The following is a 223,799-nucleotide window of genomic DNA, read 5'->3' as shown; positions in this document are numbered from 1 at the left end:
GGTCGACCGGTCGAACGTGGGGCGGACCTTGTACGAATCGGGTCCGAAACGGGGCTTGATGCACGTGCGCGACTTTCTGGCGAGCGCGATCGAGGCGGGCACGATTCGGCCCTGCGACGCGGCCGTCGCCGCGCACCATCTGCTGGCGCTGCTCGAAGCCGAGCTGGTCGAAATCGCGACGCTTGGCTATGAGGTCAAAGCCTCGCGCGCGAAATTGCTGGAGGTTGTGAACCGGGCAATCGATGTTTTCCTCGCGGGCTATGCCGTGGCAGCGCCGCAAGCGAACCGCAAGGGTTCGCAGAACGCGAAATGATGGCGGGCTTCGCGAGCGCAAGCCCGCGTCAGCACGGCGCGACGTGTGGAATCATCGCGGCCTGCCCGTGCAGCACACCGGCTTCGTCGATCAGTTGCCATACGGTCGCGTGCTCGATCCAGAAGCGCTGCCCCGATTTCGTGATGCGGATGCCGCGATAGTCTTTCACGAAGCCTTCGCGTGTCACCGAATCGAGAAATGACTGGCGCTCGCTACGCTCGGGCGCCTGCGCGGAAAGACGCGAAGGCAGCGCCGTGATTTCGTCCCAGTCGTAGCCGAAGATCGCTTGCGCGCGACGATTGCCATACATGAACACGGGGTCCGCCTGCGTGCCGTGCGCAAGCAAGCCGAACGGCGCGTGCTCATAGAGCCAGGCCGCGCCCTCTGCGTCGCTCATGCCTTCGGGTACGAGCGCAACGCCCAACAGGCGGCGATAGCTGTTGGCGAGAAGGCGAAAAAACTCGGTATCCGTGTTCCGTGTCATGCAGACTGGCTCCTTCGAGTCGAGGGGTGGCTTGCGCGTTGCGCAATTCTATCAACCGCGCGTGAGAGTGGGCGCCCAGCCCAGCGGCAAATACACGCCGATGCATACGCAATAAAAACGGCTGCGTCTGCGCGTCAGGCAAGCTGGAATACGGCCGGAACGCCGGGTGTTCTGTTAGCGGGTCAACATCTTGAGTCCGCCAATGGAACCTCACTATCTGAACACCGGCGCGGTGGGCTTCGGCCTCGCTACCGTTTCCCGCAACAACACGGTCCTCGACACGTGGTATCCATTCGCTTCGCTGCGAGCCGATGCCGCGGTATCGGCGACTTCAGCGCTCACCGGCCCGCAGCCTGGCGAATCACTGGGCAAATGGGCCGCGCTGGCGGGTCGACGGGATGAGCGCCGGGGCGTGCGAACGGTCGCGGTGAGAACCACGATCGGCAGTCTCGATGCCCCGCCTGCGGACATCCACGATGTCTATTTGCGCTTGCACCTGATCAGCCGTCGCCTCATTCAGCCGCGACAAGCCAACCTGACCGGCTTCCTCGATCTCATGACCGATGTCGCGTGGACAACGCTCGGACCATGCGAACCAGGCCAGGCGCTCGATATGCTTCGCACATGTCGCGCCGAAGGTGTCCCGTGCGAGGTTCGCGGCACCTTCAAGGTGCCTCGCATGATCGATTACGTCATGCCCGAAGACGTCTGGATTGCCGATGCCGACCGGGTGCTGCTGGGGGCGCACCTGGCTTGCGGCACCACGGTGACCGCGGAAGGCTTCATCGGCGTTAATGCCGGCACGACCGGACCGTGCATGGTGGAAGGCCGCATCAGTCTCGGCGCATTGGTGGGCGAGCTATCCGACGTGGGCGGCGGCGCGTCGATCATGGGGACGACCTCCGGCGGCGGCAAGCATCAGGTGACGATCGGGAAACGTTGCCTGCTGGGCGCGAACGCCGGTGTCGGCATTTCGCTCGGAGACGATTGCGCGGTCGAAGCGGGCTTGTACCTCACGGCGGGAACCCGCATCCGGCTTGCATCGGGTGACGTGGTGAAAGCCATCGACCTCAGCGGCCGGAGCGGCCTCGTGTATCGGCGCAATTCGCAAACCGGTCAGATCGAGGCATTGGAAAGTGCCAGGAGCTGGGTGTCGCTGCATCCGTCGCTGCACCGTCCCTCGCCTCAACCGTATCTCGTCACGTTGGACAGCTAGTTATTTCGCAACCCTGATCATTTCGATTGAAAGACAATCCAGAATCGCGGCGACGCTGGCTTTCCCTGTTGTATTTGCCGTGGCTGGCCCTCATCGCCGTGCCCGCCTGGAACACGATCGATCCCATGTGGGACGGCATGCCGTTCTTCTACTGGTATCCGCTGTTCTGGCTGCTGGGTGGCTGCGTGACAAGCGGCATCGTGTTTCTCGCAAGCGACGTAAATGCCGCGAATCGCGCCGCAAGGGGCGACGGTGCCCCGGCGCCAGACCCGGACTCCGCGGCCGAGTTTCATTTCGAAGCGGTTGAAGGGGAGGCCGGGCTCTAGCTCGCGGCGCTGCACGCGCAAGGTGTTTACAACGGCATATGTATGACGAAAGCAGGCGTAATGCGCGAAAACTCAAGAACAGCAGGCTCGAGCCGTAATAAGGAGGTCGGCGCGTCATGCGCCCCTGCATTTACAGCCATACGACTCCCATGAAACTCAGCCGCAAGATTCCCCTCGCCTTCGCCGCGTCGCTCACCCTCATGTCGGCGGGTGCGTTCTACGGCATCCACACGCTCAACGAGGCTATCGATACTTACCGCACCACCGTGCAGGACGCTGCCGCGAGCGAGCGCATGGTGTCGGCCACGCTCGTCGAGTTCAAGCTGCAGGTGCAGGAGTGGAAAGACACACTCCTGCGCGGCAAGGACCCGCAAAAACTCGATCGTTACTGGAGCGCGTTTCAGAAGCGCGAGCGCACCGTGAACGATCTCGCCGCCGCGCTCGAAACGAAACTGCCCGAAGGCGAAGCGCGCACGCTCGTCGCGCAGTTCGCCGAGGCGCACGAGGCGATGGGCCAGGGGTATCGCAAGGGCTTCGAGGCGTTCAAGGCGGCGGGCGCCGATCCCGTTGCTGGCGATACCGTGGTCGCCGGCGTCGATCGCGCGCCAGCCCAGTTGCTCGACCGCGCCGCGCAGACCATTGCCGCCACCAACGCGCAAGTGGCCACCCAGGCCGCGGTGCAGGCCGCGCACGCCACCATCGTGAGCGCGGTGCTGATGGTGGTCGCGTTCCTGCTCGCGCTGGCGGGCGGCGTGCTGTTCAGCCGCACGGTCACGAGCCCGCTGGGCCGCGCCGTGGACTTTGCGCGCGAGGTCGCCGACGGCGACCTGTCGACCGATCTGCATGCGCATGGCGACGACGAAACCGCGGAGCTGCTCACTGCGCTCGCGAAAATGCAGACGAGCCTCGCCCGTGTGGTGAGCGAGGTCCGCGCCAATGCCGAAGGCGTGGCAACGGCGAGCGCGCAGATCGCCTCGGGCAACCAGAATCTGTCCTCGCGCACCGAAGAGCAGGCGGCGTCGCTCGAAGAAACGGCCGCAAGCATGGAAGAGCTGACGTCGATCGTACGCATGAACGCGCAGAACGCGGAGCACGTCAGCTCGCTTGCGGGGACGGCGGCGCAGACCGCGGCGCGCGGCGGCACGGTGATGCGCGGCGTGGTCGGCACGATGCAGTCCATTGCGGACAGTTCGAGCAAGGTCGGCGAGATCATCGGCTTGATCGACGGCATCGCGTTCCAGACCAACATCCTTGCGCTCAACGCCGCCGTCGAAGCGGCGCGCGCGGGCGAGCAAGGCCGCGGCTTCGCCGTCGTCGCGGGCGAAGTCCGCACGCTCGCGCAGCGCAGCGCGAGCGCGGCGCGCGAGATCAAGGCGCTCATCGAGCAGTCGAAGGAACACGTCGAAAGCGGATCGTCCCAGGTGGCCGACGCCGGCCACATCATCGACGAGATCGTCGAAGCCGTGCAGCGCGTTTCCGGCACCGTGCAGGATATTTCGACGGCGTCGCGCGAGCAGTCGACCGGCATCGAGCAGGTGAACATCGCCGTCACGCAAATGGACGAGGTCACGCAGCAGAACGCGGCGCTCGTGGAGGAGGCATCGGCTGCGACGTATGCGCTGGCCGAGCAGGCGCACGCGCTTCGCGAGACCGTGGCCGCGTTCAGGCTCAGGGAGGGCGCGATCGCCTGACTTCAAGCGGTTGCCGCGCGCGCTGGGGGACATAAGCGCCGCGGCATGTCCGGCATCTTGCGGGCGAGACTGACCGCTGCCGGTCGCGAGCGTAATATACGCGGGACTATAGCGAACGCTACGTTGCCGGCCCGGAGACTCATGCATGGAAATCGCGACCGCCCCCGCCCCGATCGACCCCACCGCCGGGCAAAGGGCCCCGCTCCAGCTCACGGGCAGCCTCGTGCGTCCGCTGTCCCTTTCGCTCGAGGCGCTCCGGCAATATCCGGCCGTGACGGGCCCGGCGTTCGACCTGCGCTGCTACACCACGCAGCGCTTCATCCGGGCGGTCGCGCCCTATCGCGGCGTGCGACTGACGGACCTGCTCGCGCACGCCGAACTGCGCAACGACGTGGACGGCGACTTCAAGCGCATGGTCTTCCTCGCCATCGGCCACGACGGTTACTTCGTGACGTTCTCGTGGCATGAACTGTTCAACACGCCCGTTGGCGAGCAGGTGATCGTCGCGTACGAATGCGGGGACAAAGCGCTCGACGCGCAGCACGGCGCCCCGGTGCTGTTTTCGGGCGCCGATCTCGTACCCGCGCCGCGCCACGTCAAACGTCTCGCGCGTATCGAGGCTCGCGTCCTCGCGCTCTGAGCCGGCTCCCCGGCTGGCCTGTGCAAGGCAGGCTGGCCGTCACTGACTGACACGCCCGGCCGCGGCTCGCCTTGCGGCTATGGCAGCCACCGCCGCCGTGTTCGCGCTCCAATTTTGTGAGGCGATACGCCGCACAAAAACTTCGCTCCCATTGCTTGAAAGCAAATCTTACGAAATGTAAACTTGATGCAAGCTTTGGATTCGGACGCAGTCTTCCCGGGGCTCCCCTCGAACCTCGAGTCAATCCATCGATAATTTAGTCATCATTTACTTCATTGTCAGGGAGAAAACCGTGAACACGTACATCAACCGACTCAACGCCACGTTCGCGATTGCCGGCCTCCTCATGATGGCGCCGTTCATGGCCATGGCCCGCTTGCCAGCGCCAGGCACTACCCCGCACGGCGAATCCCTCGTCAAGAAGCGTACGTCGAACCGCGTCGCCGATGAGGAGCGTCGCGCCAGCGAATCCGGTGGAAGTGAATCCGTTAGCGAGTAATCAACGGTCCTAAGTAAATTTCATCTCACTTCCTTTTTTTGAACGCCATTTGGAACATTCACCATGAAAGCGAAAGTCACGACACTCTTCATTATTGCCGCCCTGCTCGCCACGACAGGCACCGCGTTCGCATCGCAGCCTGAACACCGTCCGGGCAACCCGCCGCCCACGTCGATCGAACGAGCCAACCGTCCGGTGGGTGCGATTCCGCATCGCGACTGGCAGCGCGGCGACCGCCTGCCGCCTGAGTACCGTGACCGGATTTTCGTGGTCGAAAACTGGAACCAGCACGGCCTGAAAGCGCCCCCGCGCGGCTACCATTGGGTCGGCGTAGCCGGCGACTACGTGCTCGTTGCCAGCGCGACCGGTGTGATCTCAACGGTTCTGCCCGCCGCCACCCATTGATCATGCCGTTGTTTTCCCACGCTTTGCCCGCTCTTCGCCGCCACGCGGCCAAGGGCCGGCATCAGATAGCGACCTGAAATCAAGCCGCAACGACGGCAAATAAAGCTAGCTCTCGCAAATACCCGGCACGGCCACTTTCTGGAAGATATGCGGCGACGCGATCACCGAGGAAGGGTAAGCGCCCAGACTCGACCGGAACGCCGGCGCAGAGAACGCCGCCCGAAAATGCGCCGTGGATTCCCAGACCGCGTAATTCAAATAAGCCGCCTGCTCTCCGAGCGCCCGATGGAGTTGCGTTGAAATAAAGCCGGCTTGCTGCGTCATGAACGCAGCGTCTTCCTGCCAGGCCTCGAGAAACTTCGCCTCATCGGCCAGATCCAGTGTGAAAACATTCACGAGCACAACGGGCTCGGCGTCAATGGCAAGTTGGCGTTCGATCGGGAAAGAAGGATCAAGCGGTCGCAATTGCAGCATGGTGCACTCCAGAGTCTAAAAGCATGATGTCAACCGGTCATGGCCAATTTATAGTAAATTGACATGATGATGTCAATTTGAAAATAAGGTGACATATGCATGAACCTGCGAGAACACCGGCCGGCGAACTCCTGTCGGGCATCATGCTCGACCTCTTCCGGCTCAATAGCGGCCTGCTCACCTCGGGCGACCGCCTGGTCGAGGGCCTCGGGCTCACGAGCGCACGCTGGCAAATGCTCGGCGCCATCCGTGCCGCGGAGCGGCCGCAGCCAGTGGCCTGGATCGCCCGCGATCTGGGGGCCAATCGGCAAAACGTGCAACGGATCGTGAACGACCTCGCCAACGACGGTCTGGTCCGCTTCGAGGCCAACCCCCACCATCGCCGCGCGCAGCTTGTCGTTTTGACCGACGAGGGCCGGCAAGCCTTCGAAGCGGCCATGCGTCTTCAGGCCCCCTGGGTCAACCAGCTCTCCAATGGCGTGACCGTCAACGAAATCAAGACCTTGCACCGCGTCATCATGAAATTGCAGGCGAATCTGGACGACATGGCCGGAGCCGACGAGCCGGATTGATCGACCGGCGCTGCTTGCGCATGCAATGTGCTACAGCAGGGCATCGTTACCATCCGCGAGGCGAGGCCCACGCATGTCGACCATTGCCCTCATTGTCGTGACGGTCGCGGTGACGCTCGTCGTCATCCTGGTGATCGCGAACCTCACGAGCGGCGAAAAGAAGATCGAGCACAAGATCAACCGGCTCTACGCGAGCGACAGTCCGCAGTTCATCCGTTCGATGGGGCTGCTGCTCGGGCCGCCCGTCGTGGAAGGCAACCGCTTCGAGGTGCTCGTGAACGGCGACGCAATCTTTCCGTCGATGCTGGCGGGCATCCGCTCGGCGCAGCACACCATCACCTTCGAAACCTTCATTTACTGGTCCGGCGCGATTGGCGAAGAAATCGCCCGCGCGCTGTCCGACAAGGCGCGCGCGGGCGTCGCCGTGCATGTGCTGCTCGACTGGGTGGGTTCGTCGAAGATGGACAAGCGCTATCAACGCATGCTGCGCGAGGCGGGTGCCCAGCTCGTGCTGTATCACAAGCCGCACTGGACGGGTCTTGGCCGCATGAACGACCGCACGCACCGCAAGCTGCTCGTGATCGACGGACGCATCGGCTTTACCGGCGGCGTGGGTATCGCCGACGAATGGACCGGCCACGCGCAGGACGAAAAGCATTGGCGCGACACGCACTTTCGCATCGAAGGCCCGGCGGTCGGACAGATGCAGGCGGTCTTCATGGACAACTGGGTCAAGTCGACGGGCAACGTGCTGCACGGCCCGCAGTACTTTCCCGAGATCGACGCCGCGGGCAACGGCCTCGCGCACATGTTCAGCAGTTCACCCTCGGGCGGCAGCGACGACATGGAGTTGATGTACCTCATGGCGATCACCGCCGCCGCGCACTCCATCCATTTGTCGACGGCGTACTTCGTGCCGGACAAGCTGACGATCAACGCGATCGTCGAGGCGGTGAAGCGCGGCGTGAAGGTGCGCATCATCACGCCCGGCAAGCGCATCGACACCCACACGGTGCGCGAGGCGTCGCGCGCGTGCTGGGGCGACCTGCTCGCGGCGGGCGTGGAGATGTACGAGTATCAGCCGACGATGTTCCATTGCAAGCTGATCGTCGTCGACGAATATCTGGTGTCGGTCGGCTCGACCAACTTCGACAGCCGCTCGTTCAAGCTCAACGACGAGGCCAATCTCAACATCTACGACCGCGATTTCGCGCGCCAGCAGACGGCCATTTTCGATGCCGACGCCGCCCTCGCCAAACGCATCACGCTCGAAGACTGGCGCAGCCGTTCGCTCCAGGAAAAGCTGCTCGAACACGCGGCCGCCCTGCTCGATTCGCAGCTCTGAGGCCTGCCCGAGCGCGGCGATGCCAATCGACAACGAAGCGAAGATCGCCGACAATCGGTGCCCGACGTTGGGCAGTCGACAAAGCAAACAGAAAAAAGGGACCGCAATCCATGCTGCACATCGAGGACCTGGCCGCTCCGCCAGAGGGGTTTCTGCGCGACGAGCCGGAGGGGGCGGAGTTTTACCAGGCCTTTCAGACGGCCCGGCTGGACGATTTCAGCTTCGGTTATTTCGCCGTGTACCGGGACAGCGCGCTCGTTACCGTGGCGCCCTACTTCGTGATGGATTTCCGGCTCAACACGCTGCTGCCCAGCGGCTGGCTGAAGCACAGCCTGAGCTGGATCCGCTTCAAGCTGGCCTGCATCGGGCACCCGACCGTCGATGCCGGCCGCATCCAGGGCGAAGTCTCGCAGGAGACGCTCGCGGCCATCAGCACGGCGCTTGCGAAGAAAGGGAGCCTGCTCGCGTACAAGGGTTTCGCCGAGGACCTGCCGCTGCGCGGCTTCATGGCGGCCAAAGGCCTGCCCGTGCCGGTGCTGTCGATCAGCCCGGACTACTACCAGGCCATGAAGAGCGACCGCAGGAACCTGCTCAAGCGCAAGCTGAAAAAGGCCGCCGCGCTGCGCTATGAAGAATGCGCGGGTCTGCCCGATCACCTCGTCGCCCGAGTGTATGCGCTCTATCTGAACACCTGGCAAAAAGCCGAGTTGAAGTTCGAGAAGCTCACGCCGGAGTATTTCGCCAATACCCGCAGCCTGAGCCATTATCTGCTGTACTTTCTCGACGACGAGCTGATCGGCTTCACCCAGCTGATCGGCAAGGGACGGCACCTCGTCAACCGCTATATCGGGCTCGACTACGACAAGAGCCAGCAATACGGCCTGTACTTCGCCATGTTCATTCGCACGGTCGAATTCGGCATTCGCGAAGGCTACGAGGAAATCGAGCTGGGCGCGACATCCTATGAGTTCAAACGCATTCTGGGCGCCCGCCAGATTCCCACCTGGAATCACTATCGGCACAACAACGCGTTCGTCAACTGGCTACTCGGCAAGCTGCGCAGCGTGCTGGAACCGTCGGAGTCCGAACTGCGTTAGCGCTCGCCGGATTGGCCCGGTGCGTCCCCGCTGCCGGCTACGCGCGTTACAGGCGATAATGTGCCAAACGCAATCGACTTGGGAAACGGAGTAAGCATGAGCAAGCAAGGCTTCACCACTGGCATCGTTCACGGCGACAGGATCGCGGGCACCGAGCACGGCGGCGTGCGCCAGCCGATTCATACGTCCGTGCAATATGGTTTCGAGCGCGTCGAGGACCTGATCGGCGTGTTTCAGGGCACGAAAAAAGGCGGCTTCAACTACGCGCGGCAAGGCACCCCCACGACGGCCGCGCTCGAGCGCAAGATCACGAGCCTGGAAGGCGGCACCGGCACGGTCTGCTTCAGCACCGGCATGGCTGCGATCACGGCGACCTTCCTCACGCTGCTGCGCGCGGGCGATCATCTCGTGTCGAGCCGCTATGTGTTCGGCAACACCAACAGCCTGTTCGGCACGTTGCGCACGCTTGGCGTGGAAGTCACAACCGTCGACGCCTGCGACGCCGAAAACGTGAAGAACGCCATCCAGCCGAACACGCGCATGGTGTTCGTCGAGACCATCGCGAACCCGGGCACGCAGATTCCCGACCTGCAAGGCATCGGCGAGCTGTGCCGCGAGCGCGGCATCGTCTACGTCGTCGACAACACGATTACCTCGCCCGCCCTGTTCCAGCCGAAGGCGGTCGGCGCGAGCCTCGTCATCAACTCGTTGACGAAGACCATCGCGGGCCATGGCGCCGCGCTCGGCGGCGCGGTGACCGATACGGGCCTGTTCGACTGGAGCGCGTATCCGAACATCGCCGACGACTATCGGCGTTCGGCGGCGAAAGATCAGGGGCTCCTGCAGATCCGCAAGAAGGGCCTGCGGGACATGGGGGCATCGCTGTCGTCCGAGCAGGCGCACGCCATCGCCATGGGCGCGGAAACGCTCGCCCTGCGCGTGAAGCAAAGCAGCGACAATGCGCTCGCGCTCGCGCAGTTTCTCGAAGGCCACGAAGCCATCGGCAAGGTGTTCTACCCGGGCTTGAAGAGCCATCCGCAATACGAGGTTGCCCAGGCGCTCTTCAAGGGCGCGTCGTGGCTGCTCGCGTTCGAACTGCTCAACGCGGAGCGCATGATCGACGTCGTCAACGCGCTCGAACTGCCGATCAAGGCGACCGGCCTCGGCGACACGCGCACGCTCATCATCCCTGTCGCGCCGACGATCTTTTTCGAAGCCGGTGCCGAGACGCGCAAGGCGATGGGCATCTCCGACGGCATGCTGCGGCTTTCGGCGGGCATCGAGGATATCGACGACCTGATCGCGGACTTCTCGCAAGCGCTCAAGCTGGCGGCATAACGCCGGGAATGTAGATGTCGTGAACGGGGCCAGCACACACTGACCCCGTGCGTTTGCAGCGCTTACGGATTGAAGCGTTTTGCCTCGTCGCGCCAGTAGTGCTGCTGCTGCCAGCCGAGCAGCCGCTTGAGCTTCTCGTTGCTGAGCAGCGTCTCGAACTCGCCGAGGGCCTTCTTGACCGGCACGCCCGGATAGTAGCGATCCAGCAGCGTCTGGGTCGGCAAGTCGGACGACACGTCGTCCGCCGCGACGTTCATGATCTCGAAGCCGAGGCCGTCCGTTTCGATGGCGAGGCGGCATGCGTTGGCGAGGTCGCGCCCGTCGATATAGCTCCATGCAATGCGCTTGCGCAGCGCGGGGTCCTTGAGCCACGTGGAAAACTTCGCGTAGTCCTCGGGATCGAGCACGTTGCCGATGCGAAAACAGTAGATGTCCGACCCGGTGCGCGCCTGGAATGCCTTGGCGGTCACTTCGTTGACCACTTTCGAGGTGGCGTAGCTGTCCATCGGATCCACCGGATAGTTCTCGTCGAGCGGAAAGTACGCCGGATCGCGATGCCGGTGGGCGAACACCACGCCGTAGGTCGTCTCGCTCGAGGCCAGGATCACCTTGCGGACCCCCAGCTTCGCAGCGGCGTCGAGAATGTTGTAAGTCCCCATCACGTTGATGCGGTAGACCTCGTTATCGGTCGTCAACATGATGCGAGGAATCGCCGCGAAATGAACGATCGCGTCGATCGGTTTCGGCTCCAGGTCGTCGGCGAATTCCACCGGCGCCGTGGTCGAGGCGATCGCATTGAAAACCTGGCCCGCGTCGGTGATGTCCGTGACCAGCGTGCGCGCGGTGCGTTTCGGCATGGGCACACGGTCCAGATTCAACACTTCGTAGCCGTGCGCGACCAGGTTCTCGACCACCCATTTGCCGGCCAGGCCGCTGCCGCCGGTCACTATCACTCGCTTTGTCATCTGTCTCTCTCCTGTTCGTGGCGTCATTCCAGCCTCTGCAAACGCGCACGTTACCGCAAACATTGGCCGGCTGTAATGACCACCGCTCGCTTTCCAGCCGGATGGATTGTCTGCAGCGCGAGTAGACAAACAAGGGCTTTACGCGCCCGATTGCGCGGGCGCAGCCACTGCAGCGTGCCGATTGAACCGCTCCGCCAGAAAATCGATGAACGCTCGCGCACGCGCCGATTGATTGCGCTTGTTCGGGTAGTACACGAACAAATCGGCCAGCGGCTGCACGAACTCGGGCAGCACGACGCGCAAGCGCCCGCTCTCCAGATACTTCGCGAGGTCCCACTCCGAGCGCAGCAGAATGCCGTGCCCGTCGAGCGCCCAGCCGAGCACGATATCGCCGTCGTTGCTCGACAGCATGCCGTGCACCTTCACCGAATGCGCCTCGCCGCCGCGCTCGAGGCGCCATATGCCGTAAGCGTTGTCGTTCTGCCGATGCACGATGCACTGATGATTGGCGAGATCGCCGAGCGTTGCGGGCGTGCCCTGCGTCTCCAGATAGCGCGGCGAGGCACACAGCAAGCGGCGGTTCGTCATGATGCGCCGCGCAATGAGCCGCTTGTCGGGCAGCTCGCCAAAACGGATCGCCAGATCCACGCCGCTTTCGACGAGATCGATCGGCCGGTCGGTGACATCGAGCTGCACTTCGACATGCGGATGCCGCCTCGCAAACTCCGAAACGAGCGGCGCGATCGTCGTGCGCCCAAAGCCGAGCGTCGCGTTCACACGCAGCAAGCCGCGCGTGACGGAACGGCTCGACGACACCACGTCTTCCATTTCCTTCACTTCGGCAAGAATGCGCGTCGCGTAGTGCAGAAAGGTCTCGCCTTCAGCGGTCAGGCTTACGCTGCGGGTGGTCCGGTTGACCAGGCGCACGCCCAGGCGCGCCTCGAGCTGCGCGAGCCGTTTGGTCGCCGCCGGCGGCGTGATGTCCATGTCGCGCGCGACGCTTGAAAGGTTTCCGTAACGTCCGAGCAGGACGAAAAACTCCAGGTAGGAGGTCAGGTCATTCTTCACCGTGAGTTAATAAAGATGTGAAAACAAGTGAATCATAGTGCCGATCCGGGCGCATAACCTAGCGTCTCCCACAGCCAGCGCATCGCGAACGACCGCGAGAACGACCGCGCATGCTGGCCGCGCCACCAGGAGACACCCGTGAGAATCGTTGAAATCCGCGAAAAAACCGTGCCGATCAGTTCCTCGATCCGCAACGCCTATATCGACTTCAGCAAGATGACGCTCAGCCTCGTCGCCGTGGTCACCGACGTGATCCGCGACGGCAAGCCCGTCATTGGCTATGGCTTCAACTCGAACGGCCGCTATGGCCAGGGCACGCTGATGCGCGAGCGCTTCATCCCGCGCATTCTCGAAGCCGATCCCGCCTCGCTCGTGAACGACGCGGGCGACAACCTCGACCCGCACAAGATCTGGGCGACGATGTTCACCAACGAAAAGCCGGGCGGCCACGGCGAGCGCTCGGTTGCGATCGGCACGATCGACATGGCGGTGTGGGACGCCGTGGCGAAGATCGAAGGCAAGCCGCTCTTCCAGCTGCTCGCCGACCGCTACGGCAACGGCCAGCCCGACCGCAAGATCTTCGTGTATGCGGCGGGCGGCTACTACTACCCGGGCCAGGACCACAACAAGCTCAAGGACGAAATGCGCAGCTATATCGACCGCGGCTACACGGTCGTGAAGAAGAAGATTGGCGGCGCGTCGCTCGACGAAGACCTGCGCCGCATCGATTCGATCCTGAGCGTGCTGGGCGACGGTCAAAAGCTGGCCGTCGACGCCAATGGCCGTTTCGATCTGGACACCGCGATCCAGTACGCGAAAGCGCTCTCACAATACGACCTGTTCTGGTACGAGGAGCCGGGCGACCCGCTCGACTTCGAATTGCAGGCCACGCTGCGCAACTACTACGACAAGCCGATGGCGACCGGCGAGGATCTGTTCTCGATGCAGGACGCTCGCAACCTCATCCGCTACGGCGGCATGCGTCCCGACCGCGACTGGCTGCAGTTCGACTGCGCGTTGAGCTACGGCCTCGTCGAATATCTGCGCACGCTGGAGATGCTGCATCAGCACGGCTGGTCCGCGAGCCGCTGCATTCCGCACGGCGGCCATCAGATGTCGCTCAACATCGCCGCGGGTCTCGGGCTCGGCGGCAACGAGTCGTACCCAGACCTGTTCCAGCCTTATGGCGGCTTCCCCGACGGCGTGAAGGTCGACAACGGCTACATCACGATGCCCGACCTGCCCGGCATCGGCTTCGAGGGCAAGGCCGACCTGTTTGCGGAAATGCAGAAGCTCGCGGCCTGACGCCGCAGCGAAGAAAAAAGCGCGACCGGAAACACAACCGCTGCACGCATGGCGGTTGGCGGTCGCCCAAGTTCACCTGGATGGCGCCATGCTCAGGAGACAGACATGCGGCCCTCGAAACTCAAAAAGTATCTTTCGAAGCTCTACATACAGGTCTTGATCGGGATCCTGGCGGGCATTCTCGTCGGGCACTTCTATCCGGATATCGGGGCCGATCTCAAACCGCTTGGCGACCTCTTCATCAAGCTGATCCGCATGGCGCTCGCGCCGATCATCTTCGCCTCGGTCGTCGTGGGCATTGCCCGCATGAATGATCTGCACGAGGCGGGCCGCGTAGGCGTGAAGGCGCTGCTCTACTTCGAAGTGGCATCGACCATCGCGCTTCTCGTGGGCCTCGTCGTCGTGAACGTGATCAAGCCGGGCAGCGGCATGAACATCGATCCGGCGCACCTCGACAGCTCGGCGATCGCCAGCTACGCGCACGCGGCCCACGATCACACGGCGCTCGGATTCCTCATGAGCATCGTGCCGAACAGCATCGTCGGCGCGTTTGCGAACGGCGAGATTCTGCCGATCATCTTTTTCTCGGTGCTGTTCGCCATTGCGCTGGCGAAGCTCGGCCCGCGCACCGCACCGCTCGTCGATATGCTCGACATGTTCTTGCAGGGCATGTTCGGCGTCGTGCGTATCGTCATGTATGTTGCGCCCGTGGGCGCGTTTGGCGGCATGGCGTTCACCATCGCGAAGTACGGGCTCGGCACGCTGGCTTCGTTTGGCGAGTTGATGCTTTGTCTGTACTTGACGTCGATTGTCTTCGTCGTGGTCGTGCTCGGGCTCGTCATGCGCGTTTGCGGCTTTTCGCTGTGGAAGTATCTCCGCTATATCCGGGACGAAATCCTGATCACGTTCGGCACGGCGTCGACCGAGGCCGTGCTGCCGCAGATGCTCGTCAAGATGGAGAACCTCGGCTGTTCGCGGCCGGTTGTCGGCATGGTGTTGCCGACTGGGTATACGTTCAACGCGGACGGCACGGCGATCTATCTCACGATGGCGGCCCTCTTCGTCGCGCAGGCGATGAACATTCATCTCTCGCTGCTCGATCAGCTTGTCGTGCTGAGCGTTTTGCTGCTGACTTCGAAGGGGTCTGCCGGGGTGGCCGGAGCGGGGTTTGTTGCGCTCGCTGCTACGCTTGCTTCGATGCACAAGATTCCGGTTTCCGGGCTCGTGCTGTTGTTGGGGGTGGATCGGTTTCTTAATGAGGCTCGTGCTGTGACGAATCTGATCGGTAATGGCGTGGCTACGATTGTGGTCGCACGGTGGGAAGGTGCGATGGATGTTGCGCGGGCGCGGGCGGTTTTGAATGGGGAGATTGAGGACGCGTCCGGCGCTGGTGATTTGCCCTTGCATGATGGCGAGCCTGCTTCTGGCTCGAGGGGGCTGGTAGAAAACCATCTGTGAATTGAGTGTTTTGGCCTTTTCCTGTTTTCGCGTCGGTATGCAGGCGTTGCCCCTGTGCGGGGCGGCACCTCCTTTCTTTGCAGCGGCAAAGAAAGGAGGCAAAGAAAGCCGCTCAAACCGCCAGTGCCTGCCACCGTTCACATCTCGTCGTACATGGTGAATGGCTCCGGAGCGTCTGTCGCCTCGCACCACCCAAGTTAGTGACAAAGGGCTCATTCATCCCGCTGCTCGCTACGCGCGCTGCGGTTGGGTCTGTATGGGAAACCGGATGGTACGAACGAGCATTCGCGAAAACGCACGCGCCCCAATGGTTTTAAGTTATGCCCTTCGGCGCGCGTAGCGCCGCCGGAAGGATGAGCGCCTTGTCACTACCTTTGAAGCTGCGAGGTGACAGACGCTCCGGAGCCATTCACCATGTACGACGAGATGTGAACGGTGGCAGGCACTGGCGGTTTGAGCGGCTTTCTTTTGCCTACTTTTCTTTGCCGTGCGCCCCGAAGGAAGTCCCCTTGGGGGACAAAGAAAAGTAGGTGCCGCCCCGCACAGGGGCAACCCATGCATACCGACGCGAAAACAAGAAAAGGCCAAAAGCGCCAAGAACCACCCCCTCCGCGATAGCATCAAAAACCACAACAAAGCAAACCCAAACACCAAAGAAATACATATCAGATTTCGTTAGTTTGCCGCAGATGGAACCCTGCCTAAACTCCACATCCATCTTGTTATGACAAGCCAACCATGCCCCGAACGAATCTGGTGGCGCTTTCCCCCCAGCCGCTCTATGTCCAGATCAAGGACACACTGCGCGAGCGCATCCTGAACGGCACCTATGCGCCGCACAGCCAGATGCCCTCCGAACACGAGCTATGCGCCCTGTTCGGCGTCAGCCGCATCACCGTGCGCCAGGCGCTGGGCGATCTGCAAAAGGAAGGCCTGGTCTTCAGGCTGCACGGCAAGGGCACGTTCGTCTCCAGGCCCAAGGCATTCCAGAACGTGACCTCGCTGCAAGGCTTCGCGGAAGCGATGTCGTCGATGGGCTACGAGATCGTCAACCAGTTGCGCAGCTTCAGGATCATCAAAGCCGATCGCCACGTCGCGCAGCGGCTCAATCTCCCGGAAGGCGCGCCGGTCACGGAAATCCACCGTGTGCGCATGCTCAATCGCGAACCGGTGTCGCTAGAACTGACGTGGGTGCCCGAAGCGCTCGGCAAGCGGCTCGCCAACGCCGACCTCGCTACGCGCGACATCTTTCTGATTCTCGAGAACGACTGCGGCGTGCCGCTCGGCCATGCCGATGTGTCGATCGACGCGATTCTCGCCGACGACGACATCGCCCGCGCCCTGCGCGTGGAAGACGGCAGCCCGGTGCTGCGGATCGAACGCCTGACGCACGACGCATCCGGCAATCCCATCGACTACGAATACCTGTATTTCCGCGGCGACGCCTTCCAGTACCGGCTGCGCATCGACCGCCAGAAAACCCGTGCAAGGGGAAGGAAAGCGCAATGAATACCGAAGTGCTCGAATACGACATCGTGGTCGTCGGCGGCGGCACGGCCGGCCCAATGGCGGCAATCAAGGCCAAGGAACGCAACCCGGCGCTCAAGGTGCTTCTGCTCGAAAAAGCCAACGTCAAGCGCAGCGGCGCAATCTCGATGGGCATGGACGGCCTGAACAACGCCATCATTCCCGGCCACGCCACACCCGAGCAGTACACCCGCGAGATCACCGTCGCCAACGACGGCATCGTCGACCAGGAGGCCGTCTATGCGTATGCGCGCCACAGTTTCACGACCATCGAGCAACTCGACCGCTGGGGCGTGAAGTTCGAGAAGGACGGCAACGGCGACTACGCCGTGAAGAAGGTCCATCACATGGGCGCCTACGTGCTGCCCATGCCCGAAGGACACGACGTGAAAAAGATCCTCTACCGGCAGCTCAAACGCGCGCGCATCGAGATCACGAACCGCATCGTCGCCACGCGGCTCATGACCGACTCGCAGGGCCGCGTAAGCGGCGTGCTCGGCTTCGACTGCCGCACGGCGCAGTTCCACGTGGTGCGCGCCAAAGCCGTGATCCTCTGCTGCGGCGCGGCTGGCCGCCTCGGCCTGCCCTCCTCCGGCTACCTGATGGGCACTTACGAGAATCCGACCAATGCCGGCGACGGCTATGCCATGGCGTACCACGCGGGCGCCGCCCTCGCGAATCTGGAATGCTTTCAAATCAATCCGCTCATTAAGGACTACAACGGACCGGCATGTGCCTATGTCACCGGGCCGCTGGGCGGCTTCACCGCGAACGGCAAGGGCGAGCGCTTCATCGAATGCGATTACTGGAGCGGCCAGATGATGTGGGAGTTCTACCAGGAACTGCAGAGCGGCAATGGTCCCGTGTTCCTGAAGCTCGACCATCTTGCCGAGGAAACGATCCAGACCATCGAGCAGATCCTGCACACCAACGAGCGTCCGAGCCGCGGCCGGTTCCACGCGGGACGCGGCACGGACTACCGTCAGCAGATGGTCGAGATGCATATCTCCGAGATCGGCTTTTGCAGCGGGCATAGCGCATCGGGTGTCTATGTGAACTCGCGCGCGGAGACGACCGTGCCCGGACTCTATGCAGCAGGCGACATGGCGGCCGTGCCCCATAACTACATGCTGGGCGCGTTCACCTACGGCTGGTTCGCGGGCGCCAATGCGGCCGAATACGTGGAAGGCCGCGAGCACGCGAGCCTCGACGAAAACCAGATCGCCGCCGAACGCGCGCGCATCTACGCGCCGCTCGAGCGCGAAAACGGACTTGCGCCGGCACAGGTCGAATACAAGCTGCGCCGCATGGTGAACGACTATCTTCAGCCGCCCAAGGTCACGCGCAAGATGGAGATCGGCCTGCAGCGCTTCGACGAGATCGCCGAAGACATCGAGTCGATCAAGGCCAACAATGCGCACGAGTTGATGCGCGCCGCCGAGGTGCGCGCCATTCGCGACTGCGCGGAAATGGCGGCGCGTGCCTCGCTGTTCCGCACCGAAAGCCGCTGGGGTCTGTATCACCACCGGGTCGACTACCCGCAGCGCAACGACGCCGAATGGTTCTGCCACACGCATCTGCGCAAGGACGCATCCGGCAGGATGACGAGCGAAAAGCGCGCGGTCGAGCCGTACATCGTCCCGCTCGCGCAAGCGGATCGAGGCGCCTACGATCAGTTGCGCATTCGCGAATCCGCGGAACTCGCCACCGAACACTGAGGAATTCGAATATGTCCTATACGCCGCACGAAATCTTCCAGCGCAGCAGTGCGCCCGTCACGATCGACGAAGACCGCTGCATCGCCGACAAGGGCTGCACGGTCTGCGTGGACGTGTGCCCGCTCGACCTGCTCGCGATCGACGTGAGCAAGGGTAAGGCCTATATGCAATTCGACGAATGCTGGTATTGCATGCCCTGCGAACGCGACTGCCCGACCGGCGCCGTCAAGGTCGACATTCCGTACCTGTTGCGCTAACCGCTGCCACCCCACGACGGTTCCCGAATCGCCTGCCAAACTAACCATGAAAACACGCCAACGGATTCTTCGCCTTCTCGCCGCACCGCTGCTGTTGAGCGCGGCGATCACCGTACACGCGGAGACGATTCGCGTCGCGATCGGCACCCAGGACACCACCATCAACTGCGCGACGGGCGGCCTCCTGATCCGCGAACTGCATTTGCTCGACAAGTATCTGCCGCACACCGGCAAATACGCGAACGTCACCTACGACGTGCAGTGGAAAGATTTCACTTCCGGCGCGCCGCTCACGAACGAAATGGTGGCCGGCAAGCTCGACTTCGGCGCCATGGCCGATTTCCCGGGCTCGCTCAATGGCGCGGCGTTCCAGAAGGCGGGCCGAAAGAGCCTCTTCATCACCGTGCTCGAAGGCAGCACCGAGGGCAGCGGCAACGGCATCGTCGTGCCCGTCAACTCGCCGCTGCATTCGATCGCCGACCTCAAGGGCAAGACGATCTCGGTGCCGTTCGCCTCGACGTCGCATGGCATGCTGCTGCGTGCGATCAAGGCGCAAGGCTGGAACCCCGATACCGACGTGAACATCATCACGCAAGCGCCGGAAGTGGCCGGCAGCGCCCTCAAGGCGGGCAAGATCGACGCCCACGCCGACTTCGTGCCGTTCGCCGATCTGTTCCCGTATCGCGGCATCGCCCGCAAGATCTACGACGGCGCGCAAAGCCATGCGCCCACCTTTCACGGCGCACTCGTCGATGCCGCCTACGCACAGAAGTACCCCGAAGTGGTGGTCGCGTATCTGCGCGCGGCGATCGAGGCGAACCGCCTGATCGCGGAAGATCCCGAAAAATATAGCCTGCTGATCGAGAAGGTGACGGGCATCGAGGCGCCCGTCGACTACCTCTATCATGGCCCGCTCGGCCTGCAAACGCGCGATCTCACCTGGAAGCCCGAGTACCGCCAGGCGGTGGCGACCGCGATCGACACGCTGAAGCTGCTCAAGAAGACGGATGTCAATCTCGATGCGAACACGTTCATCGACGACCGTTACATCCGCGAGGCGTTCAAGGAGTCGGGGCTCGACTATGACGCCGCGCTCAAGAACTACGCGCGGCAACCGCTCGCCGCTAACGACGCGCTGACCGGCAAGCCCATCCGCGATTTCCTCGCAGTCACGCAGGTGTGGGTCGCCAGCGAAACACACCTGCGCAACTATGCGAACGCGGCAGAAGGATTCGCAGCGCTCGCGAAACTCGAACAGTCCGGCAGCAAGGTGCGCGCGGTGTATGTGCAGGACCACGACAGCGGGCAGAAGCTCTTCGCTTCGGACGCGTGGTACGTGCGTGACGCGCATGGCGGCGTCACCGCCTTCCTGCAGAAAGCGGGCGCCGATGTCTATGCACAGCACACGTCTGGCGCCGTCGTCGACTATGCCGCCGCAAAAACAGGCGCCCAGCAGGCCCTCGCTTCGCGCTAACGCGTCGCGCCCTGTCCGCTCGCTCACTGGCTATTTATGAGGAGTCCGCATGTCCGCTACGCTTGACCTCGCAGCCCGGCAACGCCCGGCCGTCCAGCAACCGGCACCAACCGCAGGCGCAGCGCGCCGCGCACCGATGCGCCGCCGCGCATGGCGCGCCGGCTCGATCATGCTGTTCGTGGCCACCTGGCAACTGGCCGTTCATTACCGGCTCTCGCTTGGCATCATCACGTTCGCGAACGTCCCGTCGCCTGCCGACGCCATTCCCGCGCTTTGGGCGCTGCTCCATTCGCCGAAGCTGCCGATGCACCTCGCCGCGAGCCTGACGCGCGTACTGGCCGGCTTCTGCGCGGCGGCCGTGGTCGGCGTCGGGCTCGGGCTCGCGATCGGCCGCTATCGCGCGCTCGAAGATGTGCTGCTGCCGCCGCTCGAAGTGCTGCGGCCAATCCCGGCGGTCGCGTGGATTCCGCTCGCGATCCTGATGTTTCCCTCTTCGGAACTGAGCATGATGTTCATCACGTTCATCGGTGCGCTGTTCCCGATCCTCCTGAACACGATCCACGGCGTGGAAGCCGTCGACCCCCGCCTCGTCGCCACCGCGCGCGGGCTCGGCACCGGCTCGCTGTCGCTCTACACGGAAGTGGTGTTGCCGGGCGCCGCGCCTGCGATCTTCACGGGTCTTTCCATCGGCATGGGCACCGCCTGGTTCTGCCTCGTGACCGCGGAAATGATCGCCGGGCAGTACGGCATCGGCTATTTCACCTGGGAATCGTATACGCTGCAGAACTACGCGGATATCGTCGTCGGCATGGCGCTGATCGGCGTGCTCGGCATGGGCAGCAGCCTCCTCGTCAAGCGCATCGGCGCGGCGCTGACGCCGTGGTACCGCCTGCGGGGAGCACGCCAGTGAACACGCCTGCCGCCATCCACCCGGAAGCCCGCACCAGGGCGCCGGTGTCCCGCGCGCCCGGGCGCATCGACGTGCGTTCGCTGACCGTGGAGGTCGGGCCGCCGCACGCGCGCTTCGCCGCGCTCGACTCACTCGACATCGATATCGCGCCCGGCGAGTTCGTGTGCGTGCTCGGGCCGTCCGGCTGCGGAAAGTCCACGCTGCTCGGCGCCATTGCGGGGCACGTCGCGGCCACGCAGGGCGAAATCGCCGTGGACGGTCTCGCAGTCGAATGCCCGCATCCCGAGCGCGGCCTCGTGTTCCAGCAGCACACGCTGTTCCCCTGGAAGCGTGTGATCGACAACGTGGCCTTCGGCCTGAAGATGAAGGGCGTTGGAGCGAGCGAGCGTCGCCGCGAAGCCGCCGAACTGCTCGCGCTGGTCGGCCTCGCGGGATTCGAGTCGCACTACCCCGCGCAGTTGTCGGGCGGCATGCAGCAGCGTGTGGAAATCGCACGCGTGCTGATCAACCGCCCGCGCATTCTGCTGATGGACGAGCCCTTCGGCGCACTCGACGCCCAAACGCGCCGCATGATGCAGACGCTGTTGCTCGACATCTGGACGCAGATCCGCACGACCGTCGTGTTCGTCACGCACGACATCGACGAAGCGCTGTTTCTCGGCGATCGCATCCTGATGCTCTCGCAACGACCCGCGCGCCTCGTTGCCGATATCGCGGTGCCGCTCGCGCGGCCGCGCAGCGACGAGAGCACGACCGAAGCCGGCTTCATCGACATCAAGCGCCGCTGCCTCGCGTTGCTGCGCGAAGCGGCGTAGCCCCGCAAGCGCCCACCAGACAACTGCCTTTTCCCATGACCGTTTCCGCTCCCATTTCGCCGAACCCGCCGCACCCGAGCGCCGAAGCGAGCGCCCTGCTCGCGCGCCTCGCCGACGCCGACGCCGCCGTGCGCCGCATCGCGCTCTTCGAACTCGCCGATCTCGAAGACGAAACGCTGCTGCCCGCGTTCGTAGCCACGCTGCGCGACGATCCCGCACCAGACGTGCGCCGCGAAGCCGCCGCCGTGCTGGCCTCGTGGGAAGACGACGTCGTCGTCGAAGCGCTCTGCGCGGCGCTGCTCGACACCGACGACGACGTGCGCGAAGCCGCGGCGCAAAGTCTTTCGGAATTGAAAGCCCAGTCTTCGGGCCACGTGCTGCGCCGGTGGGCCGCGCGGCCCGAACCGTTCGTGCGCCGAGCGGCGCTGCGCGGCCTGCGCGAACTCCGCTTCGCGGATGCCTTCGAGCCCGCGCTGCACGCGCTCGCGGACCCTGAGGCCGACGTACGGCTCGAGGCCGTCGCCGTGCTCGGCTGGCTGAAGGAGGAACGCGCGCTGGAGGCGCTCGCCGCGCTCGGCGCCGGCGACGCGCACCCGGAGGTCCGCCGCGCCGCCGTTGGCGCGCTCGGCTTCGCGTCACCGGACGATCAGGCCACGCTCGACGCGCTGCTCACGGCGTTGCGCGACGACGCCTGGCAAGTGCGCGAAGAAGCCGCGACGACGCTTGGCAAGCTGCGTGCCGCGACGGCACTCGCACCGCTTGTCGAAGCGCTCGACGACGCCTACTGGCAAGTCCGGCTGCGCGCGGCTCGCGCGCTCGGACAGCTACGCGATGCGCAAGCGGCCACCGCCGTCGCCACGCTACTCGCGCATTCGATCAGCAATTTGCGCAAGGAAGCGGCGCTCACGCTTGGAGAACTCGGCGCGCGCGCGTCATTGCCGGCGCTGCAGAACGCGCTGCAGGACCGTGATCCCGAGGTGCGCAAGGCCGTGCGCATCGCTATCGGCCAGATCGAGGGTGCAGCGCCATGAACACGCCGCTCGAGGTCCGCAACGACGCCGCCGCGCGAGCGCTCATGCTCCGCTGGCCGGCGGGCGAGACACATCGTGTGGACCACGCCCGCCTGCGCGCGGCCTGCCCGTGCGCAGCCTGCCGGCGCATGCGGCTCGGCGGCGCCGCGCCCGCGGCCGCAGCGGACGTGACGTTGATCGGCATCGAGCCGATGGGCTACGGCGTGCAGTTCGCGTTCAGCGACGGCCATGCACGCGGCATCTACCCCTGGCCCTACCTCGAGCAACTTGGGCGCGAAGAGGTCCGCTAGCTCGCGCCCCGGACCTGACAGCCACCCGGCTCGCTTCAATCTTCGATTAAAGAACGCTCGCGTCGCGCCGATATGCATGCCAAGCCATGCTCGTTTGACCGGCGACCCATCCGTTGACAGAGAATCGAAGAAAAAGATGCGAACCAGAATAACCCGCCTGCTCGTCGGCACTTCCCTCACATCCGCTGCGCTATTGTCAGGATGCGTCCAGTTCGTGCCGGTCAAGGATATGGCCAACGACAAGCCCGGCTATCTCGCGGCGCACTTTGGCGTGGACTCGTTGCCCGCGAGCGTTCGCGAAAAAATGCCGGCAGCGGGCACGCACGTGCTGCCCTTCAAGGTCTTGACGGTGCTCGGCAAGGTGACGGGCCATGTCGGCACGGCGGGAATCGAGCGCGACTTCAAAACCGTGCTGATCAACGCGCAAGACACGGGCATGGTCCAGCAGGTGTATGAAAGCTCGGCGAATGGTGTGCCCGCCGCCGCAACGTTCAGCCTCTCCTACCTCAACATTTACAGCCTGAAAGAGGAAACGGCGAACTACGCGCAGACGGCGGCGTTCATTCCCTTCGTCGCACACGACGCCGACAACAACCAGTTCGCGTTCAAGGCGCCGCAAGAGGACGAAACCTATACCACGACGTTCAAGTTCGGCACGACGGTCCAGATCGTCAACTTCCGGGCACTGACGTGGACCTGTCATACGAGTCGCTACTACCCGGCTTCCCAGTTCAATGCCGCGCTCACCGGCAAGGCGATCGACCTGGACTGCGAGCAGACGAAAGACGGCATCGTCCAGAACAAGACGCGTCGAACGTATCTGACCCAGTACGGCATCGGCCTGACCCGCTCGGTCGCCACCACTGCCGGAAAACTGGACTGGACCTATAGCGGCTTCGACAAGGACGGGCAGCAGACGCTGACGCCGCACGGCCAGGCAGCGCTCGAAAAACCGGTTTGAGGTCGAGACCGTGACGGCACGCGCGTGAGCGTCGGCGCGGTCCTCTTGTCACGCATCCCGCCTGTTCGAAACGAGCAGGTCGGCAATCGCACCCGAAAGCGGCAATCCCGGGTGCTTTTCCAGCCAGAAGAACTCGCCGACCGGGTTGACCTCCAGGAAGCAGTGACGGCCGTCGGGAGTGAGGATGAAATCTGCGGCGCCGTAGTTGAGGCCCAGCGCATGCATGAGTTTCAGCAGCCCGTTCTCGACCTCGGGCGGCAATGCGTACGGCTCCCACTCTTCGAGCAGTCCAAGGCCGTCACGGCGCCAGTCGACACTCGTTTTTTCGGACCGCTGCGAATCGATCGACGCGGTGAACACGCGGTTTCCCACGATCGTGGTCCTGAGTTCCAGCGCCTTGGGCATCTGCTCCTGAAAGATGGCCGGGCAATAACGAAGGTCATCGAGGCGCTCGAGGTCTTTGTCGTGAACCGTGCTGGTAAAGACCACTTTCTGCTCGCACTGCTCGTAGATGGCAAACGATGACAGCGTCTTCATGATCATCCCCTGCCTGCATTCGCGTGCAAAGCTGCGCACCGCGTCTGGCGCATTGGTGATCAGGGTGCGTGGAATCGTGAGCCCAACGTCTCTCGCAATCTTCAGCTGAAGCTGCTTGTTATCCGCGCGGCGCAGACGGTGCACGGGATCGAGATGAAATGCGTCGAGGCTGGCAATCATGCCGTGCAGCGTGGCGCGCGACTGATCGATTGCCGCTCGCCTGAGCTGCCGGTCCATCGCCTCGGGAATGCACTGCCCGATGGCGATCCGCCGGTACCACACGGCGGACACCGTGCCCAGGTCCAGCTCGTAGTCCTCGCACGCGATAATCTGCCGTTCCTCCTCACCGCTGTAGTGGCTGGAGAGCCGAATATCGGTGGGAAAGCGGTTGGTATCGAAGCGGTGAGCGATGCCGCCCTGCGCCGCGACAGCATTCATGACCAGCGGGATACTGTCGTTGTCGTTGCTGTGGGTGATGATCAGTACCACGGCCCGTGGGTGCCGTTCGGACATGGTTGCGCTCCTCTATTGAAGGCGCGCGGCGGGATGGCACCCTGCCGCGCGCCCGACGCCGCTCCAGGCATGGCTGCCTGACGATGTACAGCAATACTAAATATGCGCATTTTCGCTATCCGATGGATACGCCATGGTCGTGACCGGCGAGGTGGGAGCGCCGGGCATCTGTCCCATTGGCCACCCCATGTGCCGGAGCATGCCCAGGAAGTCGGGCAATTCGCCGACCGGCATGCCTTCCTGGTCGGACGGCGCCATCATCGTCACGACGGCACCGCCGCGTATGGCCTGCATCTCCGCAGCCGTGAGGTTCCTCGAAAACTGACCTTCGAGGAAATGCGAGAAAAACGGTACGGGTTCCTGATTTTCAATCTTGACGTTAGACATGATGCTTACCTCGCTCGAAGTGTGGGGCCTTTGATAACCACTACGGCGGCACAGGCCGCCGCCACGTCCTGCAACCGCCGTGCCAGCGGTCCGCGCTTCACGGCGGCGCGCCACGGCCTGTCGTGGCGGAGAATGGATGTCGAATCCAGGCCGGAATCGTTGGCTCGAAGCCAACGCGCGGGTACGCAAAGGTGGCCGTTGACCAACAGCACGGCCAGCAGCGTGGCAAACAGCCAGCTACACTACGGGCGCAGAGGCTATTGCAACGCCTGCGAGACAACTGCGCAAACCCCAGGAGGAGCACGCAAATGACGCTTTCAAAGAGAAAATTTGGGCGGACCGGCTGGAATGTGTCCGAAATCGGTTTTGGTGCATGGGCAATCGGCGGCTCGTGGGGCAGCGTTGGCGAAGACGACGCCAAAGCCGCGCTGAACGCCGCGCTCGATCACGGCGTCACGTTCATCGACACCGCCGACGTCTACGGCGACGGCCGCTCGGAGCGCATCATCCGGGACGTGCTGCGCGAACGCGGCGGCGAACGCCCCATCGTGGCGACGAAGCTCGGACGCCGGCTCGACCCGCACGTGACCAGCGCCTATCTGAACAAGCGCGAACTCGAAGGCTTCATCGACCGGAGTCTCGCGAACCTGGGCGTGGACACGCTCGACCTCGTGCAGCTGCACTGCCCGCCGACGGAGGTCTATTACCGCCCCGAGGTGTTCGACGCGATGGACAGCTTTGTCGCCGCCGGCAAAATCCGCTTTTATGGCGTTTCGGTCGAAAAGGTGGAGGAAGCGCTGAAGGCGATCGAATATCCGAATGTGGTTTCAGTGCAGATCATCTACAACATGTTCCGTCAACGTCCTGCCGAGCTATTTTTCCGCGAGGCGCTCAGGAAAAACGTTGCGGTCATTGCGCGAGTGCCGCTTGCCAGCGGCATGCTCACCGGCAAATTGTCCGCCGATTCCGTTTTTGCGGCAGACGACCACCGTGCGTTCAATCGCCATGGCGAGGCATTCGACGTGGGCGAAACGTTCTCGGGCGTGCCGTACGACGTCGCCTTGAAGGCGGTCGATGAACTGCGCGCCCTGGTACCCGTGGACGCCTCGATGGCACAGCTCGCCCTGCGCTGGATACTCATGGAGGACGCCGTCTCCGTCATCATTCCGGGCAGCAAGAACGCGGCCCAGGCGGCGTCGAACGTCTCGGCGGCGAACCTCGCGCCGCTCTCCGACGCGGCGATGCAACGCGTGCGGGACGTTTACGAACAATATATTGCGCCGCACGTCCACCAGCGCTGGTAAAAGCCCTTGCGGTCGAGGCCGCTGGAATTTCTGCGCCCGCTTACTCCATTTTGCTGCGCCCCGATTGTTCGGCTGATCCTGCCAGTCAATTCGCGCCCGGCCGCTTTATCGCGGCGGCGCGGACCTTTAGATTCGTACGCGTCCCCGGCCGATCGCTTCGTACAAGTCGACACGCCGGTTCGATTCGATGCTGCGACTCACAGTAAGGAGAACATGATGGGCAAACTTGCAGGCAAGGTGGCGGTCGTCACGGGCGCGTCGAAAGGCATTGGCGCCGCGATCGCCAAGGCCCTCGCGGCCGAAGGCGCTTCGGTGGTCGTGAACTACGCGAGCAGCAAGGCGGGCGCCGACGCGGTGGTGAGCGCGATCACGGCCGCCGGCGGCAAGGCGGTTTCCGTTGGCGGCGACGTGTCGAAGGCGGCCAACGCGCAAGGCATCATCGGCACGGCTGTCGAAACTTACGGTCGTCTCGACATCCTCGTCAACAACTCCGGCGTCTACGAGTTCGCGCCGATCGAAGAGCTCACGGAGGCGCAATACCGCAAGCAGTTCGACACGAACGTGCTCGGCGTGCTGCTCACCACGCAGGCGGCCGTGAAGCATCTTGGCGAGGGTGCGAGCGTCATCAACGTGAGTTCGGTCGCGACGACGGTTACGCCGCCGACAACGGCTGTCTATAGCGGCACGAAGGGCGCCGTGGATGCGATCACGGGTGTGCTCGCACGCGAACTGGGACCGCGCAAGATCCGCGTGAATGCGATCAATCCCGGCATGATCGAGACAGAGGGCACCCACGCGGCCGGCGTCATCGGCTCGGATTTCGAAAGCCATACGGTCAGCCAGACGCCGCTCGGACGCCTGGGCCAGCCGGACGATATCGCCTCGGCCGTCGTATTCCTCGCATCGGACGACGCCAAGTGGTTGACGGGCGAGCATATCGTCGCCAGCGGGGGCCTGCGCTAAGGCGGGTGGGTGAAACCGGCTGGCGCGAAAAAACGCGTGCGTGCTACTCTCCCGAAGACCGGTCATGTCGCCCTGGCGGCGGCACGACCGGCAACGCTTCGGAACGAGGGGTTTGGCCCAGCCGCTTCATGCGAGTCTCCGACCTTGTAGACAGCCGCACGATCCTGCGCAGCCGGCGACGCTGGCTGTATTTCGGCGTGTTCTGGCTCGGCGCCATCGCGACCGGGCTCGTCGCGGTCGTGTATGCGCGGCTCGTCGACTTCGGTTACTCGCTCTTTGTGCAGATGACAGGCCACAACCGGTGGCTGCCACTCGTCATCACGCCGGCGATCGGCGCATTCTGCGTCTGGGCCACGCGACGCTGGTTTCCGGGTTCCGAGGGCAGCGGCATTCCGCAGGTCATCGCAACGCTGCACGACGTGCGCAAATTCGGCCCGCGCCTGCTCACGCTGCGCATCCTGATCGGCAAGATCGCCCTGTCGTTCCTCGCCATTGTCGGCGGATTCACGATCGGCCGCGAAGGGCCGACCATCCACGTGGGCGCCGCGCTGATGTACAGCCTCCGGCGCTTCTATCCAGCGCGGCTGCGCAGCATGTATGGCGTCGGCCTCGAATACAAGCTCGCGCTCGCGGGCTCCGCCGCCGGCCTTTCTGCCGCGTTCAACGCGCCGCTCGCGGGCGTGGTCTTCGCCATCGAGGAACTCACGCGCAGCTTCGAGGCGCGAACGAGTGGCGTGATCATCGCGGCGATCATCTTTTCGGGCATCGTCTCACTCGCGCTCCAAGGCAACTATGTCTACTTCGGCACCATCGCCATCGGCAGTCATCTGCCCGATCTGCTCGCGGTCGCCGTCATTCTGGTCGGCGTGATTACCGGCCTCGCGGGCGGCGTGTTCTGCTGGCTGCTGCTCAACACCGAGCGATGGATGCCCGCCCGTTTATTGGTTCTCCGAAAGGAACAGCCCGTGGCGTTCGGCGCCGTGTGCGGATTGTTCATCGCCGTAATCGGCGTGGCGAGCGGCGGCAATCTATTCGGCAGCGGCTATGCGGAAGCGCGTGGCATGCTCGAGGGCCATTCGCAGCTCGGCGTCGCGTATCCCGTGCTGAAAATGGCCTCGATGGTGGGCTCGTACCTGCCGGGCACGCCGGGCGGCCTCTTTGCGCCGTCGCTGGCGATCGGCGCCGGCATCGGCAACGTACTGCACATGGTGTTCGGGCAGATGCAGCTGCCGATGCTGATCGCGCTCGGCATGGTCGGTTATCTGGCCGCCGTCACGCAGAGCCCGATCACGGCGTTCGTCATCGTCATCGAAATGATCGACGGGCATGCGCTCGTGATCTCGTTGATGGCGACGGCGCTCGTGTCGAGCCAGGTTTCCAGGCTATTCGCCCCGCCGCTGTACGAAGCCCTGGCGCAACGCTTCCTGAAGCAGTGAAGCGCGCTCACGCCAGTTGACCGGCACGCGCCGTTACCAGCGCAGCAGCCGCGGCCCCAGCCACGCGCCAATGCCGGCGGGCAGCAACATGCCGATCACGTACCAGACGCTCCAGAACGCCGGGCTCATCTCCGGGCAATGCAGGCAATACGCAATGGTCGCGAGCGCGCTCGCAAAGAGCCCGGCTGCCGCGCCCGCCGCGCGCAGACGGGTGGGCGCGAGACCGCGCACGGCCCAGAACACGGCCGCAAACGTGGGCACCGAAAGCAGCACGATATTGAACGGGCACGTGCGCCATGTGTGGCCCATCACGAGCGGCATGCGTTGCGCGGGCGCCGCGTCGCCCAGCGCAAGCCACGCGCCCGCCAGCACGGCGACGAACGGCAGCGCCACCAGCGCCCACGCATAGCCGCCGCGCCGGCCCGGCCGCCCGAGGCGGCTGACCGCGAGCGCGGCAGCGGCCGCGACGCACAACGGGAACGCGACCTTCGCCCAGAAGATCGGCGTGTGCATGACACTCATGAGATCGTGCCGCACGCCGAACACCACGCTCATCAGCACGACCGAGCCCGCAAAACCGAGCGCCAGCGCCCGCGCGAAGCGGCGCAGCACCGCCTTGCGGTCCACGCGCGCATCGCCGGCGGCGAGCAGGTTGATCAGATCGTCGGTTTTCATCGCGCTCCCCTGATGCGCGCGGCAAGCGCCTTCAACCCGCGATGAATGCCCACTTTGACCGCCGATTCGGAGAGTCCCGTGAGCTTCGCCGTTTCCACGACCGAAAGCCCTTCGAGCTTCACGTGGACGATCGGCAGGCGCTGCTTGTCGGGCAATTGCTCGAGCAGCTTGCCGATATCGCGGCGCGCCTGCGCGGGTTCGTCGTCGGGCGCGGCGAAGAGATCGGTGTGATCTTCGAGCGGGTCGTTGAGCACGTCGCGGCGTGCGCGCGAGCGGAAAAAGTCCATCAGCTTGTAGCGGGCGATCGCGTGCACCCAGGCCGTGAGTGGTTCGTCGGGGCGCCATGTGTGACGCGCGTTGTGAACCGCCAGCAGGATCTCCTGCACGAGGTCCTCGACGTCGTCGCGCAACTGCGGGATGCGGCGGCGCAGGTAGCCGCGCAAATGGCGCGTGAGTTCCTCGAGGAAGTCGCGATACGCTTGCGCGTCGCCTTCCAGGCCGCTGACGAAAAGCGCTTTGAGACGGGTTTCCGCGGAGTGCAAAGGTCGTCCTGGATGGTCGCGACGAATGGTTAACGGGCTTGCGGGCATGGTGCTCGCCGGGTCTTGCAATGGTGAGCTTTCAAACTGATTACGAACGCCGCCGCTTTCGCGTCCGTTCGCGTGAGCGTAGCCGAACGCTTCGCGCCCCGCAACGGCATGCGCTGCCCCGGCGCGCGCGCCGGGCGTCGCCCCTTCCGTCATCGCCGCCCATGTGCCGGTCAAACCCACCTTCTGCCTCTTTCGCGTAACGCGAGCGTGCGCCCGTTGCGGGTAGTTCGTTCGCCATGCCCGTTGGGTTACAGCCTCGGCGACTTATTTTTAGCCGCCCCGGTCGCGCGAATTTATTCTCGACGCGATGTAACCGGCACGCGCGCCACAGCGAATTCACTGTCAACTCTGCGCTAACCAGGAATCGCCATGCACACGTCGATCGGTGAATCGCCCGCACTTGCCGCCAGCGTGCGCCGCCCGCGCGCCATCCAGCCGCTCTGGCTGCGCGTCACGCATTGGCTCAACGCGCTCGCGGCGCTCGTCATGATGTTCTCCGGCTGGCGCATTTACGATGCATCTCCCGTGTTCGCGGGCTTCGTCATTCCCACCTCGGTCACCCTCGGCGGCTGGCTCGGTGGCGCACTGCAATGGCATTTCGCGGCAATGTGGCTGCTGTTTTTCAACGGCCTCTTCTATCTCGCCATGAATCTCGCCACCGGCCGCTGGCGCACGAAGTTCTTCCCGCTGAGCCCGCGCGCCGTGCTGCACGATCTGCGCGCCGCGCTCACGGGCCGGCTCTCGCACGCCGACCTGAGCCAGTACAACGCCGTGCAGAAACTCGCCTATCTCGTTGCGATCGCCGACCTCGTCGTCCTCGTGCTGTCGGGCCTTGCGATCTGGAAGTCGGTGCAGTTTCCGCTGCTGCGCGAGTTGATGGGCGGATACGACCGCGCGCGCGTCGTGCACTTTTGCGCGATGTCCGTGCTTGCGGCGTTCGTGCTCGTTCACGTGACGATGGTCGCGCTCGTGCCGCGCTCGCTGCTCACCATGCTGCGCGGACGCTGAACAGGCCGACCGATGCCATTCGAGTCACTATCCTTCGATATCGATAAGGATTCCAGATGAACACGCAAGACCGCAAGATCATCGCAATCGACCGCGCGGCGATTCTTGCCGATGCACGGCGCGAACTCGACATGCCGTCACGGCGCCTGTTCGGCAAGCGCATGCTCACGCTCGGCGGTCTTTCGCTGCTGACCGGCTGCACGATCACCGACGACGCCTCGGTCAACACGTTCCTCAGCGCCGTTTCCCGGCTCAACGATCGCGTGCAGGCATGGCTGTTCGACCCAACCCGGCTCGCACCCACCTACACCGAAGCCCAGATCACGCGGCCCTTCCCCTTCAACGCGTTCTATAGCGAGAGCGAGGCGCCCGTGGTCGATGGCGGCGACTATCGGCTCAGGCTCAGCGGGCTCGTCAAGGGCCAGCGCGTCTGGACGCTGCCCGAGTTGTACGCGCTGCCGCACGCCGAGCAGATCACGCGGCATATCTGTGTCGAAGGCTGGAGCGCGATAGGCCGCTGGGGCGGCACGCCATTCGCGCATTTCCTGCGCCGGGTCGATGCGGATCTCACCGCGAAATACGTGGGCTTTCGCTGCGCCGACAACTACTACGAAAGCATCGACATGGCCACGGCGCTGCATCCGCAGACCTTGCTCGCTTTCGACTACGACGGCGAGCGCCTGCCGGCGAAATACGGCTATCCGATGAAGCTGCGCATGCCGACGAAGCTCGGCTACAAGAACCCGAAGCACATCGTCGAGATTTTCGTCACGAATACGTATCCAGGCGGCTACTGGGTCGACCAGGGCTACAACTGGTTCGGCGGTTCGTGACGTCTTCCTGCCGCCGCCTGATACGCCACTTCATGCGACGGCTCCATTTCACTTCCGCCCGCAAAAGGGGCAACGGTTTTTTCCACCCAGCAAGGAGCAATGCAAATGAACACGATCCGATTCGCAGCCATCGCCATCTCGGCCGCCCTGTTGAGCATGAGCGCGGGGGCATTCGCGCAGGCTAGCGGCGCGATGTCGAACGACGCCATGTCGAAGGACTCGATGCAGAAGGACACCATGGGCAAAGGCGCCATGTCGCACGATACAATGAGCAAAGGCGGTGCGATGAGCCATGATCAGATGAAAAAGCCGATGAAGCACGACGCCATGGGCATGGATCACCCGGCATCGGGCGCCATGGCGCATTGAACCGTCGTAACGCGCTCCCGGCGTAGCTTGCGCCAGGAGCGCAGCGCGCGCGCCCCGGCACAATGCGCAAGCGATGCACGATTTCCGCGGGGCCGCACACCCTGCACCGGGAGTATGTGATGGGAAGCGAATGGCAACGCCGCCTGAAACTATTCGTTCAGCGCTTCTGGCAGCCAACCAGTGCGTGCATGACCTGCATGCCGGGGAGCTGGGGCAACATCATGAGCCTGCCCCATTGGACCATCGCATTCAAGACGGGACTGTTCACCGGCGCGCTGGCCGTGCTGCTCACCTTCACGCCAGCAGCGAAGTGGTACGCGAATCGCTATGGCAACGCGCTGCTGGTGGGCTGCCTGACCATACTCGGCGATGCCTACGCGCACACGAGTCACTATCGCATTCATGTTCTCGAACACATTGCGACGGGGGTCGTGTCGGGCCTGATCGCGCTCGCAGCGTCGTATCTGTTCGACGAGCGCGCGCGCCGCATACGCACGCTATGGGCGCGCCTGACCGGGTGATTCACGAGGCGAAGCGGGCGAATGCGGGCAACGACAGCGGTTCGATGCGCTGAACCGGCAACGTGCCCGCCGCGATTTGGCTCCGCGTGTCAAAAGGCCCGTCACTGCGTCTTCGCCAAATCCTGTCCAATCATCGCCACCACGGCTTGCTCGCACGCTTTGAGCCCCGTCACCGACTGATCGAACTGATCCTCCAGATTGCCGAAACTTCCGTAGCGGTACGCGACATCGCTGTCAATGTGCACGCTGTTGGCCTTGATGTCGTAGCCGCAAGCGTAGGTCCTGTAATACATGTCCTGTTTCGTTTTTGCATCCAGCAAGCGGGCGCGAACGACGACCCATGGGACGAAATCGACGGATTCAGGCGGCGATACATAGCCGAACGACGCAAACCACACATTGAGGATGGCATCGGCGTCCGTATGAACTTCGGAGTAGTCGTCCGATTTGCCGTCCGCCGAAACCTTGACCTTCTGGTCGGTCAGCGTGACGACCTGATACCCGTCCGTGGTCAGGCGCGAGACGATCCCATCGCTGGCCAGCGGTGCGAACTCGATCTTCTGTTCGGCGATTTTCTGCGTGTAAGTCTTCGAATGGCTGCTGTTGATGCCAGCCTGCACCAGTCCGCCAAGCAGGCCAAACGCCCCCGCTGCCCCGCCCAGATTCCACACGTTCTCTGCCGCTGGCTCGTTCATCTTCAGCAGCGCGATGGAATGCAGTTTTTCGCGATTCTGAGCCGCGAGTTCGCTATTGGGCAAAGACGCACAGCCCGCCAGAAGCGTCATGCCAATCGCGCAAGCGGCAACCCCGGCCCTTGAAATGTATTCATTTTTCATAACGCGCTCATTTTTCTTTTAAATGGGAAGTCATCAGCGGTAGTCGTACGGCAGGCGTGCACAGGGTCTGCTCATGCGGGACCCGCGAGGACAGAATTAATATCGGCGGAAGCGCAGACGAACTTTAGGCGTGCAGCTTCCGCATAGGCCATAGGTCCGATTGACTGCGCATCCACACATGGCACCCTTCGACAACGCCGTCCTTTGGCTCATCAAAGGGGAACCCGATGCGCGCCTGCCGATATGTGGTCCTTTGCGCTTTGCCATTCATGATCGTCGGCTGCAACACGCCGCCGATCCCGCCGGGCAAGCCGGTTGATATTCCGACCGCTCTCGAGCAGGTTCTCACGGGCCTATGCAACTTCAAGAAGGAACAGGCCGACCGCAAGCAGGATATGGGCGTCGCAATCGACTCGGTCACCGTGGAGCTCGACCTGACCGTCGACGGCGCAAGGAATCCCCCTGTCGCGGTGGCGCCGGATATCCAGTTCATTCCCACGGTGAGCTACGGGCAGATCATCACGGCGAACCGGGGCAGCCGGCTTACGCTCACCCTGAAAAACACCGGCACCCACGGCGGCTGCGACGTCATGACGTCGGCGAAGTAGCGGCTGTTCACTTTCTCTATAGGACCATCGGCCCATAGCCAGCCTATGCGGATGTGACATGATGGGAAGGCGCGGAACACTCGGCCCTGCCATCATGCGTATTGTTCATACGTTGCTGATCATCCTGGCTTTCGGGATGACTATTGCCGGCCGGCCGACAGGCTGCCTCGCGGCCCAGGGAACGCCTGCGCAAGCCGCGGCGTCACAGGCCGCGGCGGCTGCGCCAGCCAGTGCTCCATTGCCCCCCGCGGCTCCCACGCCCACCACCACGCGCCGCCTCAACCTGGCCATCCAGCCGAAGTTCGGCGATTTCGACGCCATGCTCGACCGCAGGCTGATCCGCGTGCTGGTGCCATACAGCAGGACGCTCTATTTCAACGAGCTCGGTCATGAGCGCGGGCTGACCGCCGGGCTCATGCGCGACTTCGAGCGCTACCTGAACAAGACGTACCGGAGCAGTCTCGGCAAGCGTCCCTTGACGCTCGTGATCATCCCGACGACGCGCGACCAGCTCATTCCCGCTCTGCTGGCCGGGAAGGGAGACATCGCCGCCGGCAATCTGACCGCCACCGAAACACGGCTCAAGCAGGTCGACTTCGTCGCGCCGCGCGACCGTACGCCGGTCCGGGAGCTGGTCGTCACCGGTCCGAAGTCGCCCGCGCTCACCAAGCTCGACGACCTGAGCGGCAAGACCGTGCACGTGCGCGCGAGCAGCAGCTACTTCGAGAGTCTGACCGCCCTGAACGCGCGCTTCAAAAAAGACGGCAAGCCGCCGATGAAGCTGGTCTTGCTGCCCGATGCGCTCGAGGACGAGGACGCCATGGAGATGCTCAATGTCGGGCTGGTCCAGATTCTCGTCGTCGACGACTGGAAGGCGAAATTCTGGGCGCAGGTGCTGCCGGGCATCGTGGTGCACGACGACATGGCCGTGCGTGACGCCGGCTATATCGGCTGGGCGATCCGCAAGCAGAGTCCGAAACTCCAGCAGGCCATCACCGACTTCTACGTTGGCTACGTGAAAAAGCAGAGTGTGGCGGAAGTGCGTTTGCAGCAGGAACTGCAGCGCGTCAAGCAGATCACCAGCAATACCGAGGATGCCGAACTGAAGCGCTTCAAGCAAACGGTCGGTCTGTTCGAAAAGTACGGCACGCAATATCACTTCGATCCCTTGATGCTCGCCGCGCAAGGGTTCCAGGAATCGCAGCTCGATCAGAGCGCCCGCAGCCACGTTGGCGCGATCGGCATCATGCAGCTCATGCCGGCGACCGGCAAGGAGCTGGCCGTCGGTGACATCCGCGTGACGGAATCGAACATCCACGCCGGCGCGAAATACCTGGGCCGCCTGATGTCCCGCTACTTCCCGGATGCGCACTTTTCCGACTCGGACCGCGCCCTGTTCGCGTTCGCGAGCTACAACGCGGGTCCGGCCCGGATCGCGAAGATGCGCAAGGAAGCGGCCGCCCGGGGGCTCTCGCCCGACAAGTGGTTCAACAATGTCGAGATCGTGGTTGGCGAGAAGATCGGGATCGAGACGACCACCTACGTGCGCAATATCTACAAGTACTACGCCGCCTACCGGCTCGTGCAGCAGGCGCAGGCGGCGCGTGAACGCGCCATCGGGCAGGTGCGCAAGCAGGGCTGAGGCAGGCCTACGCGTCAGGCGTCCAGTACCGCGAGATGAATCGCGCGACTTCATCCAGCGCATTGCGCGCGCCCGGCAACTCGTGGGGGGAGCGCTGGAAGACGTGGTGCAGTCCTTCGTAGATTTCCAGCTGGACCTCGTTGCCCTGCTCCGCCGCGGCCGCCGCGTAACGGCGCGCGTCGTCCAACAGCAGCTCGTCCGTGCCCACCTGGAGCGCGATGGGCGGCAGGCGCCCGGGAATGGCATGCAGCGGCGACGCGCGTCCATCCGCGGGATCGGCGGCACCAAGGTACGCCGCGGCGGCATTGGCGAGCACAGGCCGCGTCAGGACGGCATCCCGGGTCGCATCGCTGTGGAACGACGGCCCCGTCAACCCCAGATCGACCCACGGCGAGAAAGTGGCCACGCTCGCGACGTTCAACGTTCGCCGCTCCTCGACACCCAGAGCCGCCAGTGCAAGGCCCCCGCCTGCAGAGTCGCCAACCAGGGCGACTTCGCGTATGCCGCCGTGCGCCAGCCATCGCAGCGCGGCGAGCACGGCATCGTGCGCCGCGGGAAACGGATGCTCGGGCGCAAGCGGATAGTCGAGCACGAACGTGTCCACGCCGGCGCGCACCGCGATCTGGCTCGCGAACCCGCGATACCCCCAGGCAGACCCGAGCACAAAGGCCCCGCCGTGCAGGAACAGGATCGCGCGATGGGCAGGCGCGGCGCGCGGCCGAATCCACCACCCTCGCACGTCCGCGTTCGCCATGCGCTCCATGCCGACGCCCTCCGCCACCGGCGTCTGCGCGGTAATGGCGTCGTACGCCTCGCGCATCGTGCCATGGAATTCGTTGAAATGCCGTTGCGTGCGCTCGATCGAGGCCTTCGCCGCCTCGCGGTCGTCATCGCTGAGGCTGTGCCGCACTTCGATCAGGTTTGCGCGTTGTCCGATGCTCATCATGGCTCCGTCGTTGCGTGAATGCGTTGTCGATGGGCATGACGATATCGATTCCATTTACACCATGGAAGATGGCCAAATGGAATAGAATCCATTCCACTCAGGAAGTTTTGGAGAAGAAGCAATGGACCGGCTCGACGCGCTCAAGCTTTTCATTCGCATCGTCGAAAGCGGGAGTTTCGCCGCGGCGGCGCGCGACATCGGCGTGGGTCAGCCTGCAGTCAGCAAGCAGCTTGCGTCGCTCGAGCGCTATCTTGGCGCTCAGCTGGTGCGGCGCACCTCGCGCAGCATGACGCTCACCGAGACCGGTCAAACGGTCTACGAAGCGGGCTTGCGCATCATTGGCGACTTCACCGATCTCGAGTCCTCCGTCGGGCATGGCCAGCTGTCTCCGGGCGGGCTGATCCGCGTCACCGTGCCGCCAGTCTTTGGGCGGCTGTATGTCGTGCCGCACCTGCCGGCGTTTTTCTCCCGCTATCCGCAGGTGTCCGTGGACCTTTCCGCAACGGAGCGAATCGTCAATCTCGTCGAGGAAGGTTTCGATCTTTCGATCAAGATCGGACCGCTTGCCGACTCCTCGATGATTTCGAGGCATCTGGCCTCGAGTCCGGTCGTTGTCGTCGCAACGCCGCAATACCTCGAAAAGCACGGGCGCCCCGAACGGCCACACGAAATCGAACGGCATGCCTGTGTCGTTTTCGCGCCCCTGCACGAGCCGCGGCCATGGCGTTTCGGGAACGTCGAAGGATCGGGTCTGCAGGTTCCGTCCGGCAATTTCCGCACCGGCGACGCGGAGCAGATTCGCGCGGCCGTCCTGGCCCATATGGGCCTGGTTCAGGCGCCCGCCTGGCTTTTCGCCGCGGAGATGGCGAGCGGCGAGGTCGTCAGCGTGCTGGAGGATTTTGCGCCGCCGCCGTTGGCGGTCCATGGCGTGCATCCGTCGGGCAGGCGCCTGCCGAACAAGACTCGCGTGTTTCTCGACTTCGTTGCCGAAATGCTCGCGGCCGATCCGCGCCCGGCTTTCGTGGCGGTCTGATGGCTTTGCGTGGTCTTCGCGCGCCTGTGCGGAACGGTGCTTGCTGGGATGAGTGGGTCACTCATCAAGGAGAGCCAAAATGCCCGAGAAGAAAACGATCGAGCGTGCGCGCGCAGACAAGCGCGCGGGCAAATCCGCAAGCACCCAGGCCGGCGAATTCGTGAAAGAGGAATTCGATCGCGTGCGCGAGGGCCGGCATGGCGTGCGTTCGGCGAAGCAGGCCGTCGCGATCGGCCTTTCGAAGGCGCGGCGCGCCGGTGTGGACCTGAAACCGCCGGCGCCCGGCAAGACCAGCGAAGCAACGCGCAAGAAGGCCGCCAAGGATGCTGCGGCGGGCCACGGCGCGAAAACGGCCCGCGCGAGCAAGGAATCGACGGCCAAACGCTCGCGCACGACGACGCAAGTGCTCAAGGGCGAAAGCCGGGCGGGCGCGTCGCCACAAGCCGTGTCGAAGCAGGCGAAGAGCGCGGCTGCGCGCCGCCCGGCGGCAAGCCGCTCGGCGGCGGCGAAGAAGGCTGCGCAGACCAAGGGCGCAGCGGGCCGTTCCGCCGCGGCAAAAAAGGCAGCGAAGACACGCGCCGCACGTGCGCAACACACCCGCCACTAGCGGGGCGCGGGGTTATGAGACTATGTTCCTCATCGCCCCGCACGCGCATGCTGCACAACCGCCGATGTCCTCACCCGCTCTGCTGCTCGAACAGATCCTTCGCGACGTCCCACGCCGTTATCGCTTGCCGCTAGAGGCCGCGGCTTCGGCGCTGCCGCCTGGAGACGCCAATCCGGCGACGGCGCTGGCACGCGTCATCGAACAGGCGCGAGAAGCCATCGCGCATGGCCGAGCGCCGGACGCGACGCTGAAGCCGCGTTTCACCGACGCGCTCGCGGCCATGATCACCGAGGCCATGCACGCCGATTCCGGAGACCGCGCCTTTCAGGCGATGGTGCTGCGGCACCGCGCCCCGCAGGTGCGCGAATTTGCGTCGCTTTCGGCACAAGCCGATCAGGACCGCCGGCAGATCCATGCGGCCGTCAATGCGATTGCGCATCCAGCCAAACAGCAGCGCGCCCTGCAAGCCTGGCAGCGCGAAGCCCTTGCGCGGCTGCATGCGTCCGCGTCTCTGGCGCACCACGAGGCCCATTACTCGGGACTTCACGAAACGGTGCTAAACGTCCTCGCCATGCCGGAGCTTGCGAAGGGCTCGGACTTCGAGCCCGCGCTGGCGGATCTGCGGGACAGTCCGGCACTTGCGCGCTTGTGCCGGATCGAAGCCCTGGCGCCCGATCCACTTGTGCAGCAGTACGTATCATTGCTCGATGCATATGGTCCGCGGCCGGGTACGCCGGCGGCCGTGGCGCAAGGCCGGGCGTCGCAGCGGCGCGGCGCGGCTGTCGAAGCGCTAGCCGTACAGGCACTCGAAGCCCTGGCTCAACGTCTCAACGCAGCGCAGGAGCACTCGCACGCTTATCGTGTCGTGAGTTCGATGCGCGTTCCGGCCTCGATACCGGGCACGCACGAGCGCGCCAAAACGGAATGGGACGTGGTCCTGCTGGAGCGGCTGCACGCGAAGACCTTCGATATCGTGCCCGTGTGGAACGTGCGCCTGCTCGTCGAAGCGAAGGCATCGGTCGAGTCCGCGACGACCGACCTGCCGCGGCTCATGCGCGGGTTGCGCCTGCTCGCGCACGCCGAAGAAAACGTCGTCTATACGTTCGAGACCCAGCAGGGGCCGGTACGACTGCACGGCGCCTCGCTACGCGCACAAGGCATCGACGAGTCCGGCTTGCTGAACGCCGTACTCTATTGCTGCGATGCGCCCGCCAACGGCACTTCGCGAATGCTCAACGCCGCGAGCCGCATGCAGTTGTTGTCCGCACCGGCGAGCCTGGAATACGCCAGCACCCAGTGGGACGGGCAACATGCAGATCCGGAAATACTGGCTGCTGTCTGGCAGCACCTCACGCAATCGCCACGCTGGCATGCGGTGCTCGATCAGTATTCGATGCTGCGTCTCGTGCGCGAATTGATGGTCCACCCCGAAGACCTGATGGCCACGATTCGCGATGCAACGGGGTGTTCGCCGGGGTGTTCACAGTACACGGCGAACGAACGCCCTTGATGACGTGCGCGTGCGTGCGTTCGAGAGAGGCGCGCTGACGCCTCAATGCTCCGTGCTTGCGCGCGCCGCCGCGGGGCACGCCGGATCCTTGCCCCAATGCCCGTCGCAGACGCGCCAGCGGCAAAGCTGATCTTCGAAAAAGCCCTGTTCTCCGCACGCCTTGACTTGCTGCGCGAGCGTGAGCTTGCTTGCTGCCGACTTCGACGAGTGTGCGGATGCGTCCTTGCCATCGCCCGGCTTCGTGCGGGCAACGAGCACGGCTAGCAGGTCGACATCGGAATCGTCCTTCTGGCCGCCTGGACGCCCATCGTGCCGCTTCTTCGCCAGGGCTTCCGTCCTCGCGTTGCCTGCATGCGCGGCGCTTTTCGCTTCGTGGCGGGATTCTGCGCCCTTGGCCGGATGCTTGTGATTCGCGTCTACGGACGCGCTCGTCAGCGGCGCGGCGCCGCCTGCCGGCGCGCTCGCTCCGGCATCGCGCGCGCCATTGGCCAACGCACGCGAAAGCCGGCCGTCGTCGGGTACCGTTGCGGACGCAACGGCGTCGGGTCCGGGCTTCGCGTTGTCGGCGCTTTCGTCGTCGCTCACGATGGTGGCGGCGTGCGAAGCCGACGCCGTATCAGGCGCGCTCGCCGCGTTTGCAACGGCTGGCGCAGCGCCTGCGGGGGCAACTGTTGGGGTCACTGTCCCGGCAGCCGCCTGCGTCCCGGCGTTCGCCGGCGCGCTACGCTCGGCCACGTGCCAGGCGCCGAAACCGGCAGCGCTGATCAGAACCAGCGCGCCAATCAGCATCGGCGCGCGCGCGCGCCGGCCTGTGCCAGGCGGCGTGGCTGGCGGCACGACGCGGCCCTCGAGATTCGCGAGGATGCGCGAGCCGCCCGGCTGTGCGCCCGGCACGCTGGCAGGCGTGTCGGCGAGGAGGCTGGGGGCAGCCTTGGGGGTAGAGTTGTCCGGCGCACTCATTCACTGTCTCGTTGGAATCGTGCTCATTGTGCTCATTGAATTGAGCCTGTTTCACCGCAATAATACGGGGCGGCCCAACTTCGGGCAGCGCTGATTCTAAAATCAAGCATTACAAAAAACAATTGCCACTCCGCGGGTTCGCTTTTGGTCGCCATTGCTCTCGTCGCCTATTTTGCCATTGCCGTACCACTGGCCGCACTATTGCTGCTGCCCGCCGTACGTGCAGCGCTTTTCAGCACAATATTCGAATTGCATAATTTGATTATGCGCCGCGCTTCAGCGAGCGCCACTCACGCCCGGAGTCAGTTCTTTAAGTCGGCAAAAATTTCTCATTCGAGAATGGCCGATATGAAAAATATACTCATCAGGCGGCGCTTGCTGATTTTCATTACCGCAGGTATTCTTGCGACGCCGCCGCTCATTGCAATTACATTGCGCGGTCATCAGTTATTTCAATACGATGACACGCCCCGGGTGCCGGACGAAAAAATCGCTGCCTTGCTGAACGGCGAGCAGCTGGTTCCACCGCCGCCGCTGCCTCCCGAGGTATTCGCCACGAAGGAGGTCGAGCAGGTGCGGCCCGCGCTGCACGACGCAAGCCGCGACTGGAATCTGCTGGACGCCGATTTCCGCACGCGGCTATTGCTCGTCTACAAAATCATGCGCGAGCAATACGGTTATGAAATGGCACTACTGGAGGGTTACCGCAGCCCCGAGCGGCAAAACCGGCTCGCACAATTGGGCGGTAATGTGACAAACGCGGCAGCTTTCCAAAGCTATCACCAATATGGACTCGCGGCCGATAACGCATTTCTGCGTGACGGCAAGCTCGTCATTTCAGAAAAAGATCCCTGGGCGATGCGGGGTTATCAGTTATACGGCCAGGTGGCCGAGCAGGTTGGCCTGACCTGGGGCGGACGCTGGAAATTGATGGACCTGGGCCACGTCGAATATCACAAACCCGGCTTCGTTCTGGGGCGCGCGCCAGCAATTGTTAAATGAGGCGCAGCGGGAAAAAAATGGGGAGTTTATGGGGCGTTCATTCATTCTGCCGGGCGGCAAAACCTCTTGCTGCGTGACGACACCGCACACCACGACAAACAGCACCCAAGGCACCAGGACCTGAACGGCTTATGCAACGCTTCTTCAACGTGTTGACAAACACGCGCACGCTCTCTGTCGTCGGCGTGATCGCGCTCGCGGCCGCATTGTTCATCGCGGCCGATGCACTGCAAATGAGCCCCGTCTGGCCCGCCGCCGTGCTGGGCGCGCTGTTCGTGCTCTGGCTCGTGTTCTGGCTCTGGCGCCGCGCGCGCGTGCGGCGCGCGAACCGCAAGCTCGGCGACATGCTGGAGCAGCAGGCGCAGACCGACAACGCCGCGGCGCCGGCAGCCGCGCCCGCCAGGCAGGCGGAGCTGGACACGCTGCGCACGCGGCTCGTCGACGCCGTCAAGACCATCAAGACCTCGAAGATCGGCCAGCTCTCGGGCGGCTCGGCGCTGTATGAGTTGCCGTGGTACATCGTCATCGGCAATCCGGCGGCCGGCAAGAGCAGCGCCGTGCTGAACTCCGGCCTGCAGTTCCCTTTCGCCGACAAGCACGACGCCGTGGTGCACGGCATCGGCGGCACGCGCAACTGCGACTGGTTCTTCACGACCGAAGGCATCCTGCTCGACACGGCGGGCCGCTATTCGGTCCACGAGGAAGACCGCAGCGAATGGCTCGGCTTTCTCGGCCTCCTCAAGCGCCATCGTCCGAAAGCGCCGATCAACGGCATCATCGTCACAGCGAGCATCGCGGAACTCACGGGCAACCGCCCCGAGTTCGCCATCAACCTCGCGAAGAACCTGCGCCAGCGCGTGCAGGAACTGACCGAGAAGCTCGAAGTGTTCGCGCCCGTGTACGTGATGTTCACGAAGGCCGACCTGATTACCGGCTTCACCGAATTCTTCAGCAGCAACGACCGCCAGGAGTACGACCGCGTGTGGGGCGCCACCCTGCCCTACGAGCCGGACGAGAAGCGCGATATCGTCGCGCTGTTCGACGAGCGCTTCGAAGAGCTTTACGAAGGCCTCAAGGAAATCAGCATCGCGCAGATGTCGCTCAGCCGCGGCAAGCAGCTCTCGCCCGGGCAACTGAGCTTCCCGCTCGAATTTTCGGCGATCAAGCCGGCGTTGCGCGCGTTCCTTGCCACGCTGTTCGAGAACAACCCGTTCCAGTACAAGCCGATCTTCCGCGGCTTCTATTTCACGAGCGCGCTGCAGGAAGGCGAAACCAGCAGCGCCGCCGCGCAGCGCATTGCCAACCGCTTCGTGCTCTCCGCCGAAGGTCTGCCCAAGCCGCATAGCGCGTTTTCCAAAAACGGCTTCTTCCTGCGCGATCTGTTTTCGAAAGTGATCTTCGCGGACCGGCAAACGGTGAAGCAGTTCGCGAGCCCCGCCAAGACGCGTCTGCGCTATGCCACATTCTTCGGCTTCGTCGCGGTGCTCGCGCTCGCGCTGGGCGGCTGGACGTGGTCGACCATCGGCAACCAGCAGCTCGTGGCGAACGTGCAGGCCGACCTCGACAACGTCGAGCGCCTCCAGCAGAACCGCAACGACCTGCAGTCGCGCCTGCAGGCCATGGACATTCTCGAAGACCGCATCGAGCAGCTCGAGCAGTTCCGCCGCGACCGCCCGCTCGCCGTTTCGCTCGGACTCTACCAGGGCGACCGGCTCGAACAGCATCTGCTCGAGGAGTATTACAGCGGCGTACGGCAGATCATGCTGACGCCCGTCTCGCAGAATCTCGCCTCGTTCCTCAAGGACGTGGACGCGCATCCCGAACTGCTCGCGCCGATGTCGCATACGCCCGATTCGGGTGCGATCCCCGTCTCCGCGCACACGGCGATGGCGGGCAGCAGCCAGGGCGGCCTCTATAGCGCGGCCTCGCCCACGAGCGTCGAAGATGCCTACAACGCGCTCAAGACCTACCTGATGCTCTCCGACAAGCGTCACGTCGAGGCCGCGCACCTGACCGACCAGATCGCGCGCTTCTGGCGCGGCTGGCTCGAAACGAATCGCGGCAACATGCCTCGCGACGAGATGATCAAGAGCGCCGAGCGCATGATCACGTTCTACCTCGCACGCGTATCCGACGACGACTGGCCGATGATCGACGCGAACCTCGCACTCGTCGACCAGACGCGCGAAAACCTGCGCCACGTGGTGCGCGGCATGCCGGCGCGTCAGCGCGTGTACGAGGAGATCAAGGCGCGCGCCTCCACGCGCTTCGCGCCCATGACGGTGGCGCGCATCGTCGGCGATACGAATACCTCGCTGATTGCGGGCAGTTATGCGATTTCCGGCACCTTCACGCGCGAGGCGTGGTTCCAGTACGTGCAGCCCGCGATCCGCGACGCCGCGACGAAGGAACTGCAAGCGAAGGACTGGGTGCTCAACACCTCCGCGCAAGACGATCTCACGCTCGAAGGCAGCCCCGAGCAGATCCAGAAGGCGCTGGTGTCGATGTACAAGACCGAGTACGCGCAGAACTGGCAGAAGTTCATGCAGGGCATTGCCGTGCAGGACTTCGGCACGTTCGGCCAGGCCGTCGATGCGATGAATCGCCTGGGCGACCCGCAGGATTCGCCGATCCGCAAGATCCTCGAAACCGCGTACGACCAGACTTCGTGGGACAACCCGTCGCTCGCGAGCGTGAGCATCAAGCGCGCGGAAAGCGGCGTGACGGGCTGGGTCAAGCAGTGGTTCTCGCGCATGTCGGGCAACACTGCCACGGCCAATCTCGACCTCAACGGCAATCCGGTCGAGCCTTCGATGGGTCCGATCGGCCAGGCATTCGCGGGTCTGGGCCGCATGGTCGTGACGCACGACAACGCGTCGCTGCTCGGCGGCTACATGGATTCGCTCTCGAAGGTGCGCACGCGTCTGAACGTCATCAAGAATCAGGGCGACCCGGGACCGGGCGCACGTCAGCTCATGCAACAGACGCTGGACGGCAACGGCTCCGAACTTTCCGATTCGCTCAAGCTCGTCGACGAGCAGATGCTCACCGGCTTGACCGACGCGCAGAAGAAGGCCCTGCGTCCGCTGCTCGTGCGCCCGCTCATGCAGGCCTACGCCGTGGTGATCCAGCCCGCGAGCGTGGAAGTGAACAAGGTATGGAATGCACAGGTGTACCAACCGTTCCAGGCCTCGCTCGCGAACAAGTACCCGTTTGCGGGCAGCGCGAAGATCGAGGCCGGCGCAAGCGAAATCGCCCAGATGTTCGGGCCGGAGGGTGCGATCTCGAAGTTCGTCGGCACGACGCTCGGACCGCTCGCCGTGCGCCGCGGCGACACGCTCTCCGCACGCACCTGGGGCGACATGGGCCTCACGCTCACGCCCGACTTCACGAACGGCTTCGCGCGCTGGGTGGCGCCGCTCGCGGGCGGCGCGGCGGGCGCGGGACAAGGATCGTCCGAACCGCAGACCGTGTTCCAGATCCTGCCGCAGCCTTCGAGCGGCACGACCGAGTACACGATTGCGATCGACGGCCAGCAAATGCGCTACCGCAACACGCCGCCGCAGTGGACGAACTTCGTCTGGCCCAATCCGCAGGGCGCGCCGGGCGCGACGCTCTCGGCCACCACATTCGACGGTCGCACGATCCAGTTCGTCAACGAGCCGGGACGTTACGGCCTGGAGAAGCTCATCAACTCGGCACAGCGCACGCGCCATCCGGACGGCACGTTCGACCTTTCGTGGACGCAAGGCAGCGTGACCGTGTCGGTGAGCATGCGCATCGTCAGCACCTCGCAGCCCACGGCTGCGAGCAGTAACGCGCCGCAGCAGCAAGGCTTGAGCGGCGTGCAGCTGCCCTCTTCGATTGCAAGCGTCGGGACAATGAACAGTGCGGCTGCCAACCCTGCGGCCGGCGCGAGTGCGTCGCCCGCCGCCGTGGCTGCCGTGACAACATCGGCGGCCCCCACTCAGACAGGAGGAACCGCGCAATGACGCAGTCCGTTCAGGCGCAGATCGCGTACTTCGGCAAGATTCCGTCGCGCGGCGACTTCGTCAAGAGTGCGCACAATCCGCAGTTGCTACAGACACTGGACCGCTGGATCGCACAGGCGATGGAACTGCTCGCCGACGACCCGCGCTGGAAGATCGTCTATGCCGAAGCGCAGCCCATGCACTTCGCGTTTCTCGGCTCGCAGAGCAAACTCGCGATCGCCGGGCACATGGTGGCGAGCCAGGACCAGTCGTCGCGGCGCTTTCCGTTTCTCGCCGCCACCGCGCTCGAAGTCGAGCAGCCGCTCGCCTTTCTCGCGCGCAGCCCGCTCGCCTTCGCGCGGCTTTGGTCGCGCGCCGCGCAGCAGATGCAGCCGCTCCTTGGCACGAGCGAACCGGCGGGCGCGCTGCACGCGCTCGGCGAAACCCAGGTGCCCGTGGATGTGGGCGGCGTGGGCAACCCGCACGACGGCACCTTCAACGACTTCGTCGAACACCAGACGCTCGAAGGCCTCGAGCGGATGCTGCTCGCGAGCGGCCACCCCGTGCGCCTGCGCGGCGCGATGCTCGCGCTGGGCTCGCTGCTGCGGCCCGTGATGACGAGCGGCTCCTCGCATCTGGAGCGCGGCCTCACGCTGCCGCTGCCGGTCGACCCGTTCTACCGCAGCCTCGTGGCCGCATTCTGGCTGGAGCTGATCGCGCCGTTCGTTTCGAAGGCGGACTTCGAGCTCGCTATCTTCATCGGCACCATCGCGCAGCGCGAGCGGCTCATCGTCGGCTTCAACGGCGCCTCGGCCCGAACCCTGCACAGCGTGGTCGATCCGCAAACCTACGCCGCCCACAACATCGATATCGACGATCCCGAATGGATCGACGGTCACGCACAAAGCGACCATGGCATCAGCAAACTCGTCAGCTACCTCGATCAGCCGCAACTGTCGCTGCGTCTTGCGATCGATACGTTCCAGGAAGCGTTCGTTGGGGAGGCTGGGCATGCGCGGCGCGGATAAACGGGCGCGGATTCCTGTGCGTACTGCGGTGGTTGCGGCGCTCGCGGCTGGCGTGTTCGGGTTCGCTGGCGCGAACGCGTGGGCTGACGATGCGAGCCCTGCTCGCGTCACGCCCGTGAACAACAGCGGCGCGCAGGTCAGCACGACTGAGCTTCCTGCGGCGAACCCGACGGCCTCTACTGCTGCCACTGTGCCTCGCTCGACCGCCACGTCAACGCCAGCGCCCGTCGATACGGTGCCCGGTCAGGTCGTGGCAGGCGGCAAGGTACCCGACGAAGCCACGCATGCGGCCGTGCTCGCTCGCCTGCGCGAAACCTATGGCGCGGCGAACGTCGTGGATCAGATCGAAGTGGGCGACGTTGCGACGCCGCCCAACTGGTCGGACAACGTGCAGAAGCTGCTCAACGCGCAGCTCAAGCAGATCCACAAAGGACAGCTGAAGATCGACGGCACGCAAATAGACGTGCGCGGCGAGGTGGGCAACGAGGCCGCGCGCCAGCAGATCGCGAGCGACATGGCCACCGCGCTCAATCCGACCTATACGATTCGCAATGGGTTGCGTGTGAGCGCATCCGAGCAGGGCCTGCTAGATCAGACGCTCGCGAATCGCACGATCGAGTTCGAAACGGGCAGCGCGACGCTCACGCCACAAGGCCGCGCGATTCTCGATCAGATGGCGGCCGTGCTTGTGAAGATGAATACGCGCACGGTGGCGATCATTGGGCATACGGACAACGCGGGCAATCGCACTTCGAATATTGCGCTGAGCCAGGCGCGTGCCGATGCTGTTAAGGGCTATCTCGTCGGCAAGGGGATCTCGCCGCAACAGATGACGGCGACGGGTGTGGGTCCTGATCAGCCGATTGCGTCGAACGATACGAGTGATGGGCGGGCAAGGAATCGGCGGATTGAGTTTCGGGCGGGGTTGTAGGGGGCCGGTCCTCGGGCCGATCATCGCAAGCACAAATCGCTTCAGGCGGAAAGCGTTCCCGTGGTTTGCGATGCCACGAGCTTCGGCTGGGGTTGACAGTGGCACTGACACAGGTCGCCTTCGAGAGCGACCTGTTTCCCCATTACCGTCAGCGTGTGCGGAGTTCCATCTGACACGATGACACCTTGGGTGTTGCAGGTGTGGCACATGACGGGCGCTCCGATATAGGTCATCGGTCTCCCGGAGAACGAGGACCCCTCGATGCCTTCCATCACGACGCCGTTGTGATCGGTCTTGTCGTCTTTCAGTATGAATTTGCGAGTCATATCTGCTCCCTGAGATTTTTCTCTGATCCGACTTTGGTGGCGCTTGCCACGAATGTGCCGGGCTTCTGCGACTCCTGTATTGCCTCAGGCCAGACCGGCTCCCTGCATGTTTTCCAGCTGAGCCATGCACACACAGACTGGAGATAGCCCAATGGAGCCGTCCTCTTGACCATGTCGCCATTTCCCTGATCAATCAGAATCTTGTCATCGCAGGTGGCGATCCAGCGAGCGGCAGCAAAAGAGGTCGTTGTGGGCAGAAATTCGTCAACCACAACGGCTGTAGGACCGCCTTCCATATATCGGCGGATGAATTCAAGGCGCTCCCTGAGACGCTCAATCGTGGCCGCGCCCGCCTCAGTGGTCTCATCGTCAAATGACAATAGGCGCGGGCCGATGGAGAACGATTGAACGACGTTAGAGCGTTCGTCGAGAACATGGCAGCGCAAGACGTATGGTATTGCGCGCACGATGGCGTCGCGGGGTCGTTTCTCAATGAAGAAGTGAGCCTTTTCCCATGCGACGGAGATGACTTCCCTGGAGCCCGCTCCACGGTACGCGTGGACCATTCGGGTTTGCCGGTAAAAGCGCACGGGTCTTCGGGTCCACGTAAAATTCTCGAGGTGCAGCAACCAAAGAATGAACGCCAGAAGTGCGAGGGAAAATACTGAAAAACAGGCGACAAAGGCGTAGGCGAATACAAGCTCACCGCCGTGTACACCGCGCGGCGGCGTCGTGAATGCAAAGATGCAGAAGTGAACGAGCAAGAAAGCTCCCGCTAACAGCCACGGCCCACCCCACGTAATCACGCCCCGTTCGAGGAACATCACATCACTCATCTCGAGAAAGATGTCATTTATGTCGAACACAGAGTGTCCCGGGCGTGCACCTTTGCTCGCTGGGGCATCCACCTTGAGATGTTGATTCTTCTCCCAGTCGGATAGCGGCCGCCGAAGCTTAATCCAAATGTTTCCGTCGAATGCCATGCAAACCTCACAATGCGTTGTACGCGTGTTGCTCTTCCTGAAGAGACTGATACTTTTCTTTGCTTTTGCCAAAGTAGCTGCGGCCAAGAAATTCTAACAATTCCCGCTCCTTCAGAAAGTAGATTATCAGCCCTACCGCCAAAAGCAGTAGCCCAAGGGGAAGCACCCAGCTTGTGGCAATGTTGGCCAACGCAAGAACGCCGAGGACAACCCCTACCCCGGCCGATATGGTGTAAGCGACAGCAAGCCCAATATGACCGGCCTCCCATTGCTCCTTCGCATTCTGGTAATCATAGTACGCGCCGATAAACGCAGCTGGGGCCGCAAGCATTCGCCCCAAGAATGATGATCTTTTAATCCATTCCGCCGAGACATACGGCTTCAACCTCGCCGGAATCAAAGCCTTGTTCTTCTCAAGTTTCTCGAGTACTTTACTCGCCGTCATTGCGATGGAACCCACAAACGCCGCGCCAGAAGCGATGAATTTTGAGAGAGTTTCCGTACTGTTGAAGTGCGTCGAATTTTGATAGTCCTTGTAGGACAGGAAGATATTAACAAACGCGAAAACAGCACCGATGCTTGTTACCGAGGGTTCTCCTTCCATCACTTTTCGGAACGACGGAATGAATTTCGTTTCCACGACTTCGTCTGTAAGAATCACCTTGTTGGCCGGATTTATAATTTTCTGGGCAGCATTTTGTGCACTTGTCGCGACCGTGCTCTGGAGGTTCTCCTTGTCCACAACAATGTATTGCGGAACCGTCGTCACCTTGCCTTCCGGTGTTTTCGTCGTAAACTGCTTGTAAAATGCTGCATTGAACTCTTTCTTGCTCGGTCGCTTATCCGCTGGGGTGAGTTCCCACATTTGGCGCGCGAGATACTTGATTCTCTGCGCCGGGGTACCTTCTGTCGGTTGGTGAAGGATAACCTTGCCGCTGCGGGCACTCATCGAAAGAATCAAGGTTTTGGCGGCAAGACTATCCACTTCATCTGCTACGACTTTGGCAATGGGGGCGCCCAGCTCGTAGATGAGCTTTGCGCCGGACTTGTAGAAGTTCGTGAAAAGCGATGGATAGGTCTTCTCCATCGTCACCTGCGCCGCTTGAAACCATGCTTCGATAGCTTTGGCGCAGGTTTCCCGCAGTTCAATGTACCGGTAATTGCCTGCAGCCTGAAGCCTGTCGCCATTCTGTTTCTGATTCAGTGTCAAGGCCCGCAGCGCAAGATTGCGCTTGTCATCGACTTCGCCCTTGAGCCAGGCTGTCATCAGATCGTAAGACTCCCGACGCGCGCAGGCTCCCGTAATGCAGCTGGTAAATATGCTTTCATAGACCATGCCGCTCGGATAGTGGCTCTCATCGTAGTCGTACTGAAAGACGTGGGCCAGATTCGGAGAGCCGAGCCAAGCCGTGTAGTCCTGCGACAGCGGCAACCATGCATGCTGCTGTGCCTTGTCGTAGTTCTCATGCATCTTGTTCAGGTATTCCTTCGCAGCCGTGTCACTCACGGACTCCTTGTACTTCTCCCACGCGTCCTCCTTGACCTTGCCAAGTCCAGCCGCGTCCGATGCTCGCATCTGGTTGATCGTCTTGTCCGCCTGGGCGCCGCCATCGAATAGCGATCTGATCGCGAACGCCGACGCCACCTGCCCTTCGGCCATATCCTCCGCTCGTTGATCGTCTTCAACCGCGCCCTTTTCAACTGCTTCCTTGAAGTTCAGGACCATGCTCGCAGACCATTCACCCCACTCATGGTCGGCTGCTATGAATCCATAGGCAGCGTGATTTTCAATGTTGAGTTCCTGTGTGATACCGATGGGGTCCCATAGGGCAAAAACCGCCCCCTTGTCTGGGGCGATATGATCCATGGCCGTACTTAGCGCATCCTTTTCCCCGGAGCGGTCTTTATAGGGAAAGGGCGAAGCAAAGAACGCCTTTTCCGCCCCACCCTTGTATTCAGCGACGTGCTGATGAACATCCTTATGCGAAGCAGCGTGTGGCGCATGGCCCGGCTTCGCGTGCCATGCAGACGCGTTGAAAGCCTGCATACGCTTGCTGCGGCAGCCGTCAGAATCATGTGCATAGGCATCGCGCACCGCTTTCGTCCATTCAACATCACTGAACGCCATGTAGACGGTGCCCGCCTTATCAGGGCTTTCGATCGTGATGCATTGCGCCAGTTCCGGGTGTCCTGTCTGTGTACAGGAAAAAGGCTTCTCGGTCGAGCGGTCGAGACCGCCCTCAATGGGGTACTCGTAGCAGTTGCCTTCCCTGGTTACCGCAAAGCACTTCCACACGGACTTTTTCGGGTAGAAGATGTAGATGAACCCATAGCGCATAGAGCGCAACGTGTACTGCGCGTTGCGAGAGGCAATATTCTTGACGTGCGCCCCAAAACTGCCGCTCACTACGGGGACACCCTCAAGGCCGTGCATGTCATGGGTTCCCACAGCCGAATACCGGACGGGCAGAATCGGCAAGCCTTTCTTCTGGCACATGTTGCATTGAGCCGCAGGAGCGCCTGCTGCTGCTGCAGACTTCGTAATAGCACTGACACTCGGCATACTGGCTTCAGCCATACGACCCCCTAAAAACAAGTTGTCTTTTTCGGTTACTGGTAAGGGTAGCGGGCGCTCTCTTTGCCCACCCGAAGCCACATCTCATCGGTCCAGTTCACGACAGCCTCGGTGTACGGCGTCTCGTTCACCATCGCCAGAACCGCCTGAACCTGGGGATGCTGGTCAAAGTTAGGGGCGACAAGCATCCCGTGCAGCGCAAAAGGAATCTGGTCTTCGAGGGGAAGTCCGTAGCGCTCCGCCTTGAGTAGCATCCGGTCAAGTTGCCGCGCAACCTCAGGCGTTGCTTGCATACCCGCCGCCGCTACCGTCTCCAGTGCTTTCCGGACCAGACTCAGCCGTTCAAGCTGCTTGAATTGTTCGTCCGAAAATGTCAAGTCGATCTGCCGATAACCACTTGCAAGCACTTCCTGCCAGCGCCCGCCTTCGTCGAGCCACCTCCATCGGGAAACGGGCCCCAATAGCGATTGCAATTGGACCGAGTCCAGAATCCATTGCAAGTGGCCGAAAACACGCGGGTCATAGTATCGAAACACCGCGTGACTTCCGCCGGGACGAGTGATTAGCAGCGCGTTGGCAAGATGCTCGTGCAGTCTATCTGTCCGAATATCCGACTCGATAATCGCGCAGACCATCGGAGGACGCCCACTGCCATGGGCAATTTCGGCGACTTCGATGACACGCGAAAGCTGCCGTTCAGCGTGCTCAAGCCGCATCAGCACCGGAGCAACCCCTTCGAGGTCAGGCTTCGCCTGCGGCACAAGTTCGCCCACGCGGTAGGCGTTGGGGGCGTCTCCGAAATCGAGTTCCCCGTTGCTTGGCTCTGCAATGACGTATGTGTTCATAGTTAAATAGCGCGTCAGTTCTGCCGTATCAGGTAACCAGCGCCGCGCCACTTTGCGCGGCGCTGGCAAATTGCGACGCGCACGACGCGGATGCAGGAACGACGTTCGCCGCATTGTCGCCTTCGGGCCCAGCAAACGTGTGGCTCGCACCCTTGAAATCCAGTGCCCCTGGCGCGTGAATGTGAATCGCGCCATCCGCAATACGAATCGTTGCGCCCCCCGCTGAAAGCGTAATTTCCTTCTGTGCGGTCACTGAGACAGCGTCCGAGCTGGACGCGATCTTTAGCGTCTTGTCTGCGGTGAGTTCGAGATTGTCCGCGAGCGCCATGACCTGAATTTTGCCCTTGCCAGCAAAGAGCTTCATGCCTGCGCCTTGTGCAAACAGGCTGATCTTTTGGCCCACGCTTGCGATGAAAGACTTGCTTGCAGCAATGTAGCTGTTCCCGCCGCTCACAACATTCACGTGTTCGGGCGACGTCACATGAATCGATTTCAGCGATGTCAGGCCGATGCCGTTCGGGCTTCCCAATACCATCACGGGTTCGGAAAACCCATTTGCACTGCTATCGCCTGTTCCGGAACTCCCGGTTTGAGACTGCTGTGTAGCGTTCGCGAACGCGGCAAGTTCGTCGTGTCCATCGCTTAGACCCTCTGCCTGAACAGCCGCCGCCGAATCGGACCGGGCCTCCATGATGGCCGCTGAATCGGTCAAGTGGGTATTGGCTTCCTTGACATCGAGTGGCTCGCTGGCCGTCCCGCCGCGCGTGAAGGTCGAAAGGTACAGGCCCTTCGTCGCGCGCACCGCGCCGTATGCCTCTGTCTTGAGGTCAAAGCCCGTCCCTAGGAATGCCTCCCGGGTATTGTCCTGCTGAGCAACCAGATGGCCCAGATGCAGATACGAGTTTGCGCTGGAACTGAAAAGCTGCGAGCGGTTCTGCCCCGTGGTGTCATCGAAAACAAGTTGATTGAACCCTTGGCCCTTGTACTCCTTCGACTTGTACCCGGACATCGTGCCCTGCGTATGCCACTGCGGCGTCTGGTTCCCGTTGAACACTGCCCCACTGATGAGCGGCCGGTCGCAATCGCCGTCCAGGAAAGTCACCACAACTTCCTGACCAATGCGCGGCACATACACGCCGCCGAAATTGCTGCCTGCATGGGTGGACATAACCCGCATCCAGCACGACGCATCTTCCCTGTTGCTCGAACGGTCCCAGTTCATCAGGACTTTCACGCGATTCAGGCTGTCGGTGTAGACCTCCTCGCCAGATGGACCGACGACCGTGGCAGTCTGCGTGGAAAGCACCGGCTTCCTGTGGTCGAACGGACTGCGGAAGGGCACAGTCCGGCGCTGAGCTTCGATTTCAACGAGAAAGAAGCCGGCGCTCGCCGCTGAGCTGGATGAGGCACCCGTTATCGCGTCCGCCAACGCTACGGCATAGGGATTCGCCGCACCGCTACTCGTGCCCTGATGCGCGGATCGAACACGTTCCAGTTCATTTTGCAAACTGAACGGATACGGTTGTACATTGCCGCCGACCGCGAGATTGTTCTCGATGTACCACCGAGCCTCGATCACCGTAAACTGGCAGTTCGAAGCCGATTCGTTTGCATATTCCGGATAGCTGGTGAACTCGAACCATCGCCCGGCATCCATGCCGCGAACACTGCCCGTACCGAAGAATCGTTTGGCTCGGGATTCCCACTCCTCCATGCGAAAGCGGCTGATGTCTTCGCCCCGGCTGCCGTCAGCGTACCTATATGCACCTCCGTACTCGTACACCTCCGCCTGATCGGGCAATCCGCCTTGATCACTCTTCGTCGGAATGCTCTGCGTTTTAGGCGTTTGCGGTGCCTTGTAATCGACGGTACTAAACGTATAGCTCGTACTTTGAAGCTCGCGCGTGCCAACCCACTGCACAAGTGCATCCGTTTCGCTCGCCACGCTCGAACGGTAGAACGCCACTTGCTGTGGCGAAAGCGGCTTCAGCGAGTAAACGTCGTCCGTGATGACAAGCGTATGCGACTTGCCATCCGAAGTCTGCTCGACCGCGCAAAACCAGCCTTCCGATTCCATCAACCGGTGTACGAAGTGGTAGTCGTCCTCGTACTGCATGCAAAACGAGCGTACTGGAGCCGGCTTGGCGATCTCGAACCGATACGCTCCAGCCGCTTGCGGATGTTCTGCGAATATCGCTTCGATAATCGCGTCCGCAGCTTTCTCCTGAAAAATTCTCGCGTCTTTTCGAAAGCGCAAAAAATGCATCCAGCTCGAAAGAACCAGTTGATAGCTCGTGAACCCGCCATCCGAGCCGAGTCGACGCGCCGTATGAACATAGCCGTTCATTGGCCGGTACGACTTGTCGGTCTGCTGCAACCAGAGCGTAACCGGTTGCGCAATCAGGCTCTTCAGTTCGATCGAATCGCTCAACGAAGCGACATCGAGCGTGAAGTCATAGTCGCGCCCTACGCGACTTTTCCCGACCACACGCTGGACCAGCAGCATATCGCTGCCGAGGGGCGTGTCGAGCTTGAGCAGACGGCTGTTCTGGAGCACGCCCGAGCGTATTTGATCGATTACGTCCGCTTCCGCCATTTGATTGACTCCGTCACTTCTGGAGCGCCCTTGAGCGCCGCCGAATTCCGAAAACGACAAACGAATGAATCAACACCTTCAACCCGCATCATCCGTCTTCACACCCAGCATCTCGCGAATCTGCGCGAGCGTGCCATCGTCTTTCACCACGGTCGAAAGCCACTTGTGCAGCGGCATCTCCGCCCATTCCGCCGCCTTGTCTGCGAGATAGGCAGCAGGACTATGCGGCTCGGTCTCGCGAAAGAAGACCGCTACCGCGCGCAGTTGCGCAACGGCTTCGGCACGGCTCTGTATGCCCGCGTAGGTGCGGACCGGCATTCGAATCGGATTCGCCATGGTGTCCTCAACGGCCAAAGGTGTCTTGAAGCTCGGCTCTGCGCGTTCGACAGCCACGGGCGAAGCGACAGGCGGCACGGCCGGCTCCAAAGCCTCCGCATTCAGGTTCACGCCCACGTCACGCGCGAACCGCTCTGCAAGTCCATACACGCTCTCGCAGGCTTCCCGCGCTTGCCGGAAGCTAGGCGCGGCATCACCTGCGCGAGCCTCGAGCACCGTGTCGAGCGCTGCGAGAGCCGCTTCGAAGGTCTTCAGTTGCCCAAGCAGCGTTCTATAGAAAGCTGCCGGCGTGGCCCGCTTCGAGGCATCGATCTGCTCCACCGAAGGCTTGCCGCGCGCGATATCGTCCGCGTGATCCGGATCGCGCTTGACAGCCTGCGCGACGTGCATCGCGACATCCCAGTCGATCGCGCTAAACGCCACCCCCGACTGCGTGAGCGGCACCGAGCGCAGCAATTCAGCCGTGCGCCCCGCGAGCCACGCGACGTTACCAAGTCGATATTCCGTGTCGTCGCCTTCGGGTAGCGGATGCACCTGCTCCCAATACTGCTCGACAAGTCCAGTCAGGAGCGCATAGCCCTGCGTGAGCCCCGGCACGCCCTCTTGAATGGCGAGCGCCTCGGTAAGCCACACGGCGAGCCGCAAGTCCTTCGTCTGCGTGCGCAGCAGCGCCGTGCAACGCTCGACCACGAAAGGCCAGTCGGCTTCCTTGATCTCGGTGATCCACTCGCCCTGGTCGAGCGACGGGTCGTCGAAACGGCGTGCATGCTGGATCGCGTCGAAATCCGCCGAAAACAGCAGGTCGGCGCCGCACGGCGACGCTTCATTAATGGGCGCTAGCAGCGCGGTCGTGTCAGTCGACATGGCGTTGTACATAAGGGCTAAGGCGGCGGGCTTCGAGCGAAGCATGGCGGCCGCGTTTCATGGACATGGTCATGGTCATTGCACCGCGTACTCGAACTCGCCCGACTCATCGGCGCGCACGCTCACGCGCGCGAGCGACGTGCCCTGCGCGATGCGCTCCAGAATCTGCTGTGCGAGTTCCGGCAAGAGCGTGCCATTCAGAATGTGATCGACGTTGCGCGCGCCCGAATCGACTTCGGTGCATCGCGCAAGCACCGCATCGACGAGCGACTCGTCCCATTCGAACGTAGCGCCGTGGTTCGCCTCGACGCGGCGGCGAATGCGTTCCAGCTTCAGCTCGATGATTTCCGCGAGCACATCGTCGGAAATCGGGTAGTACGGCACGACTTTCATACGGCCGAGGAAAGCGGGCTTGAACGACTTGTACAGTTGCGGGCGCAGCAGCTCTGCCAGCGCCTCAGCGTCGGGCAGTTCTTCATCGGGCTTGTTCAGGCAGGCCTGCATGACAGCAGTCGATCCCACATTCGACGTAAGGATGATAAGCGTATTGCGAAAGTCGATCGCACGCCCCTCGGCGTCGTCCATCGTGCCTTTGTCGAAAACCTGGAAGAACATTTCCAGCACGTCGGGATGGGCCTTTTCCACTTCATCGAGCAGCACGACCGAATATGGATTGCGGCGCACGGCCTCGGTCAGCACGCCACCCTCGCCATAGCCCACATAGCCGGGCGGCGAGCCCTTCAGGCCCGATACGCTGTGCGCCTCCTGATACTCGCTCATGTTGATGGTGATGAGCTTGCGCTCGCCGCCGTAGAGAATGTCCGCCAATGCGAGCGCCGTCTCCGTCTTGCCCACGCCGGACGGTCCCACGAACATGAAGACGCCACGCGGCTTGTTGGGATCCTCGAGATTCGCGCCCGCCGTCCGCACGCGCTGCGCAATGGCTTCGAGCGCGTGATCCTGGCCGATCACGCGCTCGGCCAGCAGCGGATGAAGATTCAGCATGGTCTGGATTTCATCCTTCACCATGCGGCCAAGCGGAATACCGGTCCATGAAGCAACGATTTCCGCCACCACGTGCGCATCGACCTGCAGCGGCACCATCGGCGCGTTCTGTTGCAGCGCGTGCAGGCGCGCGATGAGCGGCGGCAACGATTCGCGCGCGGCATCGGCTTCGCGCATTCGTTCGGATGACGTACTGTCTTCGCGCGCCGCATCGATCTGGCCGCGCAGCTTCGTGATCTGCGCCACGAGTTCGCGCTCCTCGGCGTGGCGCGCCTCGCTTTCCGCCAGTTCGCGAGCGGCAGCGTCGCGCGCCTCGCGCAGCGCCACGAGGCGCTCCTCATGCTCGGCGCCATGCACGGTTTCCCGCTCGAGCGAGGCGATCTCCGCTTCGATACGTTCGATGCGCTTCTTGCCGTCATCGATCGCACCAGGCGTCGCGCCCTGCGCGAGCGCCACCCTGGCGCACGCGGTATCGAGCACGCTCACGGCCTTGTCGGGCAGTTGCCGCGCGCTGATATACCGGTGCGAAAGCCGCACGGCTTCGGTAATCGCCTCGTCGAGAATGCGCACGTCGAAGTGGCGCTCCATGAGCCCCACCATGCCGCGCAGCATGGCCGCCGCAAGCGTTTCGTCGGGTTCCTCGATCTTGACCACCTGAAAACGCCGCGCCAGCGCCGCATCTTTCTCAAAGTAGCGCTTGTACTCGCTCCACGTCGTCGCGGCGATCGTGCGCAGCTCGCCACGTGCGAGCGCGGGTTTGAGCAGGTTCGCCGCATCGTTCTGGCCGGCCTGACCGCCTGCGCCGATGATGGTATGCGCCTCGTCGATGAAGAGCACAATGGGCTGTGCACTCTTTTTCACCTCGTCGATCACGCTTTTCAGACGGTTCTCGAACTCGCCCTTCACGCTCGCGCCGGCCTGCAGCAGCCCCATGTCCAGCACGCGCAGCGCAACGCCGCTCAGCGCCTCTGGCACATCGCCCGCGGCGATGCGTAGTGCGAGCCCTTCCACGACGGCCGTCTTGCCCACGCCCGGTTCGCCGGTGAGGATCGGGTTGTTCTGGCGGCGGCGCATCAGGATGTCGATGGCCTGGCGGATCTCCGCTTCGCGTCCGATCACAGGGTCAACAAGACCTTCGCGCGCGCGCTGAGTCAGGTCGGCCGTGTAGGTATCGAGCGCGGGCGTTTTCGAAGGAGCTACACTCGTTGTGCTAGCAACTTCACTGTCGACTTCACTCGTGCTTTCCCCCGGCTCGACCTCGACCGAACCTTGCGTCACTTCATCAAAACGATGCTTGAGTTCGCCGACGGGAACCTCGGCGAAACGCGCCGACATGCGCTGCGCGAACTGCGCAAGATCGGGCGCGCTCAACAGCGCGAGCAGCAGATGACCGGAACGGATGCGCCCGATCTGCGAGTCGAGCGACGCGATCAGCCAGGCCTGCTCGAACAGCGCGATCAGATGCGGCGAGAACACCGGCGTGCGCGTATTGCCCGTCTTGAGCCGTTGCAGTTCGCGCTCCAGATCCGCACGCAGCGCATGCGCATCGACGCGCGACGCACGCAGCACGCATGCGAGGTCGCTGGCCGGTTCCTCGAGCAGCGCGAGCAGCACATGTTCGAGGTCCACTTCGTAGTGCCCGCGCGACAGGCACGCACTGGCCGCACGCTCGGTAGCCAGCCGGCAAGTCGTGTTCAGCTTCGCGATCAGGGTTTTCAGGGGCGTGCTCATGTGGTCCGGTCCGGCCTCGGGTCTCGTGTGTTCAATGAATGACGTGCAGTTCGTAGCGCGCGTCGCGGCGGTCGCGGTCGGCTTCGTGCGTGCACAGGAAGGCATCCCAGCCCAGACGCGCGCCGGCGCCCAGGCGGCTTGGCCCGACTTCCTCGCGGCGCAGCACCAGCAGCACCTCGTATTCGAGCGTCACGCGCGCGAGCAGCGTGAGCATGCGTTCGAGCGCGAGCGCGTGTTCCGCGCCCGGCAGGAAGGCCTCGTAGTCGGTCTTCGAAAGCGGCCCGATCACGAGGCGCGCACGCATGTCGCGCTGCCAGACGCGCTCGCCCGCAAGCGCCGTTGCACCGAGCATCACGTTGCGCTGGCCGAGCATGGAAAGCTGGTCGGGCGGCACGTCGTACCACTTGCCCACGAACTGCTCGACCTGCACGGGCACGCCGAAATAGTCGGAGAGCGTCTGGCGCAGATACGCGGCGGAAACCGGTTGATGACGCGCGGCCACGGCATGACCCGCGATCGCCTCGTCGAAGAGCGCGCCGCCGCCGTCCTGCAGGCTCTCGCGCGATGCATCGTTGGCCACGCCCGCAAGCGCGAGCAGCAGCGGCAGATAGCGTTCGTCGCGATCGAGCTCGTAGTGCAACGGCAGCCGGTACTTCTTCCACGCCGAATAGAACAGCGCCGTGGCGCGGTTCGAGAACACGTCGAAGAACTCGCGCGCCGCGCGGTCGCGCCGCAACTGTTCGCGCGCGACGATCTGCTCGGTATAGTTCAGCGGCAGCGCGCCTTGCGCGCCCAGCAGCCCGAAGAACGCGGGCGTGAGATCCACGCGTTCGAGTTCGCCCGCATCGAGCGCGGCCGTGCGTTGGCCGGCATCGGCCAGTGGCGCGCCAGCCGCGTCATACGACACGGCGCCCGCGATTTCGCTGGCCGGAAATGCAAGCGACAGCGTGTTGCGAAAGCCGATACGCTGTGGGAGCACGTCACGCTGCCGCGCGCCGGCCTTGTCGACGAACCAGCGTTCGAGCAGGCGCACCGCCTGGAAAAAACCAAAGCGGTGCGGTTCCTCGAGCAGCCGCTCGATTACGCCAGAATCGATTCGCCGCTGCGGGGACTGCATCGCATGATCTCCTCGCCGGTGCGCCGCGAGACGACGACCAGTTGCACGAAGCTGTTGATGTGCACGTAAAGCCCGAAAAACACGTCGATGACGCGTACGAACGTTCCGAGGCTCGTGCCGACGAAGTGATCCTCGTCGACGGTCAGGCGGATCTCGATGCCGCGCACGAAAGTCGCGAATGGCTTGCCGGGCAGCCATTGCACGGCGGCACGCTGCTCGACGTCGACAATGCCGTCCACGTGCCGCGCCGACACCGCCGTGCGCCGCAGGTCATAGAGCGCGAGCATTTCCTTGAGCGTGGTGGCGCCGTGGTTCACGAGCGAGACGTGGTTGAGCGCGAGATGCGAAATGAGCCGCCAGTGCGCGGCCTGGCGGCGCTCGAAACGCACGCACGGCGTCGGCCGCATCAGGAGCGCGATGCTGCTCGCAATCGCGCCGCCCTCCAGAAACAGATCGCCGCCTTCGAGTCCGGTCGCGAGCGCCGTGGGCAAATCGCGGTTGGTACAGGTCAGCTCGAGGCTCAATGTTTCGTTTTGCTCGGTATCGACTTCGAAGTCGATGTCGACGATCGAGATTTCGGTTTCGTAGCCCGGGCTCTTTTGCGCGACGGCTTCGTCGCGCCGGGCGAACCAGTAGTGGCCGGCGCGCATCGATTCGCCATGCCGCAGCGAATAGAAAGGCCGGAACTCGACGACCGTTTCTTCGTGCGCGCGCTGCCGTACCAGTTGCACGGAGTCGATCGAATAGACCTCATAGGCGAACGCGCGCCGCCCCTCTGCCACCACCGGATACGAGACCGCCTGATGATCGAGGCGAATCGGCTCGCCGTGCTGCTTGAAGAGGTTCACCACGGGCGTGCAGAAGAGCCGCAGGTGGTGCGCCGCGAGCGCGTCGAGCAAGCGCGCCACGTGCGAGTCGCCGCGCACGTCCTTCAGCACGATATGGAGCGTGAGCCGCTGGCAGCGGCCGGCCGCGGCGGTCATTGCCGCGAGGTCGAAGTCGACGAAATCGAACTTGTCCGGAAACGCGAAATACTCCGTGAGCAGGCGGTACGCGGGGTGCGATTTCGCGGGATAGTCGATCAGCGCGTCGGCCACGTCGAAGCCGGCCTGCGCGAATGGCAGCACGGAGAGCGCGCGCCAGCGGCCGTTGCGTTCGGGCTCGGCGTACGCGGCGATCGCGTGCACGAACAGGCAGTCGCCGAGCGCCGCGATGAACGACTGCTCGCCGTGCAGGTAAGTGCGCAGCCCGCCGCTTCTCCACACCGAGAGGTCGAACTGCGGCGACGTCGATTCGAACGTGATCGACAGGATGCCGGTTGCATTCGGCGGGAGCACGGTCGCGCTCGGTGCGATCGCCGCAGGCACGTAGCGCGCCTCCGAAATGCGGATCGGCGCGAGCGTCACATCATAGGCGGTGCGAAAGCGGCATTGCACGCCGCGGATCGGCCGCGACTTCAGTTCCGTGCCGCGTTCGATCACGGCCGGCTCGGTGAGATTGCCGAGCGTGCCCGCAGCGCCGAACTGGGCGATCGAGCACGAGGGGAACGGGCGCAGATAGTGCGGGTACAGCACCTCCAGCAGCGCCTCGGTGAACTCCGGATAATCGTCGTCGAGGCGCTTGTTGATGCGTGCGCCGAGTAACGCGAACGACTCGATCATCCGCTCGACGTGCGGGTCTTCGCAGTGCTCCCCCGTCATCGCGAGGCGGGCCGCGATCTTCGGGTAGCGCTGTGCGAATTCGCGCGAATAACGCCGCAGGAACGACAATTCGCGCTCGTAATACGGCAACAGCTCTTCCATCGGTACGCTCCCGCCCCCCAAAACTACCTTTGTTTCATGCCATGTCGCGCGCCGCCGGTCGCGGCCGCATCATGCTTTTGCGCGTGCGCGCGAGACCGAATACTGCAGCGTCGAAGGCTGCAGCATCGCGTCGAAACTCACCGGCTCTTGCGCCGGATGCACCACCAGCAACGCCTGAATCGCGAAGTACAGTGCGTTGGTCGAGCGCTCGTTCAGTTCGAGCGTAACCGTTACGCGCTGCAAACGCGGCTCGTGCCGCTCGATCGCCTGCTGGATCGACTTGCAGATGAACGCGCGATCGTAATGGCTCGCAAGACTCAAGCCCGCGAAATCGTTCAGCCCGTAGGTCAGGATCGAACGGCGGCACTCGGGCAACATCGCGAGTTCGTGCTCGGTGAACGCGATGCGCGAGTTCAGGATCGACTCCAGATCGCGCGCAACGGTCCCCTTGAGCTCTTCGATCGAAAACTGCCGCACTGCCGCCGGTGCCGGCGAATGCGGATCGTCGTCGAAGAGCTTGTCGAGCAGTCCTGGCTCGAAACGCTTCATCGGTTCAAATAGAGTCGATCAACAAGAAAACTTGCGCAGGCAGTGCACGCGATCGCGCGCGCGCCGCCTGCGCACGCCGCGTCAGACCGCGTAGGTCTTGTCGTTCTTCGTGAGGCTCCATGCGCCTTGCGCATTGCCGCCCTGGTTGCCGCCGATCTTCTGCTGCGTGTACTTCCACTGCACGGCCGCATATTTCAGCGAGAACTGCTCCGTCGGCAGCCCTTCACCGATCACTTCCGGCGTGATGCTGGAAATGATCACGTACTTGAGCTTGATTTCGAGGTACTTGATGCGGTTGCCCTCGCCGTCCGAGCGCATGAAGTCGATCGTGACTTCGTCGAAGGTCGTGCCGCCCGAAGCGTGCTGATAGAGCAGCGGGCTCACCACGTCGATGTCCTTCAGGAAGCGCATGTCGGCATGCTCGCAGCGCTCGACCGTGTGACCGCCGGCCGTCGAGGCCGTTGCCGAACGCGGCTGCAGAATCGAGTGATTCCACGAATCGATTTCGATCCAGCCGGCATGGTCCTTGTCCTGCGACTCGCCCTTGATGGCCGGATTGCCGAATTTTAGATAGATGTCCTTCATAACGCCTCGACTCCCCAGAGTGGTGGTTTACAGTAGTTTGCTAACGCGGGCCCGAGGGCGATTCCTCGGGTTGCTTCCCGGAACGATCCGCGGATCAACGGCGGACCGCTCCGGCTCAACTCATTCGCACGCTTGCGCGGCTTTACGAATTAGCCGGCTTCGGCAGATCCGCCACGAGCCGCAGCGAAATCGACAGTTCGTCGAGCTGGAAGTGCGGCCGCAGGAACGCGACCGACCGGTACGAACCCGGCTTGCCCGGAATCTCGCTGACCTGGATCGATGCCTCGCGCAACGGAAACTGCGCCTTTTGCTCCTGCGAGGCGTTGTCGTCGAGCAGCACGTACTGCGAAATCCAGCGATTCAGGAACACTTCGACGTTCTGCGCGGATGCGAAGCTGCCGATCTTGTCGCGCATCATCGCCTTCAGATAGTGCGCCACGCGCGACACCGAGAAGATGTACTGCAGCTGTGCCGAAAGCACGGCGTTCGCGTTCGCGTTGTCGGTACTATATTTTTTGGGCTTTTGCACTGACTGTGCGGCAAAGAACGCAGCGTAGTCCGAGTTCTTGCAATGGACGAGCGGAATGAAGCCGAGGTCGCTCAGTTCCTTTTCGCGCCGGTCGGTGATGGCGATTTCGGTCGGGCATTTCAGCGCGATCTCGCCGTCGTCGGTCTTGAACGTGTGCGTGGGCAGGTCTTCCACGAGTCCGCCGCCTTCCACGCCGCGAATCGCCGCGCACCAGCCGAAGTCGTCGAACGCCGCGGTCAGGCGCGCCGCGAAGGCCCAGGCGGCGTTACACCACAGGTATTTGGCGTGATCGGTGCCGTCCACGTCTTCGACGAAATTGAAGCCTTCCGCCGTCGCGCCGTCCTTCGGATTGAACGGCAGGCGGCCGAGAAAGCGCGGCAGTGTGAGACCCACGTAGCGCGAATCTTCCGCGTCGCGAAACGACTTCCACTTCGTGTATTCGACGGTGTCGAACACCTTGCCGAGATCGCGCGGCTTGCCGAGGTCGGCGAACGACTCGAGCCCGAGCAGTTCCGGCGACGCCGACGCGACGAACGGCGCATGCGCCGCCGCCGCGACATGCGACATCTGCTCGATGAAGTACATGTCTTCGGGCTGGCGCGTCACTTCGTAGTCGCCGATCAGCGCACCGAAGGGCGCACCGCCGAACGTGCCGAACTCTTCTTCGTAGATCTTCTTGAAGAGCGCGCTCTGGTCGAATTCGACGGCGGTCTTGAAGTCGCGCACGATGTCGCGCTTGGGCGCGTGCAGCGCCTTGATCTTGATGGTCGAGCCGGTATTGCTCTCTTTGCACAGATACTCGAGGCCGCGCCAGGTGCCTTCCAGCCCCTGGAATTCCGGCGCGTGCATCACGGCGCTCAGCTGCGCCGAGATCAGGCGGTCGAGTTCGGCCACGCGGGCATCGATCGTCGCGGACAGATTGTTCGAGACGATCACGGTGCCGTCCAGCACCTGATGCACGAGCTCGCCGATGAGGTCTTTCGCGCGCGCGTGCTCGGATTCGGATTTGGCCACCTTGCTCTTTTCGACGATCTCGTCGAGCAACGAGGGCGCGGCCTGGGCTTCTCCCAGGACCGGTACGCGAACTGCGCCAGTCTGCTGATTCATGTCGATCTCCCCTCGCGCTTATTACTCGTTGCCTTCGCCGGATTCGTTGCGTTCGCCACGATCCACTTCGCCAGCGCCACCCGTGTTGCCCGCGAGCGCCTGCAATTGCTGCGTATTGGCCAGCACCTCGCTCAGCAGGTCTTCGAGCTTGTCGTTGCCGGCGAGCTTGTTGCGCAGGTCCGCGAGCTTCGAGCGCGCCTCGAGCAGACGGCGCAGCGGCTCGACCTGCGCGACGACTTCGTCGGGATTGAAGTCGGCCATCGAACGGAAGCGCAAGTCCACGGCGAACTTGCCGCCCGCCTCGCTCAAGCGGTTCTCGACCTGGAAGGCCGCGCGCGGCTCGATGCCCTTCATGACGTCGTCGAAGTTGTCACGGTCGATATTGACGAACTTGCGGTCGCGCAGCCGCGGCTGTTCGACTTCCGACTGCCCCGCGAGATCGCCCATCACGCCGACTACGAACGGCAGCTCCTTCACCTCAATGGCGTCGCCGAGCTCGACCTCGTACGTCAACTGGACGCGCGGCGGCCGCACTTTCTGCAAGCGCTTCTGAATACTTTCTTTCTTGGCCATCGAGGGCTCCCCTGTTCGAGTCGTTCAAGACCTGTTGTCAGCAATTCACCGCCGGGCGGTTCAGCGCAGTGCGCTGAACGGATCGGACGCACCACCGCTTGCCGCCGCTTTGGCGGGCGCCGCTTTAGCGGGCGCGGGAGCCGCAGCCGCGGGGGCGGCGGGCGCAGCCGGTGCAGCCGGCGCGACCTCGGCCGTTTCAACGGGCTTCGCCGCCGGCTTCTGCACGTGGCGCACGATGCGGCGCTTTTTGGGCGCGGGCTTTTCAGCCTGCTCGGGCGGGAACAGCGAATCCTCGCCGAGCGTGTCGCGCAACTGCTTCGCGAGCGCCTGCGCATCGGACTTCGCGTCGCCCTGCAGCGAGGCATCCTGGCGCAGTTCGCCGAGCGACTGCGTCGCGACGCGCAGGCCGGCCACGGCCAGCACGCTCTTCGCGGCGCGGTCGGTCTGGTCGCGCTGCAGCGCTTCCTGCGCCGCCACGATGGCCTGTCCATAGTGTTGCTGCTGGAACTGGATCTGCGCGATGCGCGACCACGGCTCTTCGCGCGTGGGATCCGCCGCGGCGAGTTTCTGGTAAAGCGCGATCGCGCGATCCTGATCGCCGCCCTTCGCCGCGGTATCGGCGTCGGCTAGCGCCTTGTTGAATGCGTCTGGCGATGCCGCGAGATTATGGTCCTGCGTAGCGCAGCCCGCGATTACCCCGCATGCCAGCACCACCCCGGAGAGCCTTGAAATGACCCGGTTTATCATTCTTTCACCAACGTGTAATTATTAATTCGATGGGAGGGAACTAGAGTTTTGCTTTAGCTCTAGCGCGCGGGTATAGTACAGCCCAAATTTTGATAATTCAACTTCTTAATGTAATGCGCCGACACTAAATCGCTTCTTTGACGCGGGGTTTACTGCCACAAGAAATTCACACAGGAAATAATTTCTCACTCGTGCAATTGAAAACACGAGCGAGCCGGAAAAGTTTGCCGCTTCACATAATCAACCGCTTATCGGCGCCACGCGGGGTTAAATGCGCCTTTATGCGGATAGCATTATCCGGATCGCATATCACCACTTAACGGACCCCGGGCATTCGCGCCTGGCCAACAAATAATGAATGCGCGTCTTATTCGTTTCGCATCGATCCTCATGGTCACGGCGCAACTCGCCGGCTGCGCGGCGGCCGTGCCGGCGCTCGGCAGTGCGGCGTCGGCGGCCTTGCGGCTCGCGGGCATCGGCAAGCCCGACGTGCCGGACAGCCAGAAACCCCCGCGCGACCTCGGTATCACGCTACTGGCGGCGCAAAACCTCAACGCGGCGACCGACCACAAGCCGCTTGCGCTCGTCGTGCGGCTCTATGTACTGAAGGACCCGACCTCATTCCAGCAGGCGTCGTTCGATACGTTCACCGACCCGGCAAAGGAAAAGAGTGCGCTGGGCGCCGACCTGCTCGGCGTGCGTGAAGTGACACTCATTCCCGGCCAGCGATATAACGCCACCGAAAAGGTTTCGCGCGAGGCGCAGGCATTCGGCATCGTCGCGCTATTCCGCGATCCGGCCATGCAGCGTTGGAAGTTCGCCTTCGATCCTGCGAAATCCGAGAAATCCGGCATAATGGTCGGCCTGCATAACTGCGCAATGACCGTCACGAGCGGCACGGTGATCTCGCCGGACCAGGGATTACCGCCGCAGCAGCTGAATCTGCTTTCGTCGGTGACTTGCGGGTGAATAAAGGACAAAGCACCGGGCAGAGTAACGAGCACGCGGGATATTTAACAATTTCAGTCCGCCGATCGCCGGCGCGAGCGGCACGGGCCGAATCACGCATATAGCCGATTTAACATGAGTTATTCCTCGAAAGTGCTTTGGGGAGAAGGCCTGTTCCTGAGGCCTCAGCACTTCCAGCGGCAGGACGCCTACCACGAAGCGCGCCTCTTCGAATCGATCCAGGCCATTGCGCCGTACAACTGGGGCGTGCGCACCGCGCGGCTCGACCACGACGCACTGGGCAGCAACATGCTGCGCATGGGCGAGCTTGCGCTCGTGTTTCCGGACGGCACGCTCTATAGCGCGCCGCAGGCCGACGACCTGCCACCGCCCGTGGCGCTCGACACGCTGCCCGAGGGCATCAACGAATTCACGTTCTACCTGGCGCTGCACCAGATGCGCGAAACCGGCACGAACTACGCGCCGGATCGCAACGACGGCTTCGTCACGCGCTACGTGAGCGAGCAGGCGAGCGTCGCCGATCACTACACGGACGCGGCACAGGCCGACGTGACGTTCCTGAAAACGAACGTCAAGCTGATCGCGCACAGCGAGCCGCGCGACCAGTTGCTCTCGGTGCCCGTCGCGCGCGTGCGGCGCACCGCGACGTCGGGATTCGAGGTCGACGAAAGCTTCGTGCCGCCGAGTCTCGCCATCGAAGCGTCGCCGCTCCTGCACCAGCGGCTGCGCCGCCTCATCGACGCGCTGCAGGCCAAGGTCAATGCGCTCTATGGCTTTCATCGCGAGCCGACCAAGAACATCATCGAGTTCCGTTCGGGCGACATCGCCTCGTTCTGGCTGCTGCATACGGCGAGCGGCGCGTTCGCCACGCTCGCGCATCTCTATCAGCATGCGGCGCTTCACCCCGAGCGGCTCTTTCACGAGCTGCTGCGCCTCGCGGGCCAGCTCATGACGTTCTCCAAGGGCTACGCGCTGGCCGACCTGCCCGCGTACCGCCACGACGATCCCGGCCCCGGTTTTGCGCGCCTCGATACGATTCTGCGCGACCTGCTCGAAACGGTGATCTCCACGCAATACTTCGCCATTGCGCTCGAAGAAGTGCGCCCGTCGTTCCATATCGGCCGGCTCGATTCGGGCAAGATCGACGACAAGACCACGTTCTATCTCGCCGTTTCGGCGGACATGCCCGCCGTCGATCTCGTCGAGGCGGTGCCGGCGCGCTTCAAGGTCGGCGCGCCTGACGACGTCGACAAGCTCGTGCTCTCGGCCATGCCGGGCGTGCGGCTCGTCTACACGCCCCAGGTGCCGCCCGCCATTCCCGTGCGGCCCGGCGCGTGCTATTTCGCATTCGAGGCGCGCAGTGCGCTCTATGAGCGCATGATTCAGTCGCAGTCGGCCATGGTCTACGCGCCCTCGGGCATCAACGATCTCAAACTCGAACTCATCGCGGTGACGTCATGAGCAATGCCCCTTCCCTTTTCGGCGACGCGGTACCGGCCGTGAATCACCCCGCGCCCGCAACCGAACCCGCCTACCAGGTGCGCTCGCTGCTCGATCTGCTCTACGACGGCTTCTTCATGCTGTTCCTGTTGAAGAACGGCCGCGAGCCTGGCGACGCCAGCGAATTCGGCGCGCGCGTGCAGCAGTTCCTGGGCGACTTCGAGCGCGGCGCGAAGAAGCTGAACGTCGCGGCCGAAGACGTGTACGCGGCCAAGTTCGCGTTCTGCGCCGCCCTCGACGAATCGGTGCTGGCGTCGTCGTTCCGCATTCGCGCCGAGTGGGAACGTCGCCCCTTGCAGCTCGCGCTGTTCGGCGAGCAGCTTGCGGGCGAAAAGTTCTTCCAGTATCTCGAGGAAGGCCGCGCGCAGGGCGCACCGCGGCTGCAGTCGCTCGAGGTCTTCCATATGTGCCTGCTGCTCGGCTTCCAGGGCAAGTACATTCTCGAAGGGCCGGAAAAGCTCGCCTATCTCACGGCGCGCCTGGGCGACGAGATCGCGCATATCAAGGGCAAGCGCGCGGCCTTCGCGCCGCATTGGCCGCTGCCCGATCAGGTTGCGCACCGCCTCAAGCGCGAGGTGCCGCTGTGGTCGATCGGCGCGGTGTTCGCGCTGGTGGGTCTGCTCGCGTGGCTCGGGCTCAGCACCTGGCTGCGCGACAACACGGTGCACATGCTCGCGCCGTATACGCAACTCATCAAGCTCGGGCCGCAATCGGCGAATCTGACGATCTCGCTGCCTTGAGCGTATGAAAGGGGCGTGGCGTGCAGCCCGCCCCTTTTCGCACTCGATCAACACGAAAAGCCGGACCAAAGCAGCAGCGGATATTTCGAAGCAACCGCAGAAGTAGCGGGATGTCGATACGAACAACTAAGCAAATCATAATTCGTTGGTTTGCCTGAAATCGTTGCAGATCGACAATCATCGAGCATCGTCAATTCACTTACCTACCTGCTCGTTGCCGAGTCTCCGCTCATGAAGGCGTTCCCCCCGAAATTCCGTCGGCGCTCCGCCGGAACCGTTCTGCTTGCCGCGTGCGCCGCTGCAGCCCTGATACTCCAAAGTGGTTGCAAACCGCATGGGGAGCAGGCGCAAGACGCGTCTGTCGCGACCCAACACGCGTCGGCGCAGCAAGCAATCACCTACTTCAAGTACCCCGACAATCCCGCGTTCGACCTGGTCTATCTCGCCGACAAGCTCGGCTATTTCGACCACACGAGCACGCGGCCCAAATATGTCGGCAAGATTTCGGCGCCGCAGATTGTTCCACTCGTGGGTACCGGCGATATCGATTTCGGCACGCGCATGGTGCCGCTCGTCATCTCCGCGATTGCCAGCGGCGCCGATATCAAGGTCATCTCGGCAGGCGGCGAAACGCTGCCCGACGCGCCGCACATGAAGTATTTCGTGCGCAAGGATTCGGACATTCTCGGGCCGAAGGACTTCGAGGGCAAAACGGTAGCGTTCAACAGCTTCGGCGCGTGCGCGGAGTTCGTCACCAAAAAGTATCTGGCGCAGCACGGCGTGGATGTCTCGAAGGTGAACTGGCTCGTCGTGCCCGACAATCAGTCCGAGCAGGCGCTCGTCACGAAGAACGTGGACGTCGCGATCATTCATCCGCCTTTTTCCGGCTCGGCCGAAGCCGATCCGCAACTGCGCAAACTGTGGAGCGACTGGGACGAGGATCACGGCCTTGGCGGCATGGCGCCCTATAGCGTGAACGGCGCGTTCGCGCGCGCCCACCCGCAGGCGGTACGCGACTTCGTCACGGCCATCGCGATGGCGGGCAACTGGGTCAATGCGCATCCCGACGAAGCGCGCAAGCTGACGGCCGAGCGGCTCGGCATCGACGTTCGGCTCGTGGAGCGCTATGCCTACGTGAAAGACCTCGTGGTCACGGAGCCGCCCATCCAGTACTACATCGATATCCTCGAGCAGGCCGGCAAGATTCCGAAAGGCAAGGTCAACGTCAAGGATGTCTACACGAACGACTTCAATGAGTTCGCGAAGCACGAGGCCCAGGCCAGCGCGGCGACCTTGCCGAACGGAACACGCTCGTGAGCACGGCGGCTGCGCTACGCGAGAAGATCGTCGCGCGCGATCTCTCGCTCACCTATGGCAACGCCCAAACGGACACGCACCATACGGTCCTCAAGCGCTTCGATCTCGCCGTGCGCGAGGGCGAATTCATGGCGCTTCTGGGCCCGAGCGGCTGCGGCAAGTCGACCTTCCTCAACGTGCTCGCCGGCCTCACGCCGCCAACCTCGGGCGATATCCGCGTGGACGGCGACCCCGTGAGCGCCGTGCGGCAAAAGCTCGGCTTCGTGTTTCAGGGCTACGCGCTCTTTCCGTGGCGCACGGTGCGCAAGAACGTGGAAGCGGGACTCGAAATTCGCGGCATGAAGCGCGCCGCGCGGCGCAGCGAGGCCGAGCGCTTTTTGCGCCTCGTGGGCCTGCTGGAGTTTGCGGATCACTATCCGCATCAGCTTTCCGGCGGCATGCGCCAGCGCGTCGCTATCGCGCGCGCGCTCGCTTATGGCCCCGAGATTCTGCTGATGGACGAACCGTTCGGCGCGCTCGACGCGCAGACGCGCGAATTGCTTCAGCAGGAATTGCTCGCAATCTGGGAGCAAAGCGCCACGACCGTCGTGTTCGTCACGCACAGCATCGACGAGGCGATCTTTCTCTCCGATCGCATCGCCGTTCTCGGGCGCGGCCCCGGCCGTGTGAAAGAGATCATCGACGTCGATCTGCCGCGCCCGCGCGGCGCCGCGCTGCGTCACTCGCCGGCGTTCGTCGCGCTGCGGCAGCGCGCGTGGGCGAGCCTCAGCACGGAACTCGACACGCGGCTCGACGCACAGCCGCAAACCCATGCATTGACGGGAGCCGATCATGTCCGATTCGATGTCTGACTCGATGTCCAACCCAGGCGCGGTCCGCGAATCCTCGCGCAGCCTGCGGCGCGTGCGTGCCGCTTCCTCTTTCGCGCACCTTTACGTAGGCGTTGAGCGCTCCATTGCGCTCGTCGCCTTCCTGCTGTTGTGGGAGTTGCTGCCCCGGCTCGGCCTGGTCAACGCGGCTTACCTGAGCCCGCCTTCACAGGTCGCCCTCGCCATCGCGCGGCTCTTCGAAAACGGCGACGCGTGGACCCATATCGGCGCGAGCGCCGTGCGCTCCGTTAGCGGCCTGCTGCTCGCCGTGGCGGGCGGCATCGTCTGCGGCTTCGTGCTGGGATGGTTCCGGCGCGTCGAGCGCATCGTCGATCCCGTCTTTCAGCTGCTGCGTCAAGTGTCGGCCTTCGCGCTCTTTCCGGTGTTCATGCTGTTTCTCGGCATCGGCGAGTCGTCGAAGATCGCCATTGTCGTGTGGGCCGCGTTCTGGCCGGTGCTGCTCAATACCATCGCGGGCGTGAAGCAGGTCGAGCGCGTGCTGATCGACTGCGCGCGCTCGATGGGCGCCTCGCAGCGCTTTATCGCAACGAAGGTCGTGCTGCCGGCTGCCCTGCCGCAGATCCTCACGGGCGTGCGTCTGGCGGGCGCGTACAGCATTACGGCGCTGGTGGCGGCGGAAATGATCGGGGCGCGTTCGGGGCTCGGCTTCTATACGCTCAATTCGCAGGAGACGTTTCAGATTCCCGACATGTACGCGGGCATCGTACTGCTCGCCATCTTTGGATTACTGATCAATCAAAGCCTGTCGATACTCGAGCGGCAATTGCTGCGCTGGCGCGTCGGGCTCGCGCAGAATGGCTAGAAACACTCGACTCGAAGTGTCGCCGGTCCCGCGGCGCTGGCCGTGGCCGGCCACCGCGCGAACGGCCACGCTCGCATCGCTTGCATTACTCGCCGTGCTCGCGTGGGCGCTGAACGACGACTTGCCACGCGCCCTTCCCGAGAGCGACCGGCCTTTCGCTGCTGCAGCAGCGCGCGGCGTTCTGATCGTGGCGGTGCCGCCGCGCCCCGCGCCCACGCTTTACGTCGGCAAAGTCGACCGCACGCTGCGCGCGCCCGATCCGTTCGCGGCGGCGCTCGCTTCGGATCTCGCTCGCCGCGCGGGGCTGCCCGTGCAGTTCCTGCTGGCCGAGCCGGCCGCCGCGCGCGCCGCCCTGCAGTCGGGCAAAGCCGATGCCGTCATCGCTGGCCTGCGCTTCTCGCCCGACGCGCGGATTGCGTTCGCATCGACTTCGTATTCGAGCGGCCGTGGCATGGCGCTCGTGCTGGATCATGGCAACGTGCGGACATGGCGAGACCTTAGCGGCCGTGCGATTTGCGCATCGCAAGGCAACCCCTATGCACAGCGCGCAGCGCGCGAATACCACGCGAGCGTGCACGGTTTCGACCGGCCGCTCGATGCCCTGCTGGCGTTCCAGGCAGGCGATTGCGCCGCGCTGGTCGACGACGAGTTCGTGATCGAGGCGCTGCTCAAGCAGGCGGACTGGTCCTACTATCGTCCGCTACGCGGAACGATCGCCGCGCAGGCCGCGTTCATCGCCACGCGCGCGGGCGACACGGCAAGCACCGCCTTCGTCGGCGACACGGTGATGGCGTGGCGACGCAGCCGGTGGCTGGCGACCGTGCGCAAAGATCAGGCGATCAGCCTCGCGTTCGACATGTTCAATGCGGAAAATGACCTGTATTGCCACTAGTTGCCACTAACCACGTCGCTTCAGTTCTGCCACGCGCAGCTGATAGCTTTTCAACAGGCACGCCTTGTCGCCGCACGCATTGCGTGAGTTTCGAAGCCATGCCCGTTGCTCCGCCCTTAGCCGGTCTTTGTTGGTCGATACCTTCAGCTTCTGGTTAAAGAGTTCGGCCATGGTCTTATCGATGCTGGCGAGTTCCGAATCTCCGCAAACCAGCTGTGCCTGAGCAGAGATGAGTTCGCTGCAATTGAAGCTTTGCGCCAGCGCCGCTTTCGTTGCGGGCTGCGCTTCCAGCAGCCCTGGCCTGCAAAGCCCGTGAAGCAAGGTGCACGCGGCGCTGCGCCCGACCCACGCCATGTCCGACGCGCCATATTGCTCGACGAAGCGATTGATGCCGGCGTGGCTCACGCCCCGTTGCATGGCGTTCGCCGCGATGATTTCGTTGCAGAGCGAGTCCTCGGCATAGCTGCTGCCGGCGCGCCGATAACAACTGTGAAAGCCAAGCTGTCCCGTGCCCATGACACTTCTGCGCTCCCCAGAGGCGAACAGGATCGAGGCGCATGCGGACGCGCACCTCGCGTTATCCGCAACGATCGTATAGACCCTGACCCGGTCCATGGCGTCTACCACGCGAAACGCTGCTTCGACATTTCCGCCAGGGCTATCGAGGACCAGGGGAACGAGTCCTTCGCGATCACGGCCGGCGAGTCTGGCGGCCGCCAGAAACTTTTCGGCATCGCCACTCTGAATCTTTCCCTTCCCGATCACCATGTTCAGTTTTAGATCGGGCTGGTAGTAGATCTTGAACTCCATGGCCCGCAAGACGCCCGGCGGCACGAGCAGCGCAGCCAATAGCCACGCACGCGCGAGGCGGTGCGGGGTCGTCGAATGCCGCGCGTTACGCATACGCGCCTCCGTGAGGCGCAAGCCTCTGAACGGAACCTGGTCTAGAACCCGCGCCTCAGGTTCCGGTCGCGTAATGGATCGGGCGTCTTCTGCGTGAGCCGCAAGATGCCCTGATCATCGAAGTAGAAATGAAACATCATGTAATCGACGTTGTTCTCGATGTAGCGGTAGGACCAGACTTCCCGCTGCATGCGCGAAAAGTAGGCCGTTTCCGCGGGCCGGCCGAAATTGATCAGGACGTCGTTACGTGTCCACTCGTTGACTTTCGCGCGATAGAACTCGCTCGCCTGCATGACCTGACGCACGCTCACGACCTTGCCGCTCGCGTCGATGTCGGCAACGGTGTTCGTCGACCCCATTGGCTGGGTCGGCCACATGAGACGTTTGCCGCCGTCCGGCAGGTTATAGGTTTCGCGCGGCGGCCCGAGACGCGCGATCAACGCGGACTGGTCGGCGCCGGGCTCGACGCTTTGCCACGGCTGGGCGCAGCCGGCCACGAGCGCCACCACGGCGGCAAGCCACGCTTGCTTCACGAACCTGGACAGAGTCCCCATTCTCGCTCCCCTGAGCAGCGAACCTGGCGAGCAACACGTGCAGATCATGCCGGCCGCGCAGGCCGCGGACAATCGGACCATGGTCCTACCGGCAAGACAGCCGTGGCGGCGCGCGAGCAAACGCCGCCAACGCGCTTGCCCGTTGAAAACGAAGCGCCAAAGAGTATGCTTTGCTCGGATATTCGGGCTCCCGGGCATCTGAGGTGCCCCACCTGTGCGTCCAGTCTGTGGTTCGTTGCCTAACGTTCCATCCTCCGGGGTGCGAAATGATCAAGCGCATCACGCTGATTTCGGCTTCGGTCGCACTCGGGTGCCTCGCCACCCTCGTCCCCGTTTTCACGAGTCTTTACGTCGCGGACATGGACGTCCAGCGGCGCGATCGCGCCGAGCTCAGGGAGTTCGCCGACAAGGCGGTGATGCGCACGGACCTCGTGACGTACCAGGCCTTCGCCGCGCTTTCCGACCTGGACCGGGAGCCAGGCACGCCCTGTTCGCCGTCCAGCCTCATGCAGGCCGCGCGTGTCATCTACAACTACCGCTATGTTCAGGATGCCGGCGCCTACGCCGACGGGCACTATCTCTGCTCTCCGCTGCTCGGCGACGTGCGCGGCAAGGACCTCACGCTCCCGCCGCCCGACTTTCGCAGCGACGACGGCTACCTCGTGTGGTTCCAGCAGAAGAGCCCGCTAAGCGACGTGCGCAAGGACATCCAGATTGGCCGCAATGGCCACTACGTCTCCATCGACCCGGGTTCCTATGTCGATCTCATCGATCCGGCGAGGCGCCCAATCGCCGTGATCCAGATTTCGACGGGCAGGCTCCTCGCAGTCTCGGCCGGCGCGGATCCGGACGACATGCTCGACGCGTGGAAACGCAACGGCAACGTGAACAGCGATGACTGGAATTACGCGGTCGCCCGCTCGGCGACACGCCCGCTCGGCGTCGTGGTGAAGTCGCCGCGCAGCAGCGTGGCGGGCGACTGGCCCAAGCTGCTCGCCGCGTGGCTGACCATCGGCGTGTTCTCGGGCGCCGCGCTCGGCTGGCTCGCCTACAAGCGCGTTTCGCGGCAGCTCTCGTTCCCTTCGACGCTGCAATGGGCCATCACCCGGCGCAAGATCGACGTGGTTTTCCAGCCCATCGTGCGACTCGAGGACAGCCAGTGTGCAGGCGTCGAAGCGCTGGTGCGGTGGACGCTGAACGGCCGCGCCATCTCGCCCGAGGTCTTCGTGCGCGTGGCCGAAGACAATCACCTCATTCAGCCCCTGACCGATCTCGTGCTCGAAAAGACCATCGCGCAGCTTGGGAAACTGCTCACGGCGAACCCGGCTTTTTACGTCTCGATCAACGTGGGCGCCGAGGATCTGCAGAGCTTGCGTTTCCTGAACCTGCTGACCGCGTCGCTCGAAGGCACCGGCATCGCGCCCGCGCAAATCCGCATCGAGGCAACCGAACGCAGCTTCATGAACGCCGAAGCCACGCGCGGTGTCATCGCGGCGTTCCGGGCCGCGGGCCACCCCATCTATATCGACGACTTTGGGACCGGCTACTCGAGCCTGGCGTATCTGCAGTCCTTCGAGATCGATGTGCTGAAGATCGACAAGTCGTTCGTCGATACGATTGTCCAGGATACCGCTTCGAGCGTGGTCGCGCCGCACATCATTTCGATGGCGCATGAGTTGGGTCTGGCAATCGTCGCCGAGGGTGTGGAGACGGGCGCACAGGTGACGTGGCTGCGCAGCAAGGGCGTCCAGTATGGCCAGGGCTGGTACTACTCGAAAGCGATGTCCGCCGCCGATCTCGCGAAATGGCTGGGCAAGCAGCGTGCGCCGCGCGAGGCGAACAGCATGCCGGCGAATCTCAGTTGATAATTCAACCATATTACCCACTACCATCTTCGCGATGGCGGGAGAATTTTATTCTCGATGCCAGGGGTTACACGGGCCTATCTTTGGAAAAAAATTCTCTCCTCGGCCCCGTAGGATTCTGAAACACAAGATTCTGCGCGCCTCGAAAGCAACCAGCCTGGGTTAACCCCGATTCCATCGGTGCACGCCATTTCGACGAATTCCGGCCATTCACAGCGAAGGACTGGATTCGTCTGATAGTTGACTAATCACACACAGCAGAACGAAGACCACACCCCTAAAAGAGGAGACGACGATGTTCAAACGCCATATCAGCCCGCTTTTGCGCAGCGCGGTCATTGCGGCCGCATTCAGCTTCGCGGGCGCGGCCGCCCACGCCCAGGACCTGCTCGACACGGTCAAATCGAACGGTGTGCTCCGCGTCGGTCTGGAGGGAACCTATCCGCCGTTCGACTACCGCAACGCGGCCGGCGAACTCGAGGGCTTCGACGTGGATGTCGCGAAGGCCCTGGCGTCGAGACTGGGCGTCAAGCCGGAATTCGTCCCCACGGAGTGGAGCGGCATTCTCGCCGGCCTGCAAGCCGGCAAGTTCGACGTGATCGTCAACCAGGTCACCATCACCCCGCAGCGCCAGCAGGCGCTCGATTTCAGCCAGCCCTACACCTTCTCGGCAGCACAGCTGATTCAGCGCGCCAACGACAAGCGCGATTTCAACTCGCTCAAGGAATTCGGCGGCGACAAGAAGATCGGCGTGACGCTCGGCACGAACTATGACCAAATGGCTCGCGCCGTTTCGGGCATCAACGTGCAGACCTACCCGGGCGCCCCGGAGAAACTGCGCGATCTCGCGGCAGGCCGGATCGACGCGACGCTCGACGACCGCCTCATGCTGCCGTACATCATCAAGACCTCGAACCTGCCCTTGCGGGCCGGTTCGGTTCTCAAGGGCGGCGAGCAGGAAATGGGCATTCCGTTCAGGAAGGGCAACCCCGAGTTCGAAAAGGCGGTCAATGGCGCCCTGAGCGCGATGAAGCAGGACGGCACGCTGAAAAAGATCTCCATGCACTGGTTCGGCACTGACGTCACGCAACCCGTCACGCAGTAACGCTCTTCTTCATCACCTGGCGCGCCGCCCCGCTTCCCGCCCGGGCGGCGCACCCGCACGGCACTTCATCGCATGACACCCATCGACCTCGTCATTCACGCGCTGCCCGTTCTTCTCATGGGCGCCGTCGTTACCCTGAAGTTCGCGCTCGCTTCCTCCGTTCTCGGCTTGCTGGTCGGCATCGTCGTGGCGATCATGGGCATCAGTGGCCAGCCGCTCATCGCAGGCATTGCGCGCGGCTACGTCAGCCTCATGCGCGGGACGCCGTTGCTCGTGCAAATCTTCGTCGTCTACTACGGGCTGCCGGATCTCGGCATCTCGCTCGATCCGACCAGCGCCGGCATTCTCGCCTTGACCGCCAATGCCGGAGCCTATCTTTCCGAAAGCATGCGCGGTGCGATTCTCGGCATTAGCCAGGGCCAATGGGGCGCCGCGCATAGTCTCGGCCTCAACCATCTGCAGACGCTGCGCTACGTCATCTGCCCACAGGCCTTGAGGATCGCCGTGCCGAGCCTTGGCAATACCTTGATCAGCCTGATCAAGGATACGTCGCTCGTCTCCGTGATCACCGTGACCGAGATGCTGCGTGCGGCGCAAGAAGTCATCGCGTCCACCTTCCAGCCGCTGCCGCTGTATCTGAGCGCGGCGGCGATCTACTGGCTGCTGAGCACCGCGATGTCGTGGGTCCAGCGGCACGTGGAACGGCGCCTCGCGCTGGCGCACGTGCGTTGAGCCGGCAGGTCACGCGCGATCACAAGGATAGTTCGATGATTACACTGAAAGACGTGTCGAAGTGGTACGGGTCATTCCAGGTTCTGAGCGGCTGCTCCACCGAAGTCAGCAAGGGTGAGGTCGTCGTCGTATGCGGGCCGTCCGGCTCCGGCAAGTCGACGTTGATCAAGACCGTGAACGGGCTGGAGCCGTTCCAGCAAGGCGAGATCGTCGTGGGCGGCGAGTCGGTTGGCGACAAGCGCACGAATCTCCCGAAGCTGCGCGCGAAGGTCGGCATGGTGTTCCAGCATTTCGAGCTGTTTCCCCATCTGTCGATCACGCAGAATCTCACGCTCGCGCAGATCAAGGTGCTCGGTCGCGGCAAGGACGAGGCCACCCAAAAAGGCCTGAAACTGCTGGACCGCGTGGGCCTGCGCGCGCACGCCGACAAGTTTCCGGGCCAGCTGTCGGGCGGACAGCAGCAGCGCGTGGCGATCGCGCGGGCGCTCTCGATGGACCCCTTCGCCATGCTGTTCGACGAGCCGACCTCGGCGCTCGATCCCGAGATGATCAACGAAGTGCTCGACGTAATGATCGAACTGGCCCAGGAAGGCATGACGATGATGTGCGTGACGCACGAAATGGGTTTCGCGAAGAAGGTCGCCCATCGGGTGCTGTTCATGGACCAGGGGCTCATCGTCGAGGATGCCGGCAAGGAGGCGTTTTTCGACAACCCGCAGTCGGAGCGCGCAAAGGACTTTCTCATGCGCGTGCTGCCTCACTGAGCGCATGCCCGCGATGCCCTCCGGGCAGCAGGAGGACACGGCGAGCCGCTGATGCCGGCCACGCCGTGTGCAATACTGGCGCAACCTTGTTGCGCGTCCTGAACGGAGCCTCGATGACTCTCACCCCTCCTGCCCCCGCCCTGGTCGGCGACCCGCTTGCCTCGGTCGGCACCCCGTCGCTCCTGATCGATCTCGACGCATTCGAAGCAAACCTGCGCGACACGGCGGCGTTCGTCGCCGGCCACGGTGTTGCCTTGCGGCCTCACGCCAAGGCTCACAAGAGCAGCGCCATCGCCCTGCGGCAGCTCGAAGCCGGCGCGGTGGGTATCTGTTGCCAGAAGCTGAGCGAAGCGTATCCGTTTGCCGCTGCCGGCATGCGTGACATCCACGTCACCAATGAGTTTGTCGGCAGGGACAAGCTCTTGATGGCCACCGAACTCGCCTCGCACGTCCGTCTGAGCGTTTGCGTGGACGCACTGCCACAAGTGCGCGCGCTTGGCGAAGCCGCGGCGTCCGCGGGCGTCACGATCGACGTGTTGCCGGAGATCGATGTCGGTCAGAACCGTTGCGGGGTGACAACCCATGACGCCCTGCTCGAACTCGTCGATGCGATCTCCGCGCATCCAGGCCTGCACTTTGCGGGTTTGCAGGGCTACCACGGCGGAGCGCAGCACATTGCCGACTGGGCGGCAAGAAAGGACACGGCCGGCCGCGCCGCCGAGCGCGCGGGAAACTTCGTCCGCGCACTCGAGGCGCGCGGCGTGCGATGCGCGCGTGTGACCGGCGGCGGCACCGGCACGTTTGAATTCGACGTTGCCAGCGGCGTTTACACCGAGGTGCAGCCGGGCTCCTACGCGATCATGGACGGCGAATATGGCGGCATCGCGTGGCACGGCGCGGTACGGCCGCGCAACAGCCTGTTCGTGCTATCCACGATCATGAGCGCAACCCGCCCCGGCATGGTGGTATGCGATGTTGGCCTCAAGGGGCTGGCCGTCGATGCCGGACTGCCGCGAGAGGTGACATGGGCGGGGTCCGAAGGTCCGCCGCTCGCCTACATCGCGGCCAATGACGAGCACGGCAAGCTGGAGACAGCCGGTGCGCCGGAAACCGATACGACCGAACTCCTGGGACAGCGCGTTCTCGTGACACCGGGGCACTGCGACCCGACCGTGAATCTCTACGATCAGTACGTCTGCTTCCGGGGCGAGCGCGTGGAAGCGATCTGGCCGATCGACGCACGCGGTCTTTCCCGATGACGTCCCGATGCCGCAGCCATCGCTACGGCATCGGCTCTCACCTCAAGCGCCCGCGAACCTGAACACCGAGACCGCCTGCTGCAACTGCGCCGCCTGATCGGCCATCGAGCTTGCCGCGGCGGCCGCCTGCTCTACGAGGGCCGCGTTTTGCTGCGTGACCTGGTCCATTTGCGCGACCGCGCGATTGACCTGCTCGATGCCCGTGCTCTGCTCGCCCGAGGCGGCGACGATCTCGCCCATGATGTCCGTGACGCGCTGCACGGCCGCCGTCACCTCGACCATCGTCGAGCCCGCGCGCTGCGCCAGCGTGGCGCCGTTGGCAACGCCCGCCGTCGAGGCTTCGATCAGCTCCTTGATCTCCCGCGCCGAAGCCGCGCTGCACTGCGCGAGCGCGCGCACCTCGCCCGCCACGACCGCGAAGCCGCGCCCCTGCTCGCCGGCGCGTGCCGACTCGACGGCGGCGTTGAGCGCAAGGATGTTGGTCTGGAAGGCGATCTTCTCGATGGTCGCGATGATGTCGGTCATGCGCTTCGCGTCCTGCGCCACGTCGCCCATCGTCCTCGCCACTTCGCTCACCAGTTCGCTGCCGCGCACGGCGACTTCGGACGCACCACGGGCGAGCCCGCCCACCTGTCTCGCGTTCTCGGCATTCTGCCGCACGGTCGAGGTCAGCTGCTCCATGCTCGTCGCGGTCTCGCCGAGCGACGCCGCCTGCTCTTCGGTGCGTTGCGAGAGGTCCGTGTTGCCTTGCGAGATTTCGCGTGCGGCGAGCAGGATGGAACCGCTCGAGTCGTGAATGTTGGCGACGATGCCGGTGAGCTGCGTACGCATCTCGCCCAGCGCGTACAGCAGGCTGCTCGAATCGCCGCGACGTGTTGCTACGGATACCGAAAGATCGCCGGCCGCGATACGGCCTGCGATTTCCATCGCATGTGCCGGTTCGCAGCCCAGCTGGCGCGAAAGCCGCTGCGAAATCAGCCAGGCCAGCAACGCGCCGGTCGCGACCGCCCCAAGCAGAATCGCCATGATGAGGGTGCGCATGTGCTGGAATTGCGCCGTGGCTTCGGTCTGCGCGCTCTTCGCCTCGCGTTGCAGCGAATCGATCAGCGCGGCGACGCTGTCGCCTGACGCAACGCTCGCCGCAATGGCACGGCGTACGAGTTCGGCATTGTCCACGCCTGCGGGCACGGGCGCTGAACCGATCTGCTGATGCACGATCGCCTCCCATGCCGAGGTTTTCCCGAGCACGTCGTCGTAAAGCGCGCGGTCGCTGGACGAGACGCCTGCAGCGGCATAGCGATCCAGCGATTCGTGCATGCGTTTGAGTTGCGCGACGATGTCTTCCTTCAGACGATGGCGTCCCGCTTCGTCGGCGAAGCCCAGATTTGCGGCGTCCAGGTCGGTGCTCAGCTTGCTGCGGGCCGCTTCCTCCAGCCAGAACTGGCCGCTCATGTGGCGGTTGCAGATTTCATCGGCGATGTCATGCATCGACGCCAGCGACGCAACGCCGGCCACACCGACGGCCACCGCAAATACGATCACAACGGCGAATGCTGTCAGCAGCTTTTTGAACACCGTCATGCGATCGAGCCACTTCATGGCTGTCCCCTTATCCGTTTCCGTTTTATGTGGCTCACGGTAAGAGAAAGCCTCGACGCGAGCGCGCCAAGCTTGACGCATTCCCCCCCACCAGGGGTAGGCGTGCAACGGATATAGGGAGAATCAGCCAGCGCTTCTAGCGGTGTCGGCGGAGTTCTGCTAATCCGCCGCGCGCGCCAACCCTAGCACCCTCAGTTTGCGGCCTGCTGCGCGCCGGCCGGTACGAGCTTCAGCGTATGCACCACTGCGCCCGGCAGGAACGGCGCCGCGTCGCCATGCACCCACGTTTCGTGCCCCGCGAGGAAATACGGCGACATGGGATTGCCCGACTGCCCGCCCGGCATCTCGAAGATGCCGTCCTGCTCGCGCCCCGGCGACACCGCGAAACGCTCGGACGCGCCGAACGCCGGCGTCTGTACGCGCGGCATGTTGATGTCACCCGGCAACGGGTCGTGCGGCGCGCTGAGCCAGCCGCGAAACCACGGCAGCCACGCCGGCACCATGCGCGCGAACGGATGCGCAATGACCGAGCGGTTGCGCTCGCCCCAGCGCGCCGCTTCGAGCGTGGTGCCCTTGGGCAACCGGGCGATCGCATGATCGATGCGGTCCAGCATGAACGCGCGCCAGTCCGCGAAGCCGCCCGGTATCCACGCGCGATGGTCGGCCAGCGTCTCCATCGTCGCTTCGTAACGCGAGTTCGCCGCACGATAGCTGAGGTCCGGCGCAATCGCGGCCATCTGCTTGTCCAGTACACCGAACCATGCTTCGTAGAGCGAGTCGTAGAACGCGCGTACCAGCCGGTAGCCGACTGCATTGACATCGGCGCGGCCATCCCACGCCTGAACGAGGCGCTGGAACTCGGCGCGTTGGGGATGGCCGTCGAGCGCGCGTGCATCGAGCGCGTCGAGCGCCACGCGTCGCCAGTACGCGATCCAGAACGCGCGATCGTCGGTCTGCACCGCGAGCATGTCGCGCTCGCTCGCGCGCGGCAGCGCGAGCAGGTCGTTGCGAATCTGCGTGGCGCGCGCGCCAAGATCGGTGCCGGCGTCGCCGATTCGCGCCACATCTTCCATCGGCAAGGTGCGGTTGTTCGCGGTCCAGATGCGGCCGGCCGGCGGATCGATGCGCACTGGATACGCATCGGGCGTCCGATACCCTTGCCAGCCGGCGTACGTTCCGGAGGGGTACGGCAAGCTCGCGAGCGCTGCCGCCTGAGCGTCCACTTCAGCGTCCGCATCGGTATCCGCGAAGCGCGGCAGCGGGCCGGCAAGCGTCCAGCCGATATGGCCTTGCGCGTCGGCCACCATGAAGTTCTGCGTCGGCAGGCCGAAAGTCTGCGCGGCGCGCAACGCGTCGTCGACGTTCGTGATGCCTTCGAGCCGCATGAAGTTCATGTTGGTCGCCCGCGGATCCTGCGCGACCCAATGCAATGCATACGCGCGCTCGCCGGCCACGATCTGCGGCCCCCAGCGCGTTTGCACGACCGGCAGATCGACGCTCGCGCCGCCGTTCACGTCGAGCCGCTCGTGGATCACCTGCGCACGCGCCCATCCACCGTTCGGGACACGGTAGCGCAGTGGGTCGGCCGGATCGCGTTGAAGTTCGACCAGATCGACGAAGCGCCCATAGCTGTTCGTGAAGCCCCACGCGATATGGCCGTTGCTGCCGGCCACGACGAACGGCGTACCCGGCAAGCTGACGCCCGTGATGCGCCGCTCGCCGCCCCCCGGCGCGGGATAGACGAGCGAGATCCGGTACCAGATGTTCGGCAGCGACAGGCCGAGGTGCATGTCGCTCGCGAGCAGCGCGCCGCCGTGTGCGCTGTGCGCGCCGTCGACCGCGAAACCGTTGCTGCCGACCATCGAATCGACCGCGCTCCCGGCGCCCGCAAAAGCGTTCACAAAACCAGGCAGGCCGGCGAGCAGCGCGGTGGCCTCCGGTTCGGCATCGACGGCGGACTGCGTTGACGGGAGCCATGACGGCGGCGCGGCGGGCAGTGCCGCCGGCGGCTGCGCCAACGCGCGCAGCCCGTCGAGTGGGGCGTCCCAGTGGCTCGTCTCAGGGAGCAGGAACGCAAGCAGATCGGCCGGCACGCGCTCGCGCAACGCCGCGCGCGAGAGCACGCGCCTCACCTGGTCATACTGCAGATCGAAGTACATCGCGTAGACGGCGAGTACCGTGTCTTCGGGACGCCACGGCGCCGGTTGCGCACGCAACAGCCAGTATTCGAACGGCCGCGCGCGAAGCGAGCGCAGGCCGTCGTTGACGCCCGCCGTATAGCGCTCGATCAGCTCCCGCTGGTCGGCGGAGAGCGCGGCGAGCGCCGCCTGCGCGTGATCGCGAAAGCGCAAGGGCCGGTCGCGGCGGTCCAGCGGCAGCGCCGCCGGGCCGATGAGCGCCGCCATCTCGCCGGCGGCGACCCGGCGCAGCAAGTCCATCTGGAAGAAGCGGTCCTGCGCGTGAAGGAAGCCGCTCGCATACGCAACGTCGCCACGCGTGCCGCCCTGCACCGTCGGCACGCCGAGCGCGTCGCGCCCGATCGTCACCGCTGCGGAGAGCGGCGCGGCACGCGTGCCGTCCAACTGCGGCAAGCTGCCGCGCAACGTCAGCCAGCCCGCCAGCACCATGGCGGCCAGAATGATGACGACGGCGCACAACAGCATCAGCGGCCATACACGGCGCCGCTTTTGCGGCAAAGGACTCGAACGGGTCATGGAAAAGCACGCGGGTCGTTGTGTTCAGCGCTTCCGGGCGCGGCGACCGGATCGGCCGGACGCCGTACGACCATAGCATGACCCTGTGGCAATAACACGCAGGCAGAGCGCCGCGACCTTTCCCCCTTCACCGCGCTTCCTGGGCGCGACACTCTGCCATCTGCCACCGTGCCGCGGAAAGAACACAATCTCAATATTGCGTTCTGCCCGAGACCGCACAGGGGCGACATCATGGCAAAGAAGTTTCCGATTCACCCGCTGCACCCCGAGCGCCTGTGCTGGGGCTGCGACCACTACTGCCCGGCCAACGACATGCGATGCGGCAACGGCCAGAGCCGCACGCAGCATCCGGCCGAACTGCTCGGCGACGACTGGCTCGAACAGGGCGACTGGGGGATCGAAGTCGACGCCTCCGGCAAAAGCGTCACGCCCTAACGCGCGAAATCAACCGCGCAATCAGATATGAATGCCGCCGGCCACCTCGATGCGCTGCGCGTTCACCCAGCCGAAGTCATCCGACAGTAGACCCGCAATGACGGGCCCCACGTCAGTCGGTAATCCGACGCGGCCCAGCGCGGTATGTTCCGCTACCGCCTTGTTGACCTCCGGATTGTCACGCACGATGCCGCCGCTGAAGTCGGTCGCAATGGCGCCCGGCGCCACGACGTTGACCGCGATCCGGCGCGGCGCGAGTTCGAGTGCCATGTAGCGCGTGAGCGCTTCCACGGCCGCCTTCATCGGGCCATAAATCGCGCGACCCGGATACGCGAAGCGTGCAAGGCCCGAGGAAATGTTCACGATCCGGCCGCCGTCATGAATGAGCGGCAGCAGCTTTTGCGTCAGCAGAAACGGCCCCTTGAAATGCACCGCGAATTGCGCGTCGAGTTCCGCTTCGGTGCCGGCTGCGAGCGTGGCGGTCGAAGAGATGCCGGCGTTGTTCACCAGATAATCGAAGCCCGTTGCATTGAGCTTCCCAAGCGCTTCTCGCAGGCGCGCGACGAAGCCGTCGAACGTGCCTGAATCTGCGATGTTCAACTGCAGGGCGATCGCCCGGCCGCCCGCTTGCGCGACCTCGGCACAGACCTTCTCTGCCTCGGCGTGATTGGTGTTGTAAGTGAAAACCGAGTGGACGCCACGGCTTGCCAGCCGCAGCACCGTGTCGCGGCCGATGCCGCGGCTGCCTCCGGTGACGACCGCGATTTTCGGGCCCGACTGACTGCCGTTGTTCGTTGCCATTTGGCACCTCGCGCTGTGTTGGATAGCGTCGATTCTGCGCCTGACGCCACCGGCGAGTGAATACCCGAACCTGCCGGATTCTTGCCTAATCCTGCTTCGCTGACTAAGATGGGTCGGCGCGCACCTTCCTTCGCGCGACCCTGATCGAGCCGCCATGACGAACGAACTGGCCGCCGCCATGCTGCGCTACACGCAAACGCAGCCGGGCACGAGCCCATACAGCACCGCTGTCGACGGAATGCTCGTCCTGCGTTCCGACCACCCCGCGCCGCCCACCTTTCGCTCGGCGAGCCCGGCTTTGTGCATCGTCGCCCAGGGCGCCAAATGGGCCAGTTTTGGCGGGGCGCAACTGGAGTACCGGGCCGGTCAAGCGCTCGTGGTCGGCGTGGAAACGCCGTCGCGGGGCCGCGTGTTCGAGGCGAGCCCGGACCAACCTTGCCTGGTTCTGATTCTCGAGCTGGACCTGGCCATATTGCGTGCGGTAGCGAAGGAGATGTCGCCTGCACCCGTGCCGGCAGCGGACGCAAGCCGTGGCGTGTTCGTCGCGAACTTCGACGGCCCCCTTGCCGATTGCGCGCTGCGCGCCGTGCGCCTGCTGGACACGCCGGACGCCATCGGCATGCTGTATCCCATGCTGATGCGCGAGATCTGCTACTGGTTGCTAAGCGGTCCGAACGGTTCGGAAATCGCGAGGCTGGCGTCGACCGAAAGCCCTTCTCACAGCCTGCTGCGGGCGGTGGAAAATTTGCGTGCGCGGTTTGCGGAACCCGTGCGGGTGGAAGACCTGGCGGCAGTCGCCCAGCTCAGTGCCTCGGCGTTCCACCGGCAGTTCAAGGCGCTGACAGGGCTGCCGCCCCTTCAGTACCAGAAGCAGTTGCGGCTGCTGGAAGCGCGCAGACTGCTGCTTTCGCAGTCGATGAGCGTACAGGCCGCCGCATTCGAGGTGGGATACGAGAGCGCCTCGCAGTTCAGCCGCGAATACGCGCGCATGTTCGGCGCGCCGCCGAAAAAAGATTCATCTCAAGCGAAGACAATGCGCGAGGCCGCGTAGCCTGCGCCGGTGACACGCGGCGCGAGAGTGGTACGTCCGCTCTCGCGCCGTGCACGTGTCACGCCGGACGCGTCACATCACTTGCCATACACGTCGAAGTCGAAGTACTTCTTCTCGATCTTCTTGTACGTACCGTCCTTGATGATGCTGGCAATGGCGCCGTCGATCTTCGTCTTGAGCGCGGTGTCTTCCTTGCGCAGACCGATGCCGGCGCCGTTGCCGAGCGTGGCCGGATCGTCCAGATCGCCGCCCGCAAAGCTGTAGCCCTGGCCGCGCGGCGTCTTCAGGAAGCCCACTTCGGCCTGCACGGCGTCTTGCAGCGCCGCGTCCACGCGGCCGGCCAGCAAGTCCTGATAGACCTGGTCCTGATTCTGGTAAGGCACGACCTCTACGCCAGCCGCTGCCCAATGCGCCTTTGCATAGGTCTCCTGAATCGTGCCCTGCTCCACGCCCACGCGCTTACCCTTGAGCGATTCCGCGGTCGGCATGATGCCCGAGCCCGTCTTGACGACAAGACGCGTCGGCGTGTTGAACAACTTGTCCGAGAACGCGATCTGCTCTCTGCGCGCCGGGGTCATCGACATCGACGACAGCACGCCGTCGAACTTGCGCGCCTTCAGCGCCGGGATCATGCCGTCGAAGTCGTTCTCGATCCAGACGCATTTGGCGTTCAGACGGTGGCAGATCTCGTTGCCGAGATCGATGTCGAAGCCGACCAGTTTGCCGTCCGGGGCTTTCGATTCGAACGGCGGATAGCTTGCATCGACACCAAAACGAATGGTGTCTGCCGCAAAGGCGCCGACGCTGGCCGTGGAGGCGATCAAGGCAATAGATACGGCTGCAAACAACTTTTTCATGGGATCCCCTCGGTTCTGGATATCAGGGTGGTCAAGACATGGACACCGCCCGCATGGTTGCGGCGCGGACATTCCCCCGCGGCGCCCGCCGCAAGCGTGATCGACGCTGCGGGTGCACCTGTGCCCGGTAAGGTAGCAGTCCAGAATACTCGCGTCGAGTCGTCAAAAACAGGCGGAAACACCTATGGCAGGGAAGACCCTAAAGGGAGTTGCAGGTCCCGGTTGATAGCGGCAGTTGAAGGCTTACCGGAATGTCCAGTTGCTCTTGCCGGCGCGCGCCGCGCGCCGCAAGCGCTTGACGCGATACATCTCATGGTCCGCCTGGTCGAGCGCCTGCTGGGCGCTCACGAAGCGCACCGCAACACAGCCGGCAGTCGCTCCCTCGTAATGCAGACGCATGTTCGGCAAGGTGTATTCCCCCGCCGTCACCGCGGAGACATGACTCGCGATGACATCGGCCATGCTCGCCGCCTGATCGTAGTCGGCCGGCCCCGATGCAACGAATGCGAACTCGTCGCCGCCGATGCGCGCGAGCAGCCCTCGATCGGCAACCGCGGCCAGCAGACGCCCGGCGCACGTTTGCAAAAACTGGTCGCCCACCACGTGGCCGCGTTGATCGTTCAGTTCCTTGAAGCCGTCCAGATCGATCATGCACACCACGACATACGAGCCATCCGACGCGGCGTGCGCCATCAGGCGCCCGAGTTCCTCATGCAGCGCGCGCCGGTTCGGCAGTTCCGTCATGTCGTCGATCAGGGCGCGTTGTGCGAGATGCTCGTTGGCGAGCGTGAGTTGTTCGATGAGCCGCTCGCGCTCGATATGCTCCGAGATCAGTTTCGCGAAGACATTCAGCGCGCCGCGCGCCCGCGCGTTGACTTCGCGACTCTCGCGGCTGATGCCGCATAGCGTGCCGATGACGGCGCCGCCTTCCGCGCAGACCGGCGCGCTCGCGTAGGTGCAAATCCCGAGGTCGGAGGCCGCCCGCGAATCGCCCCAAATGTCCTTGACGTTGCTGACCACGCGCCGCCCGCTTTCCAGACTGCGCTTGCAGAGGGTGTCGAACCACTGAACCTGCAGGCCCTCCATGATCTGCACGTCGCCCTCGTTGCGCGAATAGAGGACGGTCTGCACCTCGCGACGGAAGTCGACCGATGTCAGGTAGGTCGACTCAAGTCCGGTCAATATTCCAAGCATCTCGAGAAGCGGCCGCACGAGTCCTTCCAGATTCTGGGCCGCGACAACCTTCTGGGAAAGCCGCTCAAGCAATTCATCCATATTGGCGATTCACCGTAAAGCAATTGAAACCCTGTTGTGGCAACGGCCCTGCCAGCCGGGTTTTTGTGCGAATTACAGTAGCAGGTTTTCTATGACGAATCCAAGCGGCTTTATCCCTGATAACGGGCGAGCGTATGGCCGCATTAAGGGCGCGGCGCCGAACGACTTTCGCGGCGGAGATCGCCGCGCACTGCGCGAAGCCGCCAGACGCGGCGGCGCGAGCGGGCCGCACGCATGCCCGCACTGTCACGCAATCGGGACAGACCGCTTTCCCGCTCGATGGCGGCGTCGTCTAGCGCGCAGCACGGGAAGTCGATCAGAGCGGAGAAGTCGGAATCTCGCCCAACGGGAACGAAGACTCGGGCGAGTTCGGAGAAGAGGCGCTTGAACATGGGCAGTTATCCGGCATGAACACCGTTGCGGACGCCATTGCCCGGGTAATGATTGACCTGCCCGGTACGACGCGCCGGGTCGCACGAAGCCGGCGTCGCTGCCGGTTTTCGTCAGCGCGAATTTTCCCTGGAATAAATTTGCCGGGCAAGCATTTCTTTAGCGCGATTCGGCGAGGTAGCGGGCTTCGCCTTCTTCGGCATCCGATGTCATGTCGACGCGATTGCGCCCCGCCGCCTTCGCGACATAGAGCGCAGCGTCGGCGCGCACCATCGCGCTCTCCAGCGTATCGCCCGGCACGAACCTGCCGACGCCCGCGCTGAGGGTGCAGCGCACCCCTTCGGCAGACGATCGTTCGACAGCGAGCCGCAGCGTATTCGTCAACGTCGCTGCGTCGTGCTTTTGCGCGTAGGCAAAGAGGATCGCGAACTCTTCGCCACCCAGCCGCCCGAACAGATCGCATGACCTCAATTGCGCGGAGACGACCGAGGCGACGTGCGCCAGGATGCGATCGCCGACCGCATGGCCGAAGCCGTCGTTGACGGCCTTGAAGTTATCGATGTCGAGAATCGCGATCGACAACGGATCGCCCTTCTCCCGCGCCTGCGCAAGCAGCACCTGCGCCCTGGCGATGAACGCACGGCGCGTGAGCGCGCCCGTCAGTTCGTCGATCGTCGCGAGCTTTTCCATGCGCCCAAGGATCCGGTCGTGAGCGAGCATCACCATGCCGATCGACATGCAGGGCAACGTGACGATCGCAAGGCCGAGCAGCGCCACGTTCCAGGGCGACGGCTGCACGAACGTAAGCGACGGCACGGCCCCGGAGACGATCGCAGCGATGCGCGCGACATACACGAGCGCACCGACCCCGGCGGCCACGGCGATCAGCCGGCATGCGTAGCGCGTACCCTCGCGCGAGGCGTGCCGCAGCACCAGCGTACCGATCGCGAGCCGCCCATAGATGAGGCCCAGCGAGACGAGCACGCCTCGCGCGCCGACACTGGGCGACACCCACATGAAATAGACCAGCGCAGCGCAGATCATGACCAGCGCCGCCGATTCCGTGTGCCACACGGCGCGCATGCCGAAGAACTGGCGCGTGCCCTGCACGAGCAGCACGACCGCGCCCAGGGTCGCGACCGACGTCGCGACGATCGTGATCGCGCCAGCACCCGGGCCGGCGAGCACGATCCAGGTGGAGGCCGTGGCCACCAGCGCATAGCCCAGACACCAGCGGCCTACGCCCGGCACGGCGGTTCGGATCAGCGAGCCCAGGATGGCGACGCTCATCAGGCAAGATACGATCAAGATCCCGAATAGAGCGAAGGCGCTGAGCATGAGAACGGGCCGGGCAACGAAAGGAGAGAGTCAGGACGCGTGAGGCGGCACTCGACCGGTGAAAGCAGATTGAAAAGAATTTCGGCCGCGTGTGGCGCATATTGCTTGAGCGTCGGGGACGTATCGTATCGCAGGTTTGGCCTGAATCCATGCAATCCGGATCGAGCTGGTCGGCCGGCACGAATCCCGCGAACGATCGACGCTACACTAGGCGGCACTCGCGGACTCGACGATCGAGGTACTTGCCATGCCAGCACCTGACGCCAGGCGCTCAATGCGACTTGTCTGCACCTTGCTTTGCATGCTGTTCTGGCTAGGCGGCTGCGCGGGGTTGATGGGAGACCCGCTGCGGGTCAACGTGGCGGGGCTCGAGCCGCTACAGGGCGAAGGCATGGAGATGCGCTTCAACGTGAAGCTGCGCATCCAGAATCCCAACGACACACCGGTCGAATTTAGCGGCGTGTCATTGCAACTGGACCTGAACGGTCAATCGTTTGCCAGCGGCGTGAGCGATCAAGGCGGCGTCGTGCCGCGCTTCGGTGAAGCCGTGATCGTCGTGCCGCTGACCGTGCCGGCCTTCGCCGCCGTGCGCCAGGCTTTCGCCTTTGCGGGCAGCGCACAGACCGGCAACGTTCCCTACGAAATACGCGGACGCCTGGCCGGCGGCATCGGCGGCGGCACGCGCTTCGTCGATCACGGCAAGCTGTCGCTGCCGACGCAGGGGCTGCTCGGCCCGTGAACGGCGCCAGCGCTCCGGCCGGGTATACCGCGGCTTGCCGCGGCGCTCAGGCGTTAGCTCCCTCGACGCCGAGCGCCGGACGCGCTTCGTCCGGCGGAAAGATGTACCAGCTGCCGTCGTCGTGACGGAAGAAGAATATGCCCGATTCGCCCACGGCGCCGACCGCGCTGACGTAGACGCACGAGCGGTGCTTCCTTGCACCCTGCGCGACACGCGTGACGTGCACGCGCGTGTCCGGCCGCAAGAAAAGCCATTTATCGGCCATGGCTCGCAATGATCGTGATTTCCCTCGCATCGTCGTTTCCCTCCCAGCTCACCCCGATGTTCCAACCCCGGCATCCCCGCTTATCCGGTGCATCGGGCATGCCGGCATGGTCAGACAATCGGCCTTATCGGATACCTTTAAATTCGCATCGCATGTTCCTGCGGCACCCACCTGGCGGGCTCGTTGCAAACGCAACTGGATATAACCCTATTTACAAGCCGGCAACACACGGCTCTGACAAAGCCGCATAGAATATGCGGATTGCCGGTACTGGGCGCCCCCGTACAGAACCACTATGACGACGCGAGACGCAGATCCGTTAATGAATCCGGCCCCGGCGGTCAGCACCGACCCCGCAACGCTGATCGCCCTGCTCAACGAAGATCTCTCCGCGAGCCGATCGTTGCACGAACTTTCGCTCCACCTGCTGGTGGAGCATCAGCCGGCGGCGCTGTATAGCCGTATCGTCGAGGCGGCCCGGCAACTCCTCTGCTCCGATTTCGCGAGCCTGCAAATGCTCTCTGGCGAGGAGCACGGCCGCCAGCGGCTCGACCTCATCGCGCATTGCGGCTTCACGCTGGCCGCGGCCGAACACTGGCGCATCGTCCAGATCGACTCGACCACGAGCTGCGGCGCCGCCTGGGCGCGGGGCGAGCGCGTGATCGTCCCCGACGCGGAAGCCTGGCCTGAGTTTGTCGGCACCGCCGACCTCGACGTCTACCGCGAGACAGGCATCCGGAGCATGCAGACCACGCCGCTGCGCGCCCGCGACGGCAAGCTGATCGGCATGCTTTCCACGCATTGGGCCGTGCCCTGGCGGCCCACCGAGCGGCAGCTTCAGCTCTTCGACATCCTTGCGAACCAGGCGGCCAGTCTCATCGAGCGCACCAGAGCCGAGGCGCTGCTGCGCGAGCGCGAAGCGAAGCTCGCCCACGTCGACCGCATGAAGGATCACTTTCTCGCGACGCTCGCGCATGAGCTGCGCAATCCGCTCGCGCCCATCCGCAATGGCCTGCAGATCCTGCGCGCGAGCCCCGACCCGGCCGGCGGCAAACACGTGCTCGACATGCTCGACCGCCAGCTCGGTCATCTCGTGCGGCTCGTCGACGACCTGATGGAAGTGGCGCGCATCAACAGCGGTGCGATTGCGCTGCGCCGGCGCCGCATCGATATCCATACCGTGCTGGAAACCGCGCTCGACCTGAGCCGGCCGGCCATCGAGAAGGCGCGGCATGCGCTGGCGGTGAGCAAAGCAGACTCGCCACTGCATCTGCACGGCGACGACGTGCGGCTCGCCCAGGTGTTCGCCAATCTGCTCAACAACTCGGCGAAATACACGCCCGCGGGCGGCCGCATCGAGATTGCCGTGGAATGCGACCTGAACCGTGTGGTCGTCACGGTCACCGACAACGGCATGGGCTTCACGCCAGAGGAGTCGTCCCTGCTCTTCACGCTGTTCGGACGCCTGCAGCCCGAGCGGCACATGGACGGACTCGGCGTGGGGCTCGCGTTGTCGAAGAAGCTCGTCGAACTCCATGGCGGCACGATCTCGGCAACCAGCGAAGGCAGGAACCTCGGAAGCCGCTTCGTCGTTTCACTGCCCGTCGACCACGCCTTCGAGCCGGCCACGCCCATTAACGGAGCCGCCGCCGTCGCCCGGCTCGACGGCACCAAGGTGTTGATCGTCGACGATAACCGCGACGCCGCGGACAGCCTCGGCGAACTGCTTGGCGTACTCGGCTGCGAGTGTGCCGTGTTCTACGACGGGGAAACGGCGCTCGCTGCGCTGGAACGGTCCACGCCGGCGATCGCATTCGTCGATCTCGACATGCCGGGCATCGACGGCTGCGAGTTCGCGCAGCGGGTACGCGCACGCGCAGGCTTGTGCGATCTGTGCCTTGTCGCGCTGACCGGCTGGGCGCAAGCCGGCGACGTGCTGCGCAGCGCGCAGGCCGGCTTCGACCGGCATCTCGTCAAACCCATCGGCCTCGATCAGCTCACCGCCGCGCTCACGCTTGCGCGCGAGCGCTGATTCGCCTTTGCTTCATCGATCGCCGTGCTGCGGGCATTCGCGTTGCTCCACTGTGTTTGCGCAAGTGGAGCGCGCATATTCAATGACCCACCCTGAGCACACAGGAGCACGATCATGGACACGAGACACGCACACGCCGTCGCGAACGAGGTCGCAGGAGAAGCGCAGCACCTGGCCGGCCACCTGCTGGGCGACCCCGCCATGGGCCTAGCCGGCAAGGCAAAGATGATATATGGCAAGTCCCAGCAGGCCCTGAACAATGCCGCCGACGCCACACGCGACAACGTCGCCGACAAGCCGATGACCGCGCTCGGGCTCGCCGCCGCCGTCGGCTTCGCGCTCGGCGCGGCATGGGCCTTGAACCGCAACAAATCGGAAGTCTGAGCATCAGTCCCGGCGCGGGAACGCTTTATGCGCGTGGTCCTGAAACTGCCTCACTGATGCGAATCGTGTGTCATCGCGAGGCGTAGTCAGGAGCCCCGCCCATGACGATCGGCTGTCCCGAATGCGGCGCCCTCGAGGACATCCCTCCGCTCGGCCCGCGCATGCTCGCGCGCTGCAGGATCTGCCACTACCCGCTGGAGCGGCGCAGCGGGCGCAGCATCACCGCTTCGCTCGCCTGCGCCATCACGACATTCGTCCTGCTGTTCCCCGCCAACCTCGCCCCGCTGATGACGGTGCACATGCTCGGCGCCGATCGTTCCTCCGTTCTCGCGTCGGGCATCGTGTCGATCTGGCGCGACGGCTGGCTCGCGCTCGCGCTGTTGCTCGGCGCGTTCGGCATCGTGCTGCCGTTCGTGCGCTTCGGCGTGCTCATGATCGTGCTGGGACTGGTCCGCTTCGGCGTGCGATTCAGGCATATCGGCACGCTCTTTCGCTGGTCCATCGCGCTCGACATCTGGGCCATGCCCGACGTGTATCTCGTGGGCTGCCTCGTCGGCTATGCGCGCGTCACGCAAAACCTCACCGGAACGATCGGGGCGGGCGGCTACTGTTTCATCCTCGCCGCGCTCATGTCGATGCTCACGCGCGCCTCGCTCGATCGCCGCACTGTCTGGCGCGCCATCGTCCCCGACCAGCAAGCGCCGCACGGGGACGGCGCGCTGTCCTGCCCCGTTTGCGACCTCGTCGTGCCCATTGCGCATGAGGGCCGGCCGTGCCCGCGCTGCGGTCTGAAACTGCGCACGCGCAAGCCCGACGCCGTGGTGCGCGCAGCCGCGCTCACGCTCGCGGCGCTCGTGCTCACCGTGCCCGCCAACCTCTATCCGATGACCATGTCACGGCAGCTCGGACGTTACGACTCGCACCGCATCATCGACGGCGTTTATCAGCTCTTCCACGTCGGGTTATGGCCATTCGGCATCCTGATCATCTGCACGAGCATCGTGATTCCCCTTGCGAAGCTCGGCGGCATGCTGTGGTTCATCACCTCGGTCCTGCGCCATTCGCGCCGGCACCTGCGCGCCAAGGCCCATCTCTACCGCTGGATCGACGAACTGGGCCGCTGGTCGAACGTCGACGTCTTCACGATCGCGGCCTTCGTGCCGCTGATCCACTTCGACGGCGTGGCGGTGGCGAGACCCGCCATCGGCGCGACGGCGTTCGCGCTCGTCGTCTTCTTCACGATGATGGCTTCGCGCAGCTTCGACCCGCGCATGATGTGGGACGTGCATACGCGGAGAAAGCCATGAGCGGCCCGCATCGCCACCGCACGCAGGCCGAAGTGCGGCGCAGCGCCTGGCCCGGCTGGATCTGGGCCGTGCCGATCGCCGCCATCGGCGCGACGGGCTGGCTCGGCCTGCGCGCGCTCATCCATGACGGCGAGACCGTTGTCGTGACGTTCGACAACGCCTACGGCATGAAGCCCGACGACACGATCGTCACGCTGCGCGGCGTGAAGGTGGGCGCCGTCGCGGACGTGTCGCTCTCGCCCGATGGTAAGCATGTCGAAACAAAGCTGCGGATCGACCGGGCGGAGAATCCGTATTTGCGCTCGGGCACGCGGTTCTACCTGCGCGGCGCAAAGGTGGATTTGAGCGACCCTCCCTCGCTGAAGGCCATGCTTTCGGGGCCCGAGATCGTCATGGAGCCGGGTCCCGGCAAACATGCCGACCACTTCGACGGCAGCGATCGCCGGCCTCCGCTCGCACCCGAACACGGCCCGATGGTGACCTATGCGGTGCGCTTCGACGGCGCGGTCGGCAACCTGGAGACCGGCTCGGAGGTGGATCTGCGCGGCTTTCCCGTGGGCACCGTCACGAGCGTGCACCTGAGCTACGACGCGCGCACGGGCGCGCTGAGCACGCCCGTTCAACTCGCGCTGGACCCGTCGCAGCTCGGCATCGTCGGCGCGCCGCCGCCCGCGGACGGCAACTGGCGGCCGCTCGTCGACGGCATGCTCGATCACCTCGTCGCCGACGGGCTGCGCGCGCGCCTTTCGCAGGACCCGCCGCTCGTCGGGCCGCGCAAGGTCAATCTCGACTTCGTTGCGGGCGCGGCGGGCGCGACGCTCACCGCCGACAACGGGCTTCCCGTGATCCCGAGCGTCGCCCCTGCCGATTTCGACACCATGACCTCGCGCGCCAGCGACGTGATCGCGAAGATCGACGACCTGCCCATCAAGCAAACGGGCGACGAAGTGCGCAGCATTGCGGCGCACGTGAACGCCATCAGCTCGTCGCCGCAGATCCGCGACAGCCTGAAGCACATCGACCGCTCGGTGGCGCAAATCGATCAGACGCTCGCGCAGGTGTCGCCCCAGATCGGCCCGCTCGTCGCGCAGCTGCGCGAGACGGCGAACGAAGCCGATCGCACCGTCGCAGCGGCCAATCGCACGCTGGGCGCCGACGCATCGAGCCAGAACGACCTGCCCGCCGCGCTGCGCGAGCTGACCGATACCGCGCGCTCGGTGCGCGCGCTCGCCGACTATCTCGACCGGCACCCCGAAGCGCTGCTGCACGGCAAGGCGCAGGAGGAGAGCCAATGATGTGCCGCCATGCGAGCCGGGCCGAATGCGCAGCGGCTTCGATCGCGCGACTGCTGCGTGTGGCCGTGCTCGCGGGCATCGGCGTCGGCATCGCCGGATGTGGCCACAGTCCGCCCACGCGTTACGTCACACTCAACGCGACGCCTGCGCAAGCGCCGCTTGCCACCGCCGCCATGGCGCCGGTGCAACTGAGCGCCGTGCATATTCCCGCCGTGCTCGACCGGCCCGAAGTGGTGACCCATGTCGCGCCCAACCGGCTCGCAGTCGACGACAACGACCGCTGGGGCGCGCCGCTCGCGCAGATGATGCGCAGCACGCTCGCGCAAGACCTGCTGCCGCGCCTGCCGGCCGGCGCATTCGTTTTTCCGGACGCGCCCGCGCCCGCCGGCACGCGCACGCTCGTCGTCACGGTGCTCGACTGCAACGCGAGCGCGGGCGGCACGCTCACGCTGCAAGTGGCGTGGACGCTCCTGGCGGGACAGCCCGCGCGCACCACGCTTTCCCAGCAGGCGGCGCTGAGCGCGCCGGTCGAGGGCCACGATGCGACCGCGCAAGCCGCTGCGCTCAGTCGCGTGCTCGGCGAACTCGCCGACCGGATCGCGGCATCGATCGCCGTGCGCTGACACGGCGATCGACGGCACCGATGGCTCACCCCGCGGCGCTAATTTCCCGTCTGGAATCCTAACGACACCGCCTTCGCGCGCAGGTCCGCGAAGCGGTCCACGTTCGGGTTGGTCGCAAGCTGCGACTGATCGATCGACGACACCGGATTCGACGACGACGTTCCAGGCGTCCCCGAGCACTCCCCGCCGAACGTGCCCTGGGCAATCGTGAACGCCGGCGCGTCGGTGCGCGGCGCATCGGTGAAATCGAGCGCATAGGCGAGATTGAAGGTTGCCGAATCACTGCCGCGCACGCCGAGCGGCTGCAAGCCGAAGCGCCATTGCAGCAGTGCGTGAATCGAACTCGGGTCGAACGGGTAGCGCGTGACCGTGCCCGCGCGAACGCGCGGCCCCAGGAGCGCGAGCGGCACGCGAAACCCCAGCTTGCCGTCGTTGCCGAGCGCGAGTTCGTTCTTGCTGATCGGCCTCGTGGGCGGCACCACGTGCTCGAGAAAGCCGCCCCATTCGTCGTATACGACGATCATCAGCGTGCGGTTCCAGGTCGGGCTCGTGCGCAGCGCCTCGTACACCTGGCCGAGAAACGCCTCGCCGTTGCGAATGTCCGCGTGCGGATGATCGTCCGCGGAAGTGCCTTGCGGCTCGCCCGCGAAGGCCGGATCGACCATGCAGAACGGCGGCAGCGTGCCTGCCTCGGCACGCGCGACGAAATCCGCAAACGGACGCGAAATGCCGACATAGCGTGTGCCGTAGAGCGCCGTGAACGGCACGTCGTGATAGTAGTAGTTGCAGCCGATATTCGCGTCGCTGAGCCGGTCCCAGATCGTGGGGAGCGTCGCATTGTCGATACCGTCGTCGAGGCGGTCCGTTGCGCCGCTGTGCAGGTAAAGGCGGTTGGGAAACGTGCTGGTGAGGATGCCGCTGAAGTAGAAGTCGCCGATCGTGTAGCTGCTCGCCACGGCGTCGAAGAACTGCACATCGGCCGACGTGTAATAACCGATGGGCAGCAAGTCGCCCTGATGCAGGCTCGTGCCCGGCGTGAGGAGAAAGCCGTTCATCTCGCCCGAAGCCAGTTGCGTGCGCGCGCCGTCGTAGCTGTGATTGGGGTCCTGGTACGCGCACGCCTGATAGCCATAGGCGGCGTTCGCCGCGAGCGAAAACGGCGTTTGCGTCGCGCCGAACGCGTCCTTGAACTGGCGGTTCGCGGGCATGCCTTCGGCGCCCGGCACCCAGCCGAGGAAGTGGTCGAAGGAACGATTTTCCATCGTAACCAGCACGATGAAATCGATGCGCGAACTTGCGGGATTCGGCAACGCCGGACGCGGCAAGCGAGAACGGTCGGCGCCGTCCGGCGAGGGAACGTCGCCGATCGATGGTGCGGGCGCGTCACTGTCCTGGCCGCCCGGGTCGTCACCGCCGCCGCCTCCACAGCCCGATAGCGCAACACTGCCGGCAACCGCCGCTACGCCGGCGAGAAAACGGCGCCGGTCGTATCCGTGATGCGGGCTATTCTCGTCTCCCATGACACGTCTCCTGGTTGGATGCGGCGCTGGCAATCCGCCCATGCCTCGCTGCCGCGAAGCGAAACGCGCTCGCGACGGCGAGCAGCGGACGGCCCTTGCCCGCAAGCGTCGCGCCCGCTGTGGTGCAGTCAGGACAAGCCCGGAGTGTTGCGATGGGAGAAGAAGACGAGAGAGGTCAGCATGCGCGCGGCGGTGTCACGACTGCTCGATCAACGCCTTGATGCGTTCGGCCTGCCCGGCATCGACCGGGTTGTAGACGATCATGTGCAGGTCGGGCCGGCCATCGACGGAAAACGCCGACTGCTCCAGCGCGATCAGACCCAGCGTGGGATGGTGCAGGCGCTTCACGTGGTCGGCTTCCGCATGCGCGAGCACTTCGTTCTCGCGCCACAGCGCGTCGAACTCGGGGCTCACGCTGCACAATTCGTCGACGAGTTCGCCAACGGCCGAAACGAGACCCGCGCGTGCCACGTCGGCCCGGAACGCGCCCACCACGAAGCGGGCCACGCTGTCCCAGTCGTGCTGCTTGGCGCGCACGTCCGGGTTGCAGAACAGGAAGCGCAGAATGTTGCGCTGGCCGGGCGGCAGCTTGCCGTAGTCGGTCAGCACGATGGCCGCGGCGCGATTCCAGGCCACGACTTCCCAGGTGGCCGTCTTGACGATGGCCGGGCTGAAGCGCAGCGAGTCGAGCAGGCGTTGCAGACGCGGGTTGACCCCGTCCACGGGCTTGTAGCGCACTTCGGGCGGCCGCCCGAGCCCCAGCATGAAGAGGTGTTCGCGCTCGGGATCGGTGAGCATCAGCGCGCTGCAGATGCGTTCGAGCACCTCCGGCGAAGGCGCGCCGCCACGCCCCTGTTCGAGCCACGTGTACCAGGTCGGACTGATACTGGCCCGCTGCGCCACTTCTTCGCGACGCAACCCCGGCGTGCGCCTGCGACCGCTAAAACCGAAGCTCGCGGGGTCGAGCCGCGTACGGCAGCGCTTCAGGAAGTCGCCGAGCGAGCCCGCCGAGTGGATCGGAATGGAAAGCCTGTTAGTCATCTTAATATGATGAACTCACTACTTTAACGGTATAGAGAATTTGGAGATAGTACGCCAGTCATGACCCAGGAGAGATGACCATGCGTATTTTTCTGACCGGCGCGACCGGCTTTATCGGCTCGGCGCTCGTTCCGGAACTCATTGAAGCCGGTCACGAAGTGACCGGCATGACCCGCTCCGAAGCGGGCGCACAGGCGCTCGCCAGGGCGGGCGCACGCGTGCATCGCGGCACGCTCGAGGAACCGGCAAGCCTGCGCAGCGGCGCGGAGCAAGCGGACGCCGTGATCCACACGGCCTTCGACCACGACTTCTCGCGCTTCGTCGAAAACTGCGAAAAGGACAAGCGCGCCATCGCGGCGCTCGGCGCCGCGCTCGCCGGCTCCGATCGTCCGTTGCTGATCACGTCCGGCACGGGCATCGGCAATGCCCGGCAAGGCGAACCGGCAAGCGAGGATGTCTTCAATCCGGGCCATCCCAACCCGCGCATCGCCTCCGAGCTGGCCGGGCAGGCACTGCTGGAACAAGGGCTCAACGTGGGCGCGGTGCGGCTGCCCCAGGTCCACAACCCGTTCCGGCAGGGCCTCATTACCCCGCTCGTGGCTATCGCCCGCGAAAAAGGTGTTTGCGCCTACGTGGGCGACGGCCAGAACCGCTGGCCGGCCGGCCATCTCTCCGACGTCGTGCGCCTTTATCGGCTCGCGGTGGAAAAAGGTCAGCCGGGCGCACGCTACAACGCGGTCGGCGAAGAAGGTGTGACGAGTCGCGACATCGCCGAAGCGCTGGGCCGCGGGCTCGGCCTGCCCGCCGTGTCGATTGCGCCGGAAGACGCGGCCGCGCATTTCGGCTGGATGGGGATGTTCGTCGGCCTGGACATGCCCGCTTCGAGCGCGCTCACCCAGGCGCGGCTCGGCTGGCGCCCGACGGGTCCCTCGCTGATTGCCGATCTGAACGAAGCGCGCTTTGCGGAGGTGGGCGCGTCAAATTGATCCGATAGCGATCCTGAATATCCTCACCTCACCGTCTCGTGGTCGCTAGCGGCCGCGAGACAGCCCCGCGCTCGACGAGGTCATCGCCGCGCTCACGCGGGGTCGCGTCGCGCGCCCTGCGCGCGCAATGCCTCGGCGAACCGGCCCGGCTCCCAGTCCTCGCGCAGCGCGCGCTGCATGAGTGCCTGCTGGCTTTCCGGCGCGAGGCCTCCTAGAGGCGGGTCGCGGTCGAGATTGGTGGGAAACGGATAGCCCTCGGCGCACGACGCGATGACCGCCACCGTCGCGAGGTCGATCGCATCGCTCGGGCCCTTCCTGCGCCGCTCGCGCAGCACGGGATAGATCGCCTCGCACATGCTCGTGCGGTCGAGCGCTTCCATGGCGCGCCCCATCGCCGATGAAACCTGCAGCAGGTTCGCCATGCGCTGCACGTCGGCGGTGCGGTTCGCGCCCGCGGCATGAAACAGCGCGGGATTGAAGAACAAGGCGTCGCCTTTGGCAAGCGGCAACTGCACGCAATGCGCTTCGAAATACGCGCGGAAATCGGCGCGCCGCCACGCAAGATAGCCCTCGGCATAGCGTTGCGAGTACGGCAGGAGTTTCGTCGGCCCGCGCTCGACCGGCATGTCGCTGTGCGCCACCGCCCCCTGGAGCGTGAGGAAAGCGGAGATGTGATGCACGTGCGCCGGATAGCGCTGCGCCTCCTCGATCGTCTGGAATCCCAGGTGATAGTCGCGATGCGCTTCCTGCGCCGCACCGCCCGGACGCACCACGTTGACCTGCGAGGTCATCTGATAGCACGGTCCGAGCCACGCCTCGCACACGGCCATGAGCGACAGATTCGCGAAGTAGTCGACGAACACGGCGGGCGCTTCGAGGCAGAGCTTCTGTTGCGCATTCCAGATGCGGTCGTTTGCGCCCGCCTTCGCAAAATGGTCCGCACCGCTCGTACCCTCCTCACGCTCTGCCCGGATGATGGATTCGAACACCGCGGTCGCATCGTCCACGGGCTGCGTGTTGGCGTAAGCGCGTTCGAGCACCAGTACGCCAGCGCCGTCGCGCAGCACATACGCCCATTCCGCCTGCAATTGCGCGCGCTGCGCTACGTCGTGCAGCGCGCCGTCGAGCGCCGCGCAGTCGTACACGGGAATGCGCTGCCTCACCTCGCAGGCGTAACGCGGCGGGCTGCCGTCGTCGCGTAGACGCTCCACGAAGGCGTCCAGCGAGCATTCGCGTTCGACATACCATTGCCGCCCCAAATCCGCCACCGGTGTTTCGTGCTGGTCCATGCGTCTGCCTCCGTGTTGGGTCAAGGATAACGTCGGCACCGGGCGCCGTGGATACCAAAAATCCATCAAGAACGCATCAGGAAGGCGGCGCCGCGGCTGCGTGCGCCACGTCACTCCAGCGGAAAGCCATCCTTGAACGTCTGCCGCAGGAACTCCGTAAAGTGCTTGACCGCTCGCGGCACCTGCGCCCCATACGGCCGCACGACGTGCAATTGCGAAGCGAACGCGCCCACGGGCCGCCAGTTGGGCAGCAGCACGACGAGCTTGCCGGCCTGCAGCGCGGCCTGCGCGCTGAAATCGGGCAACAGCGCGATGCCGAGATGCTCCAGCGCCGCGTCGCGCAACGCTTCGCTGTTGTTCGCCGAGAACGGGCCGTTCACCGTCACCGTCTCGCGCGCGCCTTCGGCGCGGCGGCCGGCTTTCTCGAACGACCACACCCCCGCGCCCAGCGGGCGCGGATAGAACAGACAGTCGTGCTGCGCCAGATCGGCCGGCGTTTGCGGCGTGCCGCGCTGCTTGAGGTAAGGTCGCGTGGCGACGATGACCGAGCGCGTGTCGCAGAGCTTCCAGGCCACGTGGGTTTCCGGCACCTGCGCGCTATGGCGAATCGCAAGATCGAACCCTTCGGTCGCGATCGAGCTGAGCCGGTCGGAAAGCTCCAGCTGCACGCGCACTTCGGGATGCGTGCGCGAAAACTGCGCGAGACGCGGCACCAGTTGCTGGCGCGCGAAGGCCACGGGCGCGGTGACGCGCACCGTGCCGCGCGCGACATCGGCCATCTCGCGCACGCTCGCAAAACTCGCGGCAATGCTGTCGAACTGTGCGCGCGTGTCCTCCACGAGCCGCAGCCCCGCCTCCGTGAAGCGCACGCTGCGCGTGGTGCGCTGCACAAGCGGCACGCCCGCCACGCGCTCCAGTTCGGCAATGCGCTGGCTCACCGCCGCCTTGCTTACGCCCAGGCGCGTCGCCGCCGCGGTATAGCTGCCCTGGGTGGCCAGCACATTGAGCCAGTGCAAATGCGTCCAGAGTGCTTCGACTCGCTGTGTATCCATCGATAAAAGTCCGCGTCAAAACTCGTGATTCCCGCGCCGATACTAGCATGCCGCTCGCGCACTTTTCACAGACCGCGTGAGCGATTGTTCACAGCTGAAAACAATCAATTCAGCGCCAGTGTCTTTCCTCGCCCCCGCACCCTCCGTAGACTGGCGGTACGCACTCACCTAACGAGGAGATGACATGCAGCCCTATACCGATTCCGCAGACGTAGTCCACTTCATCGGCGGCAAGACCGAGCGTGGCACGGGCGACCGCACGCAAGCGATCTTCAACCCCGCGACCGGCGCCGCCGCGCGCCGCCTCGTGCTGGGCGAAGTTGCCGACGTGGACGCCGCCGTGGCGAGCGCGAAAGCCGCGTTCCCGAAGTGGCGCGACACGCCGCCGATTCGCCGCGCACGCGTCATGCTGCGTTTTCTCGAACTGATGAATCGCCACGCGGACGAACTCGCGGCGATCATCACGGCCGAGCACGGCAAGGTCTTCTCCGACGCGCAGGGCGAAGTGGCGCGCGGCATCGACGTGATCGAATTCGCCTGCGGCATTCCGCAACTGCTCAAGGGCGACTACACCGAGCAGGTTTCCACGGGCATGGACAACTGGACCGTGCGCCAGCCGCTGGGCGTGGTGGCCGGCATCACGCCGTTCAACTTCCCCTGCATGGTGCCGTGCTGGATGTTCCCGGTGGCGCTCGCAGCCGGCTGCACATTCATCCTCAAGCCTAGCGAGCGCGACCCTTCGGCTTCGCTGTTCATGGCGCGTCTGCTCAAGGAAGCCGGCCTGCCCGACGGCGTGTTCAACGTCGTGCAAGGCGACAAGGTCGTGGTCGACGCCCTGCTCGCGCACCGCGACGTGAAGGCCGTGAGCTTCGTGGGCTCCACGCCGATCGCGAACTACATCTACGAGACCGGTGCGAAGCACGGCAAGCGCGTGCAGGCGCTCGGCGGCGCCAAGAACCATATGGTCGTGATGCCCGACGCGGACCTCGACAAGACCGTCGACGCCCTGATCGGTGCAGGCTATGGCTCGGCCGGCGAGCGCTGCATGGCGATCTCGGTGGCGGTGCTGGTGGGCGACGTGGCCGACAAGATCGTGCCGCGCCTCGCCGAGCGCGCACGCAGCCTGATCGTGAAGAACGGCATGGAAGCCGACGCGGAAATGGGCCCGATCGTCACGAAGCAGGCGCTCGAGCGCATCGAAGGCTATATCGCGAGCGGCGTGGAAGAAGGCGCGACGCTCGTGGTGGACGGGCGCGGCCTCAAGGTGCCGGGCCACGAAGCAGGCTTCTTCACCGGCGGCACGCTGTTCGACAACGTCACGCCCGAGATGCGCATCTACAAGGAAGAGATCTTCGGACCGGTGCTCGCCTGCGTGCGCGTGAAGGACTTCGCTGAGGCCGTGCAATTGATCAACGATCACGAGTTCGGTAACGGCGTCGCCTGCTTCACGAGCGACGGCCACGTGGCGCGCGAGTTCGGCCGCCAGATCGAAGTGGGCATGGTGGGCATCAACGTGCCGATTCCGGTGCCGATGGCATGGCACGGCTTTGGCGGCTGGAAGCGCAGCCTCTTTGGCGACATGCACGCGTATGGCGAAGAAGGTGTGCGCTTTTATACGAAGCAGAAGTCGATCATGCAACGCTGGCCGGAAAGCACCGAAAAGGGTGCGGAGTTTTCGATGCCGGTGGCGAAGTAACGGTTGCTGGTAAAGAAAAAAGCCCACTTCGCGTGGGCTTTTTTTATGGTTCATCGCGGGCGGCGTTACATCTGCCCCCGCCGAGAGCAGATCTGGGCGATGCGCGAGATCGCGGACGGTTCCCTCGCACCGGGCATATTCTGCAGGATGCACTCATGGTATGCCTTCTCGCGCGGCAACAGCATTTCGCCGTTCCGGTACAGCGCATAGCACGAGCGCTGGATATAGTTCGATGCCATCTCATTACGGGCGTCGCGCAAGCCAGCCAGCATGCAGTCATCATAGGATGACTGACCATAGGCCAGCGCGGCATGCGCGGTCAGGAGACCCAGCACGCCAATCGCAGTGCGCAGGGCGGCGCTCCATCTGCCATTCTTTACCATGACGTTCCTTATTATGCTTCTCGTCTGTCTGCGTGAGTTTGCGTGGCGTGGACACTGGCCTCGCAGTCGCAGCAGTGTAGCAAAGGACGTCATTTATGCTTCGATGGCGGTCTCACCTGTGAGGCGGAGTTGAACTCACGACTATTCCCGGGCGGGCGACCTGCGCCGCTGTCGCCAATTGGCGTTCCTCAGCCGTTGCGACATCGAGCGCTGCGCCGATTCGTGCTGCAATACGACAACGCCGCGCGCGGGTTTTCGAATGCCGGCGAATCAACAAAACGGACGGAGACGCCCCATGACGGACACCGCATCGCCGCGCCGCAAACGCACGGCGCGTTTCGTGGAGATTGCCGCAGCCGCGGGCGTGAGCCCCGCCACGGTGGACCGCGTGCTCAACGAACGCGGCAGCGTGTCCGCCGCGATGCGCGCGCGGGTCGTCGCGGCCGCCCGCCAGCTCGGCGTGCCGCGCGTATTACCCGAAACGCATCACGGGCTCGTGCATATCGACGTTCTGCTGCCGCAAAACAGCACGCCGTTTTTCCAGCGGCTGACGCTGGGACTCGAGCGCTCCATGCAGATGCTCGACCGGCGCATCGTGCTGCACCGGCAGTTCCTCCCCGAAGCCGACGACGCCGTCATCACCCGCGCCATCCTGCAGCCGAACTACAAGCGCGCGGGCCTGATCGTCACCACGCACGACACGGAGGCGGTGCGCGACGCGCTGCGCACCGTGATCGACCAGGGCGAGGCCGTGGTGACCATGGTCACCGACATCGACGGGGTCGAGCGCGTGCATTACGCGGGCATCGACAACCGGCTTGCGGGCCGCACGGCGGGCTATTTCGTCGGGCGCCTCGCAAAAGCGCCGGGCCGCGTGCTGCTGATCTGCTCGCGCAAGGACTATCACGCGCATATCGAACGGATCAGCGGGTGCCGCGAACAGCTGGCCGAATCGTTTCCACACCTCGTCTGCGACGAAGAGGCAGTGGAAACGCTCGACGACGTGGACCAGTGCCATCGCGCGGTGCTCAAGTCGCTCGAGCGCGGCGGCGTGGTCGGCATCTACAACAGCGGCTATGCGTCGGCAGGAATCGAGGCCGCGTTGCGCAAGGTGGGCGCGACGGGAAAGATCGTGTGGGCAGGCCATGAAATGCTCGACCTGCATCGCCAGTACATCGAGCAAGGAACGATGGATATCGCCATCGACCAGGACCCGGACGGTCAGGTCATTTCAGCGTTGCAGCACGCGCTCAACGCATGCGGCGTGCTCGAAACACCCGCGCCGCCGGGGCCGGTGGAGTTCCGGATTTTTTGCTCGGCGAATGTGCGGCGCAATCCGTATCTGGGCGTGGGGAATTGAGTGACTGGCTTCACGCCGCGGCACTGTCGCGCGCGGATTCCTCTTCGACCGCTTGCCACAACTCGCGAATCCAGTCGCGCATGAGCAGCGATTCGCGCCAGCGGTCCGTCGTGTCGTTGCCATCCGGCCCGATGATCGCGTAAGGCTGCGGCCCCAGTTCGCAGGTGAACGCGAGCGTGTCGTCCGCGCCCGCGCGCTTGCGCCACGAATGAAAGCCGTAGCGCCACCAGTCGAGAAAGAGATCCACCCATTTGCGATGCGGCGCGAACGACAGCTCGATCTGCACCTGCTCGCGGCTCGCCACGCGGCCATGAAACGCCCACGATGCGTCGAGTATGCGATGCATGAGCGCGTGATTCTGCGGCGAAACCGGCCACGCGAACTCGCGCCCCACCAGGTAGTGCGAAATGTCGCCGAGCAGCTTGAGGTCCGGGCGCGCATCGAGCAGATCGAGCGTGAAATACAGATCCGTCGTCATGCGGTCGCGATGCGTTTCGATGTAGACCGGGATCTCCACCTGCTCGGCCAGCCGCTGCCAGCCGTCCAGCAACGCGAGCGCCTCGCGCTGCGTGCGCGGGCGCACGTCGGGCTGCAGGTCGACGTGGTGCAGGCCGAATTCGGTTGCGAGTTCGAGCACCGGTTGCAGGTCGTCGACGGTCGTCGGGAAGCATTGGCCTTCCGCCGCCAGCCCGTAGGTCTTGCGCAGTTCCGCGAGCCGCTTCACGTCCTCGCGCTGCGTGCAGTGCGCGCTCACGCCGTCGAAGCCCGCCTCGGCGATCATCCGCACGTTTTGTTCGAGCGTGCGCTCGTAGCCGTCGGTATGGCGGCGTTCCATCGACCAGAGCGACTGGAACACCAGGAGTCGTTGCGCCATCATGTCTCCGTTTTTCGTCTCAAAGCAGGCTCTTGAGCTTGACCTCGGGGTTGGCCAACGCCGATGGCAACGCCTCGGGCGCGATCGAAACGCCGCGCTCCACCAGCATGCGCGCGAGCTTCATCTCTTTGGCGAGCGCACTGGTGGGTCCGAAGCCGCTCGCGCCAACGAGCCGCGCGTCGTTGTCCAGTTCGAAATGGATCTCGGCATCGCTGCCGATCGAGCGCACGATCGAACTCACGCCAAGCGCGGGCTCGCCCGCCACCTGCAGCTGGTGGTCGTACTGATCGGACCAGAACCAGGGAAGCTCGCGATACGCGTCGTGTGCGCCGAGCATGTTGTGCGCCGCCACGCGTGCCTGGGTTTCCGCGTTGTGCCAGGTTTCCTGGCGAATGCGATGCGAACCGAAGCGGCTCGGAAACAGCGCGACGTCGCCGGCGGCATAGACGCCGCGCGCCGAGGTGGCGAGTGCCTCGTCCACGACGATCCCGCGCTCGACTTCGATCCCCGCCTCACGGGCAAGCGCATCGGCAGGCTCGATGCCTATGCCGACGATCACCGTATCGGCGCGCAGCGTCTCGCCGTTTTCCAGCAGCACGTCGAGCGTGCCGTCGCTCAGCGGCTCGAACGCCTGCGGCGCGCAGTTCAGCAGAATGCGCACGCCGTTGCGTTCGTGCAGCGCATGCGCGCGCGCCGCGATCACGGCGGGCACGGCGCGGCCCATCAGCCGCGCGCCGCCTTCGATGAGCGTGACGTCGCAGCCACGCGCGCGCGCCGAGGCCGCGACTTCGAGGCCGATGAAGCCGCCGCCCACCACGACGATGCTCGACCCCGGCGCGAGCCGCGGCCCGATGGCCGCCGCATCGTCGAGCGTGCGCAGGCTAAGCACGCCCGCGAGCGTCGCGCCGGGAAGGGTCAGCCGTCTCGCGTGGCCGCCGGTGGCCAGCAGCAGCGCTTCGTAGGCCAGGGTCGCGCCGTCGCCCAGTTGCAGCGTGCGCGCCACGGGATCGATCGCCTGCACGGTCGCGACGATGTGCTCGACGCCATCCTCGCGCCACGCCTCGGCTGGCCGCAGGCCGCATTGCGCGGGATTGCGCTCGCCCGTCAGGAGGGCTTTGGAAAGCGGCGGCCGCTCGTACGGCAGATGCGGCTCAGCGCCGATCAGCGCAATGCGCCCGCGCCACCCTGCTACGCGCAACGTCTGGGCCGCGCGGCCGCCGACATGGCCCGCCCCGACGATCGCCATCACCCGTTCCGTGGCCGTCATTTCGTGTCCCCCTGGGCTTTTACGCCGATTTCGTCCGCCGCCGATGGCGACGTCCTCCTGGGTTCAAACATAAGCGGCGCGCCTGTCGCGCTCAACGGAAACCTTGATGAAATTTCGTCAACTTTCGTCCAGGTCGATGAGGTCCATCGGGTTCATAGGGTCTTGTTCAGTGCCGAGCATGCGCGAAATATCCGCGACGAGCGCATCCACCGCCACGCGCACCTTCGACGGCATGTGCCGCGCCTTCTGCCGCACGACGTGAACTTCGTCGCCCATCACGCTCTTGCTGTCCATGACGAGTTCGAGCCGACCGTCGCTCAGATACGGGCTCATGAGCCAGCACGGCAACCACGCGAGACCGGCGCCGGCGGCGGCCGCGTCGGCGATCGCCAGCAGGTCGTCGAAGCACAGCCGCGACGCGAGCCGGCACTCCTCGACTGCGCCGCCGGGGCCGCGCACGCGCCACGCCGGGCTCTGTCCCGCGCGGCCATAGGCGATGCCGGTGTGCGTGGCGAGCGCCGCGACGTCCGCGGGCTTGCCGTGCTGCGCGAGATACGCCGGCGACGCGCAGATGCCCATGCGCTGCACCCCGAGCCGGCGCGCGACGAGCGTGCCGTGGTCGGGCAGCGTGCCGATGCGCACGGCCAGATCGAAGCCGTCCTCGACGAGATCGGCCACGCGGTCGCTGAACGAGAGTTCGACATTGAGACGCGGATGCGCCTCGACGAGCCGCCGCACCACGGGCGCCACGCACTGGCGCCCGAACAGCACCGGCGCGCTGATCCGCAGGCGCCCCGCCGGCTCGCGCCGTCCGTGATCGAACGCGGCTTCCACGGCGCTCAGCTCGCCCAGCACGCGGCGGCACTGTTCGTAGTAGGCGTGGCCTTCGTCGGTGAGGCTCAAGCTGCGCGTGGTCCGCTGCAGCAGGCGCACGCCCAGGCGCTGTTCGAGCCGCGCGACGATCTTCGCGACCGCCGAGCGCGTCACGCCAAGGCGCTCGCCCGCGGCGGAGAAGCTGCCCGCGTCCACCACGTCCACGAATTCGGCCACGCCGCTCAGGCGGTCGTTCATATCCCCACTCCTTTTGTATCCTTTACGGCGACAACCAAGCTCCGGAATCTCGCCAATGTCGCCTCGCAAGCAACACTATCATAGGTGTTCCCACTCGTACTGGAGCAGTCATGAACGCATGGAAACTGAAGGCCGGCAGCGGCCATGGGGCACTCTCGCGCGCCGACTTCGCGCCGCGCACGCCCGGCCCGCATGACGTGGTCGTGAAGATTCACGCGGCGTCGCTCAACTATCGCGATCTGATGTTCGCGCGCGGCGATTACCTCGGTCTTGGCGACACGCCGCTCGTGCCGGTCGCCGACGGCGCGGGCGAAGTGGTCGAAGTCGGCGCGGCCGTCACGCGCTTCAAACCCGGCGACCGCGTGATCAACACCTACTTCCCGCATTGGGTGGACGGCCCGCCCACGCCGTCGAAAGTGCGCGAGACGCCTGGTGCGCAATTCGACGGCGTGCTCGCCGAACGCTTCGTCGCCGCGGAAACTTCGCTCGTTGCGATTCCCGCGCACCTGAACTACGAGGAAGCCGCGACGATCTCGTGCGCCGGCATCACCGCCTGGAACGCAATCTTCGCCGATGGCGGCGCACGGCCCGGCGCGACCGTGGTGCTGCTCGGCACCGGCGGCGTGTCGATCTGGGCGTTGCAACTCGCCCATGCGGCGGGCTTGCGGACCATCATCACGTCGTCGAGCGACGAGAAGCTCGAACGCGCCCGCACGCTAGGCGCGAGCGAGACGATCAACTATCGTTCGCATCCCGAATGGCAGGACGAAGTGCTGCGACTCACGGGCGGCGAAGGTGCGGATATCGTCGTGGAAGTGGGCGGACGCGATACGCTGCCGCGCTCGGTGGCGGCCGCGAAGATGGGCGGGCTCGTGACGATCATCGGCGGCGTGACGAGTTTCGCGGGCCCCGAACTGGGGCTGCTTGCGGTGATCGGCGGAATCAAACGTCTGCACGGCATCATGGTCGGCAGCCGCACGATGCTCGACGACCTCACGCGTTTCGTCGCCGCCCAGCAGATTCGCCCCGTGGTGGATCGCGTGTTCGCTTTCGACGAAGCGCCCGAAGCTTATGCATGGCTGGAAGCCGGCAAGCATTTCGGCAAGGTGGTGATACGCGTGGCCTGACGGCACGTATGCAGAAAAGCGAAGCGGGCACCTGGCGTGCCCGCTTCGCTTTTGGGTGTGCCGGTCGCTTTAGAAAACCGGATGCCCGTTGATCACGCTGGGCAGCCACGTCGAGAAGAACGGAAAGTAGGTGACCAGATTGATCGCGCTAAAGATCGCGAGATAGTACGGCCACGCGACCTTGGTCGTCTCCCCGATCGACACGTCGCCGATTGCACAGCCGATGAACTGCACCGAGCCGATTGGCGGATGCACGAGGCCGAGTGCGCAGTTCAGCAGGATCATGATGCCGAACTGCACCGGGCCCACGCCGCTATGCATGGCGAGCGGCAGGAACAGCGGCGTCGTGATGAGGATGTGCGCCGCCATGTCGATGAACGTGCCCAGAAACACCTGGATGATGTTGATGTAGAGAAGCATCAGCCAGGGTAGCGTCGTGGCATGTTCGAGCACGCGCTCGATGGCCTCCGGAATCTCCAGATACGCCATCTGATAGCGCAGCATGTTCGACACCGCGATCAGCAGCAGCACGACGCCCGTCGTCTTGGCCGCGCGCGAGAGGGCGAAGAACAGCTTCTCCTTCGTCATCGAGCGATACACGACCACGGTGAGCGCGAGCGAATACACCACGGCAATCGCGGCCGCTTCGGTTGCGGTCGCAATGCCCCGTGCCACGCAGAACAGAATGATCGCGATCACGAGCAGCCCGGGCAGCGCGCCGAGGAACGCCCGCACCACGGCGAGCCAGCCGGGAAACACCTGCAGCCTGGTCGAACCGTCCGCGCTGCGCGGATAGCCGAAGCGGCGCGCCTGCCAGTACGCGGCAACCAGCACGAAGCCCATGACCCACAACACCGGCAGCAGGCCCGAGAACAGCAGGTCGCCAATCGACACGCCGCTCATCTGCTGGCCGTTCAGCGTGCCCGTGATGCCTTGCGCCGCGAACGCGTAGATGATCATGTTCGTCGAGGTGGGCATCAACGCGCCCGCCAGCGACGAGTGCGTCGTCACGTTGACGGCGTAGGCCGCGCTATAGCCCTCGCGCTTCATGAGCGGAATGACCACGCCGCCCATGGCCGACGTGTCGGCGGAAGGCGACCCGGAAACGCCGCCGAACAACGTGCAGGCGACGACATTGGCCATGCCGAGACCGCCGCGAAAATGCCCCACGGTGGCCTGGGCGAAGCGCAGGATGCGGTCGGCAATGCCGCCGTGCAGCATCAGCTCACCGGAGAAGATGAAGAACGGCACCGCGAGAAACGAAAACGCGTTCATGCCCGAGATCATCGACTGCATGGCAGTCGCGGCCGGCAGTCCTTCGTAAAGGTACGTGCTGACGCAGGCGAGACCGAGGGAGAAAGATACCGGCACCCCAACGGCGAGGAGCACCAAAAAACTGAGCGAAAGAATTGCGAGTTCCATGTTTTCCCTACTTTGCCTTGCGTACGAACAGCGCCAGCAGATGCTCGAGTGAGAACAGCACGATGCAGGTGCCGGCTACGACCGGAATGACATAGCGCACCGCTTCCGGTATGCCGAGAATCGCGATGTGGTCGTCCATGGTCGTGTCCGCCATTTGCAGGCAGCCGAAGAAAATCGCCACGCCAAGCGCGATCAGGCAGAGGTGCTGGAACGCCTCCGCGATCAACTGCCCCCGCGGGGACAGCTTCTTGACTAGCGAATCGAGACCGATATGGCCGCGCTCACGCACCTTGAGCGCGGCGCCGAACATGGCGATCGTGACCACCAGCAGCAACGCGACCGGCTCGACGAAATCGGGTGCGCTCTCGAACACGTAGCGCATGATCACGCCGTAGAAGACGAGCACCGTCAGCGCGGCGAGCGCGACCGAGGCAACGATCGTCAGCAGGCGAAACAGCAAATCGTTGGGGAGTTTCAGGAAAGTCATGATCCATCCTTGCACGGCACACACGACATAACTGCGTTGCTTCGGCTCCGCGCCGCTCGCGACGCGGAGCCCCGGGCTTTAGTGAATCGCCTGGATTTCGTCCACGATCTTCTTCATGTCGGCCGTCTTTTCATACTTCGTCCAGACCGGCTGCATGGCCTTCACGAAGGCCGCGCGATCGACCTGCGCGGCCGGAATGATGGTCGCGCCGCCCTTCTCCACGGTCTTGCCCGCCGTATCTTCGCGCGCCGTCCAGAGCTTCACGTAGTACGGCACCGAGTCGGCGGCCGCCTTCTTGATGATCTCCTGCTCCTGCGGCGTGAGCGTGTCCCACACCTTCTTCGAGAACACGAGCACTTCCGGCGTCATCGCGTGATCGGTCTCGGAGTACACCTGCGCCACTTCGTAGTGCCTGGTTTCCTCGTACGACGGCAGGTTGTTTTCCGCTGCGTCCACGAGGCCCGTCTTCAGGCCCGTATAGACTTCGGCGAACGGCATCGGCGTGGGCGTGCCGCCCATCGCCTTGATTTCGTCGACCATGAGGTCGGACGGCTGCACACGCACCTTCAGGCCTTTCATGTCGGCCGGCGACTTGATCGGACGCTTCGCGTAGATCGAGCGCGCGCCGCTCTCGTAGAACGTCAGCGCGATCATGCCCTTGGCCTTGAACGCGTCGAGAATCTTCTGGCCTTCGGGGCCGTACATCACCTTGCGGAAATGGTCGATGTCGCGAAAGAGGAACGGCAGCGAGGGAATCATCGATTCCGGCACGATCTCGTTGAACGCGGCGCCATTGGCGCGCACCATGTCGAGCGCGCCGATGCGCACCTGATCGATCGTGTCGTTCTCCGAACCGAGCGCGCTGTTGCCGAACACCTTGATGGAATCCTTGCCGCCCGTGGCCTGCGAAATTTCCTCGCCCATGTGCTTGAGCGCCATGTTGGTCGGGAAGGTGTCGCTGTGCACGTCGGCGACGCGGAACACGCGCGCGTGCGCGGCGCCTGCGGTGAGCGCGAGCGCCGCCGCCAGAACGGTCATTGCGGTGCGTGCGCTACGTGAGTTGCGAAAGGTCTTTTTCATCGCTTGCCCCAAGAATGGATGAGTTGTTTTCGAGCCGTGTTTGGGCTGATTCGCTGGCCAACCGGGTGTCTCAGAACCGGTGGATGATGCCTGCACCTGCTGCGACCATGCTGCGTGACGAAGACGGCGCGGCCTGGAAGCCGTCGCCGCTCGTTGCGGTCGCGTTGATGATCTGCGTAGCGTTGCCTGCGGGCGTGAGGGTCTTGCCGTTGGCACGCTGGAAAGCCTGCAACGCGTAAAGTCCCGTGCGCCTGGAACGCGTGAAGGACTGCGAGAGATTGAACTGCCGGTATTGCGCGGTGCTCGTGATGCCGTTGGCTCGCGTGGCGCGTGTCGCTGTAGCCGGTCGCAAAGACCTGCGTCGGGACTGGCTTCCCGTGCAGGACGACGCAAAGGCCGGTGCGGCGCCCGCAATCGCCACTCCGACCACAGCGCACTTCAACCGGCGCCTGTTCTCCGCCATTTCCCGATCTCCTTTTGTTCTTCGCGTGCCACTTCTGGAAAACGTTTTCTCGAAATTTAATGCGTTCCTTTCGAAATGGCTAGTAGGTAGTTACGCGGAGCGGAGCGGCACAGGGTCGGCGCAGGCGAGGCGGCGGATCGGGAGCAGGCGTGGCGAGGCCGCCGGCCGTTGTCTGGCGGCCAGCGCGGGGGAGCTACAGCGATCAGGAAATCAGCGGCAGGCGACGGTCGAGTCGCGCACGACGAGGCGGGGTTCGAGCACGACCTGCTCGACATCGGCGCGGCCGGCGAGGACGTCGATGAGCTTCTGCATGGCCAGCTCGCCCATGCGCTCGCTCTGCCCGTCGATCGTAGTGAGGCGCGGCTCGACATATTCGCCGTAGGGCACGTTGTCGATGCCGGCGACCGAGACGTCCTGCGGCACGCGAAAGCCGAGCGACCGCGCCTCCTTCATGAAGCCGAGCGCAATCAGGTCGTTGTAGCAGATCACCGCCTGCGGGCGCTTCGGGCCCAGCATCACCCGCGAGCAGGCCTGCTCGCCCGCCTGGGCGGTCGGCGCGTGCGTCTCGTAGACGTCGAGCGTGAGGCCGGCCTCGGCCAGCGCCTCGGTGGCGCCGGCAATACGCTCGTCGTTGATGGTCGCCGCGGCGAAGCCCAGATAGGCCACATGGCGGTGCCCGAGATTGAGCAGGTGGCGCACCAGCATGGACGTCGCGAGCCGGTTGTCGAATCCCACGGTGGGCATGTCGAGCCCGCGCACGGTCCGGAGCATGACGACCGGCTTGCCCAGATTCATCGTCCACCGGGCGATTTCCTCGGAAGCCCGCGAGCTGACGATGAGGCCGTCCACGCGCGGCGCGAGCGCTTCGATGAGCGAGCGCTCGCGCGCGAGATTCTCTTCGGCGTCCACCAGAAGCAGCGTGTAATCGTGCTGGAGCGCCACGCGGTTCGCGCCCTTGACCACGTTCGTGAAGTGCGGGTTCGCGATGTCCAGAATGGCGATGCCGATGGTGCGCGTGCGCCCTGTGATCATCGAGCGCGCCAGCGGATTGGAGCGGTAGCCGAGCAGCTCGATGGCGTCCTTGACCTTCGCTTCCACCGCCGGCGAAAAGCGCTGCGTGCCGTTCACGTACTTCGATACCGTCGCGACCGAGACGCCGGCCATGGCGGCGACATCGCGAATCGTCGGGGAACCACTTTTCATAGATTGGCAACGCCAGGGAGGATCGACGGCGAGCATTGTCTCAGAAACGGACCTGGGGTGAACCCCGGTATTCGCCGCAGGTATTCCTCCATTGACGCTGCGACTCGCGATGGCTATATTCGGAAAACGTTTTCCTCGCGTTTTCAATATCAAAATAATTCCCAGGGAGCCCTGATGTCGCAACACTCACTTGCAGCCAAACCGTTCGACCGTCTTCTTCTCACTGGCGCGGGCGGCAATCTGGGCCGTCAGTTGCGCGGCGCGCTCGCGAACTGGGCCGACGTCGTGCGCGTCAGCGACATCACGGAACTGGGCGAGGCGGCGCCGCACGAGGAAACGCGCCGCGTCGACCTCTCGGACCGCGAGGCGGTCATGCAACTCGTGGAAGGCGTGGATGCGATTGTGCACCTGGGCGGCATCTCGATCGACGCGCCGTTCGACGATCTGCTCGAAGCCAACATCCGCGGCACGTACAACCTCTATGAAGCCGCGCGCAAGCACGGCATCAAGCGCATCGTCTACGCCAGCTCCAATCACGTCACGGGCTTCCATCCCGTGACGAGCGTGCTCGATACCGATGCCGCGCACCGGCCGGACAGCCTGTACGGCGTGACGAAATGCTTCGGCGAATCGCTGTCGCGCTATTACTTCGATCGCTTCGGCATGGAAACCGTCTGTCTGCGCATCGGTTCGTCGTTCGAAGAACCGAAGAACGCACGCATGCTCGTCACGTTCCTGAGCTATCGCGACTTCATCGAACTCGTGCGCTGCTCGCTGTTCACCAACCGCGTGGGCCATGCGATCGTCTATGGCGTGTCGGACAACCCGGCAAGCTGGTGGGACAACGGCAAGGCGGGTTTCCTCGGCTACCGGCCGCGCGACAGCTCGGCGGCGTACGCCGAGCGCTTCCCGGCGACCGCGCCGAACGCCGAGCTGGCCGACGCCGCGCAGCAGTATCAGGGCGGACCGTTCGTGCTTGGCGAGCCGATGCAAGGCGCCGAACTCTGATCGGAGTCCTGATAAAAAGCGGAGACTGGCCCGGACACCTGGAAGCAGACCGCTCTGGCCGCGAAGCGGCTGGGGCGGGGTTGGGGGGCGATTGACAGTTAGTTGCACATTCGCCGGCACCACGCGCGCCCAAGGCGCCCTCGCCCGGCAGCGAATACAACCTGCAGGCTGTATTTTCAAATTACAGCCTGTGATTTGTATTTTTACTTTACAGGGTATAGACTGTATTCGACCGCACCGCGCGTTTCCGTTTGCCGCGGCCGTCTGCATCGGCATGTCGCCGCCCGGAGTTACCGTGGACTACCCTCTCAAGACCCTGAGCCAACTGCGCCCGATTCTCGTCGGCTTCCGCAAGAAGGCCGGCCTCACCCAGCAAGACCTCGCCGCACGGCTCGGCATCTCGCAGCAAAGCTATGCCGCGTTCGAGGCGAATCCCGAAGCGGCGAGCGTCGAACGGCTCGTGCGGGTCCTGCGGCTCCTCGACGTCGAAATCAAGCTCGGCGCGCCCGAAGCCAAGGCCTCGCCGGTCGCTGCGAAAGCCACACCCCGGCCGGCAAAGACGCCTGCAGCCACCGCCAGGATGTCGAGCGCGGCCAAGCCCCCGGCCGCCCGCAAACGCACCCGCACCACGCCAGAGGCCGCAGCGCCGCAGCGCCAGTCCACCGCCCGCCGCAAGCCGAGGGAGGACTGGTGAGCGCACGCCCCCGCCTGCCCAACCGGCTCGACCTGTGGATGAACGGCCTGCCGGTGGGCTACTGGGAGAACGCGCGCGGCAACGAACGCCTCGTCTACCTCGACAGCTGGCTCGACGACGAGCAAGGCCGCCCCCTCTCCCTTTCGCTGCCGTTCACGCCCGGCAACCAGCCCTACCGCGGCCAGATCGTCGCGGACTATTTCGACAATCTGCTGCCGGACAGCGACCGCGTCCGCAGACGCATCGCCGCGCGCTACCAGACCGGCGGCACCTCGCCGTTCGAGCTGCTCGCCGCGCTCGGCCGCGATTGCGTGGGTGCGCTGCAGATTCTTCCAGCCGGCGTTGCGCCCACCGGCCTGAAGAGCATCAAGGGGCGCGCCCTGAGCGACGGCGACATCGCGCAACTGCTGCGCGAAACCACCGCCACGCCACATGCGGGCGAGCACGATGCCGTGGACAGCCTGCGGCTGTCGATCGCCGGGGCGCAGGAGAAGACTGCGCTGCTGCGGCATGGCGGCGAGTGGCTGCTTCCGCAGGGCAGCACGCCGACCACGCACATCCTGAAGCTGCCGCTCGGCCTCGTCGGCAACATGCGCGCCGACATGCGCACCTCGGTGGAAAACGAGTGGCTGTGCACGCAAATCATCGCGGCCTACGGTCTGCCCGTCGCGCCGTGCGAAATCGCGCAATTCGAGGACGCGAAGGCACTGGTCGTGGAGCGCTTCGACCGGCGTCTTGCAAGCGACGCCAGATGGATCGTGCGCCTGCCGCAGGAGGACCTGTGCCAGGCCACAGGCACGTCCGGCCTCGCCAAATACGAAGCCGACGGCGGCCCCGGCATCGACGCGATCATGCAGGTGCTGGACGGCTCCGCGCAAGCCACGGCCGACCGCCGCCACTTCTTCGTCACGCAGGTCATCTTCTGGCTGCTCGCGGCCACGGACGGCCACGCGAAGAACTACAGCATTGCGCTGCTGCCCGGCAGCCAGTACGCCGCCACGCCGCTCTACGACGTGCTCAGCGCGCATCCGGTCATCGGCCGGGGCCGCAATCATATTGCGCTGCAACGCGTGAGCCTTGCGATGGCCGTGCGCGGACGCAACCGGCACTATCGCGTCGAGGAGATCTATCCGCGCCACTGGATCGCGCAAGGCCAGCGCGTGGGCTTCGCCGGGGCGGAGGTCGAAGCGATGCTTGCGCAGTTGGCGGTGCAAACACCGCGCGTGATCGAAGCCGTCGCGGCGCGGATCCCCGCCGGCTTCCCCGCAGACGTAGCCGACGCCGTTTTCGCCGGCATGCGCCGGCTCGCCGCGCGGCTCAGCGCGTAGGCAAAATCAGCCGCACACGAGCTCCTCACCGTCGATCGCGCGCGTGAGCAGGTCGAGAAAGGCCTGCATGGTCTGCGGCAGCGTGCGGCCCGCCATCGTCTGGATCTGCAGCGTACGCTGATGCAGCTCCGGGTTCGTGAGCGGCACGGCGGCCAGCCCCTCCACCTCGAGACGGCCGCGCACGGTCAGAAAACCGGTGAACGTCACGGCATCGGTCAGGCGTACGAATCGTTGCAACGCCACATGATAGTTGCTGACGAACACCGGCTCGAAGATCAACCCTTCGAGGCTGCAGGCGATGTCGAGCAGCTGGCGGATCGTCACGCCCTGGCTGTTCATGGCGACCGGCCACGGGATCAGATCGCGTAGCGACAGCGACTCGCGCGCCGCCAGCGGATGATCGCGCCGCATCAGCGCGAAGATCGGCGCGCGCTGCGAACAGTGCACGGCAATCTCCTTCTCGGGCGCGACGCTGAAGCACAGCGCGATATCGGCCGTGCCCTCGCGCACACGCTGCGTTGCAACAGAAGGCGCCGACACGTCCAGCTGAAAATGCGTTTGCGGGTACGTCCGGAGAAAGTGCGCAAACACCTGCGGCAGAAAATCCGGCGCGAGGCCTTCGGAACTCGCCACGCGGATGGTCGCGCGGCCGCCCTCGCTCAGCCCGCGAATCTCGCCGACCACGCGCTCCGTTTCGAGCAGGCTGCGCCGCGCGTGCTCGGCCAGCATGCGTCCCGCCTCGCTCAGCACCATGCCGCGCGGGCGCCGTTCGAATAGCGGCGTGCCGAGTTCTTCTTCGAGCCGGGCGATCTGCCGGCTGAGCGCCGAAACGGCGACGTAGAGCCGCTCGGACGCCTTGCTCAGCGAGCCGCTGCGGGCCACTTCCAGAAAATAGCGCAGTGCGGTGTTGTCCATGTCGATGCGCGCGGTCTCGTCCGCTTTGCCGTTTCGGCAAAGATAAATCACAAATATTGTAATTGTGCAGAAATATCGGCGGTTGCACGATCGTTCGACGGCTGCAGACGGCCTCAAACAGAGGGAGACGCGCGTTGACCCGTGACACCGCCATTCAAACCGCAACCGCTCAATACGATTCAGGCCGCTTCCTGAACGATCTGCGCCGCCGCGTGGCGTTTCGCACCGAGAGCCAGGAGCCGGAGAGCGACGGCCGTTTGCGCAGCTATCTGGACGAAGAACTCACGCCGCTGCTCACCCAATGGGGTTTCACCTGCCGGGTCGTCGAGAATCCCGCCAAAGGCGCGGGCCCGTTCCTGATTGCCCACCGCCACGAAGACGATGCGCTGCCCACCGTGCTCAGCTACGGCCACGGCGACGTGGTGCGCGGCTACGACGCGCAGTGGCGCGCGGGCCTCACGCCATGGGACGTGACCGTCGACGGCGAGCGCTGGTACGGCCGCGGCACCGCCGACAACAAAGGCCAGCACAGCATCAACCTCGCGGCGCTCGAGGCCGTGCTCGATGCGCGCGGCGGCAAACTCGGCTTCAACCTCAAGCTGCTGTTCGAAACGGGCGAGGAAGTGGGCTCGCCGGGCCTGCACGAACTGTGCACGCGGCTGCGCGACGAACTCGCGGCCGACGTGCTGATCGCCTCCGACGGACCGCGCCTCTCCGCGCACCGCCCGACGATCTTTCTCGGCTCGCGCGGCCTCGTCAACTTCAGGCTCGAACTCACGCTGCGCGAAGGCGGCCATCATTCGGGCAACTGGGGCGGCCTGCTGCGCAATCCGGGCGTCGTGCTCGCGAACGCGATCGCCTCGATGGTCGACGCGCACGGCAAGATCCTCGTCGAAGGCCTGCGCCCGCCGCCGATTCCGGAATCCGTGCGCCGCGCGCTCGCCGATATTCGCGTGGGCGGCAATCCGGGCGAGCCCGAGGTCGATCGCGACTACGGCGAGCCGGGCCTCACGCCCACCGAGCGCGTGTTCGGCTGGAACAATCTGGAAGTGCTCGCGTTCCGCACGGGCAACCCCGAGAAGCCCGTGAACGCGATTCCGCCGCACGCCATCGCGTACATGCAGATCCGCTTCGTCGTGGGCACGAACTGGCAGGACCTCGAACGGATCGTGCGCGCGCACCTCGATGCGCACGGCTTCGACATGATCGAACTCGAAGTGGAGCGCGGCGCACCGGCCACGCGCGTCGATCCCGACAACGCCTGGGTGCAGTGGGCCCTGCGCTCGCTGCGCGAGACCACGGGAGCCGACCCCGTGCTGCTGCCGAACCTGGGCGGCACGCTGCCCAACGAAGTATTCGCCGAGGTGCTCGGCATGCCCACGCTGTGGGTGCCGCATTCGTATCCGGGCTGCTCGCAGCACGCGCCGAACGAGCACCTGCTCGGCCCGGTCGTGCGCGACGGGCTGCGCATCATGGCTGGCCTCTTCTGGGACCTCGGCGCAAGAGAGGCCGGCGCGTCCAACCCCGCACCGCATCCAACCACGCTTGCATGAGGACGTCCCAATGAGCATCGAATCCCTACCCGCGCACGGCAGCGAACCCTGGTCAGAGCCCGCTCAAGGCACGTCAGGCAAGAACGTCTCGCGGCTCATCGTCGCGACTTCGATCGGCAACGCGCTCGAGTTCTACGATCTGCTGGCGTACGGCTACTTCGCCTCGACGCTCTCCAAGCTCTTCTTCCCCGTTCACAACGCGACGATGTCGCTGCTGCTCACGCTCGGCACCTTCGCGCTCTCGTACCTCGCACGGCCGGTCGGCGCGCTCGTGCTCGGCTCGTACAGCGACCGCAAGGGCCGCAAGGCGTCGCTCACGCTCTCCATTGCGATGATGACGATCGGCACCGGCATGGTCGCGCTGATGCCTACCTACGCGACGATCGGCATCCTCGCGCCCATCGGCATTTTTGCCTCGCGTCTTCTGCAAGGCTTTTCGGCGGGCGGCGAGTTCGGCAGTTCCACCGCCTTCCTGATCGAGCACGCGCCGCAGCGCAGCGGTTTCATGTCGAGCTGGCAGTTCTCGAGCCAGGGCGCGAGCACGCTGCTCGTCTCCCTGTTCGGCGCGGTGCTCACGGGCATGCTCACGCAGCCGCAGCTCGAAAGCTGGGGCTGGCGCATTCCATTCCTGTTCGGTGTGCTGATTGGTCCCGTGGGTCTTTATATCCGCCGACGCATGGACGAAACGCCCGAATTCGAGCGCATCGAAAAAGCCGAGTCGCCCGTGCGCGAACTGTTCGCCACGCAGAAGTCGCGTGTGATCGCATCGATCGGCGTGCTGATCCTGACCACGTCGGCCCAATACGTGCTGCTCTACATGCCGACCTATGCCGCGCGGCAGCTCGGCCTCGCGCCTTCGTCGGGCTTCATCGCCACGCTCGTGGCCGGCCTGATCGCCATCGTGCTCACGCCGATCGTGGGCCACTGGTCGGACAAGGTGGGCCGCACGCGCATCATGTTCGTGGCGGGCGTGCTGTTCCTGCTCACCGTCTATCCCGCGTTCGTGTTCGTCAACACCCATCCTTCGCTGCCCTCGCTGCTGGCCGCCGTGGTCTGGATCGCGGTGCTGAAGGTCACCTACTTCGCCTCGATTCCGGCGCTCATGGCCAGCTTCTTCCCCACGCGCACGCGCACCACGGGCATGGCGCTCGCCTATAACGTCGGCACGACCGTGTTCGGCGGCTTCACGCCGCTGGCCGTGGCCTCGCTCATTGCGGCGACGGGCAACAATCTCGCGCCGGGGCTCTGGCTGATGTTCGCGGCCGTGCTGAGCCTCGCTACGCTGATCTGGGCGAGCGTACGCCTCGGCGCCCGTTGAAGCGGCGCCTTACAAGAACACCAACAGGAATCACGCACGTATGCAACACGATTTGCCGCAGGAAGTTCAGGACGCCATTCAGTTTTCCGTCGATCACGAATCGGCATGGGACCGCAATGCCGATGGCAACTTCGGCGTGCACGTGAACGACCCGCCACCGTGGAACCGCTTGCTGGGCCCCATTCACGATAGAGGCCCGGTGTCCGGCGCCGTCGCCGTGAACGGGCGCCCGCTCGCGCAATGGGGCGCGCCCGATCGGCCCGATCTGACCTTCAGCATCGCGAAGACCTATCTGGCGCTGCTCGCGGGCGTGGCGCACGACCGCGGCCTGCTGCCCGATCCCGACGAGCCCGTCCACGTGCGCGTGCCCGGCATCGGCTTCGATGATGCCCACAACGCCCAGGTCACGTGGACGCATCTGCTGCAACAGACGAGCGAATGGCAAGGCACGTGCTTCGGCCTCTCCGATCAGGCCGATCACTATCGCGCCGTCACGTTCGGCGAGCCGCCCGATGGGAAAAAGGGCGACTTGCGCCCGTTGCGCGCGCCCGGCACGTATTGGGAATACAACGACGTGCGCATCAACCAGCTTTCGTTCGCACTTCTGCGTCTGTTCGGTCGTTCGTTACCCGAAGTCTTTCGCGAGACGATCATGCGGCCCGTCGGCGCGAGCGAGAACTGGCAATGGGTCGGCTACGACGACGCGTGGATCGACCTGGGCGGCCGACGCGTGCAGTCGGTGCCGGGCGGCTCGCATTGGGGCGGCGGCATGTCGGTGAGCGCAAACGACCAGTTGAAGGTCGCGCAAATGCTGCTCGACGATGGCGTCGCCGCGGGCCGCCGCGTGCTTTCGAGCGAATGGATCGCGCGCATGCGCACGCCCTGTCCGCTCGCGCCGTTCTACGGCTCGCTGGTCTGGCTCAACACGGGGCGGCGCATGTTTCCGGGCGTGCCGGAGTCGAGCTGGTTCGGCGTCGGCGCGGGCAGTTCGTTCATGTGGATCGAGCCCGAGCGCAAGATCGCGCTGATCGTGCGCTGGCTCGATTCGCAGTTCGCCGATGCGTTCTTCGGCAAGATGCTGCACGCCGTGGATGCCGTGCGCGCGCGCCAGGGCGCGAGCACGCTGGCGACCTAGCGCATCGCCATTTCCAGCACCCGCGCCACGTGCAGCGCCGTGGCGTTCGCGCCGTCATGGATCTGGTGGCGGCAGCTCGTGCCATCCGCCACGACGAGATCGGCGCGGTCCGCTTTGCGCACGGCGGGCAACAGCGCCAGCTCGGCCATCGCCAGCGAGGCTTCGTAGTGCTCCGCTTCGTAACCGAAGCTGCCCGCCATCCCGCAGCATGACGATTCGATCGGCTTCACATCGAGGCCCGGAATCCAGCCTAGCACCGTGAGCACGGGCCGGAAGGCATCGAACGCTTTCTGGTGGCAGTGGCCGTGCACCCACGCGCGCGGCGCGTCGAGTTGGTGCAAGGTCAGATCGAAGCGGCCCGCGCCCTTTTCGCGCACGAGGAATTCTTCGAACAGGAACGCCGCGGCCGACAACTCGCGCGCTTCGTCGCCGTAGCCGTATTGCAGGAACTCGTCGCGCATCGAGAGCAGACACGAAGGTTCGAGCCCGACGATCGACACGCCGCGCGCCACGAACGGCATGAGGGTATCGAGCAGGCGCCGCGCCTCGTGCTTCGCCTCGTCCACCAGACCCGCGGCGAGGAACGTGCGGCCGCAGCAGAGCGGGCGTTCTTCGCCGCGCACGTTGAAATGCACGAAATAGCCGGCCGCTTCGAGCACCCGCTTCGCGGCGCGAGCGTTTTCGGGCTCGAAGTTGTCGTTGAAGGTGTCGACGAACAGCACCACTTCCTTCGTTGCCGCTGCGGCGTCGGGCTTCGCGGCCGCGACCTCAGCAAGGAACGAAGGCCGGAACTGCGGCAGCGAGCGTTGCGGCGCGAAGCCGAGCATGCGCTTCGCCCACGCGGAGACCACCGGAATGCGCTCGCCCGCCGCCGCCAGGCCGCCGGCTTGCGCCGCGCGACGCGCATAGCGCGGCAAATACGCGATCATCTTCTCGCGCAGCTTCAGGCCGTGCTTCGTGTTCCACGCCGCGCGCGCCTCGATCTTCAGCTTCGCCATGTCCACGCCGGTCGGACAGTCGCGCTTGCAGCCCTTGCACGATACGCACAGGTCGAGCGTGTCCTTGACATCGTCGCTCGCGAGTCCGTCCTCGCCCAGCTGCCCCGAGATCGCGAGCCGCAACGTATTCGCGCGGCCGCGCGTCACGTGCTTCTCGTCTTTCGTCACGCGGTAGCTCGGGCACATCGTGCCCGCGTCGAACTTGCGGCAGTGGCCGTTGTTGTTGCACATCTCCACGGCTTTCGCGAGGCCGCCAGTCAGGTCGTCGCCGCTGCCGGGCGGCGTTTGCACACCGGTTAGCGGATCGCGGCCCACGTCCCACGCCGACCAGTCGAGCATCGGCCGCATCTGGCGCTCGCGATATCCGGGCGCGAAGCGGAACAGCTTCGCGTCGTCCATTTTCGGCGGCCGCACGATCTTGTCGGGGTTGAAGCGGTTCTCCGGGTCGAACAGCTGCTTGATTTCCATGAACGCCTGGTTGATCTTCGGTCCGTACTGCCAGGCAATCCATTCGCCGCGGCACAAACCGTCACCATGCTCGCCCGAAAACGCGCCCTTGTACTCGCGCACCAGTTCCGCAGCCTGCTCCCCGATCGCGCGCATTTTGGCCGCGCCGTCGCGGCGCATGTCGAGTATCGGCCGCACATGCAGCGTGCCGACGCTCGCGTGCGCGTACCACGTGCCTTCGGTGCAGTGCCGATGGAAGATTTCGGTCAGGCGGCTCGTGTACTCCGCGAGATGTTCGAGCGGCACGGCGCAGTCCTCGATGAACGAGACGGGCTTGCCGTCGCCCTTCATGCTCATCATGATGTTCAGGCCCGCCTTGCGCACTTCCCACAGCGCCTTTTGCTCGTTTTCATCGGTCATCTTCACGACCGAGTCCGGCAGGCCGTGATCGCCCATCAGCTCGACCAGTTCTTCCAGACGGCATACCTGGGCGTCGCGTTCGTCGCCCGCGAACTCGACCAGCAGGATCGCATCGGGCCTGCCCACCAGCGCCTTTTCGATCACCGGCTTGAAGCCCGGATTGCCGAGCGCAAGCTCGATCATCGTGCGATCGACCAGCTCGACCGCAGTCGGCTTGAGCTTGACGATGTGCTGCGCCGAGTCCATCGCTTGCCAGAAGGTGGGAAAGCTCACCACGCCCAGGGTCTTGTGCGCGGGCAGCGGCGCGAGCTTCAGCGTGATCTGCCGGCTGAACGCGAGCGTACCTTCGGAGCCCACGAGCAGATGCGCGAGATTCGCCACGCCGTCGTCGGTATACGCGAGCGGGTTCTGGCAATCGAACAGGTCTATGTTGTAGCCGGCCACGCGGCGCAGCACCTTCGGCATGCGTTCGGCGATCTCGCCGCGCTCGCGCGTGGCGATGCGCTGCACGCCTTCGAGCAACGCCGCCAGCCGCGCGCCTTCGTGCGGCAGGTTCAGCGACTGGAAGCGCGCCTCGCTGCCATCCGCGAGAATCGCGTCGATGCCGAGCACGTTGTGCACCATGTTGCCGTATTCGATCGAACGCGAGCCGCACGAGTTGTTGCCCGCCATGCCGCCGATCGTGCACTGCGCGGCCGTCGAAACGTCCACGGGAAACCACAACCCGTGCGGCTTGAGCCACGCGTTCAGATGATCGAGCACGACGCCCGGCTCGACCGTCACCGTGCGCGCGTCGGCGTCGAACTCGACGATGTTGTTGAGCCACTTCGACGTGTCGATCACGAGCGCCTCGCCCACCGTCTGCCCGCACTGGCTCGAACCCGCGCCGCGCGCCAGCACGGGAGCGTGCGCGAGGCGCGCCACTTCCAGCGCGGCGCGCAAATCGTCCTGATCGCGCGGTACGACCACGCCGATGGGCATGATCTGATAGATCGAGGCGTCGGTTGCGTAACGGCCGCGGCTTGCGGCGTCGAACAACACGTCGCCGCGCAGCGCTTCACGCAGGCGCCGCGCGAGCGGCGAGCCGTGGCCCGCGCTCGAGGGAACGAGATGAACCGGCTTGACCAGCATGCCCGAGGTGCGTGCGCCTTCCATCGCCGTTCACACTCCTTGACGGGAACCCGCGGGTTCCTCAGCCTTCTTGCCCAGCTCGAAGCGGCTCTCCGGCTGCATGCGGAACGCGAGAATCACGCCGCACCCCATCAGCACCATGCTGCCCACGAACGGCAGGTCCCAGTTGCCGAAGCGGTCGATCAAAAAGCCGCCGACCACGGGCGAGATGATCGCGGCCAGCGCCGAGCCCGTGTTCATCATGCCGCTCGCCGTGCCCGAGAACTCCGGGGCGATATCCATGGGAATCGCCCACATCGGCCCGATCGTCATTTCGGCGAAGAAGAAACCCGCCGCGAGGCACGCCATGGAGATGACGGGATCGTGCACGAACATCAGCGGCACGAGCACGATCAGCGTGATCAGCATGCAGACGGAGACCATCCAGCTGCGCGCGCGCTTGAGGTTGCCGGTGCGCTGAAAGAGCCAGTCGGTCACGAGGCCGCCGAGCGTGTCGCCCACCACGCCCGCGAGGAACACCACCGAGGCAAAGATCGCCGACTTGCCCAACTGCAGGTGATAGTTGTGCAGGAAGTATTGCGGAATCCAGCTAAGGAACAGCCACAGCGTCCAGCCGTAGCAGAAGTAGACGATCGTCACCGGAATCATGCGCCTGAAGAGCGCCATCCACGGCAGGCCGGTCACGCGCGGCTTGGGCGGCGGCAGGATCGCGAGCTCGGCCTCGGTGATGCGCGGGTGATCCTTCGGATGTTCGGTGAACGTGAACGCCCACACCACCACCCACAGCAGGCTGAGCGCGCCGCACACGTAGAACGATTCGCGCCAGCCGTAGCGCGCCATCACCAGCACGACCACCGCGGGCGCCACCGCATTGCCGATGCGCGACGCGGAGTGCGTGATGCCCTGCGCGAAGCCGCGCCGCTCTTTCGCGACCCAGCGCGACATGGCCGAGGTCGAAGCGGGAAACGTCGCGCCCTCGCCGAAGCCGAGCAAGAGGCGCGCGGCGAGCAGCGTGGCGAGGCCGCCCGCCATGCCCGTGAGAATCGTGGCCACGCCCCACAGCGCGCCGCAGAAAAGCAGCGTGCGGCGCGCGCCGAAGCGGTCGCTCACCCAGCCGCCAATGATCTGGAACAGCAGATACGGATACGCAAACGCCGAAAAAACCAGCCCCACCTCGGTGTGCGAGAGCTGGAACTCCTTGCCGAAGCCCGCCGCGGCCGTGCTCACGTTCACCCGGTCGAGGTAGGTGATGAAGTACATGATGCAGAGCATGATCAGCACGATGCTGCTCGCGCTCGTCAATCGATACCGTTTCATCGTCTGTCTCCGTTGCTGGTTCTATCGGCCGCATCGCCCTTCTCGAAGTGGCGTCCGGCATGGGAACGACCCTGCATCACCCGGAATCGGCCTGGCATGCCGCGCCCCGTGCGCGGCATGGGCAAACGCGCCTCGTCAGGCGGCTTTCAGCGACACCACGTTGGGTTGCGCCGCGAGATATTCCATCGCGGCGGGCAAGCCGCTGTCCTTCAGGGGCACACCCGCGATGCGCAGGCCCATCTCGCAGCCGGCCAGGGCCGCCAGCAGCGTGAGATCGTTGCAGTCGCCCAGATGCCCGATGCGGAACATGCGCCCCTTGACCTTGCCGAGGCCCGTGCCGAGCGAAAGATCGAAGCGCTCGTAGATGAGCTTGCGCACGGCGTCCGCATCGACGCCTTCGGGCATCATCACGCCCGTGAGCACAGGACTGTAGACGGCGGGATCGGCGCACTGGATCTCGAGGCCCCACGCGCGCACGGCGCGCCGGCAGGCCTCGCCCAGCCGCTGATGCCGCGCGAACACGTTGTCGAGCCCTTCGTCCTGCAACATGTCGAGCGCTTCGGAAAGGCCGTAGAGCAGGTTCGTGTTGGGCGTGTACGGCCAGTACCCGCTCTTGTTCATCTCGATGATCTCGGCCCAGCCCCAGAAGCTGCGCGGCAGCTTCGCATGCTCGCTCGCGGCCAGCGCCTTCGCCGAAACGGCGTTGAAGCTGATGCCCGGCGGCAGCATGAGACCCTTCTGCGAGCCGGAGACGGTCACGTCCACGCCCCATTCGTCATGGCGATAGTCCGCGCTCGCGAGACCCGAAATCGTGTCGACGAGCAGCAGTGCCGGATGGCCCGCGGCGTCGATCGCGCGGCGCACCGCGGCGATGTCCGAGGTCACGCCAGTCGAGGTCTCGTTGTGCACCACGCACACCGCCTTGATGGCGTGCTGCGCGTCCTCGCGCAGCCGTTTTTCGATCATGTCGGCCTGCACGCCGCGCCGCCAGCCCTCGATGCCGGGCAGGCCGAGAAATTCCGGCTTCAGGCCGAGGCGTTCGGCCATCTGCTTCCATAACGTCGCGAAATGGCCCGTTTCATACATCAGCACCGTGTCGCCGGGGCTCAGCGTGTTGGCGAGCGCGGCTTCCCACGCGCCGGTGCCGGAAGCCGGATAGATCACCACCGGCTGCTGCGTCTTGAAGATCTTCTTGATGCCATCGAGCACCTTGAGTCCGAGCACGCCGAACTCGGGGCCGCGATGGTCGATGGTCGGATAGCTCATCGCGTGCAGGATGCGATCGGGCACCGGGCTCGGCCCCGGAATCTGCAGGAAATGGCGACCAGCGGGATGGAAATCGAGCTTCAACATACAATCGCTCCTGTTTTGAATTTTGCATTCAAAAAACTATAATCCAGTCAGCCCACGTGTAGACAGACAATTCTGACGTGGTTTACCCCAATCACGCGTTGCTTCTTTGGGGTCCTGTCCTTGGGCTAGAATTCGCTGGAAATCGATGGAAATGCCTTTTGCATGCAAAACCCGAACCTGAACCCCTCTGCGATCAGCCCGGAACTGCCGCCCATTCCGCGCCAGCAACTCCATGACACCGTCGTCGACCATCTGCGACGATTCATCGTGGAAGGCGTGCTCGAGGCGGGGCGCAAGCTCAACGAACGCGAGCTGTGCGAAACGCTGGGCATTTCGCGCACGCCGCTACGCGAGGCGCTGAAGGTGCTCGCGTCCGAAGGGCTGATCGAGATTTCGCCGAATCGCGGCGCCTCGGTCTCGAAAATGTCGGAGGCGGAGTTGCGCGAGACCTTCGAACTCATGAGCGGGCTCGAAGCGTTTTCAGGCGAACTGGCCTGCGAGCGGATCACCGCGGCTGAGATCGCCGAGATCAAGGCGTTGCACTACGCCATGCTCGCCTGCCGCGCGCAGAACGATCTGGCCGGTTACTACAGCCGCAATCAGGCGATTCACGACAAGATCAACGAGGCGGCGCGCAATTCGGCGCTGCGGCAAACGTATATCGCCGTGAATCGCCGTTTGCAGGCGCTGCGGTTTCGCTCGAACTTCGAAACCGCCAAGTGGGACCGCGCGATCCACGAGCACGGCGAAATGCTGGAGGCACTCGACGCGCGCGACGGCAAGCGGCTCGCCGCGATACTGCGGCAGCATTTGCTCGCCAAACGCGATGCGGTGTTGCGGATCGGGGACACGCCGCCGGTGCAGGACGCCGGCAACTGATTCGTTGCGGGCGCCACGTCTTTCGACTACTTCGCCGCCGACTCCAGAAAACTCTGCGCCAACTGCTTCCTCAGGTGATCGGCGGCGGGCGAGAGCCTGCGGCCCACGCGCGTGACCATCTGGCTCGAAAAGCCCGCCGCGATCGGATGATCGATCGGCACGGCCACCAGTTCGCCCAGATCGATGCCGCGGCGCGCCGTAATCGACGACATGAACGCCACGCCCAGCCCGGCCGCCGCGAGCGTCTGCGCCGTGTTGAACAGATCCACGCGATACGCCGGCATCACGTTCAGACGCGCGTCTTCGAACAGCGACTGCACGAAGTGCTGCACGCCGAACGACTCGGTCATGAAGATCAGGCGCTCGCTGGCGAGTTCGGCGGGCGCCACCTTCTGCATCTTCGCGAAGCGGTGCGAGGGCGCGACGAGCGCACAGAGCGGCCGCGACGCGAAGGGATGAATGCGCATGGCAGGGTCGTCGGAGGTGCGTGTGCACAGGCCGATGTCGACGACGTCGTCGCGCACGAGCGACAGCACGACCGGCGTCGGTCCCGAGCGGATCTCCACGAGAATGTCCGGGTACGTCATCGAAAAACGCTGCAGCGCCCGCGCGATCAGATTGCCGATGAAACCCTCGCCCACGCCCAGCGCCACGCGGCCGCGCCGCAGGTGCCGGTACTCCTCGAGGCGCGCGGCCAGATCGCGCTGGCGCCGCTGCCCGTCGCGATAGTGGTCCACGAGCACCTGACCGATCTCGGTCACGGCCACGCTGCGCCCGCGCCGCTCGATCAGCGGAAAGCGCAGCCGCCGCTCCAGCGCCGCCACCTGCCGGCTGATGACCGAGGCGTTGATACCCAGCGCCTCGGCGGCCATGCGCACGCCGCCCGCCGCCGCAATTTCGGCCAGATAGCGCAGCGGCCGTTCGCCGATATCGTCGATCGCGTCTCGCGCCGCATCTTCCCAATCTGCCTTTCCCCGCATTGCATTGCTCCTTCCGCGCGCGCTGTCCTTGATCTCGCGATTCAAGAATGTTGTCATGAGGTTGAATTTGACCACGCCTGAGGTCGATCAAAAAATAAAACCTGCTGGCGTGACGTCCGTGCTTCGCGATTCGGAGCACGTGCGATGGCACGCATCATAACGACGACACGCTCGCAGAAAAAGATAACTTTCCTGTATCAGATGAGCGGCGCCCCGGCATGACAGTGCGTTTCCGAAAGAACCAACTCTTTGAGTGTGACGTGCGCTTAGCCATTCATTTGCAATCAACAAACAGACTCCATTTTTAATCCGCCTTATTAATTATCTCGTATTATCATTATCAATATTAAATCAATGAAAACATTAATCAATCGGCTCGTTATCCACTCTCAATAAACCATTTGTGTGTTACCGCACATAACTTTTTATTTCCGCAAATTCCATTTCTTTCGGCATCCTATTTTCTTGTTATCGAGATGAAAGTTGGTCTGGATGACCGTGAGGAGATAATGATGCGCATCAAGCCAACCGCATTGATCATCGCTCTACTATCGGTCGCTTATGGCGCGCCTGCGTACCCACAAAGTACGATCGCCTTGCGCTCTTTCCCGGATCTGGATGACACCGCGGACGCGACAACCGACAACTCGTCACTCTCGACCACTGACGGACTCGCTTCGATCCTGGCGCGCCTGCAGTGCCTTCTCCCCGCGAATCCAACCGGCAACTCCGCCACGGTGAACCTCACGGTTAAAAAGGGCTCGTACGGAATCTACAACCCGGAGACCAACTCATTCGACACGGTGTCAATGCGCTCGTATAACGGTTGCCCAACCGGGCCGACCATCACCATCAAGCCGGGCGCGACACTGAAGCTGAACCTGAAAAACAGCCTGACCGCAACCGACCCTCCCGACTTCTGTCCCGATCAGGTCGATCATTCGACGCCCCACTGCTTTAACCACACCAATATTCACACGCACGGCCTGCACGTGTCGCCGTCTGGTACGTCGGATAACGTTCTGCTCACGGTCTTGCCTGGCGCTACGCAATCCTATACATATCAGATCCCCGCAACGCATCCGTCGGGCACGTTCTGGTATCACGCGCATCTGCATGGATCGACCGCCATCGACGTGGCGAGCGGCATGGCCGGCGTTCTCATCGTGCGAGGTTCTCGTGCGGCGCATGCTGGTGTCGCGGACGGTACCGCAGACGTCGACACCATCCTGCATCACAAGTTGCTCAACCTGCCGTTGCGCGAGCACGTGATGCTTTTCCAGCAGATCGAATATGGTTGCTTCGACAGCCCAACGTCCGACACGCCGATCGCGGACCCCACGACCTTCGAATGGACCTGCCCCAAGGGTGCAGTGGGAGAAATTCGCGGCTATACGAACCAGCTTGCCTTCGTGCCGGATCCTCGCCCCGACCACGCGGGTCAACTGAACTCGACGTGGGCCATCTCCGGCCGCTATACGCAGATCAATGGTGTCGTGCAACCGGTCTTTCCGGGCGCGATTTCGTACGTGCCGGCCGGTGATATCCGCCGCCTGCGCATGGTGCACGGCGGCAATCGCGATACGATCAATGTGAAGATTGTCAGAGCCAATCTTTCCGCTCTTGGTCTCGCCGATTCGCAATCTCTCACTTCGGCCCAGGTCAATACGGCTACGAACTCGGCGGCCAAGGCGTTGGCCGGTGGCGCTTCCAAGGCGCAGCAGGTGACCACCCTCGACGCATTGTGCAGCGGTGAAATCGTCAAGCAACTCGAATTCGCCGAAGACGGCATCACGCTGCCCGCGATGGTCGAAAAAGACGTCAATTCGATGAACCCCGGTTACCGCAGCGATGTGCTGGTGGCATTTCCTTCGCCGGGGCTCTATTGCATTCTCGATGAAGCGGCATCCAGCGCCGCGACGATCAACTTCCGTCCGAACGCGACCAAGGTCAAGGACCGGCGCCTGCTTTCACTCGCCCGGGTCGGTCCCGGAGTGAATATCCCCAATACGACCGTGGGCCAGCATTCGAAGTACTGGCAATATATCCGCGACCAGCTCGTTGCCGCCAACACGACTCTGGCACGCCCGGCCAGGGATGATCTCGCTTCGCTGGTGCTGACGGCTTTTGCGCCCGTGGCCCATGTCGACGGCACGGTCGACAAGACGGTCCCCGGTCAATTCGATATCCAGTTCGGCCCCGGCGGCGCACCTAAATTCGTCATCAACGGTCAGCCGTACAATCCCGACACGATCGCCTACACGGGCGTACTCGGCCATATCGACGAATGGGACATTTCGGCGACCCCGCTGGCAACTCACGTCTTTCATATCCACACCAATCCGTTCCGGGTCATGGACATCCAGAATGGCGCGGGACGCTCCATTTTCGACGCCTCGGGAGGCTGCACTTCCGAGGAAATTGCAACCGGCGATCAGGAATACTGCAATCTCAAGGGAGTGGTTCGCGATACGGTGTTCATAAAAGCAGGCTACACACTCGTCGCGCGCACGAAATATGAAGACTTCACCGGCGAATTCGTCATGCACTGCCATATTCTGGATCACGAAGATCGCGGCATGATGGAGAACGTCAGTATCGTGTCACCCACCACCGCCTTCCTGCAGAAACTGTCGACCCCCGTGAAACTGGCCTCTGACAAAGCACGGGCCTGGTATGACCGGATCTCAGGAAGAAAGGCAAACGTCGCACAATTCGACCTGACCGCCGCCATGTGCTCGTCCCGGTACTACCGCCCGAACTCGTTGGCGCAAAAAGGGTTTTAGTCGTTACGCGAGTCGACTACAGGCAAACACGGCGCGCCCTTCAGCTCTGTCGAGCCAACCATAGGCGCCATGCCCGCCGCTGCGACAGCAGCGGTGGTCTTTATCGTGCTTCACCTCGCCTTCACGAACCGCGGAATAAGGGGCGCGTGCGGAACGTTTTCCCGTTGTCCTCAGCACCTCAGGAGGCCGGGATGAAGTCCGGACAGACCCTTTCTGCGGGAATGCACGCGTTGGCACCCAGGTTCGACGTGGTCCGCCCGTCGGCACGGTGATGTCGCGTCTCTCGCCGGCGCATGAGCCCGTATGCCCGCTGTTCGCAGGGCGCAGCTCGATAGCGCCGCGTCGTTGACAGCATTCGGTCAAGCCGATGAGCGACGATCTCGATCCCCCTGCAACGCCGGGCTTCGGCGCGGTGGAACTGCGAGCACTCTCGGCATTCGTCGACAACGAGTTGACGGAAGCTGAACGCCGGGCGCTGGAGCCACGGTTGGCCGCGGACCGGCGTGCTGCGGACCTCGTCGCCCGCTATCGCGCGCAGCGGACCGCCTTGCGCGTGCTGTTCGCTGATCCAGCCGCGCACGCGCGCAGGTCGTGCATCGTGCTACACCCGCGCATGAACTGGCGGCTTCGAACGGCTTTCGCCATCAGCGCGCTCGCCGCCGGCGCCGCGCTCGCAGGGCTTGCAGGCGTAGTTACGTCGCCTGTTGCGCCGCCATCGGCGCAGATGACAATCGCCGAGCAGGCCGACCTCGCTTACGTGGTCTACGCGCCTGAGCGGCGTCATCCGGTCGAGGTGACGGCCGCGCGTGAGGGGGCGCTCGTCGACTGGCTCTCGCAGCGCCTGAATCGTCCGCTCTCCGTGCCGTCGCTGCGGGAGTACGGCTATGCACTGCTGGGCGGGCGGCTGCTGCCGGGCGCAGCCGGGCCGGCCGCGCAATTCATGTACGAGGACGGGGCCGGCGCGCGGCTTGCGCTTTACGTGAGCCCGGCCTCGCAACGCGAAACGGCGATCCACGTCCTGCGCGAAGGCGATCGCCGCACGTTCAGCTGGGCAAACGACCACATGGGCTACGCGCTTTCCGGGCGGATGGCGGAGGGTCAATTGCGCAAGATCGCTGTCGACGTCTGCAGCGAGCTTGGCGGACATCCGGAACCGTGGAGGTAGAAGCGTGCCCTATCGCAGCCCCATCCGTCGACGAGGCGCGGCCATGCATCGTCTCAAAGCGCGCGTTGGCGCGATCGTGATGTTCGGCGTCTGCGCTGCCTGCGCAGTCGCCGGGGTCCGTGCCGACTCGATCGACACGTCCGCGCCGCTGGCACAGTATCGACTCGATCCAGGCCGCTCGGGTGTCACGTTCGATGTCGCGAACGTCTGGCACGCGAACCTGACGATGCGCTTCAGCCGCATAGGTGCCCAGCTTGAAGGATTCCAGGGCTTTGCCGTGGGCCGCGTCATGGTGACGATCGACGCGACAAGCCTCGAATCGAATACCCCGTTTGTCGCCGGATTCGTCGCAGGCGGCGACATGCTGGACGTGGCGCATTTTCCGGCCATTCGCTTCGTGAGCACCCGCTTTGTCCGAACCGGTACATTGACCGGCCTCTTGACGGGCGATCTGACGATCCGCACGACGACGTGTCCGGTCACGCTCGCCGTGGCGTTCGACGAAGACCCGCGCGATCCGCCGGGCGCCCGCCGAACGCTGGTTTTTTTCGCCGACGGCCGCTTCAGCCGGGCGGCGTTCGGACTGTCGAAGTGGTCGCGCGCTGTCGGGGACGAGGTGCACTTGAGGATCCACGCCGAATTTGTGCAGGAACGCGCGGATCCTTGAACCGTCTCGCTGCCGTTTCACCCGCGGAGTCCCGTCATGACCCAGGCCTTGCAGGGCATCGCGGCCGCGGCGACGTGTACGGCAAAGAGCGCGATGTGGCGACGGGCTGCTGGAATAGGCCTCCCGTCACGCACGTTTACTGCACGTATCGCGCTGCAGAAAGCGTTCATGCCATCTCACAGGCAGGGGCCATTGTGTGCGCAACGAGTGGCATGCGCCAAGCGCCCGACGCGAGGCAGACGTGATATGCCGATGCAAAGGAGGCCGCCATGTCTGCCACTTACGGAATCACCATCCTCGCCAGCGTGATCGCACTCGGGATGACATCGCATGCCAGCTGGGCGGAGCAAACCGTCAACGCGACACTGCTATCGAACTCGATCCAGCTCGGGACGCACAATGTAAAGGCGGGTCGCATCACGCTCGAAGTCAGGAATGCTGCGGACAACAACATGGAACACGAACTCGTCGTGCTCAAGACGGATCTCGCGGACGACGCACTCCCTGTCAGCAAGGGACTGGTGCAGGAACGCAGGCTGAAAAAGATCGGCGAAGTCGAAGACATCGCACCGGGCAAGAGCAAGCGCGTGTCGTTCAAGCTCGCGCCCGGCCACTACGCGCTGATCTGCAACAAGCCGGGACACTATGCAGCGGGGATGCATACGGCACTTGTCGTGGCGCCGTAGATCACCCTGTGAGTCAGAAGAAGCTCGAAAGGCGGCAAAAAAGAACCATGCGCCGACGGCGGCAATATATCCGCGTTGGCGCGGCGCTTCGACCAAACGGGCATCATTGTTGCGCACGAGGAATAAGGCGTCGGTGCGCCGCGTTTATAGCTATGTAGGCGCCTGCGTTCGCGATGAGCCGCGTGACGCGTCCGCACCGCACCGCATGCGACGTTCGGCGTCGTCGGCCATTGCGCGGCTAATGCCTCGCTGGATACCCCTCAGCGCGACTTCCAGCGAACTTCCCCAGGAGGAAATCATCATGAAGCGGCTTCGGATGGTTCTTGCATGTCTCGTTTGCCTCGGATTGGCCGCGGTTTCTGGATCCGTAGCCGCGAGCGGCGATATGAATCAAGGCGGCAATGGCGCGTCAAGCACCTCGACCAATTCCTCAGGCGGTGGTTACTGAGCGCGGCAGGCGGTAATGCGCAGCACGTCGCCGGGCTCTCCGCGTGATCCGCAGCGTTACCTTGTGACACGGCTCCCGGCAGCGACCCACCTTTGAATGCTGATCCCTCGTGTCAGATGGCGTTGCATGGCCAGGCGTCCGGCTGAGGGTAGCCGAAAGGAGATAGCAGATGAGTGCATTCCAGTTGCGGCGGGCCATTCCCACACTTGCCGGCATCACATGCGCCGGAGCGGTTGGCATGGCGCTCGCCGCGCCCGTGTCATTTTCCGTACCGCTCAATGGATCGGAACAGGTGCCTTCCGTACAAACCAGGGGCACAGGAGACGCCAGGCTCACTTACGATCCCGACACACGCCAGGTCACCTGGAACGTAACGTACAGCGACCTCTCGAGCCCGGTAACGATGGCGCACTTCCACGTCGGACCCGCAGGAAAGAATGGCAAAGCGGTCGTCTGGCTGACGAAAGTGGGTAGCACCAGCACCCCCATTGAGGGCCCTCTCAAGGGCGAGAGTACGCTGACGCCAGATCAGGCAAAGGAATTCGTCGCGGGCGATCTTTACATCAATGTCCACACGAAAGACCACCCGGACGGCGAAATCCGCGGTCAGGTCGTGCCGCCGAAGCAGTAACCGCTATGGGATGGCGAAACGCGCGCCAGCGGCGCGAGGGAAGAGAGGACACCACGCGCCGGACCAGAATGGGGTCCGCACCCCGGTCCGGCGCGTCGATCGTGATCGCCGGAGAACTTCCGGGAAATCCGCACGCTTTCGCTTACATTGGCGGGACGACCCCGTTCTTTTCGACCACCAGGCGCTGCGCGGCATACGTACCCTGTGACGCCGGTTTCGCAACCACGAAGACTTGCTTGCCTGGCGCCAGATCGGAGCGCGCAGCCGGCATGAAGGTGACGATCGGGACATTCGGAGGCACCGTAATTTCATTGCTGCCGCCCTTGTACGACAGCTTCAGATTGCGACCTTCCGTGCCCTGCACGACGGTATCAACATTCGCATTGGTCATCGTGCTGTTCGGACCGAGGTCCCACGCGTAGTGACCCTCTCCCGTGCCGCGTGCGGCTTCGGGAAAGACGACGACTTCGGTCGCCGTCAGCTTGCCATCAGTGCCCGTCGTCGCGGCCGTGCCGACAAACGTACCCGGCTTGATGTCCGACAGTTGCATCGCTTTGACGGACGACACTGGAACGTTTGTCTCGAGGGCGATTGAGACCGTGTCGCCACTGCGTCGATGGACCTTGAGCACATCGCCGTCGAGAGAAACGATACTGCCGCGAATACGTACCGGCCTGGTGTCAGCAGTCTGCGCCAGCACGCTGCCGGCTATCGCCATTGCGGCAATGGCCGCTCCAGCTTTCAGTCGAATGGTCATGAATGCTCCATGTAGCGGATATGCGTTGAGGAAGGAATCAATTGCACTTCAGGAACCGCCGAACCAGTTATAGCCCTGGTTCTCCCAATAACCACCGGGATACTCGTTCGTCAGCGTGATTGCGACGATATGCTTCGGATTCTTGTAGCCGAGTTTGGTCGGCATGCGCAGCTTCATCGGGAAGCCGTATTTGGGCGGCAGCACATCGCCGTCGTAGGTCAGCGTAAGCAGCGTTTGCGCGTGCAGGGCTGTCGGCATATCAATACTGGTCCAATAGTTATCGGCGCAATGGAGCGCGACGTACTTCGCTGTTGTGTCCGCGCCCGCACGGCGGAGAAAATCGGAGAAACGCACCCCGCCCCAATGGCCAATGGCGCTCCAACCCTCGATGCAGATATGGCGCGTGATCTGGCTTTCCTGTGGCAGCGCTCGAAGTTCGTCGAGCGTCCATATGCGCTTGCCGTTCGCGAGTCCCCCCACCTGCAGCCGATAAGTCGCGGCGTCGACTTCCGGCACGTCGTCGATGTCGTAGAACGCGTTGAAGGGAAAAGGCCGCGTGATCATCGACTCCGGATACGTCGGCGCCATCTTGTTTGGATCGAACAGCAGCGCCTGCACGCGGTCGTTGAAGAACGACATCTTGCGCAGCGCGGTATTCACCGACTTGTCGTTCGAGAGATCGCAGCCCGAGAGCATGGCAATGCCGCCGAGCGTGAGTATCTGTTTGCCGAGCAGTCTGCGCGCGGGACTCTTCAATTCACGGCGCACGTCCTTGATGATCGAATCCGCGTTCGAGACGAGAAACGCATTGGCTTGTTTTTTGCGTGGGCGCATCATCGTTTACCGTCCGCGTATCATCAGGAGCAGTGAGCGCGGCACGAATGCGACCATGACGACGTGCACGACGAAAAACGCGACGAGAATGCTCATCGAGAAAAAATGGACGACACGCGCGTTGTCGTATCCCCCCATCAGCGTTCGCAACAGAGGCAACTGAACCGATTTCCAGACCGCCAACCCCGAAAGGATCACGATCGCGATGTCCACGATCGTCACCACATACGCCAGCTTTTGAACAGCGTTGTAGCGAGCAAGATCCTCGTGCCCCAGCTTGCCGCGCATCGCGGCGGCAAGCTCCCGGGCTACGGCACTGAAACGAATCGGGAGAAGCTTCCGCCACAGACGCTTTGAAAGCACGTTCAGGGACAGGTATGCAAGATAGTTCGCGACCAGCAGCCACATGATTGCGAAGTGCCACTGCAAGGCGCCACCCAGCCAGCCGCCCAAGGTCATGCTTGCGGGAAATTTCAGTCGCGCGAAGACAGGCGAGGCGTCGTATATCTGCCAGCCGCTTGTCACCATCAGCACGACCGCCACGGCATTGATCCAGTGTGTCGTGCGGACCCAGAGAGGCTGAATTATCGTTCGGCTCATTTGCAGGCTTCGTGGAAGTTGTTCGTTGACGACCGGACCCGACTCGATCGTTCCGTGGTCGCACCGTGCTGTTGGGTAAACCACGCACGTGCATCCCTATTCCACTACTGCCGAGAAATTTCTCCTTACAGAAATCCAACGAGGCGAGTCGACATTCAAAGGCACCTTCAACGACGACCCGCGTGATCCGCCGGGCGCCAGCCAACGCTCGACGCGTCCGGCGGCTCCCTGAGTGAAGGTAGCGAATCGGTCAAGCGGGCCGTAGCGCGCGATCCAGGTCGTCGAGCAAGCGCTCGATCGCCTCGCGATTGGGCTTGTAGTACACCCAGTTTTTGATTTTCTTCGAAGTCACGAGGTCTGCCGCTGCCAGCGCCTGCATATGCGTGGTGACAGTGGGTTGACTCAGGCCTGTTTTCTCCGTGATGAAACTGACACACACCCCGTCCTTCACGAGGTCCGCGTCCCGCTGCGGTGGAAAGTGCTTTTCCGGCTCGGTAAGCCAGATGAGGATCGTCAGCCGGTGGCGATTTGAGAGTGCATGCAGCGCGTCCTGCAGCGGGCTCTCATCGAGGTTGTCCATTTTCGACATTGCTCAGATTTTCCTTGACGGGACCAATCTATATTGTACTCTGTCTATATAGACATTTATCGATATAGGTCGATTATGGCGACGGATGCAATGACTTCCACAAGCACTCAGTCGATCGTGCGCACGATCAGCGTTGCCGTCGTCTTCACGCTGTTCGTGGCGGTCGTGTTCGGTTTTGGGCTCTATCTTTTTGCGCTGGTCGTGCCAGTGATGCGGCAGAGTCTCGGGTTCGACTATACGGCGATTGGCATCGTAACTGGCGGGGCCCAGACTGCGTATCTCGTTGCGGCGCTGGTTTGTCCGCGTCTCGCAACCCGCTTCGGCGAGGGGCAGGTCATTGTGGTCGCCGTCGCTGCGGCAGCCTTGCTTTTGCTCCTGTTCGCGCAAGTCCAGAGCGTAATGTCGGTCGGACTCGTTCTCGCCGGACTGGGCGCGACGGCGGCTTTCATGATGGTCCCGAGCGTCGGCGCCATCTCCGGGACAGTCCCTTTCGGGTACCGGTCGCGCGTCAATGGTCTGGTTTCGAGCGGCACGGCCTATGGGCAGTTCGCGAATGGCGTTCTGGTGTCGCGGGTTTTACCAGAATACAGCTGGCACTCGATATGGATTGTGGCGGCGTCGGTCTCGCTCGTCATTGCGCTCGTGGGACTGCTTGCGCTTCGCCGCTTCGCTCCACAGGTTTTCAGCCGCAAGGCGCCAAAGCGCGCCGAAAGTTGCCACGCGTCGGGCGACCGGTGGCGCCTGGTGACTCGCCCCAACCTGACGGTCTGGATCCTGCTCGCGTTGAGCGGAATGGCTTGCGGGCCGTGGCAAAACTATCTGTCGAGCTTTCTGGCCGATGAACAGGGGCATTCGCTGGAAACGATCGGGCAGGTCTGGTCGACGATTGGCGTGGTCGGACTGTTCAGCGGATTTGCGGCGGGCATGGCGGCCGACAAGGCAGGGGTGCGGATTGCGCTCGCATTCTCTTTCACTGCACTCGCCGGCTCCGGTCTCCTGATCGCTTTCCATTCCGACGCATGGCAATTGCGAGCGGCCGCCGTGTGTTTCGGTCTCTCGTTCTATGCGATTTACGGACTGATTCCCGCGTATATCAGCAAGACCATGGACCCTCACTCGGCAACCACGGTGTTTGGGGTTGCCAACGTCTTTCTCGGTCTGGGAACGACATTGGGCAACGTGATGGGGGGCAACTTCGCAGGCTGGTTTGGGTCGCTCAAGGACGTTTTTATCACCGCGTCGGCGCTTGCATGCGTGGCGCTGATACTCACAGCGACGCTCCGTGATGAACGAGCAGTGACCTACTGATATACCGTTTGCACTGCCAACCTGCCGTGCCCGACGGATGAGCGGACGCTGCTTCCCGGGAGTCAAATGCGTGCGGCAACCCTTGCGCAGTTCGACGCGGTATGGGTCAATGGAGGGAACGCATTCAAACTTCGTCGGGAAACGAACCAAAGCGGATTCGATGTCGCGATAGCGGATTTGCTCGAACGAGCGCCCCCAACTGCCATATAGCACTTTGAGGGATGGCGAGGCTTTCGTAATGGACAGCACGCGCGGCGAGATCGTAGGCGCAGAAATTGGAACGCTTTGGGCGCCAGGCTCGACTGGCCGGGACACGGGTCGATTGCTAGACGCCTATGCCTGCCGCGCAATCGAACTGTCTTGCCAGCGGAGGTTGCAGATGGGATCTGATGAACGAGCGATTCGCGAGGTGCACGCGACCTGGATTGATGCAGTCAACGCCGGCGATCTTGTCCGCCTGCTCACCCTGATGGCGGACGATGTCGTGTTTCTCACTCCGGGCCAGGCACCGCTCGGCCGGGAAGGATTCCCCGTTGGCTTCTCGGCCGCGCACCAACGATCCCGAATCCGTTGCATCAGCGAGTTGGAAGAAGTCGTGATCGTCGGCGAAGTCGCCTACACCCTGTGCCGGGACTCGTTATCTGTGACACCGCGCGCCGGCGGAGAAGCAACTGAGCTGGCTGGTCACCGGATCACCCTATACCGCAAACAGCCCGACGGCCGCTGGCTTCTGGCCCGCGACGCCAACACGCTCACCCCGGTGGCAAGCTGAGGTCGTGAGCATCGTCCCAGTCGGCCTGGTCATTCCGTCTAGCGTACGTCGAAATGGTCGCTGAGCGCCTTTGGACCGCCGCTCTCGGCGCGCGTAGAGTCAGATGTCGAGGTTGCGTTAGTGAATCCAGGACGAATCGGAACCAATCCGGGACCATACGGCACACGAGCAAAACTACGATGAACGCTCAACGACTCGCAGTGGTCTGGATACGCCGACCCGGTCCCTATTTTGCGGTCGCCCACATTCGACAAGATCGGTATCCCTTGCCGCTTGTTTGCTTTGTCGTGAAGAGGAAGAGGCAAGCCACATGAAACCGTCCCCGCAGATCGGCGACAGGATCACCGACAAATCAGCACCGCCCGACGAACGCACGATTCGCGACTGGATCGGGCCGGAGGCATTCGAGCACTGGGCCGAACTGCAGAGCTGGATCGAGGCCTCTTATCCCGGTGTTTTCGCGCCAGACTGGCTCTATGGTGGCAAGAATCGCGGTTGGTCACTGCGCTACAAAAAGACCAGGGCGTTCTGCACCTTGCTGCCGGCATACAGGCTGTTTTCGGTTCTGGTGGTCCTGGGGCGAGCGGAGCGCGAGCAGTTCGAGGAGCGGCGTTACTCCTGGAGCCCGCAGTTGGTCAAGCTCTACGATGAAGCCCGAGCCTACCCTGACGGAAAATGGTTGACCGTTGCGATCTCATCCGCAGCTGACCGGCATGAGGTGACGCAACTCGTGAGTATGAAGCGCCCTCCACTATCAGGCGGTTGAATCCGCGTCGGAAACCAGTGGTTCGAAGGCGAAACCGGCCGCCCGCCATGCATCGAGTCCGCAAGACATCCGCCTCGCAGAAAACGCGAGAGTCGTTTCGTCAAAGCCTTCGGCACAACTTCTCCCTCGCAACTGCGGCCTGTAAATCAAGTCACCCCTGTGTATTGATCTCCCGGTGAGTGCGCAATAGCCACTCATTGCATGCGATGGGTCGACGAGCGAGGCGACTATTGCCTCCCATGCGTTCCACGTATCCATAAGCGCCTCGATTCTCTTAGGTATCTTAACGTTAATGGCGCACGCAATTTTCCTCGTAGCAACCTATCGATGCCCTCCGGGACCCTTCAGAACAGATGCGAAGCGTGGGTAATGGCGCCGCCTGCGCGGATCGCCGCCGCCACGAGCGCGGCTTCGGAAAGTTGCGCATGCGTCGCGCCGGCGTCACGAGCAGCCCTGGTGTGCAGTTCAATGCAATAGGGGCACTGTGTCGTCAACGCGACCGCAACCGCGATGAGCTGCTTTTGCTGCACGCTCAAAGCGCCCTCTTGAAAGGCCGCCTTGTCGAACGCCCAGAAGCTTTTCATGGCTTCGGGTGCGTTCTCATCGAGCTTCTTCAGACGTGTGAGATGCTTCATGTCGAACATGGGATTCTCCAGAAAGTCAGTGCATCAGGAGCCCATGGTAGAAATGTCCACGTTCCATGTGGTCGCGGCGAGGTGCGGATTCGTCCAATGGCTCGACACGGGAAATCCGGCGTAGCCCGGGTCATCGGGTGCGTACGATCGATGCACAATCGAGATAAGATGCCTGAGCGTTTCCAGATTCCGAATTCCTATGCCACAAGTCGACTGGCTTAGCCATCTCCTGAAAATCATCACCATCACCGGCCAGCTCGAGGTCCGCTGCGTCTACGGTGCGCCATGGCAGATCGCCTGGCCTCAGTCCGAAGCACGCGAGATTCCCTACCACATCGTGCTCAAGGGCCGGGCCATCATCGAAGACCCTGCGGCGAAGACGTCCAGAGAGCTGGTTAGCGGTGATATTGTGTTGTTGCCTCATGGGGCGGCGCACGTGATCCACGACGGCAGCGGACGTACGCCCGGGGCGACCCGCAATCGTCAAGGTTCCGCGGGATGGATGCTCAGCGAGAACGATGGCCAGGGCGAACGCCTGGACATGTTGTGCGGCCGGTTTATCGTCGGGCCGCCCCACGATCGGCTGCTTCGCAATTACCTGCCCATGGATCTGGTGGTACGCGCCATGGACAGCTATGGTGAAGAGGACACGGGCTCCGCTTCGAACCACCTCGCCAGTCTCGTAAGCCTGATGCGCGTGGAGTCCACCGGCGACAAGGTGGGAGGGTATGCCATCCTCAACGCGCTCTCTTCCGCACTGTTCACGCTGGTACTGAGGGCGGCGAGTGAATCAGGGCAGGCACCGACAGGCTTGTTGGCGCTGGCCGGCCACCCTCGCCTGGCCCCGGCTATTTCGGCCATGCTCGCCGAACCGGCCCGGCCCTGGAGTCTGCCTGAGCTGGCCGACTTGTGCAGCATGTCACGCGCCACCTTCATGCGGCACTTTCAGGACAAGCTAGGGCGATCGGCGATTGAACTGTTGACCGATATCCGCATGAGCCAGGCCGCCGACGAGTTGAAGAAACCGGCGATGACAACCGAGGCCGTGGCGGAGTCGGTAGGGTATCAATCCGTAGCCGCATTCCGGCGCGTGTTTGCCGACAGGACCGGGATGACGCCGGGACAATGGCGCCGCCTGGCGCGCGAGGGGCGGTAAGGGCTGCAGCTTGTGGCTTCGCGCTCGGTGCGCGGCCCGGACGCGGCACCAGGCGCGCCTGCATTCCCGTCTCGCCGCGACAGCTTGCCGGCGCCGCATTGATCCTTTTGAGCACTTTATCGAGAAGATCCAGTCTCGAAATCGATATCCGGTAGACCTAAAGTGGAGGCTCCTAACCACCTGATGCAGGAGTCACTCCATGAGCCGTATCGCTATTCCCGCCGTCGAGTCTGCCACCGGCGCCACCGCTGATATCTACGCGCAGGTCAAGAAGATTGCCGGTGGCCGCGTCCCGAACACGTTCGCTGCGTTGGGCCACCTCGCCCCGGCATCGTTGGCCGCGCTGCTCGACGCCGAAGGCGTGCTGGCCGCCGGCACACTGAGCCAGCAGGAAATCCAGACCATCAAGCTATTGGTCAGCGCGAAGACGGGCTGCGACGTTTGTGTGGCGGCTCACAACTTCGTGGGCAAGTTGGCGGGCCTGCCGGTCGACGTACTGCGCGCGATTCGCGCAGGGCAAGCCACGGGGGACGCGAAACGCGACGCCCTGGTGCGTTTCGTGTCCCACCTGCAGGACACCAGCGGCACGATCGGCGAGGAGGAGTTCACGGCCATCCGCGCGGCCGGCTACACCGACAGCCAATTGGCTGAGATCTCCCTGACCATCGCGCTCACCATCTTCACCAATACCTTCAACCGTATCAACGGTACCGATGTCGATTTTCCGCCCGTCGAGTAAGCCGCTTCGCCGGGCGAGCGTGGCAACACCCTGCCAGTTTCGCCCGACCGCTCCTGGATAAAACGCACGCCAACACCGGAGGTATCGAGTCATGACCGCACAAGCCTTTGAATTCGACGGACCGCGTGGCTACCGCCTTGCCGGCAGACTGGAACGGCCAGACGGCCGTACGCAGGGCTGGGCAATTCTTGCCCACTGCTTCACCTGCGGCAAGGACAGCCTGGCCGCCTCTCGACTGGCACGCGCCCTCGCTGCTCGTGGTATTGGCGTGTTGCGCTTCGACTTCGCGGGGCTGGGTAACAGCGGAGGAAGCTTCGCCGAAGCGACTTTCGCCGCGGACGTCGAAGATCTCATCGCTGCCGGCAACGCGATGACCGCAGACGGAAAACCGCCGTCCATTCTTGTTGGCCATAGCCTGGGCGGCGCGGCGGTCTTGATGGCCGCAGGCGAGATGCCGGGCGTTCGCGCCGTTGCCACGCTGGGCGCTCCGTTCGACACCAGCCACGTTCTGCATCAGTTCGACCCGCAAAGCCTTCAAACCATTGAAGCGCAGGGGCAAGCGCAAGTGCTGCTGGCTGGCCGACCGTTCGTCGTGCGAAAGAGCTTTATCGACGATCTGGCGCGTCATGACCTCGCGTCGCGGATCGCCCAGTTGCGAATCCCGCTGCTGGTCTTGCATTCTCCACTGGATTCGACGGTAGGTGTCGAGAACGCTGCGCGCATTTTTTCTGCTGCGAAGCACCCCAAGAGCTTCATTTCGCTCGACAACGCGGACCACCTGCTGACGCGCCGAGCCGATGCCGATTACGCCGCCGCGATGATATCGACGTGGGCGAGCCGATATCTGAATTCAGAACCCTTGAACGACGGCAGCGCTTCATAGAGCGAATGCTTTCATGCACTTCAATTTATCTCTTAACTCCATAGGAATCACCATGACCAACGCAACCACCATGACCAACACCGTCATCGAATCCATGCTGAGCCGCAGCGCCGCCAAGTATTACGACCCTGCCGCTACCTTGAGCGACGACGAGATCCGCGAGCTGGTGCGAATCGGCACCAGCGCGCCGACTTCATTCCACATGCAGAACTGGCGCTTCATTGCGGTTCGAACGCCTGAAGCCAAAGCGCGACTGAGTCCGATCGCCTGGGATCAGCCCCCCATCACCGAGGCGGCCGTTACCTTCATCATCTGCGGCCAGTTGGCCGATTCCAGCGTCATACCGGAGCGCCTGGCACCGTTGGTGGCAGCAGGCGTCATGCCGGCGACGATGGTGCCCGAGTGGGAAATCCCCGCACGCAATCTGTATCTCGAGTACCCGCAGCGCCAGCGTGACGAAGCGGTACGAACCGCCACCTTCGGCGCGTCGGCGATGATCTATGCAGCCCGCTCCCTGGGCCTGGGTTCGACGCCGATGATCGGTTTCGACGCCGAAGCCGTGGGACGCGAGTTCGGACTCGCGGAGAACGAAGTGCCGGTCATGCTGTTGTCCATCGGGGCTGAGCGTTCGGGAAACTGGGCGCAGAAGCCGCGCCGTCCGGTGGCGGACGTGCTCGATCTCGTGTGAGCGCGCACCTGCGAAACCAGGGTGGCCGCCGCGGCGGTGGCGGCACTCGCCTTTCGCATGGACGTGAAACGCGTGCCTCGTGAATCGCGACTGGATCAACGCTGTGCGGGTCAATTACACGAACCCGGCGAACTCGCCATCCGATCATGCGCGGACACATTTCGCTTCAGTTGTCCGCCGCCGGATGTCTGACGACGCCGAAAGGTAGTCGGGTCCAGACCGTGCATTGAATTGAATGCCAGCGAAAAGTTGCTTCGGCTCGAGAAGCCGACCTTCTTTGCGACTTCCGCGACGGGAAGGGTCGTGGTTGCGAGCAGTTTCGCCGCTTTCTTTAGACGCACGATCTTTAGCATGGCCATGGGGGACTGTCCGAACGCCTTCATGAATTGCGCGGCAAATGCCGAGCGGCTCATACCGGCGATTGCCGCAAGTCGCTCTACCGACAATGATGAAGCAGGTCGCTCGAGGATTGCCTGAAGCGCACTGGCGAGGCGCTTGTCAGCAATGCCGACTGCCCACGGCAAATCGATGCTGCCGGCATCAATCTGCCGCCGCAGCGCCATGATCAGGCACTGCTTGAACAGCGCTTCAATCAGCGCCCGTGAGCCGAGTCGCGGTTGCGCGCATTCGGCGAGCAACAGGACAAACTGGTCTCTCAAGCCCGACTTCTCCTCGAACTGTGCAACCAGTGGCTGTCGCAACGCTCCGAACGGTTCACCGCCCGCAGCCGTGTCGAGGCTCGCCTCTCCCCACGCGGTTGCGATCCCGCCTCCTTCCGCTGTGGGCCCGTCGCTTTCAATGGTGTACGAGACCCCGGCTGACAACAACACGAAGCTATCCGAACTGAGAGACACACGCACGCCCTGGTGCGTCACTAAAACGCCTCTCCCCGCTATGCAGTAATGCAGACTGGCTGTCGTGCGCGCGTCGAACCGTGTACACCCGTCATCCCGGATGTCACAGCGGCTGAAGTTCGCCACGCCGATATTCAGGTCGACGAGCACGCGCTCCAACACCGGAAGTTCATGAAGATGCGTGTTTTCCATGAGCGCATTCGAACGAGGTCGAGATCACGTGGAACGTGCCCAAGTTCGCGATGGACGAATTGGCCCGATACTTACCGGAAATCCCATGTTCGAAGTGAAAGAGCTTGTGCAACTAAAGAAATTCGATGAAATAGCGATTGACGTCACAAACACCGTATCGGCAAACGAAACGGTGCGGTTCCTCCGCAACCGTAGTCGAAGCACCCGCGCGTCTCTTTGCATCGCTGATACAGAGGATTACTTAGCGGGTGTGGTAAGCGGCTTGTCGTCGGCGTCCACCACGAATACTGCCAGCAGCTTCGCCGGCTTCGTCTTGCTCGCATTGCGGCTCACACGGTGAAGCGCACCGGGCTCCTCGAAAAAGCTCTCACCCGCGTGATAGACCCGCGTTGGGCCGTCGTCTACCTGCGACTCGATCGCGCCCGATACGACGTAGGCATAGATGAAGGCCGACTTTGCATGCATGTGCGCGGGCGACGCTCCGCCGGGGGCATAGTCAACGACTACGGCGGTCAACGACTTGCCAGGAATGTTGGGAATTGCGTGGTCAAAGTTCGGTGTGACCTTTTCGCCAGCGCCCTGCGCCGCAGCCGGTAACGCGGCGGTGACCGCAACGGCTGTCAAGGCAGCCGCGACGAGTAATCGAATGCTCATGAGAATGTTCCTCCGATAGACTCTCGTATTGTTGTTTCCGGCTGGGCCAGTAGAAAGGACCAGGATTAAACATTTCTTATGTACCATTATCATATGAGTACGCCGCTGAAAATCCAGCTCGATCGATCTGCGAAAACACCTCTGGCCGAGCAGATCCGCAATGCGATCGGCACCGCGATCGAGATCGGGGTGCTCGCGCCAGGAGCGCGTCTTCCGTCGTGGCGGGACCTCGCGGTGCAACTGGGCGTCGCGCGCGGCACCGTGCGGCTGGCCTATGACCGACTTTCGGACGCTCAGCTCATCGTCGCCTCCCGCGCGACGGGAACACGTGTCGCCGATCGGCCGCCCGCGCCTGTCGCAACGGAAGAACGCCCGGATCCGGGCTCGTTCATGGTGAGGTACGAAGAATTCATCGGCAAGCCGGCAATTTTCCGCATGGGTGTGCCCGCGCAGGAAACGCTGCCCGCCAGGCTTTTTACCAAGGTTCGCTCTTTCGCTCTACGCGCCGAAACCAGCGCCTCGGTCAGTTATCCCGATCCGCGAGGCGAACCGGAACTGCGGCGCGAAATTGCCGCGTACCTCGCCATTGCGCGGGGCATTACCTGCTCGCCCGCCCAGATTGTGATCACGAGTGGCTTCACCGGGGGACTCGGCTTGGTGCTTCGTGCATTGCGCCTCGAGGGTCAAAGGGCCTGGGTGGAGAACCCTGGATTTCCCATGACGCGGCATGGGTTACGCCTGGCAAATATGTCACTTGCCCCGATTCCCGTGGATGCGGAGGGAATCAATGTCGACTATGGTTTCCGCTATGAAGCGGATGCAAAGCTGGTCGTCGTGACCCCTGGGCAGCAGGCACCGCTCGGGGCCACGCTCTCGCTGGACAGGCGTTTGCGCCTTCTCGACTGGGCCGCCAGGAAGGAAGCCTGGGTCATCGAGGATGACTACTTGAGCGAATTGCAACTGACGGGCCGTGCCGCGCCGGCGCTCGCGTCGCTCGATCATGCCCAACGTGTCGTTCATATCGGCTCGTTCAGCAAGACGATTAGCCCGGCACTGCGATTGGGCTTCGTCGTCGCTCCGTTGCCATTGATGTCGAGATTTGCGGAAGTGGCGGCATGTCTCGCTCCCGCGCCGTGGCCATCGGTACAACTCGCAACGGCGCAGTTCATGCGTGAGGGGCACTATATGCGCCATCTTCGTCGATTGAAGCGCCTTTATTCCACTCAACGCGACGCGTTGCTCGCGGGCCTCGCGCATCACTCTATCGAAGCGATGGCTGCAGGATCGACGGTGCTCGTGCGATTGCCTGATAACGCCCCGGACGTCTCGATTGCGCGAGAAATGCTGGCGTTCGGGTTGGGCCCCGCACCGCTCTCGCCGTGGTACATGTCCGCGACTTCTGAGAGATCAGGACTTCTGCTGGGTGTCGCGACCGCTCCGGAAAGAAGCATTGCCACCTCCTGCCGACGGCTCTGCGAGGTGATAAGCCGCTATGCATGACGTGGAGGCGTTGCCGCCCGCACCTCGGTTGCGGCGCCCTGCCGGAATAGGTTGAACGCTTCGCCACCTCCCTAACACCGCCACGCGTCCTTACGACCGCGTAGACGCGCGGCTCACCTTCCGGCCAAGCCACTCCCCGCACGCTCGACTTCGTCAGGGCGATCCGCACATATGGACGAATCAGAACTGATTCGAGACCGCGCGGCACACTGGTAAAGCTAGCATGAGTACTCGACGAATCGTAGAGCGATGAGAAAGAGTATGAATGCCCCCTTCCCGCTCGCCGGTGCGGTTCCGGAACTTCACAGCGCCTGCATCGAACCCGGCTCATCAGTGATTGACAAGAAGACCGGCGAACTCCCGTAGCGTGGAAAGGCGTTGGCAATTCAATCAGTCATGCCAATCGAAATTCTGCAAACAGGGGGTAGGACACTCTCGCCGTTCATCCTTTCCCTGCTGTAACGCCACCCATTCCTTCACCCACAGGAATCGCCATGACCGTCGCAACCACCATGACCAACGTCGTCATCGAATGCATCCTGAGCCGCAGCGCCGCCAAGTACTACGACCCTGCCGCTACATTGAGCGACGACGAAATCCGCGAACTGGTGCGCATCGGCACCAGCGCGCCGACATCCTTCCACTTGCAGAACTGGCGCTTCATCGCCGTTCGCACAGGTAAAGCCAAGGCACGGCTGAGCCCGATCGCGTGGAATCAGCCCGCGATCACCGATGCGGCCGTCACCTTCATCGTCTGCGGTCAGTTGGCCGATTCCAGCGTCATACCGGAGCGCCTGGCCCCGCTGGTTGAAATGGGCGTCATGCCGGCGACGATGGTGCCGGAATGGGAGAACCCCGCGCGAGATCTGTACAAGGACTACCCGCAACGTCAACGCGACGAGGCAATCCGCACCGGCACCTTCGGCGCAGCGGCAATGATCTATGCAGCCCGCTCGCTGGGTCTGGGTTCGACGCCGATGATCGGTTTCGATGCCGCGGCGGTGCATCGCGAGTTCGGACTGGCCGAGGATGAAGTGCCGGTCATGCTGTTGTCCATCGGTGCGGAGCGCTCTGGAAACTGGGCGCAGAAGCCACGCCGACCGGTAGCGGATGTACTGGATCTCGTTTGAATACGCGGCTGTGCAACCCGTGAAATCAGCAACCCAAGGAAACGACCATGCCCAGAACTGCAACGCCGACGCCGGAACAGGTACCGGCAGCATCGAAACCGACCCTCGACATGTTCACCAAAAACATCGGCTTCACGCCGAACATGATGTCGACCTTCGCGCTGAGCCCCATCGCCTTCAATGCGTGGGCCACCCTGCTCGGCGCCTTGAGCAAGGCGCTCGACGTAAAGACCCGCGACAGCATCGGTCTCGCCGTCTCCGAAGTGAATGGCTGCAACTACTGCCTGACGGTTCACAGCTATACGGCCCAGCACATGGCACAACTGCCGGCCGATGAAATCATTCTCGCCCGACAGGGCCACGCCAGCGACCCGAAGCGCGACGCCGCTGTCCAGTTCGCACGCAAAGTCATCGAGAATCGCGGCAGGATCAGTGACCCGGATATGAAAGCGGTTCGCGATGCGGGCTACACCGATGCGAACGTGATGGAGATCGTCGCGCTGGTGGCCATGTACTCTCTGACGAACTTCTTCAATAACGTGTTCGATCCCGAGAAGGATTTTCCCGCCGTCGCCCCGGCTGGCTCGATCTGAACGCCATCCGGCTGGTGCGCTGGTATCGGTCCGAACATGCATCTGGCGCCGCGCACGTTGGGTTCGCTTGCGCGGCGCGTTCGCGCTGCGCGGACACACCATCGACCAGGTGCGTCGATCGATATTCGACGTAAGCGGGTCAGGCCGCAGGTTCCTGGCTGGTGGCAGAGTGGAAACAGGATGTCCCGGTCCGATCGACAAGTCTTCGCCATACGATAGTCCATGACCTTCTCGCCATCACCTCAAGCGACGCCAAGACGGCAAGATCCTTCTCGCGATGCTACGTCCGCCGACCGCTTTCGCGTATTGGCTGACTTTCATGCGGAGAAGCGCGCCGTCAAGGTCGTCGTGATGGGTGGTTCTGGCTTGATCGGTTCACGCGTCGTCATGCTGCTCGGCGAGGCGGGTCATGAGACACGCGCGGCGATGCACGGCAAGGCCGCATCAGCCTTGAACTGTGGCTGGCGCGACTGGCGCGAGCTAAAAAGAGTTGGGACGCGTAGGCGAAATGAGCGATATCGCCGACGCGATTCTTTTCCTAGATTCCGCACCGTTCACCACTGGCGGGATTCTGCACGTCGACGGCGATCAGAGTGCCGGTCGATAGCTATCGGCGGACCGTAGGCCTGCATCCTATCGCATCCCGATTGCCTTCTGAAAGAGTCGCCCTTCGATTCCTGACGTGTCCATCGTGGCAATCAGGTCATTACGCTTCACGGCCAACTGGTCGTTGTCGAGGAGCGCAGTCGCCTGCAGCGGGAAAAACTGCAGTGAGTTCAAACCCACGACGCCGAATGCAGCCCGCAGATACGGGGTCAGGAAGTCTGGCTGCTTTGCCCGCCCGCCGGTGAAGAACCCTCCAGCCGCAATACCGATATAGACCGGCTTGTCATTGAGCAGGCCGATTTTTTCCCCTGTTGGCGCAGTGCCAATCGTGCGGCCCATCCGGAGGATCCGATCGATCCACGCCTTGAGTACTGACGGCACGGTGAAGTTATTCATCGGCGTTCCGACGACAATCACATCCGCGGCCTCGACTTCTTCGATCAGTTGCTCGGACAGGTGTGTGGCCTCCTCCACCTTGGCCGAAGCCAACGCCGCCGGCGAAGACAAGACCGTGGCATAGCCGGCGTCCGCATGAGGAATGGGATTGTGGCCGAGATCACGGCGCATGACGGTCGCTTCCGAATCGACGGCGAAAAGCCGCGCGACGATCGCAGCCGAAAGCCTCCGGCTATGCGAGTCCTCCCTCGGGCTGCAATCGATATGCAGAATTTTCATGACGCAATCTCCAGTGGGTTAATCCGCTGACAATGCCTGTTAGCGAGCGGGGCGTGCGGCCGCTATCGCGGAGTCGCGTTTCGTTACGCTCGCGACCTGGAGCGACTGCCGGAAATGCAGGCCCATAGCCAGGAGGCCTTGACGAAAATAAAAGCGCTGCCCCAGCGAATTTGCCATGCCCGTGTCAAGAACGAAGTTCGCGCAATCTTGCCTCCGCGCCTCTTCGCGCAGGGCGTCGAGCAACATTGCACCAAGGCCGTGGCCACGAACGTCGGCGGCTGTTACCAGGTCATCAACATAGAGGAACCGCCCGTACAGAAGGTTTTCCTGAAGGCGATACCCCGCCAATGCTTTGACCTGATCGCCCTGCCAGACAGCCAGCAGACGATACCCCTGTTCGGCCTGACGACGCGCTTGCGCGGTGAACGCGGCGGCGTCAGTCAGATGCGGGCGCAGTTCGCGCATCACGTCGAAGCTTGCCTGATAGTCCCGATCGCTATCGATCGGATTCAGTCGAAAGACGCTCATGTATCTCTGTCTCCGTTGTCGTACGACAGCAATTCAGGACACCGACGGCCTGTTCGGCGTGATCGTTTCGCCGGAGCCTTGCATCGCAGCGGGTATCGCGGCGATGAGTAAACGAATGGCCACGAGCACGCTCCTCCCTGAGTCTCTCTCCCGTATTGTTCCGCCTCGCTGGCTCACAAGAAAGGCCCAGGAATGAACATTTTTTATGCACCACAACCCGATGGTGCGAGCAGGGCCGAAACACGATCGGGAATCCAGAGCTGGCCGACTTCGCAAGCCGACGTGCGTTGGGCCTGGCCGCGATCGAGAGAACGGATCGTCCCGTTGCCTTGATCCTTTTGGGCATTCTATTGAGCCAGGCTAGTCTCGAAACCGGAGCACGGCCGGCCTAGATTGGAGGCTGCTGACCACGTGACGAAAGCGTCGCATGAGCCGATAGATCCAGGAGGAAGACAGTGACATTCAATCATCCAGTTTTCACGCGCTGGCCGGCGCGGCACCCCGATCGGCTCCAGCTCTTTTCCCTGCCGACGCCCAACGGAGTGAAGGTCGGAATCATGCTTGAGGAAACGGGCCTCGCGTATGGTCAATGTCCCGATACTCAGACGTCCTGAGTGATCAACCGACTCGGACACTCGAGCCGATCTTAAAGGAGATAGTCCCCATGAAGGCAATCATTGTGACGAATCAAGCGGCGGGAAAGGCCGCAATGAAGCTGTCCACGCGGCCCGAGCCGGCTGTGGCGATAAACGACGTTATCGTACAGATTCACGCGGCGGGATTCGTCGGCACTGAGTTGGAGTGGCCCTCGACCTGGACCGATCGCCGCGACGGTGATCGAACACCGTCGATTCCCGGCCACGAACTGGCCGGTGTGGTCACCGCTCTCGGCTATGGCACGACAGGGCTGTCGGTGGGACAGCGGGTCTTCGGCATCGCGGACTGGTATCGTGACGGCACCCTGGCCGAGTATGCGGCGATCGAAGCACGTAACCTTGCGCCGCTGCCGGGCGATGTCGACTTCACGGTGGGGGCGAGCTTGCCGATCTCCGGACTGACCGCATGGCAAGGGCTGTTCCACCATGGCCGCCTTCGGGCGGGCCAGTGCGTCCTCGCGCACGGTGCGGCCGGCGCAGTCGGGACGATGGTGACGCAACTCGCACGAGAGGCCGGCGCCTACGTCATCGGCACCGGGCGCGCCGCCGACCGTCAGAAGGCACTCGACTTCGGCGCACAGGAGTTTGTCGACCTCGACAACGATACGCTGGACGACGTCGGCGGAGTCGATCTGGTGTTCGATGTCATCGGCGGCGACATCGGGAAACGGTCCGCAGGCCTGGTTCGAACCGGCGGAACTTTGGTGTCCGTCGTCGGACCGCCCGAGGCGTGGCCCGACAACGGTCTGGCGGTCGACTTTGTTGTCGAGTCCGATCGTTCTCAACTGCGTGAGATTGTCCAGCGGGTGCGAGACGGGCGCCTGCGGACGAATATCGGCAACATCGTGCCTCTCGACGAGGCCGTCGCCACGTTCAATTCCACCAAACGGATCAGCGGGAAGACGATCGTACAGGTTCGTTAGTCAACGCTCGGGGAGGTCGAGCCGTGCTGCGCTTCACCTTCCCCGCCATTGCGGAACAAAACCGGGCGCGCCCCGGAAATCCCGTTTTGCGGCAACGCTCAAAGTAGCCGGAAAGGTTCGAGCCCGGCTATGCGCACACGCTCGTGGTCGATCACCGCGTGCCGCACTCCACATCGCGGATGCCGCTGACGCGCTTGATTCGCAGGGGACAAGATTTTATTTCCAGGATCATCTTGCTGCGCCGCGACAATCGATCGTTGACTTAAAGTCAACACTTTCGATGCATTTCCGTCATGGGTCGAGTTTTTCGTCGATGCAACACTCGGCCTTTGGCGTGTGCCCAAACCTATTCCAATAAAAGGAGTCCCCCGTGAGCGAGCACCACTACTGCGAAGTCGCCGACCTGGCCGAAGCCCGATCGGAACTCGACGAAATCCGTCATCACCTCCACAAGCACCCCGAGCTGTCGTACGAGGAAGCCGACACGTCGCGCTTCGTCGCCGACAAGCTCGAGTCCTGGGGCTACGAAGTCACGCGCCACGTGGGCGGGCACGGCGTCGTGGCGGCGCTCAAGGCGGGCACGAGCACGCGCACGGTAGGCGTGCGCGCCGACATGGACGCCCTGCCGATCCAGGAGCTGACCGGCCTCGACTACGCCAGCGTCCACGCGGGCAAGATGCACGCGTGCGGCCACGACGGCCACACGACCGTGCTGCTTGGCGCAGCACGCCAGCTCGCCAGAACGCGCAATTTCGACGGCACCGTCCACCTGATCTTCCAGCCCGCCGAGGAAGCCGGTTCGGACAGCGGCGCCGAACGCATGATCGCCGACGGCCTGTTCGAGCGTTTCCCCTGCGAAGCCATCTTCGGGCTGCACAACCATCCGGGCGTGCCCACCGGCACCTTCGGCTTTCGCGCAGGCCCGCTCATGGCCGCGTGCGACACCGTCAAGCTGCGCGTTCATGGCAAGGGCGGCCATGCGGCGCGCCCGCATCTGGCCGTCGACCCGGTGCTCGTGGGCAGCAGCATCGTGATGGCCCTGCAGTCGGTGGTGTCGCGCAACGTCGATCCGAACGAAGCCGCGGTCGTGACCGTCGGCGCGTTCCGTTCGGGCCACGCGCCGAACGTGATTCCCGAAGACGCCGTGCTCGAAATGAGCGTGCGCTCGTTCTCGCCCGAGGTGCGCGCGACGCTCGAAGCGCGCATCCGCGCGCTCGTGCAGGCGCAGGCGCAAAGCTACGGCGCAACGGTGGAGATCGAATTCATCCGCGGCTATCCCGTGCTGATCAACAGCGAAGCCGAAACCGAATTCGCGCGTCAGGTCGCCGAGGAGCTGGTCGGGCCGGCGCACATCATCGCACCGTTCCCGCCGATCGCCGGCAGCGAGGACTTCGCGTACTACCTGCAGCAGCGCCCCGGTTGTTTCGTACGCCTTGGCAATGGCGAAGGCCGCCCGATGCTGCACAACGCGCGCTACGACTTCAACGACGACAACCTGACCATCGGCGCGGCGTTCTGGACGCGCCTCGTCGAACGCTTCCTCAGCAAGGACCGTGCATGAACGCCGCCACCGAACCGCTCCTGGAAGCGGCCGAAGAAGCGACGCTCTCGCCGGGCTACCAGCGCAAGATCGTTCTCGCGGCGGTGATCGGCAACCTGCTCGAATTCTTCGACTTCACCGTCTATAGCTATTTCGCGCTCACGATCGGCCATCAGTTCTTTCCGGCCGACAGCCAGGTCACGTCGCTCCTGCTCGCGTTCGCGGTGTTCGCCGTGGGCTTCGTGATGCGCCCGCTCGGCGGCATCGTGCTCGGCCGCTACGCGGACCGCGCAGGCCGCAAGCCGGCGCTCACGCTCACCATCCTGCTGATGGCGGTGGGTTCCGCGTCCATCGGTCTCGCGCCCACCTATGCGCAGATCGGCCTCGCCGCGCCGCTGTTGATCGTCGTCGCGCGCCTCGTGCAGGGGTTCGCGCAAGGCGGCGAGTTCGGCGCGGCCACCGCCACCCTCCTCGAAATGGGCGGCCAGGCGAGCCGCGGCTTTCGCGCGAGCTGGCAGCTCGCGAGCCAGGGCGCGGCGGCGCTGCTCGGCTCGGGCCTCGCGGCGAGCCTCGGCTTTCTGCTCTCCGCGGAAACGATGCATAGCTGGGGCTGGCGCATTCCGTTCCTGCTCGGCACGCTCATCGCGCCGGTCGGCATCTATCTGCGCCGGCACATTCGCGAAGAGCCGCCGGCGCAGCGCGCGGTCGCGGATCGCAACGACCCGAAGCGCGGCCTGTACGTGCGCAACTGGTTTCTCACGATCTTCGCGATCATGGGCATGTCGGTTTCGACGTACGTGATGATGTACTACATGCCGACCTACTGCATCCAGTACCTGGGACTGCCACCCAAAATGTCGATCCTCGCGGGTGTGGCGTCCAGCACCATCTCGCTCGTGATGTGCCCAATCTACGGCGCGTGGTCGGACCGCATGGGACGCCGCAAGCCGCTCACGGTGATCGGTCGCGTCGCGCTGATCCTGCTGCTCTATCCGGCATTCTGGCTCATGACGCACTTTCCGTCGCTGCCGGTCGTGCTCGCCGCGCTCGTCGTGCTCATGCTCTGCTATACGATGGGCTCCGCACCCGCCTACGCGCTGATGCCGGAAAACTTTCCGAAACATCTGCGCGCAGGCTATATGTCGAGCGCGTATGCGATTGCGGTTTCCGTGTTCGGCGGTACGGCTCAACTCGTGGCCGGCTGGCTCATCCACGTGACGGGCAACAAGATGGCGCCCGCGTGGTACATGATCGGCTGCGTGCTGATTTCACTCATCGCCGTTTCGATGTTCGAAGAAACCGGCAACAAGACGATCGACTGACCGGTCGATTGACAAGCTTGCGGCCTTGAAAAAGGGCGGGCGAACGCAGATTGCGTCGCCCGCCCTTCACACTACATCCCCGATTATTCTTCGATAGTTAGCTTAACTACCTATAGTTTAACTACCTGCCTCGTCCTTACTGGCTCCCCTGCGAGCCGCCGCCAGGCTGCGTGCTCATCCCGCCATTGCCGTAACCATTGTCATTGTTATACGGCATGGTCCGGCGGGTTCCCGGAGCAGGCGCGGGCGCGGCGCCAGTCCCCGTTCCCTGGCCGCCGCCCGTCGCCGTGGTGCCCGGCGCGCCGTAGCCGCTGTTCTCATAGCGGGTGCCTGCAGTGCTGCCCGGCGGACGCGCCGTGTTGATGCCCGCCGCGCCCGTCGTGCCGCCGCCTGCGCCTACGCCGTTGCTACCGCCGGCTCCACCGGCTCCTCCGCCGGCGCCGCCTGCGCTCTGCGCGAGCGCCGCTGCCGAACACGTTGCGATGACGACACCAGCCAGCAATTGTTTGATCGATCCATTCATTTCGCTCTCCTTGAGTGTTGTGGATGGAACTGCTGCGCGGCGAACCGGTGGCACGCCACGCTTGCCTCTTGTTTCGCAAACGCCATGCCACCGGCGAGTGAAGCGCGGCTGCGCGCCGTTTGCGCCTGTTTGCGTTTGACGCGCCGCGCGGCATCCGCCTTGCTGTGGTTGAGAACGGTTTCAATCGGTTTTCAACGGTCTCAGATGGGTCTCAAACGAGGAGGAAATCGCAATGGCCAACATGCTCGATAACTGCAGGGTCGCAATCCTTGCCGTGGACGGATTCGAGGAAGTCGAACTGACCGCGCCGCGCCGCGCATTGAAGGAAGCGGGGGCACAGGTGGACGTGATCTCGCAGAAAAGCGGGGAAATTCAGGGCTTTCGTCACGTCGACAAGGGCAGCAAGATCAAGGTGGACCGCACTTTCGACAGCGCGAAGGCCGATGACTACGACGCGGTCGTGTTGCCCGGCGGCGTGGTGAACTCGGACGCGATCCGCCTGATTCCGGAAGCCCAGGCGTTCGTGCGCTCGGCCAACGACGCGCACAAGACCATTGCCGTGATCTGCCATGGCGGCTGGCTGCCGGTCTCGGCCGGTATCGTCGAGGGGCACACCATGACGAGCTGGCCCTCGCTGCAGGACGATATCTGCAATGCGGGCGGCAAGTGGGTCGACGAGACCATGGTCCACGACGGCAACTTCATCACGAGCCGCAAGCCCGACGATCTGCCCGCCTTCAACGCGGAGATTCTCTCCACGCTTTCGGCGGCGGCGGGCACGGCCTGACAACGCTGGCCGGCGTCATGCTCATAGTGCCACCTGCACGCCCAGCTCGACCACATGCGCGGGAGTCAGGCCGTAATACTCGGCGCTCGACGTGCAGTGATACGACATGAACGCGAAGAGCCGCGCGCGCCAGGGACTCACGTCCTGCTGGGCAGGCACACGCAGCACCTCGTCGCGCGGCAAGTAGAACGTGGTTTGTTGCGGCTCGAAGCGCCAGTCGCCCAGCCGGCCCTGCAGCGTGGCCAACAGGCGCGGCAGATTGGGCCGCTCGACGAAGCCATGATGCGCGACGATCTCCCAGCAGCCCGCACCGAGGTCGCGCGCTTCGATGCGCGTTTCATCGTCCGCCTGCGGTGCGGACTCCGAAACGTTCGCGAATACGATCACAGTACGATGCAGGACGTGATTGTGACGCACGTTGCTCACGAGCGCGGCCGGCGTCATGCCGGGTGCATTGCCCGGATACACGGCCGTGCCCGGCACGCGGGGCGGCTTGGGATCGGCGGCGCAAATGCCACGCAGAAAGTCGTCCACCGACTCACCGCGTGCCGCATGGCGCGCCTCCAGTTCGCGGCCCCGGTTCCAGGTACTCATCGTGATGAACAGCAAGGCGCCTACGGAAACCGGGAACCAGCCGCCCGTGGGAATTTTTGGCAGGTTCGCGGCGAGCAGCATGCCGTCCACGATCAGCAGCGGCACGCACGCGAGCCACGTGGCGATGCGCGGCCAGCCCCAAACTTCGCGACACACGGAAAACATCTGCATTGACGTGGTCACCATCGTCATCGCCACGGCGAGGCCGTAGGCGGACGTGAGCCGCTCGGAGCTGCGAAAGAACAGCACGAGAAACACCACGGCCACGAGCAAGCCCGCGTTGACCGCCGGAACATAAATCTGGCCGCGCCGCGTGCTCGAGGTTTCGATCGTGCGCATGCGCGGCAGGAAGCCCAGTTCGATGGACTGGCTCGTCATGGAAAACGCGCCCGAGATCACCGCCTGCGAAGCGATGATGGTGGCGAGCATGGCGATGCCGACCGCCGGAATGAGTGCCCAATGCGGCACCGAGCGAAAGAACGGTTGGCTCGCGCCGCCAGGCTCGAAAAGCACGGTCGCGGCCTGGCCGAAATAGCCCGCGACGATCGCGGGCAGCACGACGCAAAAGAACGCGATGCGAATGGAGCGCGTGCCGAAGTGGCCGATGTCGGCGTAGAGCGCCTCGGCGCCCGTCAACGCGAGAATCACGGCGGCGAGCACGCCGAACGCGAGCCCCGGATGCGCGAGCGCAAGCCGCACGGCCCAGACCGGCGACGCGGCGGCGAGAATCGCCGGATTGAGCACGATGTGATAGACGCCCACCGCGCCGAGGCTCAGGAACCAGAGCGCCATGACGGGGCCGAACGTGCGCCCGACCACGGCGGTGCCGCGCGACTGGAACAGGAAGAGCGCCACGAGAATCGCCAGTGAAACCGGCAGCACGGCGCTGTCGAATGCGGGATTGATCTCCTTGAGCCCTTCTACCGCGGAGAGCACCGAAATGGCGGGCGTGATCATCGAATCGCCGTAGAACATCGCCGCGCCGACGAGCCCGGCGAGCACGAGCAGACGCGGCGCGGGCCGCCCTGCCTTCGCGAACCCGGCGCGCACGAGCGCCGTGAGCGCGACGATGCCGCCCTCGCCTTCGTTGTCGGCGCGCATGACGAAAGAGGCGTACTTGAGCACCACGACGATCAGCACCGCCCACAGGATCATGGAGAGCACGCCCATCACCACGGGCTGCGCCGTGGAATGCGCCGTCTGCACGGCTTCGCGCAGCGCGTAGATCGGGCTCGTGCCGATGTCGCCGAACACCACGCCGAGCGCGCCGAGCACCAGCGCGCGCTGGCCGGCGTCGTCGTCCTGCTTGCGCGCCTGCTCTTTCGGCGCGTTTCCGGGCGGGTTGAGGCGTTCCTGAAGCATGGCTGCGCGGCGATCGTGGAGGCTTTGCCTTCACGCAATTGGCGTTCCTCTTGCACCTCGGCGAGTCAAGGGTCGAACGGCAATTTCCCGGCCGCGTGGCGAACTTGCGTTATCCGCCGGGCGCGCTTATATTGGGTTCGAATGGTTGCGATTCGCAACCATTCGCGTAAAAGCCATAGCGGAGACCATCATGGATTTTGTCGACGTGCCCGCGCAGCCCCGCGAGACGACCATCCTCGAACTGCGCGAGTTCTCGCGGCGGCTGGTGCGCGAGCTGGGCTTCATGCGTACGACGCTCGCCGACAGCGATCTCGCCCCTTCCGCCGTGCACGCCATCATCGAGATCGGCGCGCAGCCGGGCATCAACGCGAGGGCGCTGGGCGACATCCTGCGGCTCGACAAGTCGAACACGAGCCGGCAGGTCGCGCGGCTCGAGGCGGCCGGCCTCGTCAAACGCAAGACCGCCGACGACGACGCGCGCTCGTCCGAGCTGACCCTGAGCGCGGCAGGCCAGAAGCTGCGCGCGAAGATCGACCGCTTCGCCACGGACCAGGTGTCCAACGCGCTGCGCAGGCTCGTTCCGGCCGACCAGCAGACGCTCGTGCGGGCGCTCGCGCTCTATGCCGACGCGCTCGCGCACGACAATCCCAACGAGACCAGCGCAACCGCGCCGGCGGCGGGCGTGCAGATCGTGGAAGGCTACCGGCCCGGCTGCATCGGCGACATTGCGAGTCTGCACGCGCGGTTCTACGCGGCGAACTGGGGCTTCGGCGCTTACTTCGAAAAGAAGGTGGCGGCGGAACTCGCCGATTTCGCCGGCGCCTTGCCAGCCGTTGGCAAGGCGCTCTGGCTCGCGGTGGAGCGCGATCGCGTACTGGCTTCGCTGGCGATCGACGGGAACGAGAGCGGCAACGCCGGCGTGGCCCACCTGCGCTGGTTCATCGTGGACGACTCACTGCGCGGCACCGGCGTCGGCCGGCAGCTGATGACGAACGCGATGCAGTTCGTCGATGCGCACTACGCCGAGACTTACCTGTGGACCTTCAAGGGCCTCGACGCCGCGCGGCATCTGTACGAGTCGTTCGGCTTTCACCTCGCGGAAGCGTCCGAAGGCGACCAGTGGGGCACGAAAGTCACGGAGCAGCGCTTCGTGCGGCGCCGCGCCGATTGACTCGTATCACACGGAGCTTGCCGGACGCCCGCGCGTTTCCGGCATGCGCAGATACACGATCAGCGAAATCGCCGCGCAGGCCGTGACGTACCAGTAGAAGTACTGCTCGTGCCCGCTCGCCTTGAGGCGCAGCGCGACGAACTCCGTCGTGCCGCCGAGAATCGCCGTGGTGAGCGCGTACGGCAGACCCACGGCGAGCGCGCGAATGCGGGTGGGGAACAGCTCCGTTTTCGCGAGCATGTGCACAGAAGTGAAGCCGCTCAGCATCACGAGCCCGGCGAACGACAGCAGGAACGCCACCAGCGGATCGCGCGTATGGCTGAGCGCCGTGAAGAGCGGCACGGAAAACAGCGTAGTCGAAAGGCCAAAACAGATCAGCACCGGGCGGCGGCCGAACACGTCGGAAGCGAGCCCGAACAGCGGCTGGAGCGGCATATACAGCAGCAGCGCGCCGGTGGAGACGAGCGTCGACATCTCCTTCGAAAGGCCCACGGTGTTCACGAGGTACTTCTGCATATAAATCGTGAATGTATAGAAGCCCACCGTGCCGCCCACGGTAATGCCGATGGCGAGCAGAATCTGCCGCCAGTGCGACAGCAGTTGCTTCAGCACGGGCGGACCAGCTTCACGCCGGCCGCGCTCGAACGCTTCGGTTTCCGTCACGTTGCGCCGCATATAAAGCGCAAACAGCGCGAGCGCGCCGCCCAGCAGAAACGGCACGCGCCAGCCCCAGCGCTCGATCTGCTCAGCCGTCATCAGCAGGTTCTGCATGACGAGCATGAGGGCGAGCGCAACGAGCTGCCCGGCCACCACGCTCACCTGCAAAAAGCCGAGATAAAAGCCGCGCCGGTTGGCGGGCGCGATCTCGCTGAGGTAGGTCGCGCTGGTGCCGTACTCGCCGCCCATGCTCAGGCCCTGCAGCAGGCGCGCCGCAATCAGCACGACAGGCGCGAGCACGCCGATGCTCGCGTAACCGGGCGTGAGCGCGATCATCAACGAGCCGATGCACATGGCCGTGACCGACCACGTGAGCGCGGACTTGCGCCCGTGGCGGTCGGCGTAGAAGCCCACGAGCCAGCTGCCGAGCGGTCTCGCCACGTAGCCCACGGCCGCGATGGCCGCCGTGTTCATGAGCTGCACGGTCGGCTTGTCGCTCGGGAAAAACGACTTCGCGAAGTAAATCGAAAAAATGCTGTACGCCAGAAAGTCGTACCACTCGATCAGGTTGCCGGCCAGGCCCCCGACGATCGAACGGATGCGTGGCCGTGCGCTCGGTGCAGCGTGTGCTTCCACCGCCTGGTTGTCGATTCGGACTCCGAAATCCGTGTCGTTCGACATGCGTGTCTCCTCCTCTTGTTTTTCCAAATTCCAGAGTGTGGCGTTCAGTCCTTCGGTGCGTACTCGCGATCGAGCCGGTCGAAGAGCGGCTTGTTCACGAGGCGCTGACGCTCGGCGAACGGCGCGACGATCGTCGCGTCTTCATCGAGGCGGCCATTCGCGCGCAATTGCCCGAGAGCACGCTGCATGCCGACCACGGCGCCCTGCAGCGCCGCGTTCGCGTACAACACCAGCGCGTAGCCAAGGCCCGCCAGCGCTTCGCGCGACTGCACCGGCGTCTTGCCGCCAATCACGATGTTGATGAGTTGCGGCGCGTCGATGAGTTTGGGCAGCCGTTCGATGTCTTCGAGCTTTTCCGTGGCTTCGATGAAGAGAATGTCCGCGCCCGCCTCGATGAACGCGTGGCCGCGCGCGATCGCCTCTTCGATGCCGTGCACGGCGGCCGCGTCGGTGCGCGCCATGATGAGCAGGTTGCCGTCTTCGCGCGCGTCCACGGCCGCGCGGATCTTGCCCACCATCTCGCTCGCGCCGATCACTTCCTTGTTGGCGAAGTGGCCGCACTTCTTCGGCATCACCTGGTCTTCGAACTGGATCGCGTCGGCGCCGCTGCGCTCGAGCGTGCGCACGGTCTGGCGCACGTTGAGCGCGTTGCCGAAGCCCGTGTCGGCGTCGACGATGAGCGGCAGGTTGACCGCGTCGCGCACGCGCGCCGTGTGCTCGGCAATGTCGCTCAAGCCGATGAAGCCGAGATCGGGCAGGCCGAACGACATGTTGGTGACGCCCGCGCCCGTGAGGTACAGCGCCTCGAAGCCGGCGTCCTCGATCACGCGGGCGCTCATGGCGTTGAAGGCGCCCGGCACGAGCAGGCCGCGGCGTTCGTTGACCTTGGCGCGGAACGCGGCGCGGCGTGCGGCAGTGGAAGTGGTCATCGCGATGACTCCGTTCAGTGGGTTTTGAGATGGCTCGGATATTCGCACGATGTATGCCAACCAGCGGAAGCTGGGCGCAAGCCATATAAAACAATACTTTAGGCGGCCCAGCGTGCGATCGACGTTTCATGCCACAATCTCTGGAACGTTTCATGAAACGTTCCAGAACGCCAACCTTCGTACCGAGGATTCCGCCGTGCCTCCCCCCAGCCCGCCCCAGGCCGCCAACCGCCCGAGCATCGCGCTCGTGAGCATCAGCCGCTTGCGCAATCTCTGCGAAACCGTGGCGCCGCGCTATGCCAGCGAGGCACGCTTCTTCAACGTGCGCGAAGGCTATGGCGACGCCGTCACGGCGCTGCAGCCCTATATCGAAGCCGGCACCGTGGACGTGGTGCTCGCCGCCGGCTCCAACGGCGCGTACCTGCGCGACAACCTGAGCGTGCCCGTGGTCATGGTCAAAGTGAACGGCTTCGACGTGCTGGCCGGCATCACGCACGCGAACGCCACCTGGCCCGGCGCGCCGATCGGGCTGATCCTGCACGAGAGCGTTTCGCACGAACTCGCCGACCTCGGCGCGTGGCTCAACCTGCGCCTCACGCAGCGCGCCTATCGCACGGTCGACGAAGTGCGCGATGCCGTCACGGCGCTCGCCGCCGAGGGCTGCCGCGTCATCATCGGCCCCGGCATGGCCTGCGATCTCGCCCAGGCGGCCGGGCTCGAGAGCGTGTTCCTCTACTCGCTGGGCGCGGTGCACGAGGCGTTCGAGCGCTCCGTGGAACTGGCGCGCGTGAGCCGCCAGAAGGAGTCCAAGCGCGTGCGCCTGAACACGATCGTTGCGCACCTGCGCGACGGCGTGGCCGCGTTCGACGCAGCCGGTCAGCTCGAAGCGGTCAATCCGGCCATGCTCGAACTGCTCGGTCTCGACCGCGCGCGCGATGTGAGCGCGCAACTGGTCCGCTCGGTGGGCCCGCTGCTGCGCGAAGTGGCCGGCGGCGATGCGGCAGTCGATGAACGCATCGAGCAGATCGGCGGGCGCTCGCTGATCGTGAGCTGCGTGCCGATCGTCGAGCAAGGCGCGCGCTCGGGCGCGGTGGTCACGGCGCAGGATGCGCTCGTCGCGCAGCGCATCGACCGGTCGCTGCGCACGACCCAGCGGCCGCGGCACCTCGTGGCCCGCTACGAACTGGACGACCTGGTCGGCGTTGCGCCCGCCATGGCGCGCGTCCGCCGCCTCGCGGCCATGAGCGCCGCCCACGACGCCACCGTGCTCCTCACGGGAGAAAGCGGCACGGGCAAGGAACTCGTCGCGCAGGGCATCCACAACGCGAGCCGGCGGCGCGGCAATCCATTCGTCGCCTTCAACTGCGCGGCGCTACCCGAGGGGCTGATCGAGAGCGAGCTGTTCGGTCACGAGGAAGGCGCGTTTACGGGCGCGCGGCGCGGCGGCAAGCCTGGCCTCGTCGAAATCGCGCATACGGGCACGATCTTTCTCGACGAAATCGGCGAGATGCCGCCCGCGCTGCAAAGCCGCCTGCTGCGCGTGCTCCAGGAGCGCGAGGTGATGAAGCTGGGCGCCAGCCGCGCCACGCCCGTGGACGTGCGCGTGATCGCCGCCACGCACCGCGACTTGCGCGCGCTGGTGCAGGAAGGCGCATTTCGCGCCGACCTGTATTTCCGGCTCAACCTGCTGCATATTCCGTTGCCGGCCTTGCGCGAACGGCGCGAGGACATAGGCGCGCTCGCGCGCCATCTACTCGAACGTATGGCCGATCGCTACGCCCTGCGCGCCGCCGCGATCGAGCGCGTGCTCACGCTGTTCGCGCCGTACTTCGCGAGCTATGCGTGGCCGGGGAATGTTCGCGAACTCGAAAATCTGCTCGCGCGGGCGGCCATCTTCCTCGCCGACGAAACCGGCGGCACGCACGGCGATAGTTCGTTATACGATGTATTTCCGGAGTTCGTGCAAAGCGACGCAGCGAGCCATGCGCCGCGGCGCGCGGCGACTGCCTCGAACGGCGCGCGGCGCGACGACGCCACGCCGGTCACGCGGGAAGACGTCGAGCGCGCGCTCGCCGCGCACGGCGGCAATCGGGCCGCCGCCAGCCGCGCGCTCGGCATAGGCCGCACGACGCTGTGGCGCTTGATGAAGGGCGCCTGAGCGCACGGAGTATCATCACAACCTCCACGATGCGTCGATTGAAGGCGCATCGAACCTGCCGCGGAACCTGCCATCGTGAACTATTTCAACGTCCTGCTCGCGCTTTCGGGCGTCCTGCTGCTGAGCGTCGCCAGCCCCGGGCCGAACTTCGTGATCGTCACCTCCACGGCGGTGGCCTCGCGGCGCGCGGGCCTCGCGACCGGCCTCGGCCTCGCCGCCGCCTCCGGCACGTGGGCATGGATCGCCATCGCGGGCCTGAGCCTAATCGTCACCCACGTGGCCTGGATCGGCACCGGGCTGCGCATCGCGGGCGCGGGCTATCTGATCTGGCTCGGCGCGAAAATGCTCCTCACGGCGCGACAGCCCTTGCAGGTTGCCGCGCAGGCGGGCGCATCGGGTTGGGCCGCCGCGAAGAAGGGCTACGTCGTCAGCATGACGAATCCCAAGGCCATTGCGTTCTACGGCAGCATCTTCGCGTTGATGGTGCCCGCTACGGCGCCGCGCTGGCTCGAAGTGGCGGTCGTCGTGATCGCCATTCTCATTTCGTGCGCCTGGTATTGTTCGATGGCCCTGCTCGCCTCGCATCCCACGGTGCGCCAGTTCCTCGTCCGGCGCAAAGCCGCGCTCGACTCGGTGGTGGGCGTCGTGCTGATCGGACTCGGCGGGCGCATGCTCGCAGGCCGCTGAGCCCGGTCACGCGGCCATGAGCGGGCGCCTGGCCTGGCGATGGCTGCTTGCCGCGCCGCTGGTGTCGGCATGGACACTGGCGTTCGTGCTCGCGGCGGCGTCCTTGCTGGCTCGCGCGCAAAGCGCGCCCAGGGTCGTCGACCTTCCTACCCGGCCCGGCGTCACCCAGCGCTTCCTCTTCATTGCGCCGGCAGCGCCAAAGGCGGTCGCGATTCTTTACGCGGGCGGGCACGGCGGCCTGCAACTGGACCCGCAGGGAAGCTTCGGCTGGGGCGCCAACAATTTTCTCGTGCGCAGCCGCATGCTGTTCGTGAACGACGGCGTGGCCGTGGCGGTCGTCGACGCACCGAGCGACCGGCAAGCGCCGCCCTACCTCGACGGCTTTCGCCTCACGCCCGAACACGCCGCGGACGCCCGCGCCGTGATCGCATGGTTGCGCGAACAACTGCACGTGCCGGTCTGGCTCGTCGGCACGAGCCGCGGCACGCAGTCGGTCGCGGCCATCGCCATTGCGCTCGCGAAAGACGACGCAAGCCCCGGCGCGGGCCCGGACGGCATCGTGCTCACCTCGACCATCCTGCGCGAAAACCGGGGCGGCGACCCGGTCACGGGCATGAACCTCGCCGCGCTCAGGATTCCCGTGCTCGTGGTGCACAACAAGGACGACGCCTGCAAGGTGTGCCCGGTAGCCGAAACGGACACGCTCATGCAAAAGCTCACGCAAGCGCCGAGAACGAAGCTGACGCTCGTCTCCGGCGGCGCCTCGCGGGGCGACCCGTGCGGGGCGTTCGCATATCACGGCTTCAACGGCATCGAAAGCGAGGTCGTGCACGGCATCACGGCGTGGATGCTTGCGCCTTAGCGGGTTTTCGCACCGGGCGCCCCACCTCTTCCCGCACCTCGCTTCTCAGCCAGTCGCGAAACGCCGTGAGCCTCGGCAGACTCGCGCACTCGGGCCGATAGACCACGTAGTACGCCAGCGCCGACGTAAAGGCGACCTCCGGAAAGAGACGCACGAGCCGGCCGGCCGCGAGATCGTCGCGCGCCATGACGCTGCGCGCGAGCGCGACGCCGTGCCCTTCTATTGCTGCCTGCAGCACCGCGGCCGAATTGTTGATCTTCATGCCGCGGCCCGCCGATGCGGGCGTCACTCCCACGCTTTCGAACCACGCATGCCACGAAGCAAAGCCCGCATGGCTGTCCACGGAGAGATCGTGAATGAGCGGCGCGCGGGCGAGATCGCGTGGTGCACGCCATTTGCCGGCGCGACGCACGGCCGGTGAACAGACGGGATAGATCTCCTCGTCCATGAGCTTTTCGGCAGTGAGTCCCGGCCACGCGCCGGCCCCATAACGCACGCCGATATCGATGCCCTGCGCGACGAAGTCGAGCAGTTTCAGGTTCGTGTCCAGACGCACGTCGGTGTCCGGCCACGCGGCTTGAAAGCGGTCGATGCGCGGCAGGAGCCATTTGGCGGCGAACGCCGGGCTCACCGTGACCGTCAGCACGCCGTTCGCCGAGCCTTCCTTCAGGCGTTCCAGCCCCAGGCTCAAGCGATCGAAACCGGCGCGGATGTCGGGCAGCGCGCGCTCGGCCACTTCCGTCACCATCAGCCGCGCCCTGCCGCCGCTGCCGCGGACGAACAAGGGCGTGCCGAGCCAGTCTTCGAGACTGCGCACCAGTTGGCCGACGGCGGCAGGCGTCACATTGAGCTCGGCCGCCGCGGCGGAAAAGCTCTGATGCCGCGCGCTCGCTTCGAATGCGCGCATGGCATTGAGGTAGACGGGCGTCTTCATGATCCAAAGATTTTCTATCAACGGGAGACAGAATATCTGATTTGTGGGCGGATGCGGACGCGAACAGAATGAGTGCCATTGAAGAGGCGCCAGGCGCATGCCTTGCCGCCGGCGTCGGCCGCCGTTCCATGGCTTCGAGGAGTCCACCATGAACCATAGTTTTTCTTTTGATTTCACGTCCAGGGTCGCGATTGTCACCGGTGGCGGTTCCGGCATCGGCAAGGAGGTCGCCGCGCGTCTCGTGAAGGGCGGCGCGCGCGTCGTCATCGGCGGGCGCGACGAGGCGAAGCTGCGCGAAGCGGCTGCGCAAATCGACCCCTCGGGCGCCAACGTGCGCTTTCATGCCGGCGATATCGCGCTGCCCGCCACCGCGGCTGCGCTCGTCGACCTCGCGACCGCGGCGTTCGGCGGTGTCGACATTCTCATCAACAACGCCGGCATTTTCCGGCCCAAAGCGTTTCTCGATGTGACCGAAGCCGAATACGACGGCTTTCTCGACACGATCCTCAAAGGCAAGTTCTTCATGGCGCAGGCCGCGGCCAAGGCGATGCTCGCACGCGGCGGCGGCGCGATCGTGCAGACGGGTTCGCTCTGGGCGCTGCAGGCCATCGGCGCCACGCCTTCCGCGGCGTACTCGGCAGCCAATGCAGGCGTGCATGCGCTCACGCGCAATCTCGCCATCGAACTGGCGTCGTCGAATATCCGCATCAATACCGTCGCGCCGGGCGTCGTCGAAACGCCGGTGTATCGCACCTTCATGACCGAGGACGAAGTCAGCAGGACGCTGCCGGGGTTCAACGCATTTCATCCGCTCGGGCGCAACGGCCAGCCCGCGGATGTGGCCGAGGCCATGCTCTTTCTCGCCTCGCCTCACGCCTCCTGGATCACGGGCACCGTGCTGCCCGTGGACGGCGGCGTGATGGCCGGCCGCCACGCCTGAAGCGCGCACGGCTGATCGATTTTTCGACACGACACACAGGAGCACCGCATGGTCTATCTGCAAATCACCCTGAAGATCGCCGCCAGCCAGCGCGCGGCCGCCGCTGGCGTCTACCGGCAATACAAGGCGCCGTTTCTCGAAACGATAGCGGGCGCGAAGTCGAAGGAACTGCTCGTGCGCGAAGCGGACGTGCAGGTGCTGCACGGCTTCGATAGCGTCGAGCATGCGCAGGCGTACCTCGAAAGCGCGTTGTTCACGGCCGATGTCGTCGGCGCGCTCGCGCCGCTGCTGGACGAAGCGCCCGAAGTGCGCATCTACGAAGCCGCGTGAAGCGAGCGCGTCGCGGTATTTCGCAGGGCTAACCGCCCTTCTTTTTCACGGGCGCGCTGTTGTGCCCGAACGACCCCGGCGGCTCCGCCCGGCCGTGGTGGCCGAGCGGCACCTCTGCGGTCTGCTCCGGATGCGGGCCGCCCTCGCGCGGCATGAACTCGGGCCGCGACTCCGGTTGATCGTAGCTGCCCGGCGCACCCCGTGCGGGTTTCTCCTGCGCCGGTTGCTTGCCGGCGGCGAGTTCGGCGCCGGTTTTGCTGGCCTCGTCCGGCCTGGGGTTTTGTGGCGAAAGACCCATACTCGGCTCCTTAAGGGGCGTGGATGCGAGGCATCCTGTTCACTCTTTCGGACCGCTCGCCGGCGCCGCTTGCGCGCCGGTTGGCGCCGACATCTGGCTACGCAGAGAATTCTGGGTTTGCGGGCGCGCACCTTCGTCCGCACGTTTGCAGGCCGTACAGCCGAGCGCCAGCGCGGCCGCGCCGAGCAGCCACAAACGCGGCCAGGAGCGGGCGCGCGGTCTTGCCAGATTGGCAGCCGATTTCGCAGTGCTTTTCATCTGATCCCTCCCTTGTGCGCGCCAATTGCAAATCCGCGCGCCACGCTTGTAATTCTTCTACCCCGTTCCCCGTCTCTCCAACCTTTCACTTTGGCGCTGGCGCGCTCCGTCTCGCGCCGGTCCTGCGCCCATCCTTCATTCCCGATAGGCCGCCATCACGATCCACATGTCGCGCTCGCCGTTGCTCACTTCAGCGGCCAGCGCATAGCGGTCGTGCGGGCTGCAGGCGTTCTGCAGCGCCTTGCGCGCCTGTTCCGTGTTGTCGTAATCGCGCTTTTCCAGCGGACGCACTTCGTTGCGTCCCTCGAACATCTTCTGGTCCTTGCGGTAGATAAGCGTTTCGGTTTTCCATTCGCGAAAACATTCCCGGACATGCTGGAAATCGCCTCCGCAGACGTTCACTTCGTAGCGTGGAGTTGACTTCATGATCGACTGCCTCCCTTGCCGGTTCGACGCGCACCTGCCGTTTTCCTCACGCCGCGCGCGTGCACACCCGCGAGGCCGCATAGGGCGTGCCGGACCTGACTTCACTGTGCGGGCGGTATTGCATTTGCGCAGCGGGTGAATCGTCTGATGGGAGAGGGAGAAGTCATGAGCACGAGCCAGCATCCAGCTGCGCGGCGCAAGGGCGGCCGCCCCGCGCGGCAGCGTCATGCCCACGCGAGCGCCGCGAAAGGTCACACGAAAAGCGCCACGAGCGGCGCCACGAACAAATGGTCGAAGCACGTGAACGAGACGAGCGACGCCATGGACCTCGAGGCCGGCGTATTCAGGTCCGGCAGCGCCGAAGCGATCGCCCGTTCGCTCAAGGAATCGTCGCTGCATAGCCGGCGGCGCAAGGGCACGCCGTTTCAGTCGGCCATGTCGATGCTGAACTTCTACATCAATCGCGCGGGCAGAAATCTGCCCAAATCGCGGCGCGACACGCTCGTGAAAGCCAAGGGAAAGCTGCGGGAAGCGTTTGGCCGCAAGCCCTGAGGGAAAATTTCAGGCTTTTTCACGGTGGCATCGGCTCTGCGGGTCAACTCTTATATAAGACATAAGACATTTGACGTTATATCGTATTGCGCTTAAAATCCCGCTCAAAGCAGTGCCTGGAAAAGCCTCGGAGTGCCTGAAAAGCCTTCGCCTTCAAACGCAATACCAGTAGGTCCCCCAATGCTTGAAAACTTTCGCGCTCACGTAGCCGCACGCGCCGCGCTCGGCATTCCCCCCCTGCCGCTCACGGCTCAGCAGACCGCCGAACTGGTGGAACTGCTGACGAATCCTCCCGCTGGCGAAGAGCAGACGCTGCTCGACCTGATCACCAACCGCGTGCCCGCAGGCGTCGACGAAGCCGCCCGCGTGAAGGCCGGGTTCCTGGCCGCCGTGGCCAAGGGCGAAACCGCCTGCGCGCTGATCTCGCGCGCTCGCGCCACCGAACTGCTCGGCACGATGCTGGGCGGCTACAACATCGCCCCGCTGATCGCCCTGCTGTCCGACGCCGAAGTGGGCACCGTGGCTGCCGACGCGCTGAAGAAGACCCTGCTGATGTTCGACCAGTTCCACGACGTCAAGGAACTGGCCGACAACGGCAACGCCAACGCCCGTGCCGTGCTGCAAAGCTGGGCTGACGCCGAATGGTTCACGAGCCGTCCGGAAGTGCCGCAAAGCCTGACCATCACCGTGTTCAAGGTGACGGGCGAAACCAACACCGACGACCTCTCGCCGGCCCCGGACGCGACCACCCGCCCGGACATCCCGCTGCACGCGCTGGCGATGCTGAAGAACGCGCGTCCCGGCATCACGCCGGAAGAAGACGGCAAGCGCGGCCCGGTCAAGTTCATCGAATCGCTGAAGGAAAAGGGCCACCTGGTCGCCTACGTGGGCGACGTGGTCGGCACCGGCTCCTCGCGCAAGTCGGCCACCAACTCGGTGCTGTGGTTCACGGGCGAAGACATCCCCTTCATCCCGAACAAGCGCTTCGGCGGCGTGTGCCTGGGCGGCAAGATCGCCCCGATCTTCTACAACACGATGGAAGACGCCGGCGCGCTGCCGATCGAACTCGACGTGTCGCAGATGGAAATGGGCGACGTGGTGGAACTGCGCCCGTACGAAGGCAAGGCGCTCAAGAACGGCGCAGTGATCGCCGAATTCCAGGTCAAGTCCGACGTGCTGTTCGACGAAGTGCGCGCCGGCGGCCGCATTCCGCTGATCATCGGCCGCGGCCTGACGGCCAAGGCGCGTGAAGCGCTGGGCCTCGCCCCGTCGACGCTGTTCCGCCTGCCGCAAAACCCGGCCGACAGCGGCAAGGGCTTCTCGCTGGCGCAGAAGATGGTTGGCCGCGCGTGCGGTCTGCCGGAAGGCCAGGGCGTGCGCCCGGGCACGTACTGCGAACCGAAGATGACCTCGGTCGGCTCGCAGGACACCACGGGCCCCATGACCCGCGACGAACTGAAGGACCTGGCGTGCCTCGGCTTCTCGGCCGACCTCGTCATGCAGTCGTTCTGCCACACCGCCGCTTATCCGAAGCCGGTGGACGTGAAGACGCACCAGACGCTGCCGAACTTCATCAGCAACCGTGGCGGCATCGCGCTGCGTCCGGGCGACGGCGTGATCCACTCGTGGCTGAACCGCATGCTGCTGCCCGACACCGTCGGCACCGGCGGCGACTCGCACACGCGCTTCCCGATCGGCATCAGCTTCCCGGCAGGCTCGGGTCTGGTCGCCTTCGCGGCCGCCACCGGCACGATGCCGCTGGACATGCCCGAATCGGTGCTCGTGCGCTTCAAGGGCAAGATGCAGCCGGGCGTCACGCTGCGCGACCTCGTGAATGCGATCCCGCTGTGGGCGATCAAGCAAGGCTCGCTCACGGTCGCCAAGCAAGGCAAGAAGAACATTTTCTCGGGCCGCATTCTCGAAATCGAAGGCCTGCCCGACTTGAAGGTCGAGCAAGCGTTCGAACTGTCGGATGCTTCCGCTGAACGTTCGGCTGCCGGTTGCACGGTGCACCTGAACAAGGAACCGATCATCGAATACCTCAACAGCAACATCACGCTGCTGAAGTGGATGATCGCCCAGGGCTACCAGGACCCGCGCAGCCTGCAGCGCCGTATCAAGGCGATGGAAGCATGGCTGGCCGATCCGCAACTGCTCCAACCGGATGCCGACGCCGAGTACGCCGCCGTCATCGAAATCGACCTGGCCGACGTGCATGAGCCGATCGTGGCCTGCCCGAACGATCCGGACGACGTGAAGACGCTGTCGGACGTCGCCGGCGCCAAGATCGACGAAGTGTTCATCGGCTCGTGCATGACCAACATCGGTCACTTCCGTGCCGCGTCGAAGCTGCTCGAAGGCAAGCGCGACATTCCGGTCAAGCTGTGGGTCGCGCCGCCGACCAGGATGGACCAGAAGCAGCTGACCGAAGAAGGCCACTACGGCGTGTTCGGCACGGCCGGCGCGCGTACCGAAATGCCGGGCTGCTCGCTGTGCATGGGCAACCAGGCACAGGTGCGTGAAGGCGCAACGGTCATGTCGACCTCGACGCGTAACTTCCCGAACCGTTTGGGCAAGAACACGAACGTGTACCTCGGCTCGGCGGAACTGGCTGCGATCTGCTCGCGTCTGGGCAAGATCCCGACCAAGGAAGAGTACATGGCCGATATGGGCGTGCTCAACGCCAACGGCGACAAGATCTATCAGTACATGAACTTCGACCAGATCGCCGACTTCAAGGAAGTGGCCGATACGGTGACGATGTAAGTGTGATGCTGGAGTACGGCGCGGGGTTTGGGTAGTAGAGCCGCGCCGTAGCACCAGACAGTGGCGCCGCAGGCTGAATGCCTGCGGCGCCATTTTTTTGGTTCGTCGAGGAGCTTCCTTATGAGCAGGGGTCGAGCGAGCCGTTGCGAGAAGCAATGACTGCCCGGACGACCAGCATGATGCGTTCAACCCGCGCGCCGGGCCGGATTCGGCCTGCACGTTCGAGTTCGGCGAGCCCGTGCAGGGCTGCCCAAAAGGTCTCCGTGACGTTCTCGACATCGACGCAGAACGGCGCGACGACGGATGCGAGCGCTTCGAAACCGGCCCGCAGTTCCGGCGGCGTTTCGGCGTCGGCAAACCGCAGATTGGTCGGAAGCGTGAACATCGCCTCGTAGAGCGCGGGACACCGCGCTGCGAAGCCGAGATAGGCCACGGCGACATTCTCGACGGCGTTTTCTTGCCCCGCCGCTCCATGCGCCGCTTCCCGCAGCGCTACCGTGAGTTCCTGAAAGCCCTCGAGAGCAACGGCTGAAACGATCGCGTCGCGATTCTCGAAATGCGAGTAGAGGACTGGCTGGCTATATTCGATCTCTTCGGCGAGGCGGCGAACCGTGACGGCGTCCCAGCCTTCGCGCTCCGCGATCACGCGCGCTGCCGCGACGATGCGGGACTCGCGCTCAGCCCGTTGCCTGCCTTTGCGCTCGGCAATACTCAACTTGTCCTCTCCCTGACCCCGATGGTCCACATGGCCTGTGATGATACGGAAGCTTGAAAATCTAGCAACGCTAGATTATATTCCGCCACTACACCACGAAGCATAGGACTCTGCGATGCATTGGCTTTCGTTCGGACTGGCACTGTTTCTCGCCCTCGCGATCATCGCGATCGGCACCCAATATCTTGTGAGGCCGATGACCGCGACACGCAGTTTCGGTCTGCCGCTTCCAGAAAACGGCGCCAACACTGCCTGGTGGCTTCGCCTCAAGGGCGTGCGCGACATTGCGTCGGGATTGGCGGTCCTGGCGTTCATGGTGTGGGGCACGCCGCTCGGGATCGGCATCGTCCTGCTCGTGGAAGCCGTCATTCCGGTTGGCGACATGCTGCTCATTCTTGCCGCGAAGGGCTCTACGAAAAGCGCCTTCGGCATGCATGGCGCGACGGCCGCGCTGATGGTCTTCACCGCGATTTCGACGATGATGGGAGGGCGCTGAAATGATCCACACGCTTTCGATCTGGCTTCTCGCCGCCGGCTTCTTTGGCGCCGGTCTCTTCAACGCGATCGGCACGCCCGCGTCGCAAAGCGATTACGCCCGGTGGGGTTACCCGCGCTGGTGGGGTCGTTTGACCGGCGCATTGGAGATGCTGTCCGCCGTGCTGATCGCGCTTCCGGCAACTCGCATGATTGGCCTGGCGCTCGGGGCGATAATCATTGCGGCAGCAGTTTTGACCGTTCTGCGTCATCGCGACTTCTCGCACCTTGTGCCGCTTGGTGTGTTTGTCGCTGTGATCGCGCTCGCAGGAATCCCGGCTTGAGAGGGCCGCGCGCCGATCTGCATATCCTGCACAATCAGCGCGCGAATGCCAACGCGGGGGACTCAGCCGTTGCCGCCGTGAAAGAGCGTTAGCTTGTTCGACACCGAAGTTACGCCCTGCACCGAACGCGCAACCTCTTCCGCCTGGCGGATCTGGTCGCCAGTGCGAACCGTGCCGCTCAGCGTCACGGCGCCGCTGCGCGCGCGCACGAAAACGCCGGACACGTTGAATCCCTGCGCCCTCGACAACGCACGTCGCACGGCACGGGCAAGTGCGCGGTCCGCCTTCTTCTCGCTGGGCGCCGCCTGGGTCGTGCTCGGCGCCATCGACGCGTCAGTTGGCGCATTTGCCGATTGGGCATGCGCCATGCCAGCGGCGGTCAACAGAAAAGACGCCAACACGGCGCATCGCAGATTCGATTTCATGACCCACTCCTGACAATGCCGCGCAGGGACGCGCCGGCCGCCGTCCATATTGCACCTCCACGCAAGCACCCGCTCCGAAGGCGCTCGCATCGCGCCGCCGCACTACACTGCCGCCGATGCCGCCGCAACGCCCAGAAAGGTCTGCACGATCCCGCGCTTGCGTTGGCTGTGAAGGCAGGCCACCGAATCGATATTGCAGCCGCGCAGTTCCTCCACCGGGATGGCAACGCAACGCGCGCACTCGGGAATCTCGCGTTCGAGCACGAATCCGATGCCGAGGCCTTGCCGGACGGCTTCCAGAACGGCCTCGCGACTACCGAGTTTCATCGCAGTCGGGAGCGACATTCCCGCACGCCGCAAGGCTTCGTCGACCAGTCGCTGGGTGTTGGAACCCGCCTCCCGGCGAATCACGGCGTAGGCTCCGAGATCGCCGAGGGACACGCTTTCGGCCGCGGCAAGCGGATGATGCTCCGGCACGAGCACGCGCATATCCTGGCGCGCAACGGGGATCGACGCCACACGCGCATCGCTCCTGGCATTGCCGACGACCACCGCGTCGACCCGATACGCGAGCAGATCGTCCCAGACCTCGCGCTGACTTCCGAACGAGACCGAAATTTTGATATCGGGGTATTGCGCGCGAAAGGCGGCCACTACCTGAAGCACCACCTGTGGCCCGTCGGCGGCGAGTTTGAGGCTGCCGTGCCGGAAGCTGGTCGCCCGGCTCACCATGTCCTCGATCTGCTCTTCCGCCGCAAACATTTGCCGGGTCAGTTCAAAGAGCGGCTTCGCGGCATCGGTTGGATGCACGCCCTCATTCGTGCGGATGAATAGCGCCTGCTTGCAATCCTCTTCGAGATTGCGGATCTGAGCCGTGATGGCCGGCTGCGTCAGACCGAGAAGATTTGCCGCCTTCGAAAAACTGCCCTCGCGCACGACCGCATCGAATGCCCTGAGCTGGAAATAGCGCATCGCCACGTCGAACCTCACCCTATAAATACCGATGTGAAAATATAGCACCGGTATTAATTTGACTGGCACCGGGTACGCGCTCTAAGCTCGATGCGGTTGCGGTTCTGGCGACCCGCCCTTTTGACGCCTGGTGAGATTCGTAATGAGCAAAGAGATCGACTACCTCAATCCCGCCCTCCCTCGGGGCCTGCGGCGAGTGGCGATGCCCGTGGTCGACGCGACCATGGCAACGCTGAATGGCTATGGCAAGCTGGTGGACGACCCGCACGCATGCCAGGTGGAAATCGTCCAGTGGCCTGCAATGGGGTCAAGACCGATCGACCCGGGTACCGGCGACGAAGCGGGCACGACCGAAGGCACGTTCGTGAGCGCATGGCGCGGCGACATTCTCTACGGGCGAAACGAAGCCGTAGGCGGCAACTATGTTCTCGCCTACGCAACGGAGCCGGAAGACGCACGCGAAGACAACGCCGCCGCCCCCGAACGCATGTTGATATGGCATGCGAACTATCACCCGGACGGCGGGCAACTGTTCTTTCCGCTCGATCGCCGCCCGTTCTACGTGCCGCTGGCATTGCCGGGCGACGACATTACGCCGGAGAAGTTCGTGTGCTTTCGCTTCGACGGACGCCAGGGTCTCTATATCCACCCCAACATCTGGCACGAAGGCGTCTTCACGCTCGAGGGGACGCAGCGATTCTTCGACAAACAAGGCGCTGTTCATGCACGCGTCTCGGTCGAATTTGCGACAGAGTTCGGCTGTCTGCTCGAGGCCGCCATCGCGCGCGACTAGCGCGTTGCACCCGCAGACGCACGGAGACGGATGAGGCTAGCGGACGTCGCTCGAGCGGGTCACGTCCTTTGCTTGCGCGTCGACGGCATCGCTGTGCAGCAATGCAGGCTGCCGTTCAGGCGTTTCGCCTTGCGCCATGCCTTCCTTGAATCCCTTCACCGCGACGCCCAGATCGCCGCCGATGTTCCGTAGCTTGTTCGTACCGAAAACCAGTGCCACGATCAGAAGAACGATCATCCAATGCCAGATGCTCAATGAACCCATAACTGAAAATCCTCTCTTTGCCGTCGCTCGCGACGAATGACATGAACCTTGCAGCCCGACCCGGCGTATCGCCCGATGTTGAGCAGGCGTATTGGAACGCGCCGATGTGTCTCGCTCGTTTCCTGGAACAGCGGTTTTGTATGCGTATGTACGCACGCGCCCTGTAGATACATGCAAATACAAAAGGGGCCGTGTTCGCGCGCGCACGGCTTCAGCGTTGCCAGCGCATGACCGCTTTTCAAACGGTTCCAGACAAGCGTTTAATATCGGCTGCAACGTCTCTTGGGAGCCCTCCCATGCTTAGGGTCCTTGAACCGGGCGACTACTTCGGCACCACTTCCCTGCGTTACGGTAAAGACGGCATCTCGCTCGTGGAGACCGATTTCGCCACGGATCTGATCATTCCGCAGCACGAGCATGTGAATCCGTTTTTCTGTTTCGTGCTGAACGGCTGCGGAACCCGATCCTGGCCGGCCCGCCGTGGCGAAGAAGGCCCGATGTCACTGACGTTTTTCCCCGCAGGCGTGCCCCATGCCAACACCTGGTACGGGGCCGGCGGCAAGGCACTCCATCTGGAGTTTTCGACCTCTTGGGCACAGCGCCTTGGCGGCCGGACCCGGGTGCTCGATCGTCCCGATGACTTTGCAGGCGGCGCACCGCTGTCGTTCATGCGCCGCCTGGTCCGCGAATGCCGCGAGCAGGATTCGGCGACTTCGCTGGCAGTCGAAGGGCTGGTACTCGAACTGCTTGCCGCGTGCGAGCGGTCCGTCCCGCGCGCCGCGACAGTAGTCGGGTCGCGCCGCTGGCTCGCTCGCGTGGAAGCCATGCTGCACGACCGTTTTCGCGAGACGTTGACGCTCGATGAAATTGCTTCGGACAACCATGTTTCTGCCGACCACCTTGCGCGTGAATTCCGCAAGCACTTTGGCTGTACGGTCGGTGAGTACGTGCGACAGCTTCGGCTCGATTTCGCCTGCGCTCAATTGACCCGCGGACGCCTTTCGCTCGCCGCGATTGCCGAGGCCGCCGGTTTCGCCGATCAAAGCCACTTTACGCGCGTCTTTCGGCGCAGCATGGGGCTGACACCAGGCGCGTATCGCGCGCAGCTGCTTGTAGATCGCTCCCGTACCAAAGATTGACGGTCCGGTACAAGATCACGGTGCGGCCACGGCCTAGAGTGGCTCGCATGTTCGACATGAACTGACGTTCCTGGAGATCGATGTGAGCGACGATGCCTTTCCTTATTTGACGCGCCTTGACGTCCTCTACGCCTTCGGCGAAATCATCGACGTGCCCGCCCTCGTGGCCGCAAACAGCCATCCCTGGTACAACCAGACGCTATGCGAGGTGAACCAGTCGGTCGTTCGACTGGGTGTCGTGGAGGGCGCATATCACTGGCACAAACACGACGCAGAGGACGAGTTCTTTTATGTCGTAAGCGGACACTTCCTGATCGATCTCGAGGACCGCGTCGTCGATCTGAGCTCAGGACAAGCGTTTGTCGTGCGTAAAGGCCAGCTGCACCGCCCGCGAGCGCCGGAGAAGACAGTGATCCTGATGGTCGAGTCAGCGGGCATCGTTCCCACGGGCGACACGCCGCCCCCGCTCGTCTGACAAATTTACAATACCGTAAGCTACCCGCAGCCACAGGGCATATCCCGGAAACCCAGGTACACCACCTAGATGAATCTGATTGACGATTTCGATGTCGTCTGACAACAATATCCAGGGTGATCGAGTCAGCCGCTCCTGTTCGATCTCGCCGCTGTAACCGTGCCTCTCCCGTTCGCATTAGCGTCGCCACGCGGCCCAATCGCCGCCGAAGTCGAGCCACGCCCCCTGCAGCAAAACAATCCAGCGAGACAACTAGGAGAACGAATCAAATGGCAACTCATGACCAGGACGATCCCCTGTCCTCCGAAGCCCCCGCCTCGCCCAAGCGGCGCGCGTTCATGGCCTTTGCCGGCGCGTCCGCAGGCGCAAGCCTCCTCGCCGCCAGCCGCGCAGCGGCAGCAGCCGATTCCATGTTTCCCACGCCTGCCACCTTCGGAGGCAAGATTCCGCAGCCGCCCGGCCACTCTGCCGGCGATCCGATCTGGGGTCCAGAGGGCCAGGCCACGGCGATCATCAGGAGGCTTGCCCACGTCGATCGCTCGCTGTTCTCCCGCGCCGACTTTCACGTGACGAGCTACGGCGCGCGCACGCTCCCCGCCTCCGCGCTGATTACGTCGACCGCGTGGCCGGGCGGCAAGATTCCATGGGTGACGGGCGGCACGGAACAGACTGCGCATCCGACCAGCGATCTGCAAAGCCCGGGCTCGGGCGTGATGGTGCCGTGCGACTACACGGGCACGCAATACGACTCAAGTACGGCGATCAATGCCGCGATTGTCGACGCGAGCCGTGCCGGTGGCGGCCGCGTGGTGGTGCCTGCCGGCAACTGGTACTGCGGCGGTCCGATCGTGCTGCTGAGCCACGTGAACCTCCACCTCGAATCGGGCTGCACGATCTATTTCAGCCCGAATCCTGCCGACTATGCGAAAAACGGCCCATACAAGACGGCGAACGGCAATCTCTACCACACGCGCTGGCAGGCGAACGACTGCCTGAATTTCGGCTCGCCGATCTACGCATTCCGCCAGACCAACATCGCCGTGACCGCCGACGACAACACCTGCGTGCTGAACGGTCAGGCGATGACGCCGATGCAACTGAGCACCCAGGCGCCGACCTCGTGCTGGTGGACCTACAAGGGAAGCAGCAACACCTACGGTTGCGCCGGTTCCTCGACGCCTTCTCAGGCCTATGTGAATCCGAACAACGTCGCGCTAACGAGCCTCCCCGCTGGCCAGATCCAGAACCCGCAGGCGAACGTCTCCTTCACGAATCAGTACGGCGTGACGACGTCGCTGATGACCCTGCTCACGGGCACGGGCTGGAACCAGGACCAGAACTATCTGCCCGCGCTCTCCGAACTGCGCGTGCCCATCGAGAACCGCATTTTCGGCAACGGTCACTATCTGCGTCCGTGCATGATCGAGTTCATCGGCTGCACCAATGTGTATCTGCAGAACTACCACACGCAGAACACGCCGTTCTGGCAACACCATCCCACCGATTGCACGAACGTGGTGATCGACGGCGTGTTTGCCGACAGCATCGGACCGAACAACGACGGCTTCGATCCGGACGCGTGCAATCACGTGCTGGTGCAAAACGTTCAGTTCAACACCGGCGACGACTGCATCGCGATCAAGTCCGGCAAGTATCTCGACACCGAGTACGGTCCGATGCAGAACATCGTCGTGCAGAACTGCACGATGCAAAGCGGCCACGGCGGCCTGACGATCGGCAGCGAAATGAGCGCGGGCGTGCGCAACGTCTACGCCCGCAATCTGACGATGCAAAACGAGAACTGGGCGAGCAATCCGCTCAATATCGCGCTGCGTTTCAAGAGCAACATGAACCGCGGCGGCTTCATCGACAACGTCTGGATCAACGGCGTGACGCTCGCCAACGGCGTAAACCTCGCGGGGAAATACGGCGGCGGCTCGCTGGGCGCCGCGATCAGCAAGATCACGGGCACGGGCACGACCGGTCTCGCCACGAACCCGTCGACGGGCCAAGGCGGCCTGATCACGTTCGACTGCGATTACAGCCCATCCGGCGACGCGGTGCGCTGGAGTCCATCGGTGATCAGCAACATCAACATCACCAACGTGAACGCGAGCAACGTGTCGGGCGCGGTGTCGTACTCGATGCCTTCGGGCTTCGTCGCCGGGTCGAACTCGTGCTTCCAGGCGATCGTCATGCAGGGCCCCGAGGCGGTCGACTACAACGGTGCGCTGCCGGTGCCGACCGTGAGTCCGATCAGCGGCGTCACGATCTCGAACTGCAACCTCGGCAGCCCGGTGTGCACGGGCGCGGTGCCGACCACGCCTTCGACAGCGGCGACGGCCGCACCGGGGCCGGTCTTCGCGAGCAACGTGAGCGGCATTACGCTGACCAATGTGGTGATCGCAGGCACCACCTACAACACGTCGCTGACCGCACCGGCGACCTGATGCCGACGCCACGCACACGGACGCAGGCAAACGCGTTCCGTGTGCGTGGCGATCGGTTCGTCAGTGTGGTTCCTTGTCTGCCGGAGGTTGCCGGCGTTTCGGCGCCGGCTTGTTTCCGGAGCCCACCGGCTCGCGCGTACAGGCGTCCGGCGGCATGACAAAGGGAATGTCGTCGCGGCAACACGCATACACCGGAAACCCGTACGCGTTAGTACCGACGATGGTCGTTGGCCCGTGCAACGGGCACACCGCCTTCATGGCGCCTCCCGAAACGCATTGCTCGATGGCTTGTAGCCTACCCCTCGCGGGGCATGGCTCAGGCCTTCTTCACGTAGGCATTGCACCAGCCTTTGGCGTCGACGATCTTGCCGCCATAAGTCGCGCACGGGCCATTCGGCGCGCCCGGCTTGCCCTGAAACAGCTGGCAGTTCGCACAGGTCTGCCCCGCCTGGAAGCGCGGAAACTTGGTTTTGTCGACTTTGCTCGCGTCGGCTTTGTAGCCGAGCGCCATGGCGGTCGGGTCGCTCTCGGAGAGCACCGGCGCGTCGGCGCGCGACTCGCTGGAAAGCGCCGCCGTGGAAGCCACGGAGGCGGCAAGGATCATGAAGCGACGACGGGAAAGCGGCATGGTGGGGCTCCTGAGCATGGAACGTACCCGGCTCTCGTTGTTGCTGATCAGCTGGCCGATTCGTTCGTGTTTTTTCCGTGTGCTATTTATTTATATCACTTCGTGATCCGTTGTAAAGAACGGAAACATTGCAGCACTTCGCATGGCGCTTTTAATTATTTCGCTATGCCAAGCAATTTTCATGACGAGCGCAAACGCGGCACCACAACAGCGCCGCATCGGTTTCACCAGGCCGCGCAGACCTTCCCGAAATGCGCCCCGGCCTGCTGATGACGAAACGCATCGGCCAGCTCGTCCAGCCCGAACGTCCGGTCGAGCACGGGGCGAATGCCAGCCTGGTCGAGCGCCGCGACATACTCTTGCTGCTGGCGCCGGCTGCCCACGATCAAGCCTTGCAGGCGCGCCTGCTTCGCCATGAGGACGGAGGTCGGCACGGTGCCTTCGCGTCCGGTCAACACGCCGATCAGCGCGATGTGGCCGCCCACGCGCACCGCGTCGATCGACTGGGCGAGCGTACCCGGGCCGCCGACTTCGATCACGTGATCCACGCCCTTGCCGCCCGTCATGTCGCGCACGAGCGCGCCCCACTTTTCGTGTTGCCGGTAGTTCACCACCTGGTCGGCGCCCAACGCCTTCGCACGCGCCAGCTTCTCGTCCGACGATGACGTGACGATGACCGAAGCGCCCATCATCCGCGCGATCTGCAGCGCCGCGATCGACACGCCGCCGGTGCCGAGCGTCAGCACGGTGTCGCCGGCCTTGAGGCCGCCGTCGGCCACCAGCGCGCGCCAAGCGGTGAGCCCGGCCGTCGTGATCGTCGCCGCCTCGGCGTAGCTCCAGCCGCGCGGCGCGAGCGTGAAGGCGCTCGCGGGCCGCACGGCGTGCAAGGTCGCGAAGCCGTCCGCGCCGTCGCCGGGCGTCTGCGCGAAGTTGCCCACGGCCTGCCACGGCAACCCGTCCGCCCATTGCGGGAAGAAGCACGACACCACGTGGTCGCCGCGCTTGAATTCCGTCACGCCCGCGCCGACCGCCGACACCACGCCCGCGCCATCGGACATCAGCACGCGCCCATCCGCCGTGGGGATCGCGCCATTGGCGACCAGCAGGTCGTGAAAATTGAGCGACGTGGCGTGAAGCTCCACGCGGATCTCGCCGGCGCCGGGCGCGCCGGGCTCGGCGATCTCGCACAGCTCGATGCGGTCGAGCCCGCCCGGCGCACGCACCACGGCGGCCTTCATGGCCGTGCTCCCTTCGCCTTGCGCGCGGCGTCGATCAGGCCGTCGAGCCAGTCCTGGTGCCCGTTGATCATCGGATTCGGGCGCGTTTTCGCCAGCGTCACAGCCGGTTTGCCCTTCTGCGATTCCTGCGTGAGCACGCGCACGCGGCCGCCGGCAAGGTCTTCGATGAGCCAGGCGTGAATCACGTCCAGACGCGTTTCTGCGTCGCCCTCGGCCCAGCCGTGCCACGCCACGCGCGCGGGCTGGCCCGCGGCCGGTGGCACGTGCTCGGTCACTTTGGCCTGCACCGGAAAGCCGAAGGTCTTGAACTGAAAACGCGCGCCCGCGCTCAGCTCGGGGCCCAGGCCGTCGTGGAAGCCGACATCGGCGGAATTGCTGTAATAGCTCGGCCACACGATCGCGTTGTTGAGCAGCGGCCAGACGTCGGCAGTGGAGAGGCCCGCCACGATCACTTCGTTGGAACAGAAGTTATCGGTCGTGCCGGGCAAGTAGTCTTCGGGCCAGAGAATCTCGTTCATGTTCGTTACCTTTCGATGCTGTCGGTTTCGGTGCGGTGGACACGAGAAATCATGCGGGCTATGCTGAAATAAATCCAATCGCGACTCATTATTTCGGCCATAAACCGTGTTGATATCAGAATGCTCGATCTGAATCTCTTGCGGGCGCTCGACGCCCTGCTCGACGAACGCAACGTCACGCGCGCCGCGCAGCGTCTGTCGCTCACGCAGCCGGCCGTGAGCGCGATGTTGACGCGTCTGCGTGAGAGTTTCGGCGATCCGCTGTTCGTGCGCTCGCAACGTGGCATCGTGCCAACCGAACGCGCGCTGCAACTGGCCGCGCCGCTCAAGCAGGTCTTGAGCGAGATCGAGCAGATGCTGCAGCCGCAGGCCTTCGCACCGGCCGAGGCCGAGATGACGCTCACCCTCGCCTCCACCGACTACGCGCTGCGCGCAGTCGTCGTGCCGTATCTCGCGCGGCTGCGGGAAACGGCGCCCGGCGTGCGCGCCATGATCGTGCCGGTGCAGCACGAGCGGCTGCAGGCGCAACTGGAAAGCGGCGACGTGGATCTGGCCCTGATCACGCCGGAGACTACGCCCGCTGATCTGCATGCGCGGCGCCTGTTCGACGAGCGCTACGTGTGCGTGATGCGCGCGGATCACCCCGCCGCCCAGCGGCGGCTCACGCTGGATCGGTTTTGCGCGCTCGATCATGCGCTGGTCTCGTATGCGGGCGGGAGCCTGAGCGGCGTCACGGACGAGGCGCTGGCGCGCGTGGGGCGCACACGTCGCGTGACGGTGTCGGTAAACAGCTTTCTCGTGCTGCCCGATATCTTGCTGACGAGCGACCTGATTGCGGTCGTGCCGTCACGGCTCGTGAAGGACGCAGCGGGGCTCGCCGTGGTCGAGCCGCCGCTCGCGATACCGGGGTTCACCAAGACGCTCGCGTGGCACGAGCGCACGCATCGCTCGCCAGGGCATCAGTGGGCGCGCGCGTTGTTGTTCGAGACGTGTGAGGCGTTGGCGAGCGAGGCGCCGGGATGATGCCGTCACGTCGGCGCGCGTAAAGGCGATCAGCAGGACGGGCTGCCGTTGGCCGTGCAGAACGCCGCGGGCGCACCCGCGATGAGAGGAAGCGGCGTAACGGGTCCTGGCGGTGGCGGCACGATCCTCACGGCGCCGCACCACGAGGTATGGCTGTGCCCCGCGCTGGGCACGCAGGGCGCAACGGCCGCGCGCAGTTCCTCGGCCGCTTCCTCGCTCAGTTCATTGCGCTCACGCGCTTCGAGCGCGGGCCGCAACTGATCGTCCAGCCACGACGCGAACGCGACGACACAGCCCGCCGCGACGGCCAGCAGCACGACCCGCGCCTTGTGCTCGCGCAGCTTGATGAGCAGGCGCACCGTCGCCGGGCGCCCTGCAATGGGCGCCTCGCGCCCGGCGGCGGCCCGCACTGCCGCTCCTTCGATGATTCTCGTTGCCACTGTTTATTCGTTTTGCTCTTGTGATTGCGCCTGGCGTCCGTATCGAGGCATACGGGTTAACGGCAGGTCGGCGCAATCCGAAAGGGGCGCAACGAAAATATTTGAAAGGCTCAACGGTCCTCGCGCGAGCGCCCGGCAAACGCAAACACGGTTTCGCGGAACCGCTCCACCGCCGGATTGTGCACGGCGGGCTTCGTCACGAGATGCAGCGGCGCGCGAAACGCCTCGTCCCCGGCCACGCGGCAGTAGCGCACGCTCTCCTGCTGGTAGCGCCGCATCGAAGCCGGCACGAGCGTCACGCCGCCGCCCGCGGCCACGAGATTGATCGCGGTGACCATGCGCGGCACCTCGTCGACCACGCGCAACTGCACGCCCTGGGCTTCGCAGGCGCGCACGAAATCGGCGTACATGCCGGGGGCGCCAGGCCGCCGCACGAAGATGAACGGCTCGCCCGCCAGGCGCTTGAGCGACACCGCCCGCGTCCCCGCCAGCCGGTGGCCCGCCGGCAGCACGAGCAGCATGTGCTCCTGGGCGATGCGCTCGAAGCGCAGCTCGGCGGGCGTCTCGATCGGTTTGCGCAGGATCGCGACATCGACCTGCCCGTTCATCATCATCTCGATGATCTCGGCCGCGTTGATCTCGCTGAGCTCGATGGCGATGTCGGGATGCGCGTCGCGATACGCGCGGATCACGGCTGGCGCGAGCGGATGAAACGCGGCCGAACTCGTGAGCGCCACATGCAGCTTGCCCACCTGCCCGAGGGCCACCCGCCGCGCGTGTGTCACGCCCTGCTCGAGCGTGCGCAGAAGGTTGCGCGCGCAAGCAGCGAACGCCTCGCCCGGCGCGGTCAGCTCCACGCCGCGCGGCTGCCGCGTGAACAGCGCAAAGCCCAGTTCCTGCTCGAGTTCCTGGATCTGCTGCGAGAGCGGCGGTTGCTGCATGTGCAGGCGCGCGGCCGCACGCGTGAACTGGCGCTCTTCGCAAACCGCCAGGAAGTAGCGCAGGTGACGTAGCTCCATCGGGACGCTCCGGCAAAAGGATTGGTATAGGCATTGGATATGGCAACCCCATCCGATATGTATTTTACATTTGCCGCGCAACTCCCTAGTCTGTGAGGAAAACACCAACGACGACCTCCGGAGACATATGCAATCCATTCTCGAAGCAGGCCCGGCGGCGCTCGACGCGCCCCGCCTCACCACCTCGCAGGTGCGCCGCGCCGTGCTCGCCTCGGTCATCGGCAACGGGCTCGAGTGGTTCGACTTCCTCATCTACGGCTACTTCGCGAAGACCATCGCGCACGTGTTCTTCCCCGTGCAGAGCAGCTTTCTGTCGATCACGCTCACGCTCGCCACGTTCGCGATCGGCTTCGTCGTGCGGCCGCTCGGCGGCGTCGTGATCGGCGCATTCGCCGACCGCTACGGGCGGCGCAGGACCTTGTCGGCGCTGATCGTGCTGATGGCGGCGAGCACGCTGCTCATGGGCATCACGCCCGGCTATGCGTCGATCGGCATCGCCGCGCCGCTCATCGTGCTGCTCGCGCGCATCCTGCAAGGGCTTTCGGTGGGCGGCGAGTTCGCCACCGCCGCGTCGATGCTCACCGAGTACGCGCCGCCCGGCCGCAAGATGTTCTATGGCAGCTTCCAGATGACCTCCCAGGCCGTCGCGCTGCTGCTTTCCTCGGCGTGCAGCTTCCTGCTCACCACGCGGCTCTCGCCGGCGGCGCTCGTCGAATGGGGCTGGCGCGTGCCCTTCCTGCTCGGCGCGCTGGTCGGCCCGGTGGGCTTCTATATCCGCCACAAGGTCGCCGAATCGCCGGAGTTCGTGCAGTTGCGCGAGCGCCTCGGCCATGCGCCGCGCCAGTCCTTGCGCACGTTCCTGCGCGAGCGCGGCGACGCGGCGCTGTGCGCGGTCGGCGTGATCGCGGTGGGCGCGGCGACCAACTATCTCTGGCATTCGTATATGCCGCTCTATGTCGAGCGCCAGCTGCATCTGCCGCTCAAGAGCGCGCTGCTCGGCACGGCGGCGTCGGGGCTCATCGGCATCGTCGGCTATCCGCTCGCGGGCAAGCTCGCCGACCGCTTCGGCGCGTACCGGCTGTTCCTGCCCGTGACGCTCGTGTGGATCTGCGCCGCCTGGCCGCTCTTCGCCTGGGTCCTCGCCGCGCCCACGCCCGAGCGCGTGTTCGCCGCGCAGATGGTCGCCACCGTCGTGCTGAGCCTGATGTCGGGCGCGCACCCCGGCATGCTCACGCAGCTGTTCCCCACGTCCACACGCTCCACGGGCGTCGCGCTCTCGTACAACATCGCCGTCACGCTGTTCGGCGGCATGGCGCCGCTCACGGTCTCGACGCTGATCGGGGTAACCGGTTCGCGCATCGTGCCGGCGTGGTATCTCATCGTCACGGGCATCGTGTCGCTCGTGCTGGTCTTTGCCAGCGTGTCGGGCCGGCGTCTCTTTCGCGAGCCCAATGCGTGGCCGGCCGAGTCGGAGCTGGAATGAGCGAGCCGTCCGTCATGAGCGACGTGAGCCAAGCGAGCGATCAACGCCCGCGCAACGAGTACCCGGTGCGCGCGATCGGCGAGGTGATGCTGCGCGTCGTCACGGCGCAAGGCAGCGGCAGCGTGCCGATGTTCGTGGGCGGCTGCACGGCGAACGAGCGCGCCACGCGTGCGCTCGTGGTGCTGCACGGCCGCCTGCGCGACGCCGACGCCTACCTGCGCTCGACACTGCGCGCCCGCGCCGCCTCCTCCGCGCATGACGACGACACGCTCGTCGTGGTGCCGCAGTTCCTCGCCAGCGCCGATGTCGAACATCACCGCGCGCCAGCGCACCTGCTGCACTGGGAATGGACCGCCTGGATGGGCGGAGCCGACGCGCGCGGTCCGGCGCCCTTGAGTTCGTTCGACGCGCTCGATGCTCTCGTCGCGCAGCTTGCCGACCGCGCCCGTTATCCGGCGCTGTGCGAAATCGTGATCGCCGGGCATTCGGGCGGCGCCCAGGTCGCGCATCGCTATGCGATCCTGAGCGCCGCGCCCGAGCGATGCGCGCAGCGCGGCGTGACCCTGCGCTTCGTGATCGCGAATCCCTCTTCCTGGGTGTATTTCGATTCGTTGCGCCCGCAACCGGATGGCGGATTCGCGCCTGCGGGGCACACCGCGTGCCCCGACGTCGACGACTGGAAGTACGGCATGCGCAAGCTCCCGCGCTATGCGGCGGCCATGCACGATGCCGCCACGCTCGAGCGCCGCTACCTTGAAAGAGAAGTGGTCTATCTGGCAGGCGAGCGCGATTGCGACCCCGTGCATCCGGCGCTCGACCGTTCGTGCGCGGCCAGCGCGCAGGGGCCGCACCGGCTCGCGCGGGCCCGCGCCTACTTCGCCTACCTCGGCGCCCGGCATCCCCAGTTGCGCCATACGTGGTTCGAGGTGCCGGGTGCGGGCCACAACGCCGAGGCCATGTTCCTCTCCGGGCCCGGCATACGCGCTTTGTTCGGCGCACGTGCCACGATCGACGCGGCACGCGCGGCAAGCCAGGCGCCAGGCGCAGGCGGCGCAGACGATTGAAGCGGGCGGCCGTCGTATCATAGCGGCTCGATTCCCGCCGGCTGCGCGCACCCGCCCGGCCGCCCAACGACCGCCATGAGACGCCTTCCCCCGCTCAACGCCCTGCAGATTTTCGAAACGGTCGCCCGCTACGGCAGCTTTACGCGTGCGGCCGAGCACCTTTGCCTCACGCAAGGCGCAGTCAGCCGGCAGATCCTCGCGCTCGAGCAGTACTACGGCCTGCCGCTCTTTCGCCGCTCGTCCAAAGGTCTCTCGCTCACTGCCGAAGGCGAGCAACTGCTGCCCGCCGTGCGCGACGGCTTCGGGCGCATCGAGGAAGCCTCGCAGCGCCTCACGCGCCAGCGCACCGAGCTGGCCCTCAAGGTCCCGACCTGCGTGATGCGCTGGATGCTGCCGCGCATCATGCGCTTCCAGAACGAGCACCCCGACCTGCAGATCCAGATCACCACCACGTGGGGACACGAAGTCGACTTCCAGGCGGAGCCGTTCGACGCGGCGATCATCTACGGCTCGTCGCCGGGCGCCGACGTCCACGCGGTGCCGCTCTTCGACGAATACCTCACGCCGGTCTGCACGCCCGAGGTGCTGTCGCGCCGCCCGCTCGTCAAGCCCGACGACCTCGCGCATCAGACCCTGCTGCACCCCACGCGCGACCACGCCGACTGGCGCCTGTGGCTCGCGCAAGCGGGCGCGAAACAGGTCGATGCCGATCTCGGTCCCACCTTCGAATCGCTCGATCTCGCGGCCACGGCCGCCATGCAGGGCTTCGGCGTGGCCATTACCGACCGCACGCTCGTGCGCGAGGATGTCGAGACTCGCCGCCTCGTCATGCCCTTCGACCTCGCCGTGCCCACGGGCTCGCGCTACTATTTCGTGTACCCCGAGTGCGTGGCCCAGCAGAAGAAGGTGCAGCTGTTCAGCGACTGGATGGGCCAGGACCGCTCGACGCCCTAGCACGCCATGAGGGCAGCGCATGGCGGCCATGAGAATTAATCGATTGCATGCGGGCCGCTCTTTCGGCGTAATGGGGCGCTCCGCGCAAGGCCCGATCTTCCGGCAACCTCGCATTTGTCACACCATGCGGCCGCGCGCCGCCCGAAGGGAGACCGACCATGCAGAGCGCCGCGCAGGCCCGCTCGAAGCTGCCCGATGTAGGCACGACGATTTTCACGGTGATCGGCCAGCTTGCCGCCGAGCATCAGGCGCTGAACCTCTCGCAAGGCGCGCCGAATTTCGACCCGAGCGCGAAACTCGTGGACGACGTGGCCGCCGCCATGCGCGCGGGCCACAACCAGTACGCGCCGATGGCGGGGCTGGCCGACCTGCGCGAAGCGCTCGCCGCGAAGTTCGAAACACTCCATGGCGCGCACTACGACCCGTCGAGCGAAGTGACCGTGCTCGCGAGCGCGAGCGAGGGCCTGTACTCGACGATCAGCGCGCTCGTGCATCCCGGCGACGAAGTGATCTATTTCGAGCCCGCATTCGACAGCTATGCGCCCATCGTGCGCCTGCAGGGCGCGCAGCCCGTGGCGATCAAGCTCGCGCAGCCGCATTTCCGCGTCGACTGGGACGCCGTGAGCGCGGCCATCACGCCGCGCACGCGCATGATCATCGTGAACACGCCGCACAATCCCACGGCCACGATCTTCGGCGAGGACGACATCGCGCGGCTCACGGCGCTCACGCGCAACACCGACATCGTGATTCTCTCCGACGAGGTGTACGAGCACGTGGTGTTCGACGGCGCGCCGCACCGGAGCATGGCGCGCTATCGCGAGCTGGCCGAGCGCAGCGTGATCGTTTCGTCGTTCGGCAAGTCGTATCACGTCACGGGCTGGCGCGTGGGTTATTGCCTCGCCCCCGCCGCGCTGATGGACGAGATCCGCAAGGTCCACCAGTTCATGGTCTTTTCGGCCGACACGCCCATGCAGTATGCGTTCGCGCAGGCGCTTGCCGAGCCGCAGAGCTACCTGGGACTCGCGGCCTTCTACCAGCACAAGCGCGACCTGCTCGCGCGCGCGCTGGCAGCGTCGCGCTTCGAACTGCTGCCGAGCGAAGGCAGCTTTTTCATGCTCGCGCGCTTCCGCTCCTTCTCCGACGAGCGCGACAGCGACTTCGTGCTGCGGCTCATCCGCGACGCACGCGTGGCGACGATTCCGCTCTCGGCGTTCTACACCGACGGCACCGACGAAGGCATCATCCGCCTGAGCTTCGCCAAGGATGACGAAACATTGCTCGAAGGCGCACGCCGCCTTTGCGCGATCTAGCGCACCGGATTCGAAACACAACGAAACTGCCTGGCAGGCAAGGAGATCACCATGAAGCGACTCAACGCGCTCCTCGCGCTCGCATGCGTGTATGGCGTAATCGGCCCGGCATCGGCATTCGCCGATGCGAACCTGTTGCGCTTCGGCGTCGAGGCGCAGTATCCGCCGTTCGAAACCAAAGCCTCGGACGGCACGCTGCAAGGCTTCGATATCGACATCGGCAATGCCGTGTGCGCGAAGGCGGGCATGACCTGCAAATGGGTCGAAACCTCGTTCGACGGCCTGATTCCCGCGCTGCAGGGCCGCAAGTTCGACGCCATCAACTCGGCGATGAACGCGACCGAAAAGCGCCGCGAGGCCATCGACTTCACCACGGTGATCTATCGCGTGCCGAGCCGTCTGATCGCGCGCAGTGACAGCGGACTCGTGGCCACCGCCGCGTCGCTCAAGGGCAAACGGGTCGGCGTGCTGCAGTCGTCGATTCAGGAAACCTATGCGAAGGTGCACTGGGAGCCGGCCAGCGTGACGGTCGTGCCCTACCAGGACCAGAACCAGATTTACGCGGACCTCGGCGCGGGCCGTCTCGATGCAACGCTCGTGCTCGCGCCCGCAGGCCAGAAGGGCTTTCTTTCGCAGCCCGACGGCAAGGGTTTCGCGTTCGTGGGCGAAGCCGTGCGCGACGACAAGATTCTGGGCAGCGGCGTGGCGTTCGGCATCCGCAAGGGCGATACGGCGTTGCGCGAGCGCCTGAACGCGGCCATCGCGAAGATCGAGTCCGACGGCACGGTCACCTCGCTCGCGCACAAATACTTCGGCGACATCGACGTTTCGCCCAAGTAATACCCCGCACTCAGGGGCGGGGGCATGGCATGAGCGAACTCAGCGCCGCCCCTCGCGCGAATTGCGGTTCACGTGGGCGTCGTTCTTCGTGCGCTCCTGGTACGCATCGCCGCCCCAGCGGTCCGTGTCTTCCTGGCCGCTTTCCACGTCGCTATGCCCCTGGCGGCCCACCGAGCGCGGCTCATGCGGATGGCGGCGCGCGAGCGGCTCGCTGCTTTCGTGCTGCGGACGCTTGACGTGCGTGCCGTCGTCGTCCGGCGTCTCGTGATGCTTCATGGTTGGCTCCTTGTCGGCGCAACGCGCTGCCGCTCATTCGCGCAGCGGCTCGACGCTGCGGGTCGGGTCGAAGTCGGCCCAATGGCCCTGCTGCCAGCGGCCGTCGGCGCGCTCGATCTCCATGCCGCCCGCCGCGCCCAGTACCTGCGCGGCCGTGTGCTGCGTGCCGGGGCTCACGTGCACGGCCACCAGCACGCCGGACTCGCGCGCCTTCGGCGTGCCGTCGGGCTCGTGGCCGATGTCGGGCTGGCGCGCCTTGCCGCCGCCCCTCGTCTGCCATAGCGCGCCCCCGAGCGTGCCCACATAGGCGCCCACGCCGGCGGCCACCGCGAGCACCACGAGCGAGTGGAACACGACATACGAGATCAGCACGCCGAGCACGAGGCCGAGCACCGCGCCCGCCGCCGCCCCCGTGGCCGCGCCGAGCGACGTGTCACGCGCGCCCGGGTCGACGAACTCGTCGCCGCCCACCGGATAGCGCGCGTGCTGGCCGCTCGGGTTCACGAAGAACGAGGCGACATCCTCGCCGACGAAGCCGTTCGAACGCAGCTTGTCGACGGCCACTTCCGCTTCGTGCAGGGTCGTGAAGCGGCTTGCAACGATCATGGACATGGCTCTCTCCTTGCAGGCTTCGATGAGTGGAAGTTCCTGAGCGAGCGCGCACGCGTCGTGCCATTCGCCTCGCGCTACGCGATGCGCGCGTTCGCCGCCGCTTCCCGGTTAGCGCATCGGGCGTGCCCAGGTGCGGCTGGAACGCCCGATGCGCGCTGCGAGGTCACCGGGAAGCAGCCATCGAGACGGGAGCCCCTATGAACACCTTCGATTTCGACCAGCGTCTGGAGGAAATCCAGATCGCTGTCGCGACTATTTTCGACTCGCCCAAGCGGCCCGCGGTCAGCCTCATCGACGAGGGCGAGACGATCGTCATCCAGCTTTCGTGGGTCGTGGACTCGCACCGCGACACCACGCTCGACGCGCGCTGCGCCGCCACGCTGCGCTTCGCGCGCGCGCAGCTCGACCGCTACGCCGCGATGGACACGGCGCGCCGGCGCATGATCCAGCAGCGCATTCGCGAGCGCGTACGCGAGCGCTTCGAGGCAAGGCAGACGCCGCCCGCCACGGAGGGCGCGTGCTCGATTGAAATCGACGTCGACGATTCGGAGTTCGAAACGCCGCAAGGCTTTCCTTGAGCCACGCGAGGACGAAGGTCTAACCCGCGGCTGCCGCCGGGCGCTCCACCCGCGAGCGCGACGACGCGTGCAGCCCGAGGTTCGCCACCAGCGCAACCAGCGCCGAGCCGATCACGTACCACGCGGGCGCAGCCGGCGACCCGCTCATGCGCACGAAGGCCGCGCAGAGCAACGGCGCAAAACCGCTGAACACGACCACCGAAACGTTGTAGGCGAGCGCGATGCCGCTAAAGCGCACCTGCACCGGAAAGAGGTCGGCGAGGACCGCGGCCCACGTGCCGCTGGCGAGCGAGAACACCAGCGCGGCGAGCACGAACAGCACGACCACGTTCACGCTGTGCGCTGCGAGCGCGGTATAGAACGGCCAGGCGAGCGCGGCGAGCAGCACGCACGACACGCGCAGCAGGTATCGGCGCGGCACGAAGTCGCCAGCCCAGGCCGCCGCAAGCAGCCCCACCGAACTCACGAGCAAGTACGCATTCTGGGCGAGCGCGGCCTCGCGCGGCGCGTATTTCAACGTCTCAATCAGATACGCGGGCATGTGACCGTAGAGCACGCCGTTGAAGCCCGCCATCACCGCAATCGACAGCGCGCCGCCCACCACCGCGCCGCGATGGTGGCGCAGCGTTTCGCGAAACGGCTGCTTCACCACGGCGCCCTGCATTTGCTTGAATTCCGGCGACTCGTCGAGATTGCGGCGCAGCAGATACGAAACGATCCCGCACAGGCCGCCCACGAGGAACGCAATGCGCCAGCCGTAGCTCGCGGCGTCGGCGGGCGTGAGCGCGGACTGCACGACGAGATTGACGATCGTCGCGAGCATCACGCCCGTGTTGATCGCGCAGACGATCACGCCGGCCGCGAGGCCCGCGCGCCGCGGCGCCGCTTCCACCGCGTAGGTGATCGCGCCGGGCATTTCGCCGCCCACGCAAAAGCCCTGCAGCACGCGCAGGCCGATCAGCGCGATGGGCGCGGCAACGCCCCAGCGCGCGTAATTGGGCAACAGGCCGATGCAGATCGTCGCAAGCGTCACGACGACGATCGAGCCCACGAACACGGGCCGCCGCCCGATGCGGTCGCCCAGGCTGCTGAGCACGATGCCGCCGAGCGGCCGGATGATATAGCCGATCGCGAGCACCGAAAACGTGAGCAGCATGCTCACGAGCGGGTCGCTCGCCGGAAAGAATTGCGCGGCGATCGAATGCGCGAAGAAACCGTAAATCACGAAATCATAAAATTCCAGCGAGCCGCCCAGACTCGCAATGAGGATCATCTTCCACTGGGCGCGGGTCAGGCCAGGCGCCGCGGCGTGCGACGCTGGCAGTGAGGGTGTCGTCTCCATATGCTCTCCTTGTTGATGGACCTGGCGGCGCTTGGGGTTGCTGCTAGCGGATCTTCGTCCTGCGCCTCTTCTTCAAAAACATCGGCCCGTGCAGCCGCGTTTCATTGCGAACCGCCCGGGCGTCGGATCAAGCGGCCTCGCGCCGCCGCGGCGCACGCACAACGCCTGCGCGTGCGAGCAGCGCGTCCAGTTCGAGCGCGTCGTGCGCCACGCCGCCGACGTAGCGGTCGGGCCGCAGCAGCACGGCGCGCGCGCCGGTTTCCGCAAGCCAGGCGCGCAGCGGCTCCCGCGTGGCCGGCACGATCGCCACGCGCGCGCCTTGCGCTGCGTTCGTCAGCGCGTCCTGCGCGTGTTGCGCAAGCGCTTCGTCGACGATCAGGGCGAAGCGATAACCGACGGCGTCGTCGAGGCGCGAGCCGTCTTCGAACACGGGTTGCGGCCCGATATCGCCGCCCGCCGCACCGGCGTGCCAGCCCGGGCCCAGACGCGGCTGGGGCGTGCGGAACTCGCGAATCGCCGCCGTCATCTCGCGGTCGCGCGCGGCAACGGCGTCGCTGTCGGTGGCCTGGATTACGCCGCCCAGTTGCACCGCCGTTTCGATGAACGTGCGCACGTGCGGCTCGCGCTCGCTCTCGTAGGTGTCGAGCAGCGTATCGGGCAGCGCGCCGTCGATCACGTCGGCGAGCTTCCATGCGAGGTTCGAGGCGTCGCGTATGCCCGCGGCCATGCCCTGCCCCATGAACGGCGGCGTCTGGTGAGCGGCGTCGCCCGCGATCAGCAGCCTCCCGCGCCGCCAGCCCTGCGCGATCACCGAATGGAACGTGTAGATCGCCGAGCGTTCGAGTTGCGCGTGCCCGGGCGTGATCCACCGTGCGAGCCGCTCCCAGATCCATTCCGGCGTGCCGATGCGGCGCTCGTCGTCGCCCGGCATCACCATGATTTCCCAGCGGCGGCGGTTGTGCGGCCCGCGCGTGTAGGTGGTCGGCCGCGCGGGGTCGCAGTACTGGATCGAGTAGTCGCCGAGATCGGCGCGCTCGCCCTCCAGCAGCACGTCCACCACGACCCAGCGTTCGTGCGATTTCAGATCGGCCAGCTCGGTGCCGATGAAGCGGCGCACGGTCGAGCGCGCGCCGTCGCAGCCCACCACGTAGCGCGCCGTGGTGTGGGCGAGGCGCCCTTGCGCCGTATCCTCGAAGCGGATCCGCACGTGGTCGTCGCGTTCGTCGAGCGCGAACACCTCGTGACGCAGGAGCACGTCGGCGCCGCCGCGCATCGATAGTTGCGCACGCAACGCCCGTTCGAGATCCGGCTGATGAAACTTGTAGCTTGCGCACCAGCCTTGCGGGCCGATGCCGCCGGGCCGGGTCCAGTCGATCATCAGCTCGCCGCGTGCATTCACGAACTTCATGCCGGGGCCGACGAAGAGATTGGGCAGCAGCGTCTGCGCGATCCCGGCAGCCTGAAACACGCGCATGCATTCGCCGTCGAAGTGCACGGCGCGCGGCAGCTGGAACACATCCTTGTCGCGCTCGAACACCACGACTTTCAGGCCGCGCAGCGTGAGCAGATTGGCGAGCGTCGCGCCTGTCGGCCCGAAGCCGACGATCGCGACGTCATAGTCGGGCTCCGAATTTGATTTGCATACCGAATTGTTTACGACATCCTTCATCCCATTCACCTGATCCATGGCTTACTGCGTGGAAACTGCGTGGATGACTGCGCCGCCCGCAGCGCGCGGGCGGCGTCCTGCGGCTTACACTTCGTCCGCGACGGGATTCCTGAGCGTACCGATGCGATCCACTTCGACTTCCACCACGTCGCCATGCTTCATGAAGAGCGGCGGATTGCGCTTCGCGCCCACGCCACCGGGCGTGCCGGTCACGATCACGTCGCCGGGGAACAGCGGCGTGAAAGTGGAGAGATACGCGATCTGCTTCGCAATGCCGTGAATCAGCATCTCCGTGGTCGCGCGCTGCACTTCCTGGCCGTTCAGACGCGTGACGAGCGTCATCAGCGCGTTCGGCTCGATATCGTCGCTCGTGACCATCCACGGGCCGAACGCGCCCGTGCGGTAGAAGTTCTTGCCCGGTCCCCATTGGCCCGTGTGGCGCTGCCAGTCGCGCACCGAGCCGTCGTTGTAGCAGCTGTAGCCCGCGATATGACGCCATGCGTCGGCCTCGGCGATGCGCCGCCCGCCCTCGCCGATGATCACGGCAATCTCGCCTTCATAGTCGAACTGTGTGGACTCGCGCGGACGCAGCATCGGTTCGCCCGCGCCCACCTGCGAAGCCGGCACGCGCATGAAGATCACGGGCTGCTCGGTGGTCTCGCGATTGGTCTCCTTCACGTGCTCCGCGTAGTTCAGGCCCACGCAGAAGATCTGCTGCGGATTCGCAATAACGGGCTCGAGCGTGACTTCGGCAAGCGGATAGTCGCCCTTGCCTTCGCTTGCGGCGCGTTGCGCTTCGGCGAACGCGCCGGCTGCGATCAGCGACTTGAGGTCGGCATAACGGCCGCCAAGGCGCTTCTTGAGGTCGAACACCGCGCCATCGCGCACGACGCCGAACGACGAACCTTCATGGGTGGAAAAGCTGGCGAGTTTCATGATGCTCCAATGATAAAGAGTGGGTTTTCCTTGAAATCGGGACGCGCATTTATTGGTGCGTTTATCGTATTTTGAGAATACACTACGAAAAACGCGCGACACAACTTGATTTTTATCAGGGTTTATCACTACCACTGGAGACAGCATGACTCTGCCGAACATCGACCCAACCCCGAAGCGAACCGGCCTCACGCTCAGCCACATGGGCTTTTTCGTGAACGACATGGCGAAGGTCGAAGACTTCTATACGCGGGTGCTCGAATTCACGGTGACGGACCGCGGCACGCTGCCCTCGCCGCGCGGCACGGTCAGCCTCGTCTTTCTCAGCCGCGATCCCCGCGTGCATCACCAGATCGTGCTGGCGAGCGGCAGACCCGAGCAGTTGCCGTTCAATCCGATCAACCAGATTTCACTGGAGGCGGACAGCCTCGCCACGCTCAAGCACTTTCACCGGCGCTTCGTGGAGGAAGGGATGGAGGAGATCGTGCCGGTCACGCACGGCAATGCGATCTCTTTCTACGCGCGCGACCCGGAGGGCAACCGGCTGGAGATCTTCATCGACACGCCGTGGTACGTGGATCAGCCCATGCGCGTGAGTGTGGACTTCACGCTGCCCGACGCCGCATTGCTGGCCGAGGTCGAGCGCCATGCGAGCACGTTGCCGGGCTTCCGGCCACGCGCGGTGTGGGAGAGGGAGATGGCGGCGCGGATGGGCGTAGCGTGACGCCGCGCCGTTTTACGACTCGATCAACGCACGCACGCGCGTGGAAATGCGCGCGGCGGCTTCCTTCACGGCCTCGACCACGCGCTCGAGATTGAAGAACGCGAGGCGCTGTTCGGGCACGACGAGCGCGAGCGCGGCCACGGCTTCGCCCGATGCATCGGTGAACAGCGGCGAGGCGACGGCGGACATGCCCGCTTCGAGTTCGCCCTTCGAGAGATAGAAGCCCGCGCGGCGGATCTTGAGCAGGCTCGCGCGGAATTCTTCGAGCGAGCCGCCGAGTCCGCTGGCCGCGATGTCTTCGGGGTACTGCTCGAACAGCGCGGCGAGTTTCGCCTTCGGAAACGTCGAAAGGATCGCCTTGGGCGCGGCGCCAAGAAAGAGCGGACGCGGACGGCCACGGCCATAGCGCAGGTCGAATACGGCGTCGTGCGATTCCCGATGCGTATCGACGAGTTCATTGCCGTACCAGCGCGACATGACGGCATCGAAGCCCGATTGCTCCGCCAGCTCGCGCATGACCGGCTGCCCCGCTTTCAACAGCGGATCGGAAATGCGCAAATGGTAGTCGAGCGTGATGATGCGCGGGCCGAGGCCATATTCGCCGCCCACGAAGCGCAGCAGCATGCCCGTCTCGACGAGTTCGCGCAGATAGCGGTAAGCGGTCGGCACTGAGCATTGCAGTTCGGCCGCCACCTGTTCGGCGGAAAGAAAAGGCCGCGCCTCGGAAAAGAGTTCGAGGATGGACAGCAGTTTCGCAATGCTCGACAAAGGCCGGTCTCCGGTCACGCGTGGGGTGGCCAATTATAGCGGCACGCTTGACCGCGTTCGTGCCCCGCAATCCCGGCGGCACCATGCAAAACCGCCGCATTGCAGGGCACGCTTTACACGTGCCCTGCAATGCGGCGGTCGGTATGGATTACCGCATGCCACATGCACCTTGCATCGTCGAGGCGAAATTCGCCTGACATCATTCATGCGAGATGCATGTTTAGCATAGCTTTATTGCATATGCTGGCCGCCATTGATAGGAATATTTGCGCCCGTCACGAAGCCCGCTTCGTCCGAACACAGGAACAGCACGAGCGCCGCGACTTCACCGGGGTTGCCGAGACGGCCCATCGGGATCTGCGGCAGGATCTTCGAGTCGAGAATGTCCTGAGGAATGGCGGTCACCATCTTCGTGGCGAGATAGCCCGGCGAAATGGTGTTCACGGTCACACCCTTGCGGGCCACTTCCAGCGCGAGCGACTTCGTGAAGCCGTGCATGCCGGCCTTCGCCGCGGCGTAGTTGGTCTGGCCGACCGAACCCTTCGAACCGTTCACCGACGAAATGTTGATGATGCGGCCCCACGCGCGCTCGACCATGCTGTCGCACAGCGGCTTCGAGATATTGAAGATCGAGTCGAGATTCGTGCGCAGCACGGCGTCCCAATTGACCTTGTCGAGCTTGCGGAACGTCATGTCGCGCGTGATGCCCGCGTTGTTCACGAGAATATCGACAGGGCCGATCTCGCTCTGGATCTTCTGCGCGCCGCGCTGGCACGAATCGTAGTCGGCCACGTCCATGCCGTAGGCGTGGAATTCGCGGTCGGTCTCCTTCATGCGCGCCAGCCAGTCCTTCGCGCCTGTGTTATCGGGCGAGTGCGTCACGACGACGCGATAACCCGCGTCATGCAGTTTCACGCTGATGGCCTCGCCAAGGCCGCCCATACCACCTGTCACCAATGCAATACGATTAGTCATCCTATATATCCGCGAGAGTTGAGCGTCACTAAAACCGTGGCGTTACGCGCTACGCGTGCAGGCGCCACATACACTGTTGCCCGGCTTCATCCTTCCACCCAGGACGAAGACAAGGCGAATACCGCGCGGCTTCTGGTCAATTTCTAGTATTGCGCGTGGTTGCTGCTACAGGCGGATCGCCGCTGCTTTTCGCGCGACGAACCGCCTGATACCTCCATACTGCTCTGCTTACTGCCTTGATAGCGGGATCAAGCTGAATCAAGCGCGCTCGAGCGCGAGCGCCACGCCCATGCCGCCGCCGATGCACAGCGAGGCCAGGCCGCGCTTGGCGTCACGGCGCTGCATTTCGTGCAGCAGCGTCACGAGAATCCGGCAGCCCGACGCGCCGATCGGGTGACCGATCGCAATCGCCCCGCCGTTCACGTTGATCTTCGACGTGTCCCAGCCCATCTGCTTGTTCACGGCCAGCGCCTGCGCCGCGAACGCCTCGTTGATCTCCATGAGATCGAGGTCGTTCACCGACCAGCCCGCGCGCTCCAGCGCCCGCTTCGACGCCGGCACCGGGCCCATGCCCATCACCTTCGGATCGACGCCGCCGCTGGCGTACGCCTTGATGCGTGCGAGCGGCGTGAGGCCCAGTGCCTCGGCCTTCTTCGCCGACATCACCACGACCGCCGCTGCGCCGTCGTTGATGCCCGACGCGTTCGCCGCCGTCACCGTGCCTTCCTTGTTGAACGCCGGCTTCAGGCCCGCGAGCGATTCGGCCGTCACACCGTGGCGCACGAACTCGTCGGTCGCGAACTGCAGCGGCTCGCCCTTGCGCTGGGGAATCGCCACCGGCACGATTTCCGCGTCGAAGCGGCCGGCCTTCTGCGCGGCTTCCGCCTTGTTCTGCGACAGGGCCGCAAACGCGTCCTGCTCCTCGCGCGTGATGCCGTATTCCTTCGCGACGTTTTCCGCCGTCACGCCCATGTGGTACTGGTTGTACACGTCCCACAGGCCGTCGACGATCATGCTGTCGATGAGCTTCGCATCGCCCATGCGGAAGCCGTCACGCGAGCCCGGCAGCACGTGCGGCGCGGCGCTCATGTTCTCCTGGCCGCCGGCCACGACGATGTCCGAATCGCCCGCGATGATCGCGTTGGCCGCGAGCATCACCGCCTTCAGGCCCGAGCCGCACACCTTGTTGATCGTCATGGCGGGAACGGCCGCGGGCAGGCCCGCCTTGATCGACGCCTGGCGCGCCACGTTCTGGCCCGAACCGGCCGTGAGCACCTGACCCATGATCACGTCGCTCACCTGCTCGGGCGTAACACCCGCGCGCTCGAGCGCGGCCTTGATGACGATCGCGCCCAGGTCGGGCGCCGCCACCTTCGCGAGCGAGCCGCCGAATTTGCCTACTGCCGTACGTGCGGCCGAAACGATCACAATGTCAGTCATGTTGAGCTCCTGCTCTGCAAATGCGCTGAAAAATCGATGTCTGGAAAGCTGAGCCGGCAAACGCCGCGCCCCCGTCGTTCATTGACGACGAAGACGCGTGTTGGCACGTGGTGGCGTATTGCCGGCGGGCAGGAACGCGAATCAGGCCTTGGCCGGGCTGGCCTTGGCGGCAGCCGGCTGGACCGCGACCGGCGCGGCTTCCTGGGCGGAAGCGACGACGTTCTGGAAACCGCTCTGGGCCGTTTCGATGGCCTGGCGGGTCACGCCGCGCAGCGTTTCGGCGGCATTGTTGACGGCGGCGAAGGTCGAGTTCATGGCCGCGACGAAGGGCTCCGCGCCCACGGGCGCGTTTTGCGTCAGGCCTTCGGAAAAGGCCTTGAAACGCTGCTCGTTTTCGCCCGATTGCGTCTGGGCGGCTTGAATCAACTCGTTTTGGGTCGTCGTCGCGATGTCGACGAGATGGCGGCCGTACGACATGGCCTTGGCGGCGGCTTGCTGCGATGCACCAATCTGCTGCGTCAGGAACTCGGCGGGATTGCCGCTTTCGAGGGCGCCTTTGAGCGTCGCTTCGCTTTCAGCGATGGCAGCCTTGCTCGCCTGGACGTTGAGATCGATCACGGCCTGCACGCCCTCGACAACGGGCTTCGTGAGCGCAAAGAACGCTGCGACGCCAGCCTGGTAGTTCGCGCGGAATTGTTCGGGTGCGGAAACGGACATCAGCTCATACTCCTTGGTTAGTCTTACTAATTAAAGCGCCAACCCCCGATGGCCTGACTTGCGGCTGTATTCCTATGTTTGAAAACTAATGCTGCATCGCCGCAGTCAATCTAGAGTGTCCATTCTAAGACAGAAATTTAACAATTTTGTGGCGGTTCATATTAGGTAGAAACCCTTAACGTAAGTCTTTCGGGTTCGGAAATTGCAGTTGTCAAGCAACCACTTTCGAGACCGGTAAATTCGACGCTGAGCGCGAAAATTGCATGGTGAATAAATGGTCCGCGACGGATTTTCCGCGCGGCGCCGTTTAAGTCCTTATAGGGGCTGTTGACCCCTCTGCATCAAGGGAGAGAAATCATGACCCGCAAACCACTGCGTTCGTCGTTTGCCGCCGTTCTGCTCGCCTCCACCGCAACGGCCGCGCTCGCACAGCCCGTGGTCGTCGAGCCGAATGAGCCGCCACGGCAGCCCATGGTCGTCGAGCCGAATGAGCCGCCTCCGCCGCCCGTGGTCGTCGCGCCCACTTCGCCGCCGCCTCCGCCGCGGGAAGAAGCCGCGCCGCCGCCGCGCCAGGGCTATGTGTGGCAGTCCGGCCACTGGCGCTGGGACCGGGGCGTGTACGTCTGGGAACCGGGCCGCTGGGAGGAAGCCCGCTCGGGGTACAACTGGGTGCCGGGGCACTGGGTCGAGGACGGCCCGAACTGGCGATGGATTCCGGGCCACTGGGCATAATGCCGCTCAAGCGGCATCAGGCCTGAATGCCCGACTTCGAACTGGGAAACGACTATGACGGCGCGGCAGCGGGTTCGCCTGCGGTGCAATCGTTGCAGACCGACAAGGCCGGGAAGGCCTTGAACGAACGCGATCCGGACGCGGAACTCGTTGCGCGTGTCGGCGCGCGTGATCCGCTTGCCGTGCGCGCGCTCGTCGCGAGCAAGCTGCCGCGCCTCATCGCACTCGCCACACGCATGCTCGGCGACCACAGCGAAGCCGAAGACGTCGCTCAGGAAGCGTTCGTGCGGATCTGGAAACAGGCGCCCACCTGGCGCACGGGCGAAGCGAAATTCGACACGTGGCTGCATCGCGTGGCGCTCAACCTGTGCTACGACCGCTTGCGCGGACGGCGCGAAGAAGCCGTGGAAGACGTGCACGCCGTGAGCGAGCCGGCACCCGATCCCGCAGGCTCGCCCGACCAGCAGATCGAAGCACGCACGCGCGACGAACGCGTGCGGGCCGCACTCGCGGCGCTGCCCGTGCGCCAGCGCGAAGCGCTCGTGCTCACTTACTATCAGGAGCTTTCGAACCTCGAAGCAGCCAGCCTGATGGATATTTCGGTGGACGCGCTCGAAAGCCTGCTGGCGCGCGCCCGGCGCACCCTGCGCGCACAACTGGCCGGCGAAGCTGCCGGTAAGGACTCCGTATGACACCCGAACGATTCCACACGCTCGTCGCGGCTTATGGCGCCGACCCGCAGCGCTGGCCGCAGCACGAACGCGAAGAGGCGCTCCAATGGGCGCGCGCGCACCGCGCCGAAGCCAACGCGGCGCTCGACGAAGCCATGGCGCTCGACAGCTGGCTCGCCCGCGACATGGTCGCGCCGCCGGGACGCGCGCTCTTCGAGCAGATCGTTGCGGGCGCACCGGTGAAGCCCGTTGCCGCCGTGAAGCGCCGCAGCTTCTGGTGGTCCGGCGCGGCATTCGCGGGCGTGGGCCTCGCGGGCGCACTCGCGGGCGCGCTGACGATATCGCTCGTCGTGCTCGGCGGCGCGGCGCCCACCGCCCCGCACGAGACGTATCTCAGCACGAGCTTCGGGGGGACGGGTTCGGACTGGAGCGAATCGAACCTCAACCCCGGCGCCGAAGGGAGTGACGAATGAACGGCTGCTCATGGAAAACGCTGCTCGTCGGCTCGGTCCTCCTGAACGTTTTTCTGCTCGGCGGAATTGCGGGCGGTGCGTGGCGCTGGTTCGCCGTACGCGGCGAGCCGCAGGCGCAAGCGACGCAGCGCGTGGCGTTGCGCTTCGCCACCGAAGAGCTTTCGCCGGACCGCCAGCAGCAGTTCGCCCAGGCGCTCAAGTCCTCGCGCCGCGAAGGCCGCCAGTACGCGCGCGACGGACGCGACGGAAGGCGCGAGGTGCTCGACCTGCTCGCCGCGCCGCAACTCGACCGCAACGCCATCGACGCCGCGCTCACGCGCACGCGCACCGCAGACAGCGCGTTGCGCGCGCAAATCGAAAGCGGCGTGGTCGATTTCGCGGCCACGCTCTCGCCCGAAGAACGCGTGAAGTTCGTCGCAGGGCTCGAAAAGCGCGGCCAGTGGCGGCTGCCGGCACAGTCGCAAAAGCAGCCGCAAATGCAACCCCAGAAAGCCGTGAGCGAGGCGAGCGGCGCGCAATAAAAAATCTGGCAGACCAGCGACGGATACCGCGAGCGACGAGCGTTTAACGGGAATACGCAACGCTCCAGTGAGCACAAGGGACCGCGCATGGAAAGCCTTTCGAATGCCCGCGCCGGCGCGATCGCCATGAACCGCTTCGGCCTCGGCGCGCGCGCCGACGAGACGCCGCCCGCCAACCCTCGCGGCTGGCTGCTCGGCCAGTTCCAGGCCTACGAACCACTGCCCGCCGCATGGCGCAACGAGCCCGGCGCACTGGCGCTCGCGGCGCGCTTCGGGGAGGAACGCCAGCAAGGCATGGCGGGCAGCGCGGCAGCGAGCGCGGCTTCAGAGACGAACGCACAAGAGAACGCGCAACAAGCCGCACGCCGCGCGGTCAACCAGGCGATCCGCCGCGAGAGCGTGGGCATCTACCGCAGCGCGGTCAACGCACGCCTCACGAGCGCCTTGCAGACCGATACGCCTTTCGTCGAGCGCCTCGTACACTTCTGGTCGAACCACTTCGCCGTATCGGTGGACAAGGCGCTGATTGCGGGCATTGCGGGCGCATTCGAAATGGAAGCGATACGGCCGCACGTGCTCGGCAATTTCGCGGACATGCTGGTCGCCGTCGAGCAGCACCCCGCCATGCAGCTCTTTCTCGATCAGGCGCGCTCCGTGGGGCCCGACAGCCGCGCCGCGCTGCGCGCCGATCAGCGCGACCCCGCGCACAAGCGCGGCCTCAACGAGAACCTCGCACGCGAGATCATGGAGCTGCACACGCTCGGCGTGCGCACCGGCTACACGCAGGACGACGTGACCGAATTCGCCCGCGCGCTCACGGGCTGGAGCGTGGCGGGCGTGCGCGGGCCGCAGCCCGGCAATGCCGCGCCCGGCAGCTTCGTGTTTCGCCCCGCGCTGCACGAGCCGGGCGCGCGCACCGTGATGGGCAAACGCTACGATCAAGCGGGCGAGCAGCAGGCGCTCGCCATCCTCAACGACCTCGCGCACGCGAGCGCCACGAGCCGCCATCTCGCGTTCCAGCTCGCTCGCCACTTCGTCGCCGACAATCCGCCGCCCGCGCTCACCGAGCGCCTCGCGCTCGCCTTCGAGCAAAGCGGCGGCGACCTGCCCACCGTATACCGCGCGCTCGTTGAAGCGCCGCAGGCGTGGGCGCCCATCGATGCGAAGTTCAAGACACCGTGGGAGTGGACCGTATCGTCGATGCGCGGTCTCGGCTGGCGCGAACCCGGCGAAGCGGGCGACATCAACGCCGCGCCGCTGCTCACGCAGCTTGGCCAGCCCGTGTGGCGGCCGGGCTCGCCCGCCGGCTACGACGACATCGCTGCAAGCTGGGCCGCGCCCGATGCGCTCGTGCGCCGCGTGGAAGTCGCGCAGCGCTTCTCGGCGCGCGTGGGCGACCGGCTCGATCCGCGCACGCTCGGCAACACGCTCATGGGCGCCACGCTCAGCGCGCCCACGGCCAGCGCGGTCGCGCATGCCGAGAGCGCGTCCACTGCGATCGCCTTGCTGCTCGTCTCGCCCGATTTCCTGAGGAGATAACCGCCATGGTTTCCCGCCGCCATTTCCTGCGCGTCGCCGCCGCCGGCGCGGGTGCGATGCTCGTCGCACCCCGCATCGTGTTCGCCAGCGTCGAAACCGAGCGCCGCTTCGTGTTCGTGATCCAGCGCGGCGCGGCCGACGGGCTCAACATCGTCGTGCCCTATGCGGAGCCCGCCTACGCCACGCTGCGCGGCCCGCTCGCCATCGACGTCGACAAGGCCACGAAACTCGACGGCACGTTCGCGCTGCATCCGTCGCTCGTGCAGATGGCGCAGATGTATGGCGAGAAGCAGGCGCTCTTCGTCCATGCGATCGCTTCGCCGTATCGCGACCGCTCCCACTTCGACGGTCAGAACGTGCTGGAAACGGGCGGCCGCGCGCCCTACCAGGTCAAGGACGGCTGGCTCAACCGGCTCGTCGCCATGCTGCCGGCCTCGCGCGAAAGCGCCATTGCGCTCGCGCCCACCGTGCCGCTCGCGCTGCGCGGCACGATCCAGGTAAGTTCGTTTGCGCCCTCGGCGCTGCCCAGCGCGTCCGACGATCTGCTCACGCGCGTGTCCGCGCTCTACGAAGCCGATCCGCAGCTGCGCGCGCTCTGGACTTCGGCAATGAATGCACGCGGGCTCGCGGGCGACGCGAGCGCGCGCCAGGACCCCGCGAGCGTCGGCAAGCTTGCGGCGGGCTTCCTCGCTCGCCCCGATGGCCCGCGCATCGCCATGATCGAAACCGGCGGATGGGACACGCACAGCGCGCAAAACGCGCGGCTCGCGAATCAGCTGAAAGCGCTCGACACGATGCTCGCCGCGCTGCGCGATGGCCTCGGCCCCGCATGGGACAAGACCACGGTGCTCGTCGCGACGGAGTTCGGCCGCACGGCCGCAGCGAACGGCACGGGCGGCACCGACCACGGGCAGGCTTCGGTAGCGATGCTCGTGGGCGGCGCCGTGGCGGGCGGACGCGTGCGGGCCGACTGGCCGGGGCTGCGCAGCGCGGATCTCTACGAGTCGCGCGACCTCAAGCCCACGGCCTCACTCGATGCATTGATCGCGGGCGCGGCCGCGGAGAGCCTCGGGCTCGATCCACAGCGCACGGCATCGACGCTATTCGGCGATGCGGGCACAAAAAATGCGGCTACGGGTTTGATAAGGGCATGAACGGATAGAACAGACGAACACGAAAGCGGGCCGCTTTACGTGGACCCGGATGCCGCCACGCGACGAGACCAGCCAGCCGTTCGGATAACCAAACAATTTCAGTCAGTGGAGGAAACCCGCCATGAAGATAAAACTACTGCATCCCGTGACCCTGGTCGCCTGCGCCGCCCTGCTTTCCGCCTGTATCGTGGAGCCGGCCCACCCGCCGGAGCCGGCGCCCCGCGTCGAGACACCGCCGCCCGCCCCCGCCCAGGGCTATGCCTGGACCAAGGGACATTACCGCTGGGAAGGCAACCAGTGGGTGTGGATTCCGGGACATTGGGTGCAGGGGTACTAACAGGGAACGTTGGGAAGGAATACTGAGTATTCGTATTGCGGCGGTGAAATTGCATTCACCGGGCAAATCGGCCGCCGCACCTCGTTGAATTCGAGCTTGCCGCAAACGGAGTCGTGACACCGACGCGCCAGCATTCGATCACCTCGCGCGCGCTGATGGTCGAGCACATGACCGGGGCGCCCAGGCATGTCAAGCGAATGAAAGGCAAGCTGCGCGGGCGACTGATTCTCGATTCGGAAATTCGCAAACGCGTACGCATGATCGTGGGTGCCGCCGCAGCCGACGACAAGGAGGAGTGAGCCGCTGCCATCGGAGCCTGCGATTGCGGCTGTCTTTGTCTAGACTGGAACGAGTACGTGCGCTTCCCCACTCGTGAAAGGAGGACCGACAATGCTCACGCAGCGAACGAAGGATATCGTGAAGGCGACCGCGCCCGTGCTCGCCGACCACGGTTTCGCCATCATCAAGCGTTTTTACACGCGGCTCTTCGAGGCCCACCCTGAACTGAAGAATGTGTTCAACATGGCGCACCAGGAACAGGGGCAGCAACAGCAGGCGCTCGCGCGCGCCGTCTATGCGTATGCGGAAAACATCGAAGACCCCTCGAGCCTCGCGGCCGTGCTCAAGAACATTGCAAACAAGCACGCGAGCCTCGGCGTGCTGCCCGAGCACTACCCTATCGTTGGCGAACATCTGCTAGGCGCGATCAAGGACGTGCTCGGCGACGCCGCCACGGAGGACATCATCTCCGCATGGGCGCAGGCCTACGGCAATCTCGCCGACGTGCTCATGGGCATGGAAAGCGAACTCTATGAAGGTTCCGGCGACAAGTTGGGCGGCTGGACCGGCTGGCGCAAGTTCGTCGTGCGCGAGAAGCGGCCCGAAAGCAGCATCATCACCTCGTTCGTGCTCGAACCGGCCGATGGCGGCCCGGTCGCGAACTTCGAACCTGGCCAGTACATCAGCATCGGCGTGACCGTGCCGGCGCTCGGCTTGCAGCAGATCCGCCAATACAGTCTTTCCGACATGCCCAACGGCCGGACCTACCGCATTTCCGTGAAGCGCGAGGCCGGCGGCCCGCAGCCGGCCGGCTATGTTTCGAACCTGCTGCACGACCACCTGAACGTGGGCGACGAAGTGAAGCTGGCCGCGCCTTACGGCAACTTCCATATCGACGTGAACGCGCATACGCCTATCGTGCTCATCAGCGGCGGCGTGGGCCTCACGCCGATGATCAGCATGCTCAAGCGCGCGCTTCAGGATCCGAACCGCAAAGTGGTGTTCGTGCACGGCGCGCGCAATAGCGGCGTGCATGCCATGCGCGACCGTCTGCGCGAGACCGCGGCCACGAACGCCAACTTCCATCTCGAGATTTTCTACAACGAGCCGCTGCCCGGCGACGTGCAAGGCCGCGACTACGATTACGCGGGGTTCGTCGACATCGGGCAGATCAAGCAGGCGATCCTGCAACCCGACGCCGACTACTATATTTGCGGCCCCATTCCCTTCATGCGCATGCAGCACGATGCGCTCAAGAATCTCGGCGTCCACGAAGCCCGGATTCACTACGAGGTCTTCGGACCCGGATCTCTTCGCGGAATAGGCGCGAAGTTCATGCAGGCAAGCGCGGCGCCAACGCCGCGCCTGCCGTTTCCATTGCTCAGAATCCGAACACTCTCAGCGCGTTGCCGCCCCGCACCGCGTCGCTTTGTGCTTTCGGCAGCCGCGCGGTATTGGCAAACGCGCCGCGCGTGTCGTGCACCTGGTGCGGCCAGTCCGTGCCGAACATGACCTGGTCCGCGCCCACCACCGAGATCAGGAACTCGAGCGAGGCCGGGCTATACGTGATGCAGTCGTAATAGATGTGGCGCAGATAGTCGATGGGCTTGCGCTTCATCTGGCGGCGCTGCGGAATTTCCACGTCGTCGCCCTTGGTGAAGCGGCCCGCGAGATACGGCAGCGCGCCGCCCGCATGCGAGGCGATGATCTTGAGGTTCGGATACTGGTCGAAGAAGCCTTCGAAGATCATGCGCGTGATGGCGAGCGTCGTATCGAACATGAAGCCCACCGACCAGCTCAGGTCGAACTTCGTCATGTCCATTTGTTCGGCGCCCGGCGGATCGGTGGGATGCACGAGCACCGGCAGCGAACGCCGGTCGATCTCGGCCCAGATCGGCGCGAACATCGGGTCCGTGAGGCTGCGGCCCGCCACGTTGGCGAGCACCATCACGCCGCTCGCGCCGTTGGCGCAGGCGCGCTCCAGTTCCTGCACCGCACGCGCCGGATACTCCCACGGCAGCGAAGCGAACCAGCGGATACGCTCGGGGTGTGCGGCCTGACCCTCGGCAATCGTGTCATTGGTCTCGCGCGCGGCCTGGCAGCTCGTTTCCTCGTCGCCCCAGAATACGTTCGGGCACGTCAGCGAAACGACCGAGACGTCGATGCCCGCTTCGTTCATGTGCTCGATGCGCAGGTCGAAATCGAAATGGCCCTTCTGCGGAATCACCACCGGCGTGTTGCCGCGGAACACTTCCTGTTGCCCATCGGGCCGCGTTTGAATGTTGTAGGCGCCGCCGCGCTGCTTGAGCAGTTCGAGCCACTTGTGCGTGAAGATATGGGTATGGACGTCGATGACGGGCATGCTGATGTCTCCTGTTCGAGATTTGCCGATGGAATAGCCGACACTTCGTCATCCTTATCGTGTGGAGTGAAGCGCCGGCGTGCAGGGGTTGCGCCGCTCCGCTCAGATGGACGAAGGCGCGGAAAGGTCGTTCAAATGCGGTGCGTCACGCTTGAGCATGAACGCGCCAACGAGACCCAGCGCGAAGAACACCGCGCAGAAGTGCGCTGGCGCCATGTTGTTGCCCGTGGTATGCAGCAGCCACGTCAGCACGAACGGCGAGAACCCGCCGAAAATCGCCGCGCCGATGTTGTACGAAATCGCCAGGCCCGTGGAGCGCACTTCGGTGGGAAAGAGCGCGGCGAGCGCCGTGGGAATCGGACTGTTCGAAGCGCCGATCAGCAGCGCAAACAGCAGCTCCACCGTCATGATCGACACGATGGAGGGCGCGCTCACGATCCAGTAGTAGGCCGGATACAGCACGACGAGAAATACGATGAGCGAGCCGCAGATCATGCGGTTGCCGCCCACACGGTCCGCCATGTGGCCGAACAGCGGAATCGTGACCACGCGCAGCAGCACGCTGGCGAGCAGCACAGTGAAGGGCAGCGTGACCGGCATGTGCAGGTTCTGCACCGAATAGATCGGCAGGTAGGTGATGATCACATACGCCATGACATTGAGCGCGGCGCTCAGCGCCGTCGCTACGAAAAGCTCGCGCGGGTATTGCGACACCACGCGGCTGAACGGCGCCTTCACGCGCTTGTCGATCTGCTCGAACGCTTCGGTCTCGGGCAGACTGCGGCGGATATAGAAGCCCACCGGGCCAATGAGCAGACCAAAGAGGAAGGGAATGCGCCACGCCCACGATTCGAGTGCGTGCGGCGTGAACAGGTGCGTGAGCGCGCTGCCCATCGCCACGGCCAGCAGCGCACCCAGCGCCTGGGCGAACATCTGCCAGCTGCCGTAGAGATTGCGCCGCCCTTTGGGCGCGTACTCGATCAGCATGGCCGTGGCCGTGCCGAACTCGCCGCCCGCCGAAATACCCTGCAGCAGGCGGGCGCACAGGACGATTGCGGGTGCAACGAGTCCGATCTGCTGAAAACCCGGCGTAAAGGCGACCATCGCGGCCGCCAGCGTCATCAAGGCGATGACGAGCGTGAGGCCCGCCTTGCGGCCCTTGCGGTCGGCGTACATGCCGAGCAGCACGCCGCCGAGCGGGCGCACCACGAAGCCCGCGCCGAACGTGGCCGTGGTCAGCATGAGCGCCGCGTATTCGCTGTCGCCAGGAAAGAACTGCTTCGCGATGATGATAGAGAGAAACCCGAATACGACGAAGTCGTACCACTCCAGCACGTTTCCGAGCGTCGACGCCACGGCGCCGCGCCAGCGAATGCGCGTATCCATTGCTCTCACGACTGTCTCCTGCGGCCGGCTCTCGGCGGGCCTGCTTGTATTGGATCGTTATCGGTTTCACCCGAATCTGCCGCAATGCAATGTAAGGCACTATAGTCATGAAGACAATCGAACAAATTCAATGGCTCCATAAAGTTACTTTATGCAACCGACCATCAAGCAACTGCGCGCGTTCGCGCTCGTCTGCCGCTTCGGCGTGCTCACGCGCGCCGCCGACGAGATGTTCATCACGCAGCCCGCCGTGAGCGTGCTGATCCGGCAGATGGAGGAAGCGCTCGGCATGCGCCTGTTCGACCGCACGTCGCGCTCGCTGCGGCCCACGGTGGCGGCCCGCGAAATCCTGCCCACCGTCGAGCGCATGCTGCGCGACCTCGAGTCGATCCAGTCGAGCGTCAAGGAGCTGGCCGGGCGCGAGCGCGGGCAGTTGCGGTTCGCCGCCACGCCGTCCATCGCGGCGGCCATCGTGCCACGGCTCGTGGCCGAATATCGCGCGCTGTATCCGAATATCGAAGTGTCGATCGACGACGCCGCGCCCGACCGGCTCACGGCCTCCACGCTCACCGGCGACGTGGAGTTCAGCATCGGCACGATCAGCGACAAACCCGAAGGCATTACGCTGCAATGTCTCGCGCGCGACCGGCTCTGCGCGATCTGCCGCAAGGACTCGCCGCTCGCGAAAAAGCGCCGCGTCACATGGGCCGATGCGCTCGGCTACCCGTGGATCGGCGTGAAGCCGGGCAGCGGCATACGCGGCCTGATCGACGAGACGCTCTTCGCGTTAGGCGAGCGCAAGGCTGTTGAATATGAGGTGTCCTATATGACAACGGGGCTTTCGATGACCCAGGCGGGGCTCGGCATCGCGATCTTTCCGGGCATGCTGCTCGGCGCGTTTCCGCACCGCGATCTCGTCGCGCGCAAGCTCGAAGCACCCGTCGTGACGCGCGACGTCAATCTGATCCGGCGGGCCGAGCATTCGCTTTCGCCCGCCGCGGAGTCGTTCATCGAACTTTGGTACAGGCGCATCGGCAAGCCGGCAGCCGTTTGAGCGCACGACCGCCTGTATCACCCCGCCCTCACTTGCGCAGCGCCTCGCCGGAGCATTCGATCATCCCCCGAATCAGGCGGCTGCGCGCGGAAGCACGCGACCACAGAATGCCGAAGCGGCGCGGCTCGGTTGCCTCGGCCAGCGGCAGGCGCGCGAGCCGCAAGCCCTTCGTAAGCGGCGTGCCGATATCGGGCACGAGCGAGACGCCAAGGCCGCGGTCCACCATCAACGCGATCGCCATCAGCGAGTTCAGCTCGAACAGCTCGCGCGGTGCGATCTTCGCGCGGCGCAAATACTGGTCGGCCTGCTTGCCGCCGCCCAGCGCACGGTCGTAACGGATGAACGGCTCGCGGCGCAGCAGGTCGTGCGGATCGGCGCGCGCGAATTTTGCCGGCGCGAGCACGACGATGGGCTCCTCGCGCAGCAGATGCCAGTCGTACGACTTCGGCAGCGCGAAGGCGGGATGCAGGCAAATCGCCACGTCCACCTCGCCGCGCTGCAGGGCTTCGAAGAGTTCCATCGACGTGCCCGCGCGTATCAGCAGCTTGACCTGCGGGAACGCTACGGCGAAGCGCGCCAGCACGTCGGGCAGCACGCTCAGCAGCGCCGACGTGATGGTCCCCACGCGCAGCTCGCCGCCCATTTCCTGCTCCTGCGCGAGCGCTTTCAGCTCATCGAAACCGCGCACGAGCGAGCGGGCGCGCTCCACCACGCGCTGGCCCGCCTCCGTGGGAATGACCGTGCGGCCCGCGCGCATGACGAGCGCCACGCCCAGTTCGCGCTCCAGCGCCTGGATTTGCTGCGCAATCGCGGCGGGCGTCACGCCCACGCGCCGCGCGGCCTCCGCCATCGAGCCGCTCTCCACGACGAGCAGCAGGTTGCTCAGGAACCCGGTGTCCATAAACGTAGCTTCTCTATGGTTTAAAGATAGGTTCGCATAGTTTATCTAAATCGTTGCCGATCGTAGACTGCCCTTCAGTGGTGATCTATACGGAAAGCATGGAGATGAGAAGCAAGTTGTTCGTGCCGGCATCGCGCCCGGAGCTGTTCGAAAAGGCGCTGGGCAGCGCCGCGGACGCGTTGTCGTTCGACCTGGAAGACTCGGTTGCCCCTACGCGTAAACCCGAAGCGCGTGAGGCACTGCGCACGCTGCTGGTGTCGCACGCCGTGCGCGAACGCGGCAAGGTGCTGATCGTGCGCGTGAACGCGCTCGACACGCCGTGGTTCGCCGACGATATCGCCGCCGTGGTTCAACCGGGCCTCGATTACGTGAATCTGCCCAAGCCCGAATCCGCCGACGACGTGCGCGCCGCCGCTGCCGCGATCGAGCGCGCGGAGCGCGCCAACGGCGTAAGCCGCCCCGTGAAGCTGCTGCTCAACGTCGAGTCGCCGCGCGCGCTGCGCGAAGCGGCGACGCTCGCCGCCGCGCATGCCCGCGTGGCAGGGCTGCAACTGGGTCTTGGCGACCTGTTCGAGCCGCTCGGCATCGCCCGGCGCGACCCGGCGGCCATTCAGCAAGCCATGTTCAGCCTGCGGCTCGCCGCGGGTGAAGCGGGCGTGTTCGCGTACGACTCGGCTTTCGCCAATATCAAGGATGCAGAAGGATTTCGCGCCGAAGCCGAACTGGCCCGTTCGCTAGGCTTTCTCGGCAAGAGCTGCATCCACCCGAGCCAGATCGCGCTCGCCAACGACGTGTTCCGCCCTTCCGACGAAGAAATCGCCCACGCGCTGCGCGTGGTGGAAGCGGCGCGCAACGCCGAACGCGACGGCGTAGGCGCTTATGTCGTCGACGGCAAGATGATCGACGCGCCTTTCGTCGAGCGCGCCCGCGCGCTCGTGCAAAGCGCCGAACGGCTTGGACTGGTTGCGTCCGCAACATCGAGCGAGGTGCGCCAATGAGCCGGCTTCCCGAAACGAATGCGGCGCCGCGCGGCCCGCTCGCGGGCGTGCGCGTGCTCGACCTGAGCGCCTATATCGCGGGCCCGTATGGCTGCACGCTGCTCGCCGATCAGGGCGCCGACGTCATCAAGATCGAGCCGCCCACGGGTGACAACCTGCGCAAGTATCCGTCGACGCTGCAGGCCGAAAGCCGCGCCTTTCTCGGCGTCAACCGCGGCAAGCGCGGCCTCGTGCTCGACCTGAAGCGACCGTGCGCGCAGGAGGTGCTGCTGCGCCTCGTCGAACAGGCCGACGTGCTCGTGCACAACTTCCGGCCCTGCGTGCCGGCACGCCTTGGCATTGCCTGGGAACAGTTGCGCGAGGTGAACCCGCGGCTCGTCTACTGCGCGGTCACCGGCTACGGCGACCAGGGTCCGAACAAGGACAAGGCCGGCTACGACCAGGTGCTGCAAACCATGACGGGCATGTGCGCGCTGCAGGGCAAGAGCGATGGCCCGCCCGAGATTCTCTATGGCTCGGTGGTCGACTACTACGCGGCCGCGCTCGTCGCAGCGGGCGTATCCTCCGCGCTGTTCGAGCGCGAGCGCAGCGGTGCGGGCCAGTACGTGGGCGTTTCGCTGCTGCGCAGCGCGCTCACCATGCAATCGGCGCGCATGATCTGGGCCGACGACGAACCGAAGGACGTGGGCCGCGACATGCGCTCGGGCGGCATCACCGGCATTCATCCCACGCGCGAAGGCTGGCTCTACATCTCCGCGAACACGCCGCATTTCTGGCAGGCACTCTGCGAAAAAACCGGGCTCGCTGCACTCGCGCAGAACGCGCGTTACGATTCGGTGCGCAAACGTGCCGAGCATCGCGACGAGATCGTGCCGCAACTGCACGCCGCGTTGCAGGCGCGCAGCGCGCCCGAATGGGAAGCGCACTTCGGCGAGGCGGTGCCCTGCGCGGCAGCGCGTACGGTCGAAGACATGTTCGACGATCCCCAGGTGCTCGCCGAGGAGATGGTCACGCGTTACGACTATCCCGGCGTGGGCGCGTATCGCGGCTTTCGCGAGCCGATTCGCTTCGGCGCGACGCCGGCACCGGACCCGATCGCGGCGCCCGCCTTCGGCGAGCATTCCGATGCGGTGCTGCGCGAAGCCGGCTGGAGCGATGCCGATATCGAACGATTGAGAAACGAGCACGCCGTGCTCTGAACACACAAAGCGGCATTCGCGCGCATCCATGCCTGGCGGCGCGCGGCAAACAAGGAGACAACGCGATGGACCGTGAGCAGCATGTCCATACCCTCGACGCCCCCAGGGCGCGCATAGCGGCGCCTGCCTTCGCGTGCGATTCGCACATCCACATCTACGATCGCCGCTTCGCGGCCTCGCCTGGCAATGGCGCGCATCTCGTCGATCGCGCGACGGTCGAGGACTATCGACGCGTGCAGGAACGCACGAGCACGCAGCGCACCGTGATCGTCACGCCGCGCCCGTACGGCACCGATAACTGCGTGACGCTCGACGCGATCCGCCAGCTGGGCATCGACAACGCCCGCGGCGTAGCCGTCCTGCGCCCCGAGGTCAGCGACGCCGAACTCGCCATGCTCGATCGCGGCGGCATACGCGGCATCCGCTTCACGTTGTACACGCCGCATCAGGCGGTCGTCACCTTCGACATGGTCGAGCCGCTTGCGCGGCGTATAGCGGAACTCGGCTGGCATGTGCAACTGCACTGGACCGCCGACCAGATCGTCGAGCACGAGGCCTTGCTCACTCGCCTGCCCTGCAAGATGGTGTTCGACCATCTCGCGCGCTTGCCCTTGCCCGCGGGCACCTCGCATCCCGCGTTTGGCGTGGTGCGCCGCCTCGCCGCCGCGGGGCGCGTGTGGGTCAAGCTCTCGGGCGCCTACCTCGATTCGCAGGTGGGCCTCGCGGGCGGTTACGCCGACCTCGCCGAGACCGCGCGCGCATGGGCCGCACTGCTGCCGGAGCGCACGGTGTGGGGCAGCGACTGGCCGCACGTGACGGAGACGCACAAGCCCGACACCGCCGCGATCTTCGATCTGCTCGGCAGATGGGTCGAAGACGAAGCGGCACGCAAGCGGATTCTCGTCGACAACCCCGCCGAACTCTACGGCTTCGCCCGATGAACTAGCGCCACGGCGCCCCCATACAAACAGCCGCGCGCCAGGTACGCGCGGCCACATTCAGCACCAGGAGACGATACGTGAAGTCCACCGCCACCGCCGCACCCGTATGCAAGACACGCTTTACCGACGCGACGATCAGCCTGTTCGAGCGCACCATTCCCGACCCGTTCGTGCTCGCGATTCTCATCACCGCGGTCGTGGCCGCGCTCTCGGCGATGTTCGCCCCGCATGCGACGCTCAACACGCTCGTGGTCGGGTGGTACAAGGGCTTCTTCAATATCCTCACGTTCGCCTTCCAGATCACACTCGTGCTCGTCACGGGCCACGCATTCGCGCACGCCGCGCCCGTGCAGCGCGTGTTCAAGGCGCTCGTGGGCATCGCCCGCACGCCGGTGCAGGCCGCGGCGCTCACCTTCGTGCTCGTGGCCGTGGCCTCGTTCTTCAACTGGGGCCTGGGTCTCGTGGTGAGCGCGCTGCTCGCGCGCGAAGTGGCCAAGCGCATGCGCGTGGACTTCGCGTGGATCGTCGCGGCGGGCTTTTCGGGCTGGGTGGTGTGGGCGAGCGGCATTTCCAGCTCTATCGCGCTCGCGCAATCTACGCCGGGCAGCGCGATGAACGTCGTGCAAAAGCTCACGGGCGAAGTGCTGCCGTTCAACGACACCGTGTTCACGGCGTTCAACCTCGTCCCCGTGATCGTGATGCTGATCGCCACGCCCATCGTGCTCGCGCTTCTCAAGCCGCGCGATGAAGACGCCGTCGTGCTCGACATCGAGAAGAACCCCGACCCGGAACCGCGCAAACGCCCCGAAGGCAAGCTGAGCTTCGCGAAGTGGCTCGAATACTCGTGGATCGGCAGCGCGTTCATCGGCCTCGTGGGCGTGACGTTCCTCGTGCTCGCGCACATCGAGCATATCGAAGCGTTTTCGGGCGTGAACGCCGTGATCTTCGTGATGTTCATCGCGGGCGTGATTCTGCACGGCTATCCGCTCGCTTACGCGGACGCGGTCAAGAACGCCGCCAAACAAACCGGCTCGATGATGCTGCAATACCCGCTCTACGGCGGCGTGATGGGCATGATGGACGCCACGGGCCTGCCCAACGTGATCTCGCACTTCTTCATCGCGATCTCGAACACGCACACGCTGCCGTTCTGGAGCTATGTGTGCTCGCTCATCGTCACGTTCTTCATTCCGAGCGGCGGCGGCCACTGGGCCGTGCAGGGGCCGTTCGTCGTGCCCGCCGCGATCGCGCTGCACGCGTCGATGCCCGCGACCACCATGGCCGTCGCCATGGGCGAGCAGGTCTCGAACATGATGCAGCCGTTCTGGGCCGCGCCCGTGGTCGCGATGGCCGGCATCGGCGTGCAGCGCGTGCTGGGCTTCACGGTCATGACGTTCCTGCTCGGCACCGTGGTATTCGGCGCGGCGCTGCTGCTGCTCGTTTGATCGGCATTCTTCCCTAAAACCAACGAAGATCGAGGAGACACCGCATGCAACGGCGTGCATTCATGGCGTCGCTCACGGCGCTCGCCGCGAGCGCGGGTACATTCGGCGGCATCGGCGCGGCGCGCGCGCAGAAGGTCGCGTCCGCATCGGCATCGGCCACCATCGCGCAGCGGCTTGCGGCTTACGCCGCCGCACTGAACTACGACGACCTCGACGCCGGCACGATCGAAGCGGTCAAGACCCACACTGCCGACGCGCTGGGCTGCGGCATCGCCGCGCTCGGCGAGAAACCCGTGGGCATCGCGCGCCAGGTCGCGCTCAACTACGCGAGCGGCGACGGCCGGGGCGCAACCGTGCTCGGCACGCAGCGGCGCACGTCGCCCGACCTCGCGACCTTCGCGAACGGCGCGGCCATCCGCTACTACGACCTCAACGACGTCTACGCGGGCAAGGAAATCGGCCACCCGAGCGACAACATCGCAGCGTGTCTCGCGCAGGGCGAGGCCGAAGGTGCGAATGGCCGCGACCTGATCGTCGCCATCGCCCTTGCCTACGAAATCGATTGCCGCCTCATGGACGCCGCCTCGATCAGTTCGCGCGGCTGGGATCACCCCATCTTCAGCCTGCCCGCAGCCGCGCTCGCGGCGGGCAAGCTCATGAAGCTCGACGAGCGGCAACTGGCCGAGGCGGTCAACCTCGCGCTCAACGGCCACCTCGCGCTGAACCAGACGCGCGTGCAGACCATGTCGAACTGGAAGGGTCTCGCCGATGCCGACGCCGCACGCAACGCCGTGTTCTCGGCCGCCCTCGCGCGCGACGGACTCACGGGCCCCGCGCCGATCTTCGAGGGCAATGCGGGGCTGTTCAAGCAGGTGTCCGGACCATTCAGCATCGACACGGCGAGCTTCGGCGGCAAAGGCCGGCCGTTTCGCATCAATGACTGTGCCGTGAAGTTCTACCCGGCGCAGGCGCTCACGCAGACGGCCATTGCCGCCGGCATCGACGTGGCGAAGCAGGTGGGCGACCTCGACCGTATCGTCAGCATGGAGATTCGCACCTCGCACGAAGGCTACTTCTCGGCGGGCATGGACCCGCAGAAATGGGCCCCCGAAACGAGCGAGACCGCCGATCACAGCCTGCCGTACGTGACCGCGCGCGCCATGTTCGACGGCGATATCAGCCTGGCGAGCTATCGCCCCGAAGCGCTCCATGACCCGAAAATCCGCGCGTTCATGCAGAAGATCAAGGTCGTAGACGACTCCGAACTGACCCGGCTCTATCCGAAGTATTACGCGACCATCGTGAGCGCCACGCTCGCGGACGGACAAACCGTGTCGAAGCGCGTGGACGACATTCCAGGCTTCGCCACGCGGCCGATGCAGCGCGGCGACTTCGAGGTGAAGTTCCGCAAGAACGCGGCGCCTGCGATCGGCAAGGCGCGCGCCGACGATGCGCTTGGGTTTCTCTGGAGTCTCGACCAGCAGCGCGACCTCTCGCGCTTGTTCGCGCCACTCGTCGTGCACGCCTGAAGAACGCGGGGGAAAGCATCAACCCCTGCCGTGCCGCGCCGAAAGCTCCTCCAGATCGAGATCGCGTTCGAGCACGCGCAGCAGTTCGTCGTGGATGAGTCCTGCGCGGTGCATCTTCAACAGCTCCGCGCGTCCGGCCTCAACGGCGGCCAGCACGACGTCGTAGTGCGAGGTGCGCATCCCCTGCGGATAGCTCTCGGCGTTCGCATAATTGCGCGTCAGGTTCGCACGATACGTGTACTGCTCCAGCAGCCGCGGGTGGATCACGCTGCCGTCCGGCCCGTGGACGAGCGGCGTGATCGCCGCCAGCTGGGCGGCTTCGAGGCGCGCCCATGCCTGCGGCTCGTTGAGGTAGGGTTCCTCCCCTTCCATATCGTCCGCAGGCCTGATCAGCTTGATGAGCGGCCCGATAGTCGTGCCTTGCAGCAGCACCGTGAAGAGAATGACGGCAAACGCTGCGAAGAGGATGAGGTCGCGGCCCGGCATCGCTTCGGGCAGCGCAAGCGCAATGGCCAGCGTGACCACGCCGCGCATGCCGGCCCAGCTCACCACGGTTGCGCCGCGAAAGTCCGGCGCGCTCACGCGGCGCGGCATGATCCGGTGCAGCGCGGTCCTCACGATCTCGATGCCATACGTCCACACGCAGCGCGACACGACAACGGCGAGCACCACGGCCATCGCAGCCGGACCGAGCAGCGCGACCGCATTGCCCGTCCCGCCGAGGCGCAGCATGACGCCACGCAGCGAGAGGCCGATCAGCACGAACACCAGCGCCTCGAGCACGAAGACCATGACCTGCCAGAACGCCGTGCCGCGGCTGCGCACCGTGGCCGAAAAGATTTCGTGCTGATGCCAGCCTAGCTGCATGCCGCACGTGACCGTGGCGATCACACTCGAAACGCCCAGCATGTCCCCCGCGATATAGGCGATCCAGCCTGCCAGCACGGAGGCGGTGATGATCAGATACTCGCCTTCGAGCTGACGCAGCAGGCACACCACGACATAGCCGACGACAGCGCCGACCACGATGCCGCCCAGCGCGAGCCCGACGAAACTGAGCGCCGCATTCGGCTCGCTGAATACGCCCGTCAATGCCGCCGCGACGGCGAAGCGAAACAGCACGAGACCGGCGGCGTCGTTGAGCAGGCTCTCGCCTTCGAGCAGCACCATCAGGCGGCGCGGCAACGCGAGCCGTTCGAGCACGGCTTTCGCGGCGACCGCGTCGGGCGGCGACACCACCGCGCCCAGCGCGAAACATGCGGCCCACGGCAGCGATGGAACGGCCCAGTGCGCGACCACGCCAACGGCCCACGTCGTGAAAGCCACCGCGCCGATGGCGAAGAGCAGGATGGGCGCGAGGTGACGCTTGAAGTCGGACCAGACGAAGAAGTAGGCGCCGTCCATCAGCAAGGGCGGCAGAAACACGATGAGGACGAGGTCCGGGTCGATCACGACCGGCGGCAGGCCGGGCGCGAAGGCCATGGCGGCGCCGCCGACCAGCAGCGCGGCAGCGGGCGGCAGGCGCAGGCGTTTGGCGAGCAACTCGAGCGCGATGATGGCGATGAGCGAAAGGAGCACGAGCTTGAACGCCGACACAGCCGACATGAGGCTTCCTTGTT

The 223,799-nt window shown here is 64.6% G+C and carries 214 protein-coding genes and 6 pseudogenes (1 of these 220 only partly in view); 128 read left to right on the top strand and 92 right to left on the bottom strand.

Going from position 1 to position 223,799, the window contains the following annotated elements; genetic code table 11:
- On the top strand, positions 1–313 hold the final stretch of the coding sequence (locus tag AB4Y35_RS33305) for a TetR/AcrR family transcriptional regulator (RefSeq protein WP_368707771.1). Its footprint begins 329 nt before the window's first position; 313 of the gene's 642 nt are visible here — the last part of the coding sequence; its start codon lies off the left edge, out of view; it ends in the stop codon at positions 311–313.
- A 28-nt stretch (positions 314–341) separates the two neighbouring features.
- On the opposite strand, the gene AB4Y35_RS33300 is transcribed toward AB4Y35_RS33305, so the two are convergent.
- Positions 342–797: an MEKHLA domain-containing protein gene (locus AB4Y35_RS33300; protein ID WP_368707770.1), complete on the bottom strand. Its 456-nt coding sequence runs from the start codon at positions 795–797 to the stop codon at positions 342–344.
- 202 nt (positions 798–999) lie between these two features.
- Here AB4Y35_RS33300 and AB4Y35_RS33295 point away from each other — a divergent pair, with 202 nt between their 5' ends.
- The 6 genes from AB4Y35_RS33295 (at position 1,000) to AB4Y35_RS33270 (ending at position 5,574) form a co-directional block, all read left to right on the top strand.
- Positions 1,000–2,013 carry a DapH/DapD/GlmU-related protein gene (locus AB4Y35_RS33295; protein ID WP_368707769.1) on the top strand — a complete coding sequence of 338 codons (1,014 nt, stop codon included), beginning with the start codon at positions 1,000–1,002 and terminating at the stop codon, positions 2,011–2,013.
- Between the two features lie 26 nt (positions 2,014–2,039).
- Positions 2,040–2,339 (top strand): DUF3311 domain-containing protein, encoded by a 300-nt coding sequence (locus AB4Y35_RS33290; RefSeq protein WP_368707768.1) that lies wholly within the window; start codon positions 2,040–2,042, stop codon positions 2,337–2,339.
- A gap of 149 nt (positions 2,340–2,488) precedes the next feature.
- Positions 2,489–4,030 carry a methyl-accepting chemotaxis protein gene (locus AB4Y35_RS33285; RefSeq protein ID WP_368707767.1) on the top strand — a complete coding sequence of 514 codons (1,542 nt, stop codon included), beginning with the start codon at positions 2,489–2,491 and terminating at the stop codon, positions 4,028–4,030.
- 145 nt (positions 4,031–4,175) lie between these two features.
- The gene (locus AB4Y35_RS33280) at positions 4,176–4,670 is read left to right on the top strand and encodes a molybdopterin-dependent oxidoreductase (protein ID WP_368707766.1); all 495 of its coding nucleotides are present in this window, start codon (positions 4,176–4,178) and stop codon (positions 4,668–4,670) included.
- 292 nt (positions 4,671–4,962) lie between these two features.
- Positions 4,963–5,169 carry a hypothetical protein gene (locus AB4Y35_RS33275; RefSeq protein WP_324162967.1) on the top strand — a complete coding sequence of 69 codons (207 nt, stop codon included), beginning with the start codon at positions 4,963–4,965 and terminating at the stop codon, positions 5,167–5,169.
- Between the two features lie 63 nt (positions 5,170–5,232).
- On the top strand, positions 5,233–5,574 hold the full coding sequence (locus tag AB4Y35_RS33270) for an RcnB family protein (RefSeq protein WP_368707765.1): 342 nt from the start codon (positions 5,233–5,235) through the stop codon (positions 5,572–5,574).
- A gap of 105 nt (positions 5,575–5,679) precedes the next feature.
- Here the strand turns inward: AB4Y35_RS33270 and AB4Y35_RS33265 are convergent, their stop codons facing one another.
- Positions 5,680–6,048: an antibiotic biosynthesis monooxygenase gene (locus AB4Y35_RS33265; RefSeq protein WP_368707764.1), complete on the bottom strand. Its 369-nt coding sequence runs from the start codon at positions 6,046–6,048 to the stop codon at positions 5,680–5,682.
- A 95-nt stretch (positions 6,049–6,143) separates the two neighbouring features.
- Between AB4Y35_RS33265 and AB4Y35_RS33260 the strand changes: the two genes are divergently transcribed.
- From AB4Y35_RS33260 to AB4Y35_RS33245, 4 genes are all read left to right on the top strand, one after another.
- Positions 6,144–6,620, top strand: coding sequence for a MarR family winged helix-turn-helix transcriptional regulator (locus tag AB4Y35_RS33260; RefSeq protein ID WP_368707763.1), 477 nt, complete (start codon positions 6,144–6,146; stop codon positions 6,618–6,620).
- Positions 6,621–6,693: 73 nt separating this feature from the next.
- On the top strand, positions 6,694–7,965 hold the full coding sequence (cls, locus tag AB4Y35_RS33255; protein ID WP_368707762.1) for a cardiolipin synthase: 1,272 nt from the start codon (positions 6,694–6,696) through the stop codon (positions 7,963–7,965).
- A 110-nt stretch (positions 7,966–8,075) separates the two neighbouring features.
- Complete coding sequence (locus AB4Y35_RS33250) at positions 8,076–9,062, top strand: GNAT family N-acetyltransferase (protein WP_368707761.1); 987 nt, start codon at positions 8,076–8,078, stop codon at positions 9,060–9,062.
- 96 nt (positions 9,063–9,158) lie between these two features.
- Positions 9,159–10,400 carry a cystathionine gamma-synthase family protein gene (locus AB4Y35_RS33245; RefSeq protein WP_368695632.1) on the top strand — a complete coding sequence of 414 codons (1,242 nt, stop codon included), beginning with the start codon at positions 9,159–9,161 and terminating at the stop codon, positions 10,398–10,400.
- A gap of 62 nt (positions 10,401–10,462) precedes the next feature.
- Here the strand turns inward: AB4Y35_RS33245 and AB4Y35_RS33240 are convergent, their stop codons facing one another.
- Complete coding sequence (locus AB4Y35_RS33240; protein WP_368707760.1) at positions 10,463–11,365, bottom strand: NAD-dependent epimerase/dehydratase family protein; 903 nt, start codon at positions 11,363–11,365, stop codon at positions 10,463–10,465.
- 138 nt (positions 11,366–11,503) lie between these two features.
- The gene (locus tag AB4Y35_RS33235) at positions 11,504–12,433 is read right to left on the bottom strand and encodes a LysR substrate-binding domain-containing protein (protein ID WP_368695630.1); all 930 of its coding nucleotides are present in this window, start codon (positions 12,431–12,433) and stop codon (positions 11,504–11,506) included.
- Between the two features lie 138 nt (positions 12,434–12,571).
- Between AB4Y35_RS33235 and AB4Y35_RS33230 the strand changes: the two genes are divergently transcribed.
- The 11 genes from AB4Y35_RS33230 (at position 12,572) to AB4Y35_RS33180 (ending at position 24,179) form a co-directional block, all read left to right on the top strand.
- Positions 12,572–13,738 carry a mandelate racemase/muconate lactonizing enzyme family protein gene (locus AB4Y35_RS33230; protein WP_368707759.1) on the top strand — a complete coding sequence of 389 codons (1,167 nt, stop codon included), beginning with the start codon at positions 12,572–12,574 and terminating at the stop codon, positions 13,736–13,738.
- A 105-nt stretch (positions 13,739–13,843) separates the two neighbouring features.
- Positions 13,844–15,196: a C4-dicarboxylate transporter DctA gene (dctA, locus tag AB4Y35_RS33225; protein WP_368707758.1), complete on the top strand. Its 1,353-nt coding sequence runs from the start codon at positions 13,844–13,846 to the stop codon at positions 15,194–15,196.
- A gap of 738 nt (positions 15,197–15,934) precedes the next feature.
- Positions 15,935–16,705 carry a GntR family transcriptional regulator gene (locus AB4Y35_RS33220; protein ID WP_368707757.1) on the top strand — a complete coding sequence of 257 codons (771 nt, stop codon included), beginning with the start codon at positions 15,935–15,937 and terminating at the stop codon, positions 16,703–16,705.
- Positions 16,702–18,441: a fumarate reductase/succinate dehydrogenase flavoprotein subunit gene (locus AB4Y35_RS33215; protein WP_368707756.1), complete on the top strand. Its 1,740-nt coding sequence runs from the start codon at positions 16,702–16,704 to the stop codon at positions 18,439–18,441. Before AB4Y35_RS33220 ends, AB4Y35_RS33215 begins: the two co-directional genes overlap by 4 nt.
- A gap of 11 nt (positions 18,442–18,452) precedes the next feature.
- Complete coding sequence (locus AB4Y35_RS33210) at positions 18,453–18,698, top strand: ferredoxin family protein (RefSeq protein WP_069266595.1); 246 nt, start codon at positions 18,453–18,455, stop codon at positions 18,696–18,698.
- Positions 18,699–18,744: 46 nt separating this feature from the next.
- Entirely contained in the window at positions 18,745–20,172 is a 1,428-nt protein-coding gene (locus AB4Y35_RS33205) for an ABC transporter substrate-binding protein (protein WP_368707755.1), read from the top strand.
- A 49-nt stretch (positions 20,173–20,221) separates the two neighbouring features.
- Positions 20,222–21,082: an ABC transporter permease gene (locus AB4Y35_RS33200; protein WP_368707754.1), complete on the top strand. Its 861-nt coding sequence runs from the start codon at positions 20,222–20,224 to the stop codon at positions 21,080–21,082.
- Positions 21,083–21,126: 44 nt separating this feature from the next.
- A complete protein-coding gene (locus tag AB4Y35_RS33195; RefSeq protein WP_368707817.1) occupies positions 21,127–21,897 on the top strand; it encodes an ABC transporter ATP-binding protein in 771 nt (256 codons plus the stop codon).
- A 35-nt stretch (positions 21,898–21,932) separates the two neighbouring features.
- Positions 21,933–22,928 (top strand): HEAT repeat domain-containing protein, encoded by a 996-nt coding sequence (locus AB4Y35_RS33190; protein WP_368707753.1) that lies wholly within the window; start codon positions 21,933–21,935, stop codon positions 22,926–22,928.
- Positions 22,925–23,218 carry a gamma-butyrobetaine hydroxylase-like domain-containing protein gene (locus AB4Y35_RS33185; protein WP_368707752.1) on the top strand — a complete coding sequence of 98 codons (294 nt, stop codon included), beginning with the start codon at positions 22,925–22,927 and terminating at the stop codon, positions 23,216–23,218. The genes AB4Y35_RS33190 and AB4Y35_RS33185 overlap by 4 nt, the downstream gene beginning before the upstream one ends.
- Positions 23,219–23,432: 214 nt before the next feature.
- A complete protein-coding gene (locus AB4Y35_RS33180; protein ID WP_368707751.1) occupies positions 23,433–24,179 on the top strand; it encodes a hypothetical protein in 747 nt (248 codons plus the stop codon).
- A 48-nt stretch (positions 24,180–24,227) separates the two neighbouring features.
- Here AB4Y35_RS33180 and AB4Y35_RS33175 read toward each other — a convergent pair whose 3' ends face one another.
- Both AB4Y35_RS33175 and AB4Y35_RS33170 read right to left on the bottom strand, forming a co-directional pair.
- Positions 24,228–25,229: an MvdC/MvdD family ATP grasp protein gene (locus tag AB4Y35_RS33175; RefSeq protein ID WP_368707750.1), complete on the bottom strand. Its 1,002-nt coding sequence runs from the start codon at positions 25,227–25,229 to the stop codon at positions 24,228–24,230.
- A gap of 96 nt (positions 25,230–25,325) precedes the next feature.
- Positions 25,326–25,616, bottom strand: a complete 291-nt coding sequence (locus AB4Y35_RS33170; RefSeq protein WP_324159342.1) for a microviridin/marinostatin family tricyclic proteinase inhibitor — start codon at positions 25,614–25,616, stop codon at positions 25,326–25,328.
- 308 nt (positions 25,617–25,924) lie between these two features.
- On the opposite strand from AB4Y35_RS33170, the gene AB4Y35_RS33165 reads away from it, so the two are divergent.
- From AB4Y35_RS33165 to AB4Y35_RS33155, 3 genes are all read left to right on the top strand, one after another.
- Positions 25,925–26,920: an aldo/keto reductase gene (locus tag AB4Y35_RS33165; RefSeq protein WP_368707749.1), complete on the top strand. Its 996-nt coding sequence runs from the start codon at positions 25,925–25,927 to the stop codon at positions 26,918–26,920.
- 216 nt (positions 26,921–27,136) lie between these two features.
- Entirely contained in the window at positions 27,137–27,883 is a 747-nt protein-coding gene (locus AB4Y35_RS33160; RefSeq protein WP_368707816.1) for a glucose 1-dehydrogenase, read from the top strand.
- A gap of 128 nt (positions 27,884–28,011) precedes the next feature.
- Positions 28,012–29,319 carry a chloride channel protein gene (locus AB4Y35_RS33155; protein ID WP_368707748.1) on the top strand — a complete coding sequence of 436 codons (1,308 nt, stop codon included), beginning with the start codon at positions 28,012–28,014 and terminating at the stop codon, positions 29,317–29,319.
- 33 nt (positions 29,320–29,352) lie between these two features.
- Here AB4Y35_RS33155 and AB4Y35_RS33150 read toward each other — a convergent pair whose 3' ends face one another.
- Entirely contained in the window at positions 29,353–29,994 is a 642-nt protein-coding gene (locus AB4Y35_RS33150) for a DUF1109 domain-containing protein (protein ID WP_368707747.1), read from the bottom strand.
- The gene (locus AB4Y35_RS33145) at positions 29,991–30,536 is read right to left on the bottom strand and encodes a sigma-70 family RNA polymerase sigma factor (RefSeq protein WP_324159364.1); all 546 of its coding nucleotides are present in this window, start codon (positions 30,534–30,536) and stop codon (positions 29,991–29,993) included. Before AB4Y35_RS33145 ends, AB4Y35_RS33150 begins: the two co-directional genes overlap by 4 nt.
- Positions 30,537–30,953: 417 nt before the next feature.
- Between AB4Y35_RS33145 and AB4Y35_RS33140 the strand changes: the two genes are divergently transcribed.
- The 4 genes from AB4Y35_RS33140 (at position 30,954) to AB4Y35_RS33125 (ending at position 33,315) form a co-directional block, all read left to right on the top strand.
- Positions 30,954–31,592, top strand: coding sequence for a cytochrome b/b6 domain-containing protein (locus AB4Y35_RS33140; protein ID WP_368690768.1), 639 nt, complete (start codon positions 30,954–30,956; stop codon positions 31,590–31,592).
- A 56-nt stretch (positions 31,593–31,648) separates the two neighbouring features.
- Positions 31,649–32,425, top strand: coding sequence for a molybdopterin-dependent oxidoreductase (locus AB4Y35_RS33135; RefSeq protein ID WP_368690767.1), 777 nt, complete (start codon positions 31,649–31,651; stop codon positions 32,423–32,425).
- Between the two features lie 105 nt (positions 32,426–32,530).
- Positions 32,531–32,794 (top strand): pentapeptide MXKDX repeat protein, encoded by a 264-nt coding sequence (locus AB4Y35_RS33130; RefSeq protein WP_342924670.1) that lies wholly within the window; start codon positions 32,531–32,533, stop codon positions 32,792–32,794.
- Positions 32,795–32,913: 119 nt separating this feature from the next.
- The gene (locus tag AB4Y35_RS33125) at positions 32,914–33,315 is read left to right on the top strand and encodes a hypothetical protein (RefSeq protein WP_368707746.1); all 402 of its coding nucleotides are present in this window, start codon (positions 32,914–32,916) and stop codon (positions 33,313–33,315) included.
- A gap of 101 nt (positions 33,316–33,416) precedes the next feature.
- Here the strand turns inward: AB4Y35_RS33125 and AB4Y35_RS33120 are convergent, their stop codons facing one another.
- Positions 33,417–34,151: a hypothetical protein gene (locus AB4Y35_RS33120; protein WP_368707745.1), complete on the bottom strand. Its 735-nt coding sequence runs from the start codon at positions 34,149–34,151 to the stop codon at positions 33,417–33,419.
- Between the two features lie 227 nt (positions 34,152–34,378).
- On the opposite strand from AB4Y35_RS33120, the gene AB4Y35_RS33115 reads away from it, so the two are divergent.
- Together AB4Y35_RS33115 and AB4Y35_RS33110 are read left to right on the top strand one after the other, a co-directional pair.
- Positions 34,379–34,759, top strand: a complete 381-nt coding sequence (locus tag AB4Y35_RS33115; RefSeq protein WP_342924667.1) for a hypothetical protein — start codon at positions 34,379–34,381, stop codon at positions 34,757–34,759.
- A 94-nt stretch (positions 34,760–34,853) separates the two neighbouring features.
- Positions 34,854–36,401: a transporter substrate-binding domain-containing protein gene (locus AB4Y35_RS33110; RefSeq protein ID WP_368707744.1), complete on the top strand. Its 1,548-nt coding sequence runs from the start codon at positions 34,854–34,856 to the stop codon at positions 36,399–36,401.
- Between the two features lie 7 nt (positions 36,402–36,408).
- Here AB4Y35_RS33110 and AB4Y35_RS33105 read toward each other — a convergent pair whose 3' ends face one another.
- A complete protein-coding gene (locus tag AB4Y35_RS33105) occupies positions 36,409–37,347 on the bottom strand; it encodes an alpha/beta fold hydrolase (protein WP_368707743.1) in 939 nt (312 codons plus the stop codon).
- A gap of 121 nt (positions 37,348–37,468) precedes the next feature.
- Between AB4Y35_RS33105 and AB4Y35_RS33100 the strand changes: the two genes are divergently transcribed.
- The 3 genes from AB4Y35_RS33100 (at position 37,469) to AB4Y35_RS33090 (ending at position 40,497) form a co-directional block, all read left to right on the top strand.
- Positions 37,469–38,380 carry a LysR substrate-binding domain-containing protein gene (locus AB4Y35_RS33100; RefSeq protein WP_368707742.1) on the top strand — a complete coding sequence of 304 codons (912 nt, stop codon included), beginning with the start codon at positions 37,469–37,471 and terminating at the stop codon, positions 38,378–38,380.
- A 79-nt stretch (positions 38,381–38,459) separates the two neighbouring features.
- Positions 38,460–38,987, top strand: coding sequence for a DUF6496 domain-containing protein (locus AB4Y35_RS33095; protein ID WP_368707741.1), 528 nt, complete (start codon positions 38,460–38,462; stop codon positions 38,985–38,987).
- Between the two features lie 64 nt (positions 38,988–39,051).
- Entirely contained in the window at positions 39,052–40,497 is a 1,446-nt protein-coding gene (locus tag AB4Y35_RS33090) for a 3-deoxy-D-arabino-heptulosonate 7-phosphate synthase (RefSeq protein ID WP_368707740.1), read from the top strand.
- A gap of 42 nt (positions 40,498–40,539) precedes the next feature.
- Here the strand turns inward: AB4Y35_RS33090 and AB4Y35_RS33085 are convergent, their stop codons facing one another.
- Entirely contained in the window at positions 40,540–41,457 is a 918-nt protein-coding gene (locus tag AB4Y35_RS33085) for a hypothetical protein (RefSeq protein WP_368707739.1), read from the bottom strand.
- Between the two features lie 144 nt (positions 41,458–41,601).
- On the opposite strand from AB4Y35_RS33085, the gene AB4Y35_RS33080 reads away from it, so the two are divergent.
- From AB4Y35_RS33080 to AB4Y35_RS33065, 4 genes are all read left to right on the top strand, one after another.
- Positions 41,602–42,459, top strand: a complete 858-nt coding sequence (locus AB4Y35_RS33080) for a M15 family metallopeptidase (protein WP_368707738.1) — start codon at positions 41,602–41,604, stop codon at positions 42,457–42,459.
- Between the two features lie 131 nt (positions 42,460–42,590).
- Positions 42,591–46,451 (top strand): type VI secretion system membrane subunit TssM, encoded by a 3,861-nt coding sequence (tssM, locus tag AB4Y35_RS33075; protein ID WP_368707737.1) that lies wholly within the window; start codon positions 42,591–42,593, stop codon positions 46,449–46,451.
- A complete protein-coding gene (tagF, locus tag AB4Y35_RS33070) occupies positions 46,448–47,458 on the top strand; it encodes a type VI secretion system-associated protein TagF (protein WP_342948813.1) in 1,011 nt (336 codons plus the stop codon). Before tssM ends, tagF begins: the two co-directional genes overlap by 4 nt.
- Entirely contained in the window at positions 47,442–48,389 is a 948-nt protein-coding gene (locus AB4Y35_RS33065; RefSeq protein ID WP_368707736.1) for an OmpA family protein, read from the top strand. Before tagF ends, AB4Y35_RS33065 begins: the two co-directional genes overlap by 17 nt.
- Positions 48,390–48,430: 41 nt before the next feature.
- Here AB4Y35_RS33065 and AB4Y35_RS33060 read toward each other — a convergent pair whose 3' ends face one another.
- The 14 genes from AB4Y35_RS33060 to AB4Y35_RS32995 all read right to left on the bottom strand — a co-directional run bounded on the left by AB4Y35_RS33060 (position 48,431) and on the right by AB4Y35_RS32995 (position 66,659).
- On the bottom strand, positions 48,431–48,715 hold the full coding sequence (locus AB4Y35_RS33060) for a PAAR domain-containing protein (protein ID WP_368707735.1): 285 nt from the start codon (positions 48,713–48,715) through the stop codon (positions 48,431–48,433).
- Positions 48,712–49,698: a DUF6708 domain-containing protein gene (locus AB4Y35_RS33055; RefSeq protein WP_368707734.1), complete on the bottom strand. Its 987-nt coding sequence runs from the start codon at positions 49,696–49,698 to the stop codon at positions 48,712–48,714. The genes AB4Y35_RS33060 and AB4Y35_RS33055 overlap by 4 nt, the downstream gene beginning before the upstream one ends.
- A gap of 7 nt (positions 49,699–49,705) precedes the next feature.
- Complete coding sequence (locus AB4Y35_RS33050) at positions 49,706–52,276, bottom strand: T6SS effector BTH_I2691 family protein (protein ID WP_368707733.1); 2,571 nt, start codon at positions 52,274–52,276, stop codon at positions 49,706–49,708.
- A 32-nt stretch (positions 52,277–52,308) separates the two neighbouring features.
- Positions 52,309–53,118: a DUF4123 domain-containing protein gene (locus AB4Y35_RS33045; protein ID WP_368707732.1), complete on the bottom strand. Its 810-nt coding sequence runs from the start codon at positions 53,116–53,118 to the stop codon at positions 52,309–52,311.
- Positions 53,119–53,146: 28 nt separating this feature from the next.
- Positions 53,147–55,714, bottom strand: a complete 2,568-nt coding sequence (locus AB4Y35_RS33040; protein ID WP_368707731.1) for a type VI secretion system Vgr family protein — start codon at positions 55,712–55,714, stop codon at positions 53,147–53,149.
- A gap of 78 nt (positions 55,715–55,792) precedes the next feature.
- Positions 55,793–56,914, bottom strand: coding sequence for a type VI secretion system protein TssA (gene tssA / locus AB4Y35_RS33035; RefSeq protein WP_368707730.1), 1,122 nt, complete (start codon positions 56,912–56,914; stop codon positions 55,793–55,795).
- A 75-nt stretch (positions 56,915–56,989) separates the two neighbouring features.
- Complete coding sequence (gene tssH / locus AB4Y35_RS33030; protein WP_368707729.1) at positions 56,990–59,650, bottom strand: type VI secretion system ATPase TssH; 2,661 nt, start codon at positions 59,648–59,650, stop codon at positions 56,990–56,992.
- Positions 59,651–59,681: 31 nt separating this feature from the next.
- Positions 59,682–60,767 carry a type VI secretion system baseplate subunit TssG gene (tssG, locus tag AB4Y35_RS33025; RefSeq protein WP_368707728.1) on the bottom strand — a complete coding sequence of 362 codons (1,086 nt, stop codon included), beginning with the start codon at positions 60,765–60,767 and terminating at the stop codon, positions 59,682–59,684.
- Positions 60,731–62,569, bottom strand: a complete 1,839-nt coding sequence (gene tssF, locus AB4Y35_RS33020) for a type VI secretion system baseplate subunit TssF (protein ID WP_368707727.1) — start codon at positions 62,567–62,569, stop codon at positions 60,731–60,733. The genes tssG and tssF overlap by 37 nt, the downstream gene beginning before the upstream one ends.
- A 69-nt stretch (positions 62,570–62,638) precedes the next feature.
- Entirely contained in the window at positions 62,639–63,118 is a 480-nt protein-coding gene (tssE, locus tag AB4Y35_RS33015) for a type VI secretion system baseplate subunit TssE (RefSeq protein ID WP_324162170.1), read from the bottom strand.
- Between the two features lie 81 nt (positions 63,119–63,199).
- Entirely contained in the window at positions 63,200–63,703 is a 504-nt protein-coding gene (locus AB4Y35_RS33010; RefSeq protein WP_324162172.1) for a type VI secretion system tube protein Hcp, read from the bottom strand.
- Between the two features lie 142 nt (positions 63,704–63,845).
- Entirely contained in the window at positions 63,846–65,339 is a 1,494-nt protein-coding gene (gene tssC, locus AB4Y35_RS33005) for a type VI secretion system contractile sheath large subunit (protein ID WP_368695606.1), read from the bottom strand.
- A 21-nt stretch (positions 65,340–65,360) separates the two neighbouring features.
- Positions 65,361–65,912 carry a type VI secretion system contractile sheath small subunit gene (gene tssB / locus AB4Y35_RS33000; RefSeq protein WP_368695605.1) on the bottom strand — a complete coding sequence of 184 codons (552 nt, stop codon included), beginning with the start codon at positions 65,910–65,912 and terminating at the stop codon, positions 65,361–65,363.
- A gap of 60 nt (positions 65,913–65,972) precedes the next feature.
- Positions 65,973–66,659: a tetratricopeptide repeat protein gene (locus tag AB4Y35_RS32995; RefSeq protein ID WP_368707726.1), complete on the bottom strand. Its 687-nt coding sequence runs from the start codon at positions 66,657–66,659 to the stop codon at positions 65,973–65,975.
- Positions 66,660–67,013: 354 nt separating this feature from the next.
- Between AB4Y35_RS32995 and tssJ the strand changes: the two genes are divergently transcribed.
- The 7 genes from tssJ (at position 67,014) to AB4Y35_RS32960 (ending at position 73,769) form a co-directional block, all read left to right on the top strand.
- Positions 67,014–67,628: a type VI secretion system lipoprotein TssJ gene (gene tssJ, locus AB4Y35_RS32990; RefSeq protein ID WP_368707725.1), complete on the top strand. Its 615-nt coding sequence runs from the start codon at positions 67,014–67,016 to the stop codon at positions 67,626–67,628.
- Positions 67,629–67,742: 114 nt separating this feature from the next.
- A complete protein-coding gene (gene tssK / locus AB4Y35_RS32985; RefSeq protein WP_368707724.1) occupies positions 67,743–69,089 on the top strand; it encodes a type VI secretion system baseplate subunit TssK in 1,347 nt (448 codons plus the stop codon).
- Positions 69,086–69,868 carry a DotU family type IV/VI secretion system protein gene (locus tag AB4Y35_RS32980; protein WP_368707723.1) on the top strand — a complete coding sequence of 261 codons (783 nt, stop codon included), beginning with the start codon at positions 69,086–69,088 and terminating at the stop codon, positions 69,866–69,868. The genes tssK and AB4Y35_RS32980 overlap by 4 nt, the downstream gene beginning before the upstream one ends.
- Positions 69,869–70,099: 231 nt before the next feature.
- Positions 70,100–71,185, top strand: coding sequence for an ABC transporter substrate-binding protein (locus AB4Y35_RS32975; RefSeq protein WP_368707722.1), 1,086 nt, complete (start codon positions 70,100–70,102; stop codon positions 71,183–71,185).
- Complete coding sequence (locus AB4Y35_RS32970; RefSeq protein ID WP_368707721.1) at positions 71,182–72,036, top strand: ABC transporter ATP-binding protein; 855 nt, start codon at positions 71,182–71,184, stop codon at positions 72,034–72,036. The genes AB4Y35_RS32975 and AB4Y35_RS32970 overlap by 4 nt, the downstream gene beginning before the upstream one ends.
- Positions 72,017–72,877, top strand: coding sequence for an ABC transporter permease (locus AB4Y35_RS32965; RefSeq protein ID WP_368707720.1), 861 nt, complete (start codon positions 72,017–72,019; stop codon positions 72,875–72,877). The genes AB4Y35_RS32970 and AB4Y35_RS32965 overlap by 20 nt, the downstream gene beginning before the upstream one ends.
- Positions 72,870–73,769: a transporter substrate-binding domain-containing protein gene (locus AB4Y35_RS32960; RefSeq protein WP_368707719.1), complete on the top strand. Its 900-nt coding sequence runs from the start codon at positions 72,870–72,872 to the stop codon at positions 73,767–73,769. Before AB4Y35_RS32965 ends, AB4Y35_RS32960 begins: the two co-directional genes overlap by 8 nt.
- Positions 73,770–73,775: 6 nt before the next feature.
- Here AB4Y35_RS32960 and AB4Y35_RS32955 read toward each other — a convergent pair whose 3' ends face one another.
- Both AB4Y35_RS32955 and AB4Y35_RS32950 read right to left on the bottom strand, forming a co-directional pair.
- Positions 73,776–74,672: a lysozyme inhibitor LprI family protein gene (locus AB4Y35_RS32955; protein ID WP_368707718.1), complete on the bottom strand. Its 897-nt coding sequence runs from the start codon at positions 74,670–74,672 to the stop codon at positions 73,776–73,778.
- A 41-nt stretch (positions 74,673–74,713) separates the two neighbouring features.
- Positions 74,714–75,226 carry a hypothetical protein gene (locus AB4Y35_RS32950; protein WP_368707717.1) on the bottom strand — a complete coding sequence of 171 codons (513 nt, stop codon included), beginning with the start codon at positions 75,224–75,226 and terminating at the stop codon, positions 74,714–74,716.
- A gap of 266 nt (positions 75,227–75,492) precedes the next feature.
- Here AB4Y35_RS32950 and AB4Y35_RS32945 point away from each other — a divergent pair, with 266 nt between their 5' ends.
- The 5 genes from AB4Y35_RS32945 to AB4Y35_RS32925 all read left to right on the top strand — a co-directional run bounded on the left by AB4Y35_RS32945 (position 75,493) and on the right by AB4Y35_RS32925 (position 80,951).
- Complete coding sequence (locus AB4Y35_RS32945) at positions 75,493–77,091, top strand: EAL domain-containing protein (RefSeq protein ID WP_368707716.1); 1,599 nt, start codon at positions 75,493–75,495, stop codon at positions 77,089–77,091.
- A gap of 295 nt (positions 77,092–77,386) precedes the next feature.
- Entirely contained in the window at positions 77,387–78,196 is an 810-nt protein-coding gene (locus AB4Y35_RS32940; RefSeq protein WP_368707715.1) for a transporter substrate-binding domain-containing protein, read from the top strand.
- A gap of 72 nt (positions 78,197–78,268) precedes the next feature.
- A complete protein-coding gene (locus AB4Y35_RS32935) occupies positions 78,269–78,928 on the top strand; it encodes an amino acid ABC transporter permease (protein ID WP_368707714.1) in 660 nt (219 codons plus the stop codon).
- 35 nt (positions 78,929–78,963) lie between these two features.
- Positions 78,964–79,692 carry an amino acid ABC transporter ATP-binding protein gene (locus AB4Y35_RS32930; RefSeq protein WP_368707713.1) on the top strand — a complete coding sequence of 243 codons (729 nt, stop codon included), beginning with the start codon at positions 78,964–78,966 and terminating at the stop codon, positions 79,690–79,692.
- A gap of 113 nt (positions 79,693–79,805) precedes the next feature.
- The gene (locus AB4Y35_RS32925) at positions 79,806–80,951 is read left to right on the top strand and encodes a DSD1 family PLP-dependent enzyme (protein WP_368707712.1); all 1,146 of its coding nucleotides are present in this window, start codon (positions 79,806–79,808) and stop codon (positions 80,949–80,951) included.
- Between the two features lie 42 nt (positions 80,952–80,993).
- Here the strand turns inward: AB4Y35_RS32925 and AB4Y35_RS32920 are convergent, their stop codons facing one another.
- Positions 80,994–82,550 carry a methyl-accepting chemotaxis protein gene (locus AB4Y35_RS32920; RefSeq protein WP_368707711.1) on the bottom strand — a complete coding sequence of 519 codons (1,557 nt, stop codon included), beginning with the start codon at positions 82,548–82,550 and terminating at the stop codon, positions 80,994–80,996.
- 191 nt (positions 82,551–82,741) lie between these two features.
- Complete coding sequence (locus tag AB4Y35_RS32915) at positions 82,742–85,264, bottom strand: penicillin acylase family protein (protein ID WP_368707710.1); 2,523 nt, start codon at positions 85,262–85,264, stop codon at positions 82,742–82,744.
- A 231-nt stretch (positions 85,265–85,495) separates the two neighbouring features.
- Between AB4Y35_RS32915 and AB4Y35_RS32910 the strand changes: the two genes are divergently transcribed.
- Positions 85,496–85,699, top strand: a complete 204-nt coding sequence (locus AB4Y35_RS32910; RefSeq protein WP_028206775.1) for a DUF3079 domain-containing protein — start codon at positions 85,496–85,498, stop codon at positions 85,697–85,699.
- Between the two features lie 21 nt (positions 85,700–85,720).
- Here AB4Y35_RS32910 and AB4Y35_RS32905 read toward each other — a convergent pair whose 3' ends face one another.
- Positions 85,721–86,500, bottom strand: a complete 780-nt coding sequence (locus AB4Y35_RS32905; RefSeq protein ID WP_368707709.1) for an SDR family NAD(P)-dependent oxidoreductase — start codon at positions 86,498–86,500, stop codon at positions 85,721–85,723.
- Positions 86,501–86,678: 178 nt separating this feature from the next.
- Here AB4Y35_RS32905 and AB4Y35_RS32900 point away from each other — a divergent pair, with 178 nt between their 5' ends.
- The gene (locus AB4Y35_RS32900; RefSeq protein ID WP_368707708.1) at positions 86,679–87,551 is read left to right on the top strand and encodes an AraC family transcriptional regulator; all 873 of its coding nucleotides are present in this window, start codon (positions 86,679–86,681) and stop codon (positions 87,549–87,551) included.
- 77 nt (positions 87,552–87,628) lie between these two features.
- Here AB4Y35_RS32900 and AB4Y35_RS32895 read toward each other — a convergent pair whose 3' ends face one another.
- The 4 genes from AB4Y35_RS32895 to AB4Y35_RS32880 form a co-directional block, all read right to left on the bottom strand.
- A complete protein-coding gene (locus tag AB4Y35_RS32895; protein WP_324153421.1) occupies positions 87,629–88,408 on the bottom strand; it encodes an ABC transporter substrate-binding protein in 780 nt (259 codons plus the stop codon).
- A 243-nt stretch (positions 88,409–88,651) separates the two neighbouring features.
- Entirely contained in the window at positions 88,652–89,683 is a 1,032-nt protein-coding gene (locus tag AB4Y35_RS32890; protein WP_368707707.1) for a GGDEF domain-containing protein, read from the bottom strand.
- A 143-nt stretch (positions 89,684–89,826) separates the two neighbouring features.
- Positions 89,827–90,075, bottom strand: coding sequence for a hypothetical protein (locus AB4Y35_RS32885; RefSeq protein ID WP_368707706.1), 249 nt, complete (start codon positions 90,073–90,075; stop codon positions 89,827–89,829).
- Positions 90,076–90,232: 157 nt separating this feature from the next.
- Positions 90,233–91,411 (bottom strand): diguanylate cyclase, encoded by a 1,179-nt coding sequence (locus AB4Y35_RS32880; protein ID WP_368707705.1) that lies wholly within the window; start codon positions 91,409–91,411, stop codon positions 90,233–90,235.
- Between the two features lie 274 nt (positions 91,412–91,685).
- Here AB4Y35_RS32880 and AB4Y35_RS32875 point away from each other — a divergent pair, with 274 nt between their 5' ends.
- Positions 91,686–92,150, top strand: coding sequence for an LEA type 2 family protein (locus AB4Y35_RS32875; RefSeq protein ID WP_368707704.1), 465 nt, complete (start codon positions 91,686–91,688; stop codon positions 92,148–92,150).
- A gap of 46 nt (positions 92,151–92,196) precedes the next feature.
- Here the strand turns inward: AB4Y35_RS32875 and AB4Y35_RS32870 are convergent, their stop codons facing one another.
- Complete coding sequence (locus AB4Y35_RS32870; RefSeq protein WP_368707703.1) at positions 92,197–92,415, bottom strand: hypothetical protein; 219 nt, start codon at positions 92,413–92,415, stop codon at positions 92,197–92,199.
- 322 nt (positions 92,416–92,737) lie between these two features.
- On the opposite strand from AB4Y35_RS32870, the gene AB4Y35_RS32865 reads away from it, so the two are divergent.
- From AB4Y35_RS32865 to AB4Y35_RS32845, 5 genes are all read left to right on the top strand, one after another.
- Positions 92,738–94,447, top strand: a complete 1,710-nt coding sequence (locus AB4Y35_RS32865) for an ATP-binding protein (RefSeq protein ID WP_368707702.1) — start codon at positions 92,738–92,740, stop codon at positions 94,445–94,447.
- A 114-nt stretch (positions 94,448–94,561) separates the two neighbouring features.
- Positions 94,562–94,831, top strand: a complete 270-nt coding sequence (locus AB4Y35_RS32860; RefSeq protein WP_368707701.1) for a CsbD family protein — start codon at positions 94,562–94,564, stop codon at positions 94,829–94,831.
- Between the two features lie 101 nt (positions 94,832–94,932).
- On the top strand, positions 94,933–96,138 hold the full coding sequence (locus AB4Y35_RS32855) for a paraquat-inducible protein A (RefSeq protein ID WP_368707700.1): 1,206 nt from the start codon (positions 94,933–94,935) through the stop codon (positions 96,136–96,138).
- A complete protein-coding gene (locus AB4Y35_RS32850) occupies positions 96,135–97,433 on the top strand; it encodes an MlaD family protein (RefSeq protein ID WP_368707699.1) in 1,299 nt (432 codons plus the stop codon). The genes AB4Y35_RS32855 and AB4Y35_RS32850 overlap by 4 nt, the downstream gene beginning before the upstream one ends.
- Complete coding sequence (locus AB4Y35_RS32845; RefSeq protein ID WP_368707698.1) at positions 97,430–98,056, top strand: membrane integrity-associated transporter subunit PqiC; 627 nt, start codon at positions 97,430–97,432, stop codon at positions 98,054–98,056. The genes AB4Y35_RS32850 and AB4Y35_RS32845 overlap by 4 nt, the downstream gene beginning before the upstream one ends.
- A 38-nt stretch (positions 98,057–98,094) precedes the next feature.
- Here AB4Y35_RS32845 and AB4Y35_RS32840 read toward each other — a convergent pair whose 3' ends face one another.
- Positions 98,095–99,576, bottom strand: a complete 1,482-nt coding sequence (locus tag AB4Y35_RS32840; RefSeq protein WP_368707697.1) for an alkaline phosphatase family protein — start codon at positions 99,574–99,576, stop codon at positions 98,095–98,097.
- Positions 99,577–99,771: 195 nt separating this feature from the next.
- Entirely contained in the window at positions 99,772–100,617 is an 846-nt protein-coding gene (locus tag AB4Y35_RS32835; RefSeq protein ID WP_368707696.1) for a helix-turn-helix transcriptional regulator, read from the bottom strand.
- A gap of 80 nt (positions 100,618–100,697) precedes the next feature.
- Between AB4Y35_RS32835 and AB4Y35_RS32830 the strand changes: the two genes are divergently transcribed.
- Complete coding sequence (locus tag AB4Y35_RS32830; RefSeq protein WP_368707695.1) at positions 100,698–101,603, top strand: SDR family oxidoreductase; 906 nt, start codon at positions 100,698–100,700, stop codon at positions 101,601–101,603.
- 92 nt (positions 101,604–101,695) lie between these two features.
- On the opposite strand, the gene AB4Y35_RS32825 is transcribed toward AB4Y35_RS32830, so the two are convergent.
- Complete coding sequence (locus AB4Y35_RS32825; protein ID WP_368707694.1) at positions 101,696–102,892, bottom strand: phytanoyl-CoA dioxygenase family protein; 1,197 nt, start codon at positions 102,890–102,892, stop codon at positions 101,696–101,698.
- Between the two features lie 110 nt (positions 102,893–103,002).
- Positions 103,003–103,944, bottom strand: a complete 942-nt coding sequence (locus AB4Y35_RS32820; RefSeq protein ID WP_342925454.1) for a LysR family transcriptional regulator — start codon at positions 103,942–103,944, stop codon at positions 103,003–103,005.
- Between the two features lie 184 nt (positions 103,945–104,128).
- Here AB4Y35_RS32820 and AB4Y35_RS32815 point away from each other — a divergent pair, with 184 nt between their 5' ends.
- Positions 104,129–105,640, top strand: coding sequence for a CoA-acylating methylmalonate-semialdehyde dehydrogenase (locus AB4Y35_RS32815; RefSeq protein ID WP_368707693.1), 1,512 nt, complete (start codon positions 104,129–104,131; stop codon positions 105,638–105,640).
- A gap of 65 nt (positions 105,641–105,705) precedes the next feature.
- On the opposite strand, the gene AB4Y35_RS32810 is transcribed toward AB4Y35_RS32815, so the two are convergent.
- Entirely contained in the window at positions 105,706–106,023 is a 318-nt protein-coding gene (locus tag AB4Y35_RS32810; protein ID WP_368690709.1) for a VF_A0006 family four-cysteine protein, read from the bottom strand.
- A 295-nt stretch (positions 106,024–106,318) separates the two neighbouring features.
- Between AB4Y35_RS32810 and AB4Y35_RS32805 the strand changes: the two genes are divergently transcribed.
- The gene (locus tag AB4Y35_RS32805; protein ID WP_368707692.1) at positions 106,319–107,383 is read left to right on the top strand and encodes a LacI family DNA-binding transcriptional regulator; all 1,065 of its coding nucleotides are present in this window, start codon (positions 106,319–106,321) and stop codon (positions 107,381–107,383) included.
- A 10-nt stretch (positions 107,384–107,393) separates the two neighbouring features.
- On the opposite strand, the gene AB4Y35_RS32800 is transcribed toward AB4Y35_RS32805, so the two are convergent.
- From AB4Y35_RS32800 to AB4Y35_RS32790, 3 genes are all read right to left on the bottom strand, one after another.
- Complete coding sequence (locus AB4Y35_RS32800) at positions 107,394–108,260, bottom strand: sugar phosphate isomerase/epimerase family protein (RefSeq protein ID WP_368707691.1); 867 nt, start codon at positions 108,258–108,260, stop codon at positions 107,394–107,396.
- 16 nt (positions 108,261–108,276) lie between these two features.
- Entirely contained in the window at positions 108,277–109,524 is a 1,248-nt protein-coding gene (locus tag AB4Y35_RS32795) for an NAD(P)/FAD-dependent oxidoreductase (protein WP_368707690.1), read from the bottom strand.
- Between the two features lie 117 nt (positions 109,525–109,641).
- Positions 109,642–110,595 (bottom strand): LysR family transcriptional regulator, encoded by a 954-nt coding sequence (locus AB4Y35_RS32790; protein WP_368707689.1) that lies wholly within the window; start codon positions 110,593–110,595, stop codon positions 109,642–109,644.
- A 110-nt stretch (positions 110,596–110,705) separates the two neighbouring features.
- On the opposite strand from AB4Y35_RS32790, the gene AB4Y35_RS32785 reads away from it, so the two are divergent.
- On the top strand, positions 110,706–111,722 hold the full coding sequence (locus tag AB4Y35_RS32785; RefSeq protein ID WP_368707688.1) for an NAD(P)-dependent alcohol dehydrogenase: 1,017 nt from the start codon (positions 110,706–110,708) through the stop codon (positions 111,720–111,722).
- Positions 111,723–111,791: 69 nt separating this feature from the next.
- On the opposite strand, the gene AB4Y35_RS32780 is transcribed toward AB4Y35_RS32785, so the two are convergent.
- The 5 genes and pseudogenes from AB4Y35_RS32780 to AB4Y35_RS32760 all read right to left on the bottom strand — a co-directional run bounded on the left by AB4Y35_RS32780 (position 111,792) and on the right by AB4Y35_RS32760 (position 116,377).
- The gene (locus AB4Y35_RS32780; RefSeq protein WP_368690704.1) at positions 111,792–113,144 is read right to left on the bottom strand and encodes a TRAP transporter large permease; all 1,353 of its coding nucleotides are present in this window, start codon (positions 113,142–113,144) and stop codon (positions 111,792–111,794) included.
- A 7-nt stretch (positions 113,145–113,151) separates the two neighbouring features.
- A complete protein-coding gene (locus AB4Y35_RS32775) occupies positions 113,152–113,631 on the bottom strand; it encodes a TRAP transporter small permease (RefSeq protein ID WP_368604437.1) in 480 nt (159 codons plus the stop codon).
- 78 nt (positions 113,632–113,709) lie between these two features.
- On the bottom strand, positions 113,710–114,711 hold the full coding sequence (locus AB4Y35_RS32770; RefSeq protein WP_368707687.1) for a TRAP transporter substrate-binding protein: 1,002 nt from the start codon (positions 114,709–114,711) through the stop codon (positions 113,710–113,712).
- Positions 114,712–114,781: 70 nt separating this feature from the next.
- Positions 114,782–115,064, bottom strand: a pseudogene (locus AB4Y35_RS32765) (porin); the annotation flags it as partial.
- Between the two features lie 320 nt (positions 115,065–115,384).
- Complete coding sequence (locus tag AB4Y35_RS32760) at positions 115,385–116,377, bottom strand: LacI family DNA-binding transcriptional regulator (protein WP_324151358.1); 993 nt, start codon at positions 116,375–116,377, stop codon at positions 115,385–115,387.
- A 174-nt stretch (positions 116,378–116,551) separates the two neighbouring features.
- On the opposite strand from AB4Y35_RS32760, the gene AB4Y35_RS32755 reads away from it, so the two are divergent.
- The 3 genes from AB4Y35_RS32755 to AB4Y35_RS32745 all read left to right on the top strand — a co-directional run bounded on the left by AB4Y35_RS32755 (position 116,552) and on the right by AB4Y35_RS32745 (position 119,407).
- Positions 116,552–117,385 (top strand): NAD-dependent epimerase/dehydratase family protein, encoded by an 834-nt coding sequence (locus AB4Y35_RS32755; protein WP_368707686.1) that lies wholly within the window; start codon positions 116,552–116,554, stop codon positions 117,383–117,385.
- Between the two features lie 295 nt (positions 117,386–117,680).
- Positions 117,681–118,079: a helix-turn-helix domain-containing protein gene (locus AB4Y35_RS32750; RefSeq protein WP_368707685.1), complete on the top strand. Its 399-nt coding sequence runs from the start codon at positions 117,681–117,683 to the stop codon at positions 118,077–118,079.
- 38 nt (positions 118,080–118,117) lie between these two features.
- A complete protein-coding gene (locus AB4Y35_RS32745) occupies positions 118,118–119,407 on the top strand; it encodes a type II toxin-antitoxin system HipA family toxin (RefSeq protein WP_368707815.1) in 1,290 nt (429 codons plus the stop codon).
- A gap of 6 nt (positions 119,408–119,413) precedes the next feature.
- Here AB4Y35_RS32745 and AB4Y35_RS32740 read toward each other — a convergent pair whose 3' ends face one another.
- Positions 119,414–120,322: a LysR substrate-binding domain-containing protein gene (locus AB4Y35_RS32740; RefSeq protein ID WP_368707684.1), complete on the bottom strand. Its 909-nt coding sequence runs from the start codon at positions 120,320–120,322 to the stop codon at positions 119,414–119,416.
- Between the two features lie 134 nt (positions 120,323–120,456).
- Between AB4Y35_RS32740 and AB4Y35_RS32735 the strand changes: the two genes are divergently transcribed.
- From AB4Y35_RS32735 to AB4Y35_RS32725, 3 genes are read left to right on the top strand one after another with little or no spacing between them, the layout of a single operon-like run.
- Entirely contained in the window at positions 120,457–121,875 is a 1,419-nt protein-coding gene (locus AB4Y35_RS32735; protein WP_368707683.1) for a M20 family metallopeptidase, read from the top strand.
- Positions 121,876–121,885: 10 nt separating this feature from the next.
- Complete coding sequence (locus AB4Y35_RS32730; protein ID WP_368707682.1) at positions 121,886–123,193, top strand: MFS transporter; 1,308 nt, start codon at positions 121,886–121,888, stop codon at positions 123,191–123,193.
- 40 nt (positions 123,194–123,233) lie between these two features.
- Positions 123,234–124,328 carry a serine hydrolase domain-containing protein gene (locus tag AB4Y35_RS32725; protein WP_368707681.1) on the top strand — a complete coding sequence of 365 codons (1,095 nt, stop codon included), beginning with the start codon at positions 123,234–123,236 and terminating at the stop codon, positions 124,326–124,328.
- On the opposite strand, the gene AB4Y35_RS32720 is transcribed toward AB4Y35_RS32725, so the two are convergent.
- The 3 genes from AB4Y35_RS32720 to AB4Y35_RS32710 form a co-directional block, all read right to left on the bottom strand.
- The gene (locus AB4Y35_RS32720) at positions 124,325–127,348 is read right to left on the bottom strand and encodes an FAD-binding and (Fe-S)-binding domain-containing protein (protein ID WP_368707680.1); all 3,024 of its coding nucleotides are present in this window, start codon (positions 127,346–127,348) and stop codon (positions 124,325–124,327) included. The two genes, AB4Y35_RS32725 and AB4Y35_RS32720, sit on opposite strands and share 4 nt — an antisense overlap.
- Before the next feature lie 6 nt (positions 127,349–127,354).
- Positions 127,355–128,641, bottom strand: a complete 1,287-nt coding sequence (locus AB4Y35_RS32715; protein WP_368707679.1) for an MFS transporter — start codon at positions 128,639–128,641, stop codon at positions 127,355–127,357.
- 135 nt (positions 128,642–128,776) lie between these two features.
- Entirely contained in the window at positions 128,777–129,994 is a 1,218-nt protein-coding gene (locus AB4Y35_RS32710) for an alanine--glyoxylate aminotransferase family protein (protein WP_368707678.1), read from the bottom strand.
- A 162-nt stretch (positions 129,995–130,156) separates the two neighbouring features.
- On the opposite strand from AB4Y35_RS32710, the gene AB4Y35_RS32705 reads away from it, so the two are divergent.
- Entirely contained in the window at positions 130,157–130,873 is a 717-nt protein-coding gene (locus tag AB4Y35_RS32705; protein WP_368707677.1) for a GntR family transcriptional regulator, read from the top strand.
- Positions 130,874–130,899: 26 nt separating this feature from the next.
- Here the strand turns inward: AB4Y35_RS32705 and AB4Y35_RS32700 are convergent, their stop codons facing one another.
- Entirely contained in the window at positions 130,900–131,853 is a 954-nt protein-coding gene (locus AB4Y35_RS32700) for a LysR family transcriptional regulator (protein ID WP_368707676.1), read from the bottom strand.
- A 509-nt stretch (positions 131,854–132,362) separates the two neighbouring features.
- Between AB4Y35_RS32700 and AB4Y35_RS32695 the strand changes: the two genes are divergently transcribed.
- The 5 genes from AB4Y35_RS32695 (at position 132,363) to AB4Y35_RS32675 (ending at position 138,236) form a co-directional block, all read left to right on the top strand.
- Positions 132,363–134,639 (top strand): multicopper oxidase family protein, encoded by a 2,277-nt coding sequence (locus AB4Y35_RS32695; protein WP_368707675.1) that lies wholly within the window; start codon positions 132,363–132,365, stop codon positions 134,637–134,639.
- A 367-nt stretch (positions 134,640–135,006) separates the two neighbouring features.
- Positions 135,007–135,804, top strand: a complete 798-nt coding sequence (locus tag AB4Y35_RS32690) for an anti-sigma factor (protein WP_368707674.1) — start codon at positions 135,007–135,009, stop codon at positions 135,802–135,804.
- A 79-nt stretch (positions 135,805–135,883) separates the two neighbouring features.
- Positions 135,884–136,471 (top strand): YceI family protein, encoded by a 588-nt coding sequence (locus tag AB4Y35_RS32685; protein ID WP_368707814.1) that lies wholly within the window; start codon positions 135,884–135,886, stop codon positions 136,469–136,471.
- Between the two features lie 269 nt (positions 136,472–136,740).
- Positions 136,741–137,157, top strand: a complete 417-nt coding sequence (locus tag AB4Y35_RS32680) for a cupredoxin domain-containing protein (protein ID WP_368707673.1) — start codon at positions 136,741–136,743, stop codon at positions 137,155–137,157.
- 617 nt (positions 137,158–137,774) lie between these two features.
- Entirely contained in the window at positions 137,775–138,236 is a 462-nt protein-coding gene (locus AB4Y35_RS32675; RefSeq protein WP_368707672.1) for a CHRD domain-containing protein, read from the top strand.
- A 142-nt stretch (positions 138,237–138,378) separates the two neighbouring features.
- Here AB4Y35_RS32675 and AB4Y35_RS32670 read toward each other — a convergent pair whose 3' ends face one another.
- The 4 genes from AB4Y35_RS32670 to AB4Y35_RS32655 form a co-directional block, all read right to left on the bottom strand.
- Entirely contained in the window at positions 138,379–138,993 is a 615-nt protein-coding gene (locus AB4Y35_RS32670) for a hypothetical protein (protein WP_368690689.1), read from the bottom strand.
- 48 nt (positions 138,994–139,041) lie between these two features.
- Entirely contained in the window at positions 139,042–139,830 is a 789-nt protein-coding gene (locus tag AB4Y35_RS32665; protein WP_368707671.1) for a molybdopterin-dependent oxidoreductase, read from the bottom strand.
- Between the two features lie 3 nt (positions 139,831–139,833).
- Positions 139,834–140,427: a cytochrome b/b6 domain-containing protein gene (locus AB4Y35_RS32660; RefSeq protein WP_368695570.1), complete on the bottom strand. Its 594-nt coding sequence runs from the start codon at positions 140,425–140,427 to the stop codon at positions 139,834–139,836.
- 250 nt (positions 140,428–140,677) lie between these two features.
- Positions 140,678–141,016, bottom strand: a complete 339-nt coding sequence (locus AB4Y35_RS32655) for an ArsR/SmtB family transcription factor (RefSeq protein WP_368690687.1) — start codon at positions 141,014–141,016, stop codon at positions 140,678–140,680.
- A 90-nt stretch (positions 141,017–141,106) separates the two neighbouring features.
- On the opposite strand from AB4Y35_RS32655, the gene AB4Y35_RS32650 reads away from it, so the two are divergent.
- From AB4Y35_RS32650 to AB4Y35_RS32640, 3 genes are all read left to right on the top strand, one after another.
- Complete coding sequence (locus AB4Y35_RS32650; RefSeq protein ID WP_368707670.1) at positions 141,107–142,324, top strand: MFS transporter; 1,218 nt, start codon at positions 141,107–141,109, stop codon at positions 142,322–142,324.
- 379 nt (positions 142,325–142,703) lie between these two features.
- Positions 142,704–143,096, top strand: coding sequence for an SgcJ/EcaC family oxidoreductase (locus tag AB4Y35_RS32645; RefSeq protein WP_368707669.1), 393 nt, complete (start codon positions 142,704–142,706; stop codon positions 143,094–143,096).
- Between the two features lie 310 nt (positions 143,097–143,406).
- Positions 143,407–143,862: a DUF3788 domain-containing protein gene (locus AB4Y35_RS32640; protein ID WP_368707668.1), complete on the top strand. Its 456-nt coding sequence runs from the start codon at positions 143,407–143,409 to the stop codon at positions 143,860–143,862.
- On the opposite strand, the gene AB4Y35_RS32635 is transcribed toward AB4Y35_RS32640, so the two are convergent.
- Both AB4Y35_RS32635 and AB4Y35_RS32630 read right to left on the bottom strand, forming a co-directional pair.
- On the bottom strand, positions 143,851–144,060 hold the full coding sequence (locus tag AB4Y35_RS32635; protein ID WP_368707813.1) for a DUF3331 domain-containing protein: 210 nt from the start codon (positions 144,058–144,060) through the stop codon (positions 143,851–143,853). The two genes, AB4Y35_RS32640 and AB4Y35_RS32635, sit on opposite strands and share 12 nt — an antisense overlap.
- Before the next feature lie 146 nt (positions 144,061–144,206).
- On the bottom strand, positions 144,207–144,506 hold the full coding sequence (locus tag AB4Y35_RS32630; protein ID WP_368707667.1) for a carboxymuconolactone decarboxylase family protein: 300 nt from the start codon (positions 144,504–144,506) through the stop codon (positions 144,207–144,209).
- A gap of 190 nt (positions 144,507–144,696) precedes the next feature.
- Between AB4Y35_RS32630 and AB4Y35_RS32625 the strand changes: the two genes are divergently transcribed.
- From AB4Y35_RS32625 to AB4Y35_RS32610, 4 genes are all read left to right on the top strand, one after another.
- Entirely contained in the window at positions 144,697–145,653 is a 957-nt protein-coding gene (locus tag AB4Y35_RS32625; RefSeq protein WP_368707666.1) for a cupin domain-containing protein, read from the top strand.
- Positions 145,654–145,852: 199 nt separating this feature from the next.
- Positions 145,853–146,392 carry a carboxymuconolactone decarboxylase family protein gene (locus tag AB4Y35_RS32620; protein WP_368707665.1) on the top strand — a complete coding sequence of 180 codons (540 nt, stop codon included), beginning with the start codon at positions 145,853–145,855 and terminating at the stop codon, positions 146,390–146,392.
- Positions 146,393–146,483: 91 nt separating this feature from the next.
- A complete protein-coding gene (locus AB4Y35_RS32615; RefSeq protein WP_368707664.1) occupies positions 146,484–147,275 on the top strand; it encodes an alpha/beta hydrolase family protein in 792 nt (263 codons plus the stop codon).
- 52 nt (positions 147,276–147,327) lie between these two features.
- Entirely contained in the window at positions 147,328–147,963 is a 636-nt protein-coding gene (locus AB4Y35_RS32610; protein WP_368707663.1) for a nitroreductase family protein, read from the top strand.
- Positions 147,964–148,073: 110 nt separating this feature from the next.
- Here AB4Y35_RS32610 and AB4Y35_RS32605 read toward each other — a convergent pair whose 3' ends face one another.
- On the bottom strand, positions 148,074–149,009 hold the full coding sequence (locus AB4Y35_RS32605; RefSeq protein WP_368707662.1) for a helix-turn-helix domain-containing protein: 936 nt from the start codon (positions 149,007–149,009) through the stop codon (positions 148,074–148,076).
- A 237-nt stretch (positions 149,010–149,246) separates the two neighbouring features.
- On the bottom strand, positions 149,247–149,663 hold the full coding sequence (locus tag AB4Y35_RS32600) for a cupin domain-containing protein (protein WP_368707661.1): 417 nt from the start codon (positions 149,661–149,663) through the stop codon (positions 149,247–149,249).
- 78 nt (positions 149,664–149,741) lie between these two features.
- Here AB4Y35_RS32600 and AB4Y35_RS32595 point away from each other — a divergent pair, with 78 nt between their 5' ends.
- The 5 genes and pseudogenes from AB4Y35_RS32595 to AB4Y35_RS32575 all read left to right on the top strand — a co-directional run.
- Positions 149,742–151,163, top strand: a complete 1,422-nt coding sequence (locus AB4Y35_RS32595; protein ID WP_368707660.1) for a PLP-dependent aminotransferase family protein — start codon at positions 149,742–149,744, stop codon at positions 151,161–151,163.
- Positions 151,164–151,675: 512 nt separating this feature from the next.
- The gene (locus tag AB4Y35_RS32590) at positions 151,676–152,293 is read left to right on the top strand and encodes a nitroreductase family protein (protein ID WP_368707812.1); all 618 of its coding nucleotides are present in this window, start codon (positions 151,676–151,678) and stop codon (positions 152,291–152,293) included.
- 47 nt (positions 152,294–152,340) lie between these two features.
- Positions 152,341–152,886: a carboxymuconolactone decarboxylase family protein gene (locus AB4Y35_RS32585; RefSeq protein ID WP_368707659.1), complete on the top strand. Its 546-nt coding sequence runs from the start codon at positions 152,341–152,343 to the stop codon at positions 152,884–152,886.
- Between the two features lie 351 nt (positions 152,887–153,237).
- Positions 153,238–153,312 (top strand): annotated as a pseudogene (locus AB4Y35_RS32580) (NmrA family transcriptional regulator); the annotation flags it as partial.
- A gap of 64 nt (positions 153,313–153,376) precedes the next feature.
- Positions 153,377–153,493, top strand: a pseudogene (locus AB4Y35_RS32575) (3-oxoacyl-ACP reductase); the annotation flags it as partial.
- 26 nt (positions 153,494–153,519) lie between these two features.
- On the opposite strand, the gene AB4Y35_RS32570 reads toward AB4Y35_RS32575, so the two are convergent.
- Positions 153,520–154,167 (bottom strand): FMN-dependent NADH-azoreductase, encoded by a 648-nt coding sequence (locus tag AB4Y35_RS32570; protein ID WP_368707658.1) that lies wholly within the window; start codon positions 154,165–154,167, stop codon positions 153,520–153,522.
- Between the two features lie 39 nt (positions 154,168–154,206).
- Entirely contained in the window at positions 154,207–154,695 is a 489-nt protein-coding gene (locus AB4Y35_RS32565; RefSeq protein ID WP_368707657.1) for a GNAT family N-acetyltransferase, read from the bottom strand.
- A gap of 455 nt (positions 154,696–155,150) precedes the next feature.
- On the opposite strand from AB4Y35_RS32565, the pseudogene AB4Y35_RS32560 reads away from it, so the two are divergent.
- From AB4Y35_RS32560 to AB4Y35_RS32545, 4 genes and pseudogenes are all read left to right on the top strand, one after another.
- Positions 155,151–155,279 (top strand): annotated as a pseudogene (locus AB4Y35_RS32560) (glutathione S-transferase); the annotation flags it as partial.
- Between the two features lie 80 nt (positions 155,280–155,359).
- Positions 155,360–156,274, top strand: a complete 915-nt coding sequence (locus tag AB4Y35_RS32555) for an NADP-dependent oxidoreductase (RefSeq protein WP_368707656.1) — start codon at positions 155,360–155,362, stop codon at positions 156,272–156,274.
- A gap of 370 nt (positions 156,275–156,644) precedes the next feature.
- On the top strand, positions 156,645–157,835 hold the full coding sequence (locus tag AB4Y35_RS32550; RefSeq protein ID WP_368707655.1) for a M20 aminoacylase family protein: 1,191 nt from the start codon (positions 156,645–156,647) through the stop codon (positions 157,833–157,835).
- Entirely contained in the window at positions 157,832–159,136 is a 1,305-nt protein-coding gene (locus AB4Y35_RS32545; protein WP_368707654.1) for an MFS transporter, read from the top strand. Before AB4Y35_RS32550 ends, AB4Y35_RS32545 begins: the two co-directional genes overlap by 4 nt.
- Before the next feature lie 136 nt (positions 159,137–159,272).
- Here the strand turns inward: AB4Y35_RS32545 and AB4Y35_RS32540 are convergent, their stop codons facing one another.
- The gene (locus AB4Y35_RS32540) at positions 159,273–159,659 is read right to left on the bottom strand and encodes a hypothetical protein (RefSeq protein WP_368707653.1); all 387 of its coding nucleotides are present in this window, start codon (positions 159,657–159,659) and stop codon (positions 159,273–159,275) included.
- Between the two features lie 232 nt (positions 159,660–159,891).
- On the opposite strand from AB4Y35_RS32540, the gene AB4Y35_RS32535 reads away from it, so the two are divergent.
- Entirely contained in the window at positions 159,892–160,446 is a 555-nt protein-coding gene (locus tag AB4Y35_RS32535; protein WP_368707652.1) for a type 1 glutamine amidotransferase domain-containing protein, read from the top strand.
- A 21-nt stretch (positions 160,447–160,467) separates the two neighbouring features.
- Here AB4Y35_RS32535 and AB4Y35_RS32530 read toward each other — a convergent pair whose 3' ends face one another.
- Positions 160,468–162,402, bottom strand: a complete 1,935-nt coding sequence (locus AB4Y35_RS32530) for a potassium transporter Kup (protein WP_368707651.1) — start codon at positions 162,400–162,402, stop codon at positions 160,468–160,470.
- 190 nt (positions 162,403–162,592) lie between these two features.
- On the opposite strand from AB4Y35_RS32530, the gene AB4Y35_RS32525 reads away from it, so the two are divergent.
- Positions 162,593–163,573 carry a GNAT family N-acetyltransferase gene (locus AB4Y35_RS32525; protein WP_368707650.1) on the top strand — a complete coding sequence of 327 codons (981 nt, stop codon included), beginning with the start codon at positions 162,593–162,595 and terminating at the stop codon, positions 163,571–163,573.
- Positions 163,574–163,579: 6 nt separating this feature from the next.
- On the opposite strand, the gene AB4Y35_RS32520 is transcribed toward AB4Y35_RS32525, so the two are convergent.
- A complete protein-coding gene (locus AB4Y35_RS32520; protein ID WP_368707649.1) occupies positions 163,580–164,911 on the bottom strand; it encodes an MFS transporter in 1,332 nt (443 codons plus the stop codon).
- Between the two features lie 44 nt (positions 164,912–164,955).
- Positions 164,956–165,840, bottom strand: coding sequence for an oxaloacetate decarboxylase (locus AB4Y35_RS32515; protein WP_368707648.1), 885 nt, complete (start codon positions 165,838–165,840; stop codon positions 164,956–164,958).
- 196 nt (positions 165,841–166,036) lie between these two features.
- On the opposite strand from AB4Y35_RS32515, the gene prpR reads away from it, so the two are divergent.
- From prpR to AB4Y35_RS32500, 3 genes are all read left to right on the top strand, one after another.
- Positions 166,037–167,998, top strand: coding sequence for a propionate catabolism operon regulatory protein PrpR (gene prpR, locus AB4Y35_RS32510; RefSeq protein WP_368707647.1), 1,962 nt, complete (start codon positions 166,037–166,039; stop codon positions 167,996–167,998).
- A 72-nt stretch (positions 167,999–168,070) separates the two neighbouring features.
- Positions 168,071–168,685: a LysE family translocator gene (locus AB4Y35_RS32505; RefSeq protein ID WP_368690817.1), complete on the top strand. Its 615-nt coding sequence runs from the start codon at positions 168,071–168,073 to the stop codon at positions 168,683–168,685.
- Positions 168,686–168,701: 16 nt separating this feature from the next.
- Positions 168,702–169,547, top strand: a complete 846-nt coding sequence (locus AB4Y35_RS32500; RefSeq protein WP_368707646.1) for an alpha/beta hydrolase — start codon at positions 168,702–168,704, stop codon at positions 169,545–169,547.
- Here the strand turns inward: AB4Y35_RS32500 and gcvA are convergent.
- The gene (gcvA, locus tag AB4Y35_RS32495; RefSeq protein ID WP_368707645.1) at positions 169,522–170,481 is read right to left on the bottom strand and encodes a transcriptional regulator GcvA; all 960 of its coding nucleotides are present in this window, start codon (positions 170,479–170,481) and stop codon (positions 169,522–169,524) included. The two genes, AB4Y35_RS32500 and gcvA, sit on opposite strands and share 26 nt — an antisense overlap.
- A 148-nt stretch (positions 170,482–170,629) precedes the next feature.
- Between gcvA and AB4Y35_RS32490 the strand changes: the two genes are divergently transcribed.
- Both AB4Y35_RS32490 and AB4Y35_RS32485 read left to right on the top strand, forming a co-directional pair.
- The gene (locus AB4Y35_RS32490) at positions 170,630–171,421 is read left to right on the top strand and encodes an SDR family NAD(P)-dependent oxidoreductase (protein ID WP_368707644.1); all 792 of its coding nucleotides are present in this window, start codon (positions 170,630–170,632) and stop codon (positions 171,419–171,421) included.
- A gap of 48 nt (positions 171,422–171,469) precedes the next feature.
- On the top strand, positions 171,470–171,751 hold the full coding sequence (locus tag AB4Y35_RS32485; protein WP_368707643.1) for a hypothetical protein: 282 nt from the start codon (positions 171,470–171,472) through the stop codon (positions 171,749–171,751).
- A gap of 28 nt (positions 171,752–171,779) precedes the next feature.
- On the opposite strand, the gene AB4Y35_RS32480 is transcribed toward AB4Y35_RS32485, so the two are convergent.
- Entirely contained in the window at positions 171,780–172,049 is a 270-nt protein-coding gene (locus AB4Y35_RS32480) for a hypothetical protein (RefSeq protein ID WP_368707642.1), read from the bottom strand.
- 393 nt (positions 172,050–172,442) lie between these two features.
- Entirely contained in the window at positions 172,443–172,733 is a 291-nt protein-coding gene (locus tag AB4Y35_RS32475; RefSeq protein ID WP_342924523.1) for a hypothetical protein, read from the bottom strand.
- A gap of 165 nt (positions 172,734–172,898) precedes the next feature.
- Between AB4Y35_RS32475 and AB4Y35_RS32470 the strand changes: the two genes are divergently transcribed.
- Together AB4Y35_RS32470 and acnB are read left to right on the top strand one after the other, a co-directional pair.
- Positions 172,899–173,285: a DUF3175 domain-containing protein gene (locus AB4Y35_RS32470; RefSeq protein ID WP_368707641.1), complete on the top strand. Its 387-nt coding sequence runs from the start codon at positions 172,899–172,901 to the stop codon at positions 173,283–173,285.
- Between the two features lie 180 nt (positions 173,286–173,465).
- Positions 173,466–176,051 (top strand): bifunctional aconitate hydratase 2/2-methylisocitrate dehydratase, encoded by a 2,586-nt coding sequence (gene acnB, locus AB4Y35_RS32465; protein WP_368707640.1) that lies wholly within the window; start codon positions 173,466–173,468, stop codon positions 176,049–176,051.
- 118 nt (positions 176,052–176,169) lie between these two features.
- Here acnB and AB4Y35_RS32460 read toward each other — a convergent pair whose 3' ends face one another.
- The gene (locus AB4Y35_RS32460; RefSeq protein WP_368707639.1) at positions 176,170–176,766 is read right to left on the bottom strand and encodes a TetR/AcrR family transcriptional regulator; all 597 of its coding nucleotides are present in this window, start codon (positions 176,764–176,766) and stop codon (positions 176,170–176,172) included.
- A 115-nt stretch (positions 176,767–176,881) separates the two neighbouring features.
- Here AB4Y35_RS32460 and AB4Y35_RS32455 point away from each other — a divergent pair, with 115 nt between their 5' ends.
- Entirely contained in the window at positions 176,882–177,262 is a 381-nt protein-coding gene (locus tag AB4Y35_RS32455) for a DUF4267 domain-containing protein (protein WP_368707638.1), read from the top strand.
- 1 nt (position 177,263) lies between these two features.
- Entirely contained in the window at positions 177,264–177,584 is a 321-nt protein-coding gene (locus AB4Y35_RS32450) for a DoxX family protein (protein ID WP_368707637.1), read from the top strand.
- 62 nt (positions 177,585–177,646) lie between these two features.
- Here AB4Y35_RS32450 and AB4Y35_RS32445 read toward each other — a convergent pair whose 3' ends face one another.
- Positions 177,647–178,009, bottom strand: a complete 363-nt coding sequence (locus AB4Y35_RS32445; protein WP_368707636.1) for a BON domain-containing protein — start codon at positions 178,007–178,009, stop codon at positions 177,647–177,649.
- 102 nt (positions 178,010–178,111) lie between these two features.
- On the bottom strand, positions 178,112–178,981 hold the full coding sequence (locus AB4Y35_RS32440) for a LysR substrate-binding domain-containing protein (RefSeq protein WP_368707811.1): 870 nt from the start codon (positions 178,979–178,981) through the stop codon (positions 178,112–178,114).
- Positions 178,982–179,123: 142 nt separating this feature from the next.
- Here AB4Y35_RS32440 and AB4Y35_RS32435 point away from each other — a divergent pair, with 142 nt between their 5' ends.
- Positions 179,124–179,774 (top strand): ureidoglycolate lyase, encoded by a 651-nt coding sequence (locus AB4Y35_RS32435; protein ID WP_368707635.1) that lies wholly within the window; start codon positions 179,124–179,126, stop codon positions 179,772–179,774.
- Positions 179,775–179,810: 36 nt separating this feature from the next.
- On the opposite strand, the gene tatA is transcribed toward AB4Y35_RS32435, so the two are convergent.
- Positions 179,811–180,038 (bottom strand): Sec-independent protein translocase subunit TatA, encoded by a 228-nt coding sequence (tatA, locus tag AB4Y35_RS32430; protein ID WP_368707634.1) that lies wholly within the window; start codon positions 180,036–180,038, stop codon positions 179,811–179,813.
- 296 nt (positions 180,039–180,334) lie between these two features.
- Between tatA and AB4Y35_RS32425 the strand changes: the two genes are divergently transcribed.
- The 3 genes from AB4Y35_RS32425 to AB4Y35_RS32415 all read left to right on the top strand — a co-directional run bounded on the left by AB4Y35_RS32425 (position 180,335) and on the right by AB4Y35_RS32415 (position 184,102).
- The gene (locus tag AB4Y35_RS32425; RefSeq protein WP_368707633.1) at positions 180,335–181,177 is read left to right on the top strand and encodes a helix-turn-helix domain-containing protein; all 843 of its coding nucleotides are present in this window, start codon (positions 180,335–180,337) and stop codon (positions 181,175–181,177) included.
- Between the two features lie 82 nt (positions 181,178–181,259).
- Entirely contained in the window at positions 181,260–181,652 is a 393-nt protein-coding gene (locus AB4Y35_RS32420) for a cupin domain-containing protein (protein ID WP_368707632.1), read from the top strand.
- A gap of 269 nt (positions 181,653–181,921) precedes the next feature.
- Entirely contained in the window at positions 181,922–184,102 is a 2,181-nt protein-coding gene (locus tag AB4Y35_RS32415; protein WP_368707631.1) for a glycoside hydrolase family 28 protein, read from the top strand.
- 316 nt (positions 184,103–184,418) lie between these two features.
- Here AB4Y35_RS32415 and AB4Y35_RS32410 read toward each other — a convergent pair whose 3' ends face one another.
- From AB4Y35_RS32410 to AB4Y35_RS32400, 3 genes are all read right to left on the bottom strand, one after another.
- On the bottom strand, positions 184,419–184,730 hold the full coding sequence (locus AB4Y35_RS32410; protein WP_368707630.1) for a high-potential iron-sulfur protein: 312 nt from the start codon (positions 184,728–184,730) through the stop codon (positions 184,419–184,421).
- A gap of 224 nt (positions 184,731–184,954) precedes the next feature.
- On the bottom strand, positions 184,955–185,968 hold the full coding sequence (locus tag AB4Y35_RS32405) for an NAD(P)-dependent alcohol dehydrogenase (protein ID WP_368695550.1): 1,014 nt from the start codon (positions 185,966–185,968) through the stop codon (positions 184,955–184,957).
- Complete coding sequence (locus tag AB4Y35_RS32400; RefSeq protein ID WP_368707629.1) at positions 185,965–186,486, bottom strand: SRPBCC domain-containing protein; 522 nt, start codon at positions 186,484–186,486, stop codon at positions 185,965–185,967. Before AB4Y35_RS32400 ends, AB4Y35_RS32405 begins: the two co-directional genes overlap by 4 nt.
- Before the next feature lie 120 nt (positions 186,487–186,606).
- Between AB4Y35_RS32400 and AB4Y35_RS32395 the strand changes: the two genes are divergently transcribed.
- Complete coding sequence (locus tag AB4Y35_RS32395; protein WP_368707628.1) at positions 186,607–187,509, top strand: LysR family transcriptional regulator; 903 nt, start codon at positions 186,607–186,609, stop codon at positions 187,507–187,509.
- 29 nt (positions 187,510–187,538) lie between these two features.
- On the opposite strand, the gene AB4Y35_RS32390 is transcribed toward AB4Y35_RS32395, so the two are convergent.
- Both AB4Y35_RS32390 and AB4Y35_RS32385 read right to left on the bottom strand, forming a co-directional pair.
- Positions 187,539–187,949, bottom strand: coding sequence for a hypothetical protein (locus AB4Y35_RS32390; RefSeq protein ID WP_368707627.1), 411 nt, complete (start codon positions 187,947–187,949; stop codon positions 187,539–187,541).
- Between the two features lie 110 nt (positions 187,950–188,059).
- Positions 188,060–188,968: a LysR family transcriptional regulator gene (locus AB4Y35_RS32385; protein ID WP_368707626.1), complete on the bottom strand. Its 909-nt coding sequence runs from the start codon at positions 188,966–188,968 to the stop codon at positions 188,060–188,062.
- 127 nt (positions 188,969–189,095) lie between these two features.
- On the opposite strand from AB4Y35_RS32385, the gene AB4Y35_RS32380 reads away from it, so the two are divergent.
- The 5 genes from AB4Y35_RS32380 (at position 189,096) to AB4Y35_RS32360 (ending at position 194,622) form a co-directional block, all read left to right on the top strand.
- Entirely contained in the window at positions 189,096–190,451 is a 1,356-nt protein-coding gene (locus tag AB4Y35_RS32380) for an MFS transporter (RefSeq protein ID WP_368707625.1), read from the top strand.
- Positions 190,448–191,515, top strand: a complete 1,068-nt coding sequence (locus AB4Y35_RS32375) for a hypothetical protein (RefSeq protein WP_368707624.1) — start codon at positions 190,448–190,450, stop codon at positions 191,513–191,515. The genes AB4Y35_RS32380 and AB4Y35_RS32375 overlap by 4 nt, the downstream gene beginning before the upstream one ends.
- A gap of 75 nt (positions 191,516–191,590) precedes the next feature.
- Positions 191,591–192,469 carry a LysR substrate-binding domain-containing protein gene (locus tag AB4Y35_RS32370; protein WP_368707623.1) on the top strand — a complete coding sequence of 293 codons (879 nt, stop codon included), beginning with the start codon at positions 191,591–191,593 and terminating at the stop codon, positions 192,467–192,469.
- A 158-nt stretch (positions 192,470–192,627) separates the two neighbouring features.
- A complete protein-coding gene (locus tag AB4Y35_RS32365; RefSeq protein WP_368707622.1) occupies positions 192,628–193,782 on the top strand; it encodes a pyridoxal phosphate-dependent aminotransferase in 1,155 nt (384 codons plus the stop codon).
- A gap of 51 nt (positions 193,783–193,833) precedes the next feature.
- Entirely contained in the window at positions 193,834–194,622 is a 789-nt protein-coding gene (locus AB4Y35_RS32360; protein ID WP_368707621.1) for an ABC transporter substrate-binding protein, read from the top strand.
- Positions 194,623–194,661: 39 nt separating this feature from the next.
- Here AB4Y35_RS32360 and AB4Y35_RS32355 read toward each other — a convergent pair whose 3' ends face one another.
- Entirely contained in the window at positions 194,662–194,898 is a 237-nt protein-coding gene (locus AB4Y35_RS32355) for a hypothetical protein (RefSeq protein ID WP_368699079.1), read from the bottom strand.
- A gap of 33 nt (positions 194,899–194,931) precedes the next feature.
- The gene (locus tag AB4Y35_RS32350; RefSeq protein ID WP_368707620.1) at positions 194,932–195,510 is read right to left on the bottom strand and encodes a hypothetical protein; all 579 of its coding nucleotides are present in this window, start codon (positions 195,508–195,510) and stop codon (positions 194,932–194,934) included.
- Positions 195,511–195,707: 197 nt separating this feature from the next.
- Here AB4Y35_RS32350 and AB4Y35_RS32345 point away from each other — a divergent pair, with 197 nt between their 5' ends.
- A complete protein-coding gene (locus tag AB4Y35_RS32345; protein WP_368707619.1) occupies positions 195,708–196,088 on the top strand; it encodes a hypothetical protein in 381 nt (126 codons plus the stop codon).
- 19 nt (positions 196,089–196,107) lie between these two features.
- Here AB4Y35_RS32345 and AB4Y35_RS32340 read toward each other — a convergent pair whose 3' ends face one another.
- From AB4Y35_RS32340 to AB4Y35_RS32330, 3 genes are all read right to left on the bottom strand, one after another.
- On the bottom strand, positions 196,108–197,430 hold the full coding sequence (locus tag AB4Y35_RS32340) for an MFS transporter (protein WP_368707618.1): 1,323 nt from the start codon (positions 197,428–197,430) through the stop codon (positions 196,108–196,110).
- Positions 197,431–197,557: 127 nt separating this feature from the next.
- A complete protein-coding gene (locus tag AB4Y35_RS32335; protein WP_368707617.1) occupies positions 197,558–199,099 on the bottom strand; it encodes a bifunctional 3-(3-hydroxy-phenyl)propionate/3-hydroxycinnamic acid hydroxylase in 1,542 nt (513 codons plus the stop codon).
- An 84-nt stretch (positions 199,100–199,183) separates the two neighbouring features.
- Positions 199,184–200,035, bottom strand: coding sequence for a fumarylacetoacetate hydrolase family protein (locus tag AB4Y35_RS32330; RefSeq protein ID WP_368707616.1), 852 nt, complete (start codon positions 200,033–200,035; stop codon positions 199,184–199,186).
- 145 nt (positions 200,036–200,180) lie between these two features.
- On the opposite strand from AB4Y35_RS32330, the gene AB4Y35_RS32325 reads away from it, so the two are divergent.
- Positions 200,181–200,759 (top strand): VOC family protein, encoded by a 579-nt coding sequence (locus AB4Y35_RS32325; RefSeq protein ID WP_368707615.1) that lies wholly within the window; start codon positions 200,181–200,183, stop codon positions 200,757–200,759.
- 12 nt (positions 200,760–200,771) lie between these two features.
- Here AB4Y35_RS32325 and AB4Y35_RS32320 read toward each other — a convergent pair whose 3' ends face one another.
- From AB4Y35_RS32320 to phaP, 4 genes are all read right to left on the bottom strand, one after another.
- Positions 200,772–201,527 carry an IclR family transcriptional regulator gene (locus AB4Y35_RS32320; RefSeq protein ID WP_368707614.1) on the bottom strand — a complete coding sequence of 252 codons (756 nt, stop codon included), beginning with the start codon at positions 201,525–201,527 and terminating at the stop codon, positions 200,772–200,774.
- 231 nt (positions 201,528–201,758) lie between these two features.
- The gene (gene phbB / locus AB4Y35_RS32315; RefSeq protein ID WP_368707613.1) at positions 201,759–202,502 is read right to left on the bottom strand and encodes an acetoacetyl-CoA reductase; all 744 of its coding nucleotides are present in this window, start codon (positions 202,500–202,502) and stop codon (positions 201,759–201,761) included.
- 258 nt (positions 202,503–202,760) lie between these two features.
- Positions 202,761–203,942 carry an acetyl-CoA C-acetyltransferase gene (locus AB4Y35_RS32310; RefSeq protein WP_368685958.1) on the bottom strand — a complete coding sequence of 394 codons (1,182 nt, stop codon included), beginning with the start codon at positions 203,940–203,942 and terminating at the stop codon, positions 202,761–202,763.
- Positions 203,943–204,083: 141 nt separating this feature from the next.
- Positions 204,084–204,659 carry a TIGR01841 family phasin gene (gene phaP, locus AB4Y35_RS32305; RefSeq protein ID WP_368707612.1) on the bottom strand — a complete coding sequence of 192 codons (576 nt, stop codon included), beginning with the start codon at positions 204,657–204,659 and terminating at the stop codon, positions 204,084–204,086.
- Positions 204,660–205,130: 471 nt separating this feature from the next.
- Between phaP and AB4Y35_RS32300 the strand changes: the two genes are divergently transcribed.
- From AB4Y35_RS32300 to hmpA, 9 genes and pseudogenes are all read left to right on the top strand, one after another.
- Positions 205,131–205,391, top strand: a complete 261-nt coding sequence (locus AB4Y35_RS32300) for a hypothetical protein (RefSeq protein WP_342923156.1) — start codon at positions 205,131–205,133, stop codon at positions 205,389–205,391.
- A gap of 26 nt (positions 205,392–205,417) precedes the next feature.
- Complete coding sequence (locus tag AB4Y35_RS32295; protein ID WP_368707611.1) at positions 205,418–206,083, top strand: RNA polymerase sigma factor; 666 nt, start codon at positions 205,418–205,420, stop codon at positions 206,081–206,083.
- Positions 206,080–206,535 (top strand): hypothetical protein, encoded by a 456-nt coding sequence (locus AB4Y35_RS32290; protein WP_368707610.1) that lies wholly within the window; start codon positions 206,080–206,082, stop codon positions 206,533–206,535. The genes AB4Y35_RS32295 and AB4Y35_RS32290 overlap by 4 nt, the downstream gene beginning before the upstream one ends.
- Positions 206,532–207,056, top strand: coding sequence for a periplasmic heavy metal sensor (locus AB4Y35_RS32285; RefSeq protein WP_368707609.1), 525 nt, complete (start codon positions 206,532–206,534; stop codon positions 207,054–207,056). The genes AB4Y35_RS32290 and AB4Y35_RS32285 overlap by 4 nt, the downstream gene beginning before the upstream one ends.
- A gap of 87 nt (positions 207,057–207,143) precedes the next feature.
- Positions 207,144–208,595 carry a DUF1800 family protein gene (locus tag AB4Y35_RS32280; protein ID WP_368707608.1) on the top strand — a complete coding sequence of 484 codons (1,452 nt, stop codon included), beginning with the start codon at positions 207,144–207,146 and terminating at the stop codon, positions 208,593–208,595.
- Complete coding sequence (locus tag AB4Y35_RS32275; RefSeq protein WP_368707810.1) at positions 208,592–209,749, top strand: DUF1501 domain-containing protein; 1,158 nt, start codon at positions 208,592–208,594, stop codon at positions 209,747–209,749. Before AB4Y35_RS32280 ends, AB4Y35_RS32275 begins: the two co-directional genes overlap by 4 nt.
- Before the next feature lie 121 nt (positions 209,750–209,870).
- Complete coding sequence (locus AB4Y35_RS32270; protein WP_368707607.1) at positions 209,871–210,086, top strand: YXWGXW repeat-containing protein; 216 nt, start codon at positions 209,871–209,873, stop codon at positions 210,084–210,086.
- 146 nt (positions 210,087–210,232) lie between these two features.
- Positions 210,233–210,385: pseudogene (locus AB4Y35_RS32265) on the top strand (GntR family transcriptional regulator); the annotation flags it as partial.
- Positions 210,386–210,476: 91 nt separating this feature from the next.
- Positions 210,477–211,689, top strand: a pseudogene (gene hmpA, locus AB4Y35_RS32260) (NO-inducible flavohemoprotein).
- A gap of 57 nt (positions 211,690–211,746) precedes the next feature.
- Here hmpA and AB4Y35_RS32255 read toward each other — a convergent pair.
- Entirely contained in the window at positions 211,747–212,727 is a 981-nt protein-coding gene (locus tag AB4Y35_RS32255; RefSeq protein WP_368707606.1) for an amidohydrolase family protein, read from the bottom strand.
- 102 nt (positions 212,728–212,829) lie between these two features.
- The gene (locus AB4Y35_RS32250) at positions 212,830–214,113 is read right to left on the bottom strand and encodes an MFS transporter (protein WP_368707809.1); all 1,284 of its coding nucleotides are present in this window, start codon (positions 214,111–214,113) and stop codon (positions 212,830–212,832) included.
- Between the two features lie 151 nt (positions 214,114–214,264).
- On the opposite strand from AB4Y35_RS32250, the gene AB4Y35_RS32245 reads away from it, so the two are divergent.
- Positions 214,265–215,167, top strand: coding sequence for a LysR substrate-binding domain-containing protein (locus tag AB4Y35_RS32245; protein ID WP_368707605.1), 903 nt, complete (start codon positions 214,265–214,267; stop codon positions 215,165–215,167).
- A 28-nt stretch (positions 215,168–215,195) separates the two neighbouring features.
- Here AB4Y35_RS32245 and AB4Y35_RS32240 read toward each other — a convergent pair whose 3' ends face one another.
- Positions 215,196–216,068 (bottom strand): LysR family transcriptional regulator, encoded by an 873-nt coding sequence (locus AB4Y35_RS32240; protein WP_368707604.1) that lies wholly within the window; start codon positions 216,066–216,068, stop codon positions 215,196–215,198.
- A 104-nt stretch (positions 216,069–216,172) separates the two neighbouring features.
- Here AB4Y35_RS32240 and AB4Y35_RS32235 point away from each other — a divergent pair, with 104 nt between their 5' ends.
- The 5 genes from AB4Y35_RS32235 (at position 216,173) to AB4Y35_RS32215 (ending at position 222,180) form a co-directional block, all read left to right on the top strand.
- Positions 216,173–217,066, top strand: a complete 894-nt coding sequence (locus tag AB4Y35_RS32235; protein ID WP_368707603.1) for a CoA ester lyase — start codon at positions 216,173–216,175, stop codon at positions 217,064–217,066.
- Positions 217,063–218,265: a CaiB/BaiF CoA transferase family protein gene (locus AB4Y35_RS32230; RefSeq protein ID WP_368707602.1), complete on the top strand. Its 1,203-nt coding sequence runs from the start codon at positions 217,063–217,065 to the stop codon at positions 218,263–218,265. The genes AB4Y35_RS32235 and AB4Y35_RS32230 overlap by 4 nt, the downstream gene beginning before the upstream one ends.
- A 65-nt stretch (positions 218,266–218,330) precedes the next feature.
- Entirely contained in the window at positions 218,331–219,206 is an 876-nt protein-coding gene (locus AB4Y35_RS32225; protein ID WP_368707601.1) for an amidohydrolase, read from the top strand.
- A gap of 77 nt (positions 219,207–219,283) precedes the next feature.
- Positions 219,284–220,651, top strand: a complete 1,368-nt coding sequence (locus AB4Y35_RS32220; protein WP_368707600.1) for a short-chain fatty acid transporter — start codon at positions 219,284–219,286, stop codon at positions 220,649–220,651.
- Between the two features lie 44 nt (positions 220,652–220,695).
- Positions 220,696–222,180, top strand: a complete 1,485-nt coding sequence (locus AB4Y35_RS32215) for an MmgE/PrpD family protein (RefSeq protein WP_368707599.1) — start codon at positions 220,696–220,698, stop codon at positions 222,178–222,180.
- An 18-nt stretch (positions 222,181–222,198) separates the two neighbouring features.
- Here AB4Y35_RS32215 and AB4Y35_RS32210 read toward each other — a convergent pair whose 3' ends face one another.
- Entirely contained in the window at positions 222,199–223,785 is a 1,587-nt protein-coding gene (locus tag AB4Y35_RS32210; protein ID WP_368707598.1) for a Na+/H+ antiporter, read from the bottom strand.
- Positions 223,786–223,799 lie beyond the last annotated feature (14 nt).

The organism is Paraburkholderia sp. EG286A (assembly GCF_040965375.1).
In the GTDB taxonomy this organism is placed as follows: Bacteria; Pseudomonadota; Gammaproteobacteria; order Burkholderiales; family Burkholderiaceae; genus Paraburkholderia.
This window is presented reverse-complemented; position numbering and strand designations above follow the sequence as displayed.

Excerpts from the sequence above, each read along its gene's own strand:
- AB4Y35_RS32585 (WP_368707659.1), top strand. The coding sequence starts at position 152,341 with ATGCCCAGAACTGCAACGCCGACGCCGGAACAGGTACCGGCAGCATCG.
- AB4Y35_RS32710 (WP_368707678.1), bottom strand. The coding sequence starts at position 129,994 with ATGTTGAAGCTCGATTTCCATCCCGCTGGTCGCCATTTCCTGCAGATT.
- AB4Y35_RS33010 (WP_324162172.1), bottom strand. The coding sequence starts at position 63,703 with ATGAAGGACATCTATCTAAAATTCGGCAATCCGGCCATCAAGGGCGAG.
- AB4Y35_RS32415 (WP_368707631.1), top strand. The coding sequence starts at position 181,922 with ATGGCAACTCATGACCAGGACGATCCCCTGTCCTCCGAAGCCCCCGCC.
- tssJ (WP_368707725.1), top strand. The coding sequence starts at position 67,014 with ATGAATGCGCGTCTTATTCGTTTCGCATCGATCCTCATGGTCACGGCG.
- AB4Y35_RS32335 (WP_368707617.1), bottom strand. The coding sequence starts at position 199,099 with ATGAAGGATGTCGTAAACAATTCGGTATGCAAATCAAATTCGGAGCCC.
- AB4Y35_RS33240 (WP_368707760.1), bottom strand. The coding sequence starts at position 11,365 with ATGACAAAGCGAGTGATAGTGACCGGCGGCAGCGGCCTGGCCGGCAAA.
- AB4Y35_RS32815 (WP_368707693.1), top strand. The coding sequence starts at position 104,129 with ATGCAGCCCTATACCGATTCCGCAGACGTAGTCCACTTCATCGGCGGC.
- AB4Y35_RS32375 (WP_368707624.1), top strand. The coding sequence starts at position 190,448 with ATGAGCGAGCCGTCCGTCATGAGCGACGTGAGCCAAGCGAGCGATCAA.
- AB4Y35_RS33045 (WP_368707732.1), bottom strand. The coding sequence starts at position 53,118 with ATGAACACATACGTCATTGCAGAGCCAAGCAACGGGGAACTCGATTTC.
- AB4Y35_RS32975 (WP_368707722.1), top strand. The coding sequence starts at position 70,100 with ATGAAGGCGTTCCCCCCGAAATTCCGTCGGCGCTCCGCCGGAACCGTT.
- AB4Y35_RS32980 (WP_368707723.1), top strand. The coding sequence starts at position 69,086 with ATGAGCAATGCCCCTTCCCTTTTCGGCGACGCGGTACCGGCCGTGAAT.
- AB4Y35_RS32795 (WP_368707690.1), bottom strand. The coding sequence starts at position 109,524 with ATGACGGCCACGGAACGGGTGATGGCGATCGTCGGGGCGGGCCATGTC.
- AB4Y35_RS32715 (WP_368707679.1), bottom strand. The coding sequence starts at position 128,641 with ATGAAACGGTATCGATTGACGAGCGCGAGCAGCATCGTGCTGATCATG.
- AB4Y35_RS32875 (WP_368707704.1), top strand. The coding sequence starts at position 91,686 with ATGCGACTTGTCTGCACCTTGCTTTGCATGCTGTTCTGGCTAGGCGGC.
- AB4Y35_RS32785 (WP_368707688.1), top strand. The coding sequence starts at position 110,706 with ATGAACGCATGGAAACTGAAGGCCGGCAGCGGCCATGGGGCACTCTCG.
- AB4Y35_RS32365 (WP_368707622.1), top strand. The coding sequence starts at position 192,628 with ATGCAGAGCGCCGCGCAGGCCCGCTCGAAGCTGCCCGATGTAGGCACG.
- AB4Y35_RS33215 (WP_368707756.1), top strand. The coding sequence starts at position 16,702 with ATGAATACCGAAGTGCTCGAATACGACATCGTGGTCGTCGGCGGCGGC.
- AB4Y35_RS32935 (WP_368707714.1), top strand. The coding sequence starts at position 78,269 with ATGACACCCATCGACCTCGTCATTCACGCGCTGCCCGTTCTTCTCATG.
- AB4Y35_RS33105 (WP_368707743.1), bottom strand. The coding sequence starts at position 37,347 with ATGATGAGCATCGGACAACGCGCAAACCTGATCGAAGTGCGGCACAGC.
- AB4Y35_RS32790 (WP_368707689.1), bottom strand. The coding sequence starts at position 110,595 with ATGAACGACCGCCTGAGCGGCGTGGCCGAATTCGTGGACGTGGTGGAC.
- AB4Y35_RS32905 (WP_368707709.1), bottom strand. The coding sequence starts at position 86,500 with ATGGCAACGAACAACGGCAGTCAGTCGGGCCCGAAAATCGCGGTCGTC.
- tssE (WP_324162170.1), bottom strand. The coding sequence starts at position 63,118 with ATGAAGCGTTTCGAGCCAGGACTGCTCGACAAGCTCTTCGACGACGAT.
- AB4Y35_RS32295 (WP_368707611.1), top strand. The coding sequence starts at position 205,418 with ATGCCCGACTTCGAACTGGGAAACGACTATGACGGCGCGGCAGCGGGT.
- AB4Y35_RS32515 (WP_368707648.1), bottom strand. The coding sequence starts at position 165,840 with ATGACCACTTCCACTGCCGCACGCCGCGCCGCGTTCCGCGCCAAGGTC.
- AB4Y35_RS32860 (WP_368707701.1), top strand. The coding sequence starts at position 94,562 with ATGGACACGAGACACGCACACGCCGTCGCGAACGAGGTCGCAGGAGAA.
- AB4Y35_RS33085 (WP_368707739.1), bottom strand. The coding sequence starts at position 41,457 with ATGAGTGCGCCGGACAACTCTACCCCCAAGGCTGCCCCCAGCCTCCTC.
- AB4Y35_RS32485 (WP_368707643.1), top strand. The coding sequence starts at position 171,470 with ATGGTCTATCTGCAAATCACCCTGAAGATCGCCGCCAGCCAGCGCGCG.
- AB4Y35_RS32680 (WP_368707673.1), top strand. The coding sequence starts at position 136,741 with ATGTCTGCCACTTACGGAATCACCATCCTCGCCAGCGTGATCGCACTC.
- tssG (WP_368707728.1), bottom strand. The coding sequence starts at position 60,767 with ATGCAGTCCCCGCAGCGGCGAATCGATTCTGGCGTAATCGAGCGGCTG.
- AB4Y35_RS32355 (WP_368699079.1), bottom strand. The coding sequence starts at position 194,898 with ATGAAGCATCACGAGACGCCGGACGACGACGGCACGCACGTCAAGCGT.
- AB4Y35_RS33220 (WP_368707757.1), top strand. The coding sequence starts at position 15,935 with ATGCCCCGAACGAATCTGGTGGCGCTTTCCCCCCAGCCGCTCTATGTC.
- AB4Y35_RS32615 (WP_368707664.1), top strand. The coding sequence starts at position 146,484 with ATGACCGCACAAGCCTTTGAATTCGACGGACCGCGTGGCTACCGCCTT.
- AB4Y35_RS32625 (WP_368707666.1), top strand. The coding sequence starts at position 144,697 with ATGCCACAAGTCGACTGGCTTAGCCATCTCCTGAAAATCATCACCATC.
- AB4Y35_RS33130 (WP_342924670.1), top strand. The coding sequence starts at position 32,531 with ATGAACACGATCCGATTCGCAGCCATCGCCATCTCGGCCGCCCTGTTG.
- AB4Y35_RS32690 (WP_368707674.1), top strand. The coding sequence starts at position 135,007 with ATGAGCGACGATCTCGATCCCCCTGCAACGCCGGGCTTCGGCGCGGTG.
- AB4Y35_RS32490 (WP_368707644.1), top strand. The coding sequence starts at position 170,630 with ATGAACCATAGTTTTTCTTTTGATTTCACGTCCAGGGTCGCGATTGTC.
- AB4Y35_RS33150 (WP_368707747.1), bottom strand. The coding sequence starts at position 29,994 with ATGAAAACCGACGATCTGATCAACCTGCTCGCCGCCGGCGATGCGCGC.
- AB4Y35_RS32395 (WP_368707628.1), top strand. The coding sequence starts at position 186,607 with ATGCTCGATCTGAATCTCTTGCGGGCGCTCGACGCCCTGCTCGACGAA.
- AB4Y35_RS32250 (WP_368707809.1), bottom strand. The coding sequence starts at position 214,113 with ATGGATACGCGCATTCGCTGGCGCGGCGCCGTGGCGTCGACGCTCGGA.
- cls (WP_368707762.1), top strand. The coding sequence starts at position 6,694 with ATGTCGACCATTGCCCTCATTGTCGTGACGGTCGCGGTGACGCTCGTC.
- AB4Y35_RS32670 (WP_368690689.1), bottom strand. The coding sequence starts at position 138,993 with ATGACCATTCGACTGAAAGCTGGAGCGGCCATTGCCGCAATGGCGATA.
- AB4Y35_RS33050 (WP_368707733.1), bottom strand. The coding sequence starts at position 52,276 with ATGGCTGAAGCCAGTATGCCGAGTGTCAGTGCTATTACGAAGTCTGCA.
- AB4Y35_RS32360 (WP_368707621.1), top strand. The coding sequence starts at position 193,834 with ATGAAGCGACTCAACGCGCTCCTCGCGCTCGCATGCGTGTATGGCGTA.
- AB4Y35_RS32525 (WP_368707650.1), top strand. The coding sequence starts at position 162,593 with ATGGATTTTGTCGACGTGCCCGCGCAGCCCCGCGAGACGACCATCCTC.
- AB4Y35_RS32310 (WP_368685958.1), bottom strand. The coding sequence starts at position 203,942 with ATGACTGACATTGTGATCGTTTCGGCCGCACGTACGGCAGTAGGCAAA.
- AB4Y35_RS32820 (WP_342925454.1), bottom strand. The coding sequence starts at position 103,944 with ATGGATACACAGCGAGTCGAAGCACTCTGGACGCATTTGCACTGGCTC.
- AB4Y35_RS32325 (WP_368707615.1), top strand. The coding sequence starts at position 200,181 with ATGACTCTGCCGAACATCGACCCAACCCCGAAGCGAACCGGCCTCACG.
- AB4Y35_RS33090 (WP_368707740.1), top strand. The coding sequence starts at position 39,052 with ATGTCCTCACCCGCTCTGCTGCTCGAACAGATCCTTCGCGACGTCCCA.
- AB4Y35_RS32825 (WP_368707694.1), bottom strand. The coding sequence starts at position 102,892 with ATGGACCAGCACGAAACACCGGTGGCGGATTTGGGGCGGCAATGGTAT.
- AB4Y35_RS32700 (WP_368707676.1), bottom strand. The coding sequence starts at position 131,853 with ATGCGGGGAAAGGCAGATTGGGAAGATGCGGCGCGAGACGCGATCGAC.
- AB4Y35_RS32855 (WP_368707700.1), top strand. The coding sequence starts at position 94,933 with ATGACGATCGGCTGTCCCGAATGCGGCGCCCTCGAGGACATCCCTCCG.
- AB4Y35_RS32930 (WP_368707713.1), top strand. The coding sequence starts at position 78,964 with ATGATTACACTGAAAGACGTGTCGAAGTGGTACGGGTCATTCCAGGTT.
- AB4Y35_RS32290 (WP_368707610.1), top strand. The coding sequence starts at position 206,080 with ATGACACCCGAACGATTCCACACGCTCGTCGCGGCTTATGGCGCCGAC.
- AB4Y35_RS33175 (WP_368707750.1), bottom strand. The coding sequence starts at position 25,229 with ATGTCCGAACGGCACCCACGGGCCGTGGTACTGATCATCACCCACAGC.
- AB4Y35_RS32915 (WP_368707710.1), bottom strand. The coding sequence starts at position 85,264 with ATGACCCGTTCGAGTCCTTTGCCGCAAAAGCGGCGCCGTGTATGGCCG.
- AB4Y35_RS32300 (WP_342923156.1), top strand. The coding sequence starts at position 205,131 with ATGGTCGTCGAGCCGAATGAGCCGCCTCCGCCGCCCGTGGTCGTCGCG.
- AB4Y35_RS32225 (WP_368707601.1), top strand. The coding sequence starts at position 218,331 with ATGGACCGTGAGCAGCATGTCCATACCCTCGACGCCCCCAGGGCGCGC.
- AB4Y35_RS32455 (WP_368707638.1), top strand. The coding sequence starts at position 176,882 with ATGCATTGGCTTTCGTTCGGACTGGCACTGTTTCTCGCCCTCGCGATC.
- AB4Y35_RS32720 (WP_368707680.1), bottom strand. The coding sequence starts at position 127,348 with ATGGAAGGCGCACGCACCTCGGGCATGCTGGTCAAGCCGGTTCATCTC.
- AB4Y35_RS32400 (WP_368707629.1), bottom strand. The coding sequence starts at position 186,486 with ATGAACGAGATTCTCTGGCCCGAAGACTACTTGCCCGGCACGACCGAT.
- AB4Y35_RS32520 (WP_368707649.1), bottom strand. The coding sequence starts at position 164,911 with ATGTCGAACGACACGGATTTCGGAGTCCGAATCGACAACCAGGCGGTG.
- AB4Y35_RS32350 (WP_368707620.1), bottom strand. The coding sequence starts at position 195,510 with ATGTCCATGATCGTTGCAAGCCGCTTCACGACCCTGCACGAAGCGGAA.
- AB4Y35_RS33205 (WP_368707755.1), top strand. The coding sequence starts at position 18,745 with ATGAAAACACGCCAACGGATTCTTCGCCTTCTCGCCGCACCGCTGCTG.
- AB4Y35_RS32410 (WP_368707630.1), bottom strand. The coding sequence starts at position 184,730 with ATGCCGCTTTCCCGTCGTCGCTTCATGATCCTTGCCGCCTCCGTGGCT.
- AB4Y35_RS32870 (WP_368707703.1), bottom strand. The coding sequence starts at position 92,415 with ATGGCCGATAAATGGCTTTTCTTGCGGCCGGACACGCGCGTGCACGTC.
- AB4Y35_RS32590 (WP_368707812.1), top strand. The coding sequence starts at position 151,676 with ATGACCAACGTCGTCATCGAATGCATCCTGAGCCGCAGCGCCGCCAAG.
- AB4Y35_RS33260 (WP_368707763.1), top strand. The coding sequence starts at position 6,144 with ATGCATGAACCTGCGAGAACACCGGCCGGCGAACTCCTGTCGGGCATC.
- AB4Y35_RS33170 (WP_324159342.1), bottom strand. The coding sequence starts at position 25,616 with ATGTCTAACGTCAAGATTGAAAATCAGGAACCCGTACCGTTTTTCTCG.
- AB4Y35_RS32865 (WP_368707702.1), top strand. The coding sequence starts at position 92,738 with ATGAATCCGGCCCCGGCGGTCAGCACCGACCCCGCAACGCTGATCGCC.
- dctA (WP_368707758.1), top strand. The coding sequence starts at position 13,844 with ATGCGGCCCTCGAAACTCAAAAAGTATCTTTCGAAGCTCTACATACAG.
- AB4Y35_RS32600 (WP_368707661.1), bottom strand. The coding sequence starts at position 149,663 with ATGAGCATTCGATTACTCGTCGCGGCTGCCTTGACAGCCGTTGCGGTC.
- AB4Y35_RS32280 (WP_368707608.1), top strand. The coding sequence starts at position 207,144 with ATGGAAAGCCTTTCGAATGCCCGCGCCGGCGCGATCGCCATGAACCGC.
- AB4Y35_RS33280 (WP_368707766.1), top strand. The coding sequence starts at position 4,176 with ATGGAAATCGCGACCGCCCCCGCCCCGATCGACCCCACCGCCGGGCAA.
- AB4Y35_RS32740 (WP_368707684.1), bottom strand. The coding sequence starts at position 120,322 with ATGGACAACACCGCACTGCGCTATTTTCTGGAAGTGGCCCGCAGCGGC.
- AB4Y35_RS32255 (WP_368707606.1), bottom strand. The coding sequence starts at position 212,727 with ATGCCCGTCATCGACGTCCATACCCATATCTTCACGCACAAGTGGCTC.
- AB4Y35_RS33295 (WP_368707769.1), top strand. The coding sequence starts at position 1,000 with ATGGAACCTCACTATCTGAACACCGGCGCGGTGGGCTTCGGCCTCGCT.
- AB4Y35_RS32285 (WP_368707609.1), top strand. The coding sequence starts at position 206,532 with ATGAACGGCTGCTCATGGAAAACGCTGCTCGTCGGCTCGGTCCTCCTG.
- AB4Y35_RS32655 (WP_368690687.1), bottom strand. The coding sequence starts at position 141,016 with ATGTCGAAAATGGACAACCTCGATGAGAGCCCGCTGCAGGACGCGCTG.
- AB4Y35_RS32695 (WP_368707675.1), top strand. The coding sequence starts at position 132,363 with ATGATGCGCATCAAGCCAACCGCATTGATCATCGCTCTACTATCGGTC.
- AB4Y35_RS32640 (WP_368707668.1), top strand. The coding sequence starts at position 143,407 with ATGAAACCGTCCCCGCAGATCGGCGACAGGATCACCGACAAATCAGCA.
- AB4Y35_RS32240 (WP_368707604.1), bottom strand. The coding sequence starts at position 216,068 with ATGGACACCGGGTTCCTGAGCAACCTGCTGCTCGTCGTGGAGAGCGGC.
- AB4Y35_RS33060 (WP_368707735.1), bottom strand. The coding sequence starts at position 48,715 with ATGACTCGCAAATTCATACTGAAAGACGACAAGACCGATCACAACGGC.
- AB4Y35_RS32340 (WP_368707618.1), bottom strand. The coding sequence starts at position 197,430 with ATGGAGACGACACCCTCACTGCCAGCGTCGCACGCCGCGGCGCCTGGC.
- AB4Y35_RS32215 (WP_368707599.1), top strand. The coding sequence starts at position 220,696 with ATGCAACGGCGTGCATTCATGGCGTCGCTCACGGCGCTCGCCGCGAGC.
- AB4Y35_RS33040 (WP_368707731.1), bottom strand. The coding sequence starts at position 55,714 with ATGGCGGAAGCGGACGTAATCGATCAAATACGCTCGGGCGTGCTCCAG.
- AB4Y35_RS32370 (WP_368707623.1), top strand. The coding sequence starts at position 191,591 with ATGAGACGCCTTCCCCCGCTCAACGCCCTGCAGATTTTCGAAACGGTC.
- AB4Y35_RS32540 (WP_368707653.1), bottom strand. The coding sequence starts at position 159,659 with ATGAATGGATCGATCAAACAATTGCTGGCTGGTGTCGTCATCGCAACG.
- phbB (WP_368707613.1), bottom strand. The coding sequence starts at position 202,502 with ATGACTAATCGTATTGCATTGGTGACAGGTGGTATGGGCGGCCTTGGC.
- AB4Y35_RS32630 (WP_368707667.1), bottom strand. The coding sequence starts at position 144,506 with ATGTTCGACATGAAGCATCTCACACGTCTGAAGAAGCTCGATGAGAAC.
- AB4Y35_RS32960 (WP_368707719.1), top strand. The coding sequence starts at position 72,870 with ATGGCTAGAAACACTCGACTCGAAGTGTCGCCGGTCCCGCGGCGCTGG.
- AB4Y35_RS32665 (WP_368707671.1), bottom strand. The coding sequence starts at position 139,830 with ATGATGCGCCCACGCAAAAAACAAGCCAATGCGTTTCTCGTCTCGAAC.
- AB4Y35_RS32245 (WP_368707605.1), top strand. The coding sequence starts at position 214,265 with ATGCAACCGACCATCAAGCAACTGCGCGCGTTCGCGCTCGTCTGCCGC.
- AB4Y35_RS32910 (WP_028206775.1), top strand. The coding sequence starts at position 85,496 with ATGGCAAAGAAGTTTCCGATTCACCCGCTGCACCCCGAGCGCCTGTGC.
- AB4Y35_RS32805 (WP_368707692.1), top strand. The coding sequence starts at position 106,319 with ATGACGGACACCGCATCGCCGCGCCGCAAACGCACGGCGCGTTTCGTG.
- AB4Y35_RS32810 (WP_368690709.1), bottom strand. The coding sequence starts at position 106,023 with ATGGTAAAGAATGGCAGATGGAGCGCCGCCCTGCGCACTGCGATTGGC.
- phaP (WP_368707612.1), bottom strand. The coding sequence starts at position 204,659 with ATGTCCGTTTCCGCACCCGAACAATTCCGCGCGAACTACCAGGCTGGC.
- AB4Y35_RS33245 (WP_368695632.1), top strand. The coding sequence starts at position 9,159 with ATGAGCAAGCAAGGCTTCACCACTGGCATCGTTCACGGCGACAGGATC.
- AB4Y35_RS32895 (WP_324153421.1), bottom strand. The coding sequence starts at position 88,408 with ATGAAAAAGTTGTTTGCAGCCGTATCTATTGCCTTGATCGCCTCCACG.
- AB4Y35_RS32845 (WP_368707698.1), top strand. The coding sequence starts at position 97,430 with ATGATGTGCCGCCATGCGAGCCGGGCCGAATGCGCAGCGGCTTCGATC.
- AB4Y35_RS32595 (WP_368707660.1), top strand. The coding sequence starts at position 149,742 with ATGTACCATTATCATATGAGTACGCCGCTGAAAATCCAGCTCGATCGA.
- AB4Y35_RS32210 (WP_368707598.1), bottom strand. The coding sequence starts at position 223,785 with ATGTCGGCTGTGTCGGCGTTCAAGCTCGTGCTCCTTTCGCTCATCGCC.
- AB4Y35_RS32850 (WP_368707699.1), top strand. The coding sequence starts at position 96,135 with ATGAGCGGCCCGCATCGCCACCGCACGCAGGCCGAAGTGCGGCGCAGC.
- AB4Y35_RS33100 (WP_368707742.1), top strand. The coding sequence starts at position 37,469 with ATGGACCGGCTCGACGCGCTCAAGCTTTTCATTCGCATCGTCGAAAGC.
- AB4Y35_RS32620 (WP_368707665.1), top strand. The coding sequence starts at position 145,853 with ATGAGCCGTATCGCTATTCCCGCCGTCGAGTCTGCCACCGGCGCCACC.
- tssF (WP_368707727.1), bottom strand. The coding sequence starts at position 62,569 with ATGGAAGAGCTGTTGCCGTATTACGAGCGCGAATTGTCGTTCCTGCGG.
- AB4Y35_RS33115 (WP_342924667.1), top strand. The coding sequence starts at position 34,379 with ATGCGCGCCTGCCGATATGTGGTCCTTTGCGCTTTGCCATTCATGATC.
- AB4Y35_RS32830 (WP_368707695.1), top strand. The coding sequence starts at position 100,698 with ATGCGTATTTTTCTGACCGGCGCGACCGGCTTTATCGGCTCGGCGCTC.
- AB4Y35_RS32940 (WP_368707715.1), top strand. The coding sequence starts at position 77,387 with ATGTTCAAACGCCATATCAGCCCGCTTTTGCGCAGCGCGGTCATTGCG.
- AB4Y35_RS32770 (WP_368707687.1), bottom strand. The coding sequence starts at position 114,711 with ATGAAAAAGACCTTTCGCAACTCACGTAGCGCACGCACCGCAATGACC.
- tssB (WP_368695605.1), bottom strand. The coding sequence starts at position 65,912 with ATGGCCAAGAAAGAAAGTATTCAGAAGCGCTTGCAGAAAGTGCGGCCG.
- tssA (WP_368707730.1), bottom strand. The coding sequence starts at position 56,914 with ATGTCGACTGACACGACCGCGCTGCTAGCGCCCATTAATGAAGCGTCG.
- AB4Y35_RS32880 (WP_368707705.1), bottom strand. The coding sequence starts at position 91,411 with ATGCTCAGCGCCTTCGCTCTATTCGGGATCTTGATCGTATCTTGCCTG.
- AB4Y35_RS32470 (WP_368707641.1), top strand. The coding sequence starts at position 172,899 with ATGAGCACGAGCCAGCATCCAGCTGCGCGGCGCAAGGGCGGCCGCCCC.
- AB4Y35_RS32345 (WP_368707619.1), top strand. The coding sequence starts at position 195,708 with ATGAACACCTTCGATTTCGACCAGCGTCTGGAGGAAATCCAGATCGCT.
- gcvA (WP_368707645.1), bottom strand. The coding sequence starts at position 170,481 with ATGAAGACGCCCGTCTACCTCAATGCCATGCGCGCATTCGAAGCGAGC.
- AB4Y35_RS33125 (WP_368707746.1), top strand. The coding sequence starts at position 32,914 with ATGGGAAGCGAATGGCAACGCCGCCTGAAACTATTCGTTCAGCGCTTC.
- AB4Y35_RS32565 (WP_368707657.1), bottom strand. The coding sequence starts at position 154,695 with ATGAGCGTCTTTCGACTGAATCCGATCGATAGCGATCGGGACTATCAG.
- AB4Y35_RS32440 (WP_368707811.1), bottom strand. The coding sequence starts at position 178,981 with ATGCGCTATTTCCAGCTCAGGGCATTCGATGCGGTCGTGCGCGAGGGC.
- AB4Y35_RS32745 (WP_368707815.1), top strand. The coding sequence starts at position 118,118 with ATGAACGGCCTGCCGGTGGGCTACTGGGAGAACGCGCGCGGCAACGAA.
- AB4Y35_RS33155 (WP_368707748.1), top strand. The coding sequence starts at position 28,012 with ATGCGAGTCTCCGACCTTGTAGACAGCCGCACGATCCTGCGCAGCCGG.
- AB4Y35_RS32725 (WP_368707681.1), top strand. The coding sequence starts at position 123,234 with ATGCAACACGATTTGCCGCAGGAAGTTCAGGACGCCATTCAGTTTTCC.
- acnB (WP_368707640.1), top strand. The coding sequence starts at position 173,466 with ATGCTTGAAAACTTTCGCGCTCACGTAGCCGCACGCGCCGCGCTCGGC.
- AB4Y35_RS32965 (WP_368707720.1), top strand. The coding sequence starts at position 72,017 with ATGTCCGATTCGATGTCTGACTCGATGTCCAACCCAGGCGCGGTCCGC.
- AB4Y35_RS32605 (WP_368707662.1), bottom strand. The coding sequence starts at position 149,009 with ATGGAAAACACGCATCTTCATGAACTTCCGGTGTTGGAGCGCGTGCTC.
- AB4Y35_RS33135 (WP_368690767.1), top strand. The coding sequence starts at position 31,649 with ATGAACACGCAAGACCGCAAGATCATCGCAATCGACCGCGCGGCGATT.
- AB4Y35_RS33190 (WP_368707753.1), top strand. The coding sequence starts at position 21,933 with ATGACCGTTTCCGCTCCCATTTCGCCGAACCCGCCGCACCCGAGCGCC.
- tatA (WP_368707634.1), bottom strand. The coding sequence starts at position 180,038 with ATGGGTTCATTGAGCATCTGGCATTGGATGATCGTTCTTCTGATCGTG.
- AB4Y35_RS32475 (WP_342924523.1), bottom strand. The coding sequence starts at position 172,733 with ATGAAGTCAACTCCACGCTACGAAGTGAACGTCTGCGGAGGCGATTTC.
- AB4Y35_RS32645 (WP_368707669.1), top strand. The coding sequence starts at position 142,704 with ATGGGATCTGATGAACGAGCGATTCGCGAGGTGCACGCGACCTGGATT.
- AB4Y35_RS33250 (WP_368707761.1), top strand. The coding sequence starts at position 8,076 with ATGCTGCACATCGAGGACCTGGCCGCTCCGCCAGAGGGGTTTCTGCGC.
- AB4Y35_RS32405 (WP_368695550.1), bottom strand. The coding sequence starts at position 185,968 with ATGAAGGCCGCCGTGGTGCGTGCGCCGGGCGGGCTCGACCGCATCGAG.
- AB4Y35_RS32570 (WP_368707658.1), bottom strand. The coding sequence starts at position 154,167 with ATGAAAATTCTGCATATCGATTGCAGCCCGAGGGAGGACTCGCATAGC.
- AB4Y35_RS33120 (WP_368707745.1), bottom strand. The coding sequence starts at position 34,151 with ATGAAAAATGAATACATTTCAAGGGCCGGGGTTGCCGCTTGCGCGATT.
- AB4Y35_RS32545 (WP_368707654.1), top strand. The coding sequence starts at position 157,832 with ATGAACGCCGCCACCGAACCGCTCCTGGAAGCGGCCGAAGAAGCGACG.
- AB4Y35_RS33200 (WP_368707754.1), top strand. The coding sequence starts at position 20,222 with ATGTCCGCTACGCTTGACCTCGCAGCCCGGCAACGCCCGGCCGTCCAG.
- AB4Y35_RS32535 (WP_368707652.1), top strand. The coding sequence starts at position 159,892 with ATGGCCAACATGCTCGATAACTGCAGGGTCGCAATCCTTGCCGTGGAC.
- AB4Y35_RS32995 (WP_368707726.1), bottom strand. The coding sequence starts at position 66,659 with ATGATAAACCGGGTCATTTCAAGGCTCTCCGGGGTGGTGCTGGCATGC.
- AB4Y35_RS32635 (WP_368707813.1), bottom strand. The coding sequence starts at position 144,060 with ATGAGTGGCTATTGCGCACTCACCGGGAGATCAATACACAGGGGTGAC.
- AB4Y35_RS32685 (WP_368707814.1), top strand. The coding sequence starts at position 135,884 with ATGTTCGGCGTCTGCGCTGCCTGCGCAGTCGCCGGGGTCCGTGCCGAC.
- AB4Y35_RS32955 (WP_368707718.1), bottom strand. The coding sequence starts at position 74,672 with ATGCGTAACGCGCGGCATTCGACGACCCCGCACCGCCTCGCGCGTGCG.
- tagF (WP_342948813.1), top strand. The coding sequence starts at position 46,448 with ATGACGCAGTCCGTTCAGGCGCAGATCGCGTACTTCGGCAAGATTCCG.
- AB4Y35_RS32780 (WP_368690704.1), bottom strand. The coding sequence starts at position 113,144 with ATGGAACTCGCAATTCTTTCGCTCAGTTTTTTGGTGCTCCTCGCCGTT.
- AB4Y35_RS33285 (WP_368707767.1), top strand. The coding sequence starts at position 2,489 with ATGAAACTCAGCCGCAAGATTCCCCTCGCCTTCGCCGCGTCGCTCACC.
- AB4Y35_RS32920 (WP_368707711.1), bottom strand. The coding sequence starts at position 82,550 with ATGAAGTGGCTCGATCGCATGACGGTGTTCAAAAAGCTGCTGACAGCA.
- AB4Y35_RS33055 (WP_368707734.1), bottom strand. The coding sequence starts at position 49,698 with ATGGCATTCGACGGAAACATTTGGATTAAGCTTCGGCGGCCGCTATCC.
- AB4Y35_RS33300 (WP_368707770.1), bottom strand. The coding sequence starts at position 797 with ATGACACGGAACACGGATACCGAGTTTTTTCGCCTTCTCGCCAACAGC.
- AB4Y35_RS32705 (WP_368707677.1), top strand. The coding sequence starts at position 130,157 with ATGCAAAACCCGAACCTGAACCCCTCTGCGATCAGCCCGGAACTGCCG.
- AB4Y35_RS32555 (WP_368707656.1), top strand. The coding sequence starts at position 155,360 with ATGAAGGCAATCATTGTGACGAATCAAGCGGCGGGAAAGGCCGCAATG.
- AB4Y35_RS33110 (WP_368707744.1), top strand. The coding sequence starts at position 34,854 with ATGCGTATTGTTCATACGTTGCTGATCATCCTGGCTTTCGGGATGACT.
- AB4Y35_RS33160 (WP_368707816.1), top strand. The coding sequence starts at position 27,137 with ATGGGCAAACTTGCAGGCAAGGTGGCGGTCGTCACGGGCGCGTCGAAA.
- AB4Y35_RS32435 (WP_368707635.1), top strand. The coding sequence starts at position 179,124 with ATGAGCAAAGAGATCGACTACCTCAATCCCGCCCTCCCTCGGGGCCTG.
- AB4Y35_RS32925 (WP_368707712.1), top strand. The coding sequence starts at position 79,806 with ATGACTCTCACCCCTCCTGCCCCCGCCCTGGTCGGCGACCCGCTTGCC.
- tssH (WP_368707729.1), bottom strand. The coding sequence starts at position 59,650 with ATGAGCACGCCCCTGAAAACCCTGATCGCGAAGCTGAACACGACTTGC.
- AB4Y35_RS33065 (WP_368707736.1), top strand. The coding sequence starts at position 47,442 with ATGCGCGGCGCGGATAAACGGGCGCGGATTCCTGTGCGTACTGCGGTG.
- AB4Y35_RS32330 (WP_368707616.1), bottom strand. The coding sequence starts at position 200,035 with ATGAAACTCGCCAGCTTTTCCACCCATGAAGGTTCGTCGTTCGGCGTC.
- AB4Y35_RS32800 (WP_368707691.1), bottom strand. The coding sequence starts at position 108,260 with ATGATGGCGCAACGACTCCTGGTGTTCCAGTCGCTCTGGTCGATGGAA.
- AB4Y35_RS32385 (WP_368707626.1), bottom strand. The coding sequence starts at position 188,968 with ATGGAGCTACGTCACCTGCGCTACTTCCTGGCGGTTTGCGAAGAGCGC.
- AB4Y35_RS32660 (WP_368695570.1), bottom strand. The coding sequence starts at position 140,427 with ATGAGCCGAACGATAATTCAGCCTCTCTGGGTCCGCACGACACACTGG.
- tssM (WP_368707737.1), top strand. The coding sequence starts at position 42,591 with ATGCAACGCTTCTTCAACGTGTTGACAAACACGCGCACGCTCTCTGTC.
- AB4Y35_RS32945 (WP_368707716.1), top strand. The coding sequence starts at position 75,493 with ATGATCAAGCGCATCACGCTGATTTCGGCTTCGGTCGCACTCGGGTGC.
- AB4Y35_RS32445 (WP_368707636.1), bottom strand. The coding sequence starts at position 178,009 with ATGAAATCGAATCTGCGATGCGCCGTGTTGGCGTCTTTTCTGTTGACC.
- AB4Y35_RS32950 (WP_368707717.1), bottom strand. The coding sequence starts at position 75,226 with ATGGGGACTCTGTCCAGGTTCGTGAAGCAAGCGTGGCTTGCCGCCGTG.
- AB4Y35_RS32610 (WP_368707663.1), top strand. The coding sequence starts at position 147,328 with ATGACCAACGCAACCACCATGACCAACACCGTCATCGAATCCATGCTG.
- AB4Y35_RS33185 (WP_368707752.1), top strand. The coding sequence starts at position 22,925 with ATGAACACGCCGCTCGAGGTCCGCAACGACGCCGCCGCGCGAGCGCTC.
- tssK (WP_368707724.1), top strand. The coding sequence starts at position 67,743 with ATGAGTTATTCCTCGAAAGTGCTTTGGGGAGAAGGCCTGTTCCTGAGG.
- AB4Y35_RS32500 (WP_368707646.1), top strand. The coding sequence starts at position 168,702 with ATGAGCGGGCGCCTGGCCTGGCGATGGCTGCTTGCCGCGCCGCTGGTG.
- AB4Y35_RS32450 (WP_368707637.1), top strand. The coding sequence starts at position 177,264 with ATGATCCACACGCTTTCGATCTGGCTTCTCGCCGCCGGCTTCTTTGGC.
- AB4Y35_RS32235 (WP_368707603.1), top strand. The coding sequence starts at position 216,173 with ATGAGAAGCAAGTTGTTCGTGCCGGCATCGCGCCCGGAGCTGTTCGAA.
- AB4Y35_RS32900 (WP_368707708.1), top strand. The coding sequence starts at position 86,679 with ATGCTGCGCTACACGCAAACGCAGCCGGGCACGAGCCCATACAGCACC.
- AB4Y35_RS32480 (WP_368707642.1), bottom strand. The coding sequence starts at position 172,049 with ATGGGTCTTTCGCCACAAAACCCCAGGCCGGACGAGGCCAGCAAAACC.
- AB4Y35_RS33140 (WP_368690768.1), top strand. The coding sequence starts at position 30,954 with ATGCACACGTCGATCGGTGAATCGCCCGCACTTGCCGCCAGCGTGCGC.
- AB4Y35_RS32270 (WP_368707607.1), top strand. The coding sequence starts at position 209,871 with ATGAAGATAAAACTACTGCATCCCGTGACCCTGGTCGCCTGCGCCGCC.
- AB4Y35_RS33270 (WP_368707765.1), top strand. The coding sequence starts at position 5,233 with ATGAAAGCGAAAGTCACGACACTCTTCATTATTGCCGCCCTGCTCGCC.
- AB4Y35_RS32730 (WP_368707682.1), top strand. The coding sequence starts at position 121,886 with ATGAGCATCGAATCCCTACCCGCGCACGGCAGCGAACCCTGGTCAGAG.
- AB4Y35_RS32675 (WP_368707672.1), top strand. The coding sequence starts at position 137,775 with ATGAGTGCATTCCAGTTGCGGCGGGCCATTCCCACACTTGCCGGCATC.
- AB4Y35_RS32835 (WP_368707696.1), bottom strand. The coding sequence starts at position 100,617 with ATGACTAACAGGCTTTCCATTCCGATCCACTCGGCGGGCTCGCTCGGC.
- AB4Y35_RS32755 (WP_368707686.1), top strand. The coding sequence starts at position 116,552 with ATGTCGCAACACTCACTTGCAGCCAAACCGTTCGACCGTCTTCTTCTC.
- AB4Y35_RS32840 (WP_368707697.1), bottom strand. The coding sequence starts at position 99,576 with ATGGGAGACGAGAATAGCCCGCATCACGGATACGACCGGCGCCGTTTT.
- AB4Y35_RS33095 (WP_368707741.1), top strand. The coding sequence starts at position 38,460 with ATGCCCGAGAAGAAAACGATCGAGCGTGCGCGCGCAGACAAGCGCGCG.
- AB4Y35_RS32530 (WP_368707651.1), bottom strand. The coding sequence starts at position 162,402 with ATGCTTCAGGAACGCCTCAACCCGCCCGGAAACGCGCCGAAAGAGCAG.
- AB4Y35_RS32885 (WP_368707706.1), bottom strand. The coding sequence starts at position 90,075 with ATGTTCAAGCGCCTCTTCTCCGAACTCGCCCGAGTCTTCGTTCCCGTT.
- AB4Y35_RS32650 (WP_368707670.1), top strand. The coding sequence starts at position 141,107 with ATGACTTCCACAAGCACTCAGTCGATCGTGCGCACGATCAGCGTTGCC.
- AB4Y35_RS32760 (WP_324151358.1), bottom strand. The coding sequence starts at position 116,377 with ATGAAAAGTGGTTCCCCGACGATTCGCGATGTCGCCGCCATGGCCGGC.
- AB4Y35_RS32380 (WP_368707625.1), top strand. The coding sequence starts at position 189,096 with ATGCAATCCATTCTCGAAGCAGGCCCGGCGGCGCTCGACGCGCCCCGC.
- AB4Y35_RS32890 (WP_368707707.1), bottom strand. The coding sequence starts at position 89,683 with ATGGATGAATTGCTTGAGCGGCTTTCCCAGAAGGTTGTCGCGGCCCAG.
- AB4Y35_RS33165 (WP_368707749.1), top strand. The coding sequence starts at position 25,925 with ATGACGCTTTCAAAGAGAAAATTTGGGCGGACCGGCTGGAATGTGTCC.
- AB4Y35_RS33265 (WP_368707764.1), bottom strand. The coding sequence starts at position 6,048 with ATGCTGCAATTGCGACCGCTTGATCCTTCTTTCCCGATCGAACGCCAA.
- tssC (WP_368695606.1), bottom strand. The coding sequence starts at position 65,339 with ATGAATCAGCAGACTGGCGCAGTTCGCGTACCGGTCCTGGGAGAAGCC.
- AB4Y35_RS33210 (WP_069266595.1), top strand. The coding sequence starts at position 18,453 with ATGTCCTATACGCCGCACGAAATCTTCCAGCGCAGCAGTGCGCCCGTC.
- AB4Y35_RS32775 (WP_368604437.1), bottom strand. The coding sequence starts at position 113,631 with ATGACTTTCCTGAAACTCCCCAACGATTTGCTGTTTCGCCTGCTGACG.
- AB4Y35_RS32230 (WP_368707602.1), top strand. The coding sequence starts at position 217,063 with ATGAGCCGGCTTCCCGAAACGAATGCGGCGCCGCGCGGCCCGCTCGCG.
- AB4Y35_RS32425 (WP_368707633.1), top strand. The coding sequence starts at position 180,335 with ATGCTTAGGGTCCTTGAACCGGGCGACTACTTCGGCACCACTTCCCTG.